Source organism: Streptomyces sp. NPDC003247 (genome assembly GCF_042888135.1).
GTDB lineage: Bacteria > Actinomycetota > Actinomycetes > Streptomycetales > Streptomycetaceae > Streptomyces.
In genome coordinates this window covers 111,776-342,461 of the sequence record NZ_JBIAPF010000004.1, presented here as the reverse complement: position 1 = coordinate 342,461, position 230,686 = coordinate 111,776, and the positions used below count along the sequence as shown (strand labels likewise).

General features: G+C 72.4%; 181 protein-coding genes and 8 pseudogenes (2 of these 189 cut by a window edge). 125 read left to right on the top strand and 64 right to left on the bottom strand.

The features are described from left to right. A protein-coding gene (locus ACFYWQ_RS15155; RefSeq protein ID WP_389516490.1) for a hypothetical protein crosses the window boundary here: on the bottom strand, window positions 1-58 show its beginning. Its footprint begins 146 nt before the window's first position; 58 of the gene's 204 nt are visible here — the first part of the coding sequence; its start codon is at window positions 56-58; its stop codon lies beyond the left edge, outside the window. Between the two features lie 135 nt (window positions 59-193). Between ACFYWQ_RS15155 and ACFYWQ_RS15150 the strand changes: the two are divergent. From ACFYWQ_RS15150 to ACFYWQ_RS15135, 4 genes and pseudogenes are all read left to right on the top strand, one after another. Continuing rightward, window positions 194-454, top strand: a pseudogene (locus ACFYWQ_RS15150) (ATP-dependent Clp protease ATP-binding subunit); the annotation flags it as partial. After that, window positions 442-949 (top strand): annotated as a pseudogene (locus ACFYWQ_RS15145) (AAA family ATPase); the annotation flags it as partial. The pseudogenes ACFYWQ_RS15150 and ACFYWQ_RS15145, both read left to right, overlap by 13 nt. A 400-nt stretch (window positions 950-1,349) precedes the next feature. Next, on the top strand, window positions 1,350-1,886 hold the full coding sequence (locus tag ACFYWQ_RS15140) for a phosphate-starvation-inducible PsiE family protein (protein WP_389516488.1): 537 nt from the start codon (window positions 1,350-1,352) through the stop codon (window positions 1,884-1,886). Between the two features lie 525 nt (window positions 1,887-2,411). Then, window positions 2,412-3,542 carry a hypothetical protein gene (locus tag ACFYWQ_RS15135; protein ID WP_389516486.1) on the top strand — a complete coding sequence of 377 codons (1,131 nt, stop codon included), beginning with the start codon at window positions 2,412-2,414 and terminating at the stop codon, window positions 3,540-3,542. Between the two features lie 118 nt (window positions 3,543-3,660). Here ACFYWQ_RS15135 and ACFYWQ_RS15130 read toward each other — a convergent pair whose 3' ends face one another. Continuing rightward, the gene (locus ACFYWQ_RS15130; RefSeq protein ID WP_389516484.1) at window positions 3,661-3,963 is read right to left on the bottom strand and encodes a DUF6332 family protein; all 303 of its coding nucleotides are present in this window, start codon (window positions 3,961-3,963) and stop codon (window positions 3,661-3,663) included. Between the two features lie 70 nt (window positions 3,964-4,033). Then, complete coding sequence (locus ACFYWQ_RS15125; RefSeq protein WP_389516482.1) at window positions 4,034-5,524, bottom strand: MFS transporter; 1,491 nt, start codon at window positions 5,522-5,524, stop codon at window positions 4,034-4,036. An 85-nt stretch (window positions 5,525-5,609) separates the two neighbouring features. On the opposite strand from ACFYWQ_RS15125, the gene ACFYWQ_RS15120 reads away from it, so the two are divergent. After that, window positions 5,610-6,005: a MarR family winged helix-turn-helix transcriptional regulator gene (locus ACFYWQ_RS15120; RefSeq protein ID WP_389516480.1), complete on the top strand. Its 396-nt coding sequence runs from the start codon at window positions 5,610-5,612 to the stop codon at window positions 6,003-6,005. A 30-nt stretch (window positions 6,006-6,035) separates the two neighbouring features. On the opposite strand, the gene ACFYWQ_RS15115 is transcribed toward ACFYWQ_RS15120, so the two are convergent. Continuing rightward, window positions 6,036-6,788: a maleylpyruvate isomerase family mycothiol-dependent enzyme gene (locus ACFYWQ_RS15115; RefSeq protein WP_389516478.1), complete on the bottom strand. Its 753-nt coding sequence runs from the start codon at window positions 6,786-6,788 to the stop codon at window positions 6,036-6,038. A 99-nt stretch (window positions 6,789-6,887) separates the two neighbouring features. Next, a complete protein-coding gene (locus tag ACFYWQ_RS15110; RefSeq protein ID WP_389517409.1) occupies window positions 6,888-8,084 on the bottom strand; it encodes an MFS transporter in 1,197 nt (398 codons plus the stop codon). Window positions 8,085-8,354: 270 nt separating this feature from the next. Between ACFYWQ_RS15110 and ACFYWQ_RS15105 the strand changes: the two genes are divergently transcribed. The 10 genes from ACFYWQ_RS15105 to ACFYWQ_RS15060 all read left to right on the top strand — a co-directional run bounded on the left by ACFYWQ_RS15105 (window position 8,355) and on the right by ACFYWQ_RS15060 (window position 19,863). Next, window positions 8,355-10,874, top strand: coding sequence for an MFS transporter (locus ACFYWQ_RS15105; protein ID WP_389516476.1), 2,520 nt, complete (start codon window positions 8,355-8,357; stop codon window positions 10,872-10,874). 243 nt (window positions 10,875-11,117) lie between these two features. Continuing rightward, on the top strand, window positions 11,118-11,444 hold the full coding sequence (locus ACFYWQ_RS15100; RefSeq protein ID WP_389516474.1) for a DUF2218 domain-containing protein: 327 nt from the start codon (window positions 11,118-11,120) through the stop codon (window positions 11,442-11,444). A 378-nt stretch (window positions 11,445-11,822) separates the two neighbouring features. Further along, window positions 11,823-12,563, top strand: a complete 741-nt coding sequence (locus ACFYWQ_RS15095; RefSeq protein WP_389516473.1) for a DUF1684 domain-containing protein — start codon at window positions 11,823-11,825, stop codon at window positions 12,561-12,563. Window positions 12,564-12,609: 46 nt separating this feature from the next. Beyond that, window positions 12,610-14,130, top strand: coding sequence for an ABC transporter substrate-binding protein (locus ACFYWQ_RS15090; protein ID WP_389516471.1), 1,521 nt, complete (start codon window positions 12,610-12,612; stop codon window positions 14,128-14,130). Then, on the top strand, window positions 14,130-15,095 hold the full coding sequence (locus ACFYWQ_RS15085) for an ABC transporter permease (protein WP_389516469.1): 966 nt from the start codon (window positions 14,130-14,132) through the stop codon (window positions 15,093-15,095). Before ACFYWQ_RS15090 ends, ACFYWQ_RS15085 begins: the two co-directional genes overlap by 1 nt. After that, window positions 15,092-15,967 (top strand): ABC transporter permease, encoded by an 876-nt coding sequence (locus tag ACFYWQ_RS15080; RefSeq protein WP_389516468.1) that lies wholly within the window; start codon window positions 15,092-15,094, stop codon window positions 15,965-15,967. Before ACFYWQ_RS15085 ends, ACFYWQ_RS15080 begins: the two co-directional genes overlap by 4 nt. Then, window positions 15,964-16,764: an ATP-binding cassette domain-containing protein gene (locus ACFYWQ_RS15075; protein WP_389516464.1), complete on the top strand. Its 801-nt coding sequence runs from the start codon at window positions 15,964-15,966 to the stop codon at window positions 16,762-16,764. The genes ACFYWQ_RS15080 and ACFYWQ_RS15075 overlap by 4 nt, the downstream gene beginning before the upstream one ends. Continuing rightward, window positions 16,761-17,525, top strand: a complete 765-nt coding sequence (locus tag ACFYWQ_RS15070) for an ABC transporter ATP-binding protein (protein ID WP_389516461.1) — start codon at window positions 16,761-16,763, stop codon at window positions 17,523-17,525. Before ACFYWQ_RS15075 ends, ACFYWQ_RS15070 begins: the two co-directional genes overlap by 4 nt. Window positions 17,526-17,755: 230 nt before the next feature. Continuing rightward, entirely contained in the window at window positions 17,756-17,974 is a 219-nt protein-coding gene (locus ACFYWQ_RS15065; protein WP_389516459.1) for an MbtH family protein, read from the top strand. Between the two features lie 476 nt (window positions 17,975-18,450). Then, the gene (locus ACFYWQ_RS15060; RefSeq protein ID WP_389516458.1) at window positions 18,451-19,863 is read left to right on the top strand and encodes a condensation domain-containing protein; all 1,413 of its coding nucleotides are present in this window, start codon (window positions 18,451-18,453) and stop codon (window positions 19,861-19,863) included. Between the two features lie 251 nt (window positions 19,864-20,114). Here the strand turns inward: ACFYWQ_RS15060 and ACFYWQ_RS15055 are convergent, their stop codons facing one another. Then, window positions 20,115-21,068: a methionyl-tRNA formyltransferase gene (locus ACFYWQ_RS15055; RefSeq protein ID WP_389516456.1), complete on the bottom strand. Its 954-nt coding sequence runs from the start codon at window positions 21,066-21,068 to the stop codon at window positions 20,115-20,117. Window positions 21,069-21,122: 54 nt separating this feature from the next. Here ACFYWQ_RS15055 and ACFYWQ_RS15050 point away from each other — a divergent pair, with 54 nt between their 5' ends. After that, a complete protein-coding gene (locus tag ACFYWQ_RS15050; RefSeq protein ID WP_389516454.1) occupies window positions 21,123-22,478 on the top strand; it encodes a lysine N(6)-hydroxylase/L-ornithine N(5)-oxygenase family protein in 1,356 nt (451 codons plus the stop codon). A 59-nt stretch (window positions 22,479-22,537) separates the two neighbouring features. After that, complete coding sequence (locus ACFYWQ_RS15045; RefSeq protein ID WP_389516453.1) at window positions 22,538-23,398, top strand: ketose-bisphosphate aldolase; 861 nt, start codon at window positions 22,538-22,540, stop codon at window positions 23,396-23,398. Here the strand turns inward: ACFYWQ_RS15045 and ACFYWQ_RS15040 are convergent. Continuing rightward, complete coding sequence (locus ACFYWQ_RS15040) at window positions 23,385-24,521, bottom strand: methyltransferase (protein WP_389516451.1); 1,137 nt, start codon at window positions 24,519-24,521, stop codon at window positions 23,385-23,387. The genes ACFYWQ_RS15045 and ACFYWQ_RS15040 overlap by 14 nt on opposite strands. A gap of 67 nt (window positions 24,522-24,588) precedes the next feature. On the opposite strand from ACFYWQ_RS15040, the gene ACFYWQ_RS15035 reads away from it, so the two are divergent. Next, window positions 24,589-25,251, top strand: a complete 663-nt coding sequence (locus ACFYWQ_RS15035; protein ID WP_389516449.1) for an alpha-ketoglutarate-dependent dioxygenase AlkB family protein — start codon at window positions 24,589-24,591, stop codon at window positions 25,249-25,251. 27 nt (window positions 25,252-25,278) lie between these two features. Next, on the top strand, window positions 25,279-26,523 hold the full coding sequence (locus ACFYWQ_RS15030; protein ID WP_389516447.1) for an ROK family protein: 1,245 nt from the start codon (window positions 25,279-25,281) through the stop codon (window positions 26,521-26,523). Window positions 26,524-26,767: 244 nt separating this feature from the next. On the opposite strand, the gene ACFYWQ_RS15025 is transcribed toward ACFYWQ_RS15030, so the two are convergent. From ACFYWQ_RS15025 to ACFYWQ_RS15010, 4 genes are all read right to left on the bottom strand, one after another. Further along, window positions 26,768-27,361, bottom strand: a complete 594-nt coding sequence (locus tag ACFYWQ_RS15025; protein WP_389516445.1) for a DUF4865 family protein — start codon at window positions 27,359-27,361, stop codon at window positions 26,768-26,770. Window positions 27,362-27,651: 290 nt separating this feature from the next. Next, window positions 27,652-28,230, bottom strand: a complete 579-nt coding sequence (locus ACFYWQ_RS15020; RefSeq protein ID WP_389516443.1) for a TetR/AcrR family transcriptional regulator — start codon at window positions 28,228-28,230, stop codon at window positions 27,652-27,654. Window positions 28,231-28,361: 131 nt separating this feature from the next. After that, window positions 28,362-28,901 (bottom strand): ATP-binding protein, encoded by a 540-nt coding sequence (locus ACFYWQ_RS15015; protein ID WP_389516441.1) that lies wholly within the window; start codon window positions 28,899-28,901, stop codon window positions 28,362-28,364. A 195-nt stretch (window positions 28,902-29,096) separates the two neighbouring features. Next, window positions 29,097-29,438, bottom strand: a complete 342-nt coding sequence (locus tag ACFYWQ_RS15010) for a hypothetical protein (RefSeq protein ID WP_389516440.1) — start codon at window positions 29,436-29,438, stop codon at window positions 29,097-29,099. 387 nt (window positions 29,439-29,825) lie between these two features. Here ACFYWQ_RS15010 and ACFYWQ_RS15005 point away from each other — a divergent pair, with 387 nt between their 5' ends. Beyond that, window positions 29,826-30,950, top strand: a complete 1,125-nt coding sequence (locus tag ACFYWQ_RS15005; RefSeq protein ID WP_389516438.1) for a PLP-dependent cysteine synthase family protein — start codon at window positions 29,826-29,828, stop codon at window positions 30,948-30,950. A 51-nt stretch (window positions 30,951-31,001) separates the two neighbouring features. On the opposite strand, the gene ACFYWQ_RS15000 is transcribed toward ACFYWQ_RS15005, so the two are convergent. After that, window positions 31,002-31,832 (bottom strand): DeoR/GlpR family DNA-binding transcription regulator, encoded by an 831-nt coding sequence (locus ACFYWQ_RS15000; RefSeq protein ID WP_389516436.1) that lies wholly within the window; start codon window positions 31,830-31,832, stop codon window positions 31,002-31,004. Between the two features lie 401 nt (window positions 31,833-32,233). On the opposite strand from ACFYWQ_RS15000, the gene ACFYWQ_RS14995 reads away from it, so the two are divergent. Further along, entirely contained in the window at window positions 32,234-34,477 is a 2,244-nt protein-coding gene (locus ACFYWQ_RS14995; RefSeq protein WP_389517407.1) for a hypothetical protein, read from the top strand. Window positions 34,478-34,559: 82 nt separating this feature from the next. Here ACFYWQ_RS14995 and ACFYWQ_RS14990 read toward each other — a convergent pair whose 3' ends face one another. From ACFYWQ_RS14990 to ACFYWQ_RS14975, 4 genes are all read right to left on the bottom strand, one after another. Beyond that, window positions 34,560-37,001 (bottom strand): right-handed parallel beta-helix repeat-containing protein, encoded by a 2,442-nt coding sequence (locus ACFYWQ_RS14990; RefSeq protein ID WP_389516435.1) that lies wholly within the window; start codon window positions 36,999-37,001, stop codon window positions 34,560-34,562. A gap of 158 nt (window positions 37,002-37,159) precedes the next feature. Next, window positions 37,160-37,765 carry a hypothetical protein gene (locus ACFYWQ_RS14985; RefSeq protein WP_389516433.1) on the bottom strand — a complete coding sequence of 202 codons (606 nt, stop codon included), beginning with the start codon at window positions 37,763-37,765 and terminating at the stop codon, window positions 37,160-37,162. A gap of 191 nt (window positions 37,766-37,956) precedes the next feature. Beyond that, window positions 37,957-38,781 (bottom strand): MOSC domain-containing protein, encoded by an 825-nt coding sequence (locus tag ACFYWQ_RS14980; RefSeq protein WP_389516431.1) that lies wholly within the window; start codon window positions 38,779-38,781, stop codon window positions 37,957-37,959. A 43-nt stretch (window positions 38,782-38,824) separates the two neighbouring features. Continuing rightward, the gene (locus ACFYWQ_RS14975) at window positions 38,825-39,253 is read right to left on the bottom strand and encodes a DUF6643 family protein (protein WP_389516429.1); all 429 of its coding nucleotides are present in this window, start codon (window positions 39,251-39,253) and stop codon (window positions 38,825-38,827) included. Window positions 39,254-39,605: 352 nt separating this feature from the next. Between ACFYWQ_RS14975 and ACFYWQ_RS14970 the strand changes: the two genes are divergently transcribed. Next, a complete protein-coding gene (locus ACFYWQ_RS14970) occupies window positions 39,606-40,880 on the top strand; it encodes a TerD family protein (RefSeq protein ID WP_389517405.1) in 1,275 nt (424 codons plus the stop codon). 15 nt (window positions 40,881-40,895) lie between these two features. Here ACFYWQ_RS14970 and ACFYWQ_RS14965 read toward each other — a convergent pair whose 3' ends face one another. Continuing rightward, window positions 40,896-42,089, bottom strand: a complete 1,194-nt coding sequence (locus ACFYWQ_RS14965) for a glycosyltransferase (protein ID WP_389516428.1) — start codon at window positions 42,087-42,089, stop codon at window positions 40,896-40,898. 39 nt (window positions 42,090-42,128) lie between these two features. Here ACFYWQ_RS14965 and ACFYWQ_RS14960 point away from each other — a divergent pair, with 39 nt between their 5' ends. Together ACFYWQ_RS14960 and ACFYWQ_RS14955 are read left to right on the top strand one after the other, a co-directional pair. Further along, window positions 42,129-42,914, top strand: a complete 786-nt coding sequence (locus ACFYWQ_RS14960; RefSeq protein WP_389516426.1) for a glutamate racemase — start codon at window positions 42,129-42,131, stop codon at window positions 42,912-42,914. A gap of 106 nt (window positions 42,915-43,020) precedes the next feature. Then, entirely contained in the window at window positions 43,021-43,569 is a 549-nt protein-coding gene (locus ACFYWQ_RS14955; RefSeq protein WP_389516424.1) for a hypothetical protein, read from the top strand. 2 nt (window positions 43,570-43,571) lie between these two features. Here ACFYWQ_RS14955 and ACFYWQ_RS14950 read toward each other — a convergent pair whose 3' ends face one another. Next, window positions 43,572-44,657: an O-antigen ligase family protein gene (locus ACFYWQ_RS14950; RefSeq protein WP_389516422.1), complete on the bottom strand. Its 1,086-nt coding sequence runs from the start codon at window positions 44,655-44,657 to the stop codon at window positions 43,572-43,574. Window positions 44,658-45,003: 346 nt separating this feature from the next. Between ACFYWQ_RS14950 and lnt the strand changes: the two genes are divergently transcribed. The 4 genes from lnt (at window position 45,004) to ACFYWQ_RS14930 (ending at window position 50,080) form a co-directional block, all read left to right on the top strand. Further along, complete coding sequence (gene lnt / locus ACFYWQ_RS14945; RefSeq protein ID WP_389516420.1) at window positions 45,004-46,602, top strand: apolipoprotein N-acyltransferase; 1,599 nt, start codon at window positions 45,004-45,006, stop codon at window positions 46,600-46,602. Window positions 46,603-46,695: 93 nt separating this feature from the next. Next, window positions 46,696-47,172 (top strand): NUDIX domain-containing protein, encoded by a 477-nt coding sequence (locus ACFYWQ_RS14940; RefSeq protein WP_389516419.1) that lies wholly within the window; start codon window positions 46,696-46,698, stop codon window positions 47,170-47,172. 57 nt (window positions 47,173-47,229) lie between these two features. Beyond that, on the top strand, window positions 47,230-48,030 hold the full coding sequence (locus tag ACFYWQ_RS14935; protein ID WP_389516417.1) for a 3-hydroxybutyrate dehydrogenase: 801 nt from the start codon (window positions 47,230-47,232) through the stop codon (window positions 48,028-48,030). A 76-nt stretch (window positions 48,031-48,106) separates the two neighbouring features. After that, a complete protein-coding gene (locus ACFYWQ_RS14930) occupies window positions 48,107-50,080 on the top strand; it encodes a helix-turn-helix domain-containing protein (RefSeq protein WP_389516415.1) in 1,974 nt (657 codons plus the stop codon). Window positions 50,081-50,165: 85 nt separating this feature from the next. On the opposite strand, the gene ACFYWQ_RS14925 is transcribed toward ACFYWQ_RS14930, so the two are convergent. The 3 genes from ACFYWQ_RS14925 to ACFYWQ_RS14915 all read right to left on the bottom strand — a co-directional run bounded on the left by ACFYWQ_RS14925 (window position 50,166) and on the right by ACFYWQ_RS14915 (window position 54,353). After that, a complete protein-coding gene (locus ACFYWQ_RS14925) occupies window positions 50,166-51,548 on the bottom strand; it encodes an MFS transporter (protein ID WP_389516413.1) in 1,383 nt (460 codons plus the stop codon). A 691-nt stretch (window positions 51,549-52,239) separates the two neighbouring features. Next, window positions 52,240-53,643 (bottom strand): sensor histidine kinase, encoded by a 1,404-nt coding sequence (locus ACFYWQ_RS14920; protein WP_389516411.1) that lies wholly within the window; start codon window positions 53,641-53,643, stop codon window positions 52,240-52,242. Continuing rightward, window positions 53,640-54,353: a response regulator transcription factor gene (locus ACFYWQ_RS14915; RefSeq protein WP_389517403.1), complete on the bottom strand. Its 714-nt coding sequence runs from the start codon at window positions 54,351-54,353 to the stop codon at window positions 53,640-53,642. Before ACFYWQ_RS14915 ends, ACFYWQ_RS14920 begins: the two co-directional genes overlap by 4 nt. 218 nt (window positions 54,354-54,571) lie before the next feature. On the opposite strand from ACFYWQ_RS14915, the gene ACFYWQ_RS14910 reads away from it, so the two are divergent. The 19 genes and pseudogenes from ACFYWQ_RS14910 (at window position 54,572) to ACFYWQ_RS14820 (ending at window position 76,563) form a co-directional block, all read left to right on the top strand. Further along, window positions 54,572-55,768: a DUF3500 domain-containing protein gene (locus ACFYWQ_RS14910; protein ID WP_389516409.1), complete on the top strand. Its 1,197-nt coding sequence runs from the start codon at window positions 54,572-54,574 to the stop codon at window positions 55,766-55,768. A gap of 14 nt (window positions 55,769-55,782) precedes the next feature. Continuing rightward, window positions 55,783-57,144, top strand: a complete 1,362-nt coding sequence (locus tag ACFYWQ_RS14905) for a HupE/UreJ family protein (protein WP_389516407.1) — start codon at window positions 55,783-55,785, stop codon at window positions 57,142-57,144. 47 nt (window positions 57,145-57,191) lie between these two features. Beyond that, the gene (locus ACFYWQ_RS14900) at window positions 57,192-57,485 is read left to right on the top strand and encodes a hypothetical protein (protein ID WP_389516404.1); all 294 of its coding nucleotides are present in this window, start codon (window positions 57,192-57,194) and stop codon (window positions 57,483-57,485) included. Between the two features lie 669 nt (window positions 57,486-58,154). Next, complete coding sequence (locus ACFYWQ_RS14895; RefSeq protein WP_389516402.1) at window positions 58,155-59,816, top strand: carboxylesterase/lipase family protein; 1,662 nt, start codon at window positions 58,155-58,157, stop codon at window positions 59,814-59,816. A gap of 335 nt (window positions 59,817-60,151) precedes the next feature. Further along, window positions 60,152-61,567 (top strand): alpha/beta hydrolase-fold protein, encoded by a 1,416-nt coding sequence (locus ACFYWQ_RS14890; protein ID WP_389516401.1) that lies wholly within the window; start codon window positions 60,152-60,154, stop codon window positions 61,565-61,567. Between the two features lie 189 nt (window positions 61,568-61,756). Continuing rightward, a pseudogene (locus tag ACFYWQ_RS14885) lies at window positions 61,757-61,950 on the top strand (regulator); the annotation flags it as partial. Between the two features lie 261 nt (window positions 61,951-62,211). Continuing rightward, window positions 62,212-63,357: a 3-deoxy-7-phosphoheptulonate synthase gene (locus ACFYWQ_RS14880; protein WP_389516399.1), complete on the top strand. Its 1,146-nt coding sequence runs from the start codon at window positions 62,212-62,214 to the stop codon at window positions 63,355-63,357. After that, window positions 63,354-64,748 (top strand): aldehyde dehydrogenase family protein, encoded by a 1,395-nt coding sequence (locus ACFYWQ_RS14875; protein WP_389516397.1) that lies wholly within the window; start codon window positions 63,354-63,356, stop codon window positions 64,746-64,748. Before ACFYWQ_RS14880 ends, ACFYWQ_RS14875 begins: the two co-directional genes overlap by 4 nt. Then, the gene (locus ACFYWQ_RS14870) at window positions 64,745-66,070 is read left to right on the top strand and encodes a phenylacetate--CoA ligase family protein (protein ID WP_389516395.1); all 1,326 of its coding nucleotides are present in this window, start codon (window positions 64,745-64,747) and stop codon (window positions 66,068-66,070) included. Before ACFYWQ_RS14875 ends, ACFYWQ_RS14870 begins: the two co-directional genes overlap by 4 nt. Then, on the top strand, window positions 66,067-67,806 hold the full coding sequence (locus ACFYWQ_RS14865; RefSeq protein ID WP_389516392.1) for a prenyltransferase/squalene oxidase repeat-containing protein: 1,740 nt from the start codon (window positions 66,067-66,069) through the stop codon (window positions 67,804-67,806). The genes ACFYWQ_RS14870 and ACFYWQ_RS14865 overlap by 4 nt, the downstream gene beginning before the upstream one ends. 13 nt (window positions 67,807-67,819) lie before the next feature. Next, window positions 67,820-68,251: a hypothetical protein gene (locus ACFYWQ_RS14860; protein WP_389516390.1), complete on the top strand. Its 432-nt coding sequence runs from the start codon at window positions 67,820-67,822 to the stop codon at window positions 68,249-68,251. Between the two features lies 1 nt (window position 68,252). Next, complete coding sequence (locus ACFYWQ_RS14855; protein WP_389516388.1) at window positions 68,253-68,528, top strand: acyl carrier protein; 276 nt, start codon at window positions 68,253-68,255, stop codon at window positions 68,526-68,528. Then, window positions 68,525-69,571, top strand: coding sequence for an acyl-CoA synthetase (locus tag ACFYWQ_RS14850; RefSeq protein WP_389516385.1), 1,047 nt, complete (start codon window positions 68,525-68,527; stop codon window positions 69,569-69,571). Before ACFYWQ_RS14855 ends, ACFYWQ_RS14850 begins: the two co-directional genes overlap by 4 nt. A gap of 69 nt (window positions 69,572-69,640) precedes the next feature. Then, on the top strand, window positions 69,641-70,411 hold the full coding sequence (locus ACFYWQ_RS14845) for an SDR family NAD(P)-dependent oxidoreductase (protein WP_389517401.1): 771 nt from the start codon (window positions 69,641-69,643) through the stop codon (window positions 70,409-70,411). An 81-nt stretch (window positions 70,412-70,492) separates the two neighbouring features. Beyond that, window positions 70,493-71,545, top strand: coding sequence for a phenazine antibiotic biosynthesis protein (locus ACFYWQ_RS14840; RefSeq protein WP_389516384.1), 1,053 nt, complete (start codon window positions 70,493-70,495; stop codon window positions 71,543-71,545). A gap of 30 nt (window positions 71,546-71,575) precedes the next feature. After that, window positions 71,576-72,052 carry a hypothetical protein gene (locus tag ACFYWQ_RS14835; protein ID WP_389516382.1) on the top strand — a complete coding sequence of 159 codons (477 nt, stop codon included), beginning with the start codon at window positions 71,576-71,578 and terminating at the stop codon, window positions 72,050-72,052. Window positions 72,053-72,123: 71 nt separating this feature from the next. After that, window positions 72,124-73,530 carry an MFS transporter gene (locus tag ACFYWQ_RS14830; protein WP_389516380.1) on the top strand — a complete coding sequence of 469 codons (1,407 nt, stop codon included), beginning with the start codon at window positions 72,124-72,126 and terminating at the stop codon, window positions 73,528-73,530. A 340-nt stretch (window positions 73,531-73,870) separates the two neighbouring features. After that, entirely contained in the window at window positions 73,871-74,917 is a 1,047-nt protein-coding gene (locus tag ACFYWQ_RS14825; protein WP_389516378.1) for an NAD(P)-dependent alcohol dehydrogenase, read from the top strand. Window positions 74,918-74,964: 47 nt separating this feature from the next. Then, window positions 74,965-76,563, top strand: a complete 1,599-nt coding sequence (locus tag ACFYWQ_RS14820) for an FAD-dependent monooxygenase (RefSeq protein WP_389516376.1) — start codon at window positions 74,965-74,967, stop codon at window positions 76,561-76,563. A 42-nt stretch (window positions 76,564-76,605) separates the two neighbouring features. Here ACFYWQ_RS14820 and ACFYWQ_RS14815 read toward each other — a convergent pair whose 3' ends face one another. Continuing rightward, complete coding sequence (locus tag ACFYWQ_RS14815) at window positions 76,606-77,715, bottom strand: hypothetical protein (RefSeq protein WP_389516375.1); 1,110 nt, start codon at window positions 77,713-77,715, stop codon at window positions 76,606-76,608. A 159-nt stretch (window positions 77,716-77,874) separates the two neighbouring features. Between ACFYWQ_RS14815 and ACFYWQ_RS14810 the strand changes: the two genes are divergently transcribed. From ACFYWQ_RS14810 to ACFYWQ_RS14765, 10 genes and pseudogenes are all read left to right on the top strand, one after another. Beyond that, a complete protein-coding gene (locus tag ACFYWQ_RS14810; RefSeq protein WP_389516373.1) occupies window positions 77,875-81,864 on the top strand; it encodes a type I polyketide synthase in 3,990 nt (1,329 codons plus the stop codon). 92 nt (window positions 81,865-81,956) lie between these two features. After that, complete coding sequence (locus ACFYWQ_RS14805; protein ID WP_389517399.1) at window positions 81,957-82,586, top strand: TetR/AcrR family transcriptional regulator; 630 nt, start codon at window positions 81,957-81,959, stop codon at window positions 82,584-82,586. Between the two features lie 110 nt (window positions 82,587-82,696). After that, window positions 82,697-83,308 carry a LacI family DNA-binding transcriptional regulator gene (locus ACFYWQ_RS14800; protein ID WP_389516371.1) on the top strand — a complete coding sequence of 204 codons (612 nt, stop codon included), beginning with the start codon at window positions 82,697-82,699 and terminating at the stop codon, window positions 83,306-83,308. 357 nt (window positions 83,309-83,665) lie between these two features. After that, window positions 83,666-84,292, top strand: a pseudogene (locus ACFYWQ_RS14795) (MFS transporter); the annotation flags it as partial. After that, window positions 84,269-85,192 (top strand): glycoside hydrolase family 3 N-terminal domain-containing protein, encoded by a 924-nt coding sequence (locus ACFYWQ_RS14790; protein ID WP_389517397.1) that lies wholly within the window; start codon window positions 84,269-84,271, stop codon window positions 85,190-85,192. The pseudogene ACFYWQ_RS14795 and the gene ACFYWQ_RS14790, both read left to right, overlap by 24 nt. 540 nt (window positions 85,193-85,732) lie before the next feature. Further along, the gene (locus ACFYWQ_RS14785; protein ID WP_389516369.1) at window positions 85,733-87,634 is read left to right on the top strand and encodes a hypothetical protein; all 1,902 of its coding nucleotides are present in this window, start codon (window positions 85,733-85,735) and stop codon (window positions 87,632-87,634) included. Between the two features lie 284 nt (window positions 87,635-87,918). Continuing rightward, window positions 87,919-88,194, top strand: a complete 276-nt coding sequence (locus tag ACFYWQ_RS14780; protein ID WP_389516367.1) for a hypothetical protein — start codon at window positions 87,919-87,921, stop codon at window positions 88,192-88,194. 648 nt (window positions 88,195-88,842) lie between these two features. Then, window positions 88,843-89,133: an RNA polymerase sigma factor gene (locus ACFYWQ_RS14775; protein ID WP_389516365.1), complete on the top strand. Its 291-nt coding sequence runs from the start codon at window positions 88,843-88,845 to the stop codon at window positions 89,131-89,133. 456 nt (window positions 89,134-89,589) lie between these two features. Beyond that, a pseudogene (locus tag ACFYWQ_RS14770) lies at window positions 89,590-89,979 on the top strand (hypothetical protein); the annotation flags it as partial. Window positions 89,980-90,061: 82 nt separating this feature from the next. After that, complete coding sequence (locus ACFYWQ_RS14765) at window positions 90,062-90,274, top strand: AbfB domain-containing protein (protein ID WP_389516363.1); 213 nt, start codon at window positions 90,062-90,064, stop codon at window positions 90,272-90,274. Between the two features lie 84 nt (window positions 90,275-90,358). Here ACFYWQ_RS14765 and ACFYWQ_RS14760 read toward each other — a convergent pair whose 3' ends face one another. Next, window positions 90,359-91,453, bottom strand: coding sequence for a LacI family DNA-binding transcriptional regulator (locus tag ACFYWQ_RS14760; protein WP_389516361.1), 1,095 nt, complete (start codon window positions 91,451-91,453; stop codon window positions 90,359-90,361). Window positions 91,454-92,256: 803 nt separating this feature from the next. Next, window positions 92,257-92,832: a TetR family transcriptional regulator gene (locus tag ACFYWQ_RS14755; RefSeq protein ID WP_389516359.1), complete on the bottom strand. Its 576-nt coding sequence runs from the start codon at window positions 92,830-92,832 to the stop codon at window positions 92,257-92,259. A gap of 115 nt (window positions 92,833-92,947) precedes the next feature. Between ACFYWQ_RS14755 and ACFYWQ_RS14750 the strand changes: the two genes are divergently transcribed. Both ACFYWQ_RS14750 and ACFYWQ_RS14745 read left to right on the top strand, forming a co-directional pair. Continuing rightward, window positions 92,948-93,880 carry an NADP-dependent oxidoreductase gene (locus tag ACFYWQ_RS14750; RefSeq protein WP_389516357.1) on the top strand — a complete coding sequence of 311 codons (933 nt, stop codon included), beginning with the start codon at window positions 92,948-92,950 and terminating at the stop codon, window positions 93,878-93,880. Window positions 93,881-93,932: 52 nt separating this feature from the next. Beyond that, the gene (locus ACFYWQ_RS14745; protein ID WP_389516355.1) at window positions 93,933-95,057 is read left to right on the top strand and encodes a saccharopine dehydrogenase NADP-binding domain-containing protein; all 1,125 of its coding nucleotides are present in this window, start codon (window positions 93,933-93,935) and stop codon (window positions 95,055-95,057) included. A 228-nt stretch (window positions 95,058-95,285) separates the two neighbouring features. Here ACFYWQ_RS14745 and ACFYWQ_RS14740 read toward each other — a convergent pair whose 3' ends face one another. From ACFYWQ_RS14740 to ACFYWQ_RS14730, 3 genes are all read right to left on the bottom strand, one after another. Further along, window positions 95,286-95,780, bottom strand: coding sequence for a hypothetical protein (locus ACFYWQ_RS14740; protein WP_389516353.1), 495 nt, complete (start codon window positions 95,778-95,780; stop codon window positions 95,286-95,288). A 490-nt stretch (window positions 95,781-96,270) separates the two neighbouring features. After that, a complete protein-coding gene (locus ACFYWQ_RS14735) occupies window positions 96,271-96,999 on the bottom strand; it encodes a hypothetical protein (RefSeq protein ID WP_389516351.1) in 729 nt (242 codons plus the stop codon). Continuing rightward, window positions 96,972-97,757 (bottom strand): TIM-barrel domain-containing protein, encoded by a 786-nt coding sequence (locus ACFYWQ_RS14730; protein ID WP_389516349.1) that lies wholly within the window; start codon window positions 97,755-97,757, stop codon window positions 96,972-96,974. Before ACFYWQ_RS14730 ends, ACFYWQ_RS14735 begins: the two co-directional genes overlap by 28 nt. A 137-nt stretch (window positions 97,758-97,894) precedes the next feature. Here ACFYWQ_RS14730 and ACFYWQ_RS14725 point away from each other — a divergent pair, with 137 nt between their 5' ends. Both ACFYWQ_RS14725 and ACFYWQ_RS14720 read left to right on the top strand, forming a co-directional pair. Continuing rightward, window positions 97,895-98,578, top strand: a complete 684-nt coding sequence (locus ACFYWQ_RS14725; RefSeq protein WP_389516347.1) for a carbonic anhydrase — start codon at window positions 97,895-97,897, stop codon at window positions 98,576-98,578. Then, window positions 98,575-98,895 carry a sulfurtransferase TusA family protein gene (locus tag ACFYWQ_RS14720; RefSeq protein WP_389516345.1) on the top strand — a complete coding sequence of 107 codons (321 nt, stop codon included), beginning with the start codon at window positions 98,575-98,577 and terminating at the stop codon, window positions 98,893-98,895. Before ACFYWQ_RS14725 ends, ACFYWQ_RS14720 begins: the two co-directional genes overlap by 4 nt. Before the next feature lie 75 nt (window positions 98,896-98,970). Here the strand turns inward: ACFYWQ_RS14720 and ACFYWQ_RS14715 are convergent, their stop codons facing one another. Beyond that, window positions 98,971-99,675, bottom strand: coding sequence for a GNAT family N-acetyltransferase (locus ACFYWQ_RS14715; protein WP_389516344.1), 705 nt, complete (start codon window positions 99,673-99,675; stop codon window positions 98,971-98,973). Window positions 99,676-100,034: 359 nt separating this feature from the next. Beyond that, on the bottom strand, window positions 100,035-102,548 hold the full coding sequence (locus tag ACFYWQ_RS14710; protein ID WP_389516342.1) for a DUF6273 domain-containing protein: 2,514 nt from the start codon (window positions 102,546-102,548) through the stop codon (window positions 100,035-100,037). A gap of 938 nt (window positions 102,549-103,486) precedes the next feature. On the opposite strand from ACFYWQ_RS14710, the gene ACFYWQ_RS14705 reads away from it, so the two are divergent. The 6 genes from ACFYWQ_RS14705 to ACFYWQ_RS14680 all read left to right on the top strand — a co-directional run bounded on the left by ACFYWQ_RS14705 (window position 103,487) and on the right by ACFYWQ_RS14680 (window position 110,627). Next, entirely contained in the window at window positions 103,487-105,055 is a 1,569-nt protein-coding gene (locus tag ACFYWQ_RS14705) for an ABC transporter substrate-binding protein (RefSeq protein ID WP_389516340.1), read from the top strand. 135 nt (window positions 105,056-105,190) lie between these two features. Next, entirely contained in the window at window positions 105,191-106,162 is a 972-nt protein-coding gene (locus ACFYWQ_RS14700) for an ABC transporter permease (RefSeq protein ID WP_389516337.1), read from the top strand. Continuing rightward, the gene (locus ACFYWQ_RS14695) at window positions 106,159-107,067 is read left to right on the top strand and encodes an ABC transporter permease (protein ID WP_389516334.1); all 909 of its coding nucleotides are present in this window, start codon (window positions 106,159-106,161) and stop codon (window positions 107,065-107,067) included. Before ACFYWQ_RS14700 ends, ACFYWQ_RS14695 begins: the two co-directional genes overlap by 4 nt. A gap of 18 nt (window positions 107,068-107,085) precedes the next feature. Continuing rightward, window positions 107,086-108,120, top strand: a complete 1,035-nt coding sequence (locus tag ACFYWQ_RS14690) for an ABC transporter ATP-binding protein (protein WP_389516332.1) — start codon at window positions 107,086-107,088, stop codon at window positions 108,118-108,120. Next, window positions 108,110-109,195: an ABC transporter ATP-binding protein gene (locus ACFYWQ_RS14685; protein WP_389516331.1), complete on the top strand. Its 1,086-nt coding sequence runs from the start codon at window positions 108,110-108,112 to the stop codon at window positions 109,193-109,195. The genes ACFYWQ_RS14690 and ACFYWQ_RS14685 overlap by 11 nt, the downstream gene beginning before the upstream one ends. After that, window positions 109,161-110,627, top strand: a complete 1,467-nt coding sequence (locus ACFYWQ_RS14680) for an MFS transporter (RefSeq protein WP_389516329.1) — start codon at window positions 109,161-109,163, stop codon at window positions 110,625-110,627. The genes ACFYWQ_RS14685 and ACFYWQ_RS14680 overlap by 35 nt, the downstream gene beginning before the upstream one ends. Before the next feature lie 226 nt (window positions 110,628-110,853). On the opposite strand, the gene ACFYWQ_RS14675 is transcribed toward ACFYWQ_RS14680, so the two are convergent. Continuing rightward, window positions 110,854-111,294, bottom strand: a complete 441-nt coding sequence (locus ACFYWQ_RS14675) for a PadR family transcriptional regulator (protein WP_389516327.1) — start codon at window positions 111,292-111,294, stop codon at window positions 110,854-110,856. Between the two features lie 617 nt (window positions 111,295-111,911). Here ACFYWQ_RS14675 and ACFYWQ_RS14670 point away from each other — a divergent pair. From ACFYWQ_RS14670 to ACFYWQ_RS14585, 18 genes and pseudogenes are all read left to right on the top strand, one after another. Continuing rightward, window positions 111,912-112,433, top strand: coding sequence for a flavin reductase family protein (locus ACFYWQ_RS14670; RefSeq protein ID WP_389516324.1), 522 nt, complete (start codon window positions 111,912-111,914; stop codon window positions 112,431-112,433). A 217-nt stretch (window positions 112,434-112,650) separates the two neighbouring features. After that, window positions 112,651-113,262 (top strand): PadR family transcriptional regulator, encoded by a 612-nt coding sequence (locus ACFYWQ_RS14665; protein WP_389516322.1) that lies wholly within the window; start codon window positions 112,651-112,653, stop codon window positions 113,260-113,262. A gap of 153 nt (window positions 113,263-113,415) precedes the next feature. Beyond that, on the top strand, window positions 113,416-113,907 hold the full coding sequence (locus tag ACFYWQ_RS14660) for a pyridoxamine 5'-phosphate oxidase family protein (protein ID WP_389516320.1): 492 nt from the start codon (window positions 113,416-113,418) through the stop codon (window positions 113,905-113,907). Window positions 113,908-114,247: 340 nt separating this feature from the next. Next, complete coding sequence (locus ACFYWQ_RS14655) at window positions 114,248-114,661, top strand: VOC family protein (RefSeq protein ID WP_389516318.1); 414 nt, start codon at window positions 114,248-114,250, stop codon at window positions 114,659-114,661. 4 nt (window positions 114,662-114,665) lie between these two features. Further along, window positions 114,666-115,457 (top strand): alpha/beta fold hydrolase, encoded by a 792-nt coding sequence (locus tag ACFYWQ_RS14650; protein ID WP_389516316.1) that lies wholly within the window; start codon window positions 114,666-114,668, stop codon window positions 115,455-115,457. Window positions 115,458-115,651: 194 nt separating this feature from the next. After that, entirely contained in the window at window positions 115,652-116,353 is a 702-nt protein-coding gene (locus ACFYWQ_RS14645) for a class II aldolase/adducin family protein (protein ID WP_389516314.1), read from the top strand. Between the two features lie 214 nt (window positions 116,354-116,567). Continuing rightward, the gene (locus ACFYWQ_RS14640; protein ID WP_389516312.1) at window positions 116,568-117,359 is read left to right on the top strand and encodes a siderophore-interacting protein; all 792 of its coding nucleotides are present in this window, start codon (window positions 116,568-116,570) and stop codon (window positions 117,357-117,359) included. A 625-nt stretch (window positions 117,360-117,984) separates the two neighbouring features. Further along, window positions 117,985-118,182 (top strand): annotated as a pseudogene (locus ACFYWQ_RS14635) (TerD family protein); the annotation flags it as partial. A gap of 469 nt (window positions 118,183-118,651) precedes the next feature. Next, complete coding sequence (locus ACFYWQ_RS14630; protein WP_389517395.1) at window positions 118,652-119,491, top strand: polyphosphate polymerase domain-containing protein; 840 nt, start codon at window positions 118,652-118,654, stop codon at window positions 119,489-119,491. Continuing rightward, window positions 119,488-120,165, top strand: coding sequence for a DUF4956 domain-containing protein (locus tag ACFYWQ_RS14625; protein ID WP_389516310.1), 678 nt, complete (start codon window positions 119,488-119,490; stop codon window positions 120,163-120,165). Before ACFYWQ_RS14630 ends, ACFYWQ_RS14625 begins: the two co-directional genes overlap by 4 nt. Further along, window positions 120,165-121,883: a CotH kinase family protein gene (locus tag ACFYWQ_RS14620; RefSeq protein ID WP_389516308.1), complete on the top strand. Its 1,719-nt coding sequence runs from the start codon at window positions 120,165-120,167 to the stop codon at window positions 121,881-121,883. The genes ACFYWQ_RS14625 and ACFYWQ_RS14620 overlap by 1 nt, the downstream gene beginning before the upstream one ends. A 124-nt stretch (window positions 121,884-122,007) precedes the next feature. Then, the gene (locus ACFYWQ_RS14615; RefSeq protein WP_389516306.1) at window positions 122,008-122,754 is read left to right on the top strand and encodes a response regulator transcription factor; all 747 of its coding nucleotides are present in this window, start codon (window positions 122,008-122,010) and stop codon (window positions 122,752-122,754) included. Then, window positions 122,751-124,340 carry an ATP-binding protein gene (locus tag ACFYWQ_RS14610; RefSeq protein ID WP_389516304.1) on the top strand — a complete coding sequence of 530 codons (1,590 nt, stop codon included), beginning with the start codon at window positions 122,751-122,753 and terminating at the stop codon, window positions 124,338-124,340. The genes ACFYWQ_RS14615 and ACFYWQ_RS14610 overlap by 4 nt, the downstream gene beginning before the upstream one ends. Continuing rightward, the gene (locus ACFYWQ_RS14605; RefSeq protein ID WP_389516302.1) at window positions 124,337-125,140 is read left to right on the top strand and encodes a fumarylacetoacetate hydrolase family protein; all 804 of its coding nucleotides are present in this window, start codon (window positions 124,337-124,339) and stop codon (window positions 125,138-125,140) included. Before ACFYWQ_RS14610 ends, ACFYWQ_RS14605 begins: the two co-directional genes overlap by 4 nt. Window positions 125,141-125,262: 122 nt before the next feature. Continuing rightward, complete coding sequence (locus ACFYWQ_RS14600; protein WP_389516300.1) at window positions 125,263-126,576, top strand: glycosyltransferase; 1,314 nt, start codon at window positions 125,263-125,265, stop codon at window positions 126,574-126,576. Between the two features lie 19 nt (window positions 126,577-126,595). Then, complete coding sequence (locus ACFYWQ_RS14595) at window positions 126,596-128,848, top strand: ArnT family glycosyltransferase (RefSeq protein ID WP_389516298.1); 2,253 nt, start codon at window positions 126,596-126,598, stop codon at window positions 128,846-128,848. Window positions 128,849-128,876: 28 nt separating this feature from the next. Beyond that, entirely contained in the window at window positions 128,877-129,614 is a 738-nt protein-coding gene (locus tag ACFYWQ_RS14590) for a response regulator transcription factor (RefSeq protein WP_389516296.1), read from the top strand. Next, window positions 129,611-131,179 (top strand): sensor histidine kinase, encoded by a 1,569-nt coding sequence (locus ACFYWQ_RS14585; RefSeq protein WP_389516295.1) that lies wholly within the window; start codon window positions 129,611-129,613, stop codon window positions 131,177-131,179. Before ACFYWQ_RS14590 ends, ACFYWQ_RS14585 begins: the two co-directional genes overlap by 4 nt. A 108-nt stretch (window positions 131,180-131,287) precedes the next feature. On the opposite strand, the gene ACFYWQ_RS14580 is transcribed toward ACFYWQ_RS14585, so the two are convergent. Further along, the gene (locus ACFYWQ_RS14580; RefSeq protein WP_389516293.1) at window positions 131,288-132,556 is read right to left on the bottom strand and encodes a SpoIIE family protein phosphatase; all 1,269 of its coding nucleotides are present in this window, start codon (window positions 132,554-132,556) and stop codon (window positions 131,288-131,290) included. A 210-nt stretch (window positions 132,557-132,766) separates the two neighbouring features. Between ACFYWQ_RS14580 and ACFYWQ_RS14575 the strand changes: the two genes are divergently transcribed. After that, window positions 132,767-134,860 carry a SpoIIE family protein phosphatase gene (locus ACFYWQ_RS14575; protein ID WP_389516291.1) on the top strand — a complete coding sequence of 698 codons (2,094 nt, stop codon included), beginning with the start codon at window positions 132,767-132,769 and terminating at the stop codon, window positions 134,858-134,860. Between the two features lie 106 nt (window positions 134,861-134,966). Here the strand turns inward: ACFYWQ_RS14575 and ACFYWQ_RS14570 are convergent, their stop codons facing one another. Beyond that, the gene (locus tag ACFYWQ_RS14570) at window positions 134,967-135,938 is read right to left on the bottom strand and encodes a helix-turn-helix transcriptional regulator (protein WP_389516289.1); all 972 of its coding nucleotides are present in this window, start codon (window positions 135,936-135,938) and stop codon (window positions 134,967-134,969) included. A gap of 274 nt (window positions 135,939-136,212) precedes the next feature. Between ACFYWQ_RS14570 and ACFYWQ_RS14565 the strand changes: the two genes are divergently transcribed. The 3 genes from ACFYWQ_RS14565 to ACFYWQ_RS14555 all read left to right on the top strand — a co-directional run bounded on the left by ACFYWQ_RS14565 (window position 136,213) and on the right by ACFYWQ_RS14555 (window position 142,371). Next, the gene (locus tag ACFYWQ_RS14565; RefSeq protein WP_389516287.1) at window positions 136,213-139,902 is read left to right on the top strand and encodes a S8 family serine peptidase; all 3,690 of its coding nucleotides are present in this window, start codon (window positions 136,213-136,215) and stop codon (window positions 139,900-139,902) included. 379 nt (window positions 139,903-140,281) lie between these two features. Then, a complete protein-coding gene (locus ACFYWQ_RS14560; RefSeq protein ID WP_389516285.1) occupies window positions 140,282-141,487 on the top strand; it encodes a S8 family peptidase in 1,206 nt (401 codons plus the stop codon). A 44-nt stretch (window positions 141,488-141,531) separates the two neighbouring features. Further along, entirely contained in the window at window positions 141,532-142,371 is an 840-nt protein-coding gene (locus ACFYWQ_RS14555; protein ID WP_389516283.1) for an MHYT domain-containing protein, read from the top strand. A gap of 234 nt (window positions 142,372-142,605) precedes the next feature. Here ACFYWQ_RS14555 and ACFYWQ_RS14550 read toward each other — a convergent pair whose 3' ends face one another. Next, window positions 142,606-143,226 carry a TetR/AcrR family transcriptional regulator gene (locus tag ACFYWQ_RS14550; protein WP_389516281.1) on the bottom strand — a complete coding sequence of 207 codons (621 nt, stop codon included), beginning with the start codon at window positions 143,224-143,226 and terminating at the stop codon, window positions 142,606-142,608. Between the two features lie 180 nt (window positions 143,227-143,406). Here ACFYWQ_RS14550 and ACFYWQ_RS14545 point away from each other — a divergent pair, with 180 nt between their 5' ends. Beyond that, window positions 143,407-144,723, top strand: coding sequence for an MFS transporter (locus ACFYWQ_RS14545; protein WP_389516279.1), 1,317 nt, complete (start codon window positions 143,407-143,409; stop codon window positions 144,721-144,723). Between the two features lie 20 nt (window positions 144,724-144,743). Then, window positions 144,744-146,021 carry a glycoside hydrolase family 1 protein gene (locus tag ACFYWQ_RS14540; RefSeq protein ID WP_389516277.1) on the top strand — a complete coding sequence of 426 codons (1,278 nt, stop codon included), beginning with the start codon at window positions 144,744-144,746 and terminating at the stop codon, window positions 146,019-146,021. A 200-nt stretch (window positions 146,022-146,221) separates the two neighbouring features. Here ACFYWQ_RS14540 and ACFYWQ_RS14535 read toward each other — a convergent pair whose 3' ends face one another. Both ACFYWQ_RS14535 and ACFYWQ_RS14530 read right to left on the bottom strand, forming a co-directional pair. After that, the gene (locus tag ACFYWQ_RS14535; protein WP_389516275.1) at window positions 146,222-146,851 is read right to left on the bottom strand and encodes an MBL fold metallo-hydrolase; all 630 of its coding nucleotides are present in this window, start codon (window positions 146,849-146,851) and stop codon (window positions 146,222-146,224) included. Then, on the bottom strand, window positions 146,848-147,933 hold the full coding sequence (locus tag ACFYWQ_RS14530; RefSeq protein ID WP_389516273.1) for an S-(hydroxymethyl)mycothiol dehydrogenase: 1,086 nt from the start codon (window positions 147,931-147,933) through the stop codon (window positions 146,848-146,850). The genes ACFYWQ_RS14535 and ACFYWQ_RS14530 overlap by 4 nt, the downstream gene beginning before the upstream one ends. A gap of 154 nt (window positions 147,934-148,087) precedes the next feature. On the opposite strand from ACFYWQ_RS14530, the gene ACFYWQ_RS14525 reads away from it, so the two are divergent. From ACFYWQ_RS14525 to ACFYWQ_RS14490, 8 genes are all read left to right on the top strand, one after another. After that, a complete protein-coding gene (locus ACFYWQ_RS14525) occupies window positions 148,088-149,344 on the top strand; it encodes a LuxR C-terminal-related transcriptional regulator (RefSeq protein ID WP_389516271.1) in 1,257 nt (418 codons plus the stop codon). Window positions 149,345-149,800: 456 nt separating this feature from the next. Continuing rightward, the gene (locus tag ACFYWQ_RS14520; protein ID WP_389516269.1) at window positions 149,801-151,873 is read left to right on the top strand and encodes a flavin monoamine oxidase family protein; all 2,073 of its coding nucleotides are present in this window, start codon (window positions 149,801-149,803) and stop codon (window positions 151,871-151,873) included. Further along, complete coding sequence (locus ACFYWQ_RS14515) at window positions 151,870-153,699, top strand: thiamine pyrophosphate-binding protein (protein WP_389516267.1); 1,830 nt, start codon at window positions 151,870-151,872, stop codon at window positions 153,697-153,699. Before ACFYWQ_RS14520 ends, ACFYWQ_RS14515 begins: the two co-directional genes overlap by 4 nt. Before the next feature lie 91 nt (window positions 153,700-153,790). Continuing rightward, window positions 153,791-154,300, top strand: a complete 510-nt coding sequence (locus tag ACFYWQ_RS14510) for an inclusion body family protein (RefSeq protein WP_389516265.1) — start codon at window positions 153,791-153,793, stop codon at window positions 154,298-154,300. A gap of 298 nt (window positions 154,301-154,598) precedes the next feature. Beyond that, window positions 154,599-155,393, top strand: a complete 795-nt coding sequence (gene modA / locus ACFYWQ_RS14505) for a molybdate ABC transporter substrate-binding protein (protein WP_389517393.1) — start codon at window positions 154,599-154,601, stop codon at window positions 155,391-155,393. Beyond that, window positions 155,390-156,253: an ABC transporter permease gene (locus tag ACFYWQ_RS14500; protein WP_389516263.1), complete on the top strand. Its 864-nt coding sequence runs from the start codon at window positions 155,390-155,392 to the stop codon at window positions 156,251-156,253. Before modA ends, ACFYWQ_RS14500 begins: the two co-directional genes overlap by 4 nt. Continuing rightward, the gene (locus tag ACFYWQ_RS14495) at window positions 156,250-157,344 is read left to right on the top strand and encodes an ABC transporter ATP-binding protein (RefSeq protein WP_389516261.1); all 1,095 of its coding nucleotides are present in this window, start codon (window positions 156,250-156,252) and stop codon (window positions 157,342-157,344) included. The genes ACFYWQ_RS14500 and ACFYWQ_RS14495 overlap by 4 nt, the downstream gene beginning before the upstream one ends. Window positions 157,345-157,600: 256 nt before the next feature. Beyond that, window positions 157,601-158,281 (top strand): TetR/AcrR family transcriptional regulator, encoded by a 681-nt coding sequence (locus ACFYWQ_RS14490; RefSeq protein WP_389516260.1) that lies wholly within the window; start codon window positions 157,601-157,603, stop codon window positions 158,279-158,281. 109 nt (window positions 158,282-158,390) lie between these two features. On the opposite strand, the gene ACFYWQ_RS14485 is transcribed toward ACFYWQ_RS14490, so the two are convergent. Continuing rightward, window positions 158,391-158,981 (bottom strand): NADPH-dependent FMN reductase, encoded by a 591-nt coding sequence (locus ACFYWQ_RS14485; protein ID WP_389516258.1) that lies wholly within the window; start codon window positions 158,979-158,981, stop codon window positions 158,391-158,393. A 303-nt stretch (window positions 158,982-159,284) separates the two neighbouring features. Between ACFYWQ_RS14485 and ACFYWQ_RS14480 the strand changes: the two genes are divergently transcribed. Further along, window positions 159,285-161,783 carry a beta-glucosidase gene (locus ACFYWQ_RS14480; RefSeq protein WP_389516257.1) on the top strand — a complete coding sequence of 833 codons (2,499 nt, stop codon included), beginning with the start codon at window positions 159,285-159,287 and terminating at the stop codon, window positions 161,781-161,783. Window positions 161,784-162,078: 295 nt separating this feature from the next. Here the strand turns inward: ACFYWQ_RS14480 and ACFYWQ_RS14475 are convergent, their stop codons facing one another. Continuing rightward, entirely contained in the window at window positions 162,079-163,401 is a 1,323-nt protein-coding gene (locus ACFYWQ_RS14475) for an MFS transporter (protein WP_389516255.1), read from the bottom strand. Window positions 163,402-163,761: 360 nt separating this feature from the next. On the opposite strand from ACFYWQ_RS14475, the gene ACFYWQ_RS14470 reads away from it, so the two are divergent. The 3 genes from ACFYWQ_RS14470 (at window position 163,762) to ACFYWQ_RS14460 (ending at window position 169,056) form a co-directional block, all read left to right on the top strand. Then, window positions 163,762-164,928, top strand: coding sequence for a flavin reductase (locus ACFYWQ_RS14470; RefSeq protein ID WP_389516254.1), 1,167 nt, complete (start codon window positions 163,762-163,764; stop codon window positions 164,926-164,928). 30 nt (window positions 164,929-164,958) lie between these two features. Continuing rightward, window positions 164,959-166,104, top strand: a complete 1,146-nt coding sequence (locus ACFYWQ_RS14465; protein WP_389516252.1) for an LLM class flavin-dependent oxidoreductase — start codon at window positions 164,959-164,961, stop codon at window positions 166,102-166,104. A gap of 204 nt (window positions 166,105-166,308) precedes the next feature. Beyond that, window positions 166,309-169,056, top strand: coding sequence for a family 78 glycoside hydrolase catalytic domain (locus ACFYWQ_RS14460; protein WP_389516250.1), 2,748 nt, complete (start codon window positions 166,309-166,311; stop codon window positions 169,054-169,056). Here ACFYWQ_RS14460 and ACFYWQ_RS14455 read toward each other — a convergent pair. Next, entirely contained in the window at window positions 168,992-169,351 is a 360-nt protein-coding gene (locus tag ACFYWQ_RS14455; RefSeq protein WP_389516249.1) for an excisionase, read from the bottom strand. The two genes, ACFYWQ_RS14460 and ACFYWQ_RS14455, sit on opposite strands and share 65 nt — an antisense overlap. A 70-nt stretch (window positions 169,352-169,421) precedes the next feature. Here ACFYWQ_RS14455 and ACFYWQ_RS14450 point away from each other — a divergent pair, with 70 nt between their 5' ends. Together ACFYWQ_RS14450 and ACFYWQ_RS14445 are read left to right on the top strand one after the other, a co-directional pair. After that, the gene (locus ACFYWQ_RS14450; RefSeq protein WP_389516247.1) at window positions 169,422-170,396 is read left to right on the top strand and encodes a Clp protease N-terminal domain-containing protein; all 975 of its coding nucleotides are present in this window, start codon (window positions 169,422-169,424) and stop codon (window positions 170,394-170,396) included. Window positions 170,397-170,556: 160 nt separating this feature from the next. Further along, the gene (locus ACFYWQ_RS14445) at window positions 170,557-171,714 is read left to right on the top strand and encodes an FAD-dependent oxidoreductase (protein WP_389516244.1); all 1,158 of its coding nucleotides are present in this window, start codon (window positions 170,557-170,559) and stop codon (window positions 171,712-171,714) included. Window positions 171,715-171,854: 140 nt separating this feature from the next. Here the strand turns inward: ACFYWQ_RS14445 and ACFYWQ_RS14440 are convergent, their stop codons facing one another. The 6 genes from ACFYWQ_RS14440 to ACFYWQ_RS14415 all read right to left on the bottom strand — a co-directional run bounded on the left by ACFYWQ_RS14440 (window position 171,855) and on the right by ACFYWQ_RS14415 (window position 179,933). Further along, window positions 171,855-174,677: a heparinase II/III family protein gene (locus ACFYWQ_RS14440; protein ID WP_389516241.1), complete on the bottom strand. Its 2,823-nt coding sequence runs from the start codon at window positions 174,675-174,677 to the stop codon at window positions 171,855-171,857. A gap of 34 nt (window positions 174,678-174,711) precedes the next feature. After that, entirely contained in the window at window positions 174,712-175,605 is an 894-nt protein-coding gene (locus ACFYWQ_RS14435) for a polysaccharide lyase (protein ID WP_389516238.1), read from the bottom strand. Between the two features lie 39 nt (window positions 175,606-175,644). Beyond that, window positions 175,645-176,616, bottom strand: coding sequence for a hydroxyacid dehydrogenase (locus ACFYWQ_RS14430; protein ID WP_389517391.1), 972 nt, complete (start codon window positions 176,614-176,616; stop codon window positions 175,645-175,647). 71 nt (window positions 176,617-176,687) lie between these two features. Beyond that, window positions 176,688-177,665, bottom strand: a complete 978-nt coding sequence (locus ACFYWQ_RS14425) for a carbohydrate ABC transporter permease (RefSeq protein WP_389516236.1) — start codon at window positions 177,663-177,665, stop codon at window positions 176,688-176,690. Beyond that, the gene (locus tag ACFYWQ_RS14420; RefSeq protein WP_389516234.1) at window positions 177,662-178,555 is read right to left on the bottom strand and encodes a carbohydrate ABC transporter permease; all 894 of its coding nucleotides are present in this window, start codon (window positions 178,553-178,555) and stop codon (window positions 177,662-177,664) included. The genes ACFYWQ_RS14425 and ACFYWQ_RS14420 overlap by 4 nt, the downstream gene beginning before the upstream one ends. A gap of 73 nt (window positions 178,556-178,628) precedes the next feature. Further along, window positions 178,629-179,933 (bottom strand): ABC transporter substrate-binding protein, encoded by a 1,305-nt coding sequence (locus tag ACFYWQ_RS14415; RefSeq protein ID WP_389516232.1) that lies wholly within the window; start codon window positions 179,931-179,933, stop codon window positions 178,629-178,631. 145 nt (window positions 179,934-180,078) lie between these two features. Here ACFYWQ_RS14415 and ACFYWQ_RS14410 point away from each other — a divergent pair. Then, a pseudogene (locus ACFYWQ_RS14410) lies at window positions 180,079-180,243 on the top strand (DeoR family transcriptional regulator); the annotation flags it as partial. A 120-nt stretch (window positions 180,244-180,363) separates the two neighbouring features. After that, window positions 180,364-181,212, top strand: coding sequence for a substrate-binding domain-containing protein (locus ACFYWQ_RS14405; RefSeq protein ID WP_389517389.1), 849 nt, complete (start codon window positions 180,364-180,366; stop codon window positions 181,210-181,212). 154 nt (window positions 181,213-181,366) lie between these two features. Here ACFYWQ_RS14405 and ACFYWQ_RS14400 read toward each other — a convergent pair whose 3' ends face one another. The 3 genes from ACFYWQ_RS14400 to ACFYWQ_RS14390 all read right to left on the bottom strand — a co-directional run bounded on the left by ACFYWQ_RS14400 (window position 181,367) and on the right by ACFYWQ_RS14390 (window position 186,188). Continuing rightward, window positions 181,367-182,236, bottom strand: a complete 870-nt coding sequence (locus ACFYWQ_RS14400; protein ID WP_389516230.1) for an alpha/beta fold hydrolase — start codon at window positions 182,234-182,236, stop codon at window positions 181,367-181,369. Between the two features lie 238 nt (window positions 182,237-182,474). Beyond that, complete coding sequence (locus ACFYWQ_RS14395; RefSeq protein ID WP_389516228.1) at window positions 182,475-183,299, bottom strand: alpha/beta hydrolase; 825 nt, start codon at window positions 183,297-183,299, stop codon at window positions 182,475-182,477. 132 nt (window positions 183,300-183,431) lie between these two features. Continuing rightward, the gene (locus ACFYWQ_RS14390; RefSeq protein ID WP_389516226.1) at window positions 183,432-186,188 is read right to left on the bottom strand and encodes an ATP-binding protein; all 2,757 of its coding nucleotides are present in this window, start codon (window positions 186,186-186,188) and stop codon (window positions 183,432-183,434) included. A 179-nt stretch (window positions 186,189-186,367) separates the two neighbouring features. Between ACFYWQ_RS14390 and ACFYWQ_RS14385 the strand changes: the two genes are divergently transcribed. The 7 genes from ACFYWQ_RS14385 to ACFYWQ_RS14355 all read left to right on the top strand — a co-directional run bounded on the left by ACFYWQ_RS14385 (window position 186,368) and on the right by ACFYWQ_RS14355 (window position 194,471). After that, window positions 186,368-187,075 (top strand): class I SAM-dependent methyltransferase, encoded by a 708-nt coding sequence (locus ACFYWQ_RS14385; RefSeq protein ID WP_389516224.1) that lies wholly within the window; start codon window positions 186,368-186,370, stop codon window positions 187,073-187,075. Window positions 187,076-187,596: 521 nt separating this feature from the next. Then, on the top strand, window positions 187,597-188,940 hold the full coding sequence (locus ACFYWQ_RS14380; protein ID WP_389516222.1) for an MATE family efflux transporter: 1,344 nt from the start codon (window positions 187,597-187,599) through the stop codon (window positions 188,938-188,940). A 55-nt stretch (window positions 188,941-188,995) separates the two neighbouring features. Further along, window positions 188,996-190,141, top strand: coding sequence for a glycosyltransferase family 2 protein (locus ACFYWQ_RS14375; protein WP_389516220.1), 1,146 nt, complete (start codon window positions 188,996-188,998; stop codon window positions 190,139-190,141). A 5-nt stretch (window positions 190,142-190,146) separates the two neighbouring features. Beyond that, window positions 190,147-191,511 (top strand): DegT/DnrJ/EryC1/StrS family aminotransferase, encoded by a 1,365-nt coding sequence (locus ACFYWQ_RS14370; protein WP_389516218.1) that lies wholly within the window; start codon window positions 190,147-190,149, stop codon window positions 191,509-191,511. Next, the gene (locus ACFYWQ_RS14365; protein WP_389516216.1) at window positions 191,495-192,352 is read left to right on the top strand and encodes an HAD-IIB family hydrolase; all 858 of its coding nucleotides are present in this window, start codon (window positions 191,495-191,497) and stop codon (window positions 192,350-192,352) included. Before ACFYWQ_RS14370 ends, ACFYWQ_RS14365 begins: the two co-directional genes overlap by 17 nt. A 38-nt stretch (window positions 192,353-192,390) precedes the next feature. Continuing rightward, window positions 192,391-193,422 (top strand): Gfo/Idh/MocA family protein, encoded by a 1,032-nt coding sequence (locus ACFYWQ_RS14360; protein WP_389516214.1) that lies wholly within the window; start codon window positions 192,391-192,393, stop codon window positions 193,420-193,422. Next, the gene (locus tag ACFYWQ_RS14355; protein WP_389516212.1) at window positions 193,419-194,471 is read left to right on the top strand and encodes a LacI family DNA-binding transcriptional regulator; all 1,053 of its coding nucleotides are present in this window, start codon (window positions 193,419-193,421) and stop codon (window positions 194,469-194,471) included. The genes ACFYWQ_RS14360 and ACFYWQ_RS14355 overlap by 4 nt, the downstream gene beginning before the upstream one ends. Before the next feature lie 54 nt (window positions 194,472-194,525). Here ACFYWQ_RS14355 and ACFYWQ_RS14350 read toward each other — a convergent pair whose 3' ends face one another. The 10 genes from ACFYWQ_RS14350 to ACFYWQ_RS14305 all read right to left on the bottom strand — a co-directional run bounded on the left by ACFYWQ_RS14350 (window position 194,526) and on the right by ACFYWQ_RS14305 (window position 206,570). Beyond that, the gene (locus ACFYWQ_RS14350; protein ID WP_389516210.1) at window positions 194,526-195,530 is read right to left on the bottom strand and encodes an aldo/keto reductase; all 1,005 of its coding nucleotides are present in this window, start codon (window positions 195,528-195,530) and stop codon (window positions 194,526-194,528) included. Window positions 195,531-195,591: 61 nt separating this feature from the next. Then, complete coding sequence (locus ACFYWQ_RS14345; RefSeq protein ID WP_389516208.1) at window positions 195,592-196,719, bottom strand: lysylphosphatidylglycerol synthase domain-containing protein; 1,128 nt, start codon at window positions 196,717-196,719, stop codon at window positions 195,592-195,594. Then, window positions 196,712-197,767: a glycosyltransferase family 2 protein gene (locus ACFYWQ_RS14340; protein ID WP_389516206.1), complete on the bottom strand. Its 1,056-nt coding sequence runs from the start codon at window positions 197,765-197,767 to the stop codon at window positions 196,712-196,714. The genes ACFYWQ_RS14345 and ACFYWQ_RS14340 overlap by 8 nt, the downstream gene beginning before the upstream one ends. 9 nt (window positions 197,768-197,776) lie before the next feature. Continuing rightward, window positions 197,777-198,787 (bottom strand): UbiA prenyltransferase family protein, encoded by a 1,011-nt coding sequence (locus ACFYWQ_RS14335; protein ID WP_389516205.1) that lies wholly within the window; start codon window positions 198,785-198,787, stop codon window positions 197,777-197,779. A gap of 47 nt (window positions 198,788-198,834) precedes the next feature. After that, window positions 198,835-199,971 (bottom strand): glycosyltransferase family 4 protein, encoded by a 1,137-nt coding sequence (locus tag ACFYWQ_RS14330; protein WP_389516203.1) that lies wholly within the window; start codon window positions 199,969-199,971, stop codon window positions 198,835-198,837. A gap of 170 nt (window positions 199,972-200,141) precedes the next feature. Further along, on the bottom strand, window positions 200,142-201,338 hold the full coding sequence (locus ACFYWQ_RS14325) for an endonuclease/exonuclease/phosphatase family protein (protein ID WP_389516201.1): 1,197 nt from the start codon (window positions 201,336-201,338) through the stop codon (window positions 200,142-200,144). A 1-nt stretch (window position 201,339) separates the two neighbouring features. Next, window positions 201,340-202,389: an NAD-dependent epimerase/dehydratase family protein gene (locus ACFYWQ_RS14320; protein WP_389517387.1), complete on the bottom strand. Its 1,050-nt coding sequence runs from the start codon at window positions 202,387-202,389 to the stop codon at window positions 201,340-201,342. Window positions 202,390-202,466: 77 nt separating this feature from the next. After that, window positions 202,467-203,897, bottom strand: coding sequence for an aspartate aminotransferase family protein (locus ACFYWQ_RS14315; protein WP_389516199.1), 1,431 nt, complete (start codon window positions 203,895-203,897; stop codon window positions 202,467-202,469). Between the two features lie 101 nt (window positions 203,898-203,998). Next, window positions 203,999-205,093, bottom strand: coding sequence for a LuxR C-terminal-related transcriptional regulator (locus tag ACFYWQ_RS14310; RefSeq protein ID WP_389516197.1), 1,095 nt, complete (start codon window positions 205,091-205,093; stop codon window positions 203,999-204,001). A gap of 430 nt (window positions 205,094-205,523) precedes the next feature. Next, window positions 205,524-206,570 (bottom strand): aspartate-semialdehyde dehydrogenase, encoded by a 1,047-nt coding sequence (locus ACFYWQ_RS14305; protein ID WP_389516195.1) that lies wholly within the window; start codon window positions 206,568-206,570, stop codon window positions 205,524-205,526. Window positions 206,571-207,051: 481 nt separating this feature from the next. On the opposite strand from ACFYWQ_RS14305, the gene ACFYWQ_RS14300 reads away from it, so the two are divergent. From ACFYWQ_RS14300 to ACFYWQ_RS14280, 5 genes and pseudogenes are all read left to right on the top strand, one after another. Beyond that, window positions 207,052-207,921, top strand: a complete 870-nt coding sequence (locus ACFYWQ_RS14300; RefSeq protein WP_389516193.1) for a peptidoglycan-binding protein — start codon at window positions 207,052-207,054, stop codon at window positions 207,919-207,921. A gap of 183 nt (window positions 207,922-208,104) precedes the next feature. After that, window positions 208,105-208,431, top strand: a pseudogene (locus ACFYWQ_RS14295) (peptidoglycan-binding protein); the annotation flags it as partial. Between the two features lie 54 nt (window positions 208,432-208,485). Beyond that, on the top strand, window positions 208,486-208,845 hold the full coding sequence (locus ACFYWQ_RS14290) for a M23 family metallopeptidase (RefSeq protein ID WP_389517385.1): 360 nt from the start codon (window positions 208,486-208,488) through the stop codon (window positions 208,843-208,845). 93 nt (window positions 208,846-208,938) lie between these two features. After that, window positions 208,939-211,143, top strand: coding sequence for a trypsin-like peptidase domain-containing protein (locus ACFYWQ_RS14285; RefSeq protein ID WP_389516191.1), 2,205 nt, complete (start codon window positions 208,939-208,941; stop codon window positions 211,141-211,143). A 153-nt stretch (window positions 211,144-211,296) separates the two neighbouring features. Then, window positions 211,297-213,246, top strand: coding sequence for a S41 family peptidase (locus ACFYWQ_RS14280; protein WP_389516189.1), 1,950 nt, complete (start codon window positions 211,297-211,299; stop codon window positions 213,244-213,246). Window positions 213,247-213,305: 59 nt separating this feature from the next. On the opposite strand, the gene ACFYWQ_RS14275 is transcribed toward ACFYWQ_RS14280, so the two are convergent. The 5 genes from ACFYWQ_RS14275 to ACFYWQ_RS14255 form a co-directional block, all read right to left on the bottom strand. After that, entirely contained in the window at window positions 213,306-215,192 is a 1,887-nt protein-coding gene (locus ACFYWQ_RS14275) for a DNA/RNA non-specific endonuclease (protein ID WP_389516187.1), read from the bottom strand. 121 nt (window positions 215,193-215,313) lie between these two features. Next, the gene (locus ACFYWQ_RS14270; protein ID WP_389516185.1) at window positions 215,314-216,465 is read right to left on the bottom strand and encodes a M14 family metallopeptidase; all 1,152 of its coding nucleotides are present in this window, start codon (window positions 216,463-216,465) and stop codon (window positions 215,314-215,316) included. 2 nt (window positions 216,466-216,467) lie between these two features. Continuing rightward, the gene (locus tag ACFYWQ_RS14265; RefSeq protein WP_389516183.1) at window positions 216,468-216,788 is read right to left on the bottom strand and encodes a hypothetical protein; all 321 of its coding nucleotides are present in this window, start codon (window positions 216,786-216,788) and stop codon (window positions 216,468-216,470) included. Then, complete coding sequence (locus ACFYWQ_RS14260; RefSeq protein WP_389516181.1) at window positions 216,785-218,338, bottom strand: S8 family serine peptidase; 1,554 nt, start codon at window positions 218,336-218,338, stop codon at window positions 216,785-216,787. Before ACFYWQ_RS14260 ends, ACFYWQ_RS14265 begins: the two co-directional genes overlap by 4 nt. Window positions 218,339-218,760: 422 nt before the next feature. Then, the gene (locus ACFYWQ_RS14255) at window positions 218,761-219,894 is read right to left on the bottom strand and encodes a LacI family DNA-binding transcriptional regulator (protein WP_389516179.1); all 1,134 of its coding nucleotides are present in this window, start codon (window positions 219,892-219,894) and stop codon (window positions 218,761-218,763) included. A gap of 288 nt (window positions 219,895-220,182) precedes the next feature. On the opposite strand from ACFYWQ_RS14255, the gene uidA reads away from it, so the two are divergent. The 4 genes from uidA to larB all read left to right on the top strand — a co-directional run bounded on the left by uidA (window position 220,183) and on the right by larB (window position 225,211). Further along, window positions 220,183-221,967, top strand: coding sequence for a beta-glucuronidase (gene uidA, locus ACFYWQ_RS14250; RefSeq protein WP_389516177.1), 1,785 nt, complete (start codon window positions 220,183-220,185; stop codon window positions 221,965-221,967). Between the two features lies 1 nt (window position 221,968). Next, entirely contained in the window at window positions 221,969-223,387 is a 1,419-nt protein-coding gene (locus ACFYWQ_RS14245; protein ID WP_389516175.1) for a glycoside-pentoside-hexuronide (GPH):cation symporter, read from the top strand. Between the two features lie 284 nt (window positions 223,388-223,671). Next, window positions 223,672-224,532, top strand: coding sequence for an ATP-dependent sacrificial sulfur transferase LarE (larE, locus tag ACFYWQ_RS14240; protein WP_389516173.1), 861 nt, complete (start codon window positions 223,672-223,674; stop codon window positions 224,530-224,532). Beyond that, the gene (larB, locus tag ACFYWQ_RS14235) at window positions 224,525-225,211 is read left to right on the top strand and encodes a nickel pincer cofactor biosynthesis protein LarB (protein ID WP_389516171.1); all 687 of its coding nucleotides are present in this window, start codon (window positions 224,525-224,527) and stop codon (window positions 225,209-225,211) included. Before larE ends, larB begins: the two co-directional genes overlap by 8 nt. Before the next feature lie 441 nt (window positions 225,212-225,652). Here the strand turns inward: larB and larC are convergent, their stop codons facing one another. Together larC and ACFYWQ_RS14225 are read right to left on the bottom strand one after the other, a co-directional pair. After that, entirely contained in the window at window positions 225,653-226,906 is a 1,254-nt protein-coding gene (gene larC / locus ACFYWQ_RS14230; RefSeq protein ID WP_389516169.1) for a nickel pincer cofactor biosynthesis protein LarC, read from the bottom strand. A 1-nt stretch (window position 226,907) separates the two neighbouring features. Next, window positions 226,908-228,248 (bottom strand): lactate racemase domain-containing protein, encoded by a 1,341-nt coding sequence (locus ACFYWQ_RS14225; protein WP_389516167.1) that lies wholly within the window; start codon window positions 228,246-228,248, stop codon window positions 226,908-226,910. Between the two features lie 101 nt (window positions 228,249-228,349). Here ACFYWQ_RS14225 and uxaC point away from each other — a divergent pair, with 101 nt between their 5' ends. Further along, entirely contained in the window at window positions 228,350-229,771 is a 1,422-nt protein-coding gene (uxaC, locus tag ACFYWQ_RS14220; protein ID WP_389516165.1) for a glucuronate isomerase, read from the top strand. Next, window positions 229,768-230,686 carry the 5' portion of a mannitol dehydrogenase family protein gene (locus ACFYWQ_RS14215; protein ID WP_389516163.1) on the top strand. The gene runs 488 nt beyond the window's last position, so 919 of the gene's 1,407 nt are visible here — the first part of the coding sequence; the start codon lies at window positions 229,768-229,770; its stop codon lies off the right edge, out of view. The genes uxaC and ACFYWQ_RS14215 overlap by 4 nt, the downstream gene beginning before the upstream one ends.

Sequence of the window (230,686 nt, the reverse complement as noted above, 5' to 3'; positions counted from 1 at the left end):
CCTTGGCGCTGAGCGTCACCTCCTGCCACGACTCCTCGTGCCCGAGCGCCTGTGGCATCTGCGGCTCTGCCCAGGACGCCCGTCACTCACCTGCTGCGTTCGCGCGCCGGGACGACCCGGCGAAGAACGGCCGCGTACCGGCAATTCGACTACGGCAGGCTGCACGCAGCCGTTGTGCCGCCCGCCGGACGGGATGACAGTTGTGACAACCTCGCCCTTCGGGTCCGGCGACCCGTTCTCCGATCTCTTCGACCGCTTCTTCGGCATGAGTCCGGCAGCTTCACCGCCCGCCGTTCAGCGCGTACCTGTCGGACGGCTGCTCAGTGATTCCTCGCACGAGCTGCTGACGGCGCCCGGCAGCCGTGCCGCCGAGGACGGGTCCGATCTCGACACCGTGCACCTGCTGTGGGCCGCCACACAGGTGTCGGCCTCCCGGAGCTGTTGCTGCAGGTCCTGGACGACGGGCGGCTGACCGACGCCCAGGGACGCACGATCGACTTCCGGCACACCGTGGTCATCATGACCAGCAACATCGCCTCCAAGCGCATCCTGGACCACCAGGGGGCGGTCGACGACATCGGGGATGACCTGATGGCCGAACCACAGGCGCACTCCCGGCCCGAGTTCCTCAACCGCATCGACGAGATCATCGTCTTCCACGCCCTCACCCGGGCGGACCTGGTGCGCATCGTCGACCTGTTGCTGGAACGCGGCCGGCGCAGGCTCCACGCCCAGCAGCCGCACCATCCGGACGGAGCTCGACAACCGCCTTTCGACCATGCTGCTCAGCGGCTCGGTCAATCCGAGCGACACCGTCATCGCCGATGTCAAGGACGGCGAGCCGGCACTGACCCTCGGTCCGGGGGCCGCCTCGGGCGGCGCGGACCAGCCGGAGCCGGGACACGGCAAGCGCAGTAGCCCATCTGAAATGGGGTTTCTTCCATCATGAGGCGGGGGTGGACAGCGCCGCCGGGACAGAAGGCGCCACGGCGGCAACTGCCTGGCGGACGTGGCCGGGCAGCCCCCGGCACCGCGTAGCGTTCGCGCTTCGACTACTCCCCGGGGCCGGACGGCCGACGACTGCGGAATCCAGCGGCTCTTCGTCCTGCGCGGCCTGTCGCCGCTGTGCTCAGGGTCGGCCTCGGTGCGGACCGGGTTGCGCTCCGCCCGGCTCGGCAGGTCCCTGTGGTCGCAGCCCGGGCGAGGCGAGGCGCGACATCATCGAGGCCCACCCGGCGGCAGGACAAGGGCTACGAGGTAGCCCGACGCGCGGACACGAACGCCAGAGGGATCCGCTCGTCCACCCGTTCGCCCAGCATGCCGCGCCTGCGGGCCGGGGCACCCCTAGCATGCTGATTGTGCGACCCAATACCCCGAAGATCGAGGGCGGCCGGTTACAGGGCCTCCTGCAGCTCATCGAGGACGGCATCCACCTGGTCGTCGCGGCGCTCCTCGTACTGCTCGCGGGGCTCCTGACCGTCGGGGTCATCCACGACGTCATCAGGTCGATCCAGGGGCCGTATGACGAGGAGACGGTCGTTCTCTCCGCCCTGGACAACAGCCTGGTGCTGTTCATCGTGGCCGAGCTGCTCCACACCGTCCGCCTCACCATCAGGAACCAGACCCTCGACGCGGAGCCTTTCCTCGTCGTCGGACTGATCGCCGGCATCCGCAAGGTGCTCATCGTGACGGCCGAGGCGGAGAAATCCTTCCGGTGGAACGTCGAGGGGATCGAACTGCTGGTCCTGGCGGGGCTGATCCTCGTGATGGCGACAGCGGTGTACGTGTGGCGGCGCTCCACGCGGCCGGAAGACTACTTCCCGCTCCAGGAGCCGCAGCGCTCCCCGCCGCCGGAGCCCTCACCCACCCAGGCGCGCGCGTCCTGATCCGTCACCTTCAGCAGCCACGGCCGCCCGCACCCGCTGCTCCTCGCGCCCAGTCCCGACGTCCCGTTCCAGGGGTGTGCGGCTCACGGCCGTTCGCGAGGTCCGCCAAGGCCCGCCTCCGCAGTTCCGCCCCGTGCCGCACCACCGGGCTCCGGTCCCGGTGGCCGCGCCCTCCCGACGCGGCACTGCTGTCGCTGTCCATGCTCAGTCTGATCCGCGTCGCCCACCGGCTGAGGGGAACGGCCCTCGGCGTCTCGGGAGCGTGTCGGAGTCCGGCAACACCGACGGGGCGGCCGGTGGCGCGGCCGTGCGGTGCGGGCCAAGGTGGCGCCGGAGCGGCTGTTCGCGGTGGTGCACGCGATCGTGGCCGGTGGTGGAGCAGGTCCTGTACCGGGAGGACGAGAGATCCGGCCGTACCGCCTGCACCGGCCGGCGGGGGCCTGCGTGTCACGCGGCGTCGACGTTACCCGAGGGCATCCTGTGGGCACTTGCGATCGCGGGGCCGCCGAAGAGAAGGGTCGAGTCATGCGGGTGTCGTCTCAGGGCGTTACGGTCGTGGCCCTCCTGGCGGATCCGGATACGCCGACGGAGATCGCGCAGCGCATGGCCCGGATACTTCCTGATCGGCTCGCCGACAAGTCGGGCCAGGGGCGACGGTTCGACATCGAGGTGGTCAGCGAGCCCTTCACCTCAGGGACCGAGGACCTGCCCACCTTGATGCGCCGGATCATGGACCGTGGGAGTGCGGAGGACTGGGACATCGTCGTGGCCCTCACCGACCTTCCGCTGCACTCACACGGGCGCAAGCTCGCTGTGAATCTGAATCACGAACACGGCTTGGCGCTGCTCTCTCTTCCTTCACTGGGGGGCCTGCGGCTGCAGACGAGGGCCCGGCGGGCCGTCGAAGAAGCTGTGCTTGGCTTGGCGGGTCCGCACACCACTGGGGCTGAAGGGCCTTCGCGAAGTCAGTCGCTTCTGGGGCCCTTCGTCAATCGTCTCGCGCCTGTTCATCCGGGCCGAACCGGTGAGGAGACCGACGATCTTCGGTACGTCGTCAGCGGGCCGCGCGGTTACCTGCGGGTGCTCGCCGGTATGGTCCGCGCCAACCGGCCGTGGCGGTTGGTGCCGGGCTTGTCGAAAGCCCTGGCGGCCGCACTCGCCACGGGAGCGGTCGCCACTGTGAACTCCACTGTCTGGAGCCTGGCCGCGTCCCTGAGCCCGCCACGCCTCGTGATCGCCACGGTCGGGTCCGTCGCGATCATGATCGGCTGGCTGATCGTGGACGCGAACCTGTGGCATCGATCAACAGAGAGCTCGCCGGAGGCGAGGCAGAGGGCGGCTCTCTACAACGCCTCGACCGTCCTGACCGTGGGCATCGGGGTGCTCGTCTGCTACGCGGGCTTGATGGTCATCAACCTGGTGTGGGCGCTGTTCATCCTCAACGACCGAGTGTTCGCTTCCATGACACGAACCCCGCTGCACGCCACGGATTACTGGACGTTGTCCTGGTTCGTCGCTTCGGTCGCCACCGTGGGCGGCGCCCTTGGATCGGGTCTGGAGAGCGACGATGCGATCCGGGCAGCCGCCTACTCCAGGCGTGAACAGGAACGTCGCCATATGCTCCAGGACGACCACGGTGACCAGCCCTCGAAGTGAACCGATACCGGCGCAGATGGCTCCCGGGCGTGTGTGCCGGCATCGCCGCTCACCGCTGGCCGGCGTGCCGGAGTTCGGGCTTCACGGGGCGTCCTTCGGACCAGCCGGAACCGATCGTCTAGGCGTCGGGGCCGGTCCGGTCAGGAGGGGTGCCCTCGGTCCCGTCGGGCCGGTGGTCGGCGGAACGGAAGCGCGTCAGGACGCTCACCACCCGGACCGTGAAGAGCACGGGCGCGAGCACGCCCCCCGTGCGCAGGAGCAGGGTCTCGACGCCGTCCGGGAGCCGGAACAGCAGCGCCGGGCCAGCCACCGCTCCGAACAGGACGGCCGCCGCGAAGGCGGCGCTGAACAGCGCGTACCCGATCTCGACGGTGATGGCATCGCGTTCGGCCTGTGTGCGCCGTCCCCCGTGACCGCTCATACGGTGAGTGTCACGGACGTGCGCCCGGCGGGGCAACCACCCCCGCCGGGCGCACGCAGGGAGGCGCCCCCTACTTGCGCACCGGGACCGGTTCCGCGTGCGTCTCCTCCACCGGGGACCCGGCGACCACGACCGACCGCCGCGCGCGGCGCGTGCGCAGGCCGGTGAGGCTGATCAGGAGCCCGAGGCCGGCGACCGCGGTGACCACCGCCAGGCCGGGCCGGTAGCTGTCCAGGACCGCCTGCGGGGTGGGGTCGGCCGGGGCGCCCGCGGTCACCACCGCCGTCACCACGGCGAGGAACAGCGCGCCGCCCACCTGCACCGAGGTGTTCAGCAGGCCGGAGACCATGCCCTGCTCGTGGTCCTCCACCCCGTTGGTGGCCTGGATGTTGAGCGAGGGGAAGACCAGCGCGCAGGCCGCGCCGATCAGCAGCATGCTGGGCAGGATCGCCGCGGCGTACACCGGGTCCAGGTCGACACGGAGGAACAGCGCGTACCCGACGACCATCAGGGCGAAGCCCGTCACGAGCAGCCGCGGGGTGCCGTACCGGTCGACGACGGAGCCGACCCTGGTCGAGGAGAGCGCCACCAGCGCGCCCGCCGGCAGGAAGGCCAGCGCCGTGTGCAGCGCGGACCAGCCCAGCAGCGTCTGCATGTAGAGCGTCGCCAGGAACTGGAAGCCGACGTACGAGCCGAAGAAGGCCGTCGCGCCGAGCTGGGCGCGGATCTGGCTGCCGGAGCGCAGGACGCCGAGCCGGACCAGCGGCCCGGCCGAACGCCGCTCGACGAGGACGAAGACGGCCAGCAGGACGGCCACGGCGAGGAAGGACAGCAGGGTGCGGGCGGACGCCCAGCCCGCCTCGGGCGCCTGGACGACGGTGAAGACCAGCAGCAGCATCGACGCGGTGCCGAGGACGGCGCCCGGGACGTCGTAGCCGCTGTGCCGCTCTTCGCGTTCGCTGCGCGGCAGCAGTCGCAGGCCCGCCAGCAGGGCGATCAGCGCGATCGGCGCGGGCAGCAGCATCGTGAGGCGCCAACTGGCCTCCGTGAGCAGGCCGGAGAGGACGAGGCCCATGGAGAAGCCGGTGGCGGCGCAGGTGGTGTAGAGGGAGAGCGCGCGGTTGCGCAGGGGGCCCTCCGGGAACGTCGTGGTGATGATCGACAGGCCCGCCGGGGCCGTGAAGGCCGCGCTCAGGCCCTTGACGAACCGGCTGGCGATGAGCAGCGGTCCCGAGTCGACGAGCCCGCCGAGCAGGGACGCGAGCGCGAAGACGCCCAGGGCGACCAGGAAGACCTGGCGGCGGCCGAGCAGATCGGCGGTGCGGCCGCCGAGGAGGAGGAGCCCGCCGTAGCCCAGGATGTAGCCGCTGACGATCCATTGCAGGGTCGAGGTGGACAGGCCGAGGTCGGAGCCGATGGACGGCAGGGCGACGCCGACCATCGACACGTCCAGCGCGTCCAGGAACATCGCCGCGCAGAGCACCAGCAGGGTGCCCCACAGCCGCGGGGTCCAGCGGACCTCCGACGGGAGTGACGCGGGGGAGGGGAGCGGAGAGGTCATGCCGCGACACTACATGCGCATGCATCAAATGCAAGTGCATTTAATGTCGATGCAATGAAATCGGTTCTCTGCTACGGTGCGGGCCATGGCGGCGGAGAAGGCCGGACAGGCGGCGCTCGTGGAGCGGTGGCGGGGCATCCTGGCGACGCACGCGCGGACCCAGTGCGCGCTCGACCGCGCGCTGCACCGGCACGGCCTGTGCGGCAGCGACTTCGAGGTGCTCGACGTGCTCGCCGGGACGGCGGCCCCGGACGGCTCGTGCGGTTTCCGCGTCCAGGAGATCTCCGAGCGGGTGCATCTGAGCCAGAGCGCGCTCTCGCGGCTGATCGCCCGGCTGGAGAAGGAGGGCCTCGTCGAGCGCGCCATGTGTCCCGAGGACCGCAGGGGCGTCCGGGTGGCGCTCACGGGAAAGGGGCGCGCGCTGCACGGCGAGGTACTGCCCGTGCAGCGCGCGGTGCTGACGAGGATGCTGGCGCAGTGACGGCACCGGCCGGCCGGTGCCGTCGGCCGGTCACCTCATGACGATGGCGGACGTGTCGCGCCACAGGTCCGCGAGCGTGGTGTCGCCCGTGACGGCGGGGAACGGCCGCCGGTTCCACAGCGCCAGGTAGAGCTGCGCCGCCGTTCCCGACACCTCGCAGTCGGCGTCGCCCTCGCCGCCCCGCTCGGCCGCGGGCGGCTCCGACGACAGGCGTACGGTCCACACGGCGTCGTCCGCGTCGGTCGCCCGCACCCGCAGGACGCGAGGCGTCCCGGTGCGGACCCGGCTCTTGGGGCGCGCGTGGAGGGCGCGCAGCAGTTCGTCGATGCCGTCCGCCGCGAAGGCCTGGTCGAAGGGGGCGGCGCTCTCCCCGGGCGCCGTGCCGTGCGCGGACTCGGCGTCCACCCGGTGCACGGCCGTCTCGTGCGCCTGCCGCCGGGCCCAGAAGGCGAGCGGCGAGGGCGCGGGCAGGAAGGCCCAGCACTCCACGTCGGGCGGGGCGGTGGTGAGGGTGTCGACGAGCCGGCGGTGCCCCTCCTCGAACCAGCTGAGCAGGTCGGCGCCGTCGAGGTCCGGCGGGTCCTCCACCGGTTGCGGGGCGGTGAGCCGCCCGGCGACGTGCGACGCCGCCCAGCGGTGCACGACGCCCGTGTGCCGCAGCAGGTCCCGGACCTGCCAGTCCGGGCAGGTCGGCACCTTCGCGTCCGGGCCCGCCGCGGCCGCGGCGGCGGCGAGCCCCGAGCCCTCCCGGTCGAGGACGCTGATGAACTCGGCAATCTCCATGCGGGGAAGTGTGCCGGATGGAGTGCGCTCCAGGCACTCCGTCGTGCGGTTGCTCCCGCCCGGCTCGACGCACTCCGTCGTGCGGTGCTCCCGCTCGGCTCAACTCGCCGTCGCGCGGCGGAAGAAGACGCCGATCAGGGCCGCGACCGCCGCCAGCGCGGCCACGCTGGTCAGGGCGACGGGCAGGGAGAACCAGTCCGCCATGAAGCCGATCGCCGGCGGCCCGAGGAGCATCCCGCCGTACCCGAGGGTGGAGGCGACGGCGACGCCGGTGGGTCCGGCGAGGGCGCCCGCGCGTTCCACGGCCACGGGGAAGAGGTTGGCCAGTCCGAGACCGGTGACGGCGAACCCGAACAGGGCCGGCCAGGCCGTGGAGGTGAGGGAGGCGACCAGCATGCCGGCCGCCGCGGTCGCGCCGCCCGCCACGACCGTACGCGTCCGGCCCAGACGTTGCAGAAGCGTCGTGCCGGTGAGCCGGCCGACGGTCATGGCGAGCGCGAAGCAGGAGTAGCCCGCGGCCGCGAGCCCCGGGGAGGCGTTCAGGTCCTGCTGGAAGTGCAGGGCGCCCCAGTCGGCGAGGGCGCCTTCGCCGTAGGCCGTGCACAGGGCGATGAGGCCGAAGACGACGACGAGGCGGCGGTTGCGGGGCGTGAGGCGGTGCGGCGGCCCGGCGGGACGCGTGGGCTCTTCCCGTCCGGGCGGTGCCGTGCCGGCGGCGACGGATGCCGGTGGAGGCGGTGTCTCGCGCAGCAGCGTCGGTCCGGCGAGTGCGGTCACCAGCAGGCCGACGACGCACAGGCCCACCAGATGGCGTGTGGGGGAGAGGGCGTCCGCGACCAGCCCGCCCAGAGCGGCGCCGATCATCCCGCCGAGGCTGAAGGCCGCGTGGAACGTGGGCATGATCGGTCGGCCGAGGGCCGCGACCAGATCGACGGCGGCGCTGTTGAAGGCGACGTTGATACCGCCGTAGGCGGCCCCGAAGAGCAGGAGGACGGCCGCCAGCGCGGTCGCGGAGTGGGTCAGCGGGGGCAGGGTGACGCTGAGCGAGAGCAGGACCGCGCAGACCACGGTGACCTGGTGGTTGCCGTAGCGCCGGCAGAGGCGGCCGGTGAGCATCATCGTGACGACCGCTCCGGCCGAGACACCGAGCAGGGCGAGCCCGAGCGCGCCGGTGGAGGCGTTCGTCTGTTCCTTGATCGCCGGGATGCGGACGACCCAGCCGGCGAAGACGAATCCGTCGATAGCGAAGAAGACGGTCAGGGCGATCCGGATCCGGCGGAGCGCGTCGCCCGGCACGGCGTTGTGCGGACGGGTTTTGTTTATGAGCGGCACAAAGTCAGGCTAGGTGAGCGGTGCGCCCGGAACAAGGGAGGTTCCGGGCGGCGGGAACGGCTTTCGCCCTCCCGCGGGCCCCGGCTCCCGCCCTCGCCGGGCCGTCGCCCGCCCCCTCGGATCCGCAGATTCTTCACGTTACGCTCACGGAAAACCCTACTTGCTTAAGTCAATCAAAGGGATCTAGAGTCTGGGCCGTCGTGCACACTGCATCTCCCCCCGGAGGCCCGGCCCATGACCCCTGCCCACCCCAGCCCCGAGCCGACGGCGGGGGCCCCCGCCTCGCGGGCCGGTCTCGTCGTGGCGGTGCTGGCCTTCGGCGGGATCGTGGTCTCGCTGATGCAGACCCTGGTGATCCCGATCGTTCCCGACCTGCCGCGGTTGCTGGACGCCTCGGCCTCGGACGCGGCGTGGGCGGTCACCGCCACGCTCCTCGCGGCCGCGGTCGCCACCCCCGTCATGGGCCGCCTCGGCGACATGTACGGCAAGCGCCGCATGCTGCTGGTCAGCCTCGTACTGCTCGTCGCCGGGTCGGTCACCGCCGCGCTCAGCGACACGCTGGCCCCCCTGCTCGTCGGCCGGGCGTTGCAGGGACTGGCCTCCGGCGTCATCCCCCTCGGCATCAGCATCATGCGCGACGAACTGCCCGCCGAGCGGCTCGGTTCGGCCACCGCGCTGATGAGCGCCTCCCTCGGGGTCGGTGGCGCCCTGGGGCTGCCCGCCGCCGCGCTGATAGCCGACCACTTCGACTGGCACGCGCTGTTCTGGACCTCGGCCGGGCTCGGCGTCCTCGCCGTGGTGATCGTGCCGCTGACCGTGCCCGAGTCGGCGGTGCGCACCGGCGGGCGGTTCGACCTGGTGGGGGCCGTCGGTCTCGCCGTGGGACTGGTCTGTCTGCTGCTGGCGGTCTCCAAGGGCGCCGACTGGGGCTGGACCGGCGGCACCACGCTCGGGCTGTTCGCCGCCGCGGTCGTCGTCCTGCCGCTGTGGGGCGCCTTCGAACGGCGCGTCGCGCAGCCGCTGGTGGACCTGCGCACCACCGCGCGCCGCCAGGTGCTGGTGACCGACCTCGCCTCGACGGCGTTCGGGTTCTCCATGTTCGCCATGTCCCTGGTCCTTCCGCAGCTTCTGCAGTTGCCTGAGGCGACGGGCTACGGTCTGGGCCGGTCGCTGCTGGACACGGGCCTGGTCATGGCCCCCGCGGGCCTGGTGATGATGGCCGTGGCGCCGGTCTCCGCCGCGCTCTCCAGGGCGCGGGGGCCGAAGGCGACCCTGATGCTCGGTGCGGTGGTGGTCGCCGTCGGCTACGGCCTCGGCATCGTGCTGATGGACGCCGTGTGGCAGCTCGTCCTGGTGTCCTGTGTGATCGGCGCCGGCATCGGCTTCGCCTACGGCGCGATGCCCGCGCTCATCATGGGCGCCGTGGACCCCTCCGAGACGGCCGCCGCCAACAGCCTCAACACGCTGATGCGGTCCATCGGCACCTCCACCGCCGGTGCCGTCGCCGGCGTCGTCCTCGCCCGGATGACCACGACGTTCGGCACCACGGCCCTGCCCTCGGAGAACGGGTTCAAGGTCGTCATGGCCGTCGGATCGGGCTCCGCCGTGCTCGCCCTGCTGGTCGCCGCCTTCATCCCCCGGCAGCGGACGGCCGCCGCCGCGGAGCAGGAGGGCGCGGACGGTCCCGCACTCGCGGCCACCGCCGGGCAGCGCCCCGAGAGCCCTGTACCGGCCACCGCCGGGCAGCGCCCCGAAAGTCCCGTACCGGCCACCGCCGGGCAGTTCCCCGAAACTCCCGTACCGGTCATCGGCGAGCAGCGCTCCGAGAGCCCTGTACCGGCCACCGCCGAACAGCACCCCGGCCACCCGGTACCGGTCGTCGCCGGGGTGTCGGAGCGGGCCGTGGGCGCGGCCGTCGCCGTTCCGCTGGCCCGTGCCGTCGCCGACCTGGTCGCCGCCGTGCCGGGCCTGGCCGACGGCGGCCCTGCGACGGACGCGTACCAGGTGCGCGGCCGGGTGCGGGGCGCGGAGGGCGCTCCGGTGGGCGGCGCCTCCGTCACCCTGATCTCCCTGGGCGGATCCCAGCTGAGCCGCTCGGCCGCCGCGCCCGACGGCTCCTACGCGGTGGAGGCGCCGGGGGAGGGGACGTACGTGCTGATCGCCTCCGCCGACGGCCACCAGCCGCAGGCCACCACCGTCGTGGCCGGCGCCGCGCCCGTGACGTACGACGTGCTCCTCGTGGGCGGCAGCGGGCTCGCCGGCGTGGTGCGGTCGGCGGACGGCGGGAAGCCCGTCCCGGGAGCCGTCGTCGTCGTCACGGACGTGCGGGGCGACGTGCTGGCGACCGTGCGCGGCGACGGCGTCGGCGCGTTCTCCGTCGCCGACCTGGTACCGGGGCCGGTGACGCTCGCGGTCAGCTCCCCCGGGCACCGCCCGTCGGCGCTGTCCGTCGAGGTCGCCGCCACGGGGATCACCCGGGTCGACGTCGAGCTGCGGCCCGGGGCGCGGGTGCGGGGCACCGTGCGCGGAGCGGGCGCGCCGCTCGGTGACGCGCGGGTCACGCTGGTGGACGCCGCCGGGAACGTCGTCGCCACCACCACGACCGGGAGCGACGGCACGTACGCCTTCTCCGACCTGGACGGCGGGCAGTACACGGTCACGGCCACCGGCTACCCCCCGCGCGCGCAGGGCGTGCGCCTCCTGGGCGGGGACGTCGACGGCCACGACATCGAACTCGCCCACGCCGCCGACTGAGTTCTCCGGACGGAGGTCCCGTTCCCCGTTCCCCGTTCCCCGTTCCCCGTCCTGCGGACCGGAGTCCCTTCGCGTTCTCCGGACCGGGTCCCTCCGCGGCGTCCACGCACCGCGGAGGGAATCCATACGTTGCGGCGTGGGAGGTGTACGCGGGCCGCCGCGTCTGGCAGTACTGCAAGGAGCCGGAAGCCCGGGGTCCGCCCCTCCGGCGCACCCGTCCGCCCGCTCTCCAGGGAGTCGCCCATGCCCCGCTCGGAAGCCCGCGTCCGCACCGACCGCCCCCACCGCTACGGCAAGCAGCTCGCCGCCCACCTGGGCCGCCGCGCCGAGTCGAACTGGGACGAGGAGAAGGGAGTGGGCAGCATCACGTTCCCCCAGGGCACCGGCACCCTCACCGCGACCGAGGACGCCCTGCTGCTCACCCTGGACACCGAGGCCGAGCACCTCGACCGGCTGGAGGACGTGATGGGCCGTCACCTGGTCCGCTTCGGCACCCGTGACGAACTGGTCGTCGAGTGGCACCGCGACACGGGGGAGCCGGGCAGCACCCAGCGCGGCGAACCCGCCTGAGAACAGCGCCTGAAACCGCCCGAGTTGGGCAGCCGAGCCCGACCGAGTCCGGCGGCCGAGCCCGCCGAGTACGGCAGCCGGGACCGCACGGAACGGCGGCCGAGCCCACCCGGGCACGGCGACCGTGCCCACCCGGGGACGGCGGCCGAGCACACCCCCGGCACAGTGGCCGCCGCGGCCGCCGAACGGCCGCCGCGACCGAGCAGCGCCCCCGCCCGTCCCGTGGCGGGGGCGTTCGTGCTTCGCTCGTCAAGACATGCGTCTCAGCATGTGAAACCAGCCTTTGACATTAGCCGATCTTATGAAAGATAAAGGGCATGCTTTGGCCATCTATTAGCGTTCTGTAGTCGATTAGTCGATGGCCCCCCTTCTAGCCGAATGAGTTCCGCCGTGCCCGAGCCCGCCACCGCTCCCTCGTCCACCGATGCCGCGGAGCGATGGAACGCCTGGTGTGCCGGCCGCCGCACGGCGCTCACCGCCCCCACGGGCAACCTCGCCCTCGTGGAGACCCGCTGGCTCCCGGCGGGCGAACTCCCGGACGTGGACGCGGCCCGCGCCGGTCTGCCCGACACCGTGACCGTCACCACGGTGAGCCGCACCGACCTGGTCACCGGCGCACCCGAGCACGGGCTGCGCTTCTGGGACGCCGCCGCGCCCGCCGTCGAGGCCTTCGAGCGCGTGGACGTCTTCCCCTACGACCCCTCCTGGGTCCTCGAGGCCTCCTACACCCCGGTCCCGGGCGCCCGCCGCGTCGCCTTCGAGCACATCCGGGACAACGGCGGCACCCGCGACCTCGTCGTGCCCGGGGACATCTCGCTCACCGTCGACGGCCACGACTACACCCTCAGCGCCTTCGACGACGACGGCACCCTCCTCCTCGTCTTCGGTGACCCCACCAACGGCGACAGCACCTACGGCGCCGGCCGTTTCCTCTTCGTCGAGCGCACGGAGGACGACCACCGCGTGGTCCTCGACTTCAACCGGTCCTTCGTACCGCCCTGCGGGTTCTCCGATCAGTACAACTGTCCGATGCCGCCGCGGCAGAACCGCCTCCACCTGGCCGTCGAGGCCGGCGAGAAGCGCCCCGTCTTCCGCGACGGCTTCACCGCACAGCACTGATCGCTCCCTTCCCCGTCCCGCAGCACGCACGAAAGCACCGCACGCCATGAGCCTCCAGAAGTCGTCCCTGTACGCGATCACCACCGCGGCCGTCCTCTCCCTCACCCTCACCGCCTGCGGCGGCGGCTCCACCGGGGGCAGCGCCTCCGGCGGCACCTGGGACAAGGACGCCACCGTCAACATCGGCTCCCTCTACGAGCCGCAGAACCTCGACAACACCGCGGGCGGCGGCCAGGGCGTCACCGAGGCGCTCAACGGCAACGTCTACGAGGGCCTGTTCCGGCTCACCGACGACGGTGACGTGGACAAGCTCCTCGCCCAGGACTACCAGGTGAGCGCCGACGGCCTCACCTACACCTTCACCCTCCGCGACGGCGTGACGTTCCACAGCGGCAAGGAACTCACCAGCGCCGACGTCAAGTACAGCCTGGAGAAGGTCCTCGCCGACGACTCGCAGTCGGCCCGCAAGAGCAACCTCGAGGTCGTCAAGGACATCGCCACCCCCGACGCGAAGACCGTCGAGGTCACGCTGGAGCAGAAGTCGATCTCCTTCGTCTACAACCTCTCCTACGTCTGGATCATCAACTCCGAGGCGAAGGACCTGAAGACGAGCGAGGACGGCACCGGCCCCTACACCCTCGCCAAGTGGACCCGCGGCTCCGCGCTGAGCCTGAACCGCTTCGCCGGCTACTGGGGCGACGCCGCCGCCAACAAGCAGGTCGTCTTCCACTACTACAAGGACGCCACGGCGCTGAACAACGCGCTGCTGACCAACGCCGTCGACGTGGTCACCAGCGAGCAGTCGCCCGACGCCCTGGAACAGTTCAAGAGCAACCAGAACTACAAGGTCAACGACGGCGACTCCACCACCAAGCTGCTGCTCGCCTTCAACGACAAGGCCAAGCCCTTCACCGACGTCAAGGTGCGCCAGGCCGTCTCCGCCGCCATCGACGACAAGAAGCTCCTGGAATCGGTCTGGGGCGGCTACGGCAAGCTCATCGGCTCGATGGTGCCGCCCACCGACCCCTGGTACGAGGACCTCACCGACGTCAACGCCCACGACGTCGCCCGGGCCAAGAAGCTGCTCGCCGAGGCCGGTTACGCCAAGGGCTTCAGCTTCACCCTCGACACCCCCAACTACGACCCCCACCCCACCGCCGCGACGTTCATCAAGTCCGAACTCGCCAAGGTCGGCATCACCGTCAAGATCAACACGATCACGCCCGACGAGTGGTACACCAAGGTCTACAAGAACCACGACTTCACGGCCACGCTCCAGGAGCACGTCAACGACCGCGACCTCGTCTGGTACGGCAACCCCGACTTCTACTGGGGCTACGACAACGCCCAGGTCACCCAGTGGGTCGAGCAGGCCGAGGAGGCGTCCACCGCCGCCGAGCAGACCGAGCTCCTGAAGAAGGTCAACCGCAAGACCGCCGAGGACGCCGCCAGCGACTGGCTCTACCTCTACCCGCAGATCGTCGTCGCGAGCAGCAAGCTCTCCGGCTACCCGCTCAACGGCCTGAACTCCCAGTTCTACGCCTACGACATCAAGAAGACGGGCTGATGGGCCGCTACCTGCTGCGCCGGCTCGCCTTCCTGCTGGTGTCGCTGGCCCTGGCGAGCGTGGTGCTGTTCGTCCTCCTGCGCATGCTGCCCGGCGACCCGGCCAACGCCCTCACCGCGGTCGGCGCCAGTGACGAGCAGATCGCCGCCGCCCGCCACTCCATCGGCTCCGACCGCCCGCTGCCCGAGCAGTTCACCCACTGGCTCGGGCAGCTGGCGAGCGGCGACCTCGGCACGTCCTTCGTCAGCTCGCTGCCCGTCGGCCCCGAGGTCACCGCCCGGCTGAACGTCACCGTGCCGCTCACCCTGGCCGCCTTCGTGCTCGCGGTCCTGGTCGCCGTACCGGCCGGGTTCGTCGCCGCGCACAAACGGCGCACCTGGTACGGCGCCCTGCTCAGCGGCGTGTCCCAGCTGGGCATCGCCGTGCCCGTGTTCTGGCTCGGCATGATCCTCATCGCCGTGTTCGCGCTGAACGCCGGATGGCTGCCCTCCGGGGGATTCCCCCAGGACGGCTGGTCCGCGCCGGCCGACGCGGTCCGCTCGCTCGTCCTGCCGGTCGTCACCATCGCCCTCGTGATGAGCGCGTCCCTGATCCGCTACGTCCGCTCCGCCACCCTCGACGTGCTCGGCAGCGACCACCTGCGCACGGCCCGCGCCCTCGGCGAGGGCTTCGGCACGGCCATGTGGCGCCACGGCCTGCGCAACGCCTCCGTACCGGTCATCTCCATCCTCGGCATCGAACTCGCCTCCACCCTCCTCGGCGCCGTCGTCGTGGAGTCCGTGTACGCGCTGCCCGGCCTCGGCTCCCTGCTCGCCACCGGCATCGCCCAGCACGACTACCCGGTGATCCAGGGCGTCCTCTTCGTGTCCACCCTCGCGGTGCTGCTCATCGGCTTCCTCGCCGACCTCGTCCAGCGGATCGTCGACCCGCGGCTGCGCGGCCGCCTCTCGGGAGGTGCCAGGTGACGGCCCCCACGGACATCCTCGCCCGACCGGCCGAACGGCGGACGGGCTCCCGCACCCGCCGCGGCTCCGCCACGCTGACCGTGGGCTGCGTCCTCACCGGCCTGGTCGCGCTGCTCGCCCTCGTGTCGTTCCTCTGGCTGCCCTACGCCCCCGACGACACCACCGGCGGGCGGCTCGCCGGACCCGGCGACGGGCACCTGCTCGGCACCGACAAGCTGGGACGCGACCTGTTCACCCAGCTGATGACCGGTGCGCGCATCGCCTTCGGGGCGGGCCTCGGCTCCGTCGCCGTCGCCGCCCTCATCGGCGTCACGCTGGGCGTGCTCGCCGCGTTCGCCCAGGGCTGGCTGGACGACACGCTCTCGGCATTCCTCGACATCCTCATCGCGTTCCCGACCCTGCTGCTGGCGATGCTCGTCGTCGCCGCCCGGTCGGCCACCCTCGGATCGGCGGTCCTGGCCATCGGGCTGGCGCAGAGCGCGGTCGTGGCCCGCCTCGTCCGCATCCTGGCCAAGCGGGTCCTCACCCAGGACTACATCACCGCGGCCCGCACCTCCGGCACCTCCTGGCCGCGCACCGTCGCCGGCCACGTCCTGCCGAACATCTGGCCCACCCTCGTGGTCAACCTGGCCCTCCAGTTCGGCCTCGCCGTCCTCGCCGAGGCCGGACTGTCCTACCTCGGCCTCGGCGCGCCGCCGCCCAACGCCTCCTGGGGACGCCTGCTCCAGGAGGCCCAGGCCACCTTCACCATCGCGCCGGCCGGCGCCCTCGCCCCCGGCGTCCTGCTCGTGCTCCTCGTCGTGGGCGTCAACCTGATCGCCGACGGCCTGCGCGACACCCTCGACCCGGCGAGCCGCGGGAGGCGGACATGACCCTCCTCGACGTGGACGGGCTGTCGGTGCGCACCGCCGGCGGACGGCCCCTCGTCACCGACCTGTCCTTCACCCTCGCGGGCGGCGAACGCCTCGGGCTGATCGGCGAGTCGGGTTCCGGCAAGTCCCTCACCACGCTCGCGGTGCTCGGACTGCTGCCGGAGGGCATGACGGCCACCGGCAGCGTCGTCCTCGCCGGCACCCAGATCGTCGGCGCCCCGGACAGACGCCTGACCGCCGTCCGGGGCCGCGACGCCGCGGTCGTCTTCCAGGAACCGCTGACCGCCCTCGACCCCCTGATGCGCGTGGGCCGGCAGATCGCCGGACCCCTGGCCCGGCGTACGGGCCTGAAGGGGAAGAAACTGCGGGCCGCCGTGTTCGACGCGCTCGAACGGGTCCGGCTGCCCGAACCCGAGCGCATCGCCCGTGCCTTCCCGCACGAGATCTCCGGCGGCCAGCGCCAGCGCGTCGCCCTCGCCGCCGCCCTGGCCTGCGAGCCCGCGCTGCTCATCGCCGACGAACCGACCACCGCCCTCGACGTGTCCGTGCAGGCGGAGATGCTCGACCTGCTCGACACCCTCGTGCGGGAACGCGACATGGCGGTGCTGTTCGTCAGCCACGACCTCGCCGTCGTCGCGAAGGTGACCGACCGGGTGCTCGTGATGAAGGACGGCCGGGCCGTCGAGGAGGGCGCGGTGCGGGACGTCGTGGGCGACCCCCGCGAGGAGTACACCAGGAACCTGGTCGCCAGCGCCCGCACGCTGGAGTCCGCACTGCACCTGAGGAGCGCGAAGTGACCCCCGTGCTGGAACTCGCCGACGTGGCGGTGCGCTACCGGGGTGCCCGCGCCGACGTGGTCCGGGACGTGTCCCTCGCGGTGCGGCCCGGCGAGAGCCTCGCCCTGGTCGGTGAGTCCGGCGCCGGCAAGACCACGCTGCTGCGTCTCCTGCTCGGCCTCGCCCGCCCCACCGCCGGCACGGTCCGCTTCGACGGCGCGCCCCTGGCCCTGCGCGACCGGCAGCAGATGCGGCGCTTCCGGCGCAGCGTCCAGTGCGTCTTCCAGGACCCCTACTCCTCGCTCGACCCGCGCCGCCGGGTGGGCTCGATCGTTGCCGAGCCGCTGCGCTCGCTGGGCCTGGACTCCCGCGCGAGCGCCGCGCCGAAGGTGGCCGCGGCGCTCGAAGGGGTCGGGCTGCCCGCCGACGCCGCCGAACGCTATCCGCACGAGTTCTCCGGCGGCCAGCGCCAGCGCATCGCCATCGCCCGCGCCACGGTGTGCGACCCGCGCGTCCTGCTCGCCGACGAGCCCGTCAGCGCGCTGGACGTCACCACCCGCGTGAAGGTGGTCGACCTGCTGGCCGAGCTGAAGCGGGAGCGGGGCCTGACCCTGGTGATGGTCTCCCACGACCTGTCCGTCGTGGCCTCCCTGTGCGAGCGCACCGCCGTGCTGGAGCGCGGCCTGATCGTCGAACAGGGCGACACCTCCCAGGTGCTGGGCGACCCGGCCCACCCGTACACCCGCCGCCTGATCGACAGCGTCCCCCGCCTCCCCGCCTGACGCGCCGCCGGGCCGCGTGCCTCGACGGAGTTCTTCCGGAGCGCGTGTCCTTCCCTCCGGACCGGCGTTGTATTAGGTTAGCCTCGCCTAAGTTTTGTTCGGGGGGTTGGATGCACGGCACACCGTGCTCCCCGCAAAGATCCACCGCGCCACCGTGACAGAGCCGGTGCCCGGAGCGCCGGACGAGTACTCCGGGTTCTTCACTTCCACTCGTCAGGAGAGGAACCGACATGGCCAACCCGTTCGACGACGACGACGGCGTCTTCCTCGTACTGGTCAACGACGAGGGCCAGTACTCCCTCTGGCCGGAGTTCCTGCCCGTCCCGGCCGGCTGGGCCGGAGTCCACGGCCCCGACAGCCGGGCTGCCTGCCTGGAGCACGTCGAGCGGAACTGGACGGACATGCGCCCGCGCAGCCTGGTCGAGGCGATGCGCGGAGCCGGGGACTGACGGCGGCCCGCCCGGTCGTGGAGGTCCCCTCCACCGCCTGCGGGCCGCCCTTCGCACCCAGTACTCCGGCCCGCCCGGCCAGCGGAACGACATCGAGAGCGACTCCAGTACTTCCAGCACTTCCCCGACGACGTGTGAGTGAGGGAGCGGAGGAACCGGTGACGCAACACCCCCCGACCGCGGACGACTTGCTCCGTGCGGTCATCGACACGTTCGACCCCGCGCGGCGACCGGGCGAGGACGACAGCCTCCTCTCGGCCTCCCGCAGCCAGGCCACCCCCACCCCCACCCCCGCACCAGGCCCCGGGCCGCAGGCCACCCCCACCCCCGCACCAGGCCCCCGGCCGCAGGCGACCCCCACCCCCACACCGGGCCCCTGGCCGCAGGCCACCCCCACCCCCACACCGGGCCCAGGGCCGCAGGCCGGACCCGCCCCCGCACCGGCGCCCGCCCCCGACGCGCCGTTCCCGCTGGCCGTGACGCAACATGCGTACTGGAGCGGGCGCGGCGAGGGCACCCCCCTCGGGTCCGTCGCGGCCCACCTCTACGTCGAGTTCGACGGCACCGCCCTGGACCCCGGCCGCCTCGACGCGGCCGTAGGAGCCCTCGCGGCCCGCCACGGCATGCTCCGCGCCCGGTTCACCGACGACGGCCGCCAGGAGATCCTGCCCGCGCTCACCCGCCCCGCCACGACCGTGCACGACCTGCGCGGCCTCGACGAGAAGGCGGTCACGACCCGCCTGGAGGAGCTGCGGCAGGCGTCCTCGCACGCCCGGCTGGACGTCGAGGGCGGCGAGGTCTTCGCCGTGCGGCTCTCGCTGCTGCCGGAGGGACGCGCACGGCTCCACGTCGACGTCGACAGGCTCGCCGCGGACGCGCTCAGCCACCGGATCCTCCTCGCCGACCTCGCCGCGCTGTACGAGGACCCCGGCGCGGCCCTGCCGCCCATCGGCACCAGCTACCCGGCCTACCTCGCCGAGCGCGCGGACGTACGGCGGCTCAGCCGCGAGCAGGCGCGCGCCTGGTGGCGACGGCGGGTGCCCGAGCTGCCCAGCGCCCCCGGCCTGCCCCTGGCCGCCGGGGCGGAGCGGGCCGGCCCGACCCGGGTGACACGGCGTCACCACCGGCTGTCACCGGGGGAGAAGCGCCGGCTGACCGCCCGCGCCCACCGGCACGGGCTGACGCCCGCCATGGCGCTGGCGACCGCCTTCTCGGAGGTGCTCGCCGCCTGGAGCGGTGAGCCCCGCTTCCTGCTCCACGTGCCGATGTCCGACCGGCGCGGCTCGCACCCGGACGTCGGCCTGCTCGTCGGCGACTTCACCAGCTCGGTGCTGCTGGACGTCGACCTCGGCGTTCCCGAGCCCTTCGCCGAGCACGCCCGGCGCCTCCAGGACCGGATGCACACCGACGCCGCGCACGCCGACTACTCCGGTGTGGAGGTCCTGCGCGACCTCTCCCGCGAGCGCGGCGAACAGGTCCTCGCCCCTGTCGTGTTCACCAGCGCGCTCAACCTCGGCGAACGGTTCGCCGCCCGGGTGCGGCGGACCTTCGGCGAACCGGTGTGGATCATCTCCCAGAGCCCGCAGGTCCTGCTGGACGCCCAGGTCGCCGAGGCCGACGGGGGGCTGCTGGTCGACTGGGACGTCCGTGAGGAGGCGTTCCCCGCCGGGCTGGTCGACGCGATGTTCGCCGCCTTCCACGGGCTCGTCACCCGCCTCGGCGCCGAGGACGAGGTCTGGGACCGGCCGGTGCCCGCCCTGCTCCCCGCCGGCCGGCGCGCGGTGCGCTCCGCCGTCGACGCCACCGCCTGTTCCACGACGGCTTCTTCACCCGGGCGGCCGCCCGGCCGGAGGCGCCGGCGCTGCTGTGGGGGACGGACGGAGTGCTGACCCGTGGCGGGCCGGCCGGCCGCGCGCCGGGCCGGGTGCCGCCGCCCTCGTGGCCCGCGGCACCCGGCCCGGGGACACCGTCGCCGTGAGCCTCCCCGCGGGGCGGACCGTACACCCCGCGGCCCTCCGGCTCGGCCGGGCCGCGTCGATCGCCGGTCTCCGATCGCCGGCGGTCGCCGGCCGAACGCGGCGGACCGGGCTCCGGGGTGTCCGGCGCCCACGGGGGAGGAGCACGGGCGCTCCGCTCCGGCTCAGGGCCGGTCGGTGAGGTAACCCCCCATCGTGCGGAAGTACTCGCCCGCCGCGTACTCCGTGCCGTCGTCCGTGCGCAGCCGGCGGATCACCAGCCCCCGGGACCGGCCGGTGTGCGCCTCGGGACCGGCCACGATGACCACGCCGTCGCCCTCCCGGATGAAGATCCGCCCCGGGGTGCCGCCGTAGCGGCCCTCCGAGACCGCGGCCGAGACGATCCGCAGCCGCTCTCCCCGGTGGTGGGTGAACGCGTTCGGGTACGGGTCCGACTGGGCGCGCACCAGCCGTTCCAGCCGCTCGGCCGGCCACCGCCAGTCGATGCGGCTGTCGTCGAGCGCCCGCTTGTGGAAGAAGCTCGCCCGGCCGCGGTCCTGCGGCACCCACTGCCTCGCGTCCCGGCCCGAGGCGATGAGGTCGAGCGATTCGCGGACGATCGGCGCGATCAGGTCGACCGTGCGGTGGAACAGGTCGGTCGCCGTGTCGGTGGGCCCGACCGGCACCGCGCGCTGCACCAGGATGTCCCCGGCGTCCAGTTCGGCGTTCATCCGGTGCGCGGTCACGCCGACCCGCTCCTCGCCGTTGATCAGCGCCCAGATGAGGGGGGAGAAGCCGGCGTACGCCGGCAGCAGCGAGTCGTGGATGTTGAGCGTGCCGTGCGGCGGAAGGTCGAACAGCTCGGGCGGCAGCCAGGTGCGCCAGTTGTTGGCGACGATGATGTCGGGGCGGGCCGCACGGACGGCGTCGAGCAGTTCGGGGTCGTCGGGGCGGTTGCGGAGCAGGACCGGGATGTCGTTCTTCTCGGCGAGTTCGGCGACGTTGTCGCCCCAGATCCTCTCGTAGGCGTGGTCGCTCTTGGGGTGCGTGAGCACGAGGACGACCTCGTGCCGGGAGTCGAGCAGGGCCTGGAGCGTGCGGTGCCCCCAGGTCTGGTAGCCGAGCATGACGACGCGCAAGGCGGTTCTCCCCTCGGACGGCTCCATTGCAAGGTAAGGCTTACCTTATCTAACATGTGGCTGCCTGAGGGAGGCGATGCCACGGTGAAACCACCGCATCTGGGATCGGACACCACCCACGACATCCTCGGAATCGGCTTCGGCCCGTCGAATCTCGCCCTGGCCATAGCGATCGAGGAACACAACGCCGGACTCCCGCCCGAGCGGCGGCTCGACGCCCACTTCCTCGAACGCCAGCCGCGTTTCGGCTGGCACCGGGGCATGCTCATCGACGACGCCACCATGCAGGTGTCCTTCCTCAAGGACCTGGTGACGTTACGGAACCCGGCCAGTGACTTCAGTTTCCTGTGCTTCCTGCGCGACCGCGGCCGGCTCGTCGACTTCCTGAACCAGAAGACGCTCTTCCCGCTGCGCGTGGAGTTCCACGAGTACTTCGAGTGGGCCGCCGAGCGGATGCGCCACCTGGTGTCTTACAGCCACCACGTCGTCTCCATCGACCCGGTCCGGGACGAGTCCGGCGTCGTGAGCTGCTTCGACGTCGTCTGCCGGGACCCCGGGCGGCCCGGCCGGACCCTGACCCGCCGGGCCCGCGACATCAGCGTGGCCGTCGGCCTCGAACCCCATGTGCCGCCGGGCGTCGAACTGACCGAACGGGTCTGGCACAACAGCGAGCTGCTGCCCCGGGTCGCCGAACTGACCGCGCAGGGGCGTCCGGTGCGCCGCGCCGTCGTCCTCGGCGCCGGACAGAGCGCCGCCGAGACCGTCGACTACCTCCACCGGGCCTTCCCCGCCGCCGAGATCTGCGCGGTCTTCGCCAAGTACGGTTACACCCCGGCCGACGACAGCCCGTTCGCCAACCGCATCTTCGACCCGGACGCGGTGGACGTGTACTTCAGCGCACCCTCCGAGGTGAAGCAGTCCCTGTTCGACTACCACCGCTCCACCAACTACTCGGTCGTCGACATGGACCTGATCGAGTCCCTGTACGCCACCTCCTACCGGGAGAAGGTCACCGGCCGGGAGCGGCTGCGCTTCCTCAACGTCTCCCGCATCCGCGACGTACGGCCCAGGGCCGACGCCTCCCTCGACATCGCCGTGGAGTTCCTGCCCACCGGCGAGGAGCAGGTGCTGGAGGCCGATCTGCTGGTGCACGCGACGGGATACCGCCCACGGGACCTGACCGCCCTGCTAGGCGAGGCCGCCAAGGTCTGTCTGCGCGACGACGGGGACGCCCTCCGGGTCACCCGCGACCACCGGGTGGAGACCGCGCCCGACGTCACCGCGGGTATCTACGTCCAGGGCGGCACCGAGCACACCCACGGACTGACCTCCACCCTGCTGTCCACCACCGCGGTCCGGGCCGCGGAGATCCACGGCTCCCTGCTGGACCGGCGCGTCGCGTCCGCGTGACCCGGCGACCCGCGCCGGCCGTCCACGTCCCCCGACCCCGACCCCGACCGGGAGGTGCCGTGCCCCTCACCACCACCGGCGAACTGGTCACCCGGGCCCGCGCGGCCCGTACCGCCGTCGCCGCCTTCAACATCGTCACGCTGGAGCACCTCGAAGCCGTCGTCACCGGAGCCGAGTCCGTCCGCGCCCCGGTCGTCCTCCAGGTCAGCGAGAACGCGGTGAGGTTCCGCGGCGGACGCGTGCTCCCGCTCGCCCGCGCCGCCGCCACCGCCGCCGGACAGGCCGCCGTACCCGTCGCGCTGCACCTCGACCACGTCCGGGGTGACGCCCTGCTCCGGCAGGCCGCGGACGCCGGGTTCAGCTCCGTCATGTACGACGCCTCCCACCTGCCGTACGAGGAGAACCTCGCCGCGACCCGGGCGGCCGTCGACCGGGCGCACGCCCAGGGACTGTGGATCGAGGCCGAGTTGGGCGAGATCGGCGGCAAGGACGGGACACCCCCGCGCGACGCCCACGCGCCCGGCGCCCGCACCGACCCCGCCGAGGCCCGCGCGTTCGTCGAACACTCCGGGGTGGACGCCCTGGCCGTCGCCGTCGGCAGCGTCCACGCGATGACCACGCGCACCGCGTCCCTCGACCACGACCTGCTCGGACGGCTCGGCACGGCCCTGGACGTGCCCCTCGTCCTGCACGGCTCCTCCGGCGTGCCCGACGAGGAGCTGCGGGCCGCCGTCGCGGGCGGCATCGCCAAGGTCAACGTCGGCACCGCCCTCAACCAGGCCCTGACCGGCGCGATCAGGCAGTACCTCGACGCGCACCCGGACGCGGTCGACGCGCGCGCCTACCTGGACGCCGGGCGCGGGGCGATGGCCCGGACGGTGGAACGGATCCTCACCGGCGTGGGGCTCACCCCCGCTTGACGGCCTTCAGCACCACGAACTTGCGGTCACCGGCGACCAGCCTGCTGTTGCCGAACAGCCGCCGCAGCTTCACGTGGTACCCGAGGTGCCGGTTGCCCACCACCCACAGCTCACCGCCCGGCCGCAGGGCGCGCCGCGCCCCGGTGAACATCCGCCACGCCGTGGCGTCCGTCGTCGCCTGGTGGGAGTGGAACGGCGGGTTGTTCAGGACGAGGTCGACGCTGCCGTCCGGTACGCCCGCCAGCCCGTCGCCGACCCGGAACTCCGCGTGCCCCGGCACCCCGTTCGCCTTGTACGTCGCCTCCGCCGAGGCCACCGCCTGGAACGACTCGTCGGTGAACAGCACCTCCGCCCGGGGGTCGGCCAGCGCGACCGCCGTCCCGACGATCCCGTTGCCGCAGCCGAGGTCGACGACGCGGCGCGCGCCCCGGGTGTCCGGCAGGTGCCCCAGGAAGAACCGGGTACCGATGTCGAGCCGGTCGGCGCAGAACACGCCCGCGTGGTTGACGACCGGACGGCCCGACAGCGGCCCGATCCCTTCGGGGAGGTCGTAGCCGTACGGCCACGGACTGGCGGGGCGCTCCAGCGACGGGTCCGGAGCCGTCAGGACGAGCCGCGCCTTCTGCTCGGCGAGGGAGGTCCGGGTCGGGCCGAGGATCCGCTCGAACAGCCGGAGCGTCGACGTGTGGATCTCCTTCACCATGCCGGTCCCGACGACGACCGTGCCCGCGTGCACCGACGGCGCCAGCCGCAGCAGCTGGTCCTCCAGGAGCGCGAGGCTCTTCGGCACGCGCACCAGCAGCACGTCGATCCGCGCGGGCGGCGGGTCCTGGGTGGTCAGCAGCCGCACGGAGCCGGGCTCGGCGCCGTTGCGGGCGAGGTTCGCCCGGGTCGCCTCCTGCCCCAGCCAGGAGTCGGTGATCTGCGTCGGCCGGTACGCGGCGAGCGCCGTGGCCAGCGCGCCCCAGCGGTCGCCGAGCACCACGACCGTCCCGGTCAGCGGGGTTTGCTCCGCGGCGAGGTGGCGCAGCAGGTACGCGTCGGAGGCGTCCCAGGCGCGCAGGCCGTCGCGCGGGTCCTCGGGGTGGCGGGCCAGCGAGAGCTCGCCCCACGGCGTCGTCATACGGTCGTCCATCGTGCGTCAAGGCTAGCCGAGCCGCAGCTCAGGCCCGCCGGGGGAGGATGGGGGCATGGACGGTGAGCTGTTCCCCCGCGAGCGCGCGCTGGTCGCGCCGGGCGCGGTGCACGCTCCGGGCTGGCTGGACGAGCCCGGTCAGCGGCGGCTGCTGGACGCCTGCCGCGACTGGGCCCGCCCGCCGGCCGGCCTGCGCACGGTCCGCACCCCCGGCGGCGGCACCATGACCGCCCGCCAGGTCTGCCTCGGCTGGCACTGGTACCCGTACGCCTACGCCCGCACGGCCGTCGACGGCGACGGCACCCCCGTCAAACCGTTCCCGGCGTGGCTCCGCGAGCTGGGCCGGCGCGCGGTGGCCGACACCCTGGGCCCCGGACCGGCGGAGGCGGCGGCGTACGACATCGCGCTGATCAACTTCTACGACGGCGACGCCCGCATGGGCATGCACCGGGACGCCGACGAGCGGTCCGACGCGCCCGTGGTCTCGCTCAGCCTCGGCGACACCTGCGTCTTCCGCTTCGGCAACACCGAGACCCGTACCCGCCCCTGGAGCGACGTCGAGCTGCGCAGCGGCGACCTGTTCGTGTTCGGCGGGCCGTCGCGGCTCGCCTACCACGGGGTGCCCCGGGTGCTGCCGGGAACGGCGCCGGCCGGGCTGGGACTGAGCGGGCGGCTGAACGTCACGCTGCGCGTCAGCGGCTTCCCGGCGGCCACCTGACCAGCGGATCATGGGAGACTCGCCCTCATGAGCGGCAAGGCGGACCCCCGGACGGCGGGGGAAGGGACCACCTCCAGGGCGCGGCTGGACCGGGGGCGCGGTGCGCTCGGCCCCGCGTTGGAGCTCGTGCACACCGGACGGGCCCCCACCCGTGCGGTGCTCACCGCCGAACTCGGCGTCACCCGCGCCACCGCCGGCGCGGTCGCCGCCGAACTGGAGGCGCTAGGCCTGATCCGGGTCGACGCGCGGCCCGGCGCCGCCGCCGGCTCCCAGGGCCGCCCCTCCCACCGGCTCGAACTCGCCGAGGACGGTCCCGTCGCCCTCGCCGCCCAGGTGCACGCCGACGGGTTCCGGGCCGCGCTGGTCGGCCTCGGTGGGCGGATCGTCGCGACGACACCCGGCTGCGAGACCGTCGACGCCGACCCGGCCAAGGTGCTCGCCACCGTCGTGGAGGCCGGCGCGGAACTGCTGCGGTCCGCCGGCCGCCGCTGCGTGGGCGCCGGACTCGCCGTGCCGTCCGCGGTCGCCGCACCCGAGGGCCTGGCCCTCAACCCCCTGCACCTGGCCTGGCCGGTCGGGGCGCCGGTCCGGGAGATCTTCGCCGAGCGGGTCCGCGCGGCCGGCATCACCGGCCCGGCCTTCGCCGCGAACGACGTCAACCTCTCCGCCCTCGCCGAGCACCGGCACGGCGCCGGGCGCGGCGCCCGCGACCTGCTGTGCGTGGCGACCGGCCACCGCGGGGTCGGCGGCGCGCTGGTGCTCGACGGACGGCTGCACACGGGCAGTTCCGGCCTCGCCCTGGAGGTCGGCCACCTCACCGTCAACCCCGAGGGCCGGCCCTGCCACTGCGGCAGCCGCGGCTGCCTCGACGTCGAGGCCGACCCGCTGGCCCTCCTCACCACCGCCGGCCGCCGGCCCGGCCCGGAGGGCTCCCTGCTCCAGCAGGCCAACCAACTCGTCCGCGAGGAGTACGCCGACCCGGTCGTCCGCATGGCCGCCGAGGCCCTCATCGACCGGCTCGGGCTGGGCCTGGCCGGCCTGGTGAACATCCTCAACCCCGACCGGATCATCCTCGGCGGGCTGCACCGCACCCTCCTGGACACCGATCCCGAGCGCCTCCGCGCGGTCGTCGCCGACCGCAGCCTGTGGGGCCGCAGCGGAGGCGTCCCCATCCTGGCCTGCTCCCTCGACCACAACAGCCTGGTCGGCGCCGCGGAGCTGGCCTGGCAGCCGGTGCTGGACGACCCGCTGGAGGCGTTGAGCCGGATCTGACCGCCCCGTCCTCCGCCGGGCGTCCGGGGGCGGGCACAGGGCGGCGAGCACAGGGCGGGGGCCCACGGCGGGGGCCCACGGCGGGGGCACAGGGCGGGCGTACACGGCGGGGGCCGGTCGCGATCGCCTCAGCCGGCCGCCCGCGCGGCCGCTCCGGCGTCGCCCCACGACCGCGCACCTCGCGGCGCGGCCGCCGTCCGCGGAGGCTCCGGCGGGACGCCCCCGAGCGCGGTGCGGACGGCGTTCACCACTGCTGGCCCCCGGGCAGCACGGGCCGCCCCGGCGCCGACACGTGCAGCACCTGGAACAGGTCGCCGCCGCCCCGCACCGCGCCGGGGTCCGGGTGCTCCCACAGCGAGAAGTGCACGGTCTCCCAGCGGCTCGTGTCGACGGCCGCCGCCGCGAGCACCGCCCCGTCCTCCCGCGCGAGCCGGCCGGCCTCGTCCGCGGCCTCCCGCGCCACCTGCGCGTACTCCACCCCGTCCGGCACGGGCCGGCGGTGCCGCACGGCGAACCGGGCGGGTGCGCCGGCGGCGACGCCCTCCTCGTACGCCAGGCCCGTCCACTGCCGGACCACCGGACGCCCGAAGTCGTCGCTCAGCCCCTGGAAGGGGCCGCCCCACAGGAAGGCGTTCATGCCCTCCACCGTGTTCCACAAGTAGAACGGCGCGTACTGGTCGACCGGCGAGCCGTGCACCCCGCGCTCGCGCAGGAGATACGCCTTGAGGCCGAGCCCGGCCCAGCCGTCGAGCCGGTGCCCGACGCGCGACACACGGGCGCGGATCAGGTCGGTGTCGTAGTCGGCGGGCAGCGTCACCGCGTACTGCATGGCGTGCATCGGGATCGGACTCCTCGGGAGGCGGGTCGGGAGGCGGGGGCGGTCGCGCGGACGGAGGCACCCGGCGGGGGACCGGGGCGCCGGACGGTGGTGCTCGGGGGCTGGGCGACGGTGCTCGGGGGCTGGGCAGGTGGCGCCGTGCGGGGGGCCCGGTTCGGGGCGACGGGCGCGTGTGCCTGGCGGGGGTGATGCGGGGTGCCGGGCTGGAGGTGCGCGGCAGGGGTGGTTCAGGGTCCCGGGCGGCAGGTGGATCCTGCCGGGTGGTCCGGGGACGCCGGAGGGGGCGGTTCCTAGCGGGCGGTACGGGAGACCGGCGGGGAGGACAGCAGGGACAGCAGCCCCCGGACGCCCGCGTCGAAGGCGGCGGGTGAGCCCGAGGCACGAGCGAGCACATAGCCGCCCTGCACGGTCGCCACCACGGCCGCGGCGATCTCCTCGCCGTCCAGCCCGGGCCCGAAGTCGCCCCGCGCCTTGCCCTCCTCGACGATCCCGGCGAGCCGCCCGCGCAGCCAGCCGATCGTCTCGTCGACCGGTGCGCGCAACTCCTCGTCGGCGACGACGTCCGGGTCCATGGTCAGCCGGCCCAGGGGACAGCCGCGCAGCACGTCACGCTCCCGCAGCAGATACGCCTCGATCCGCTCGTACGGCGTGCCCGGCCCGCCGAGCACGCCTTCGGCCGACGCCCGCATCTCCTCGGCCGTCCTGCGGATCGCCGCCGCGGCGAGATCGGGTTTGCCCCGGAAGTGGTGGTACATGCTGCCCTGCCCGGCACCGGCCCGCTCCAGGATCGCCTTGGGGCTGGTGCCCACGTAGCCGCGCTCCCAGAGCAGCTCCCGGGTGGACTCGATCAGTCGCTCCGACGTACTCATGCGTCGCACTGTACATACCAGTAGGTACAGAAGTCGACGCCTGCCGGCCGTCCTTGACGAGGGCAGGCGCCACCGGGGCGCCACCGGGGCACAACCGGAACGCAACCACCGTGCTCCGGGGCGCCCCCGGCTCAGCCGACGACGGCCGACCGGGCGGGAGCGTGCACCGGGCCGAGGTCGTCGACCGCGACGACCTCCGGGAACCGGCGCGCACCCTGCTCGACGGCCGCCCGGCGCGGTGGACGCGCCGCGCGGTCCCGTGGCGCGCCGAGGGCCGGCAGCGTGAACCACACGACCTTGCCGGACTCGCCGTCCGGCCGCGCTCCCCAGCTCTCGCTGACCGCGGCCACCATCGCGAGCCCGCGCCCGCACGTGGCGAGGACGTCGGGGGCCGTGACGTGGTCCACCACGGGAAGCCGCGGATCGTGGTCGCGCACGGAGACGGTGAGCCGGCCGAGCAGCAGCTCCATCTCCACGGTGCACGTCTTGTCGGGCTGGGCGTGCCGGTGGACGTTGGTCAACAGCTCCGTCACACCGAGCGCGGCCCGGTCTATGAGGGGATCCAGATGCCAGTAGCGCAACTGCGCCGATACGATTCTGCGGACCTGGCCGATCCGCGACGGCAGGGCTTGAAGCTCCACCGTGCAGTGCCTGCTTGGGTTGCTGATCACGGCTGCGACTCCCCGACGTGAGGTCCGGAAGAACACGGAGTTCGGATCGATCGGAGCAGTGCGTCTGCGCGAGGGCGGCCGCCTGCTGTCGTGGCCGGCGGGCTGGTTCGCAGCGTTGTCGCCGGTAAACCCAGAGTGACGTGAGACCAGCGTGACGCACGGTGTCGCGGATCGCAACTCGCCGTCAGGAAATCGTCACCCTGCGCGATCGGCCCGGCTGTCGCGGCCCGCCGCCCGGCGTACGGCCTCGATGAACCGCCGCGCCGCGGGCGGGCCCGGCTCGCCCGGTGCCGGGTCGTGGTCGCCGAGGGTCAGCAGGTACCGCTGGCCGTTCAGGTCGGCCAGCGCCCGGTCGTCCGGCGCGAACCACGGCCGCGAGGCGCGTACCGCCTGCACCGGAGCGCTGTCGATCTCGCTGCCGTAACTGGTGAGCAGCTCCAGCCGGCCGTCGCTGATCCGGACCTGTCCGGCCCGGGTGAGCGACCGCAGCCGCTTCCCGATCCGCACGCCCGTCGCGGTGAACTCCGGCTCCGCCATGCCCGCCCCCTTGCCCGTGGGTGTCCCGGCCCGCGTCCCGCGCCTCCTCCGGCGTGCTGCCACGCGGGCCGGCACCAGCTCGTGTCGTGATCCAGTGTGCGCCCCCGTACGGGACCTTCGTCCCGCCGGGTGCAGTCTGCCCGCGCGGGGCGTCGAGCACCAGTGCGTGCGACACACGCTCCGGGGGCGGCCGGAGCACTCGCGCGAATGCGCCCCCACCGGGCGCGGCCGCTCGGCCCCCGTTCGGCGCGCCCGCTCGCCCCCAGGGCCGTCTTTCAGCCGCTCAAAGCAGCGTTTATGCAGGTGGGAAGCGGTGTGAAAGGTGCCTATGATCTAACCGCCGGCCGCCCGAGGGGCCGTCGGCGCGCAGCACGAAGGAGCACCACCGTGACCGTCCCCGCGCAGAGCCCGACCGGCGCCACCCTCGACGTCGACCGCAGCGATCCCGCCTACCGCACCTGGCTGAAAGAAGCCGTCCGCAAGGTCCAGGCCGATGCCAACCGCTCGGCCGACACGCATCTGCTGCGCTTCCCGCTGCCCGAGGACTGGGGCATCGACCTGTACCTCAAGGACGAGTCGACCCACCCCACCGGCAGCCTCAAGCACCGCCTCGCCCGCTCCCTCTTCCTCTACGGCCTGTGCAATGGCTGGATCCGGCCGGACCGCCCGGTGATCGAGGCGTCCAGCGGCTCGACGGCCGTCTCCGAGGCGTACTTCGCCCAGCTGATCGGCGTGCCCTTCATCGCCGTCATGCCGCGCACGACGAGCGCCGAGAAGATCCGCCTGATCGAGTTCCACGGCGGCCGGTGCCACTTCGTGGACGACTCACGGAAGATGTACGAGGAGTCCGTCCGCCTCGCGGGGGAGACCGGCGGTCACTACATGGACCAGTTCACCTACGCCGAACGGGCCACGGACTGGCGCGGCAACAACAACATCGCCGAATCCATCTTCCGGCAACTGGCGTTGGAGCGGTTCCCCGAGCCCGCGTGGATCGTCGCCACGGCCGGCACCGGCGGCACCTCCGCGACCATCGCGCGCTACGTCCACTACATGCAGTGGGACACCCGCGTGTGCGTCGCCGACCCCGAGAACTCCTGTTTCTTCGACGGCTGGACCACCGGCGATCCGGACGTCACCTGCGACCGCGGCTCCCGCATCGAGGGCATCGGCCGGCCCCGTATGGAACCGAGCTTCGTCCCCGGCGCCGTCGACCGGATGATGAAGGTGCCGGACGCCGCCGCCGTCGCCGCGGTCCGCGCCCTGGAGCGGGTCATCGGCCGCAAGGCGGGCGGCTCGACCGGCACCGGCCTGTGGAGCGCGTTGAAGATCGTCGCCGAGATGGCGGCCGAGGGGCGGCAGGGCAGTGTGGTGACCCTGCTGTGCGATCCCGGCGACCGTTACCTCGACAAGTACTACTCCGACGCCTGGCTCGCCGGACAGGGCCTGGACATCACCTCGTACAGCGCGGCGATCGACACGCTGCTGGCCACGGGCGTCTGGCCGGACTGAGGAAGTCCCGGTCGGGGCTCGGTCCGCGGACAGGCGCCGGCCGAAACCCCGTCAGGTGTCCGTGTCCCGGTCGGGCTCGCCCGCGACCACCAGCCGCCGCAGGTGCTCCGAGACCTCCGCGCGGGCCTCGTCCGGCAGACCGGAGTCCGTCACCAGCGTGTCGACCTGCTCCAGCTCCGCGAAGGAGCTGAGCCCCACCACCCCCCACTTGGTGTGGTCGGCGACCACCACGACCCGGCGCGCCGACTGCACCAGACGCCGATTGGTCTCGGCCTCCGCCAGGTTCGGCGTCGACAGGCCGGCCTCGGCGGATATCCCGTGCACCCCGAGGAACAGCACGTCGAAGTGGAGCGCCGCGATGGCCCGGTCGGCCACCGGCCCCACCAGGGAGTCCGACGGGGTGCGCACGCCGCCGGTCAGCACCACCGTGGCCGCGCCCTGCCGGGGACCGGCCGCGCGCTGCGCGACGTGGAAGACGTCGGCCACCCGCACCGAGTTGGTCACCACCGTCAGATCCGGCACGTCCACCAGCCGGTGCGCGAGCGCGTACGTGGTCGTGCCGCCCGACAGCGCGATGGCGCTGCCCGGCACGACCAGCTCCGCCGCGGCGCGCGCGATGTCCTCCTTGGCGGTCAGCTCCAGGCCCGACTTCGCCTCGAAACCCGGCTCGTGCGTGCTCGCCTCCACCACCGGCACCGCGCCGCCGTGCACCTTCTCGAGCATGCCCTGCCGGGCCAGCGCGTCGAGGTCGCGGCGCACGGTCATGTCCGACACGCCGAGCTTGCGCGTCAGCTCGTTGACGCGGACGCCGCCACGGCGCCGGACCTCGTCCAGGATCAGGGCGCGGCGCTGCTCCGCGAGGAGGTTCTGATTCTCACTCACGTCCGCTCCGGTCCTCTCGCCTCAAGCCGATCCGCTCAGTCCGACACGCCCCGCGTACCTGCGACGACGACGCCGTCGCGCCGGTCGCGGGGGAAGCGGGCGTCCCATCCTCGCACGGGCCGGTACGGGCCGCGCCACCACCCACCCGGCGCGGACATGCCATCGCCGTCCGTACGTCGGTCCCGTTCCTCACACGGATCGGGGGAGATTCGGTGACGACAGGTGTGCGCGGCCCCCCGAGCGGAGAACCTGATGCCCGCACGCACACAGAGACCGACGCAGCGTCACGGGGGAAGTGCGAGACAGTGGAACGTGTCCACGAACGGGACGGCATCCGCCGGCCGACCGGAACAGCCCTGGAACTCCTGGTGCACGGCGTGGGCGGGGCCACGCCCGACAAGATGCTCAACGACCCGCGCACGGTGCGGATCACCGGCGACGACACGGCCGCCGTGTTCCGCCGCGCCGACGACGTGGACGCCGACCGGGCCGGCGGCGCGACCGGGGACTCCCGGCAGCGGCCGGTCCCCGAGGCCTACGTCTGGTGCAACCTGACCTCCGGCAACGGCACCCGCGCCCTGTGGCTCCTGCTGCTGCCGTTCATGGTCGTCAACCTCGCCCACTGGATGCGCCCCGCCGCCCCGGGACGCACCCGTGGCGTCCGCCTCTACGGGCTCCTGGTGCGGCTCGCCGGCCTCACCCTGACCGTGCTGCTCGTCGCCGCGGCCTGCGAGGTCGCCCTCGACCTGACGGCCTGGCAGTGCGCGGGCACCCGCGCCTGCGCCGAACGGCACTCCTGGCTGGGCTTCCTGTCGCCGGACGTCAGGGACGGCGGCTGGTGGACCCGGCCCGGCCGCCGCCTCGCCCTCGCCGCCCTGGTCCCGGCCGCCCTCACCGGCCTCCTGTGGTACCTCTCGCACCGCACCTGGCGGGCCTACGAGTCCCAGGAGCCCCTCAACGGCAGGCCCGAGCCCGAGGACGTACTCGGCCACACCGCGCTGGGCCGCCCCGGCTTCTGGTACGGGCGCCGCCTGGTCGCCCGGCTGCGGGCGGCGCACACCGCGGCCGGCCTGCTCACCGTGGCCGCCGCGGTCGGCACCGCCGCCGCCCACCAGGACCACCGGCCGGGCGGCCCCGCCCTCCTCGACGTCCTCGGCCGGCTCCTGGAGGCCGCCCTGGCCGTCGGAGCCCTCGCCACGGTCTGGGTGGTGTGCCGCCGGGGCCGCAGCGAACGCCGCCTCGACCGCCGGCTCGACGCCCACCTCGTGCGCAGCCTCCCCCTGGCCGCCCTCGTCCTGCTCGCCCTCACCCTGGTGTACGCCGGCTGGCACCGCCCCGGCTGGACATCGGCCGGACGTCTCCCCGGCGACGCGGCGTTCGGTGCGATCGCCCTGCTCCAAGGCGCCCTGGTGCTCGTCCTGGCCGTCGTCGCCACCGTCCTCCACCGCGCCGCCGGCCCCGGCCCGCGGGGGCGCGCCGCGCTGCGGGGCCTCGGCGGTCCCGCCGTCGTGATGCTGGCCTGTGCGCTCGGCGGCGTGATGTCCGGCGGGGTCTCCCAGCGTGTCTCCGACTGGCTCGACGGCACCGGCACCTTCCTCGCCGGCCCGCCGGTGCTGCTGACCTGGCAGGCGTCCGTGATCCCGGTGCTGCTGATCGTGCTGGGCGTGCTGGGCGGTCTGCTCGGCCGCAGCGCCTGGCGCCTGACGCGGACCGAGCGCGCGGCGGTGGCCCGTGAGTACGGTGCCGACCCGGGCGACCCGGCCCGCACCCAGCGCATCGCCCGCGCCCGCGCCATGGCCACGCTCACCGACCGTGCCCCGCTCCTCGTCGGCGTCACCTCCGCCACGACCCTCCTGCTGGGCGCGGGGGCCCTGGCCGGCGCCTTCGCCACGGGCAGGACACCCAGCCGGGCCACCGAGGACGCCCCTTCCTTCCTCCAGGGCGCCGCCCAGACCGGCCAGGCGCTCGGTTCCTGGCTGATCGGCTTCGGCTTCATACTGTTCGTCACCTGGGGCAGGCGCGCCTACAAGGACGCCTCCGCGCGCCGCACCATCGGCATCCTCTGGGACGTCGGCACCTTCTGGCCCCGCGCCGCCCACCCCTTCTCGCCGCCCTGCTACGCCGAGCGCGCGGTGCCCGACCTGACCTGGCGCATGGCCACCTGGACCCGTGCCACCGGCGGCCGCCTGGTCATCTCCGGCCACTCCCAGGGCAGCGTCCTCGCCGCCGCCGCGGCCTGGCAGCTGAGCGCCGCCGACCGCGGACAGGTCGCCCTGCTCACCTACGGCTCCCCGATCGAGAGGCTCTACGGCCGCTGGTTCCCGGCCCACTTCGGGCCGGCCGCGCTGAAGGCCCTGCACGAGGACGTCGACTGCTGGCGCAACCTCTACCGGCTCACCGACCCCATCGGCGGCCCCGTCCGGCTGTCCGGCGGGGGCCGCGCGCCCGAGGTGGACCGTGCGCCCCTCGCGGACCCGCTCGCCTACGGACGTACGGAGCACCACCCGCTGCCCGCGCCCGTGCTGGGCCACTCCGACTACCAGGCGGACCCGGCGTTCGCGGAGGAACGCGAGCGGCTGCTGGCGCGCCTGTGCCCCGTGGTCCCCCCGCAGGGCGGCGAGCCGCGGGAGCAGGAACGGTCCTGACACCCCTCCGGCCCGCCGTCCGGGCGGACGACGGGCCGGAGGCCGGGCTGGAGGCGGCCGGGGGCGGCGCGGACGGACGGGGTCAGCGCAGCTCGGGCAGATCCTCCCCGTACAGCAGCGTCAGATCGTCCGTGGTCGGCTCGGCCACCTGGGCGACCCGGCTGGCGTGCCGCTCGACCATCGCCTCGAACGTCTGGCGCGCGGTGCGGCCGTTGCCGAAGGCGGGGCCCTTCGGGATCTCCGTGAAGTACTTCAGCAGCGCTTCCTCGGCGCCCGGCGTGATCTGGTACTCGTTCTCCTCGGCCTGCTGCTGCACGATCCGCAGCAGTTCCTCGGGGCCGTAGTCGCCGAAGGTGATGGTCCGGGAGAACCGGGAGGCGACACCGGGGTTGACCGTCAGGAAGCGTTCCATCTCGGCGGTGTACCCCGCGACGATCACCACCACGGCGTCCCGGTGGTCCTCCATCAGCTTCACGAGCGTGTCGATGGCCTCCTTGCCGAAGTCCCGCCCGGCGTCCTCCGGCGACAGGGCGTACGCCTCGTCGATGAAGAGCACGCCCCCGCGGGCCCGTTCGAAGGCCTCCTGGGTGCGGATCGCGGTGGAACCGATGTGCTCGCCGACCAGGTCGACCCGGGACACCTCGACCAGATGGCCCTTCTCCAGGACGTCCAGCGCGGCGAGGATCTCGCCGTACAGGCGGGCGACGGTCGTCTTGCCGGTGCCGGGGGAGCCGGTGAAGACCAGGTGGCGCTTGACGGAGGCCGCCTTCAGGCCGGCCCGCTGCCGGCGTCTGCCCACCTCGATCATGTCGGTGAGCGCCCGCACCTCCCGCTTCACGCTCTCCAGGCCCACCAGCGCGTCGAGTTCGCCGAGGACGTCCGTCGAGGACCGCGCCGGCTGGTCCGCCGCCCCGGCGGCCGACGCCTCCGGCAGATCGGCCCGCTGCCCGGGGAGCGCGCCGAGCAGGCCCGCCGAGGGGGGCGTCGTCTGCACGGCCGTCTCCCGCGCCGTCTCCGGCGCAGTGCGCGGGCCGGCGCTCTCGTCGCCCGTGCAGTCCTCGACGACGGGCCCCGCACCGGCCGCCGCGTCCGGGCCGCCGTCGGCGAACTCGTAACCGCCCCGCGTGCAGCGCTCGGTGCGGCACTTGCGCAGGGTCGTGCGGCAGCCGTCTATCACGTGGAAGCCGTAGCCGCCGCTGTTGGTCACGCGGCAGTTCTGGAAGGTGCCGCGGCCCCCGGCCGACACGTAGAAGCCGGCCTCGGCGGGGGAGTCGACGGTGCAGCGCTCGATGGTGGGGTCGGCGCCCTTGGTGACGATCACACCGGTCTGGGTGGCGTCGATGCTGCAACTGTTGAGGGTGCCGCCGCTGCCGTGGTCGCGGAACCAGGCGCCGGTCCCGGCCTCCCGGATGCGGCAGTCGTCGAGCTGGGCGGTCGCGCCGTCGCTCACCGACACGGCCGTGTTGCGCACCTGGGACACGTCGCTGTCGACGACGTCCGCGCGGGAACCGCGGTCGAGGACGAACAGCGCGTCCGGCACGTCGTGCACCCGGCAGGAGTCCAGGACCACGGTGGCGCCGTCACTGACCCAGACGGCCGGGTAGTCACCGGTGCTGTCGAAGATCTCGCACTGGTTGGCGTCCACGCGCGTGCCCGGGTCCCACACCGACAGCCCGTTGCGCCCGAACCGGCTGACCGTCGTCCGGGTGAGCGTCAGCACGGAACGCGACCTCAGGTCGACCGCGTTCTCCGGGATGTCGTGGATGCGGCAGTCGGCCAGGGTGAGCACGGCGTCCGTGTCGAGGGTGACCCCGTCGGCGGTGGTGCGGTGGACGTCGCAGTCGGTGAGGTGCGCGGTGGCCCGGGCGGTGATCTGCACACCGCTGCCACGGACCTCGTACACCTCGCAACCGAACGCTTCCAGGGCCGAGTTGTCACCGGTCGCGCTCAGACCGGCGCCCGAGGCGTGGTGCACCCGGCAGCGCTCCAGACGGGGGTGGGCACCGCCGCGCACCGCGACGCCCGCCTGCCCGGCCGCGACGACCTCGCACTCCTCGAAGACACCGCCGCCGCCGTCGACCACGGCGATGCCGATGCCGGCCGGGTTGTCGACGGTGCACCGCCGGACGGTCGGGCGGGCCCGGCCCCGCACCTCGATGCCGGCCGCGGACCGCGTGACGACCCGCACGTCCAGCAGTTCGGGGGCGCCGTCCTCGACGAGCACCGCGGGCGCCGCCGCGTCCTGGCCCTCCACGTGCAGGTCCTGCACCACGGCCGAGGCGCGCATGGTCAGCGGCACCCCGTCCAGGGGCGCGATGCGCACGGATCCGGGGGAGCCCTCGGGACCGCGCAGGGTCACGGCCCGCTCCACCACGAGGTTCTCCCGGTAGGTGCCGGGGGCGATGGTGAGGACGTCGCCCTCGGCCGCGGCCTCCAGGGCGGCGGCGAGCGAAGCGTACTCACCCGTGCGGCGCCGCCACCGCGAGGTGCCGGTGTGCGTCACCTGGACCGTGCCCTGTGCCATGGCGTTGCTGTGCCCCCACCTAGGTCGTGCTGGATGGCTCGTTCGCCTTCGGGGCGTGCGCCCCTACGGATCCCTCGCGCGCGGGTTGTCGCCGAATGCGTCGGCCGGTCCACCGTAGCGTGCGCACGGGCCGTGGGTTGACCACAGACGCGACACCGTCAGCTACCTGTGCCGGTACGGCCCCAGTCGGGGCCCGCGCGGTCCCATGCCTGGTCCCAACGGGCGTACCGGCGGCGGACCATCCGCCACATGATCAGTCTTCGGCCGGCCTCCACCACACCGGCGGACAGCAGCGCGGCACCGAACCCGGCGAGGACCGCGTGTGTCGTCGCCGTGACGGAGTCGAGCGGACGGGCCACCAGCCGGCCGTGGGTGTCCGTCCATATCGCGAAGTGGTCGCCGCGGTGCGGGGACTCCAGACCCGCCAGGACCGCGCCGTGGCGCGCGGTGCCGTCCGGGGCGGTCCAGTCGGCGATCACCCGGCTGCGCAGGTCCCTCCCGGAGGCGATCTCGGGGTCCGCCTCCAGCAGCGGACCGTCGACCTTGCGCACCACGGTGGCCGTCACCTGGTGCCGGGCCGCGTGCTGGGCGAGGACCGACCGTTGCAGCGCGTCCTGGGCGACAGCAGCGGTGAGCGAGCCGACGACGGGCGCGGCGAGGAGGATCAGGAGTAATGCGCACAGGGCGACCCACGCCTCGACCAGATCCGTCGTACGGCGCAGCGGATTGTGCCGCCAGCGCCAGATTCCACCGATCACCCGCACCGTCCGCACCCCCTTTCCGCTCCGTGATAACCCCCCGCCGGGCCGTTCACGCGCGGGACGGGCCGAAGAGAGAGGCAAATCACCCGCGGCCGCGGCGCGTCGTGAACGTCCGGGAACGTCTCACAACGGCAAACGGCCAAGGGGGTGGCGGAGGTTCCCGCGGCCGTCCGCCGCTGCGGGATCCGCCGGCGCTACGCGACGACCGTGACCGGGTCGCCGACCCGGATGGTGCCGCGGGACAGGGGCACCAGGTTCTGCCCGAAGACCAGCTTGCCGCCGACGCGGCGGTGCCGGCCCAGGGTGTGCAGGGGCTCCCTGCCGCGGCCCGCGGTGGCCTGGTCGGTCGTGGTCACGACGCACCGCCCACAGGCCTTGGCGACGCGGAAGTCGACCTCACCGATCGTCAGACGGGACCAGCCGTCCTCCGCCCACGGGTCGGTGCCCGCCACGACCACGTTCGGCCGGAAGCGGTCCATCGGCAGCGGGCCCTCCGCGGCGTGCTCGCCCTGTGCGATCAGCGCGTTGAGGGCGTCGAGGGACGCGCCGGCGGTGACGAGCAGCGGATAGCCGTCGGCGAACGTGACCGTCTCGCCCGGCAGCGCGTACTCGGGGTCGACGGGCCGGCGCGTGGCGGGGTCGTCCATGTGCACCAGACGGACGTCGGCGCCCAGGTGGGAGCTGCACCAGGCGTGCGCGGCCTCGTCGGCGAGGACCCCCTCCACCTTGTCGCGGAAGATCGCCAGCGAGACCGTCCCGACCGGCTCGGGCACCCGCACGGTGAGCGGTTCGAGCCCGGGCGCGGACAGACGGAGGCCGCCACCGGGCAGAAGCTCGGCGGCGGCCAGCGCCATGCGCGGCTGCTGGCGTTGGGTGACGACCTTGCCCCCGTCGTCGATCAGAGCCCAGCGTCGGTCTCCGGCCAGCCCCCAGGGCTCCACGACGGCCTCCCGGGGTGACTGGGCCCGGAAAGCCTTGACCGGGTGAACGTGGATCGACAGCAGCTGCGCATTGCCCATGGGGCCCATCCTGCCAGGTGGCGGGGACGGTCCCCGGGCCGGCTCAGTAGCCCCGGTACTGCTGGTTGCCGTACGGGTCCTGGTACTGGGGGGCGGCGGGCCGGGGAGCCGCGGGGCGCATCGCCTCGTAGCCCATGCCGGGCGCGGCCGGGCGCGGCTGCTGCGCCTGCGGGCCGGGGTAGCCGCGCGGCGCGGTGGCCTGCGGCGGGATGTAGGCCGCCGGGGCCTGCTGGAGCGGGGCGGGCTGCTGCATCTGCGGGTAGCCGTAGGACGGCTGGGACGGTGCCGCCGGGAGGGCGGGCAGCGCCGACGGCAGCGCGGGCAGGTTGCTGCCGGTGTCGTAGGCGGCGGGGACCCGGATCGGGGCGATCTGCGGGGTGCCCCGCTCGGCCACGAGCGAGTCGTAGATCGGAGTGTCCGGGAAGGAGGCGGAGTAGTAGCCGCCGCCATAGGTGGAGCGGGGGGAGGTCATGGCACATAAGTTAAGCCCACGATGTGCTGGTTGGGGAGACCGATAAGAGGGTTGTTTTCCGTGTCGGCGGTGACCTTGGATCCCCAATGCGAGCGAACTTGGGAAAAAGGGGCGGCATTCACGGTTTGGATCGTGTAAGGGCCTATTTCTGCGGGAGTTACCGGCGGTCCGGCCGGCGCGGGCCACGGCCGCTCCGGTGCCGCGCGGACGCCTTCCGGGGCCGGTGTGCGCGTGTTCCTGTGCCGGGGATGGGAGTTCGCCGTCCGGCCGCATAGGTTGGCCGGACAGAATCCCGATGGGCGCCGGGGCACGTGGTCCGGCGCGGAGACAGGTGATGGGGGCGGACATGTCGATGTCGAAGGGATCCAACGCTCCGGTGCCGACGACGGCGCTGCGCGTCGAGGTGGGCTGGCGCTCCGGTCCGGGCGTACCCGACGCGGACGCCTCGGCACTGCTGCTGGCCGCCGGAAAGGTCCGCTCCGACGCCGACTTCGTCTTCTACAACCAGCCGGCGCACTCCTCCGGAGCGGTCCGTCACGAGGGCAAGCGGGAGACCGGCGGCCGGGTGACCGACACCCTGGTCGTCGACCTCGCGCGCGTGGAGCCCGCGATCGAGACCGTCGTCCTCGCGGCCTCCGCCGACGGCGGCGCGTTCGGGCAGGTGCCGGACCTGTGCATCGAGGTGCGGGAGGCGGCCCGCGACACCGTGGTCGCCCGGTTCGACAGCACCGGAGCCACCGTCGAGACGGCGTTCGTGCTCGGGGAGTTCTACCGCCGCCAGGGCGCCTGGAAGTTCCGGGCCGTCGGCCAGGGCTACGACAGCGGGCTGGAAGGTCTGGCCACCGACTTCGGCATCACCGTCGACGAACCGCAGCACACCGGCCCCCCGGCGGCCGGCGCGCCCACGCCGCCGCCTCCCCCTCCGGCGCCGCCCGTCACCGTGCCACCACCCGTCCCCCACACCCCGCCACCACCGCCCGCCGCGCCGGTCCGCCTGACCAAGGTGACGCTCACCAAGGCCGCCCCGTCGGTGTCGCTGACCAAACAGGGCGGCACATCCGGCGCCATGCGCGTCAACCTCAACTGGGAGGTGCGCAAGCAGTTCTCGGGCTGGGGCAGCAAGCGGGGCCGCGCGATCGCCCTGCACAACGACCTCGACCTCGACCTGTGCGCCCTGTTCGAACTCGCCGACGGCCGCAAGGGCGTCGTCCAGTCCCTCGGCAACGCCTTCGGCGCCCTGCACCAGCCGCCGTACATCCACCTCGACGGCGACGACCGCACCGGTGCCCTCGCCGCCGGGGAGAACCTCACCATCAACCTCGACCACAAGGACGACTTCCGGCGCATCCTCGTCTTCGTCACCATCTACGAGGGCGCCCGTTCCTTCGCCGACCTCCACGCCACCGTCACCCTGCACCCCCAGTACGGCGCCCCGATCGACTTCTCCCTGGACGAGTGCACCGTCCCCTCGACCGTGTGCGCGCTCGCGCTGATCACCCGCCAGGGCGGCGACCTCGTCGTCCGGCGCGAGGCCCGCTACCTCGTGCCCGAGCGCGGGGTGAGCCCCCAGCGGACCGTCGACCACGCCTACGGCTGGGGCATGAACTGGACGCCCGGCCGCAAGTAGCGCCCGGCGCCGGACTCACCCCTCGTCGGCCACCGCGTCCGGACGCGCGTAGGTGCGGCCCTTCCAGGCCGCGCCACGCCCCCGGTGGTGCCGCACCGCGGAATCCACCGTCATCAGCAGATAGAGGAGCGCGGTGAACGGCAGCAGCGGGGCGAGCCGCACCGGCAGCCGGTAGTAGCGGAGCATCGGGACGTACGTGCCCGTCATCACCAGCCACGCGGAGCCCCCGAGCACGGCCGCGGCCGGATCGCCCAGGGCGAGCCCGGCGAGCAGGGCCACCGGAGGCACCAGGTACACCAGCCCCAGCCCCAGCACCGTGCCCACGAGCACCGACGGATTGTGCCGCAACTGCGCGTAGGCGCTGCGCGACACCATCCGCCACAGGTCCCGCAGCCCCGGATACGGGCGCACGCTCTCCACGCGCTCGGCGAGCCCCAGCCAGATGTGACCGCCGCCCGCCTTCACGGCGCGGGCCAGCGCCACGTCGTCGATGACGGCGTGCCGGATCGCGTCCGGGATCCGGGCCCGCTCCGCGGCCTCGGTCCGCAGCAGCACGCAGCCGCCCGCCGCGGCCGCCGTCCGCGCCCCGCGCCGGCCGACCCGGCGGAACGGGTACAGCTGCGCGAAGAAGTAGACGAAGGCCGGCACGATCAGCCGCTCCCACCGGCTCTCCGCCCGCAGCCGCGCCATCTGGGAGACCGCGTCGAAGCCGCCGGTGCGCGCCGCCGCCACCAGTTCCCGCAGGCTGTCCGGCGCATGCGCGATGTCGGCGTCGGTCAGCAGGAGGTATTCGGGCCCACGCGCGCGTGCCAGGGCGACACCGTGCCGCACCGCCCACAGCTTCCCCGTCCAGCCCGCCGGCGGCTCACCGGGCGAGTCCACGGTCAGCGGCACCCCACCGTGCCGCCGCGCGAGCTCCCGGGCCAGCTCCCCGGTCCCGTCGGAGCTGCCGTCGTCCACGAGGAAGACCTCCACCCGCCCCGGATAGTCCTGCGCCAGCAGCGACGGCAGACTCGCGGCCAGGACCGCCGCCTCGTCGCGCGCGGGGACCACGACACAGACCGACGGCCATGCGCGCGGCTCCCGCCGCGGCGGCAGCCGCACGTCGGTGCGCCAGAAGAAGCCCTGACCGAGCAGCAGCCACAGCCAGACGGCGACGGACACGGCGGCGATCCACCCGATGAGGCTCACGCGCGCAGTCTGCCCCACCCGACCGGGCGGCACCGGCACATCGTCTATCGTGGCCGGGTGAAGATCGCGCTCATGGACTCCGGAATCGGGCTGCTGGCGGCCACCGCCGCGGTACGGCGCCTACGACCCGACGCCGATCTCGTGCTGTCCCTGGACCCCGACGGGATGCCCTGGGGACCGCGCACCCCCGAGGACCTCACCACGCGCGCGCTGGCCGTCGCCGAGGCCGCCGCAGCCCGCCGCCCCGAGGCCCTCATCGTCGGCTGCAACACGGCCACCGTGCACGCCCTGCCCGCCCTGCGCGCCCGTCTGGAACCGGCCGTTCCGGTGATCGGCACCGTCCCCGCGATCAAGCCGGCCGCGGCCGGCGGCGGCCACGTCGCGATCTGGGCCACGCCCGCCACCACCGGCAGCCCCTACCAGCGGAACCTGATCCGGGACTTCGCCGACGGCGTCCCCGTGGCCGAGGTGCCCTGCTGGGGCCTGGCCGAGGCCGTGGAGCGGGCGGACGAGGAGGCGATCGACACCGCCGTCGCCGCGGCCGCCGAGCTCACCCCCGAGGACGTGACCACCGTCGTCCTGGGCTGCACCCACTACGAACTTGTCGCCGAGCGCATCCGCGCCGCCGTCCAGCGCCCCGGCCGCCCGCCGCTCGCCCTGCACGGCTCGGCCGGCGCGGTGGCCGCCCAGGCCCTGCGCCGCATCGGTGCCGGGCCCGCCCCCGACGCACCGGCGCACGGCACGGTGACGGTCCTGCTCAGTGGCCGGGAGGGCGTGCTTCCGGCGCCCGCCCTCGCCTACCCGGAGGGCCGGCTCCTCCAGGTGGTCAGCCCGGCCCGGTGACCCCGGGCCGCCTGGACGGCCGGATTCCGTCCGTCGTCGTCCGGTCGGCTCAGTCACCCTGTGCGACCCGGTACCGGCGGAGCGAAACGTGAGTAACCTCATGAATATGAGGGACCACGACCCCCGCGACGACGACGTCCCCAACCCCGAGGTCTGGCACGGGCGCGCCACCAACCGCTTCCAGTGGCTGCTCGCCATCGCCGGTGCCGCCTGCATGGCGCTCGGCATCGCACTGGCGGTCGACTCCGCGTGGACCTCGGGCATCGCCCCGCTGGCCATGTCCGTCGTCGGCTGCATCGCCGCCGGACTGCTGGTCCTCTTCGGCACCCTCGCCTTCGTGCACGTCGACCTGAAACTCGACCGGGAGTGCCTGGAGATCCGCTGCGGCCACATCGGCGTCCCGCGCCGCCGTATCCCGCTGGCCCATGTCGCCGGAGCCGACTTCGAACCCCACGTCACCCCGCGCCACTGGGGCGGCTGGGGCTATCGCTGGCGTCCGGAGAAGGGCACCGCCGTGGTCGTACGGCGCGGCGAGGGCGTGGTGCTGCGGCTGTGGGACGGCCACACGTTCACCATCACCGTGGACGACGCCGAGTCCGCCGTACGGGTCATCCGGGACCGGCTGCGGCAGGAGACGCCCGGCGCGGCGCACTGACCTCAGGCCGCCGGGCGGTCGCCCCACGGGCTCGGGTCCCCCACCCACTCCGTCGGCGTCCCGGCCGCCTGCGGCTCGGCGCCGAACGGGCGGGCCGTGGCCAGGCCGGCCAGCAGTCCGGCGCCGGCCGACACCGTGGTGAAGCTGAGCGCGTTGCCGACCGAGGCGAGCGCGGCCAGCGCCGTGAGCGTGGCACCCGCCGTGAGCACGACCGGGGTCGGCCGCGCCGCGCGCCACAGCGCGAACAGCACCCAGCAGAAGGCCGCCGCCAGGAGCAGCACTCCCACGACGCCCTGTTCCGCGGCCATCTGCAACGGCGCGGAGTGCGGCCTGCCGTCGGACGGCGCCACCCCGGCCGCCGTGGCACTGAGCTCCCCGAAGCGCCCGGGGCCCACGCCCAGACCGGCGTCGCCGCGCGCCAGGCCCAGGGCGTCGCGCCACAGGCCGATCCGGTGGGGCGTCAGCTGGTCCTCCAACGCGGCGGCGAGCCCCGCGGGCAGCGCGTTCCCGGCGACCGCCCAGGTCAGGCCCGTCACGACGGCCGCCACCAGGGCCAGGCCCGCCAGCCCCGGCCCCCGGTGGCGTACCCGGCCGGCGGCCAGGGCGCAGAGCAGCACGCCGCAGCAGGTCACCACCGCCACCGTCGAGCCCAGCACCGCCCCGGCGAGCGCGATGCCCGCCGCCAGCCCCCACAGGCCGAGCCGCACGACGGGCCGGGGAGCGGACCGGGCGGCGCAGCAGGCGGCACCGGCCGACAGGGTGAGCACCGCGGCCGTGGCGCCCGCGTGGCCCAGGGGCGCGGCGATCTCCGGCCCCGGCGTGATCCGTGGCATCGCCACCGTCAGGGCGAGCCCGGCCAGCGCCGCCGCCCCGGGCGCGGCGACCGGCAGCAGCGCCCCGGCGATACGGCCCGTGGCGTACCCGGCGGCCACGGCCAGCACCGCGAGCAGCACGCCCTCGGGCCGTCCGCCGTGCGCGGCCGCGGTGATCAGTGACCAGGCGGCGCAGGCGCCGAGCACCGCCACACCCGTCACGTCCGAAACGTTCCGTCTGTCCCCGTCCGCGTCGTCACCGGCCGTGGACGTCATCCCCGTGGACCCCACCCCGTCCGTCCCCCCTGCGTCCGGTCGCCCCCCGACCGTGACGGCCCCGGTCACCCCGCGCGACAGGAGCTCTGCCACACCGTAACCGCTGATGGGCGGTTTGGGGATGCGTCGTACACGGGCGGGAGGACCCGAGGCCGGCCTCGACCGAGGCGCTGTGGGGGTGACGTGGGTGGCACCGGCCGTGGCGCCGTGTGGGCGACGGGGGTGGTCCCGGCCGTGGCGCCGTGTGGGCGACGGGGGTGGCCTTCCCGGACCGTGCCGGCCCGGGGCCGAGCCGCCCCGTGGACCGTGTTGCCGGCCGAAAGGTCACCCGCCGTACACTCCCGGGGTGACCGTCACCGCACCTTCCGTGGACCGACAGGACGAGCCGGAAGCCAAGGCCTCGCCGTCGTGGGGCGCCCGGCTCCTGCGCCTCGTCCCGGCCGCCGCAGCGGCGCTCTCCGGAGTGCTGCTCTACGTCAGCTTCCCGCCGCGCACCCTGTGGTGGCTGGCCCTGCCGGCCTTCGCCGTGTTCGGCCTGGTGCTGCGCGGCCGCGGCTGGAAGGCGGCCCTCGGTCTCGGTTACCTCTTCGGCCTCGGCTTCCTGCTGCCCCTGCTGGTGTGGACCGGCGTCGAGGTCGGCCCCGGCCCCTGGCTGGCCCTGGTCGCCATCGAGGCGGTCTTCGTCGCCCTGGTCGGCGTCGGCGTCGCCGCGGTGTCGAAGCTGCCGGCCTGGCCGGTGTGGGCGGCCGCGGTGTGGATCGCCGGCGAGGCGGCACGCGCGCGCGTGCCCTTCCACGGCTTCCCCTGGGGCAAGATCGCCTTCGGGCAGGCGGACGGTGTCTTCCTGCCGCTCGCCGCGGTCGGCGGCACCCCCGTGCTCGGCTTCGCCGTCGTCCTGTGCGGCTTCGGCCTGTACGACGTCGTCCGCGTGGGCCTGGAGTGGCGGCGCACGCGCCGGGTGCGGCGCCCGGCCGCCGCGATCGCCCTGCTCAGCCTCGCCCTGCCGGTCGTCGCGGCCCTGGCCGCCCGCCCCCTGGTGAGCGACGAGGCGGAGGACGGCACCGCGACGGTCGCCGTCATCCAGGGCAACGTCCCCCGCCTCGGCCTGGAGTTCAACGCCCAGCGCCGGGCCGTGCTCGACTACCACGCGCGCGAGACGGAGCGGCTGGCCGCCGAGGTCGAGGCGGGCAAGGTGCCCCGGCCCGACTTCGTGCTGTGGCCCGAGAACTCCTCCGACATCGACCCCTTCGCCAACGCCGACGCCGCCGCCGTCATCGACAAGGCCGCGCGGGCCATCGGGGCGCCCATCTCGGTCGGCGGGGTCGTCGAGCGCGACGGCAAGCTCTACAACGAGCAGATCCTGTGGGACCCGGACAAGGGCGCCACCCAGACCTACGACAAGCGGCAGGTCCAGCCGTTCGGGGAGTACCTCCCGCTGCGCTCCCTCATCGGAGCCCTCAACGACACCTGGACCTCGATGGTCCACCAGGACTTCAGCCGGGGCAGCGAGCCGGGCGTGTTCGACTTCGGCGACGCCCAGGTCGGCCTCGCCACCTGCTACGAGGCCGCCTTCGACTGGGCCGTGCGCGACACCGTCACCCACGGCGCCCAGATGATCTCCGTCCCCAGCAACAACGCCACCTTCGACCGCAGCGAGATGACCTACCAGCAGCTCGCCATGTCGCGCGTACGCGCCGTCGAGCACAGCCGCACCGTCACGGTGCCGGTGACCAGCGGGGTCAGCGCGATCATCATGCCGGACGGCACGATCAGCCAGAAGACCGGCATGTTCGTCGCGGACTCCCTGGTCCAGGAAGTACCGCTGCGCTCCTCGCGGACACCCGCGACCCGCCTCGGCATCCTGCCGGAGATCGCCCTGGTGCTCGTCGCCGCGGGCGGCGTGGGCTGGGCGGTCGCCGTGGGCGCGCGCGGACGGCGGGCCTGACGGGGGGACGGAGTCGGACGGCGGCTCTGACACCCGAGTAAGGCAAGCCCCGGGTTCCCCCGGGCCGGACGCCGGCCCCGTTAGGGTCGGGGCATGCCGATTCCTGACTTCATCCGTGACATCCGGGCCACTGCCGGCCACCAACTCCTCTGGCTCCCCGGCGTCAGCGCCGTGGTCTTCGACGACGACGGCCGGGTACTGCTGGGGCAGCGCTCGGACAACCAGCGGTGGACCGTGATCACGGGAATCCCGGACCCGGGGGAGCAGCCCGCGGACTGCGCCGTCCGGGAGGTCTACGAGGAGACGGGCGTGCGCTGTGTGCCCGAGCGCGTGGTGCTGGTCCGCTCCGGACGGGAGGTCGAGTACCCGAACGGCGACCGGTGCCGGTTCATGGACATCACCTTCCGCTGCCGGGCCGTCGGCGGGGAGGCCCGGGTCAACGACGACGAGTCCCTCGAGGTGGGATGGTTCGAGCTGGACGCGCTGCCGGTGATGCACGAACGGCAGCTGTTCCGCATCAAGCAGGCCCTCTCCGACGAACCCACATGGTTCGAGACCACGACTTCCTGAAGAACTGTGGGGCCTGACCATATGGGGTGGGGGATGGGCGCTGCCTAGGGTCGAGTCATGACCACGCCCCCCGCCGCCCCGGGTTCCCCCGCCCCCTCGCTCGACCTCGGCGGTCGCACCGCCCTCGTCACCGGCGCCGCCGGTGGCATCGGCCGCGCCTGTGCGCTGCGGCTGGCGGCCGCCGGGGCCGAGGTACGGGCCGTCGACCGGGACGCCTCCGGTCTTCGGGCGCTCGCCGAGAGCGCCGCCGGCCTGCCGGGCGTCGTCGAGCCGCACGTCCTGGACCTCACGGACCTGGACGCCGCCGAGAGCGCCGCCGCCGGAACCGACGTCCTCGTCAACAACGCCGGGCTGCAACTCGTGCGCCCCCTGGAGGACTTCCCGCCCGACGTCTTCCACACGGTGCTCACCGTGATGCTGGAGGCGCCGTTCCGGCTCATCCGCGGAGCCCTGCCCCACATGTACGGCCAGGGCTGGGGCCGCATCGTCAACGTCTCCTCCGTCCACGGGCTGCGCGCCTCGGCCTACAAGTCGGCGTACGTGGCCGCCAAGCACGGGCTGGAGGGCCTGTCCAAGACCGCCGCCCTCGAAGGCGCCGCCCACGGTGTGACCTCCAACTGCGTCAACCCCGCCTATGTGCGCACCCCGCTGGTGGAGCGGCAGCTCGCCGACCAGGCGAAGGCGCACGGCATGCCCGAGGAGCGGGTGCTGGCCGAGGTCCTCCTGCGGGACAGCGCCGTCAGACGGCTCATCGAGCCGGAGGAGGTCGCCGAGGCCGTCGCGTACCTGTGCGGCCCGTCGGCGTCCTTCGTCACCGGCACCTCGCTCGTCCTCGACGGCGGCTGGACCGCGCACTGAGCAGCACCGCGGCCCGTGGGACGGGAGTTATCCACAGGGCTGACGGGCCGGCCCGGTCATGAGTGATCCTGTGAGCATGTCCCGCGATCACCTGGAGCCGGCCGAGCGCTCCGTCAGCGATGCCCAGGCACCCCGGAGTGCCGAGGCGGCCCCGGGCGCCCCCGACGGCGTCGAGGCGCCGTTCCTCGCGCTGCTCGCCCGAGGCGCCCCCGCCGAGGCGTACGAACGGCCGGTCCTGCTCGCGCGCGCCGAGGGGCTCCCCGTCGAGGGGATCGCGGCGCTCGAACACGCCAAGCTGCTCGCGCTGCGGGTCCGCGCGGAGCTGGAGGGGCTCCGCCGGCGGGAGACCGAGCTGTCGGCGCTCTTCGAGACCGCCCACGACCTGGCGGGCCTGCGCGACGTCGACGCCGTCCTCCAGGCCATCGTGCAGCGGGCCCGTTCCCTGCTCGGCACGGACGTCGCCTACCTCAGCCTCAACGACCCGGTCAGGGGCGACACCTACATGCGGGTGACCGAAGGCTCGGTCGCCGCCCGCTTCCAGCAGCTGCGCCTCGGCATGGGGGAGGGGCTCGGCGGCCTGGTCGCCCAGACCGCCCGCCCGTACGTCACCGACGACTACTTCCGCGACGACCGCTTCCGGCACACGACGACCATCGACGCGGGCGTCCACGACGAGGGCCTGGTGGCCATCCTCGGCGTCCCGCTGACCCTGGGGGCGAACGTCATCGGAGTGCTGTTCGCCGCGGACCGGCGCGCCCGGGTCTTCGAGCGGGAGCAGATCGCGCTGCTCGGCTCCTTCGCGGCGCTGGCCGCGGCCGCCATCGACACCGCGAACCTGCTCACCGAGACCCGATCGGCCCTGGCCGGACTGGAACGCGCCAACGAGATCATCCGGGACCGCAGCGGTGTCATCGAACGCGCCTCGGACGTCCACGACCGGCTCGCCGAACTCGTCCTGCGCGGCGGCGGCGTCCACGACGTGGCGGCCGCCGTCTCGCAGGTCCTCGACGGCACGGTCGAGTTCACCGAGGCCGCCGACACACCGTCCGATGCGCTGGAGCGGTCCCGCGCCGAAGGACACGCGGTACGGCACCGGGACGACTGGGTCGCCGCCGTCGCCGCGGGCGGCGAACTGCTCGGCGCGCTCGTCCTGCGCGGCCACCCCGGCCTCGACCCCGTCGACCAGCGCACCCTGGAGCGCGCCGCGATGGTCACCTCCCTGCTGCTGCTCGCCCGGCGTTCCGCCGCCGAGGCCGAACAGCGCGTCCGGGGCGAGCTGCTCGACGACCTCCTCGACGCCCGCGACCGCGATGCGCGCCTGCTGCGCGAACGTGCCTCGCGGCTGGGGGCCGACCTCGACGCCACGCACGTCGTGCTCGCCGCCCGCCTGGACGCCGACGCCGCCGACGCCGATCAGGAGGCCGTCGCCCGACGGCGCCTGTGGTCCGCCGCCTCCCACCTCGCCGCCACCCGGCACGGCCTGGCCGCCGCCCGGGACGGCGGCACCGTCCTGCTGCTGCCCCTCGCACCCGGCGACACGGCGACGGAGCTGGCCCGCCGCACCGCCCGCCGGCTCGGCACCGCCGTCCGCGAGGCCGTCACCGTCGGAGCCTCCGCGCCGGTCCAGGACCTCACTGCCCGCCCGGACACGGTGGTCGCCGCGTACGAGGAGGGCCGCCGCTGTCTGGACGCCCTGCGCCTGCTGGGGCGCTCCGGCGACGGAGCGGCGGCCGAGGACTTCGGCTTCCTGGGTCTCCTGCTCGCCGGCAGCCGCGACGTCACCGGCTTCGTCGAGCGCACCATCGGCCAGGTCGTCGCCTACGACGAGCGGCGCGGCACCGATCTGGTGCGCACCCTCGACGCGTACTTCGCCAGCGGCATGAGCCCGGCCCGCACCAAGGACGAACTCCACGTCCACGTCAACACGGTGGCCCAGCGCCTGGAGCGCGTCGGCCGTCTCCTGGGCGACGACTGGCAGAGCCCGTCCCGCGTCCTGGAGATCCAACTGGCCCTCAGACTGCACCGATTGGCGTCCTCCATATCCCGCTGATCCCACGCCGTCGTCCCCGTACGCGGGCCGGCGTACGGGGGCGACGAGCGGGGTTCGACGAGCGGGGGCCATGGCCCGGGCGGGATCAGACGGCGCGCGCGTCCGCAGCCGGGGCCGTCGCGGACTCGGCGTCGGCGGAGGCATCGATCTCGGCGAGGTCGCGGTGACGGGTCTCCCGGGCCGCGCCCACGGCGACGACCGTCAGCAGGGCCGCGGCGATCACGTACAGGGCGATCGGCGTGGAGCTGTCGTAGTCGGCCAGCAGCGCGGTGGCGATCAGCGGGGCCGGCGCGCCGGCCGCGACCGAGGCGAACTGCGCGCCGATGGAGGCGCCGGAGTACCGCATCCGGGTCGCGAACATCTCGGAGAAGAACGCGGCCTGGGGCGCGTACATCGCCCCGTGCAGCACCAGACCGACGGTCACGGCGAGGAGGAGGCTGCCGAAGCCGCCCATGTCGACGAGCGCGAAGAACGGGAACATCCACAGCCCGACCCCGACCGCGCCCAGCAGGTACACGGGACGCCGCCCGATCCGGTCGGAGAGCGCCCCCCAGGCCGGGATCACGGCGAAGTGCACGGCGGAGGCGACGAGTACGGCGTTGAGGGCGGTCTGCTTGGAGACCCCCGCCGACGTCGTGGCGTAGACGAGGATGAAGGCGGTGATGACGTAGTAGGAGATGTTCTCCGCCATGCGCGCGCCCATGGCGACCAGCACATCACGCCAGTGGTGCCGCAGTACGGCCACGAGCGGCAGCTTCTCGGCGGCCGCCTGTGTCGCCTTGCGCGCCTCGGCCTGGGCCAGCGCCTCCCGGAAGACGGGCGACTCGTCGACGGACAGCCGGATCCACAGACCGACGATCACCAGCACACCGGAGAGCAGGAACGGGATCCGCCACCCCCAGCTGCCGAAGGCGGAGTCGGACAGCACGGCGGTGAGCAGAGAGAGCACACCGGTCGCGAGCAACTGGCCCGCCGGCGCGCCGGTCTGCGGCCACGACGCCCAGAACCCGCGCCGCCGGGCGTCCCCGTGCTCGGACACCAGCAGCACGGCCCCGCCCCATTCACCGCCCAGCGCGAAACCCTGCACCAGGCGCAGCAGGGTCAGCAGCACCGGCGCGGCCGTCCCGATGGTGGCGTGCGTGGGCAGCAGCCCGATGGCGAACGTCGCCCCGCCCATCAGCAGCAGACTCAGCACCAGCAGCTTCTTGCGTCCCAGCCGGTCCCCGTAGTGCCCGAAGACCAGCGCCCCGAGCGGCCGTGCGGCGAACCCGACGGCGTAGGTCAGGAAGGACAGCAGCGTTCCGACGAGCGGGTCGGAGTCGGGGAAGAACAGCTTGTTGAAGACGAGGGCGGCGGCCGAGCCGTAGAGGAAGAAGTCGTACCACTCGATGGTGGTGCCGATCAGGGACGCGGCGACGATGCGCTTGAGGTTCGACGGGGCTGGAGGAGCGGCTGCGGGCGACGACATCGGCACCACTTCCTGGCGTTCGACGGGGACGGTTGCGTGTCGCCATACCGTAGGAAGGCGCAGGTCAGAGGCGTATGTGGTGGGACACCATAGTTTCGGGCACGGGAGTGCGCGCACCCACCATGGAGGTGGTGCGGGGGCTCCAAGGCGGCGCCGACGAGGGCGGCATCTGTGCCCGCCGTGGTCCGCGGACGGTGTGGTCGGCATGCGTGCACCCGAGGAGCCATACCGCAGGGCGTGCGAGGGATGTTCGTCTCCCTGCCCCGGCAGAGGGTCTGCCGCACGATCGGGTGACATCTGAACTGGCCTGCCGCGTCGACGGCCTTGCCGGCGATCTTCACCGGGACGCTGACCACAAGACTCTGGTGGGTGTCGTCCGAGGGGGGTCAGCGCGATCCCGCCCACCGCCGCGACACCGGCGGTCGCCCCGATGCCCAGGACAACGGACCTGCGCCTCACTGCCCTGTGCTTCACAGTCTCCGTCTCCTCGTCGCGGTGGGGCCCGTCGGTGTCTCGGTGACCGGGTACAACGGGTGTTCCGACCTAGTTCCTGCCGCCGCGCGGCACCCTGAGCGGGTGTCCCGCTGGTGCGGCCCCCGCCTTTTACCGCGAACTTAGGCGCGCCCACTGGATCGCCAACGATTCTTTTGACTGCACAGGGGACGCCCAGGACCGCTGAGGAAACGCCGGGCTACCGGCTACCGGGCAGGACGCGCGAACGCGCCACCACGAACCCGACCGTCGCACCGCCACCGGGCCGTGGCCGTGCGAACGCGGTGCCACCGTGCGTGTCCGCGACATCCCGGACGATGGCGAGACCGAGCCCGGACCCGGGCAGGGCACGCGCGGTGTCGGCCCGGTAGAACCGGTCGAACACGCGGGCCCGGTCGGTGTCGGTGATGCCCGGTCCGCGGTCGCTGACGGTGACGGTGCCCCGTTCGACGCGCACCTCGATCGGCTCGCCGTCATCCGCGGCGAACTTGGCGGCGTTCTCCACCAGATTGCCCACCGCCCGTTCGAGTGCCTGGGGGCGGCCGATGACCTGGCGGTCGTCGGCGTCGATGTGGACCAGGCGTCCAGTACGTCGGTAGACGCGCCGTGCGGCCCGGCGGGCCACCGCCCCCAGGTCCACGGGCTCCTCAGCCTCGTCACGGCCGCCGGCCAGGGCCAGTTCGACGAGTTCGTCGACCAGCCGGCCCAGCTCACGTGTCTCGCCCTGGAGATCGTCAAGAAGCCGCTCACGGGCGGGCGGGGCGAGTTCGGCGACGTGCCGCAGCACCGTGGCGTTGGTCAGCAGGCTGGTCAGCGGCGTCCGCAGTTCGTGAGCGGCGTCCTGCACCAGTCTTTCCTGGGCCTCGCGGGCGGCGGTGAGCCGGGTCAGCATCATGCGGAACGAAGCGGTCAGCCGGCTCACCTCGTCACGCCGGCCCGCCGGACCCGCGTCCTCGAAGCCGGTGTGGTCCTGGGCGCCGACCGTTTCGGCGGCCTCGGTCAGGAGGATCAGACGCCGGGTGATGCGCCCCGCGACCAGCAGGCCCGTGCCCGCCGCGACGAGGGTGACGGCGAGGCCGGCACCGGTGATCTCCATGGCCATGCCGTGCAGCACGTGATAGGTCTGGTCGACCCCGACGGCCGTCTGGAGAGCCCCGCGCCCGCTGCCCAGCGCGGTGGTCAGCAGACGGTAGGTGGTGCCGTCCGCGACGACCTCGGTGGTGAACGATTCTCCCGCCGTCCCGGTGGCCGCGAGGGCGCGGGCGGCGGCGTCCGGCACCGGCAGGGCGGCCGCCGGGCCACCGAGATGGCTGCTCGTGCCGTCGGAAGCCACGGCCCGTACGACCGGGCGGCGCTCCTCCTCGTCACCCGGCCCCGGCAAATCGGCCCCGGGAAACAGGTCAGGGCTCTGCGCCAGCGCCTCGGCGACGGCCGTGGCCTGCCCCCCGGCCCCCGCCACGGCCGTTGTCTGGGACCGCAGGCTCCGGTCGATCTCCGCGAGGACACGGTCCCGGACGGCGTCGTAGCTCAGCATCCCGACCAGCGCCGCCACCAGGGCGCCGACGGCGGCGAACGCCAACGCTAACCGCGAACGCAGACTCATGGCCGCCGCACCGCGTAGCCGACACCACGCACCGTGCGGATCAGGTCGGGCGCCCCAGCGTCGGCGAGCTTGCGCCGCAGGTAGCCGATGTAACCCGCCAGGTTCTTGACGTCCACGGCGGCGTCGCACCCCCAGACCTGCCGGTACAGCACCGCGTGGTCCAGGACCAGGCCCTCGTTGCGTACGAGCAGCTCCAGCAGATCGAACTCGATCTTGGTGAGGGGCAGCCCGGTCTCGCCCCACCAGGCGAGCCGGGCGGCCGGGGAGATCCGCAGCGACGCGATCCGGAGCACCTCCTCGGCCCTCTCCGGCTCACCGGCCTCCGGCGCACAGCCCGGTGCCGACACGGCCCGGCGCAGCAGCGCCCTGATCCGGGCGAGGAGTTCGGGGACCTCGAACGGCTTGGGCAGATAGTCGTCGGCGCCCGCGTCCAGACTGGCGACCCGGTCCGCGAGGCCGGAACGGGCGGTGAGCATCAGGACAGGCGTGCGGTCACCGGAGGCGCGCAACACCCGGCACACGGCCACACCGTCGACATGCGGCATCGTGACATCGACGACCAGCACTCCGAAGGTGTCCCGGCCGGCCCGGGCCAGTGCCTGCACGCCGTCGGCGACGGTGACGGCGTCGTACCCAGCCAGTTCCAACGCCCGGGCGAGCGCCTCACGTACCGCGCGGTCGTCGTCGGCGACGAGGACCCGACGCGGCACGTCAGTCCGCCGGCACGTCGTCTCGGACATCACGGCGCCCGGACCCTCCGCCATGTGCGTACTCCTCACCATGAACACCTCCAACGGACCTTGCGACCGCGGCCGGCCTGCGACTCGGTTCTCATCCGCTTCCCGACTTGCTCCGGACGGTTTCTCAGCGCTCCCTCGCAGCATGGGTATCTGACCACGCCTTCCTTAGCCCCGTTCACAGGAGTGTCATGCCGTCCCACACCCGCCCTGTACTGCGTCGGCCCGTGGTGCTCGCCGCGTGCCTCAGCGCCGCCCTCGGTACCGTCGGCTACCTCGCGTTCGACCCCGGGTCCGCCTCGGCGACGGTCGCCGAGAAGGCCGTCCCGGCTGCCGCGTCCCGCACCGGAGCCGGCGGCGCCAACACTGCCGAGGTCGTCAGGGCCGCCAACGCCTTCCTCGCGACGCTGTCCGACGAACAGAAGGAAACCGTCCTCTACGACTTCGACGACGAGGCGAAGAAGACGGGCTGGTCCAACTTCCCGACCGGTGTCGTGAACCGCAACGGACTCAAGCTCGGTGACCTCACCGACGAGCAGGAGGCCGCGGCGATGAAGGTCATGAAGGCCGCGCTCAGCGAGCACGGCTACGAGGAACTCGTGGAGATCCGCAAGGCGGACGACTACCTGGCCACCCAGACGGACGCCGCCGGCGGCGGCACACGGCCCAGCCCCACCTCCACGGACCTGCCCAGCGGGACCCCCAGCGGCGGTCCCAGCGGCGGTACCGGGGGCGGCGCGGGCGGCGGTGCCAACTTCGGCTCGGAGTGGTACTACATCTCCTTCTTCGGCCAGCCCAGCAAGACCGGTGAGTTCATGGTCCAGTACGGCGGCCACCACGCCGCGTACAACATCACCTATGCAGGCGACAACGTGACCCTGTCGCCCACCCTGACCGGCGTCGAGCCGACGGAGTTCACCGTCGACGGGGTGGACTACACCCCGCTGGAGGACACCCGGACCACCACCATGGCGGCCATCCAGTCCCTCACCGACGACGAGCTGGCCGCGGCCGAGATCGACGGCAGCTTCGACGACCTCTACCTCGGTCCCGGCAACGACGGCCCCTTCCCGGAGGAACCCGAGGGCGTCCTGGTCAGCAGCCTCACCAAGAAGCAGCAGGCCAAGGTCACCGCGATGCTGAAGACCTGGGTCGGTGACCTGGACGAGAAGGCCGCCGCGAAGCTCATGGCCAAGTACGTCTCGGAGTACGACGAGACCTACATCGGTTGGAGCGGTGGCACGACGATCGACAACGCGGAGACGTACGTCCGTCTCGACGGCCCGTCCGCCTGGGTCGAGTTCTCCAACCAGCCCGGCGCCTCGACCGACGAGATCCACCAGCACACGATCTTCCGCGACGAGACCGCCGACTACGGCTGGGAATGACGGAGCCCCACCCTGTGCGCCGCCTTCTCACCACCCTTCTGATCTCGGCGTTCCTGCTGGTCGGCGGCCTCGCGTCGCCGGCCGGCGCGCACCCGATGAGCACTTCTGCCGTCCTCCTCGACCTCCACGACGACCGCGTCGAGGGCGAGATCGAACTGCCCATCGACCGCCTCGCCGTAGCCGTGGACCGCGACCTCACCCGCGCCAGTGTCCTCGGCACCGACCGGACCTTCCTCCACCAGTACGCGGCACAGCACGTCAGCGCCGTCGGCGAGAACGGCACCTCTTGGAAGGTCACCCTCGGCACGGGCGCCGTCCGCACCATCGACGGGGTCGCGCACCTCGTCTATCCCCTGACGATCACACCGCCCGCCGGCGGCGACGTCACCGACTTCGACCTGCGTTACGACGTCATCGTGGAGGAGCTGCTCACCCACGACGTCGTCGTGACCGTCCGCCACGACTTCGACCGGTCCATCCTGAGCTCCGACGACGCCGAGACCCTCGGGATCATCGACCGGGACACCACGAGCCTGACGGTTCCGGCCGGTGAGGGCTCCTGGATCCAGGGATTCCTGTCCACCGCCGGGCTCGGTGTCCAGCACGTCGGCGAGGGCGCCGACCATCTTCTCTTCCTCCTCATGCTTCTGGTCCCAGCCCCCCTGCTGGCTTCCGGGGGACGCTGGCGCACCGCCGGCGTGCCGTCCGCGCGGTGCAGTTTCCGGCGGGTCGTGCACGTGGTGTCCGCGTTCGCCGTCGGCCACTCGCTCACTCTGTCCCTGGCGGCCTTCGGGGTGATCGACGTGCCGACCCGGACGGTCGAGACGCTGATCGCCTTCTCGATCACGGTCTCCGCCGTCCACGCGATCCGGCCGCTGGTGGCCCGGGGCGAACCGCTGATCGCCGCCGGCTTCGGGCTCGTCCACGGGATGGCGTTCGCCTCACTCATCGGCGAACTCGGCGTCGACCGGGACTCGCTCGTGACCACTCTGCTCGGCTTCAACCTGGGCATCGAGGTGACCCAGCTGCTCGTCGTCGCACTGATGATGCCATCGCTGATCGTTCTGTCCCGGACGGTCTTCTACCCCGCCTTCCGGATCGGGATCGCCACCCTCGGCCTGGTGTTCTCGGTCTCCTGGATGCTGGAGCGGGCGACGCTGACGTCGTCGGACCCGTTCGAGGGCGTCCAGACGTGGCTGGTCGGGCATCCGTTGCTGGTCGCGGTGTCGGTCGCGGCCCTCGCCGCCGTGGCCTGGCAGGTGGCGCCCCGGGGCGGCTCGCCGGGCCCGGTGACGGGGACCCGTAGGAACAGTTCAGGAGACGCACAGGCCAACGGCGCGCGATCGGCTGCGGAGCCGAAAGTGATCAATCGTTAGATATCCGACATCGTGTCCGTGTTGCGAGCGGCTTGTGGCTCGCAGCCATGAAGCAGGGAGTGGTGTCCAGCGAAGCGCAGGGCTGTCCTGATGGGCCTGGCCGCGACAGCCGCGGCACCGACGACCGTGGCCTGTTCCTCCGGCTCCGCGGAACGGAGAGCGCCGCCCAGGCGAACGCGGCGAAGCCGGCCGCGTCGAGCGGCCACATCGCCGGAGTCACGGCGATCACGGAGGTGTTCGGCAACGGTCAGCGGCCGACCGGGACCCGGCAGCCTTCCTGGACCGGGTCGCCGATCTCACCGGCTACCGGCGGGCCGGTCACGATTCCTGAACGGCGCTGATCAGCCTTGTGCGACAGCTTGCGACAGGGGGCGGCGCTGGTGTGCGCCGCCCCCTGTCGCGTCTCCCCGAGGCCTCGTCGACCGTCGGTGCCGTCTTCGAGCAGGGCGGGTGCGGGTGTCCGGGGACGGCTTCCCACGGCGCGCGGACATCACGGCCAAGGTTTCAAGGCAACGGCACCGCGGACCCGTCCCCCTCTTCGACTTCCGAAGGGAGCGGCGCGACCCGGCTCACCCAACGGGCGGAAGAGCCGATGGCAGTTCAGAAGTTGTAGAGATTTCTGTCGCACATGTTGCCCACAGTGTTGCCGCCCGGTTACGTTCCTCGGGCATCACCTCGTAGGTCTCCGGCGTATCCCCCCTTGGTCGGAGGCCCGCCTGGGCGACGTGTCCCGACCTGTCACCAGGGCGCCTCGGACGCCGGGCGGGACATCGCCGAACGCCTCGCCGGCCCTGACCTCGCGTCGGCGCACCGGCGGAGACGACGGGTTTTCCGGCCCGCCACGACGTCGACCGCCACCAGCCCAGCATCCCCGTCCCGCAACGAGTTGTTCCCGGTAAGAGCGGCGTACACCTGACGTCGCGGGCGCCGCCCACCACGGCCGCACCCGACCGTCGGTCCATCACGCCCATCTGAGAATGCCCGTCACCAGACAGACAGCAGGGGAGCTCATGAGCACCATCACCGCTCTGCGCGGCAAAGGCCGCGTCGTATCGACCGCTGTGGCACTTCTCGCCCTGGGACTCGTCCCCGTGGTCGCCCGGGCCCAGTCGACAGACACGCCCGGCGCGCGCCCCGTCTCCACCGTGGTGAACACCACGAACGGCAAGATCCGGGGAACCCATCAGACGGACTACCAGCAGTGGCTCGGCATTCCTTACGCCGCCGACCCGGTGGGCGCCCTGCGCTGGACGGCCCCGAGACCCGCGGCGAAGTGGTCCGGAGTCCGCGACGCCACCGAGTTCTCCGACCGCTGCGCCCAGAACAGCGGATGGGACCCCGGATACGAGAAGACCATCACCACCGAGGACTGTCTGGCCCTCAACGTGTACGTTCCCGACAACGCCCGGGCGAGCGCGCCGGTCCTGGTGTGGATCCACGGCGGAGGCTTCACCGGCGGCGCCGGACAAGACACCAACCCGCGGAAGTTCATCGAGCAGACGGGTGCCGTCGTCGTCACTGTCAACTACCGCGTGGGCGTCCTCGGAACTCTGAACCTGCCCCAGTTGCAGGCCGAGAGCAAGAACGGCCCCGGCAACTACGGCCTACTCGACCAGCAGGCAGCACTGCGCTGGGTCCACTCCAACATCAACCGCTTCGGCGGCGACCCGAAGAACGTGACCATCGCGGGACAGTCGGCGGGCGCCGGTTCGGTCTGCGACCACCTCGCGTCCCCCACCGCCAAGGGCCTGTTCGCCCGCGCCGGCATCATGAGCGGCAACTGCAACCTCCAATCGGCCGCCTCCGGCCAGGCGCAGAGCGAGGCGTTCGTCGCGACGGTCGGCTGCGACACGGCGTCCGACATCCTGGCCTGCCTGCGCGCGAAGCCCGCCACCGAGCTGCTCGCGGCGCAGAAGAAGTCCGGCGTCTCCCCGTCCGTCGGAGGAGCTGCCTTCCCGGTCAACCCCGGCACGGCCGTCCAGGCCGGCGACTTCAACCGCGTACCGGTGATGCTCGGGCAGACCGACAGCGAGCGCGGCCTGTTCACCTACCAGAACTACGACTACCTGGGCACGCCGATGACCTCCGCCCAGTACGAGTCCGCGGTGCGCTCGGCGTACGGCACCAACGCGGCCCGCGTCCTCGCCGAGTATCCGCTCAGCGCCTACCCGACACCGGGGGAGGCGTGGACCGCCGCGCAGAACGGCTCCACCTCGTACGCCCGGCAGCAGCTCATGGCCACGCTGTCGAAGTGGGTGCCGACCTATGCCTACGAGTTCGCCGAGAGCGACACCCCGCACTTCGCCTCCGTCTTCCGCCTCCAGCAGCAGAGCGCGACCGCCCGGGACTTCCCCTTCGGAGGTGCCGTCCACGTCGACGACCTCGGCTACCTCTGGGAGTACCTCGGCCAGACCCTGCCCTACCACGACGACCAGCTGGAGCTGTCCCGGCAGATGATCACGTACTGGGGCCGGTTCGCCGAAGCGGGCGACCCCAACGGATCCGGCACGCCGAACTGGCCTCTCTACCGGGCAAGTTCGGGCAAGCTCATGTCCCTGGTCGCCTGCGACACCTCACCCGCCGACGGAGCCGCCCCCGCCGCCTGCTCCCGGCTGAGCGGTGACTTCGCCACCGAGCACAACCTCGCCTTCTGGGCCGGCCTCCCCGACTGAACCCCGCCCCGTGGTCCTCGCGTCGCCCGCTCCCGAACAGGGAGCGGGCACGCCCCCCGATCCACCGGAGGCAGAGATCGCCACGCTCCGACCCGGCCGAACAGATCGACGCGCTCAAACGGGTCCGAGTCGGCGGCGGCGGCCGGCAGGAACCCAGCCACTACTACCAACTGGGCGGTCTGGCGCCTGAACCTGCGTGACTTCCTCCTGCGCATCGCCTTCTTCCCCTCCTCTGCGGAACGAGCTGACGTCCCCGGCACCGCCAGGGGACGTCTCGCACCCGCCGTCTCCGCACCACACGCTGCGAAACCTCACCGATCAGGAGTGACCCGACCATGTCCGTGAGCAGAAGAACAGTGGCCCGCGCGCTCGCCGCTACCGTGGGCGGTACCGCGCTCGCCGGCGGCCCGCCGGCCACCGGCGCCGGGGCGGCCCCGGCGAGCGGCGCGGCGGCCTCCGGCACTCGGGACACCCAGGCGCGGAAGACCCCGGCGACCGGCCCGCTGATCCGGCGCACGGGCAAGACGCCCACCGGATACGAGGTGACCTTTCGCTACCGCGCCCCGAAGGCGAAGCGGGTTCAGATCAAGGGGGAGTGGTACCTCCAGCGCCCGCTCGCCCTTGACCCGCGCCTGACCACCCCCGACCACCTGGTGGAGAGCCCCGGCCTGCTGCCCGCCCAGTGGCGCCCCGGTGATGTGCCGATCTCGCACCCCAACTCCACCAGCCCCAACTGGCACACCGCCGACATGACCAAGGGCCACGACGGGGTGTGGACCTACACCACCCCGCTCCCCGGCGGCTTCTACACCTACGGTTTCTTCGTCGACGCGGACGCCGACGACACCACCCAGACCGGTCAGCTGCCCGACCCCGCGAACCCCGCCTGGAACGTGGTCGACGGCATCGTCCACGGCACCGCCGTCGACCGCAGTCAGATCCACGTCCCGTCTGATCCCCGCTTCGACACCACCGACGTTTCCTGGCTCGGGCCGTCGGCTGGGCCACGAGGCATGTTGAAGCACGTCACCTACGACTCGCCCGGCCACCTCACCCCCGTCGACCAGAACCACCTGGTCGTCTACACCCCGCCGGAGTACGACCCGAAGCGGGCGAAGCCGTACCCCACGCTTTACCTCAGTCACGGTGGCGGCGAGAACGAGATGGGCTGGAGCACCCAGGGCGACGTCGCGAACATCCTCGACAACCTGATCAATACCGGTGCGGTGGCGCCTCTGGTCGTGGTGATGCCCAACGCGACCGGCTACCCGTCCTCGACGGCCGAACAGGCGCACCGCACCGACCTGATCGAGCGTGTCTTCCCCTGGGTGGAGGCGCACTACCACGTCTCTGCGTCGGCCTCCGACCGCGCCTACTCAGGTCTCTCCGCGGGCGGCATGCGTACCAACCACCTGATGCTGAGGAACACCGAACAGTTCGGCTACTACGGCATGATGAGCGCCGGGCTGCCCGCCGGCACCGTCCTCACCGACGCCCAGGTCGCCGCGCTCAAGAAGGTGACGGTCTACGTCGGCGGCGGCCGGCAGGACCCGATCAATCAGGGCTACCTGACCCTCCACCGGGGCCCGCTGCGTGAGGTCCGCGACCTCACGGCGGCCGGCCTCCACATCCAGACCGCCTTCGTCGACGGCGGCCATGAGTGGTACGTCTGGCGGCTTCTGCTCCGTGACTTCCTCACGCGCGCCGCCTTCCTCCCGCCCACCGTGGCGGACGACACCTGGGGTGCCTGAAGCACTGCTGGGGGCTGAACCTGGCCCTACAGCCCCTGCGGGCTGTAGGGCCAGGCTGTTCCTCGCCCACCCGGCGCCGAGCAACCGGCCGGCGAAGGCGTGAACGCGGACCTGTGGCACAAGGTGACCGCACGGTGGACCCCCGATCCGTCGCTGATGCCCGTCCGCGCCAGGCCACCCGGCAGCTGCGTGCCGGCCACCGCCCGCCTCGGCCTCCGCGAACTCGACCAGGCCCGCCACCTGGGCGCCAAGGCGGCCGCGCAGGCGGCGGAGGTGCGGTCGGTCCGGGCGACGGAGCACGTCCGCGACTTCGGACGCAGGCTGGAGCCGAGGACGCCGCGCCCGTCCGGGGCTACCGGGAGAAGGCCGCGGCGCTGAACTGACGGTACCGCCCGCACCGTTCCCCGTTCCCGTGGGGCGTGCAGCTAGGTGCAGGACAGCTTGCTGCACCCGGCATCGCTGGCGACCGCACCCGCCCCTGCGGCAGCGTGAGGCACGTGCCCGACGGACGGCCGCCCCGCGCCGGGGCCCCCGTCTCCCGGCCGGCGGCCGTCCGCGCGGAACTGCCCGGGGCCTGCGAGGGCCGCCCGCACGATGCGTCGTCGGCGCACTCCGCCGCGCCGACCGGAACGGATTGAGGAACGATGCAGAGTCTGCACCTGCCGACCGAGCGACGACCCGACGCACGCACCGAGCACCTCCCGCCCGACGGCATAGGCGGCCGCCACCGGTCGTACGCCACGTGCACCCCCGCCGAACTCCTGCGCGCGCTGCCGCTCACCCCGGCCGCCGCCCGGTCGGTGCACGCCGGCCGCGCCCTCACCCGCCGCGTCCTGCGCAAAGAGGACGACCGCCTGCTCGTGGTGGTCGGCCCCTGCTCCATCCACGACGTCGACGCCGGGCTCGCCTACGCCACCGCACTGCGCGCCCAGGCCGACCGGCTCGCCGACGACCTCGCCGTCGTCATGCGGGTGTACGTCGAGAAGCCCCGCACCACGGTCGGCTGGACCGGGCTGCTCCCCGACCCCGCCCTGGACGGCAGCCACGACCTCGACCGGGGGCTGCGCACCGCCCGGTCCCTGATGCTGGCCGTCGCCGAGCAGGGGCTGCCCATCGCCACCGAGTGGCTCAGCCCGGCCGTCCCGGCCTACCTGGCCGACCTGATCTCCTGGGGAGCCATCGGCGCCCGCACGGTGGAGAGCCAAGTCCACCGGCAACTGGCCAGCGGCCTGCCCATGCCCGTCGGCATGAAGAACGGCAGCACCGGCTCCGTGGGCGTCGCCGTCGACGCCGTGCGCTGCGCGGCCGTGCCCCACGCATACCTGGGCCTGGACCGGAACGGCCGCCCCGGCACGCTGCGCACCAGCGGCAACCCGGACTGCCACGTGGTGCTGCGCGGCGGCGCGGGCCGGCCCAACTACCGCCCCGGCGACGTGCGCGGAGCGGTGGCCCTGCTGGCCGCCGCCGGGCTGCCGACCGGCCTCGTCATCGACGCCAGCCACGGCAACAGCGGCAAGGACCACGTACGGCAGGCCCAGGTCGCCCGCGAGATAGGCGCCGAGGTCGCGGCCGGTGACACGGACGTGCGCGGCGTGATGCTGGAGGGCTTCCTCGTCCCCGGCCGCCAGGAACTCGGCGCCGGCGTACCGGTGTTCGGGCAGAGCGTCACCGACGCCTGCATGGGCTGGGACGCCACCGTCGACGTCCTGACCGACCTCGCCGCCGCCGCCCGCAGCCGCCGCCGCACCGCGCCGGCCCCGGCCCGCCGACCGGAGGGGGAGCAGAAGTGAGCGTGCCGGACATCCCCGCACTGGGACCGTCCGGTCCCTACCGCACCAGGAAGCGCACCACGGTGACCGACGCCTCGGGCACCCCCGCGCTCGAACTGGCCCTGGTACCGGGCCTGGTCGCCACCGACTGGATCGACCAGCTGCGCGGCAGCACCCCCCCACCCGTCGCGGAGACGGCGGCCGTGCTCGCCAAGGCCGCCGACGTCTTCGAGTACCAGGACGTCCTCGGCGACGACCTCGCCGCCCACGAACAGCGCGTGGCCCGGCTGACCGGCACCCCCGTCACGGTCGTGCGGGAGTGCGACCGACTGATCACCGCGACCCTGCGCGACGCGGGTCGGGCGTGGGACGCGGCACGCCCCGCGGGCTGCTCCCCGCCCGGCGTCCCGGCCGCCGACGCGCCGTCCGCCGGTGCCGTCTGGTGCCGCGCCGGGGACGTCCTCGCCGTCCAGGCGGCGGGCAACAGCCCCGGCGTGCACGCCCTGTGGCCCGAGGCGCTCGCGCTGGGCTACCGGGTCGCCGTCCGCCCCTCCCAGCGCGATCCGCTCACCCCCCGGCGGCTGGTGCTGGCCCTGCGCCGGGCGGGCCTGTCCGAGGACCGGCTCGTCCTGGTGCCGTGCGAGCACACCACGGCGGACCTGCTCGCCGACCGCGCCGACCGCGCCGTGGTCTACGGCGGCCAGGCCGTCGTGGACCGGTACCGCGACCGCGCCGACGTACGCACCCAGGGCCCCGGCCGCTCCAAGCTGGTCGTCGCCTCCGACGCCGACCGCACCACCGGACTCGAACTCGCCCGCACCGGCGCCCTGTACCACGCGGGCACCGCGTGCACCGCCACCACGGGCGTACTGGTCGAACGGGAGGTCACGGAGTTCGCGGGGGCGCTGGCGGCAGCGCTCGCCGACGTACGGCCCGCGCCGCCCGAGGACGACGCCGCCGTCCTGCCCTGCCTGCCGCTGGAGCAGGCCGAACGCCTGGTGGCGGCGGTCCTGGACCGGGCGGCGGACGCGGGCGCGACGGTCCGCCTGGCGCCCCGGGCGCACCCGCTCGGCGGGCCGGGCACCCTGTCGGCCGTGACGCCCGCGGTCGTCGAACTGCCCGCCGCCCGCCACCCCCTGCTGGGCCTGGAGCTGCCGTTCCCCTGCGTGTGGGTGGCGCCCTTCGACCGCGCCGCCACCGACAGCCTCGACGACTCCCTGGTGCTCTCCCTGCACACCGCCGACCCGGCCCTGCTCGACCGGGCCCTCGGCCTCCCCTCGGTCTCCAACGTCTACCGGGGCCGACCGACCTCCTGGACCCACCCCGACGTACCGCACGACGGGTTCCTCGGGGAGTTCCTGATGCGCGCCAAGGGCCTGGCCCACGCCGACGAGAAGAGGAGCGACACGTGAAGATACATTCCAGGAGCGGCCTCGACTTCATGGAGCGGATCCAGCGGGAGGTGACCGCCCCCCGCCGCGACCCCGGCGCCGCCGACGCCCACTACGCCGCCAAGCTGACCGAGGTCTGGGAGCGCGCCCGGCAGACGCCCGCCTACGCCGCCCTCGGCCCGTACTCGGCGGCCGCCTTCCGGGACCTGCCCACCACGTCCAAGGACGCGCTCAAGGCCCACCCCCTCGCCTATCTGCGGGTACCGGTCGACGCGGGCCTGAAGTACTACCAGACCACGGGGACCACCGGGGTGCCCACGCCCACGCCCCGCACTGCCCGGGACATGATCGCCAACACCGTCTCCGTCGCCGAGGCGTGGCGCCCGATCCTGGCGGACCACGGCCACCGGGCGCTGATCCTGCTGCCCTCGGACATCGTGCCGGTGGCCGACCTGATGGTCGGGGTCTGCGAGTTCCTCCAGGTCCCGCACGTCAAGGCCTACCCCTACACCACCGGCATCTCCGACTGGGACCGCATCATCGGGCTGTGGGAGGTGTTCCGGCCCACGACGCTGTTCGTGGCGCCCGGCGTGCTGCTGGAACTCACCCAGGTGCTCAAGCGGCGCGGACTGCTGCCGAAGCTGTCCGCCAGCGTGGACCTGCTCATGCTGCTCGGCGAGGTGAGCACCCCCGAGCTGCGCGCGATGACCGGCCGCTGGTGGAACGCCCGCGTCTACGACGCCAGTTACGGCAGCACCGAGAGCGGCACGCTGGCCGTCTGCTGCGCCGAGGACCGGCTGCACCTGCTGCGCGGTGCCCACTACTTCGAGATCGCCGACGGCGACACCGTCCGGCCCGCCGCGGCCGGCCGCGACGGCAGGCTGGTCGTCACCCCCCTGAACAACGACGCCCGCCCCCTGCTCCGCCTCGACATGGGCGACGAGGTCTCCCTGACCGGCGACTGCCCCTGCGGTGACGACGCCCCGGTGGTGACCGTGCACGGCCGGGACAGCGACGGCACCCGGATCAAGGGCAGCCGGGTGCGCACCCGCGACCTCGAGGGCGTGGTGTACGCGGACAGCGGCGTCATGGGCTACCTGATCGAGACCGTCGAGGACGGGAGCTGGGCCCGGCTGCTGCTGGAGCGCGAACCGGGCACCGACCGGGACGCCGAGGCCGGGCGCGACGCCCTCATCCAGCAGCTCACCAGCCGACGCCTGGGCTTCCGCTGGGACGAGGTCCGCTTCGTCAACCGGCTGCCGGTGACGACGAAGAGCGGCGGCTCCCAGAAGAGCTGGAAGCGCTCGAACTTCCGGGTCGTGGGGGAGGGAGCGCCGGTATGACGCCCCATCAGACATACGACGTGCTGCGCGGGTCCTCCGGAGTCGTGACGGGCGAGTCCGACCTGTGGTGCACCTACGCGGCGGTGCGCACCCTGTCCTGGCTCGGCCGCACCGCCGACCTGCCCCGCCCCGGCGAGGTGGCCGCCTTCCTCGCCTCCCGGCAGAACGCCGACGGCGGCTACGCGTGGTCGGCCGGCATGAACTCCGACGCCTGGGCCACCTACTACTGCACCCAGGCCCTGGCCGACCTGCCCGCCGACGCCCGGGGCACCGCCCGCGCCTCCAGCGGCGACTGGGTGCGCTCGGCCGCCCGCCCGGACGGCGGCTACGCCATGACACCCGGTCAGACGGCGGACGTGTGGGCCACCTACTACGCCGTCCGCGTCCTCGTCGAGATCCACGGCGAACGCCCGCCCGCGGAGCTGACCGACTGGCTCGGGGCGCTCCAGGCCGCGGACGGGGGACTGGCGTGGAGCCCCGCCCACGCCAAGGACGGCACCTCCGACGCCCGGGCCTGCTACTACGCCGTGACCGCCTGGCACACCGCCACCGGCGGCCGGGGCCCGCTGCCCTGGGACCGCGACCGGCTCGTGCGGTGGCTGCGGGACCGGCAGGGCGCGGGCGGCGGCTTCACCTTCCGGGCCGGGGACGCCACGGAGTGCCTGTGGGCGACCTTCCGGGCCGTCAGCGCCCTGAACCGACTCGGGGAGAGCCCCCGGGACCCCGTCGGGTGCGTCGCCTGGATCACGGCCCGGCTGCGGCCCGGCGGCTCCTTCACCCGCTGGCCCGGCTACCCCGTCCCCGACGTATGGGCCGCGTTCTGCGGCGTGGGCGCGCTGCGGGAACTCGGCGCCGACCTGACGGGCCTCGCCGACCACGTGGTCGCCGCCGTGCTGTCGTTCCGGACGGCTCAGGGCGGCTTCACCTACCGCTCCCCCGAGCTGGCCTCCGACGTGCTCACCACCTCCGCCCACCTGCTCTCCGGGCGGCTCGCGGACGACGCGGCGCGGACCGCCCTGCGCTGGACGGAGAGCTGCGTGCTGCCCAACGAGCAGGGCGTGATGTACATGCCCGGCCGGGGCAGCGAGGTGCGCTGCACCCTCTGGGCCCTGGCCGCGGGCGCCTTCGCCGACGACACCGCCGCCCGAGCCGGGATCGCCCGCTGGCTCACCGGCGCCATCCAGAACCCCGACGGCGGCTTCGGCTACTGGGAGGGCCGCGCCTCCGACACCGTGTCGACCTGCGCGGCCGCCGAGATCCTCGCCGTCACCGGCAGCACCGACGCCGCCGCCCGGCGCGGGATCGCCGGGTACCTGTCGAGCTGTGAGCGGGCACCCGGCCAGTACGCCGACGTGCCCGGCGGCAAGCCCACGCTGCGCGCCACCCTCCAGGCGCTGCGGGCCCTGCGGCTCACCGCCGGGGCCGACCGCGCCCCCGTCGAGGAGGCCCTGGCCCGGCACCGGGTGCGCGGCGGCGGGTACGGCAACGACAACCACCGCGTCCCCGACCTGCTGAGCACCTACGAGGCCACGCTGGCGGCGGACGCGTTCGGGATCGCCTGGGACCCCGGGCACCTGGCCCGCTTCCTGGACAGCGTACGCACGGCGGACCACCGGTTCGCCTGGACCCCCCTGATGGCCACGAGCGGCGGCCCGCTCGCCGACTGCCTCGGAAACCGCCTGGAGCTGCGGCTGCCGTCCGGGCGGCACGCGCTCCCGCCGCTGGCCCTGTCCTGAGAGGCGGCCGCCGATGCCGACAGTCGAAGTGACCAGCGACCCGCTGACCCCCTCCGCGCGGCTGCGGACGGCGCTGCGCCTGACCCGGTGGCTGACCGCGCGGGGCTCCGCGACCGCGCACGTGGTGGTCTCCTTCCGCACCGCCGAGCCCATGGCGTACTTCACCGGCGGCGTACCGCTGACCACCTGGCAGGACGGCACGGACGACCGCTCCCGCCCGCGCTGGGCGTCGGTCGTGTGCCGCGTCCACCCCGACCGCGACCACGCCTACCGGGCCGCCCTCGCCGACGAGGTGCGGCAGGCCCTCGGCCTGGACGGGGACGACGCGCACCTCACCGTCCGCTTCGAGCCCACCGAACCCGGCCGGATGTTCTACCTGGACGCGGGATCGATGACCAGTGCCGACGCCGTACCGGCCGGCCGAGGCCCACAGAAAGGCCAGTGACATGCAGACCCTCAACCCCACCGACATCAACGCCCGCCTGGTCGCCCTCCTGGAGCAGCGGTTCGGCGAGGCCGCCCGCGCCCTGCCCGGCGACGCCGACCTGGCCGACGCGCTGCCGGGCTTCGACAGCCTGGCGGCCCTGGAGTACGTCAACGCCGTGGAGGCCGCGTTCGGCATCGAGGTGGACTTCGTGGGCGACGACGTGCGCTACCAGTTCAGCACGCTCGACCGGACCACGGAGTACGTGCGCGAACGCGTCGAGGACCAGGCGGCATGACCGTGCGCCCGGCCCCCCACGGACCATGCGGCACGACCGCGCGGGAGGCACCCGGCGGCCCCGGCGGCGACCTGCCGTTCGAGACGTCCGGCAGCACCGGGGTCGCCCGCCGCTGGTGGCGGCGGCCCGAGCAGATGGCGCGCGAGGTCGAGCTGATCGCCACGCACCTGCTCGGCCCCGTCGACCACGTGGTCAACTACGCCCCGCCGCGCCACCTGTTCGGCGCACTGTTCGGGCAGTGGCTGCCCCGCACGGCGGGCGTCCCCGTCCACCAGGCGTGGCGGCAGCCGCTGAGCCCCCCGCCCGTCCCGGCGGACGCCCGCGTACTGGTCGTCTGCCTGCCGATGACCTGGGAACTGCTGCGGCGCCACCTGAGCACCTGGCAGCGGGCCCGCTCGGTCGTCGCCCTGCACAGCGCGGCGGCCCCGCCGCCCGCCGCCCACCGGCTGGTCCGTCGGGCCGCGCCGCTGCTGCGCGCCCACGAACTGCTGGGCTCCACCGAGACCGGCGGCATAGCCCACCGGCCGGTGACCCCCGAGGGCGAGGCGGCGGCCCCCTGGCGGCTGCTCCCCGACGTCACCCTGGCCGGGGACGGCGCGCCACCGGCCGGGCAGGCGGCGGAACTCGTGGTCGCCGGACCCCGGCTGGCCCGCCCGGACGGCGCGTCCCGGCCGCCCGCCCACTGGGCCACCGGCGACCTGGTGCGGTTCACCGCACCCCGCGCCTTCCGGCTGGTCGGCCGCAGCGGCTCCCTGATCAAGGTGAACGGCGTCAAGGTCCACCTCGCCCGGGTCGACGAGCGGTTGGCCACGCTGCTGCCCCGGGCGGAGTGCGTGGCACTGCCCTGGACCGGCGACCCGCTCGGCGGCGAGGGATACGTCGTCTTCTGGGCCGGCCGCGCCGCCGGGGTGGACACGGCGGACGTCCTGGACGCCCTGCGGGACTTCCCGCGTCCGTCCAGGATCGTGGAACTGGCGGCGGTACCGAGAACCGCCGGCGGGAAACCGGACCGGGCGGCCCTGCTCACGGCCGCACCGCCGTGACGCCACGGGCCCACGGAACCCCGTCACGTCTTCGAACCTCGGGAGGGATCGATTCTGTCCAGGTTGATCGTGGTGACCGGCGCGAGCGCCGGCATCGGCAAGGCCACGGCGAAGCGCTTCGCCGAACGCACGGAGAACGACGGCGCGTCCGGGACGCGCGACAAGGTGCTCATGGTCGCCCGGCACGAGGAACGGCTCGTCCGGGCGGCGCGGGAGATCGAGGCGAGCGTGCCGGGAGCCGACGTGGAGACGCTCCCGCTCGACCTGTCCGACGCCGACGCGGCCAAGACCCTGCGGGACCGGGCCGGGGCGACCGGGCTGCCGGTCGGCGCCCTGCTGTGCTGCGCCGGTGCCGTGCCGCCGCCCGCCGACCCGGACGCGGGCGACGTGGCCGCCGTCCTGACCGAGTGGGAGGGGGCCTACCGCGCCAACGTCGTGACCGCCGTCGTCGCCGTGGAGGCGCTGGTCCCGTCGATGACGGACGGCGGCGGCATCGTGCTGTACAGCTCCATCGCCGCCTACCGGGGCTCCGGCGGCACGGGCGGCTACGGCGCGGCGAAGGCGGCCCTGCACTCCTACGTCCACCTGCTCGCCACCCGGCTCGGGCCGCGCCGGATCAGCGTCAACGCCATCGCGCCGGGCTACGTCGCCGGGACCGACCTGTTCGGCGGCGCGCTGCCCGCCGCCCGGGAGAAGACGCTGATCGGCCAGACCGTCCTGGGCCGCCCGGGCGATCCGGTGGACGTCGCGGAACTCGGCCACTACCTGTGCTCGCCGCCCGGCGCCTACATCACCTCCCAGATCCTCCAGATCAACGGCGGTTCGCTGCACGGCGTCTGACCGCCGCGCCGTACCGCCCGCCACCCGCCCACCGCGTGCCCCCCGCACGCGACCACGACCGAGAAAGCGCGGTGATCCGCCATGAACGCCCAGGAACAAGCCGACGCGCACATCAGGGCGATGATGCGCTGGCACTTCGATCCGGCGACGGGCTCCCGCTACTGGGTGGAGCGCCGGAACCGGCTCGGCTTCGACCCGGTGGAGGACGTACGGGGCGTCGACGACCTGCTGAGGTTCCCCAACCTGGTCGACGAACTCCGGGACGTGCCGGTCGAGGACCTCATCCCCCGGGGCCTGGACGACACGGAGGAGGTGTGCGCCGTGTACGAGAGCGGCGGCACCACCGGGGCGCCCAAACGCTTCGTCATGTTCGAGGGGTGGTTCGAGCAGTACATGGCCTGGGAGAACCGCCACTACCCCGACGACGGCACCGGGCACGCGCTGGCCGTGGCGCCCAGCGGCCCGCACATGCTCGGCGAGTACTCCCGGCGGATCGCGCGGGCCAGGAACGGCATCCGGTTCGCCGTCGACCTGGACCCGCGCTGGGTGAAGCGGCTGCTGGCCGAGGGCGACACCGCCGGTGCCGCCGCCTACGTCGACCACCTCGTCGACCAGGCCGAACTGGTCCTGCGCTCCCAGGACATCGCCTTCCTGATCACCACGCCCCCGCTGCTGACCCGGATGTCCGAACGCCCCTCGGTCCGCGCCCTGATCCAGGAGAAGGTGCGCCTGATCATCTGGACCGGGGCGCACATGGACCCCGACACCCTGGACCACCTCGCCACCGAGCTGTACCCGAAGGCCCGGTTCCGGGGGTCGTACGGCAGCACGTCCGTGCTCAGCGGCACCGTGCAGCGGCCCGACCCCGAGGGCACGGGGGAGGTGGTCTTCGACTCCTACGCCCCCTACGTGGTCTACCGGGTGGTCGACCCCGCCACCGGTGAGCCGGTCCCCTACGGGTCGGAGGGCGCCGTGGTCATGAACCACCTCACCCGGTACGGGCTCGTCCCCAACAGCCTGGAACGCGACCTGGCCACCCGCGTCCCCGGCCCGGGCGGCGCCGGGGACTCCCTGAAGGACATCCACCCGGTGGCCGAGGCGGACGGCCGCAAGCTCATCGAGGGCGTCTACTAGCGGCGCCCCGGACACGTGTGAGGAATCCCCATGCCGAAGAAGAAACCAGCCCTGTTCGCCGCCGCCCTGGGCGCCGGCGCGCTGACCCTGAGCCTGTCCCCCTTCCCGGCCACCACGGCGCGGGCCACGTCCTCGCCGACGGTCATCGACCTGGCCATAGGCAACGACGGCGTCGTGCAGACGGACGTCGGCGACCCCGGGCTCAGCATCGGCGACGAGTTCGTCTACGCGGACACGCTCTACCGCGACGGGCGGCGCGTCGGCGAGGACGGCAGCTCCTGCCAGGTGACCCGGGTGGACGGCGAGCGGATCACCACCGACTGCGTGCTGTCGGTGCAACTTCCGGAGGGCCAGATCACCGCGCAGTCCCTGTGGACCAAGGGCGCCGATATGGTGCGGATGGCCGTCACCGGCGGGACCGGCGCCTACCGTGGGGCCACCGGGGAGCTGACGTGCAGCGACATCCAGACCCCGCAGGAGACTTACCACATCGAGCTGGACCGGTGATCTCCCGCGTCGCGAACGACTGCTGTGACGAGAGCCCGTCCGACGGGACGGTGCGGTGAGGAGCGGTGCCGATGAGCACTACGAGGTCCGGGACGGGCACCGGGCGCACGACGAGTACGACGCCCACGGGGACGGAGCCGGCCGGCTCGGCCACCGCGGCGCTGGTCGCCGCCGTCCTCGGCTTCTTCGTGATCACGCTCGACGTCTCCGGGGTCAACGTCGCGCTGCCCGCGGTCGGCGACGACCTGGGGGGCTCGTTGTCGGGGCTCCAGTGGGTGGCCGACAGCTACACGCTGATGTTCGCGGCGCTGATGCTGTCCGCGGGCGCGCTCTCCGACGCGGTCGGCGCGCGCCGCGCCTTCGGCTGGGGGCTGGTCGTGTTCACCGCCGCCTCGCTGGCCTGCGGGGTGGCACCCTCGCTCGGGGCGCTGACGGCCGCGCGGGTGGTGCAGGGCAGCGCGGCGGCGGTGATGGTGCCCGCCTCGCTGGCGCTGATCCGGCACGCCTTCCCCGATCCGGAGGCGCGGGCGCGCGGCATCGCCCTGTGGACGGTGGGCGGCGCCGTCGCCATCGCCGCGGGGCCGGTGCTGGGCGGGCTGCTCACCACGGAGTGGAGCTGGCGGGCGGTGTTCTTCCTCAACGTGCCGGCCGGGCTCGCGGGCTTCCTGACGCTGCTGCGGGTGCCGCACTCGCCGCGCCGCCCGGCGGTCTTCGACTGGCCCGGGCAGGCGCTGGCGGTGGTGGCGCTGGCCGCGCTGACGTTCGCGGTGATCGAGGGCGGGCACCACGGCTTCACCGGGACGGTGTCGGTCGCGGCGGGCGTCGCGGTGCTGGCCGGGGCCGGGTTCGTGGCCGTCGAGGCACGCCGCGAGGCCCCGATGCTGCCGCTGCGGCTGTTCCGGGAGCGGTGCGTCACCGTGCCGGTCGTCGCGGGCTTCGCCTGCAACGCCGCCTTCTACGGCGGGGTCTTCGTGCTGAGCCTGTTCTTCCAGGACCAGCGGGGGCAGTCGGCGTTCTCGGCCGGGCTGATGTTCGTGCCGATGGCGCTGATCACCGCCAACTTCAACTACCTCTCGCCGAAGGCCGTCGCGCGGTACGGCCCGCGCGCGGTGGTCGTCGCCGGGCTGCTGGTCGGCACCGCCGGGTGCTGCGGGCTGGCCGCCGTGGGCGCGGGAACACCGTGGTGGCTGATCGCCCTGCCGATGATCCCGCTGGGCATCGGCGGCTCCCTCGCCATGCCGGCGCTGACGTCCCTGATGCTCGACAGCGTCGCCGCGGAACGGGCCGGCACGGCGGCGGCCCTCCTCAACACCAGCCGCCAGGCGGGCGGCGCCCTGAGCATCGCCGTCTTCGGCGCACTTCTGGCGAGGGACTTCGCACCGGGCATGCGCGAGAGCCTCCTCCTCGCGGCCGCCCTGCTGGTGGCCAACGCCGTGCTGGCTACGGCTCTGCTGCCTCGGCGGGTGCGGGAGAAGTGAAGTAGGGGGCGGTCGAGCGGGGGCCGCCGGGTCCGGGTCCGGGTGCGCGGGGCGCCTCGAGGGACGGCGGTGTGCGGCCCGGGCCCGGCCGCCCGCGCGGGCCCGGCCGGGCTTCCGCCTGGGTCGGCCCGGCCCCCCCCCCAAAGCCGTGCCCCCCCTGCCTGCCAGGCCCCGGCGACGGCGGTCGACCGGTGCAGCAACGTGCAGCACAACATGCTGCACCGGGCCGCCATGGCGCCTCCTCCCCCCGCCCGGGCAGGCTGCGCATCGTGCCCCGGACGGCATCGCGGCCCCGGAGCGCTTCCCGACGTAACTGCCTTCCAGTCCAAGGGAATCCGTCATGCCCAGCTGCCTTGCTCTCACCCTGCCCGCCAAGGGCGCCCCGTTCACCGTGACCGCCATCGAGCGGCGCGTCCCACGCGACGACGACGTCCGCATCGACATCCGGTACTGCGGCATCTGCCACACCGACCTGCACTTCGGCCACGACGACTGGGGCGGGACCATCTTCCCCCTCGTCCCCGGCCACGAGATCACCGGCGTGGTCGCGGAGGTCGGCGCCGCCGTCACCTCGCTGGCACCCGGCGACCGGGTCGGCGTCGGCTGCATGATCGGCTCCTGCGGCAAGTGCGGCCCCTGCGCGGCGGGCGAGGAGCAGTACTGCGCCGAGGGCTTCGTCAGGACCTACTCGGCCCGCGACCGCGACGGCACGGTGACCCAGGGCGGCTACAGCCGATCCATCGTCGTCCCGGAACACTTCGTCCTGCGCATCCCGGACCAGCTCGCCCTCGACCGCGCCGCCCCGCTGCTCTGCGCCGGCGTCACCGTCCACTCACCGCTGCGCCGCTGGCAGACCGGCCCGGGCACCCGCGTCGGCGTCCTCGGCATGGGCGGCCTCGGACATCTCGGCGTGCGGATCGCCGCCGTCCTGGGCGCCGAGGTCACCCTGCTGGGCCGCTCGCCGGAGAAGGCGGACGACGCCCGCCGCCTCGGCGCCACCCGCTTCGTCGACCTGCGCGACCACCGGCGGCTCGCCGCGCTCGACGGCCACTTCGACCTGCTCCTCAACACCATTCCGGCCCCCCTCGACATGGACCTCTGCCTGGGACTGCTCGGCCTGGGCGGCACCCTGGTCAACGTCGGCGCCCCGAGCGACCCCGTCGCCTCGTACAACACCTTCTCGCTGCTCGACGCCCGCCGGGTGATCACCGGATCGTCCATCGGCAGCGTCCGCGAGACACAGGAGACGCTCGACCTCTGCGCCGCGCACGGCATCGGCGCCGAGACCGAGACCATCCCCGCCTCCCGGGTCCCGCAGGCGTGGCAGACGCTCGCCGAGGCCCGCTACCGCTACGTCATCGACATCGCCACCCTCACCGCCCCGTGACGGCGTACCCCCCGACTCCGCACCCCATCGCACCGGAGGTAGATCGCGTGTCAGTCCAGCGAGTTCCCGTCCTCGTCGTCGGCGGGGCGTACACCGGGCTCACCACGGCCCTGAGCCTGGCCGCGCGCGGCGTGCGCCCACTGCTGGTCGAGCGGCGCCCGGGCGCCGCCACGCTGCCCAAGGCGTGGGGCCTCAACACCCGCTCCCAGGAACTCCTGCACACCCTGCCCGGGGTCACGCAGCGTTTGGAACAGGCCCTGGGGGAAGTGCGCTGGCCCCGCATGAGCCACGGCGTCAGCCTGGCCGACCCCGACCGGCGCTTCCTCGACCCGGCGGAGGGCCGGCCCGACCCGCTGCCGCTCTCCCCGGTGCCGCCGCTGGCCTGGATATCGCAGGCCCAGGTGGAGGGGATACTCCGGGGCTGCGCGGAGGACGCGGGCGCGGAACTGCGCCACGGCACCGAGGCCGTCTCCCTCACCCAGGACGGCGACAAGGTCACCGTGACGCTCCGCGAGGTGCGCTCCGGCCGCCGCTACACCGTCGAGGCGGACCACGTGGTGGCGGCCGACGGCAACACCAGCCCCGTACGGGACATGCTCGGCGTCCCCGTACGGGGCAGCGGGGTCATCGGGCACATGTACATCATCACGTTCGAGGCCGACCTGACGCGGTACGTCGAGAAGGGCGCGGTCGAGGTGATCGGCATGCCCGGCAGCGGTTCCAGCTTCATCCTGGACGGCTCCGAGCGCCACACCCTGTGGGTCGACTACTTCCCCGAACGCGGCGAGAGCCCGGCGGACTTCACCGAGGAACGGTGCCTGGAGCGGGTCCGCCGCGCCATCGGCGACCCCTCGGTCGACGTCACCTTCGTCAACGCCCGGTTCTTCCCCATCAACCACAAGATGGCCGACCGCTTCCGCGTGGGCCGCGTCTTCCTGGCCGGTGACTCCGCGCACGCCTGCCCGCCCAACGGCGGCCAGGGCGGCAACCTCGCCATCCAGGACGCCTACGACCTGTCCTGGCGGCTGGCCCTGGTGCTCGACGGGCAGGCCGGGCCCGGTCTCCTGGACACCTACGAGGCCGAGCGCCGACCGGTCATCCGGATCACCCTGGAGCGCGAACTGGCGCTGGCGAAGGTCTCCGAGGGCCGGGTGCCGGCCAGCTACAACCCGGCCGACCCCGACGCCCCTGTCCCCACGCCCAGGGAGTTCCTCGGCTTCCGGTACCACTCGGCGGCCGTCCGCACCGAGCCCGGTGACGACGGCAGCCTCCAGGAGGACCCGTGGCACCCGACCGGGCGGCCCGGCGGACGGGCGCCGCACGTCGTGCTCACGGCGGGCTCCCGGACGCTGTCCACGCTCGACCTGTTCGGCGGCGCGTTCGTGCTGCTGGCCGGGGCGGAGGCCGCCGACTGGGCTGCCGCCGCGGAACGCGCCGCCGAGCGCCTCGGGGTCGGCCTGGTGGCCCACCGCATCGGCGACCGGCTCACCGACCGCGACGGCGTCTGGGGCGCCCGGTACGGCGTCGGGCCCACGGGCGCGGTGCTGGTCCGGCCCGACGGCGTCATCGCCTGGCGCGGCAGGACGTCGGCGGCCGACCCGGAGGGGGAGCTGACGGCGGCGCTCACCGCCGTACTCGCCCGCTGAGAACGGGACCGGCCCAGGCAGGCTCGGGTCTGCCCGGGCCGGTCAGCCGTCCCCGTGCGCCGCGCCGGCCTGTACGGCGCCCAGCATGCGGTCGCGGACCATCCAGCCGGCCTGGAACCGGCTCTGCGCGCCGAGGTCGTCGAACAGCTCGGCGATGTACTTCCGGCAGGTCCGCACCCCGATGCCCAGCCGCCTGGCCACCACCTCGTCCTTGTAACCGGCGGCCAGTAACTGGACGATCGCGGTCTTCGTCTCCTGGGTGAGGACGGCCGGGATACGGTTGCCGCCGCCCGACCGGTCGAAGACGGTGCCGGTCGCCCAGGCGCTCACCACCATGTGCACGATGAGGCCGACCAGGGCGCCGTGCCGGACCAGGTGCGCCCGGCCCGTGCCCGCGCCCTCGGCACCGGCCGCCCCGTCCTCGGCCCCGGCCTCGAAGAGGAAGGCGGTCGTACGGTCGAACACCATCAGTGGCGGCAGCGACGCGGCCGTGGTGCGGACCTCGCCGCCCGACGCGACGATCCGCGCGGCGCGGTGCCGTACGGCCGCGTCGTGGCGCGACAGGTGGGGGAGCAGGACCCGCACGTCGACTCCGGGTGGCACGGGCTCGCCCGTGCCGCACACCAGGTCCCGGGCCGGGGCGGGCGTCTCCCGCCCCAGGGGCTGCACGGCGAGGACCTCCTCGGTGCAGCGCCGCGCGGTGACCGCCAGCGCGTCGCGCAGCTCGGCGGCGCCGTCGATCGTGACCACGGGGGCGGGCGATCCGCCCGCCGGGTCCGGCGAGCACATGCCGGACAGAGTGTCGAGCTGCGCGCGCAACCCTTCGAGCTGGGCCTGCCACGCCTCGATGACGCCGGTGAGGGGCTCGGCGTACTGGAGCTTGACCATCTCGGGGTGGACGGCGGTCCAGTCGCCGGGGCCCTCCGGCCGGGGCCGCGCCAGTCTGTTCCGGCTCAGCCGGGACAGCACGCGCTCCGTGCGGCCCGCGCTCCAGCCCAGACTGCTCGCCAGTCTCTCCAGCCGGGCCCCGCCGGTCGCCACGAGGAGCCGGTAGGCGGCCAGCTCCTCGTCTCCCATCAGCGGAACGATCTGGGCGATGTCCATCGTCTTCCCCCTGATCTGCTGCTGCAACGGCGGAACAAGAATAAACACGAGGCCAGTTATGGACGCAAGTACAGATTTTCCCGCTCCCCGGTTGGGTGGCCGTCTTGCTGCTTGAGGGGGCGTCAAGAGGGAAAGTTGGTCCCCGGTGTATTTTTGGATCGCCCTCGATAGATTGCTGAGCCGATTGATCACCAGATCGATACATCGGTGCATCGACCGGCCGTCCTCGTCTGTCCAGCCATCGACCTGGAGTCCTCCATGCGCCCGAAGCTGTCCAGCACGACACCCCTCGCCATCGTCGGCATGGCATGCCGGTTCCCCGGGATCGAGAGCACCGACGAGCTGTGGGACGTCCTGGCGTCCGGCGCCGACATGGTGACGCCGGTTCCGCGCGACCGGTTCGACGCCGACGCCTGCCACGCCGCCGCCCCCATGACCCCCGGCCGCACCGTCTCCCGGCACGGCGGGTTCCTCACCGACGCGTTCGGGTTCGACCGGGAGTTCTTCGGCGTGCCGCCCGCCGTCGCCCGCGCCATGGACCCGCAGCAGCGGCTCCTGCTGCACGTCGTCTGGGAGGCCCTGGAAGCGGCGGGCATCCCCCCGTCGCGGCTCGCCGGCAGCAGGACCGGCGTCTTCGTGGGCCAGGCGACCGCCGAGTACGCCGACACCGACCCCCGTCCGGACGAGCCCGACGTGCGCGACATGACCGGCAGCCGCCTGCGCGCCGTCACCGCCGGCCGGATCTCCTACGCGCTCGACCTGCGCGGACCGAGCGTCGTCCTGGACACCGCCTGCTCCTCGTCGCTGGTCGCCGTGCACGCCGCCCGGCAGAGCCTGCTCACCGGCGAGAGCGACCTGTGCGTCGCCGGGGGCGTCAACATCGTCCTGTCCGCGCACGACGCCATCGGCTACTCGCAGGGCGGCATGCTCTCGCCCGGGGGCCGCTGCCGGTTCGGCGACGCCCGCGCCGACGGCTTCGTGCGCAGCGAGGGCGTGGGCGCGGTGGTGCTCAAGCGGCTGGACGACGCGGTGCGCGACGGCGACCCCGTGCACGCGGTGCTGCTCGGCAGCGCGGTCACCAACGACGGCGCGGGCGGCGGAGTGCCGCTGCGCCCGTCGGTCGCGGGCCAGGCGGACATGGTGCGCGCGGCGTGCGCCGCCGCGGGCGTTGCCCCCCGCGACCTGGACTACGTGGAGGCGCACGGCACCGGCACCGCCGTCGGGGACGCCGTGGAGCTGGCGGCGCTCGCCGAGGCGGCCGGGGCCGGACGGCCCGAGGACCGGCCGCTGCTGACCGGGTCGGTGAAGACCAACATCGGGCACACCGAGGCCGCCGCCGGGATCGCCGGTCTGCTCAAGGCGGTGCTGATCCTCCGGCACGGCGTCGTCCCGGCCTCCCTGCACCTCGGCGAACCGCACCCGCTGCTCACCCGGGACGGCTTCCCGGTCCGCGTGGTCACCCGCGCCCGGCCCCTGGACCCGGCCGGTGACCGCGCCCTGCTCGGCGTCAGCTCCTTCGGCCTGTCCGGCACCAACGCCCACGTGGTCGTCGGCGCGCACCTGCCCGACCCAGCCCCCGCCGACCCCGGGCCCGAGACGGCCGAGACCGGCCCGCACCTGCTGGTGCTGAGCGCCCGCACCCCCGGTTCCCTGCGCCGCCTGGCCACTCGGTACGCCGACTACCTCGACGGGGGCGGAGCCGGCCGCCGCCTCCCCCTGCGGGACCTCTGCGCCGCCGCGGCCACGCGACGCGACGCCCACCCCCACCGGCTGTGGGCCGTGGGCGCGGACCACGACGCCCTGGTCCGCGCGTTGCGGGCGCTCGCCGCCGGGGAGGCGACCGCCGACGGCGGCACCGGCGACGCGGTGCCGCCGGGCGGACGGCGCGTGGTGTTCGTCTTCTCCGGGCAGGGCGCGCAGTGGGCCGGCATGGGCCGCGCCCTCTACCGCTCCTCACCCGCCTTCGAGGCAGCGCTGGACGCCTGCGACCGGGCCGTCCGCGCCGAACTCGGCTGGTCGGTCCTGGACCGGCTGCTGTCCGGCCCCGCCGACCTGCCCACCGACGTGGACGTCGTACAGCCCGTCCTGTGGGCCGTGCAGGTGGCGCTGGCCGCCGCCTGGCGCGAGCGGGGCGTGCGGCCGGAGCTGTGCATGGGGCACAGCATGGGGGAGGTGGCGGCCGCCCGGACGGCGGGCGCCCTCTCCCTGGACGACGCGGCCGCGGTGATCTGCCGCCGCAGCACGCTGATGCAGCGGACCGCCGGGCGCGGCGCGATGCTCGCCGTCGAACTCCCCGCCGACCGGGCCCGCCGCCGCGCCGGGACGTACGGCGGCACGGTGTCCGTGGCCGTCGAGAACGCCCCCAGCGGCACCGTCCTCGCGGGCGATCCCGCCGCCCTGACCGCCCTGCGCGGCGAACTGGAGCGGGACGGCGTCCTGTGCCGCCCGGTCAAGGTCAACGTGGCCTCCCACTCGCCCTACATGGACTCCGTACGGGAGAAGCTGCTGCGGGCGCTGGACGGGCTCGCCCCGGCGTCCGGCGGCACGGACCTGGTCTCCACCGTGTACGGCCGGAGGGTCGAGGGCGCCGCGCTGACCCCCGCCTACTGGGCCGAGAACGTGCGCCGCCCGGTGCGGTTCGCCGGTACCGTGCGGCGGGTCGCCGAGGAGGCGGAGAGCGTCTTCGTCGAGGTCGGCCCCCACCCCGTGCTGCTCGCCGCCATGGAGGAGACCCTGGGCGCCTGCGATGCCGGCGGCGCGGCGGTGGCCTCGCTGCACCGCGGCTGCGACGAACCCGCCGAACTGGTCCGGGCCGCCGGGCGCATCTTCGCCCACGGCGGCCGGGTGGACTGGCACCGCTGGTACGGCACCGCCACCCGGCACGTGCCGTCCCTGCCCACCTACCCCTGGGACACCGTCCCGTACCGGCGCGCATCCGCCGACCGCCTGCCGCAGGCCCCCCGGGAGCGGCGGTTCGACCTGGCCGCGTGGGGCGGCACCGCCGACTGGGGCGGCGGTATCGCCGTGCACGGGGTCGCGGGCGTGCCACCCGTCGTCCACCTGGAGGCGCTGCGCGAGACGGTACGAGAGGCGGACGGCGACGGTCCCTTCGAACTCCGGGACGTCCGGCTGGGCGGCACCCCGCTGCCCGTCGACGCGGCCGCCGGCACGACCCTGCACGTGACCCTGGAAGGCCCCCGCGACGACCGTGCCGTGACGGTGCGGGCGTCCGTGCCCGGCGCCCCGGAGCCCCTGCTGTGCGTCGCCGGGCGAGCCGTCCGGACGGCGGCCGAGGAGCCCGGCCCCGAGGGCGCCGAGCTGCTCGACGCCGCGCTCGCGCGCTGCTGGAACCACCTCGCCGCCCACGAGGTGTACGCGCTCGCGCAGCGCCACGGCTACGACATCCCGGAGCCGTTCCGGGGCGTGGAGCACCTGTGGCGGCGCGAGGGCGAGGCCGTGGCCCGCGTCCGGCTGCCGAGCCCCCTGCCCCGGGCGGGCTGGGAGGTGGGCCTCCAGACGCTGCTGGCGGCCCGGCCCCGGGCCGCGTCCGGCACGGACGACACCGCCCACGTCCCCGTCTCCTTCACGTCGGTGCGGTTCCACGCGCCGCTGGAGGCCGAGTTCTGGAGCGTGAGCAGGGTCCGGCCGGACCGGAGAGGCAGGGGCGGGGCCCGTGTCACGGCCGACGTCCTGCTGCTCTCGACGGACCACCGGGTCCTGGCCCGCTTCACCGGCATCCGGCTGCGGCGGCTTGGCCCGGCGCGGTCCGCGCGGACGCCGCTGTCGTACCTCACCGCCCTGCGGCGCCTGGCCGGGGACGCGGCACGGGCGGTCGGCCGCGCCCGGACCGCGCCCCCGCCGCGCCCGGTCCGCCCCGTCCCGCACGTCCCGGCCCGGCGCGGCGCCCCGGCCACGGCCCCCGGCGCCCCGGCGGGCGGCGCGGCCGACACCCTCGTCGCGTACGCGGCCGAGCTGCTGGGCATGCCCGCGGCCGACCTCGACCAACGGCTTTCCTTACGCGAACTCGGCCTGGACTCCCTCACGGCCGCCCGGCTCCGCCACCACCTGCGCACCACCCACGGCACGGAGCTGACCGCCGGACGGCTGCTCGGCACCGAGAGCCTCGCCGACCTGCGCGCCGCCCTCGGCGCGGATGACCATCGCACCGGGCATTGCCCCGTGCCGGTGCGGGAGTAAAGTTGCACCCAAGTACAAAAACGTGTCGGGAGTACGACGCGGGCCGCCGTGCTGCGCGGCCGGCGAGTTCGGCAGGAACGGGAGTGAACGGAATGGACTCGCGCGCGACAGAGCCGCCGCCGCAGGTCAGCCGTCGGGAGCGGAACAAGCGACGTGTCCGGGAGCGCCTCTACTCGGCCGCGATCGAACTCATCGTCGAGAAGGGGTACGACCACACCTCCATCGAGGAGATCGCGGAACGGGCGGACGTCGCGCGCGGCACCTTCTTCAACTACTTCCAGCGCAAGGAAGACATCATCACCGAGTGGGGGGAGCGCAGGCGCACCGCACTCGTGACGGGACTGGACGAGGAGGGCGTGTTCATGCCCGGCTCGATCGCGCGGCTGCACCGGTGCATGGCGGTCCTGGTCCGCATCAACCAGGAGGAACCCCAGCTCACCACCGCCATGCTGACCGCGTGGGTGCGGGCGGGCCGGCCGATCCTGGAGGACCCCTACGTCGCCGAGGTCTTCGCCGGCATCGTCGACAGCGGCGTACGCCAGGGGGAACTGTCCCCGGGCCTCTCACCGGTCCTCGCCGGCAACGTCCTGCGGGACGTCTACCTCGGCGCCCTCTACCGCTGGGCCAAACAGCCGTCGGACGCCACGGACTCACTGGCCGAGGAACTCCGACAGATCCTCGGCCTGCTCCTGGGTGGCATGGCCGGGTCCCACACCACCTGACGACCAAGTACGGTTCTCGGGCCGCCCGCGCGGTGGGGGCCGGGTCCGCCGCGCCGGTCGGACCTCTTGGCGTGAACGACCAGCCTCTCGCCGGCAGTGACACTTTCCCAGTGCTGCGGCACATCGGCGACCTCGCGCGTTCGGGGATGCCGGTGGCCGTCGTCGACGACCGCGGCCGGCGCCCCGGCATCCCGTACGTCGGGACCACCAACCGCGACGGCATGCGCGAGGCGACCGCCCACCTCACCGGCCACGGCCGGCGGCGCGTCGCCTTCATCGGCGGCCAGATGGACAGCGCCTTCGCCCAGGCCCGCTTCGAGGACTACCTCGACGCCCTCCGCGCCGCGGGACTGCCCTGCGTGCCCGAACTGGTGGCCCTGCCGGAGCGCACCGAACCCACCAGCGACGAGATCGCCGCCGTTCTCGCCGCCGAACCCGACGCCGTGGTGTGCGCCTGGGACGACATCGCCTTCGCGGTCCTCAGCCAGTTGCACATCGCGGGACGGCGGGTCCCCGACGACATCGCGGTGGTCGGCTTCGACGACGGCCCCGTCGCCCGGGCGTCGTTCCCGCCCCTGACCACCGTCCACCAGCCGTTCCGGCGCATGGGACGGGCCGCGGTACGGATACTGCTCGACGCGCTGGAGCGCGGCGACGTGCCCGCCAACGCCTCCGTACCCACGCAACTCGTCGTCCGGGAGTCGTGCGGAACGCACGCGTAGGCACCCCACCCCTCAGTTCTCGTACACCCCCCGTCTCCTCTTCCTCCGCCTCCGCGAAGAGGGCCGCGCGGTACCGCTCGAAGGAGAGCTTCAGCATGCCCGCCACCGATTCGCCCGAAGCCCCGCCCGTGTCAGCGCCCACCGGAGCCGCCGGTCCCGACACCGTCCCCAGGACCTTCGTCGCGGTCCACTTCCTCGCGCTGTTCGGTGCCTGGCTGGGGCTGCTCGCCCCGACCATGGTCTCGGTGGCGGTCAAGATCCAGGGAATGGACGGCGTGGACAAGGTGTCCGCGTTGTCCTGGGCGATGGGGCTCGGCGCGGCCGTCGCGATGATCGCCAACCCCGCTCTTCGGACTCCTCTCGGACCGCACCACGTCCCGCTTCGGCGCCCGCCGCCCCTGGATGGTGGCCGGCACCGCTCTCGGCATCGTCGGCCTGTCCGTCGTCGCCGGCGCGGCCACCTCCTGGCAACTCGTCCTCGGCCGGTGCCTCACCCAGGCCGGGTACAACGCGATCCCCGCCGCCGTCTACGGTGTGCTCGCCGACCAGGTGCCCGAGCGGCAGATGGGCACCGTCTCGGCGGTCCTGGCGCTCGCGTCACCGCTCGCTCTGCTCGCCGGCACCTACCTGGTGGACCTGTTCAAAGCCTCCACTCCGCTGATGCTGCTCGCCCCGGCCGTCGTCGGCGCCGCCCTGCTCGTGCCGTTCCTCGTCCACGGGCGCGACCGGCGGATCACCCGTGAAGAGACCACGAGGACAACCGTCCGCGACTTCCTGGGCCTCCTCGTCTTCAACCCGGTCAAGCACCCCAGCTTCGGCTGGGCCTGGCTCTCCCGTTTCCTCATGTGGGGCGCCTACGCCACGATCTCCACGGACATGGCCTACTACCTGTCGGACAGCCTCGGCCAGCACGACCGGCAGGTCACCCACTGGGTCTTCGTGGCCACCCTGATCACCACCGTGGCCAGTCTCGTCGCGACCGAACTCGCGGCCGACACCCGCCTCGGCATCCCCGTCACCGTGTCCACCGACCCCCGGCACGGCGTGTTCTCCTCCCCGGCCACCGGCCAGACGATGGAGCTGCTGTCCCGCTGGCCCGAGCACCCCGGCCTCGCCGCCCTGCCCGACGCCGAGCGGCGCGTCGCGAAGTACGCGGACACCGTCCGCCGGGAGTACCTCGCGCTGGGATTCCAGGTCGCGCTCGGCCCGATGGCCGACATCTTCTCCGACCCGCGCTGGGCGCGAGGCTACGGCACCTTCGGGGAGGACCCGGCCACCGTCGCCCGCCTCACCGCCGCCTTCATCAGGGGACTGCGCGGAAGCGACGACCTGGGCGCACACTCCGTCGCCGCGATCGTCAAGCACTTCCCCGGCGGCGGCCCGCAGAAGGACGGGGAGGACGCCCACGACCCCCGCCACCCCGACCAGGTGTATCCCGGTCACGCCGAGGCCCTCCACCTGGGCCCCTTCCGGGCCTCGATCGAGGCGGGCGTGACCCAGATGATACCTACTACGGCCGCCGATCGGAGTCGACGGCTGGGACGAGGTGGGCTTCGCCTCAACAAGCCCGTCGTGCAGGGCCTGTTGCGCGGGCGGCTCGGATTCGACGGCATCGTCCTCACCGACTGGAACGTCATCGACGGCACCCTCCTGGAGGGCCTGCCCTTCGGGCCCAACGGCTACGGCCTGGAGGCACTGACCCCGGCCGAGCGCATCGCCCGTGCCCTGGACGCGGGCGTCGACCAGTTCGGCGGCGATCACTGCTGCGCACGGGGCACGCCGGCTACCCGGACGCGCACCGCTGCACCACCGAGCGCATCGAGGGGCCCGCGGTGCTCAACGACATCGACGAGGCGCCGCTGTCCGCCAACGCGATGTCTTTGACCGAGCTGCTCGACCTGGTGGACCTGCCCGAGGTGAGCGCCCAGTTCGGCCTGGCCGCCTTCCAGTGCCTGGCCCTGGTGGGGGAGGCCATCTGACCTGAGGCACGCTCCGCCGCCCACCGGGTGAGTGACGACCCATCAGGCGTCCGGCGTGGCAGCGAGCTCCCTTCGCTGCAGCGCCGGACGCCTTCTTCGTGTAAACGCTTCCCCTTGCCGACTCGCTTCCTGTGAGTTCCTCACCAGTTACATCCCGAACTATTGACGCGTACCTGACCTGATGGTTCAGTCGCAATGTAAGCGATTTAACTCCGTGGTCACTTGGCTGACACATCCGTTGCGCAGCCGAAGCCGGTACTCGTCATGCCCGACCTCTCCGCACCGGTCGGTGACCGCAGGGCTGTCTGCTCCCCGTCGACGCACCCCACACCGCACCCGCCGACGTCCCCGTTCGTGCGGCCCCTCGCGCTCGGGAAGCACCCTTCGGTCGGCGGGCATGCGCCGCCCTTCTCTCCTCGGCACATGGCAACAAGGAGAACCCCACATGCACCACACACGACGACGGCGTGCCCGCCGGCTGACCGTCACCGCGTCCGCCGCGGCAGCGATGGTCCTCTGTCTGACTCGGCTGGACACCTCACCGGCAGCCGCACCCGCACCCGCACCCGCACCCGCGACGGCCCCGGTGGCCGCGCAGGCCGCCGCACCCCGGCCCATGGAGAACCTCGGCCGGGGCGTGGTGGCCGTACGCTCCAGCAGCACGGAGGTGCTGGTCAGCTGGCGTCTGCTGGGGCTGGACCCCGAGGACATCGGCTTCAACGTCTACCGTTCCACCGACGGGGGCGAGTACCTCAAGATCAATGACGCGGTCCTCACCGACCGCACCAACTTCGTGGACGGCACGGCCGACCTGACCAAGGCCAACAGATACCGGGTCCGCCCGGTGATCAACGGCGCGGAGCGCGCGGCGAGCGGGTCGTTCATCCTCACCGCCGACCACGCGCAGGAACCCGCGGTGCGTGTGCCCCTGCGCGACGGGGGCGCCGTGAAGTTCGTCTGGGTCGGCGACCTCACCGGCGACGGCATCTACGACTTCGTCATCGACCGCCAGACCTCACCCCAGTCGATCGAGGCGTACCGCGGTGACGGCAAGTTCCTGTGGAGCGCCGACCTCGGCCCCAACAGCGAGAACCAGAACAACATCGAGCCCGGCTCGTCGGCCGTCGACGTCGGCAACTGGGACGGCGTGACCGTCTACGACCTCGACAGCGACGGCAGAGCCGAGGTCGCCCTGCGCATCGCCGACGGGGTCACCTTCGGCGACGGCACCCAGTTCACCTACGGCGACGACGAGCACCAGTTCATCGCCATCCTCGACGGCCTGACCGGCGCCGCACGCGCCACCACCCCGGTGCCCGACGACTACCTGTCCGACGGGCCGATGGGCGCCCGCTTCGGCGTCGCCTACCTCGACGGCGTCACGCCCAGCCTGGTGGCGTTCATGAAGAACCGGCAGGACAGCGGCGACTTCAACTGCATGATCACCGCCTACGAGTTCGACGGCTCCAGCGTCAGCCGGCAGTGGAAGTGGAAACGCGGCGAGGGCAACGACGGCACGATGGCGGACGGCCACAACACCCGCGCCATCGACGTCGACGGCGACGGCAAGGACGAGATCGCCGAGATCGGCTTCGCCCTCGACGGCGACGGCAGCCTCCGCTACAACCTGGCCGGCCAGGGCATCGTCCACGGCGACCGCTTCGACATCGCCAAGATGGACCCGTCACGCAGCGGACTCCAGGGTTATGGCGTCCAGCAGGACAACGTCAGTGGCCTGCGCGAGTACTACTACGACGCCACCGACGGCACCATCATCTGGAAGCACAGCGGCGACGACGTCGTCGACGTAGGCCGCGGCATGGCCGCCGACATCGACCCGCGCCACTCCGGCATGGAGGTGTGGTCCTTCTCCGGCGTCTACAACGCCCGGACCGACCAGCTCACCGAACCGGACACCTCACTCGCCCCCTGGCCCCAGCTCGGCCTGTGGTGGGACGGCGACGTGACCCGGGAACTCCTCAACGCCGGCAAGATCGAGAAATGGGACCCGGAGAACCCGTCGTCCAGCTCCAGCCTGCCCCGACTGGTCACCACCTGGAAGTACGGCGCGGTCAACGCCGGCCAGGGAGTCCAGCCCACCTTCGTCGGCGACATCATCGGCGACTGGCGCGAGGAGGCGGTCTACACGAACGCGGACCACAACGAGCTGATCCTCTTCACCACGGACCAGCCGTCCGACACCCGGCTCTACACGCTCGCCCAGAACCCCGCCTACCGCAACGCCATGACCTTCAAGGGCTACATGCAGTCCCACCACGTCGACTACTACCTCGGCGCCGGCATGTCCGACCCGCCGCGGCCGAACATCACCTACGTCGGCGGATGACGGGCCGGGGTGCGGACAGCGGGCGGTGGGCTCAGTCGCCGGGTGCCCGCACCCCTCGGTCGTCAGCGGTTGAGCGCACGCAGCGCACGAGCGCGCCGTCGAGCGAACGGTGGCTGGTGATGCCGTCGTTGTAGCTGAGCCACCACCGCTGGGACCGGTCGGCCGCGTAGACGCGCCTGGACGCGGTACTCCACGGCGTCCGGCGTCGCGCCGAGGGCGCTCACCAGGTCGCCGCGCGTCAGCTCGCCCGCCGCCTCCAGCCACCACAGGGACCAGACGATCCTGTGCTCCTCGTCCAGTCAGCGCCCCGCCTGCACGAGCCGGCGGAACGGCGCGGACACGCGCGGGCGCAGGGTGGCCGGGTCGAGGCGTACCGCAGCGACGGCACCTTCCTGTGGTCCATGGACATGGGCGACAACAGTCTCGACCTGAACAACATCGAGGGCGGCTCGTCCGGTCTGGACACCGGCAACCGGGACGGCGTCACCGTCTACGACTTCGACGGGGACGGCAAGGCGGAGGTCGCCGCCCGTCCCCGTCGAGGTCGCCGACCCAGGTGAACTTGATCTCCGCGCCGTCGCGCAGGGGGACGCGGACGACGGGTTCCTGCGCGTGGTCGGCGGTGAGGGTGAAGGGACTGCTCGCGGTCCGCTCGTCCCCGTCGACGACCGGCCGGACCCGGTACCGGTTGTCCGCCGTGAGGTCGGCGGTGGTGTCGGTGAAGTTGGTGCCGCCGGTCAGGACGTCCGAGTTGAGCTTGGTGTAGGTGCCGTCGTCGTGCGTGCTGTTGCCGAGGGCTGGTCGGTGGACGCGTTGCTCAGGGGGGACAGATCGGTGAGCAGGGCGACGGACGCGACCACGGCGGCCGAGCCCATACCGACGGACCACCAGAGTGCCCTACGACGACGGTGCTTGGGGTGCACGGGGAGTTCTCCTGTTTGTGTCACGCGGGAACGACGCGGCGGTGCGTGTCGTGCCGTTCTCCGCGGAACGCTCGGATCGATGCCTTACGCATGGGAGACCTGATGCCGGCGCCGCCATCGCAGAAATCTCAGAACCTCTTTCAATGTGACGTGCATCACCACACAGGACGACATCGAGGGGACGGTGCGCCCGTGCGCTCGCGCGATGCTGGGCGACCTGCGGACACGGACGTGGCCCGGGTGACGGCTGCCGCGGACGGTGACCAGCGAGCTCTGGAGAGGCTGGTGGCCGACTACCTGCCGCTCGTCTACAACATCGTGGGGCGGGCGATGGACGGCCATCCCGATGTCGACGACGTCGTGCAGGAGACGATGCTCCGTGCCGTGCGCGGTCTGCCCGCGCTGCGTCAGCCGGACCGGTTCCGTTCCTGGTTGTCGCCATCGGCCTTCGACAGGTGCGTGACTGGTGGAGAGACCGGCAGAGCGGTCCGCGGACCGGCCTGCCCGAGGACGCCGTCGCACGGGCCGACCCGCAGGCGGACTTCGCCGACCTCACGATCCTCCGGCTCGACCTGACCGGCCAGCGCCGTGAGGCGGTGGAGGCGACGCGTTGGCTGGAGGAGACCGACCGGGAGACCCTCGCACTGTGGTGGATGGAAGCCGCCGGACAGCTGAGCCGCAGCGACTGGGCGGAAGAAGGCGGGCTCAGTCCCCAGCAGGCCGCGGTACGTGTGCAGCGCGTCAAGGAACGGCTGGAGGCGGCCCGCGCCGTGGTGCGCGCCTTGGCGACCACGCCTCGTCGTCCCGAGCTGACACGCACCCTCTCCACCTGGGACAGCCGCCCGGGTTCCCTGTGGCGCAAACGCCTGAGCCGCCACGTCTGTGACTGCCCGGGCCGCGTCGGCACCCGTGGCGGGCGCGAAGAGCGGTGGTGGTGCGGTCGCCGCCGGCACCGGGCCGGCCCCCCGGCCGGGCGGAGGCGGCGCGGGGCGTGCGGCGAGGACGGCGGGCCGCCTCACGCAGGGTCCCGTCATGGCGGTGGCCTCAGGGACCTTGGCGCTGGCCGGGGTCGGACTCTGGTACGGGCTCGCCGACCACGGGGCACCCCGGGCGGAACACCACGCGACTCCCCCGGGGACCGTGTCCGCCGCCCCGTCGGCGTCCGCCTCCGCACCGTCCCGGTCGGGCACTCCCTCGGCCGGCTCCTCCTCGCGGCCGCCGTCACCGAGCCCGACGTCGCCCGACCCCACCCCTACGTCCACCGTCGGCACTCCCACCGGGCTGCTCGGCCTGCACGCCCTGGAGGCGGCCGCACGGCCCGGCTTCTACGTGGGTGTGCGGGACGGGCGCGTGGTGCTGCTGGAGGCGGCGGACGGAGTGCCGCTCACCGACCAGCGGCTGACCTTCACGGTCGTCCCCGGCCTGATGGGCAGTGGCTGCTACTCCTTCCGGTACTCCGACGGTTCCTACCTGCGCCATGCGGGGGAGGAAAGGGACGGTCGAGGTGGGGTCCAACGACGACAGCGTCGTCTTCCGCGCCGACGCCACCTGCTGTGTCCGCAACGGTTCCGAGGAAGGTTCCAAGGCCCTGTTCGCCTTCAACAGCCCCTTCTCCTACCTGCTCCACCGCGACGACGACAAGGTGTGGCTCGACCCGGAGGAGGGGGCCGACGGCGCGTACGCGGACAGCAGGTCGTTCCGGTTCGTGAATCCTTGAGCCTGCTGCCGCACACCGACCCCCAGGGGCGCGACCGCTCCCTGGGCGTGCGGCGGGGTGTACTCGCGTGCGGTCCGAACGAGGTCAGTCCGCCGCCGCACGGGCACGGCGCGGTACGTTCCGCGACGGCGCCGCGACGGTGTCGCGGACGACGAGCCGGGTCCCCAGCAGGAAGTGCTGGGGCGTGCCGGGCGCGTCGCTCTCCAGCGCCAGGCGTACCGCGGTACGGCCCAGTTCCTTGTGCTGTACGTGAACCGTGGTGAGGCCGATGTCGGCGGCCGGCGGCAGGTCGTCGAAGCCGGTGAGCGACACGTCCTCCGGGATGCGCAGCCCCCGCTCCAGCAGAGCCTGCCGGGCACCCGCCGCGATCTCGTCGTTCGCCGCCATCACGGCGGTGAAGTCCCGCGGACCGGCGGCGAGCCGTTCGCTCATCATCCGGTGTCCCTCCTCGCGCTCCATGGTGCCGTCGACCTCCAACTCCGGCTCCAGCGGGAGACCGTGGGCCTTCAGCGCGGCACGGTAGCCCTCGATCCGGCTCTCCGGCGTGGAGTACCCGGCACGCCGGCCCAGGAACAGGACGCGACGGTGCCCGGCGTCGATGAGGTGGTTGGCCATGCCGAAGGCGCCGCTGGTGTTGTCGTACTCCACGACGATGGCCGGCACGTCCGGGCCGAGCGAAGGCCTGCCGCACAGGACCAGGTGGCAGCCGACCAGGGCGAGGGACCGGGCGTAAGAGGTCATGCGCTCGCGGTAGGCGTCGTCCACGACGACGTTTCCGACGAGGATCAGCGCCTCGGCGTGCCGCTCGCGCATCAGCCGCACCAGTGCCAGCTCCTGCTCGGCGTCGCCGCCGGTGGTGCCGACCAGACACACCCGCCCCGCCTTGGCGGCCTGTTCCTGCACTCCCTGGGCGACGTGCGCGTAATGCGGCGAAGCAACCGAGTTGACCACTATGGCCACGTTCTTCGGCTGCACACCGGCGAGTCCCCGGGCGTGCGGGTTGGCCACGTAGTCCAGCTCGCGCACCGCGCGCAGCACCTTGCTGCGGGTCGCGGGAGCGCTGGGGTAGCTGCCGGAGAGGATGCGCGAGACGGTGGCGACCGAGACGCCGGCGTGCTGTGCGACATCGCGGATCGTCGCCGGGCGGTCTCCGCCCTTCGGGGCGGGGCGGCGGACCATCCACCCTCCTGCCGTCGTCGTCGGTCGTGTAAGCGTTTCAGTCCGCGATTATGGCATGTCGGCATCTTTACCGTACCTGGGCGACGGTGGGGAGCCCTTCTCGTTCGGAGCGTCGGCTCTCCAGGCGCGAACGGCGGCCCTTTCGGCGCGTTGTCCCCCGGGAGATACGGTCGCCTGCTGTGTAAACGCTTCAACTTTGTGGTTCTGGTCGAGCGGGGTCAGTGGTGTGCGGCCCGCACGGACACCGTCCGGCTCCGTGGCCGGCAGGCGCAGGGTCGCGGTGGTAGGGGCCGGCACCTCGGCCCGGTAGGCCAGCGTCTCTATGGGAGACGCCCGTCCGCCGGCGTTCCTTCGGCCGGCGCGAGGCCACCCACCGGTAGTCCCGGACCGTCGAATACGCCAGGCCGACGTCCCCAAGTTGCCACTGGAGGCCGCTTACCCCGGCGCCCGAAGCAGCCCCACCGGCACCGAACGCGCAGGCTCGCACCCCGCCGGAGGGCGCGCGTCGCGTGTGCCAGGCCCGTTTGCGGCAGGCGGGAGAGCGGTGGACCGCGGAGAACGGGCGGTCGAAACCGACCGTCCACACCACCCCGCACTGAGGACACGAGGCCGTCACGCCGGCCTTCATCGCCTCGGTCCGAGCCCTCGCCCGCCGCGTCCGCCGCCAGTGCCCGGATCGACACGCGTCCTCGCGGAACGCCGCCGCCGACTTCGCCGACGGCATCAGCGGATCGTGTTCTTCGCGTTCCGGGCGAGAATTGGCCGACGTCGATGTGCGGCGGAACTCGCCCGGGGGTGCGGGGCTATTCAGCGGCGGTAGCGGCGGTGAGGATCCGAAGGCGGGTCAGGGTCTCGCGGATGACGTCCCGCAAGTCGCGGTTCTCGGTGGCGTCGCCCCATTGGCTGAAGGCGACGCGGAACACGGCGCTGCCGGTCTCGGCGGCCAGGCTGGCCTCGATGGTGCCGATACCTCGCTGCCGCAGGGCGTCGGTCAGCGCGGCTGTCAGGGCCGCCTGCTTGATCAGCTCGCGTTCGCGGAGATCGGTGTTGGCCGTGATCACTGCCTGGCGTGCCCGTGCGCGATCACGGTCGTCGCCCGCGAGCTGGGCCACCGCGTCGAGCACGGCAGCGACGACGTCCAGCGCCGATGCCGTGGGCGGCATCGTTTCCGCGACGTCCTGCACCTGCTTCGCCAGGTCGGCCGAGCCGTCGAAAAGTACCTCGCGTTTGTCGGCGAAGTACCGGAAGAAGGTGCGGGCGGTGACGCCGGCGCGCTGGGCGATGTCGGCCACCATCGTCTGCTCGAAGCCGCGTTCCGTGAACAGTTCCAGCGCGGCCTCGCGAAGTCGCTCTCTGGCCCCAGGTTCCCACCGTCCCATGCCGCGAGTGTAGGTGAGGTCATCTGGGGCCGTGCCACCGCTCGCTTGATGTCACCTAGTGACATCGAAGGTGCTAGAGTGACGTCACGAGGTGACATCACTTGGGGAGGCGTTTATGAAGCGGATCCAGTACCACCAGTACGGCGGTCCCGAAGTCATGCGACTGGAGGAGTTCGAGCCGGCCCGGCCCGGTAGCGGTCAGGTCCTGGTCCGCGTGCGGGCCGCGGCAGCCAATCCGATGGACTGGGGGCTCCGCAACGGCGCCTTGAAGATGGTGACCGGGCGGACCTTCCCCCGCGGGCTGGGCCATGACTTCGCAGGCGTCGTCGAGGCGGTCGGACCGGGCGTCACCCGACTCGGTGTCGGTGACGAAGTGCTCGGCGGAGCATCGATCAAGGCGTCGGGGGCCTTCGGCGACGTGGTCGTCGCCGACGAGAAGGCAGTCGTGAAGAAGCCTGCGCGTCTCTCCTTCGAGGAGGCCGCCGCCATTCCGACCGTCGGGCTCACCGCCTTCCAGGCCCTGACGAAGAAGGGCAACCTACAGCCTGGGCAAACCGTGTTCATCAACGGCTGCCTCGGCGGAGTCGGCCGAGCCGCCGCTCAGATCGCCTTGGCGCGCGGCGCCTCGGTGGGAGGCAGTTGCCGCGCCACCGCCGCGCAGGACGCCCGCGACCTCGGCATCGACCCGATCGTCGAGTTCGGCTTCGACCCGGAGGCGCTCAGCGGCCGATTCGACATCGTCCTCGACACCGCCCACACGCTGTCCGACAAAGGAGCGAAGCGGCTGCTCAAGCCGGGCGGGCGCATCATCGGCCTCCATCCCACGCCCGCGACGTTCGTGAAGGCCGCTCTGCCAGGCCCCTTCCGCGTCCTGGTCGCCCAGGCCTCGCCAGAGGATCTCGAGGAGGTCGCGCGCGCCGCTGGACAGGGCACCGTGCGGGTGCCGATCGCCCGCACGGTGCCACTCACGGAGGCCATCAAGGCGCTCACCGAACTCGAGCGCGACGGCACACCCAAGGGCGGCAAGCTCATCATCACGACCGACTGATGCTCACCTCTGGCCGGCCGTCGGCTTCACCCCCACTACAGGAGCTCTTCGAATGAGTGCACAGATCTGGGTACTCGGCGGCACCGGGCGCAGCGGCCGCACCATCGCGGCGCAGCTCGCCCGGCGCGGCCTGACGGCCGTCCTCGTCGGCCGGGACGCGAACCGCCTGTACGCCGCAGCGGAGCGGACCGGCAGCGAAACACTGCCGGCTCCTTCCCTCGCCACCGCCGCCTCGGAAATCCGGCAGCGACGACCCGGCGTGGTCGTCAACACGGTTGGGCCGTTCACCGCAACGGCCCCTGAGGTCGTCGACGCCTGCCGTGCCGTCGGCAGCCATTACATCGACCTGGCGAACGATGTCGCGGCGCTCTCCGCTGCGTTCGAGATGCACGACGCGGCCACCCAGGCGGGTCACACGCTGGTCACCGGCGCCGGGTTCGGCGTGACCGCCACCGAGAGCGTCGTGGTGAAGCTGTGCGAGGGCCGTCCCGCACCGCTTCGGGTCCGGGTCGACATGGTGCCCTCCATGGCGATGGAGGAAGGCACTGCCGGTGAAGCCTTGATCGGCACCCTCTTGGGCGGCCTCGAAGGCCGTCGGATCACTGATAGCCGTCTGGCGCCCGCCCGGATTTTCAGCGATGTGGTGCGTCTCACCCTGCCGGACAGATCGCAGGTGACCACGGCGAGCATGCCGTTGGGCGAACTTCTTGCGGCTCACCGGGCGAGCGGCGCCCGCCATGTCCTTTCGGCGTCCAGCGAGGCACCGTCCTCGCCCGTGATCCGGGCGATGATGCCGGCCGTGAGCACGCTCATGCAGTGGGAGCGACTGCGCTCGTTCGCCACACGCCGCCTCGCGCAGGTACGCGTCAAGGCGAAGGAACGGCCGCGTGATCACTCCTGGGGGCACGCCGTCGTCACCTGGGCGGACGGCGAGACCCGAGAGGGCTGGCTGCGCCTGGGCGACGCACAGGAGTACACCGGAGCAGTGTCCGCAGAGATCGCCCGGCTTCTGCTGGCCGGTGAGGGCCGGCCTGGCGCATACACCCCGGCCGCCCTCTTCGGCCCTGCCCTCGCCGAATCGTGCGGCGCCGAATACCTGCTGCCGGCAGGCGGCGTTCGTCGCGCATGTGGTCGGCGAAGAACGCGCACCGCGATCGATACTCCGAAGCACAGATGATCGCCCCCGACGAAGTACGGGTGGTGGCCCGCGCCGCGGTGAACGGTTCCGGTGACGGCGAGGGTCCCTTGGGGACCCGCGGGCGCGGACGAGTGGCCGGGCATCCGTGTTCCGGCCCCGGCCCCGGCCGGACGTCCGCGGTCCGGCCGGGGCCGGAGCGGGTGGAGCGGGTGGATCGGGTGGAGCCGGGGAGCAGCCGGCTCGGCCCGCCGCCGGCCCGCAGACGGGTCAGGGGAGTACGACGGCCCGGTCGACGGAGACGTGGGTGCCGACGGAGCCGAAGCGTGCCCCGCTCTTGTCGCTCCACTCGGTGGGTTCGCCGAGCACGGTGACCCTCAGCAGATGGTCGCCCGGGGGAAGGACCGGGCTGACGTAGAGGTACCCGTCGTCGGGGACCCTGCTGTGGAAGGTGACGTAGAGGGAGGAGAGCACCGTTCCGCCGGCGTCGGCCAGCTCCACCCGCGCGTAGGAGCCGTCGGGCCGTGACGAGCCCACGAGGACGATGCGCGTGCCGGTGAAGGGGATCTCCACGCTGTCGCCCGCGGTGGCCGAGGAGAAGCCGATGGCCGTCTCCTTGCCGGTGTACTCGCCCGGACGGCCGGTGAGCGGGTCCCAGGCGCCCTGGTACCGGTCGATGGAGAGGGTGTCGCCGTGGATCCGGAGCGGCTGCCACACGTAGGTGGCGGCGGACGCCTGGTGCGGGAAGGACCAGCGGTCGCCCATGGAGACCGGGAGGTCCCCGTCGGCGGTGGGCAGGGTGAAGGCGTAGGTGCACTGCGAGTTGCAGGTCAGGCTGCCGTCGGGGGCGAAGAAGCCGCGGTAGGTCCACGGTCCCTCGACGGCCGGGGCCCATCGGTCCGTCGGGCTGCACCGGCAGGGCCATCCGCTCGAAGCGCCAGTCGATCAGGTCGGCGGAGGAGTAACAGCTGAAGCCGGCGAACTGGTTGAGGTCATCGGTCTTGTACTCGCCGAACAGGTACCAGCGCCCGTTCCGGCGCAGCAGACAGGCGCCGTGGGCGTTCACCGTCTGTCCACGGTCGTCGAACCACGGGACTCCGCTCGTCACCGGTGTGTCGTTCATACGTCCCCTTGCTCACTGCGGGGGACCGCCCTCGGGCAGTGCGGTCCGGTCGTGGTCGTCCACGGGTTCCGTCGGCCCTCTTGCCGGACGGGAGGCCATCCGATCGCCGGACGGGAGGCGGTCCGACTCCTCTCAGGCGTCGCCGAGACGCTCGAACCGCGGGATGCGCGCGAGGGCGCACGGTACGTCGATGCGTGCGGGTCCGTCGAAGACCGCGCCGTCGTCCGCCCGCCAACGGCCCGCCGGGAGGACGACGCTCCGCGTGGTCGCGCCCTGTTCCGTCACCGGGGCGACGATCAGGTCCGGACCGAGGAAGAACTGGTCGGTGACGTCGTCCGCCCCGCTCGCGTGGTACGCCATGGGCCGCAGGACCGGCTCGCCGGTGCGCGCCGCCTCGTCCACCAGCTCCAGCAGACGCGGCAGCGGCGCCGCACGGACGGCGAGTGCCTCACGGACCGCGGCGAGGGGGACCTCGTCCAGGACACGGGAAGGTGCCACGGAGAACTGCATCATGGGACTGAGGGCGGCGACCTGCGCGTAGCGGACGAAGAACTCCTGGTCCGTGGAGTCGCCCTGGGCGTTCATGGCCTTGATCTCACCGCCGCCGATCATGTCGGGGCAGATGAACGGGTAGCCGGTCATGCTCTGGGCGAGCATCTCGGGCAGCAGGGACTGGATGCCTGCCGGACCCCACAGCGGGCCCTTGTCCTGAAGCCGCTGCCCGAGCGGCCGGCCGCCCATGCGCCAGCTGGCCCGGTACTCGTTGAAGGGGTATCCCAGACCCACCCGCGACCAGGCCTCGCACAGGTCGACCGGCTCGGCGGGCCGGAACGTCAGGTCGTCGGCGCGGTAGTCGCGCACGTCGCCGCCGTCTTGAACCCGTCCACGCCCGTCTCGTCACGCAGGGCGTCCAGGTGGCGGGTCAGCCAGGCGATCGCGTCAGGGTTGGTCAGGTCCAGCAGCGCGCTCAGCCCGTTCCACCATCGGCGCACCGCCGTGTCGCCGAAGCGGTCGCGGACGAGCAGGCCCCGGCCCTCCAGTTCGCGGAAGGCCGCGGAGTCGGGGCTGACGAAGGGAACGACCCAGAGCATGACCGTGAAGCCCCACGCATGGAGCTGCCGGATCATCGCCGCCGGGTCGGGGAACCGGCCCCGGTCGAACCACCAGGAGCCGTAGTCGGGCGACCAGCAGTCGTCGATCATCAGTACGCCGGGAGGCATCCCCGCCTCCACGATGCCGGCGGCGAACTCGAGCACCGACTGCTGCGTGGGCGTGTAGGGGGACTCGATCCAGGTGTTGTACTGCGGGGCCTCGAACAGCTGCCGTGCCGGTGCCCGCCCCGACGGCGGGAAGAACCGGCGTGAGGCGGTCAGACAGGCCTCCCGCAGCGTCGACCCGCCCCGGCACACCAGCACCTGCCGGCCGGATATCCGCAACGTGCCCTCCCCGAAGGAGCGGGCGAAGGGCCTGTCCGACCACACCACCCGGCCCCGGGTCGACACCAGCAACGGACTGCTCTGGTTGGACGGTGCCGCCGCACCGTCGGCCCCCGACACCGTGCCGCCCAGGTCACGGGCGAAGGGCCGGTCGCCGAACGGCATCAGCAGGCCGTCGGACACGGCCCCGCCCGGACGCCGGGCACCTGTCCGTGCCGTCCACCGGCCTCCGCCGCCCGAACGCCGACGGCGCACCACCGCCGACACGTCACTCACCCCCGGCATGCCGGTGAGCCGGCCCCGGACGTAACCTGCGGCCCATGAGCGACGACACCCCTGACACCCCCACCACCCCGCGCGAAGCCCTCGACCTGCTCCTGGCCGGCAACCGGCGCTTCACCGGCGGCACGCCCCGGCACCCCAACCAGGACGCCGGCCGCCGCGCCGACACGGCGTCCGCCCAGCACCCGCACGCCGTACTGCTCGGATGCTCCGACTCCCGTCTGGCCGCCGAGATCATCTTCGACCAAGGACTGGGAGACCTGTTCGTCGTACGCACCGCGGGGCACACGGTCGGACCGGAGATCCTCGGCAGCATCGAGTACGGAGTGAGCGTGCTGGGCTGTCCCCTGGTCGTCGTCCTCGGCCATGACGCCTGCGGGGCCGTCGCGGCCACCCGCGCGGCCGTGGAGAACGGAACGACCGCCCACGGGTACGTGCGGGACGTGATCGAGCGGGTGACCCCCAGTGTGCTGGCCGCTCAGGCCGCCGGAGTGAGCGAGGACGACGGCTTCATCGCCACGCACGTCCGCAACACCGTCGACCTCGTCATGGACCGCTCCCGGGACCTGGCCGAGCAGGTCGCCTCCGGACGCACGGCAGTCGTCGGCCTGACCTATCGCCTGGCCGAGGGCAGCGTACGGCCGGTCGTCTCGCACGGTCTGGATCTCCCACTGGACCCCGCCACGGGCCCCGGCACCACCTCGGCCTCGAACAGCCGATGACCTCACCGCCTCCGCCCGCCGGAGCCGACCTGACCGTCGACGGCACCGGCCTGCTCTGCGTCACCCTCCTGCTCCGCCTCCGCAAGCGGATCGACGGCGCGCCGCCGGGCAGCGTGGTCCACGTCATCGCCACCGACCCCGCCGCACCGCTCGACCTCCCCGCCTGGTGCCACATGACCGGCCACACCTACCTCGGCCCCGTCCCCGGCGAGCGCCCGGTGTACGCCCTCGAGCTCACCGCCGGCGCCCGCCCCACCCACCCGGACGCGCCCTGGCACCCACTCCGGCAGGACTCGGAGACGCCTCGGGAGCGGTGAGGTGTCCGGCCCCGTCGGCGGCGGTGTCGACGCACCCGTCCCACGGCAGGCGGAACCGCACCGGGCGGCCGGCCGTCAGGGCGTGCGGAAGCCTCGGAAGGTCACCTGTCTGCGGGTCCTGAAGCCGAGGCGCTCGTACAGCGCGATCGCGCCGGTGTTCGTCTCGGCCACATGCAGGAAGGGACGTTCGCCGCGCGCCACGATGCGTGCGGCGAGCGCGCCCACCAGACGGGCGGCGTGGCCTCGCCCACGTGCCTCGGGAGCGGTGCAGACGGCGCTGATCTCGGTCCAGCCCGGGGGCCGGAGGCGCTCGCCCGCCATCGCCACCAGGGTGCCCTCGATCCGGACCCCGAGGTAGGTGCCGAGTTCGTGGGTGCGCGGCCGGAACGGCCCCGGCTCGGCCCGCGCGACGAGGTCGAGCATCTCGGGCACGCTCTCCGCGCCCAGTTCGAGCACGCCGGTGTCGGGTTCGACACGAGAACGGTCGGGCACGCCACCGCCGGGCCAGATCATCTGACGGCCCTCAAGGCTGAAGACCGGCTCCCAGCCGGGCGGCGGGACGGCCGGCGAGCCGAACATGTCGGCGAAGGCGCCCGGACCGAGCAACGCGGCCAGGTCGGACCAGTCCGCCGCGTCCGGCGCGGTGGACACGGAGGAGAAGGTCGCCACTTCCGTGAGGTAGGTGGCGGCCCGGCCGAGCCGCCGGGCGAGATGTGCGTGCCGACCGCCGAGTGACTGGCCCACCGGGTCGTCCAGTGCCAAGGCGTCATCGTTCACCATCGTGCTGTTCCTTTACCTGATGGGCGAGGAAGCCGCGCCCCGCACGACGGACGCAGCGCGCGCGAAAGGCTGGTGCCGCGTCCGAGGACACGCCACCAGCCCGTCCGGCGAGCCGGCTGTCACCTCACACACTCCTACGGTTCCCGGCGGCCGCAAGGCCTGCTGATGACCGGTGCGTGAGCTGACCATACGGCCTGTTCCCGGCCGGCGGTTCAAGCGACCGCGATCAGCGCGAACCCGCACGTCTGCGGCGTTGATCCCAGGCCGGTCACCGCAGAAGCCGCGGCGGCCGTGTCGGCCAGGAGTGCGACGCAGGGTGTCGCGGGTCGCTCCGGCGTCGCACTCCCGGTTCGCATCCGTCAGCCATCAGCACCCGTGGCGCCGATGCCGCTGCCGATCGCCAGCGTTCCGCTCAGGGTCCTCCCGTTGGTGACATTGGCCATGGCGACCGTGTAGCTGCCGTCGGTGAGTTCGTCCGCCGTCGTGAAGACCACGGACTTCGAGTTCTCGGCCCACTCGAAGTACGAGATGTCCAGCGGCGATCCGTCCTTCACGATCGAGAACGATGCGGCTGCGGCGTCCAGGGGCCGGTCGAACGTCGCGGTGAGCTCGTTCGCGCCGGTCTGTGCGACCGTCATCGTGGGGTGGCTGCCTGGGTCGGTCGCCGGGATCTTGATCCACAGGGCGGGACGTACGCCGCCGAGCGGGTTGGTCACGAGGCGCCCGTACGAGGCGACGAAACCCGCGGAGTTGGCGAAGGCGGCGTAGCGCTGGTCGACGCCGGGCGTTCGGAGCCACCACCAGTCCGAAGCCTTGGGGTTCAGGGCGCTGACCAGCGCCTGATCGGTGCCGATGTAGGTCTCGTATTCCCGCTGCGACAGCACGAAGACATTGTCCGTAGTGTCGCTTCCGGCCAGCGTCTTGTAGTCGGTGTTCGGCGTGTTGCCGATCCTTGTGCTGATGATCTCCGACTGGTCGTCGGCGCTGAAGGTGTCGTAGAACGTTCCGTTCAGGTAGGAACGGAGTTCGCTGTTCTCCCAGGTGGTGTAGAGCGCCTGGCCCGTGGTCGGGTTGTACGCGCTGTTGTACGCGGCGCCGGTGAGGTCGTCCTTGGCGACGATCAGCTGACGGTCGTCCTTCTGGGCGAGCACGATCCACTCCCGTCCGCCGAAGGTGACGACGGCGTTGTCGCCGTCGTCGAAGTCGGAGCTGACCGCCGGCGCGGCGGGGTCGCTCAGCGAGACCGTGTTGACCGCAGTGTCGTAGCTCGTGTCGAGACCGATCGTCCTGGCTGTGAACAGGAGCGGAACGAACAGTTCACCGTCGACCACTTGCGCGGAGGCGTCCATCTTGACGTCTGTGTGCACGACGACCGCACGGTCGCTTCCCGCGGTGAGCTGGAGCGTCGTTTCGGCGTTCGTGGCGGTCAGTGTCCGCGACGCCTCGTCGTACTCCGTCGTCAGGCCGAGCGAGTTCAGCACGGTCGACGGGACCAGGACCTCGCCGTCCCGCACGATCGCGGGGCGGTCGAGGGTGATGGGCGCGCCGTTGTGGATGACGGCGGTCTTCCCGCCTTCGGCGATCGCCGCGATTTTCGCCTCGACCCTGGCGACGGCGTCCACGTACGCCTGCGTGCCGGGGTAGTACGCCGGGCTGAGCATCTCGTCGTACACCGCGAGCGCCTGTTCGAGATCCGCCGTGGTCGGCACGCCGGACTGCTCGTTCGCGCCGGTCTCGTAGAGCTCGGCGAGCTTCTCTAGCGCTTCCTGCATCTTGCGGATGGTGCCGTGGTCGGCGATGTCCTCGGCCCGGGTGAAGTACTTCAGCGCCATCGACACCTTCGTCTCGCCCGGCGGGACGGGCAGGTCCGGACCGGTGCCGCTCTCGTTGAGGTACCAGAAACCCAGATAGGCGTTGGCGGTGGCGTCGTTCTTCAGGTAGTCCACGGAGTCGTAGCCGGTTGCGGCCTTCTCCATGTACGCGAGTGCCTCCTCGCCGGCGGTCTTCCCGCTGTCGGGAGCGATACGACCGAACCAGTAGAGCTCGGCCACATACCGCCAGCCCTTGAAGTCGCCCTCCGCCTTCGCGGCTGCCAGGTAGTACGGCAGCGATGCCCTGTAGTCGATCATGTCGGGGTAGACGGCCTTCATCTCGTCGTTCGCGTACGACTCGGCGAGGGCGTGGTAGATGTCGGACTGCGCGGTGCCACTGTTGTCGAGGCTGTTCAGGTCGGCCAGGTGCGCATGGACCGCCATGAGCCCGAAGCGGCGGATGACGGACCACCCCGGCTCGCCCTCGATGTTGTTGCCCATGGTCGCGCCGTAGTACGGCGTGTAGATGTTGGATTCGTCGTCCCGCACGAATCCGCCGCGCTCGTAGTAGGTGTAGTTGACGATCGCGTCCATGGCGCCGATGTCGCCGAGCTTCGCCGACCGGTACCAGTACGTCATGGCCTTCAGGTTGTTCCGGGCCGTGGTGGAGCTCAGGAACTTCCCGTCCTTGTCCGGGTCGCCGGAGGTGGTCGTCGTCCACAGGAGGTTGCCCCGCTGGAACAGATCGGTCGCCTTCTCGTCCGCCTTGAAGTAGACCGAGAGGGTCGTCGAGTCGTCGCCGGCGACGGTCGCCGACTCGACGGTGGTGTGTCTCTTGTCCAGCGCGTAGCCGTGCGGGGCGTCGAGGTCGTCGCCGGTGAGCTGGATCTTCCTGCCCACCGTGCCGGTGCGCGTCTCGCTGGTGATGGCCTTCGCCGGGTACTGTCCGGACTTGGTGCCTTTGAACCACTGGATCGTGTACGTGGCTTTCGGGGCATCCGCAGCGGATGCCTGCACGCTGGTCAGCATCACGGCCGCGGCCAGCGCGAGCGTGGTGAACATGGCCGGGCACGTTCGTATGCTTCGTCCGGTTCGAGCCATTCCATTGGTTCTGCGCATTTCTTGCCTCTCGGGTGAGCGGAAAGCGGCGGGCCGGCTTCATCCGCGGTGGAGCTTTCCGGTGCGGGCGCTCGCCTCCATGACCGCGTGACGCTTGGTGCGGTCGTGTCGGGGATGGCGGAAGGCGCGTGCTGCACACGGGTCACCGAGGATCCGGCTGACCGGCCGCCGCTTGGAATGTGTTACATCGTGAGCTATCGGTGCCCAACGTGAACCATCGCTTGCGGGGGGAGAAGAGAGCGTTGTGCACGCTTAGATTGCGGACGGCGAATGAGTCTCAACGAGCCGACGCGGCCGCTGTGAGAGGTGTTTCACCCTGCTTCGGCGCAGATGATCCCGTCTTGAAACGATCGTCGGCGATCGATGGCGGAGCCTGTGAGGCTCGTGTGCGGGCGTCGGCCTCGGCCGGTGCGGGGAGCGGCGGGCTGCGCCTCCGCGTGGTGGGGACGGTTGCGCGAGATTGGGTGCGGCAAGAGGCTGGACATTACGTTGACCTATCACTAACGATCGTTATCGACCGCAAGGGTCGCGTCGCCGACTGATGGGCCGAGCAGAGCCGTCTCAGAAGTCGATCTTCGCTTGTCCTCGAGCGAGTCAGTCACGGACCTGTCGTGAGAGGAAAGCTATGGTTGCGCCGCCGTGCTCGAGGAAGGTTCGTCGGCACTCTGGACAGGCCTCGTCCCGGGTCGTCACTGTTTGCGGCGTCCCGGCCACCTCCCTTGCACCATCCGCATCTTCCGCCCTCCGCGGGGCCAGGGGGCCGCCGCCGCATCGGCCGCCCGCGCACCGTCGACCGAGCCGCTCCGCACCCATGGTCACCGCGGGCGATGACATCTCGAATGCCCTCACTTTCAGACACCGCCGTCTTCGAGAGGTACGAAATGATCCGGAACAGACGAGTTCTCACCGTGGCCGCCGCCGGCTGCTGCGCCGCGCTTCTGCTCGCGGCATGCTCGTCCGAGAACGACACGGGCGGCGCCGCGGGCGGCGCGCAGTCTTCCGGAAAGCCCGTCCAGGGCGGCACTCTTCGTGCCATCGAGATCAGCGAGCCGCGCAACCTCGACCCGGCCCTCCTCCAGAACTCCCTTCAGGGAACGGCGTTTCTGGGCAACGCGCTGTACGGCAACCTGATGGTCACCCAGGAGAAGACCGGCGCCCTCGAGTACCGGATGGCCACCGATTTCTCCAGCGCGGACGGCGGCGGCACGTACACGCTGACGTTGAAGGCCGGGCTGACGTTCTCCGACGGCTCCGCGCTGGACGCGGCCGCGGTGAAGTACAACTGGGACCGCCTGCGGGACGCGAAGCTGGGCTCGGACTCGCTGCCGTACGCGTCGGTGGTGAAGTCCACCACCGTCGTCGACGCGACCACCCTGAAGGTCACGCTGACCCGGCCGACCGCCCTGTACGGCGAGCAGGTCGCCGGCACCGCGATGAACTGGATAGCCTCGCCCGCCGCGTTGAAGAAGGGCGAGAGCTCCTTCGACAAGGCGCCGATCGGCGCCGGCCCCTTCACCCTGAAGACGTGGACCCGTGGCGGCGCCATCTCCCTGGTCAAGAACACCACGTACTACGACGCCCCGAAGCCCTACCTGGACGGCATCACGCTGACCACGTCGGCCGACCCGCAGCAGCGCGTCAACACGCTGTCGAGCGGCGGCGCCGACCTCGGTGTCGAGGTCGACTGGAAAGCCGTGGCCAAGGCGAAGGCGGCCGGTCTGACGGCCGAGTCGGTCCCCTCGGGCGGCGGCCGCTTCCTGACCCTGAACGCCTCGCAGGCGCCCTTCGACAACCTGAAGGCCCGCCAGGCGGTCAGCGAGGCGATCGACGTCGACGCGCTGAACGCGGCGGTGTACGACGGCAAGGCGGTCGTCGCGGACAACCTCTTCCCCAAGGAGAGCCCGTACTACAACGACGTCGCCCTGCACACCTACGACAAGGCCGGCGCGCAGAAGCTCTTCGACGAGCTGGCCGCCGAGGGCAAGCCGGTCTCCTTCACCTTCACCGCGTTCCCGACCGACAAGGCCCTGGCCGAGGCGGTGCAGTCCCAGCTCAGCGCGTACAAGAACGTCACCGTCGAGATCGACACCGTCGACTGGTCGGAGTCCGGCAAGGTCTACGGCCAGAAGCAGTACGACATGCTGACCTCCACCGCGTTCTTCCTCGACCCCGAGCCGGCCCTGTCCTCGGCCTTCTCCAGCAAGTCACCGCGCAACGCCACGCTCCTCGCCGACGACCAGCTGGACGCCGCCCTCGCCAAGGGTGCCTCCGCCCCGTCCGACACGGAGCGCGCGGCCGCCTACAAGACGGTCTCCGAGCGGCTCGCGGCGCTCGACCCGGCCGTCTTCATCGCCCGCACGTCGCAGACCGCCCTCTCCAAGGGCGTCGGCGGCGTGGTGCTCGACGGGTCCGGCTCCCCGCTTCCCGCTGAACTGTGGCTCGACAAGTGAGCGAGGAACGATGAGCGCATTGCCCTCACCGGGAAGCTCCGTCCCGGGCGGCACCTTCCGTGCCGCCTTCCGGGCGCCCCGGCACACCCACCGAGCGACCGGGACCGCAGGCTTCCCCGACGCGGGCAGGCCGACATGGTGAAGCGAAGCCGGACGGCACTGTCCATCGTGCGGAAGCTGGGCCGAGGCGTCCTCGTGATGCTCCTGGTCACCTTCGCGCTCGTCCTCCTGATGGCGAGCGCCCCCGGCTCGGTCGCCGAGGTGATCCTCGGCCAGAACGCCACCGACGAGAACGTGGCCGCGCTCGACCAGCAGCTCGGCCTCGACCGGCCGGTCCTGGAGCAGTACGCCGAGTGGCTGGGCCATGCCGTGCGGGGCGACCTCGGCACCTCACCGCTGACCAACCAGTCGGTGGGCAGCGCCATCGCCGAACGCCTCCCGGTCACCCTCGAAGTCGCCACGCTGTCCATCCTGATCTCACTGTCGCTCGCGGTGGTCTTCGCGGTGCTGTGCGCCTCCTGGCCGGGCAGCCCGCTCGACCGCGCGCTCACCGCGGCGTCGTCGGTGCTCCTGTCGGTGCCGGCGTTCATCGCCGGTCCCGTGCTGATCTACTTCCTGTCCGTGCAGTTCGGCTGGTTCCCCGTCATGGGCTGGACACCGGTCGGCGACGACTTCGGCGCGAACCTCCGGAGCGCGATCATGCCGGCGGTGTCCATCGCGCTGGTCGAGGTCGCCGCCTTCCACCGGCTGCTGCGCAGCGACCTGATGAGCACCTTGGGCGAGGACTTCGTCAGCGCCGCGAGGGCCCGCGGCATGAGCAGGGCGTACGTCATGTTCCGGCACGCGTTCCGGCCCTCGTCGCTGTCACTGGTCACGATGACCGGACTGAGCATCGGCCGGCTCGTCGGCGCGACCGCGGTGGCCGAGACGCTGTTCTCGCTGCCCGGCCTCGGACAGCTCCTGGTCACCTCGATCGGTACCCGAGACGTCATCATGGTCCAGGGCATGGTCGCCTTCACCGGCATCGTCTGCGTCGCGGCCAACACACTGGCCGACATCAGCTACAGCGTGGTCGACCCCAGGGTGAGGCGGGTGGGCACGGCATGACCACCACCGAAACCCCGTCCATGGAAGAGGGGACGACGGCCGACGTCACCGGGGGCCCCGTGGTCCTGCCGAACGTGACGCCGCTGGTACGGCGCAAGGGGCTGCTGGTCCGGCTCAGCGAAGGGTGGATCGTCCTGATCATCGGACTCGCCGTCCTGGCCCCCCTGCTCCCGCTCGCGGACTACGCGATCCCGATCGGATCGCCGCACGCGGCACCCGACTTCGGCTCCTTCTCGACCTTCCTCGGGACCGACAGCCTCGGCCGCTCGATGGTCTCGCGGCTCATCCACGGCGCCAGGGTCTCCCTGGTCGTCGGCGCCGCGGCGACTCTCATCGCCTTCGCCGTCGGGACCGTACTCGGCCTGCTCGCAGGCTACTTCGGCAAGTGGTTCGACAGCGGCGTGGTGCTGATCTCCGACGTCATGCTGGCCTTCCCCGGCCTGGTGCTGCTGCTCGCCCTCGCCTCGATCTTCGGCCCCAGTGTGAAGACGCTGATCATCGGCATGGGCGTGATGGGCATCCCGCAGTTCGTCCGGCTCGCCCGCGCCCACACCCTGGCCTGGTCCTCCCGCGAGTTCGTCCGGGCGGCGAAGGGCCTCGGGGCGGGTCCGTTCCGGCTCCTGTCCAAGGAGATCCTGCCGAACGTCCTGCCCCCGCTCGTCGCCTACCTGCCGATCGTGCTCAGCCATGTCGTCGTGGCGGAAGGCTCACTCAGCTTCCTCGGACTGGGCATCCCGCCGCCGCGCCCGTCCTGGGGCGGAATGATCAACGCGGCCAAGGACAACATCGCCGACCAGCCCCTGCTGGTCTTCGTGCCCTCGATCGCGATCTTCTTCACCGTCTTCGCCCTGAACCAGATCGGCGACACCCTTCGTACCCGGTTCGACAAGACGATCGAGCACTGAGAGGAGGAACAGGAAGCCGTGAACACCGAACCACTGCTCCAAGTCACCAACCTCCGCGCGTACCTCGCCTCGCAGCGCGGCGTGGTCAAGGCCGTGGACGACGTCTCGTTCACCCTCGGCCACGGCGAGGCCATGGGCCTCGTCGGCGAGTCGGGCTCCGGTAAGTCCGTCATGTCCCGCGCCATCATGGGCCTGCTGCCCCGCCGTGCCGACCGCACGGGCTCCGTCCGCTTCCGAGGGCGGGAACTCATCGGCCTTTCCCGCAAAGAGATGAGCGAGATCTGGGGACCCCAGATCTCCATGGTGTTCCAGGACCCGAGCCGTTCGCTCAACCCGGTCGTGACCGTGGAACGCCAGCTCACCGAGGGCATGCGCAAACACCTCGGCCTCGGCAGGTCCCAGGCGCGCACCCGGGCGGCGGAACTGCTCGCCGAGGTCGGCGTCTCCGACCCGGAACGCCGGCTGCGCAACTACCCGCACGAGATGTCGGGAGGCATGTGCCAGCGTGTGATGATCGCCGTGGCGCTCGCCTGCGAACCCGGGCTGCTGATCGCCGACGAGCCGACCACCGCACTCGACGTGACGATCCAGCGGCAGATCCTCGACCTGCTCCGTCGCGTGCAGCGGGAGCGGAACATGTCGATGATCCTGATCAGCCACAACCTGCCGCTGGTCGCCGGCCGTACCGACCGCGTCTCGGTCATGTACGCCGGCCGCCTGGCCGAGACCGGCTCGACCCGCCAGGTCTTCGACGCCCCCCGCCACCGCTACACCCACGCGCTGCTCGCGGCCACGCCGACCATCGCGCACCGGCGGCACAGCCTGTTCCAGCTCATCCCGGGCACCCTGCCCAACCCCGTCCAGCCGCCGTCCGGCTGCCGGTTCGCGGCCCGCTGCGGCCACGCCTCCGGCCCGTGCCACGAACCGGGCCCGGCCATGACCATGATCGCGGAAGGACATCACGTGGCCTGCGCCAACCCCGTGGCAGTCCCACCGGCCGCCACTGCCACCGCCACCGCCGGTACGCCGGGAGGTGACGCCGGTGGCCGGTAGCGGAACCGCTCACCTGCGCGGTGACGAGGCGCTGCTCAGCGTCCGGAACCTGGTCGTCGAGCACCGGACCCGGGGCGGCACGGTCCAGGCCGTCTCCGACGTCAGCTTCGACGTCCTGCCCGGCGAGACGCTGGGCATCGTCGGCGAGTCCGGATGCGGCAAGTCGAGCATGGGCCGGGCGGTCCTGAAGCTCGGCACCCTCACCTCCGGTGAGATCAGCTGCGCCGGCGAACGCGTCGACCGAGCCGACGAGAAGACGATGCGGTCGCTGCGCCGCGACATGCAGATGATCTTCCAGAACTCGGTCGGGTCGCTCAACCCCCGCCGACACGTCAAGGAGATCGTCGGCGAGGGTCTGGCGATCACCGGTGTGTCCAAGGCCGAGCGTGACCAGGCCGCCACCGACATTCTCACCGAGGTCGGCCTGCCCCCCGAGCGGTTCTCCGACCTGCTGCCCCGGCAGCTCTCCGGCGGACAGGCCCAACGCGTCTCCATCGCCCGCGCCCTGGCCCTCAAGCCGAAGCTGCTGATCTGCGACGAACCGGTCTCCGCCCTGGACGTCTCCGTCCAGGCCCAGATCCTCAACCTGCTGGAACGGCTCAAGCCCGAATTCGACCTGACGATCGTCTTCATCGCGCACGACCTGGCGGTGGTGCGCTCGGTCAGCGACCGCGTGATGGTCATGTACCTGGGCAAGGTGTGCGAGTCCGGCGACTCGGTCGAGGTCTACGACCACCCTGCCCACCCCTACACCCGGGCGTTGCTGGAGTCGGTGCCGCTGCCCGACCCCGACCAGCCCTTCGCCGGCTCCCCGCTCGAAGGAGACGTCCCCTCCCCGCTGTCACCGCCCAGCGGCTGCCGCTTCCGCGGCAGATGCCCCTCCGCCCAGGACCTCTGCGCGCAGGAGGAACCGGAGATCCGCGAAGTGCGCCCCGACCGGTTCGCGGCCTGCCACTTCCCGCTCACCGCGCCGGACCCGGCGCCTGACCAGCACACCCGTGACACCACCGCCCACGGGCGTGAACACCAGGACTGGAACCATGAGAAGACCGGGCGAGCACCCGAAGACACCTGAGCCCGGGGACATCGAGGCCGGCGACCGCGACACCACCGCGGGCGCCCGCCCCCGTGCCGGCGAGACCCCGGCGGACGCCCCGCCGGGGGGCCCGCGGGACTCCGTGCCGGCGGGAACGCCCGGCGCGGTCCGCGGACCGGAGGCCACGCCCCCGCCCGGCCGGACCCGGACGTTCGCGGCGCTGCGCGCCAGGCCCTTCCGCCGGTTCTTCACCGGCCAGGCGATCAGCCTCCCCGGCACCTGGATGCAGTCCATCGGGCAGGGCTGGCTGATCGTCGAACTGACCCACTCGGGCACCGCGCTCGGCTTGCTCACCGCGCTGCAGTTCCTGCCCGGACTGCTGCTAGCGCCGTGGGCCGGGCTGCTGGCGGACCGGTTCCCCAAGCGGAACCTCATGCTGATCACCCAGTCGGCCATGGCCGGTTCGGCCCTGACGCTCGGCCTCCTGACCGTCACCCACCACGTCGGGATCCCGGCGATCCTGGTGTGCGCCTCGGTCCTCGGTGTGTCGCAGGCCGTCGACAACCCGGTCCGCCAGGCCTACCTGGTCGAGCTGACCGGACCGAAGCTGATCCGCAACGCGGTCTCCCTGAACGGTGTCCTCATCAACGCAGCCCGCGCGGTCGGCCCGGCCGTCGCCGGTGTCCTGATCGTCGCCGTGGGGACCGGATGGTGCTTCCTGCTGAACGCCCTGTCCTTCACCGGGATCATCCTCGCCCTCAGGACGCTGCCGCGCGGAACGGTTCGCAGCGACAAGAGCCCGCCGCTGCGCGAACTGCGCGAGGGGTTCGGCTACGTCCGCTCCCACCGTGAGCTGCTCCGGCCGCTCCTGGTGGTGTTCCTGGTCGGCACCTTCGCCGCGGAGTTCCCCATCACCCTCCCCCTGCTGGCCAGGACCACCTTCGGCGGCGACGGCGGCACCTACGGCTGGATGACGTCCGCCATGGGTGTGGGCGCGGTCACCAGCGGGTTCTTCATCGCCCGCCGCGACAGCACCGGCCACGTCCCGATCGCCTGGGCCTCCGCTCTGTACGGCGGTGCGATCACGACCCTGGCGCTGAGCCCGGTCCTCCCCGTGGCCCTGGTCGCGCTGTTCTTCGTGGGCGTGGGCAGCTCCGCCTTCATGGCGATCAGCAACGCGACCCTCCAGACGACGAGCGAGTCCCGCTACCGCGGCCGGGTGATGGCCCTGTGGTCCGTCGGCTTCGCCGGCAGCACCCCCATCGGCGGCCCCGTCGTCGGCGCCGTCGGGGAACATCTCTCGCCCCGGTGGGCGCTCGGCGTCGGCGCCCTCGCGTGCGCGGCGTCGGCCGTGCTGCTGTTCAGCCTGAGCCCGCGGCGCCGGGACGCCGGGGAGCCGGCCGCGCCGGCCGCCGCCGGAGACGTCCGGCCGACCGAGTCAGGCGGCGTCCCGGGAACCCGCGGCCACTGACGTTCCGCCGGCCCCGGCAGCCCCGCGCGCCCTCCCCGTGCACCGCCCGATGCCCCGTCTCGGCGTGGAGGTGGGGGCACCGGGGGCACGGCTGGTACGGCGGCGGGGGCCGTCCCGCGAGGCGGTGCCGGACGAACCGCCGATGCCGGCATCGACGGGGGCGTCGCCCGGCCGTCGCGGCTCGTGTTCCCATGAGCGGTGGGAGAGGCCGGTGGAGGGGAGGGGGCTACTGGTCCATCAGGATGCGGTAGATGATCTGCCGTGCGTTCCGGACGGCGGCGAGCGCCTCCTGGGTCTGTTCGGGGGTCGCCCCCGACGACGTCAGCTGCCGGGCGGCGGCCTTCAGCCGCTCCATCTCGATCCGCAGCGGTCCGGAGTTGTGCTCGTCGTCCGGATCCGGCTCGACTTCGACGCCTTTGCCGTCCCGTCGTTCGAGAGCGCGCTCGCGACCCGCGTCGGTCAGTGAGAAGACCTTGCGTCCGTGGTCCTCGCTGCCCTTGACCAGGCCGCTGTCCACGAAGGACTGGAGCAGCGGGTACACGGACCCGGGGCTCGGCCGCCAGGTGCCGCCGCTGGCCGCCTCCAGGCGGTCCATCAGCTCGTAACCGTGGGCTGGTCCGTCCAGCAGGGCCGACAGAAGGAGGTTCGGTACTCTGCCCCGGCGCATACGGCGACCCTCACCGCGGTCGTGACTTCCCCTGGCCATTCCACCCGTCGCCTTCCGGGGGAGAGCTCTCGGCTCACCCACTCGTTATCCCGCTCGCAAGGTCCCGCGCGCAGATCCTGCTCACAGATATATCGACATGGTATCAGCAGCACTCTGAACAGCTCCGCCGCGGTCATGGAGTCATGGCCGGGGGGATGCCGTCGCCCTGCCCCTCTGGCGCGGTGGGCGATCCGCCGGCGCGGCCCGCGGGACGGGAGGACTTCGCGGGGGATCGCGCGAACCACAACCCGCTTCCGCGCCCGGGAATGCGACGCGCTCGCACTCCCGGGCCGTCACCCCCGCAGGGGGCGCGCTCGTCCCATCGGGGGACTGTCAGCCAGGTGGACCAGTAGCGATACATAGTGATATAACGCGGTAGGGCTGCTTTCACTGCGAGGCCCTCACCGGCGTCCGTGCCGCGCTCTCCCAGGTGTGCGGCCGACGGGACGTGAGGTGCGGGCACCCGGCCTGCGGGGGACCGCTCCACCGGACAGCCCGTCCCGTGTCCCCTGTCCCCAGCCCCGGCTGACGCCCTCCCGGCCGTCCGTCGGACACCCCGGCCCGTGACCGGAGGATCGATGATCACCACCCTGCACGACACGCTCGACCCCCGCGCCCTGCGGGACGCCTACGGCTGCTTCCCCAGCGGTGTGGCCGCCGTGTGCGGCCTCGTCGGGGGCGAGCCCGCCGGCCTCGCCGTCAGTTCCTTCACCCCGGTGTCGCTGGCCCCCGCGCTGGTCGCCGTCTGCCTGCGGAACTCCTCCGAGAGCTGGGCCGCGCTGCGCGGGCTGCCGCGCCTCGGCGTCAGTGTCCTGGCGGAACATCAGGGCCGCGTCGGACGGCAGCTGTCACGGGGGACCCAGGCCGAGCGGTTCCATGGCGTGGACTGGGAGGCCGGCGGGGCCGGCGCGGTCTTCGTGCACGGTTGCGCCGGCTGGTTCGAGTGCTCGGTCGCCACCCTGGTGCCGGGCGGCGACCACACCGTCGCCCTGCTGCGGGTGCACGGTCTCGCCCGGCCCGAGGGGCGCGCGCCCCTGGTGTTCCACGGCGGACGCTTCCACGGACTCGCGCCTTCGCGGGACGATGGCGAGACGCGTTGACGGGCGGCGCTCGCGGCACCTGAAGTGCGCCGACGGCTACGGCCACGTATGCCCGACGGCTTGCCGCGCTCTCGGCGTAGGGGCTTCGTGATACATCGGGAATGCTCGCGTACGCCTGGATCGCCACACCTCACGACCGCCGTCCCTTGCGGCCGGCGGGCAACCTCTGGCTATTGATTGTCTTGACAGCGATTATTAGCGATATATCATCGACATAATGGAGAAGGGAGATGACGTGTACAACGAAGACTTCCCACCCTTGTACGACCCCTACGGCGTCGGTCGTGGCGGCCGCCGCGGCCGGGGCCGGGGCTGGAAGCGCGGCGGGCGGTTCGCGTACGGCGGCTACGAGCCGGCCGCGGGGCCGCCGGCCGGCTACGGCTACGGACGGCGTTTCGGTGCCGGCAGATGGGTGCTGCTGACTCTGCTCAAGGCGGAGAGCCCGCGCAGCGGGGCGCAGTTGCTCCAGGCGCTGGAGGCCCGGAGCTTCGGGCAGCGCTTCCCCGGCCCGGCCTTCGTCCACGGCACGCTGCGGCAGCTGGAGGTCGAGGGCCTGGTCAGCGGTACGGACGGGGAGAGCGAGTCCGGCCGCACGTATGAACTGACCGAGGCCGGCGCGGCGTACGTCGAGCGCCTGAACGCTTCGTCCGGCGCGCTCGCGCTGCCGTCGGACGGTGCCCTCGGTCTGCGCCGGGCGGTCCACGCGACGTCGGTGGCCGCCCGCCAGGTGGCCTTCACCGGGAGCGGCGACGCCACCGAGGAGGCTACCCGGCTGCTGGACGAGACCCGCAAGAAGCTGTACCGCCTCCTGGCGGACGACGGCCGATAGACCGGTGCCGGCCCGGATCGCGCCTCGGCGTCCCCGGCCGCGGCACGCGGTTCCCGTTCCATCCCCTCTCACCCACCCGGCCCGGCACCGGTGGCGCGCGGCGTCCCCGCACGCCACCGGACCGGCCCGACGGACACTCACCCAGGGAGCCCCATGGCAGGCAAGCCCGCCGGCGCGGTCGACAAGCCCGCGGAGAAGATCGACCTCACCGGCCACATCGCCGCCTCGCTCAACACCGCGATGGAGCGTGAACGCCCGGCGGTGGTCGGCGTGGTGGCCGTGGACGGAACGCCGTCCATCTCCTACCGCGGCAGCGTCCACGTCTACTCGCAGGACCAGGTCGCGATCTGGGTCCGCAAGCAGGACACGGGCCTGGCGGCGGACGTGACCGCGAACCCCGCGGTCTCGATCCTCTACTACGACCCCGCGCAGGGCCCCGACCCCGCGGTCGGCGCCCGCCGTATCGTGATCAAGGGCCGTGCCCGCGTCGACGCGTCGCTCAACGACGTCGTCTACGCCGGCATCCCCGAGGTGGAGCGCGAGCGCGACGCGGAGCGGCGCGGTGTCGCCGTCATCGTCGACGTCGACACCGTGATCGGTTTCGGTGGCACCGGCCCCATCAAGATGTCCCGCGACGCCGGATGAGGAACGGCTCGCCGACTCAGGCGAGCAACCGGCGACACCCCCTCGCGGCGGACTCCGGGCCTCCGAGCCCTGAGCCTCCACCGGCGCGCGCCGGCCCCCCGTGGCCGGCTGCCCGCCAACGGTGCACGTCAGCGGGGGTGCAAGGCCCCGCCCAATGGTTCCGCCCGGAGGGTTGACGCCTCTCTCGGACCCTCACTACGCTCGATAACGATAGGTCACGATACAACGACTGGTGGGCCGGCCGGCTCGGACGACGTCCGGCTGCGGCGCCCTGGACGTGCACCTTCCCCCATCCCCGCCCCGAGGCTCGCGCGGCCGGTGGGCAGCGAAAGGACATACTGTGCCCGATCTCGACGACAAGAGCACCGACGCTCACGCGATCCACCACGTCAACTTCCCCATCACCGATGTGGCGCGGACCGAGGAGTGGTACTCCAAGGTCTTCAACATGCGGCGCATCATCCCCAAGGGCCGCTCCGGCTCGGCGAACGCGCCGCAGATCCAGGCGCTGCTGATGACGCACGGCAACTTCGACCTGCACTTCTCGCCCATCGACGACATCGACCCGAAGACGCACTACCACTTCGCGGTCGAGGTGGAGGACTTCGAGGCCTTCCTGGGCCACCTGGACAGGCTCGGCGTCCCCTACGACGAGCCCTACAGCCGGCCGCAGAACAACTCCAGGACCACCACCATCCACGACCCCGACGGCCACCACGTCGAGATCACCCACCACGCCGACCGGAACTGGTGACCGGATGCCCTACGCAAGCACCGGGGACGGCCAGGTCTACTACGAGGTCAACGGCGAGGGCCCCGCGCTCGTCCTGCTCCACGGCGGCGGGGGCAACCACGCCGCCTGGTACCAGCAGGTACCGCACTTCAAGAAGAAGTACCAGGTCATCACCATCGACCTGCCGGGCTTCGGTCTCTCCCGGATCGAATCCGGCCGGTTCGACACCGGGACCCACCCGGAGGCGATCCAGGCGGTCCTCGACCACGCCGAGATCGACCTGGCCTTCCTGATCACCCAATCGCTCGGCGGTTACAGCGGTCTGTCGTACACGGTGAACAACACCGACCGCATCGCGGGTCTCATCATGACCTCGACCCTCGGCCCGGTCGGCGACGAGATCTCCGAGCTGAACGCCAAGGGACGCGAGCAGGTCAAGCACCTGTCGGTCGCCGACTTCCTGCTCACCAAGGAGTTCCAGGCCGAGGAGGAGGAGCGGGTCCACCTCTTCTTCCAGGTCGGCAGCTTCAACCAGACCGGCCCCGGCCGGCCGAACCGCCTCCGCAACTCCCTCCAGGGTTCGGTGCCGGTCCAGCGGATACGCGACGCCATCAAGGCCGGCGTGCACATCACGGTCCTGGAGGGCGGCGCCGACGTCATGGTCCACGCGCCCGCCTACGCCCGTCTGCGGGAACTCCTCCCCGAGGCGAACGTCCAGCTCGTCGAGGGCGCTCCGCACTCGGACTACTGGGAGAACCCCCAGCGGTTCAACGCGGTCGTGGACGAGATCCTCGACCGCGAGTACCACGCCGGCTGAAGAGTCCGCCTCCCCGCGGAGGCCACCCGAGGGCGGCCGGAGGCCGGCTCCCGGCCGCCCCCGGATCCGTAAGACCGGGATCACCGGTACAGCAACTCCGTGTCCGGGACCCGTGCGTCGGGTGCCTGATGCCGGGAGATCCCCAGTAACGAGCCGCGCACCACCGAGCCACAGAAAGCACCGAGGTGAAGGCGTTGCCCACCGAGAACCCGACATCCCAGGTCGTCACCGGCTGCCATGTGCTCGGTACGGACGACCTCGGCGACCCCGTGTGGGGCCATGTCTCGCAACGCGACCCCGGGGGCCGGGGCGTGTGGCTGAAGTCCGGGGGCCGCGGCTTCGACGAGGTGTCCGAGGAGGACGTCATCCTCGTCGACCACGACGGCGGCCTCCTTGCGGGCACCGGCACCCCGCCGAAGGAGTTCCCGCTGCACACCGAGGTCCTGCGGGTCCGCGGCGACGTCCACAGCGTGGTGCACGTCCACTCGCCCCACGCCATCGCGCTCGCCGCGACCGGGGCCCCGCTCCACTCCTTCTCCAACGGCGCCGGCCCCTTCGCCGACGGCGTCCCCCGCTTCGACGAACCCATCGGCCTGATCCAGACGCCCGAACTCGGCGCGGCCGTGGCCGACTGCCTCGGCGACGCGCGCGGCCTCTTCCTCGTCGGCCACGGCATCATCGCCGTCGGCTCCGGCGTGGCCACCGCCGTCACCACCGCGATCCTGCTGGAGCGCGCCTGCCGGCTCCAGCTCCTCGCGAACTCCGCCGGCGGTGTCCTGCCCCGGCTGCGCAACCCCGGCAAGCGCTATGCGCACGCCGAGACCGACCACTACCTCCTGCGGACCTGGGACTACCTGGTCCGCCAGGCGACGGCCCGGCAACTCCGGCACACGTGAGGACGCGCCGCATGCCGCGCGCCACGCTCCCCGTCCCAGGAACCGCGGCGCCCGGCCGCGCGGTCCGGCGGCGGTGGCGGCGGCCTGCGCGCGCGGCCGGCGCGCTGGCCGGCGCCCCACCGGCGGGCGCCGCGGGCGGTTCGTCCGCACCGGCACCGGGCCACCCCATGAGCCCGCTGCCCCCACCCCTTCCACCGCACCTCAGGAGCCGATCATGACCAGCCCTCAGCCCTCCGGAGCACCCCGGGGCCGCGGCGGAAGGCAGCGACTGCCCCGGCGCCGGGTGACCGTCGCCGAGGTCACCTCGGTGACCCCCCGCCTGGTCCGGGTCCGGGCCGAAGGCGACCTGACCGGCTGGACCGCTGACGGTCCCGGCGCCCACCTCAAGGTGTTTGTGCCCGGTCCCGACGGCGGCAACGTCATGCGGACCTACACGGTCCGGCACGTCGACGCGGACGGCGGCGAACTGACCGTGGAGTTCGGCCTCCACGCCGACGGCCCGGCCACCCGCTGGGCCTCCGCCGCCGCGCCCGGCGACACGCTGGAGATCTCCGGCCAGGCCCGGGGAGGGTTCTTCCCCCGCTCCGGCACGTCGAGGATCGTGATCCTCGGCGACCACTGCGCCCTGCCCGCCATCGCGACGATCCTGGAGTCCCTCCCCGACGGGACGCGGGCCGAGGCCGTGATCGAGGTCGTCGGCCTCGAGGACCGTATCGACCTGGACGGCCCCGTCGGCGCGGACATCACCTGGACCGCCGAGTCCGGCCGCCCAGGAGGCCAACTGGTCGCCTTCGCCAAGGCCTTGACGTTCTCCGACGAGCCCACCGAGGTCTGGGTCGGCTGCGAGGCCGGAGTGATGCGGGAGATCCGCCGCCACCTGCTGGCCAGCGGAGCGCAGCTGCCCACGGCCCCGCCCGTCGCCGGTGCGCCCGTCCTGCACACCCGCGCGTACTGGAAGCTGAACACCGCGAACCACTCGGACCACGACACCGGCGAGGACGACTGACGCGCTGACGCGTGCGAGGGAGTGCGCGGCGCCCCGGCCCCGGCCTCATTGCACCGTGCCGCCGCGCACTCCGTCACGCCGTCACGCGGAGAGGCCCGTCACACCGACAGGCCGTCAGGGCGGCTCCTGCTCCGTCGGCAGTTCCACGTACACCACTGCGTCCACGACGACGACCGGGTAGGGCGGCATCGCCCGCGGCAGGGCACCGTCGTCGCCTCCCCGGTGGTCACTTCGCCCCGGCTCCTCGGGTACGGCCGGTGGGTGCGGCCACCGGGGCGAGCCCCTGGACCGCCGACGTGAGGTGCGATCCGTGCGCCGTCGAGGAACGGCACCACGCCCGACAGCTCTGGCTCGCCGGCGAACGTGCCTATGCCAACAGTCGCCGAGCGGACGAAGCACGTGGCTTTGGGCAGGTGAAAGCAGACGCGTCCTGGCGGGGACGGCAGCGCGGGTGGGGGACCATCGCCTACTGTCCCGAGCCGACGGTCCACCCCGACGAGCCGCTGCCAGCGGTCGTCGAGCGGGTGCTCCGTTCGTCGGTCCCACCCGATGCAGTCCCTGCGCTGACCTGCCGTGTATGCGGAAACCGGGACAACACCAGCACCTGGCACGACGGCTTCTCTGCGACAACCCCGTGGCCGCCGACGGAAGCGTCGAACTGCTGGGGAAGAAGCCCGCAGAACAGCGCAGCGAGGACCGTATCGTCTTCGACCTGACCGCCGTACCGCCTGGCATCGAGCGCATCGTGATCGCCGCGAGCCGGCACGAGGGAGCACGCTTCGACGAACTCGACGGAATGCGGGCCACGCTGGCCGACTCCTCACATCGGGAATCCGGTGGGTGCGGGTGTCCGGCCGGCCGTTCGTCGCGCTGTCAGAAGGCGGGGCGCCATCAGCCCCCGGCTCCGGCTCGCCTGCCCCGCCGCGCCTCCTGAGTGCCGGCGTGAGTGCGGGCCGCCTGATCGTCGCCCCGCAGCTCCGGCTCGCCGGCGGACACCTCGCGGAGGCCGATCGCACCCGGACCGCCGGCCTGTGCCGTGACGTCGGCGAGGTGTCGTCCGTGTCCGGTGTTCACTCTGTGTACATCTTAAGTTCCCTTGCAATTACCTCGTAATTCTCAGCTCCTTCTCACATGGCGCCAGTTTCGTTGCTTGCGCGGTCGACGGGACCGCGGAAGAAAGGAGGCGCACTGTGGCACTGCCGGTGACCAGGTGGTGGAAGACACAGAGCCAGCAGACGGAGGCGCAGGAGGCGGAGGCCCCGGAGAGCCCGGAGGCGGAAGAGCCGCTGCATGTGGCCAGCAGGCTGCACGCGTTCAACCGGTTCGAGCTGAAGTACCTGGTGCCGGTCGAGCAGGCCACCGAGATCAGGGACGAACTGGCCGAGCGCATGGACCGGGACCTGAACAGCCCGGTCGGCGGCTACGGCGTCTGGAGCCTCTACTACGACACCCCCCAACTGCGGTTCTACTGGGAGAAGATCGAGGGGCTCAAGTTCCGCCGCAAGCTCCGCGTCCGCCACTACGGCGACCTCGACGGCGTCACCGACGAGTCACCGGTGTGCGTGGAGATCAAGCAGCGGGTCAACCGGGTCACGCAGAAACGCCGCATCACCCTGCCCTACGGGGTGGCCCGGCAGCTCTGCGACGGCCGGCAGATGATCGAGCACTCCGCGAAGGAGAGCGCCTTCGTACAGGAGGTGCTGGAACTCGTCATCAGGCTCAACCTCCAGCCCACCGCGATCACCGGCTACCAGCGCGAGGCACTGGTCGGCCGGGACGCGGACACCGGACTGCGGGTCACCTTCGACCGGCGCATCCGCGGCCGCGACCGGGACTTCCACTTCGGCATCGCCACCCCCGAGAACCGCTTCACCATCCCGCCGCACCTGTCGGTGATGGAGATCAAGGTCAACGAGCGCACACCGCACTGGATCACCGACCTGGCGGCCCGCCGCAACCTGAACCTCATCCGGGTCTCCAAGTACGTGCAGTCCATCGAGGCGTTCGGCCTGGCCCCCCGGTCCGTCTTCCACGTCCACGAGGCGGACTGTCCGCCGCCCACCCCCACCCCAGAGCCGCTGCCCCAGCAGCGGTCGGCGCACGACGCGCCCTTGAAAGCAGGAGCACAGTGAACTTCGATCTTCAGGAACTCAGTGGCACGTTCAGCGTCGCCGACGTCGTCGCGGCCATGGCGCTGTCGTTCGTGCTGAGTACGCTGATCGGCTACGTGTACCGGTACACCCACCGCAACGTCTCCTACAGCCAGTCCTACGTCCAGACCCTCGTCATCGTGGGCATGATCGTCGCGCTGATCATGCTGGTCGTCGGGTCCAACCTCGCCCGGGCGTTCTCCCTGGTCGGCGCCTTGTCGGTGGTCCGGTTCCGGAACGCGGTCAAGGAGACACGGGACGTCGGCTTCATCTTCCTCGCCATGGCGATCGGCATGGCCTGCGGTGCCCGGTTCTACACCCTCGCCGCGGTCGGCGCCGTGGTGGTCTGCGTGGTCATCCTCGTGATGTTCAAGTTCAACTGGTTCGCCCTGAACGTCCAGCGCCAGGTCGTCAAGGTCCAGGTCCCCGCCGGCGAGGACTACACCGCGGGCATCCGTGACGCCCTGATCAAGTACACCAGCGAGTTCGAGCTGGTGAGCACCGAGACGGTCCGGGGCGGCGCGCTGACCGAGGCGTTCTACACGGTGCGTCTGAAGAAGGGCGCCGAACCGGGCGACCTGGTCTCCGCCCTCCAGGAACGGACGTCCGGCCAGCGGGTGACGGTCCTGACCGGTTACGACACCACCGACCTGTGATGTCCGCCGACGGTACGCCGACGCGCCCACGCCGCCGGCTGAAGGACCGGATACCGGTCAGGCTGCGCCACCACTGGAGACCGGCCGGAGCCCTCTGCGCGGGACTGGCCGTCGCGGTCTACGCCTTCGGAGACGCCCGCGTCTCGCCGTACGTCACCTCCTCGTCCCGCACCGAGGCCGACGTCATCACGGAGAACATCGAGGGCACGGTCGGGCTGTACGACTCCTCCGTGGCCCACTCCATCCAGTTGGAGTACCAGCAGACCGACTTCGACAAGATGATGAAGGAGTTCCGGGACGACGGCACCAAGGAGTACATCGAGGCCGACCTCACCATCGACGGCGTGTACCTGAACGACGTCGGGATCCGCCTCAAGGGCAACTCCACATTGATGTCCCTGCGCGGCGACGGCCAGGGCGTGCCTGGTGGCGGCCAGGACATGCCCGGAGGCGCCGGTGCCGGGCAGGGCGGGCCGGCCCCGTCGCAGGACGGCGGGACCGGTGGCCGGGGCCGCGGCCAGAACGGCGGCGGCCCCGGCGCGACCGGTGACGCGCCTGGTGACGCGACCGGCGACGCGGCCGGCGGCATGGCAGGCCCCGGCGGCATGACGATGTACGACCTGTCGGAGGATAAGCCCGAGGAACTGCCCTGGCTCATCAAGATCGACGAGTATGTCGAAGGGCGTGCCTACCAGGGCGAGCGGGAGATCTCGCTCCGCCCGGGCAGCGGTGACGAGGTACCGCTCAACGAGGCGCTGTCGCTGAACCTGATGGACAGCACCGGCCAGAAGAACGAGCGTTACTCCTTCACCTCGGTCAAGGTCAACAACCGCCCGGCCAGCACCCGGCTGATGGTCGAGAGCCCCGACACCGACTACGCCGACTCCATCGGCGACGGCAACGGCGTGCTCTACAAGGCGCGGGCCGGGGGGAGCTTCGACTACAAGGGCGACGACCCGACCGAGTACGAGACGTCGTTCAAGCAGCTCAACAAGGTCGGCAGCCAGGACCTGGAACCGGTCATGAAACTCATCAAGTGGGTGAACGACGCATCCGACGAGGAGTTCGAGAAGGAGCTCGGCCGCTACGTCGACATCGACTCCCTCGCCACCTATGTCGCCGCGCAGAACCTGCTGTTGAACTCCGACGACATCGCGGGACCGGGCAGCAACTACCTGCTCTACTACGACCTGGACACCAAGAAGTTCTCCGTACTGGGCTGGGACTACAACCTCACGCTCTCCGGTGACGCGACGGCCGGTCCGGACGACGACCTCTCCATCGGCGGCATGATCGGCGGCGGTGGCGGGACGGCCGCACCGTCCGGCCAGGAGGCCGCCGAGGGGATGCCGTCCGACGCACCGGCCGGTATGCCGTCCGACGCACCGGCCGGTATGCCGGAAGGCGCACCGTCCGGCATACCGCAGGACCTGCCGGAAGGCGCCGAAGGGATGGCGGGCGCGATGTCCGGCCACCCGTTGAAGGACCGCTTCCTGGACTCCGACGCCTTGGACGGCGTCTACAAGACGGCGTACCGGAAGCTGTACGACGCCTTCTACGGCTCCGGCACCGCGCTGAAGGCACTCGACCGCATCGCCGATCAGGCCCGTGCGGCGGGCGCGGACGGCACCGGCCTCGACACCGCCGTCGACAAGCTGCGCGGCACGGTCAGCGACCGCGCTGCCGCACTGGCGAAGAACAAGGAGGTCACCGGCTGAGCACCGGACTCCGGACAGCCGTCCCGCACGGGTGGCCGTCCGGAGTGCTCCCGCCTTCCGTGCCCCCGCAGGAAGCCCAAGGAAGCAAGCCCAAGGAAGTCCAAGGAAGTCGAAGGAAGTCCTCATGTCCGCAGCGTTGCCCAGCGCACCGGCGACCCGGCACACCGTCCTCGTCGTCGAGGACGACCTCAGCATCCGCACCCTGCTCACCTCCGCGCTGCACGCCGCCGGATACGCGGTGGCCGTCGCCGGGACCGGCCGGGCCGCCATGTTCGAAGCGGGCCGCACCCAGCCGGACCTGATCGTGCTGGACGTGGGCCTGCCGGACACCGACGGGTTCGAGGTGACCCGTCACCTGCGCGCGGAGGGCGTCTACACACCCGTGCTGTTCCTGACGGCGCGCACCGACATCGAGGACCGCATCATCGGGCTCAGCTCCGGCGGCGACGACTACGTCACCAAGCCCTTCCACGTCCAGGAAGTCCTGCTGCGCATCCGCGCTATCCTCCGGCGCAGCGCCGCCCAGACGCCCGCCGCGGACCGCCGCTTCCCGCTGCGCTACGCCGACCTGGTGCTGGACGAGCAGACCCACGAGGTGCGCCGCGGCGGCCTGCCCGTACAGCTGTCACCCACCGAGTTCCGGCTGCTGGCGGTCCTGCTGTCCCAGCCCGAACGGGTGCTGGACAAGAGGGAGATCCTCTCCCGGGTCTGGCACTACGACTTCGCCGGCGACGCTCGGATCGTCGACACCTATGTACGCAACCTCCGGCGCAAGATAGACCGGGTTCCGCCGCAGCTCATCCAGACCGTGCGCGGCGTCGGCTACTGCCTGCGGGCGGCACAGCAGGACCCGGGACAGGCGGCGCCGTGAAGGACCGGGCACGACACATCTGGCCGCAGCGCCTCCGGCCGCGCTCGCTGCGGACCCGGCTGGTCCTGGGCACCACCCTGCTGGCGACCTCGGCGGTCCTGCTCTGCCAGGCGGCGGGCCTGACCGTCCTGCACGGCTGGCTGACCGATCAGGTGGACGGCCGGCTCACCCGTTTCCAGCTCCTGCCCGGCATCGACAGCAAGGCCGCCCAGGGCGTCGCCGCCCGGGCCGCACAGCGACACGACGTCCTGCCCTCCGACTACCGGGTGTACTTCTACGACCGGGACGGACACCTGATGGCCGCGTCGCTCGGCGGCGGCGAGGACGGCGGAGAAGGCCCCGGGCTGCCGTCCTCCGAAGGCTCGCTGGAGCTGCCCAACGGCCGGCCGGGGACGGTCGAGGCAGCCGACGGCGAGGGACGGTGGCGCGTCATCGCCCGGGACGGATCCGACGGCATGCGGGTCGTCGTGGCCCTGCCCTTGCGGGCGGTCGACGAGGCGACGACGAAGATGCTGTGGTTCAGCCTGGTCGTCGGCGTGGCGGTCGCCGCGGGCGTGATCGTCTCCGGCCGCCTCTCCGTCGGACTCGGACTGCGCCCCCTGGCCCGGGTCGAACACACCGCACGCCGCATCGCCGACGGCGAGTCCCAGCTCCGGATCGCCGACGAGCACGCGGTCACCGAGGTCGCCCACCTCAGCCACGCGCTGAACAGCATGCTCGACCGGCTGCGTGCCGCGCTCCAGCGCAGGGAGGCGTCCGAGCAGCGCCTGCGCCGTTTCCTCGCGGACGCCGGCCATGAACTGCGCACCCCGCTCACCTCGTTGCAGGGATTCGCCGAACTCCTGCTGCACGCGCCGCGGATGGACGCCGAACGCCGCGACGAGGCGCACCAGCTCATCGTGCGGAACGCCGAGCGCATGAGCCGGCTCGTCGACGACCTGATCCAGCTCGCCCGAGTGAGCGAGGCGCCCGCCGCCCACCACGAGCCCGTGGACCTGCTCTCCCTGGCAGCCGACACGATCACCGCCCTGGCCGTGCACCATCCCGACCGCCGGATCGGACTGGGCGCGCTCGGCGACGACGACCGCTCTCCGGGCGGCGAGCTGGACGTCGTACAGACCGCCGGCGACCCCCACCAGCTCGGGCAGATCCTCACCAACCTGCTGGCGAACGCCTGCACGCACACCCCGCCGGGAACACCCGTCCGGGTGCGCGTGGGCGGCCTGCGCGTCCGTTCCCGCGGACCCGGCAGGGACGGGCCCCACCGCACGAGCGCCCATCCGCCCCTGCCCGTCGGCAGCCAGGTCGGCGTCATCGAGGTCACGGACGACGGGCCGGGACTCGCCGCACCCGACGCGGCCCGGATCTTCGAGCGCTTCTACCGCGCCCGGCCCACGGACCCGGCCGCCGCCACGACCGGCTCCGGACTCGGACTGGCCATCGCCTCCGGCATCGCCGCCTCCCACGGCGGACGCCTGGAACTCGACACCCGCCCCGGCCGGGGGTGCACGTTCCGGCTGCTGCTTCCCCACGGGGCGGTCCCGGCCGCCCCGGCACCCGTCACTCACAGCAGGAGGGCACCGTGAAACTGAGTACCGTCCGACTCCGCCACGGCCGTACGGCCGCCGCGCGACTCCAGAAGAAACACTGTGTGCTGCTGCCGTACCCGGACGTCGGCGCCCTGATCGCCTCGGGTGACGGCTGGCAGGAACGGGCCGCCGCCGACACCGGCGAGCGGCCCCGCCTGGAGGAGGTCTCCTTCGCCCCCCTGCTGCTCCGGCCGCGGCACGTCGTCCGCACGGGACTCAACCCCACGTCCCGCACCGCCGCCCCGGACCGGCCCGCCGCCCCGTCCTTCCAGGTGGCCGACGACGATCTCCTGATCGGAGCCGAGGACGACATCGCGCTCCCGGACGAGGCGGCAGAACTGCGCTGGGGCGCACAACTGGGCGTCGTGATCGGCCGCCGCGCGCACGCCGTGACAGCCGAGGCCGCGCTCGGACACGTCGCGGGATACACGGTCGTCAACGACGTCATGCCGCCCGGCGGGCACGACGGGCCGCGCGCCGCCGTGCCCACACCGGTCGGCCCCGCCCTGATGACCACCGACGACGCGCCGATGGGCGGACGCGGCCTGACGGTGACCTGTGTCGTCGACGGCCGGGTCGCGCAGAAGTTCAACACCTCCGACCTGCTCTTCGACGTGGCCACGACCATCGCCCGGGTGAGCGCGCTCGTCGCCCTGCTGCCCGGTGACCTGATCGCCGCCGGCACCCACGGCGGCCGGAGCACGGACCCGGACCCGGCGCTCCTGGTGCGTCCCGGTCAGTTCGCGGTCACCACGGTCAAGGGCGTGGGGGAGCTGCGGAGCACGGTCGGGTCCTGACTCACAGCCACCTCTCGGTTTTCTTTCCCCGGTCTCCCAGGCCGCCGGGCGAGGGTCGTGACCAGCGCGTGATCCGTGCGCAGGAGCCGCAGACCCTGTCCCCCGCCCCGACCGAGGAAGCCATGTCACTCACCCCCCACAGCGCGGTCCCCACGATCGGCACCGGCCGGGCCGGCGGATTCCAAACCCCGAGCGGGTCCGCGAGCCAGGAGTCCGGCACGGCCACCGTGGAGATCGTCGTCCCCGTGTACAACGAGGAGCGCGCTCTGCCGGGCTGCCTGGACACGCTGCACGCCCGGCTCTCCAAGGACTTCCCCTTCCCCTGGCGGATCACGGTCGCCGACAACGCCAGCACCGACGCCACGCTCACCGTGGCGCGCGGGGTCGCGGACCGGCTGCCGGGCGTCGACGTCGTCCACCTGGACCGCAAGGGCCGGGGACTGGCCCTGCGCACGGTGTGGGGCTCCAGCGACGCCGACATCGTCGTCTACATGGACGTCGACCTGTCCACCGGCCTCGACGGCCTGCTGCCGCTCGTGGCACCGCTGGCCAGCGGCCACTCCGACCTCGCCATCGGCAGCCGCCTGGCGCCGGGCGCGCGCACCGTGCGCGGACCGCGCCGTGAGTTCGTCTCCCGCTGCTACAACGGGATCGTCCGGCTCACCCACGGGACACGGTTCACCGACGCCCAGTGCGGGTTCAAGGCCGCCCGTACGCGGATACTGCGACCGCTCCTGAAGGTGACCCGCGACGACGCCTGGTTCTTCGACACCGAGCTGCTGCTGCTCGCCGAGCACAACGGGCTGCGCGTCCATGAGGTCCCGGTCGACTGGGTCGAGGACGTGGACACCCGCGTCGATGTCGTCCGCACCGCCACCGACGATCTCAAGGGGCTGTGGCGGATGGCCCGGCTGAAGTCCTCCGGCGCCGCCCGCGTGGAGCTGCCCCGCCGCCCCGCGCCGGCCGCCGAGCACCCGGACGCGGTCCTGGCCCCGGCCAGTGGCCGCGGTCCGCTGTCCTGGGAGGCCGGCTGCTTCGTGGCGATCGGCATCGCCTCCACCCTCGGCCAGGCGCTGCTGTACTGGCTGTTGCGTGGCTGGTGGCCGCCGGCCGCCGCCAACCTGGTGTCGCTGCTGGTCCTGACGGTGCTGAACACCGAGGCCAACCGACGCCTCACCTTCCGGCACAGCGACGCCCCGCCCGGCCGGGCCCACCTGGGCGCCGGCGGTCTGTTCGTCCTCGGGTACCTGGTGACCTCCGGCGCGGTGCTGTGGTTCACCCACGCCGTTCCCGGGGCCTCGCCGGCCGCCGAGACCGCCGTGCTCGCCGCCACGTCCGTCCTCGTCACCGTCGTGCGCTTCGCCGTCCTGCGGCTGGCCGTGTTCCGCGGCCCGGCCGCCGCCGGATCCGACGACCGCCGCCAGCCCGACTCCTGACCAGAGCGGGATCCTCCCCATGACTGAGCCCACCCGCACCCTGTCCGCCGCACCGGCGCCCCACTCCACACCCCCGGCGGCCGTCCGTACCCTGCCCTCCTGGGCGGCCCCCGCCGCCCTCGCCGCGATCCTGGTCCTGGCCGCCGTCCTGTACGGTTGGGCGCTCGGCTCCCTCGGCTGGGGCAACGCCTACTATGCGGCCGCCGTGAAGTCGATGGGGCAGAGCTGGACGAACTTCCTCTTCGGCGCCTACGACCCCGCGGGCGTCGTCACCGTCGACAAGCCGCCCGCCGCGCTCTGGCCGCAGGTGATCAGCAGCAAGGTGTTCGGGCTGCACGGCTGGGCGCTGATCCTCCCGCAACTGGTCGAGGGCGTGGCCGCGGTGTTCGTACTGCACCGCACCGTGCGCCGCTGGGCGGGGGAGGGCGCCGGACTGCTCGCCGCCCTGGTGCTGACGCTCACCCCCATCACGGTGGCCATCAACCGGGACAACAACCCGGACACCCTGCTCGTCCTGCTGCTGGTGAGCGCCGCGTACACGCTGACCCGCGCGCTCCGGGCCCGAGGCCGGTCGGCGACCTGGTGGCTGTGCGCCTGCGCCTTCCTGACCGGCTGCGGATTCCTCACCAAGATGCTGGCCGCGTGGATGATCGTCCCCGCCTTCGCCCTCGCCTGGCTGGTGGGAGCGGCCGACCGCCCGGCCCGGCGCGTGCTGCGGCTGCCGGCCGCTGGGGCGGTCCTCGCGGTGTCCTCCCTGTGGTGGATCGCCCTGGTGGCGGTATGGCCGGGCGACCGCCCGTACATCGGCGGCAGCACGGACGGCTCCGCCTGGGACCTGGTGATCGGCTACAACGGCCTCGGCCGCGTCTTCGGCTCCAGCGGGGACTCCACGCAGTCCATCGGGGGCGCGGGCGGCGGCTTCGGCGGCGCGGCCGGAGTCGGCCGTCTCTTCAACGACCAGGTCGGCGGCCAGATCAGCTGGCTGCTGCCGGCCTGTCTGGTCGCGGTCGTGGTGGCGGTGGTCTGCGCCGTGCTGCGCCGCCGCGGCCGACTGGCGACCGACGCCGTCCTGCCGGCCTCCGGATGGCTGCTCTGGGGAACGTGGCTGGTCGTGTGCGCGGCGGTGTTCTCCACCCAGAAGGGCATCTTCCACCCGTACTACACCTCCCTGCTGGCCCCGGCGATCGCCGCTCTGGCCGGCGGTCTGCTCGCCGCCCTGGTCCGGGTCCACCGCGCCGGCCTGAAGTGGGCACCGGCGACCGGCGCGGTCGCGGCCCTGTCGACGGCCGTCTGGGCCGCGGTACTCATCCGGCGTACCCCGGACTGGAACGGCTGGCTGGTCTGGGCGGTACCGGCGGCCGCCTGCGCCACGCTCGTCCTGCTGCTCCTCGCCCGGCGGCGCGGCCGGCTCATCGCGGCAGGGGCCGCCGTGGCGGTCGTGACCGTCCTGCTGGCCCCCGCGGTGTGGGCGGCGAGTGTGCCGGCCACCTCGGGGTCGGCCGGAGCGATGGGCGGCTCGAACCCGACGGCCGGACCCGCGACGACCCCCGGCTTCGGCGGCGGAGGCGGCATGCCGGGCCCGGGTTCCGCCGGTACGGGACCGACTTCCGGCGACGGCACGGGCCCGTCGGGCATGCCGTCGGGCATGCCGGAGCTGCCGGAGGGGCAGGCCCCGTCGGGCATGCCGGAGCTGCCGGAGGGGCAGGCCCCGTCGGGCATGCCGGAGCTGCCGGAGGGGCAGGCCCCGTCAGGCGTGCCCGACCTCCCCGAGGGCCAAGGGGCGGGCCAGACGGGTCAGACCTCCGGCGGCGCCCCCACCGACACCCGCGACTTCGGCGGTGCCCACCTCACCGCCGACCAGCGTAAGATCCTCGACTACGCCGTGGAGCACGCCCCGGACGCCCGCATCAAGCTCGCCGTCTCCGGAGGCGCCAACGCCGCCAACGCGTTCATCCTGGGCAGCGACGAGACGGTGATCGGCATGGGTGGCTTCAGCGGCACGGACGACGCCCCCTCCACCGCCCAGCTGGAACAGTGGACCGAGAACGGCGAGCTGCGCTACGTCCTGGGCCAGGACGACTCCTCCGCCGGCACCCTCCCCGGGCTGCCGGGCACGTCGCAGGCCGCGTCCGGGGAGCGCGCCGACTGGATCTCCGGCAACTGCACGAAGGTCCCGGCCTCGGCCTACGGAGGCAGCGAGACGTCCGCGCAGGACAATGGAGCGGGACCCCTCGGCGGGGGCACCGTCCTCTACGACTGCGCCCCCGGGTGAACGACGACAGAACGGATCAGACCGCACGATGACCGATCAGCCGGCGGACCGGCCCAGGCCCAGGCTCCTCGTGGTCGAGGACGAACCCAGTATCTGCGCCCTGCTGGAATCCACCCTCCGGCTCACCGGGTACGAGGTGAGCAGCGCGGAGACCGGCCAGGCCGCCCTGCTGGAGATCGAACGCACCGCTCCGCACCTGGTCCTGCTCGACGTGATGCTGCCCGACCTGGACGGCTTCGAGGTCACCCGGCAGTTGCGGGCGGCCGGGAACGACGTACCCGTCCTGTTCCTGACCGCCCGCACCGGCCTCGACGACCGTCTCCGCGGACTCGGGGCCGGCGGTGACGACTACGTCAGCAAACCCTTCAGCCTGGAGGAGGTGCTCCTGCGTATCGAGGCCATCCTGCGCCGCACCGGCGCCCGCACCCCCGAGTCCCGGCCGGAGAAGACCGTCCTGCGCTACGCCGACCTCGAACTCGACGAGGACGCCCACGAAGTGCACCGCGCCGGACGGTACGTCCCGCTGTCGCCGACCGAGTTCAAACTCCTGGCCTACCTGCTGACCAATGCGGGCCGGGTCCTGAGCAAGGCACAGATCCTCGACCACGTGTGGAGCTACGACTTCTCGGGCGACGGCCGCATCATCGAGACGTACGTGCGGTACCTGCGCAAGAAGATCGACTGCTTCGACCCGCCGCTGATCCAGACCGTGCGCGGCGTCGGCTACTGCCTGCGGCTGCCGAGACAGGCGGGCGCGGACCAGTGAGAGCCCCGTACGGACCGACACGTCTGCTGCCGCGCTCGCCGCGCTCCCTGCGCCGGCGGCTCGTCCTGGGCGCCACCGTGCTGGCCACCGTCGCCGTCCTGGTCTCCCAGCTCATCGGCTTCGCCGTCCTGCGCTCCTGGCTCCTCGACCGCGTCGACCAGCAACTCGCCGACTTCCACCCGCCCGACCCGGCCTACGCCTCCGCGCTGCGCGGCACCGTCCCCGGCCAGCGCTCCGGCGCGCTGCCCTCGGACTTCCAGGTCTACTTCTACGACGCCTCCGGCCACCGCATCGACACCTCGCTCGGCTCGGGCGCCGAGCCCGGCCCCCGGCTCGCCGACTCCGTCGCGAAGCTCGGCCTGCGCGACGGACACCCGGAGACCGTCGACGCCGTCAGCGGCGACAGCCGCTGGAGGGTGCTGCTGAGTCCCGGACCGGACGACATGAACTCCGTCGTGGCCCTGCCGCTGGACACCGTGGACGGCGCCTCCGCCAAGATCCTCTGGATCAACGCGGTCCTCCTCGTCGTCACCCTCCTCGCCCTGCTCGCACTGGGCCGCTGGGTGGTCCGGCTCGGCCTGCTCCCGCTGACCCGCATGGAGCACACCGCCGAACGCATCGGCGCGGGACAGCTGGACCTCCGCCTGCCCGACACCGACCCGCACACCGAGATCGGACGGCTCGGCCGGGTCCTGAACAGCATGCTGGAACGGCTTCAACGGGCGCTGCGCGAGCGCGAGACGTCCGAGAGCCGCATGCGCCGGTTCGTCGCCGACGCCGGCCACGAACTGCGCACCCCGCTCACCGCCATCCAGGGCTACGCGGAACTCGCGCTGCGCCCCGAACACCTCCCCGCCGACCAGCAGGCCGAGGCGAACCACATGATCGCGCGCAACGCGGAACGCATGAGCCTGCTCGTCGACGACCTTCAGCTCCTCGCCCGCCTCGACCGCGAACCGTCGTACGACAGCGAGCCGGTGGACCTGCTGTCCCTGGCCGCGGACGCCGTACGCGCCGCCGCCCCGCACCGGGCGAGCCACCCGGTCGACCTGGGGCCGCTCGACATCCCCGGAGGCAGCGACGAACTGGAAGTGGTCGAGGCCGACGGCGACGCCCACCGGCTGGGCCAAGTCCTGGAGAACCTCCTGTCCAACGCTCGCGTCCACACCCCGGCCGGTACGCCCGTCCACGTACGGGTGGGCGGGGCCCGGGCGAGCGCCGCCACCGGCGGAGTCGACCGCCCGGGGCGCGTCGCCGCGTCGCCGCCCCTGCCGCCCGGCACGCCGGTCGGTGTCATCGAGGTGGCGGACGAGGGACCGGGCCTCACGGCGCAGGCCGCCGAGCACGTCTTCGAGCGCTTCTACCGCGTCGACCCCTCCCGCTCCCGTGCGCACGGCGGCAGCGGCCTCGGCCTGTCCATCGCCGCCGCGATCGCCGAGGGCCACGGCGGACGCCTCGAACTGGACACCGCACCCGGGCAGGGCTGCACGTTCCGCCTCGTACTGCCCGCCCGGCCGACGGGTCAGGAATCCGGTGACCGACGAGTGGGGAGCGGACGCGGGTGAAGCCGTGCTGCGCGCCTTCCGTCATCAGCGCGGACCGTCACCCGACCGGCCCGACGGCGCCATGAGCGGACGAGCCCCTCGTGACGGACCGGTCCTGGTCGTGCCGCTTCACAGTCCGACGACGACCAGGGCGATGTCGTCACGGGCCCCGTGCCGGACGCCCAGGTTCTCCAGCAGGGCGTCGGCCAGGCGCTCGGGGTGCAGCCCGAGGCATCGGCGCAAGGTGTCGGTCAGGCGCTGCAGACCGGTGTCGATGTCCTCGTCACGGCGCTCGATCAGGCCGTCGGTGTAGAGGACAAGGGTGTCGCCGGGGTGGTAGGGGATACCGGCCTGTGGGCGCGGGACGTGCGTGGGGCGGGCCCCGAGGGGCGGGTCGACGGCCTGGTCCAGCAGGTGGCAGGTGCCGTCGACGTGCATCAGGACGGGTGGGGGATGCCCCGCGCTGGAGTAGATGATCAACCGCGAGCGGGTGTCGACCAGGGCGGTGACGGCGGTGGCGGCCAGTGCGCCCTCGACGGAGCGGGCGTACAGACCCAGCACTTCCAGTGCCTGGGCGGGGCCGGGGACGGTACGGCTGGCCGCCGACAGCGCGCTGCGCAGCATCCCCATGACGGTGGCCGCCTCCAGACCGTGGCCCACCACGTCGCCCACGGCGACGAAGAAGCGCCCGTCGGCCAGGTCGACGGCGTCGTACCAGTCCCCGCACACGTTCAGGGAACCGATGGCCGGGAGGTAGCGGACCGCCACATCGGAGTGTCGTGCGAGGTCGGGTGAGCGCAGCATCGCCTCCTGCAAGGTGATCGCCACCTGCCGCTCCCGCGCGTGCGCCCGCCGCAGTTCTTCGTTCAGGCGCTCCAGTTCCTTGGCCCGGGCGTAGAGCTCGGCCTCCATGCCGGCTCCCACCCGGCCCGGAGTGTGCACGGGGTTCCGCTGCCACCGTCGTCGGTCGTGCACGAAGGCGGTCACGTCCTCGACCCGGTGGATGATCCAGGCGACCTCGCCGTCAGGGCCGAGAACAGGGGCGTTCACCGGAGACCACCAGCGTTCCTCGAAACCCCCGGGTTGTCCGACACGGGGGATGTCGTACCGCTGGATGGCCATGGTCTCGGCTTGACCGGTGGCCAGTACCCGTTGCAGGGAGGCCGAGACGTTCCGCACCCCGTCCGCCTCCGGATCGGCGGGGTTGTCGGGGAACGCGTCGAAGAGGTGCTGCCCGAGCAGGTCCTGGCTCGTCCGGCCGGTCACGCGGCAGTACGCCGCGTTGACGGCGACGATCACCAGGTCAGGACCGACGACCAGATACGGACTGGGAGTAGCGGCGAACAGTGCGGCGTAGTCGACATGGCTCGCGCCGGCTGGCTCCCCGGTAAGGGCCACTTCTCCAATGTACTGACGAGGTCACTGCACCGCACACGATGGGCCGCCGTGTGGCTCTGGTCACGAGCATCTCGTGGACAGAGGCACCGTACGGGGTCTCCCAAGGCGTCGGCGGCGAGAACGGGCGCCGGTTCGCAGGCGTTCCTCCCGGTGAGGGATCCGGGGGCGCTCACCGGGAGGAACCGGGCGGGGGTGGGCAGAGATCTCCGGGTGAGGCACAACGCACCCCGTTCCACCGGCCCCGAACTGGATCTCAGGAGTCTCCACCGCATCCCGACCGGTGCGGCGCTGACCACCGGCGACCGGCACCGGCTGATCGAGCGGAACGAGGCCTTCCGGGAGCTGTTCGGCGGATGGAAGCCGGGCCTGGACGTGGGCGACGCTCTCCCCGGCTCCCGGTTCGCACCGCTGAGAGGGGCGCTGGACCGGGCCCGGCACGAGGAACGGCCGACCGTGCCGGCCGATCCACTGATCACTACGGCGGAGCCGGGGTCCGAGGGTCAGTCCGTTCGCGCCTGCGTGGTGAGTTGTACCCCGGTGGTGGCACGGCAGGGGCCCGCGGTGCTGATCCTGGCCACCCCCCTGCCGGACACCCGCACGGCCACCGGCACGGACACCGGCACGGCCACCGGGACTGACACGGCGGGCAGGGAAGCGCGTCAGGCACTGCGCCGCTATGAGACCCTGCTCGCCGCATCCCGGCAGATCGTGTGGCGGATGGCCCCCGACGGTGAGCTCAGCCTGCTGGCGCTCAACCCCGCCGACCCGACCGGACGGCTCTGGTACCCCGGCTCCCGGCAGACCTGGCTGGACGCCGTACACCCGAAGGACCGGCCCCGGCTGTCCCGGGAATGGCAGGCGGCCGTCGTCGATCCGGCGCTCTTCGAAGCCCTCGTCCGAGTACGGGAGCAGGACCCGCCCGACCGCTACCGGCATGTGCAGATCACCGCTGCGCCGGTCCTGCGCGAGGGAACCCTGCTGGAATGGATCGGCACCACCCGTGACGCCGAAGAGCAATGGTGGGCCCGCACCCGGGAGCGCATGCTGGCGCGGATGGCTCAGGCCCCGACGGCCCACGACCTGTCCGAGGTGTTCGCGGCGGCGGCGGCCGCGGTCGTACCGGAACTGGTCGACGCCTTCGCGGTCTTCCTGCTGCGCCGGCCCGACGAGCCGTCGTCCGCGGCCCCGCCCGCCGCCGGATACGCCACCACCAGCGGACGTACCTCACTCGCCCCCGGCCTGCCCCCGATCCCCCCGCTGCAGGACGGATTCGAGCTGGGCCCGCTGGCGCAGAGCGCGATCGGCGCGGGTCGGGCCAGGCGGCTGGTCTTCCCCGAAGGCCGGCCGCCCGATGACCTGGTGTCCGGGCTGTCCGGTGAGTGGATGCGGCAGGCCAGGGCCACGAGTCTCACCCTGATCCCGGTCGTGATCGACGGTGAACCGGTCGCGCTCGCGTCCGCCGCCACCTGCAACGGCAACCCCCCGCCCAGCGAATCCGAACTCGCCCTCCTGGAGGAGGTGCTGGACCGGATGGCCGGTCCGCTGCGCCGCACCATGGAGCACCAGTCCGTACGCGCCACCGCGCTGGCGCTCCAACGCGCCCTGCTGATCGCTCCGCCCGCCGTCACCGGCGCCGAACTCGCCGCCTCCTACCGGCCGGCGAGCTCCACCGCCGAGATCGGCGGTGACTGGTACGACGCGCTCGGTCTGGCTGACGGGGCCGTCACCCTCACCATCGGGGACATCGCCGGTCATGACCTGGCGGCCGCCACCGCCATGAGCCAACTGCACAGCATGCTCCGCGGCATCATTTTCGACTGTACCGCGCAGGAAAGCCCGGCCCGGAGCCTCAGCAGGCTGGACTCCGTGGTCCAAGGGCTCGACATCGCCCCTCTGGTCACCGCCGTCCACGCGACACTCCGCCGGGGCAGGACAGGTGGCTGGAACGCGGTCCTCTCCAACGCCGGTCATCCGCCGCCCCTGCTCGTCCCGGCCTCCTGCCCTCCCCGGTACCTGTACACCCCGAACGGCGCGGACCCGCCCCTCTGCGTCGCGCCGGGCCTGGCCCGGACCGACTGGAACGTGAGGCTCGCTCCCGGCGACACGCTCCTGCTCTACACCGACGGACTCGTGGAGGTACCCGGCCAGGACATCACCGACGGCCTCCGGCAGTTCGCCCGTCACACCGGCGCCGCCCACGCCCGTGCCCTGCCGCTGGCCGACCTCATCGACGACCTGGTCACCCGCGTCGAAGACCAGCGGGACGACATCGCGGTCATCGGATTCCGGGCCACCGCCCCTTGACGGGCCACGCGTCCGGGAAGCGGCCGGCTCCGCAGGCGCAGCGGTGGCAAGGGCGGGCGACGTCGTAACGGGCCGCCGGGTCAGGCACGGAAGAGGTTCGGCCAGGTCACCTCCGGGTCACCCAGCCCCGCTCGTACGCACGCCAGCCCAGTTGCAGACGGGTCGTCACCCCGGCCAGCTCCATCAGCCGCTTCACCCGGCGCTGTACGGTCCTGAGCCCCAGACCGAGCTGTTGGGCGACGCTCGCGTCGGTCATCCCGGCGAGCAGCAGGGACAGCACCTCCAGGTCGGGGCCGTCGGGCTCCCCCTCGGCGATCCCGCGCGTGCCGAGGCGGAGCGGCAGCGCGTCCCGCCACACCGACTCGAACAGGCCCGTCAGCAGCTCCAGCAGCCCGCCGGCGTGCACGACCAGCGCCGCCGGTTCCGCGGTGGGCGAGGCCAGCGGCACCAGGGCCTGGGACCGGTCGGCGACGACGAGCTCGGTCGGCACCCGGTCCACCACCCGCACCTCCTCGTCGCGGCCCAGCGCGGCGGACAGCTCCGTGATGCCGTGCGGCAGGTCGAGGACGGACCGTTCGACGACCACCCGGTAGCGCACCCCGCGGTCGGCGGCCTGCTCCTCGGCATCGTTGTCCCTGCCGGAGACCACGGTCGGCCTGCCGGTGACCAGCGCGCACACCTCGTCGCCCGCCCCGAGCTGCAACTGGAGGAAACGCTGCGAGACCGCACGCGCCCCGATCACCACCTCGACCAGATCGTGCACGGCGGGCTCGGTGGTCGCCGCCCGGTACTCCTCGGCGAGCAGCGCCGCCGCCAGCTCGGCCTTGTCCAGCTCGTGCCGCTGCCGGACGAGCAGCGCGCCCAGGGCCACACCCGGGGGAGCGGCGACCCAGCGGCCGGGCCGGGCCGTCGACCGGGCCGCGAGCCCGTGCCGTTCCAGGAGGCGCAGGGCGCGCTCGGTGTCGTGCTCACCGAGCGTCAGCCGCCGCGCGAGGTCGGGCACCTCGGCCACGCCCACGGACACCAGCGTCCGGTACGCCGCCTCGTGCGTCTCGTCCAGCCCCAGCACACCCAGCATCGAAAGCCACCCCTCCCGAAGACCCCGCCGGCCGGCAGAACCCGGACGCCCGTCCGCGAGCCGAGCCGGAAGACCCCGTGACCCCGCCCTCGACCGTGGCCTGAACCGGCCACGGCGCAAACCCGCCGCGCACATCATCCCCGCACCACCCGCCCCTCTGCCATCGTGGCGTCACCGCAGTATCAACCACCGTCCGCTCAGCCCGACTTGGGCCGACGCGGCCTGGGCTCTCGTGCCCGCGGGCAGGCGGCGACACGCCAGAGGAGCGATCTTGGTGAGAGCGATATGCCGTACGGCCCTGGGGGCGGCGACCGCCGCCGTCCTGGCCGCTACGACAGCAGCGCCCACGCACGCGGCCGAGGATCCGAGACCGCTGACCGGCAGCCGGGCGACCTCCGGCGCCGGTTCCGTCGTCACCCTCGTCACCGGCGACCGGGTCCTCGTCACCGGGGACGGGGCCGTCGCCCTGCCCGGCGAGGACGGCACGACCCCCTTCACCCAGACCCGCCGGGCCGGCGAGGACCTGTACGTCTATCCCGAGAGCGCGATCGAGGCGCTCGCCGCCGGACGGGTCGACGAGGAACTCTTCAACGTCACCGGGCTGGTCCGGCAGGGCTACGACGACGCGCACACCGACGCGCTGCCGCTGATCGCGACCTACGACCGCGCCGTCACCGCCCGCAGCGTCCCGAAGACCCCGCGCGGCGCCGAACGCGACCTCGTGCTCGACTCCATCGACGGGGTCGCCCTCGACGCGGACAAGGAGCAGGCCGACGACTTCTGGGCCGACGTGACCCAGGGCTCCGTCAAGAAGCTCTGGCTCGACTCCAAGGCGGAGGCCACCCTGGACCGCTCCACCCGGCAGGTGCACGCGCCGGAGGCCTGGGCCGCCGGCTACGACGGCAAGGGCACGAAGGTCGCCGTCCTGGACACCGGCGCCGACGCCGACCACCCGGACCTCAAGGGCCGGATCACCGCCTCGCGGAACTTCACCGACTCCGCGGACGCCGACGACCACCAGGGCCACGGCACCCACACCACCTCCACCGTCGGCGGCACCGGCGCCGCGAGCGACGGGAAGAAGAAGGGCGTGGCGCCCGGGACCGACCTCCTCAACGGCAAGGTCCTCGACGACTACGGCTCCGGCGAGACCTCCTGGATCATCGCCGGTATGCAGTGGGCGGTCGACCAGGGCGCCGACGTCGTCTCCATGAGCCTCGGCAACCCGTCCCGGACGGACTGCACCGACCCGATGGCCCAGGCCACGGAGGAACTCGCGCGGACGAACGAGGACACCCTCTTCGTCATCGCCGCCGGCAACACCGGCCCCGGCGACAACACGGTCTCCTCGCCCGGCTGCGCCCCCAGCGTCCTCACCGTCGGCGCCGTCGACCGCGACGACTCCACGGCCTCCTTCTCCAGCCGCGGCCCGGTCTACGGCTCGCACACCCTCAAGCCCGAGATCACCGCCCCCGGCGTCGACATCTCCGCCGCCAACGCGGGCGGCCGGGGCGTCTACGCCTACCGGTCCATGAGCGGTACGTCGATGGCGACCCCGCACGTCGCCGGTGCCGCCGCCATCGTCAAGCAGCGCCACCCCGACTGGAGCGCCGCACAGATCAAGGCCGCCCTGGTCTCCTCCGCCGAGACGGACATCCCCGGCGACGTCCGCGAGACCGGCGGCGGACGTCTCGACGTGAAGGGCGCCGTCGACCAGACGGTGCTGGGCGCTTCGGCCGTCCAGGCGGGCACCTTCACCTGGCCGCAGGACGCCGGTGACCGTACGACGGTCCCCGTCCCCTACACCAACACCTCCGACCGGGCGGTGACGTTGAAGCTGTCGGTGACGGGGGTCACCGGCAACGACGGCTCCGCCGTCCGCTCGTCGATCGTCCACCCGGCCACCGGTTCGGTGACCGTCCCGGCCGGGGGGACGGTCCAGGTGCCCCTGGAGGTCGACCCGACGGCGAGCCTCAAGCGCGCCCAGTACGGCGACATCACGGGCCGTGTGATCGCCGTCTCGGACGGCGTCACCGTCTCCACCCCCTTCGCGCTGTACGTCCAGCCGGAGACCGTCACCGTGCGCGTCAAATTGATCGACCGCCTCGGCAACCCGGCAACAGGCGCCTCCTCCGTCGACCTCATCGGTACCGACGACGCCAGCGGCGAACGCCGCTTCAACGACGGCGCCACCGACCAGACGTACGCGGTGCGTCCGGGCAGCTACTTCCTCTCCAGCTTCATCACCACCCCGGAGACGGCCGGCACGCTCTACAACTCCCTTTCCTATCTGGCCCGTCCGCAAATGGAGATCCGCGGCGACACCACGATCGTCCTCGACGCCCGTACGGCACACCGGCTGAGCGTGCGCACGGACAAGCCGTCCGAAGTGCGCAGCGCCACCCTCGGGTTCGCCCGTGCGTGGGACGGCACCTGGCTGCACGCCGGGACCGCGAACGGCGGCCGGTCCCTGCGCGGCTACTACGCCTCCGTCCAGGGCCGGGCCACCGACGGCACCTTCGAGTTCGACAGCTTCTGGAGCACCGCCGCCCCGCAGATCGGTGAACTCGCCGTGGTGGGCGGCCAGAAGCTCCACCCGGTCACCGCGTCCACCAGCTCCGTCAACCTCGACGGCAGGGGAGAGGCGGCGCTCTTCGACGCGGGGTCCGGAACGGCGGACGAACTCTCCGGCGCCCAGGGAAAGATCGCGCTCGTCAGGCTGCCCGACAGCGGCTCCGCCTCCGAGGTCGCCAACCGCGCCAAGGCGGCCGGCGCCGTCGCCGTCCTCGGCTACCGCGAGGCGCCGGGCCGCTGGTACCCGTCGGCCGGGTTCACCGGCGGCGCGCTGCCGATCCTCGCGATCCCGACCGAGGAGGCCGAGGCCCTGCTCGCGGCCGGGGACGTGACCCTGCGGTGGACGGCCACGGCGAAGAGCCCGTACGTCTACCACCTCGCGTACCCGGAGACGGGCCCCGTCGAGAGCGACCGCGCCTACCGCGCCCGTGACAAGGACCTGGCCGCGACCACGGCCACGTACCACTCCATGGCGGGCACCGCCACCGACCACATCGACACCCGCACGATGACCCGCCCGAACGGCCTGTCCGCCTACTTCGGCAGCATCGAGACGGTCCCGGCGCCGTTCCGGCGCACCGAGTACGTCACCCCCGGCACGACGGGCTGGGGCCAGTACGTGTCCAGCAGCTTCCCGTTCGGCGAGGCCATGGTCAGCCCCGTACGGACGTACGAGAAGGGGGAGAAGGGGACCGAGGAGTGGTACGGGGGCGTCCTCGCCCCGACCACCCCGCTCGACGGCAACGGAGACGACACGCTCGCCGCCGAACGCCAGGGCAACCTCATCGGTGTCGCACCCGGCTTCTGGGGCGACACCGAACACCAGGGACTCCAGGGCAGTTTCGGTGACATCGGCAACATGGTGCTGAAGCGGGACGGGGAGACGATCGGCGACAGTCCCTACCCGTTCGGGGTGTTCACCGTCCCGGCCGAGGAGTCGTCCTACGAACTCACGCTGAACACGGCCAAGTTCGGCATCCCGGCGCGGGTCTGGAAGCGTTCCGTGCAGTCGTCGACCACCTGGTCCTTCCGGTCCGCCCTCGACGAGGACGTCTACTCCCAGGGCATCCCGCTGCTCTTCCCGCACTACGACCTCCCCGAGGACGGTCTCAAGACCCTCCCGGCGCAGGCCGGTCAGCGGATCGCCCTCACGGCGACGGGCCACGCGGGATACCGGCCCGGCACGTTGACCTCGGTGAAGCTCGCCTACTCCTACGACGGCGGCGAGACCTGGACCGAGGCGCGCACCGAACGCAGGGGCGGGGTGTGGAACGCGGTGGTCGACCACAGCGGAGCCACGGGGAAGTCGGTCACACTCAGGGCCGACATGACCGACGCCAACGGCAACTCGGTCTCCCAGACCGTGACCCGGGCCTACGACGTGCGGTAACGCACGGGCCGGTTCACCCATCCCGGACGTCGCCGGGGGGTTCTCCCCTGGGGGGACCGCCCGGCGGCCTGTTGCGGCGCGTCCCGCTGATCCACCCGCGGTTGCGGCCGGTTCCGCTCCCGGTCGCACCGCTTCCTTATCGGTCTCCGATCCCTCCCTTAAGCGCGCCCTAAGATCCACATCGACGGCACGGATCATCTGTTTCATCCGAATCCGGATCGCTAGCGTGATCAAGCACCCCGCCTTCCGGGGCTGACGCACCAGTCCGAACCACCACGCCGTCTGCCATCCGGAAGCTTTTATGGCAGGTGCATGCCAATCAGGCAGCCCGTCAGACCTTCCCGTAGCTCCCGGCCCATCCCCAAGGAGTCGACCCCCGATGCTGCCCAGACGATCCGTCTCCGTCTCCGTCTCCGCCGCCGGCGCCTGTACGGCGCTGCTCCTGGCCGCGGTTCCGGCCTCGTCGGCCGTCGCCGACGAGCCCGCCCCGCTCGGCACCGTCCGAGGGGCCGACAACCCCCTCGCCATCGACGGCTCGTACATCGTCGTGCTGAAGCACGGCGCCCCCAGCGCGAAGAGCGGCGAAGCCAGGAAGCTCAGCGCCGAGTTCGGCGGCTCGGTGCGCCGCACCTTCGGCGCGGCCCTCAACGGGTTCACCATCGAGGCCACCGCCACCGAGGCCCGCAGGATCGCCGCGGACCCCTCCGTGGCCTTCGTCGAGCAGAACAGCGTCGAACACGCGGACGCGACCCAGTCCTCGCCCACCTGGGGACTGGACCGGATCGACCAGGCGAGCCTCCCGCTCAGCGGCACCTACTCCTACTCGACCACGGCGAGCAACGTCACCGCCTACATCGTCGACAGCGGAATCCGTATCTCCCACAGCGACTTCGGCGGCCGCGCGTCCTACGGCTACGACTTCGTCGACGGGGACACCGTCGCCTCCGACTGCAACGGCCACGGAACCCACACCGCCGGCACGGTCGGCAGCGCCACCTACGGAGTCGCCAAGGGCGTGAGCCTGGTCGCGGTCCGTGTCCTCAACTGCAGCGGCAGCGGCACCACCGCCAACGTCATCGCCGGATACGACTGGGTCGCCGCCAACGCCCAACTGCCCGCGGTCGCCAACGTCTCCATAGGCGGCAGCGCGAGCGACGCCAAGGACGCCGCGGTGGCCGGCATGGTCGACGCCGGGGTCACCGTCGCCGTCTCCGCCGGCAACGACGCCGTCGAGGCCTGCGACCAGTCACCCGCTCGGGAGCCCTCGGTGATCACCGTCGCCTCCACCACCAGCGCCGACGCCCGCTCCAGCTTCTCCAACTACGGCACCTGCGTGGACCTCTTCGCCCCGGGCTCCTCCATCACCTCCCTCGGCTACTCCTCCGACACCGCCACCGCCGTCAAGAGCGGCACCTCCATGGCGACCCCGCACGTCGCCGGCGCCGCCGCGCTCTACCTGGCCAAGCACCCCTCGGCGAGCCCGGCGACGGTCACCGCCGCGATCGAGGCGGCCGCCACCACGGGCGCGGTGACCAACGCCGGCACCAGCAGCCCCAACCTCCTCCTCAACACCACGGGTTTCTGAACTTCAACAGCTGACATCTCACCGTAAAAGCACTGGAGGAAGTCATGTCCGGCTCGACAGGCGGCTTCAGCTACGGGGTGGTGACCCCTGTGGCGGCCTTTCTGGTGGCGTGTCTCGGCGCCGCACTGGGCCTGCGCTGTGTGGTGCGCACGATGCACCACCACCAGGGCTGGAAGCCCGGCTGGCTGGCCCTGGGCGCCGCCTCCCTTGGCTGCGGCATATGGACCATGCACTTCATCGGCATGCTGGGCTTCAGCGTGGTCGGCGGCTCGCTCACCTACGACGCGCCGACCACCCTGCTCAGCCTGCTGGTCGCCGTCGTCGTGGTCAGCGTCGGCATCTTCATCGTCGGCTACCGGGGCGTGGCCCCGGTGACCCTGGGCACCGCCGGCGCGATCACCGGTCTCGGCGTCGCGGCGATGCACTACCTGGGCATGTCGGCCGTGCAGGTCAACGGCGAGATCACCTACGACACCACCACGGTCGCCCTCTCCGTGGTGATCGCCGTGGTCGCCGCCACCGCCGCGCTCTGGGCGGCCGTCTCCATCCGGGGCTTCCTGCCTTCCCTGGGCGCCAGCGTGGTCATGGGGCTCGCGGTCTGCGGCATGCACTACACCGGCATCGCCGCGGTCCACGTCCATCTGCACCCCGGGACCGCGACCGGCCAGGGCGGCTCGCCCGCCGCACTGCTGCTGCCGATGCTGGCCGGACCGGGCATGTTCCTGATCCTGGCCACGGTGGTCGTGATGTTCGACCCACTCCTGGTGACCGGCGGCGACTGGAAGGACCGGGGCTCCGCCCCGCATGAGTCAGCCGAACCCCTCACGCCCGCCCGCACATCCGCCACCCCGGAGAACGACTGGGCCTTCACGCACAGCACCTGACACACCGCGTCATCGCCGTGCACATGGCCCGATGTTCTCGACCAGCTCGGCAGCCCGCTCCTCTTCACCGGGGGGCGGGCTGTCGGGTGACTCCCGCGTCAGCATCCGCGCCCACGACCGGTCCTCCCAGGCGAGCTGTACATACCGGCGCACCGCCTCGGAGAAGGGCGAACTCCTGTGCGCGCGCCGACGGTGCCCCGAGCCCGATGGGCCGGCGCCTGAACCTCGTTGCGCTCAGGTCACCGGGGGGCGGGAGACCAGAGCCATGAACGCCTCGAGGTGGCCGGCCATGTCGATGGACTCGTCGTAGAGCCAGGCGGCCTGGATCCCCTCGATGAGGGAGGTGATCTGGCGGGCGACGACGCTCACGTCGAGACCCGGCTTGAGCCGGCCTTCCTCGAGTTCGTGTTCGAGCTCCGTGCGGACCGAGTCGACGAACTCGGCGTCCCGGCGGCGGATGAACTCGTGCGCCGGATGATCCGGACTGTCGGCCTCCGCACGCAGCGTCACATCGAGCCGGATGACGCCACGGATCGCCTCGTGGTGGCGCATGACTTCGGGTACGGCCCGCAGGAGGCCCTGCTTCTCGATGAGCGTGTGGCGCCACGGTCGCTCGATCTCCTCGCGGCGCGTGAGTACGGCCTCGAGCAGCGCTTCCTTGTTCCCGAAGTGGTGCAGGAGAAGGCTGTGGCTGGTGCCGACGCTCTCCGCGATCTGCCGGATCGACAGCCCCTGGTAGCCCTTCTCCGCGAAAGCCCGGAAGGCGGCGTCCACCAGTTCGGCCCGCTTGCGCTCACCGTTCGCGTACGGCGCGCGCTTGCCCTTGCGGGCGGGGACCTGCGTCCCGTGGGTCATCCAGCCCTCCCCTCATGGCATGCCCAGACGATAGCGCACCGATTTCTTTGCCACAACGGTCAAGAAAACGCGTTCAACATGTTCCATTGCGGTGAACTTTCGTTTACGGTCCTGCTCCGAGGCAGGCGCCTCAGCGGTCACCTCGAGCCAACGGCGGCTCCGGTCCAAAGGAGGATCCACATGAGTGACCCCACCCTCGCCGTGAAGGCCGACGACCCCGCGCACCACGGGTCGGCGCCCCGCACGGCAGAGAACCCCGAAGGTGCTGCGGCACCGACGGTCACGGGTTCGACCCGCAGGACCATGGCCCTGGTCATGGTGGCGGCGGTCGGGATGTACATCATGTCCCTCACCTTGAGCACCGCGTTGTCGCTGCGCCTGGCGAGCATCGACCCGGCGTCGAAGGACGCCAGCTACAGCACGGCCGTCTCGATCAGCGCGTTCGGGCTGCTCATCGCCGCGCCGCTGGCCGGCGCCCTGTCGGACCGGACCACCAGCCGCTTCGGCCGCCGGCGCCCCTGGATCATCGGCTGTCTCCTCCTCGCGCTGCTGGGGTGCGCCGTGATCGGCCTGGTGTCCTCCGCTCCCGTGGTCGTCGTGGCGTACCTGGTCGCCATCCTCGGCGCACAGATCGGTTTCAACGCCTACGCCGTGATCCCCGTCGAGGGACTGCCCGAGCACAAGCGCGGCCGGGTCATGGGCGTGATGGGCATGTTCGGCGCGCTCGCCTTCTCGGCCGGCTCCTACCTGGCCGCCGCGCTGGTCGGCACCCCGCTGCTGATGATGACGGTCCCGGTCCTGCTCGCCATCGTCCTCAGCCTGCCGCTGCTGTTCCTCTACAAGGACCCGGTGAAGGCCCGCAGCGAGCTGCCCCCGCTGGACGTCAAGGCCATCGCGCGCACCTTCGTGGTCAACCCGCGCCGGCACCCGAACTTCGCCTGGGTCTGGCTCTCGCGGTTCCTCGCCGGCATCGCGATGACGGCCATGTTCTCGTACTTCGTCTACTTCATGATGGACGGCCTGCACATGCCGATCGCGGAGGCGGGCGCGAACGCGGGCACGCTCTCCCTCATCTCGGCCCCGGTCAGCGTGCTGTTCTTCACCGGCTCGGGATGGCTGGCCGACAAGACCGGCCGCCGCAAGCCGCTGGTCGCGGTCGCCGCCGTGCTGATGGCGCTCGCCCTCGTCATCGGCGCCACGTCGACCACGTTCACGCAGTTCATCGTCGCGTGGGTGGTCTTCGCGATCGGCCAGGCCACGTACCTGACCGCCGACCTCGCCCTCTGCGCGGCCGTCCTGCCCGACGCCCGCGACACCGGCAAGGACATGGCCGTGTTCGGCCTCGCCCTCAACGTGCCCAACATCATCGTCCCCGCCGTCGCGCCGGCCGTCCTCGCGCTCGGCGCGGGCCACAACTACCGGCTCCTGTGGTTCGGGGCGGCCGCCCTGTGCCTGGCCGGAAGCATCACCGTCACCTTCGTCAAGGGCGTCCGCTGAGCGGGCACCGAGAGGACACCATGAACGCCACCCCCCACGCCCCCTTCCCCGACGGCTTCCACTGGGGCGTCGCCACCGCCGCCCACCAGGTCGAGGGCAACAACGTCAACAGCGACACCTGGCTCCTGGAGAACCTGCCCGGCACGATCTTCGCCGAGCCCTCCGGGGACGCGATCGACCACTACCACCGCTACCGCGAGGACATCGCGCTGCTCGCCTCCCTCGGCCTCACCAGCTACCGCTTCTCCCTGGAGTGGGCGCGGATCGAGCCCGAGGAGGGGCAGTTCTCGGCGGCGGCCCTCGCCCACTACCGCCGGGTCCTGGAGACGTGCCGGGAACACGGCCTGCGGACGGTCGTCACCTACCACCACTTCACCTCGCCCCGCTGGCTGCTCGCGGCCGGCGGCTGGGAGGACGCCGAGACGCCTGCGCGGTTCGCCCGCTACTGCAAGGTGGTGACCGAGCACCTCGGCGACCTCGTCGACGTCGCCTGCACCCTCAACGAGCCCAACCTCCCCGCGCTCCTCGCCGCGATCGGCATCGGCGGCGAGGCCCCCGAGCACCGGGCGTCGGTGCCGGTGTGGGCGGCGGCCGCCGAACGCCTCGGCATCGAGGCGCGGCGGGTGGCGCCGTTCCAGTTCACGGCCTCCGAGGCCGGCTTCGAGGTGAAGCTCGCGGCCCACCGCGCTGCCGTGGCCGCGATCAAGTCGTACCGCCCGGACCTCATGGTCGGCTGGACGCTCGCGAACTCCGACATCCACGCGGCCCCCGGCGGCGAGGAGCGGGCCGAGACGGTGCGGCGCGAGGTCAACGAGCGGTATCTGCTGGCCTCCCAGGGCGACGACTTCGTCGGCATCCAGACCTACGGCCGCCATGTCTTCGACGCCGACGGGCTCGCCCCCGTCCCGGCCGGCGCGCCCGTGAACCAGCTCGGGGAGGAGATCTACCCGCAGGGACTGGAGGCGACCGTCCGGGAGGCGGCGGCCGTCGCCGGCGTCCCGGTCCTGGTCACCGAGAACGGCCTCGCCACCGAGGACGACACCCAGCGCCTCGACTACCTGCGCACCGCGGTCGCCGGCGTCGCGGCGTGCCTGGCCGACGGGATCGACGTCCGCGGCTACATCGCCTGGACCGCCTTCGACAACTACGAGTGGATCTTCGGCTACCGTCCGAAGTTCGGCCTCGTCGCCGTCGACCGCGACACCCAGACCCGCACGCCGAAGCCGAGCGCGCACTGGCTCGGCGACACCGCGCGGACGAACGGCGCCGGGATCGTCGGGGCCACCCAGCCGGCGTAAACCGCTGCGTGCCGGGGACCGGCACTCCGGGAACCCTCCTGACCGGGTCCCGGAGTGCCGCACGGACGTACTCCAGGCGGTGGGCGGGCTGGACGATCCCGGTGCCGCCGCCCACGCGTCCCGGCCAGCCGGCGCGGTTCCGGCGGTAGGGCTACGGGTGCTCTCCAGGAGGTGCGTCGAGGCGGGTGCCGGCCCGGATCTCAGTGGCCCCGCGCGATCCACTCCGCCAGGAACGGTGCCTCCGCGCCGATGGTGGTGCCGTCACCGTGTCCGGTGTGGACCCTGGTGTCCTCCGGCAGTGTGAGCAGCCGGTCTCTGATCGATCCGATGATGGTGGGGAAGTCGGAGAAGGACCGGCCGGTGGCTCCGGGGCCGCCCGCGAACAACGTGTCGCCCGTGAACAGCGCTTCGGCTTCGGGCAGGTACAGGCAGACGGAGCCGGGAGAGTGTCCGGGCGTGTGGATCACCTCCACCGTCGTCCCCGCCACACCGATGCGCTGCGCGTCCGTCGCGCGATGGAAGGGCTGCCCGGGATGGGTCATCTCCCACAGTTCCTGGTCCCCCGGGTGCAGCAGCACCGGCGCCTGCACCTCGCGGGACAGCTGTGGGGCGACGGTGACATGGTCGTTGTGACCGTGGGTGCACACCACTGCCACCACGTCCCGGTCCGACACGGCCTTGACGATCGACCGCTCGTCGTGTGCCGCGTCGATGATCACCACCTCGGTGTCGTCGCCGACCAGCCATACGTTGTTGTCGACGTCCCAGGTGCCGCCGTCGAGGGCGAAGACGCCGGAGGTGACCACCCGTTCGATGCGCAGATCCGTCACAGGACGACCACCGAGCGCAGCACCTCACCGGCGTGCATGGTGTGAAAGGCCTTCTCGACGTCTTCGAGCGCGATGCGCTCGGAGACGAACTTCTCCAGCGGCAGCCTGCCCTGGAGGTGGAGGTCGACCAGCATCGGGAAGTCGCGCTCGGGCAGGCAGTCGCCGTACCAGGAGGACTTCAGCGAACCACCGCGGGAGAAGAAGTCGAGCAGCGGCATGTCCAGGGTCATGTCGGGCGTGGGCACGCCCACCAGGACCACGGTGCCCGCGAGGTCGCGTGCGTAGAACGCCTGCTTCCAGGTCTCGGGGCGGCCGACCGCGTCGATGACGACGTCGGCGCCGAAACCGCCCGTGAGCTCCGTGATCGAGGCGACGGCGTCGGTCTCACCGGCGTTGACCGTGTGGGTGGCGCCCAGGTCCGCCGCCCAGGCCAGCTTCTTGTCGTCCCGGTCCACCGCGATGATCTTCGAAGCGCCCGCCAGGCGTGCACCGACGATCGCGGCGTCGCCGACGCCACCGCAGCCGATGACGGCCACCGAGTCGCCCCGGCTCACCCCGCCCGTGTTGACGGCGGCACCGAGGCCGGCCATGACACCGCAGCCGAGCAGACCGGCGACGGCGGGGTCCACGGCGGGATCCACCTTGGTGCACTGCCCGGCGTGGACCAGGGTCTTGTCGGCGAAGGCGCCGATGCCGAGGGCGGGCGTGAGCTCCGTGCCGTCGGTCAAGGTCATCTTCTGGGCGGCGTTGAACGTGCTGAAGCAGTACTGGGGTCGCCCGCGCTTACAGGCCCGACACCGCCCGCACACGGCACGCCAGTTCAGGACGACGAAGTCGCCCGGCTTCACCGACTCCACGCCGTCGCCGACGCTCTCCACGGTGCCGGCGGCCTCGTGGCCGAGGAGGAACGGGAACTCGTCGTTGATGCCGCCCTCGCGATAGGTCAGGTCGGTGTGGCACACGCCGCACGCGGCGATGTCGACGACGACCTCCCCCGGCCCCGGATCGGGGATGACGATGTCGGTGAGCTCGACCGGAGCTCCCTCGGAACGGGCAATCACACCGCGGACCTGCTGAGGCATCTGAACTGGTTCCTTCATCAGTGGATCGGGCTCGGCACGCGCGCCGCGCATGCCACCTGCGACGTTAGCCCTGGACCGGCGGCCGGCCACCTGGCCGACGGACCAGTGAGAACTCGACTTCCGGCCAGTCGGCGCACCGGCTAGGGTGCGAAGAATGCCCGACATGGAGACACCGCCGTCAGAGGCGCACCTGCTCGCGCTGCGCGAGGTCGTCGAGGGTCCGCTGCACGAGATCGCGCTCAGGTTCTCCCGTTGCCTGTCGGACCGCTGGCCGCACACGGCGTTGGTCATCTTCACGCGCGAGTGCACCGGCCGGCCGCGGAAGGTCGCGGGGGCGACGGACATGGTCAACAAGGTCACGATCGCCGAGCTCGAGGAACTGAAGGCGCAGCTCCGGCCCGGACGGGCGATCAGCACCACCGCGGCGGTCGGAGGGATGAACCGCACGGTCTGGGTCGTCCGCGATCCGGTCGACACCCTGCTCGTCCTCGTACCTCGGGCGGGGCGGGTCCGCCTTCCCGAGCCGAGCACTCTCGCCGCGCTCTTCGGCATCGTCGCGACCTCGATCCGGCAGCAGGTCTCCCAGGCCAGTCCGGACTACCTCGCCGAGTCACGGGCTGCCTCCAGCGAGCGGGCACGCACCATGGCCGAGATGGCAGCCGCCCAGGAAAGCGCGCTGCTGTCCATCCTGAACACCCTGCGCAGCACGGCGCTCGACGACCGCCGTGCCCGTACCGCCGCCACCGAGTCGGCGTCCCTCGCGCTCGTGGCCCTGCGGTCGGCGCAGGAGACGGACCTGGCGCTGACCGAGGAACCCGCGCAGACGGCGTTCACGAAGCTGCGCAAGGACATGCGGCAGTTGCTGAAGCACCACGGGGCGCGTGTGGAGTTCGTACCGCCGGCCAAGGCGGCCCGGACACTGCCCGGGGAGGTCGCCCATGCCGCTCGGGCCATGACCAGAACCGCCGTGCTGGCCTTCATCGCGCAGCCGTACCTCTCCCGGCTGCGCATCGCATGGACGTGCGACGGCACGACCTTGCGGATCGACGTGAGGGACCAGGAGGCCGGGAGCCTCGACGTGAACGCGCTCTCCAGCCAACTGGAAGGACGGGCCAGGACCTTGGGCGCCACGGTTCAGCTGGACTGCGCGCCCGGTTGGGGAAGCCGGGTGAGCGTCGCCCTTCCCGTCGACCCGCCGGCCGTTCGGCCGCGTGAGACCAAGCTGGCGAGCCTCAACGTCCGGGAGCGGGAGGTGCTGCGACTCCTCGCGCAGGGCAGACGGAACAAGGCCATAGCGGACGAGCTGGGCGTGACCGAGAGCACGGTCAAGTTCCACGTCACCGGCGTGCTGAGGAAGCTGGAGGTCAGTACGCGGGGTGAGGCCGCGGCGGTGGCGCTGAACGAGGGGTGACCGCACCGGAAGCGGGCTGTTTCTTCAACTCCGACGAACCGTCCTTGTTCTCCGCTCGTATTGCTCTCCCGGTCGAATTCGAGTTCGATGAACGTACGTCCAGTGGTGCCGAGAACGCCGCTCGCCCGCTGGTGAAGCGGCACGGGACAGGTGCACGTTGGCCGGATGTGTAGGTCGACGTAGCTGTTCGGTCGGCCAGTTGTGGGAGTGGGTGGCGGTTTTCCGTCGGATCGGTGGGTGGGGTCGGCACGCACTCACCTCAGGGTCTTCACATTCCATGAGTGAATTTCTCTGTCAGTTGCCTCCGACTTCCCTTCCGTCCCTCGGGGATCTTCCGCTTTCCCGGTGGGAATTCAGGCAAGTAGGAATCGCGCCACCAGGTCCTCTCGGCAGTTTCAGGACTTTGTCTTCCGGGTGAGCCGATAAATCGTTTCGGCATATCTACGATCACAGGCTATGACCGACACTCCACGGGACAACTCCGCCACCCGTGCCCGCTGGCAGACCTGTCTCAGGCTCGCCCGTGAACTCCTCCTCGTCGGACCCGACGGAAAAGACCTCAAGCTCGAATACCTGCACGCTCTGATAGACACGGGCCGCCTCGGTACCACCCGCCACCCGCGCAAGAAGGTCCTCGTCATCGGCGCCGGCATCACCGGCCTCGTCGTCGGCCGGCTGCTCAAGGACGCCGGGCACGACGTCACCATCCTCGAGGCGAACGCCAACCGTGTCGGCGGACGCATCAAGACCTTCCGCACCACCAAGCACCACCAGCCTTTCGCCGACCCGGCCCAGTACGCCGAGGCCGGGGCCATGCGGCTGCCCGACTTCCACCCGCTCGTCCTCGCCCTGGTCGACAAACTGGGGCTCGGCCGGCGCCAGTTCTACAACGTGGACATCGATCCCCACACGGGAAGCGGTCCCGACCTGCCCGTCCCCCCGGTGACCTACACCTCCTTCACCGGCCGGACGTGGACGTACGGCGACGACAGCCCGGACTTCGCCGAACCCGACAAGCGCGGCAACTCCTGGATCCGCGCCAACCGCGTCCAGGTACGGCGCGCCGACTACGCCGCCGGACCCGAGCGGATCAACGAGGGCTTCCACCTCACCGACGACGAGGTCCGCGCCCCTGTCGCGCGGATGGTGGACGATGCGCTGGAGAGCGTGCGCGACTACTACTCCGACGTCGTCGACGGCAAGCGGGTCGACAAGCCGTTCGACGAGTGGGTCGAGGGCTGGGCGCGGGTGATCCGCGACTTCGACGGCTACTCGATGGGCTCCTTCCTGCGCGACCGCGCCGGGCTCAGCGACGAGGCCGTCGAGGCCGTCGGAACCCTGGAGAACATGTCCTCGCGGCTCTACCTCTCCTTCTTCCACAGCTTCCTGAGCCGCAGCGACATCAACCCGGGCGTCCGCTACTGGGAGATACCCGGCGGCAGCTGGCGCCTGCCGCACGCCCTCTACCAGGGCCTGCGCGACGAGGTGCGGCTCGGCCAGCGCATGATCCGCCTCGAATACCACGACCCCAGCCGCGACACCGACCCCGAAGGCACCGGGGCGGTCGGGCCCGACGGGTGGGGCGTCGCCGTACAGACCGTCGACGAGGAGGACCCGAAGGAACTGCCCCGTCTGTGGACGGCGGACCTGGCGGTCGTCACCATCCCGTTCTCCGCGCTGCGCTTCGTGGAGATCGTCCCCTCGATGTCGTACAAGAAGCGCCGCGCCGTCATCGAGACCCACTACGACCAGGCCACCAAGGTGCTGCTCGAGTTCAGCCACCGCTGGTGGGAGTTCACCGAGGACGACTGGCGCGACACGCTGGACGGCATCGCGCCCGGCCTGTACGAGTACTACCGGCGGGGGCACGAGGCGGACACCGGGACCGTGTCCGTGCCCACGCTGCCCGAGCCCGGGGCCGGGCTGCTCGGCGCCGCCGTCAAGGACAGCCTCGTCACCGAGGAGATGCGGCGGATCGACGGGAGTCTGCCGCTGCGCGGCCCCGCCGTCCGGCCCGCCACCCACTGCTTCGGCGGGGGCTCCGCCACCGACAACCCCAACCGGTTCATGTACTACCCCTCGCACCCGGTCGCGGACGGCACGGGCGGCGGCGTCGTCCTCGCCTCGTACTCCTGGTCCGACGACGCCGCACGCTGGGACTCCATGCCGAAGGCGGAGCGCTACCTCTACGCCCTGCGCAACCTCCAGGCCGTGCACGGCCGTCGCATCGAGGTGTTCTTCACCGGCCGGGGCGCCACCCAGAGCTGGGCCCGCGACCCGTACGCCTTCGGCGAGGCCGCCATCTACACCGCGCACCAGATGACCAGCTTCCACCTGGACGTCTCCCGGCCCGAGGGCCCGGTGCACTTCGCCGGCGAGCACACGTCCCTCAAGCACGCCTGGATCGAGGGCGCCCTGGAGAGCGCCGTCCGCGCCGCCCTCGCCGTCCATCAGGCGCCGCCGGTCACCGACAGGAAAGGCCCGGACCAGGACGTCCCGGGTGCGGACCGGGAAGGGGAGTCCTCGTGAGCGCGCTCACCCCCGCCTGCACGGTCGCCCGCTATCTCGCCCGGCGGTTGGCCGAGCTGGGCATCACCCATCTGTTCGGCGTCCCCGGCAACCACCTCGGCCCGTTCCTCACCGCCCTGCGGGCCGAGGGCGACATCGACTGGGTCGGCACTCCGACCGAGGGCGGCGCCGGCCAGGCCGCCGACGCCTACGCCCGCATCCACGGCGTGGGCGCCGCGGCGGTGACGTACAGCGTGGGCGCGTTCAACCTGCTCAACGCCTGCGGCGGCGCGTACGTCGAGCAGGTCCCGCTCATCGCCGTCAACGCCTGCCCGCCGTACGAGCAGTGGCAGAACTTCCGCGCGGTCGGGCTGCTCACCTCGCACATGAGCCCCCGTGCCGAGAGCAACCTGGACGTCTACCGGCAGGTCACCGTGGACGCACAGGTCATCTCCCACCCGGGCTTGGCGCCCGCCCAGATCGACGCCGCGCTCACCGCCTGCGTCTCCGAGCGCCGGCCGGTCTACCTGGAGGTCATGGAAGACCTGTGGGACGAGCCCTGCCCCGAGCCGACGGGGTCGATCGTCCGCCGCGAACGGCCCTTCGGCGCGCGCAACCAGAGCATGCTGGACCAGGCCGTGCACGCGATCCTCGCCCTGATCGAGGAGCACCCCGGCCCGGACGGCAGGCCCCGCCCGATCGTGTGGGCCGGCGAGGAGATCGACCGGTACCGGCTCGGCGGGGAACTCACCGACCTGGTGGAGGCCACCGGCGTCCCGTTCTGCACGACCGTCGGCGCCAAGGCCGTCGTGGACGAGGACCTGCCGCAGTTCCACGGCGTCTACAACGGCAAGGCCAGCCATCCGGACGTGTACGCGATCTTCAAGGACTGGGCCACCTGCCGGATCGGGCTCGGGGCCTGGTCCACGTCGAAGAACCTCGGCGGTGAGCAGAGCGTCGGCACCGACTGGGTGATGGCGGCGCACGGCGGCGTCAGCGTCGGCACCTCCTACTTCCCCGACGTCCAGCTCGCCCAGCTGCTGCCCGCCGTCCAGGACGCGCTGGTGAAGGCCTACGGCTCCGGGGGACTGTCCGCGGACTACTACGCCGAGTCCTACAGCTACCGGGGAGCACGGGACGACCGCCCCGCCGGCCTGGCGCAGCACCGTGCCTCGCTGAGCGTCAGCGGTGCGCGGTCCCGGGACGCCGAACGGCTCACGTACGACGGGGTGTTCGACCGGGTCAACCACTTCCTGGGCCAGGAGACCACGGACGACTGGACGGTCGTGTCCGACGCCGCGTTCTCCCTCATCGGCTCGATGAACCTGTCCCGGCCCGCGGGCGGCTTCCTGTCCCAGATCAGCTGGCTGTCCATCGGCTGGTCGGTCGGCGCGGCCACCGGCGCCGCGCTCGCCCCGGAACGCGAGGGCGCCCGCCCGATGGTGTTCGTCGGCGACGGCGCCTTCCAGGAGACCTGCCAGGAGATCTCCACGCACACCCGGCTCGGGCTGCGCTCGGTCGTGTTCGTCCTGGACAACGGGGCCTTCTACGGCATCGAGCAGATGCTGGTGCACCCGGCCTACTACGCCGCACAGGACCCCGCGGAGCCGGACTTCTACAACGTCCTCCACCCCTGGCACTACGACCGCCTCGCGGCCGTCTTCGCCGGCCAGGACACCCCGGCGAGCGGCCTCAGCGTCGCCCGCCCCGCGGAGCTGGACGACCTGCTGGCCCGGCTCGGCGACCCGCGCGACCCGGTCAACGCCGGACCCCTCCTGGTCCGCGTCCGACTGCACCGGCACGACTATCCGCGGGCCATGGCGTACAAGGTGCCGAAAACCCCGTGACCGGAATCCCCGTGACCGAAAAACTCGCAATGGAAACGCTCGCGACGGAAACTCCCGCAACAGGAAATCTCGAATCCCCAGGGGGAAAGAAATGGCGGACCTGAACGTACTGATCGCGTTCGACGCGGCCACGATCGTCGAGCAGAATCCCAACGCGTCACGGAATCCCGACGCGCCGACCTACGTTGACCAGAGCCTCATCTACATGACGACGCGGCACGACCACATCGTCGGCACCTCGGGCGCCGAGCTGAACCTGCGGGCCGAGCCCGGGGACACCATCCGGTGGCGGGAGACGACGGTGTCGCTGGGCAGCGACTACAAGGCGCTGCTGTACCGGTACGTGAGCAGCGACCGCGATCACACACTCATCAGGACGCCGGAGATCGAGGTGGTCGACGGCGTCTATCCGCTGCCGCGGGAGGGCAGCGAGGGCAGTCCGGACTTCGTGACGCAGAGGTACCAGGACCACTACTGGCGCACCACGGTGAAGAGCGTCGGCAAGGTCGTGTACCACTTCTCCTTCCAGATCCTCGACCGCCACCGGCAGTTGAAGGGGTACTTCCAGTGGGACCCCTTCATCACCATCGAGGACTCCTGACGGTCCGGCCGTGACGGGCGGCGGCGGTCACCACCGCCGCCGCCCGTCACGGCTGTCGCCCCGATGCCGCTGGTGTGCCGGGCTCCGTGGCGGTCCAGACGATGTCCGTGCAGGCGCACATGCAACCCCTGAAGTCCAATGGACCGGCTCCTGCCAGGTCATGTGCTGCTTACGCCTGGCATGTGCGGCAGTATGCTGAGCGTATGCACGCCTACCGGACCGGTGAGGCAGCCGCACGAGGAGGAGCAGATCCGTGACAACCCGTTCCGTGTGCCGGACCCGTCGCACCCGCCGGACGATGCAGGTGACCGGTGCGAGCGCCGCCGCACTGCTGGCCCTGGGCGCCTGCTCCTCCTCCGACGACTCGTCGTCCGCCACGTCCGGCTCCTCCGCCTCGGCGTCCTCCTCGGACCAGCTGTCGGGCACGGTGACCGTGTTCGCCGCCGCCTCGCTGAAGGAGAGCTTCACGACCCTGGGCGAGGAGTTCGAGAAGGCCCACCCGGGCACGAAGGTCACCTTCAGCTTCGGCGGCAGCGACACGCTCGCGGCGAGCATCACCGGCGGTGCGCCGGCGGACGTCTTCGCCTCGGCCAGCGCCAAGACCATGGCGATCGTGACGGACGCGAAGGACAACGCCACCGAGCCGGTCACCTTCGTCCGCAACCAGCTGGAGATCGCCACGCTGCCCGGCAACCCGGACGAGATCGCCTCCCTGAAGGACCTCACGGACGCGGATCTGAAGGTCGTGCTGTGCGACGAGGCGGTGCCGTGCGGTGCCGCCGCCCAGAAGGCCCTGGACGCCAGCGCGCTGAAGCTCACCCCCGTCTCCTACGAGGAGGACGTCAAGGCCGCCCTCAACAAGGTGGTGCTGAAGGAGGCCGACGCCGCGGTCGTCTACCAGACCGACGTGAAGGCTGCCGGTGACAAGGTGGAGGGCGTGGACTTCCCCGAGTCGGCCGACGCCGTCAACGACTACCCGATCGCCCTGCTCAAGGACGCACCGAACGCCGAGGCCGCCGAGGCGTTCATCGCCCTGGTGCGGTCCGCCGAGGGCCAGAAGGTCCTGACCGAGGCCGGGTTCCTCCAGCCGTGACCTCCCCCCACGACAGGTCCTCGGCCGTGGCCGACACCCTCACGGGTGGGCCACGGCGCGGGCGTGACCGCGCAGGTGCCGGACGGGGCGTTCCGCTGCCGCTGCTGGTCCCCGCACTCGTGGGGCTGGCGTTCCTGGTCCTGCCGCTGATCGCCCTGCTCGTCCGCACCCCCTGGCACAGTCTGCCGCAGCAGCTGACCAGCCCCGAGGTGTGGCAGGCCCTGCGGTTGTCCCTGCTGTGCGCCACGGCGGCCACCGCGGTGAGCCTGGTCCTCGGTGTGCCGCTGGCCTGGCTGCTGGCCCGCGTGGACTTCCCCGGACGCGGCTTCCTCCGGGCCCTGGTCACCCTGCCGCTCGTCCTGCCGCCGGTGGTCGGGGGTGTGGCGCTGCTGCTCGCGCTCGGCCGCAACGGGGTCGTCGGACAGTGGCTCGACGCCTGGTTCGGCGTCACCCTGCCCTTCACCACCGCCGGGGTCGTGGTCGCCGAGGCGTTCGTCGCCATGCCGTTCCTCGTCATCAGCGTCGAGGGCACCCTGCGCGCCGCCGACCCGCGCTACGAGGAGGCCGCGGCCACCCTGGGCGCCTCCCGGTTCACCGCGTTCCGCCGCGTCACGCTCCCCCTGATCGCCCCGGGCATCGCGGCGGGGGCGGTGCTGGCCTGGGCACGGGCGCTGGGCGAGTTCGGCGCGACGATCACCTTCGCCGGCAACTTCCCCGGCCGTACCCAGACCATGCCGCTGGCCGTGTACCTGGCCCTCCAGAGCGAACCGGAGGCGGCCATCGCCCTCAGCCTCGTCCTGCTGGCCGTGTCGATCGCGGTCCTCGCGGGACTGCGCGACCGCTGGATGACCGCCTCATGACCGACCTCGACGACACCGCGCACGACACCGGCACCGTGTCCCGTCCCGCCGACGAGGGCCTGGACGCCCGTCTCGTGGTCGACCGCGGCCGTTTCCGCCTCGACGTCACCCTCACGGCCACCCCCGGTGACGTGGTCGCCCTGCTCGGCCCCAACGGCGCCGGCAAGACCACCGCCCTGCGCGCGCTGGCCGGTCTCGTCCCCCTCACGGACGGACACCTCCGGCTCGACGGCGCCCCGCTGCACCGCACACCGCCCGAGTCCCGCCCGGTCGGCGTCGTCTTCCAGGACTACCTGCTCTTTCCCCATCTCACCGCCCTCGACAACGTGGCCTTCGGCCCCCGCTGCCACGGCGCCGGCAAAGCGGAGGCGCGGGCCCGGGCCGCCGAGTGGCTGCAACGGATGGGCCTCGCCGAACACGCCGGCGCCAAGCCCCGCAGGCTCTCCGGCGGCCAGGCCCAGCGTGTCGCCCTCGCCCGCGCCCTCGCCACGCACCCCCGGCTGCTCCTCCTCGACGAGCCCCTCGCCGCGCTCGACGCCCGCACCCGCCTCGACGTCCGCGCCCAGCTCCGCCGTCACCTCGCCGACTTCGAGGCCGTCGCCGTACTCGTCACGCACGACCCGCTCGACGCGATGGTCCTGGCCGACCGCCTGGTCGTCGTCGAGGACGGGCACGTGGTGCAGGAAGGCACCCCGCAGGACATCGCCCGCCACCCGCGCACCGACTACATCGCCCACCTCGTCGGCCTGAACCTCTACACGGGGGAGGCCCAGGGCCACACCGTACGGCTCGACGCCGGGCCCGCGATCACCACCACCGAGGACCTCACCGGGCCGGTCTTCGTCACCTTCCCGCCGAGCGCGGTCACCCTCCACCGCGACCGCCCCACCGGCTCCAGCGCCCGCAACCTGTGGCACTGCGAGATCGCGGGCCTGGAGACCCACGGCGACCGGATCCGAGCCGCCCTCACCGGCGATCTCGCTCTCGCCGCCGACCTCACCACCGTCGCCGCCGCCGAACTCGGCCTGCACCCGGGCGCACCGGTCTGGGCCACGGTCAAGGCGACACAGACCCACGCCTACCCGGCCTGAGTCCCGGCGACGCGCCCCGACCGGCTCCCGCAGCGGACGGGGTCGGGACCTGGACACCGGTGACCGTGGAGACGGCCCCTAGGGCGCTTCTGACGGATCTCCGCGGCGTCACGACGCCCGGCACGCCCCCTCACCGCACGGTGTGCAGGGCCAGGTGGCTCCGCCACATGACCCTGCACACCGCACGCCGAGGGCACGCACCGAACGCCGCTCCTTCTCCCACGGAGATCCGTCAGAAGCGCCCTAGACTGCTGTGGTGCCTTCACCTTCCGAGCAGTCGACCGCGCCCGGTGGTTACCGCGCGCCCAAGCAGGAGCGGAGCCAGCGCTCCTTCGAGCTGGTCCTGGACACCACGCTGGAGCTGCTGGCCGAGAAGGGGTACGCCGGCTTCGCCCTCACCGAGGTCAGCAAGCGTTCCGGGGTGTCCATCGGTTCGATCTACACGCGGGTGGACGGCAAGGACGACCTGCTGCGGGCGGCACAGGGGCATTTCCTGACCGGGATGCTCGCGGAACACCGGGCGCTGACCGACCCCGACCGGTGGACCGGAGTCTCCCTGGCGGAGCTGCTGCCCCGGCTGATCGCGGGGTTCGCCGCGCTGCTGGAGCGTCAGGGGCGGGTGCTCGGAGCGTTCCAGCAGCGGGGGGCGGTCGACCCCGAGGTGGCCAAGGTGGGCAAGGCCGCGTACTTCGACATGCGGGAGCGCTTCGCCGGTCTGCTGCTGGCGCGGCACGACGAGATGCGGCACGCCGATCCGGTCCGTGCGGTGGGGTCGTGCTTCACCGTCGTCTACGCCGCGTTGGCGCGTGGACTCGCGCTCGACGTGCCTGCCGCGGCGGCGGAGGGGACGGATCTGGACACGCTGCTGGAGGATCTCGGCGTGATGGCCCTGGCGTTCTTGCGCGCCGACGGCGAGGCCGAGCCGCTCTCGGGTTGATCGGCGGCACGCCGGGGCGCAGGACGGTGGCCCGCGGCCCGACGTGCCGCCCGCCGCGGACCCTGTCAGGGAGGTCCGCGGGGTCAGGTGGCCGGGTTGGTCGCCGGGTTCAGGCCGCGCGCACGCTGGGAGCCGGTGCGCCGAAGCGGACCGCGAACTCGTGGACCTGGCCGCCGAGCAGGTCCAGCTGGGCGCCGACGGCGGCGTCGGCGCACTCCCCGTCCGCGGTGAACAGCGGCCCGGTGCCGGAGTTGAGGGTGACACCCAGCGGCGTGGGCCAGCCACGCATGGCGTGCACGACGTTGCGCAGGGCGGAGAGGGTGGTGCCGCAGGCCTGCCAGCCGGCCGCCGTGACGACGAGGCCGACCGCGCGGCCGTCGAAGTAGACGCGGGTGTCGTCCCGCAGGTCTTCGAGCAGGTCGACGGCGTTCTTGACCAGCCCGGAGATACCTCCGTGGTAGCCGGGCGAGCCGATGATCAGGCCGTCCGCGCGGCGCACCGCCTCGACGAGCTGCCGCTGCTGCTCGGAGCGCTCAGGACGTTCCGGCGCGTAGTGCGGGAGGGACGCGAGGAAGTCCCCGCCGAAGTGGACGGTCCGGGCGCCGCGCGTCTCGGCCGCGGTCAAGGCGGCGCGGACGGCGAGTTCGCTGCTGGATCCGGAGCGGGTCGTGCCGCCGATACCGACGATCAGGTGACTCACAGGCTGGTTCCGTTCTGGCCGGGGGCGCGGAAGCGCGGCGATGGGACCACGCGGCCCCTGGACGTTGTATCAGAATGATGATTCTGAAAACTAGGTTCCACGGGGCGCCGCCGTCAAGGTGTCTGCCGGTGCCGGGTGCGTTCGCGGTTCCGGAGCGGGTCGAGTCGGGTGGCACCCCGCCTGTCGCGGCGCCGCCATGATTAGAATTAGAATTCTAAATATGTGAAGCTGGGTCGTCCGCACCGCGCGGGCCCAGCGGCCGAGCCGCACGGGGCTCCGCCCCCTGGACAGGAGGATCGCCTCATGACCGACCTGGCACCGCAGGCGCGCGACCGGGACGCGGTCCCGGCTTCCGGGCGTGACGGCCTGCCGCCCCTGGACGCGGTGGACCCCGCCGCGCGTGCCCGGCTCACCGCAGGATCCTCCGGCTGGGCCACACTCGCCGAGCCGGACCTCGGACTGCGGCCGGTGGTGCTGGTGGACGGACCGCTCGGCCTGGTCAGTCCGACCTTCGACGAACGTGACACCTCTCTGCTCCTGCCCAGCGGCATCGCCCTCGGCGCGACCTGGGACCCCTCCACGGTCCGGGCCGTCGCCGCGGCCGAGGCGTCGGAGGCCCGCCGCCGCGGCATCGACGCGGTCTACGCCCCCAACCTCAACCTCGCCCGCACCGGCCTGTCCGGCCGCACCTTCGAGATGCTCTCCGAGGACCCGCTGCTGGCCGGCCTGCTGGGAGCCGCTTTCGTCCAGGGACTCCAGGGGCAGGGGGTGGCCGCCGTCCCGAAACACCTGGTGGCCAACGACACCGAGACCGAACGCCAGCGCATGAACAGCAAGGTGGACGACGCCTCGCTGCGCGAGGTCTATCTGCGGCCCTTCGAACTCGCCGTCCGGGCCGGGGCCTGGGCCCTGATGACCGCCTACAACCGGCTCAACGGCGTTCCCTGCGCGGCCAGCACCGAACTGCTGGACATCGTCAAGGGGGAGTGGGGCTTCGACGGGCTCGTCGTCTCCGACTACTTCGCCCTGCACGAGACCGTGGGCCCGGCTCTCGCCGGCTGCGACCTGGAGATGCCGGGACCCGCCATCCACTTCGGCCGACGCCTCGCCGAGGCCGTCGAGCGCGGGCAGGTGCCGCAGGAGCGCGTCGACGACGCCACGACCCGACTGCTGCGCCTGGCCCGGCGGGTCGGCCGCCTCGACGGCGCCGACCCCGTCCCGGCCCGTCCCGACGAGCACGTTCCCGCCGAACGCGCCCACGAGATCCTGGTGCGGGCCGCCGCGGCCTCGTTCGTCCTGGTGCGCAACGGAAACCGGCTGCTGCCCCTGGAACCGGACCGCCTCACCCGGCTCGCCGTCATCGGCCCCAACGCCGACCGGCCCTGTCACCAGGGAGCCACGTTCGGCCGGGTCCGTCCCGCCGACAGCGCTCTCACCCCGATCGAGGCGCTGCGCGCACGCTTCGGCTCCTCCTGCGAGATCGTCCACGAACGAGGCGTGGACAGCACGCCCGCGGCACCCCTGGGGGCCTTCGACGTCACCACGCCGGACGGGCACCGCGGTGTCCTGCTGGAACACTTCCGCGAGGACACCCCTGTCGTGTCCGAGACCCGCGGCGACAGCTCCTTCGTCTGGTTCGGCACGGTCCCGGGCGTCGGGCCGACCACCGAGCCGGGCCGGCTGCGCCTGACCGCCGTCCTCACGCCCGACCGGGACGGCCTGTGGACGATCGGCGCGGGCGGATCCGGTGACACCGTGCTCACGGTCGACGGCCGGCGCCTCGCGCACCGGCCCGCACCCGCCCCCGGCGACCTCATGGGCCAGGTCGCCCGTGCGGAGACCAGCACGGGTACCGTCGAACTGCGGGTCGGCGAGCCGGTGAGCATCGTCGCCGACATGACCACCGAGGGCGGGCGGGTCCAGGCCCTCACCGTGAGCGCCGCACCTCCCGTCACACCGGACGCCCTGGCACGGGCGGTTCGCGCCGCCGAGGACGCCGACGCCGTCGTGCTGGTCGTCGGCGACGAACTGCGGACCGCCCGCGAGAGCCGCGACCTGCCCCACTCCGCACTCCCCGCGGAACAGCGGGAGCTGATCCGGCGCGTGGCGGACGCCAACGCGCACACCGTCGTCGTCGTCAACGCCGGGCGTCCGGTCGACGCGCCCTGGGCGGACGACGTCCCCGCCGTGCTCCAGACCTGGTACGCGGGCCAGGGATACGGTGAGGCGCTCGCCCGTGTGCTGGCAGGCGACGACGAACCGGGCGGCCGTATGCCGGTGACCGTTCCGCGCACCGACGCCGACCGCTCCACCCACGGGGAGACTCTCGACGCCGACCTCACCCGGCACTACACGGCGGCCGAACCGACCGGCTACCGCCATCTGCTCGGCACCGGCACCCGGGCCCGTTTCGCCTTCGGCGCCGGCCAGGGCTACACCACCTGGCGGTACGGACGCGCCGAACTCGTCCGGGACGGGGCCGGCGGTCCTGAGCGGCCGGAGACGTGGTCGGTACGGCTGACCGTGACGAACACCGGTGACCGGCCCGGCCGTGACGTCGTACAGGTGTACCTGGCGGCGCCCGGGGAGAAGGACGCACGGCTGGGCGGCTTCGCCGGGGTCACCCTGGGCGCGGGGGAGTCGGCCGAGGTGCGGGTCCGTCTCGACGAGCGCGCCTGGTCCCGCTGGGACGCGGCGTCGGCCGCCTGGCGGGTTCCGGCGGGCGCCCACCGCGTGCTGGTCTGCCGGTCCGCCGAGGACGTCGAGTACGAACTCGTCCGGGACGTACCGGAGCGCTCTTGACCGGTGCCCGCCGCACGATCCCCCGGCAGGCCGTCGGCCGCCGCCCGAGCAGGGCGGCGGCCGGCGGCCTACCGGTCGTGGGGACTCGGGGAGGGCGGCTCGCACCGGTGCGGCCGACGGCCTCGCGAAGCTCTGGCCGGCTGCGACGGTCGCTTCGGCGTGCTGCCGTGGCGTCGCGCACACGCCAGTGCGGTCGCGCACACGCCAGTGCGGTCGCGCACGCGCCAGTGCGGGGCCGGCCCCCAGAGGGCCGGCCCCGCACTTCCGCTTCCCGCGCTCGGCACGGAGCGAACGGTCAGGCGGACGGTTCCGCGGCGGAAGCGTGCTTGCGCGCGACGGCCTCCGCCGTGCCGCCGGGGGGCGCGTCGGTGGCGAAGGCGGCGTCGATCTCATCGATCGTGGAGCCCGTGGTGCGGGGCTGGAACACGAATCCGACTCCCATCGCCACGACGGTGGCGATCAGCAGCAGGGTGAGGACGAACTTGGGGTCGTTGTGCAGCAGCGTGGGGGTGACCAGGGCGAAGAGGGCGGCTCCGATGCGCGCGACGCCGAAGCTGATGCCCTGTGCCGTGCCGCGCAGCGAGGTGGGGAAGATCTCCTGGGACCAGACCTTGTAGTTGCCCTCGCCGGCGAAGCTGGAGCCCGCGATCATGGCCATGAAACAGATGACGAAGACGGTCGAGTCGAGCGGCAGGACCACCAGGACGAGCAGGGCGACCACCTGGACGACGGCACCGACGGCGAACATCGCGGAGCGCGCCGTGCGGCGGTCGACCAGACGCATGAAGACGATGCTGCACACCAGACCGACGGGGCCGATCATCGTCATGACGGACGTCACCGTGGGCAGGTCGAAGTGGAACAGGCCGATCATCGCGTAGGCGCCGAAACTGGCGAAGAAGTTCGTCATCGAGGCGCTCAGCAGATAGAACACGGTGGTGAACAACAGGCCGCCGACGATCGGACGGCTCAGCACCTGGACCCAGGAGCGGCCGTCCCGGACCTGTCGCCGCTCCCGGTCGGCGACCCAGACCTCGGACTCGGGCAGTCGTCGGCGCAGCAGCCACGTGACCACGGCGACCAGCAGGAGCTGACCGAACAGCAGGCGTGGCATGAGCGTGCCGCTGAACGCGGTCAGCTTGGCGACGATCTGGACCACGATGATGCCGATGCCCCACATGAGCTGTGCGTAGGAGATCAGCCGCCCCCTCTTGTCCGCCGGGGCGATCTCGCCGATCAGGGCCAGGGAGGCGGGCATGTCGGCCCCGGCCGCCAGCCCGGTCAGGACGACACCGACGTACAGCATGGGCTCGTTGACCGCGAAGATCAGCCACAGCAGACCGAACGCGAACACCATCAGGTCCGCGGAGTAGACCCGCTTGCGGCCGAAGCGGTCTCCGATGCGCCCACCGAAGAGCGAACCGGCGCCGATGGAGAGGCCCAGGAGCGCGCTGACCGCGCCGACCGACCACGCACTCAGGCCGAACTGGCTCTGCCAGAGGGAGATGGACAGCGCGGTCGCGAACAGCACACCACTGTCGAGGTAGGAGGCGAGCCCGCCGAGTGTGGCCAGATACCAAGGGCGTCGGGCCAGGGCAGGGGAGGGCGAGTGGGACATCGAGGCGGCTCCTCGTCGAGCACGAAGGCTGGTGTGCCACACCCATGGTGGCAGGCCGAAATCCAGCCAAACGACAATCAGAATTTTGATTCTGGCTGTTCGGATGATGCATGGAGTCCCGCCCCTTGGCTAGGGGTGGACGTGAAACAAATATCAGAATTAAGATTCTGATTAGGCTGGTCGGGTATGTGCTCGGCTGTGCGATCGCCGCCACGGCCGCGCCCGGCGTCGCCATGGACCTCGGTGCGCCGTGGCGTGGCTCCCGGGTCGTGGCCGTGCGGGGCGGTGCATTGACCTGGTCGGCTTCCGGCCATAATCTAGAATCAGAGTTCAGATTCTGAAATGAGGTACCGGCTCGCCATGGAAGCTCCCCCGACCGGGTCGATCGCACCCGCCGAGTTCCGCAGGGCGCTCGCGCACTACCCGACGGGCGTGGCCCTGGTCGCCTCGCGCGAGGCGGACGGCACACCCGTCGGGATGGTCGTGGGCACCTTCACCTCCGTCTCGCTCGAACCGCCCCTCGTCTCCTTCCTCCCCGACCGCACCAGCACCTCCTGGCCGCGTATCCGGAAGGCCGGCCGGTTCTGCGTGAGCGTCCTCGGCGCCGGTCAGGAGCAGGTGTGCCGGTCGTTCTTCACGAAGGAGGCCGGACGGTTCCAGCACCACTGCGGCAGTGACGCTCCCTCCGGGAGCCCCCGCGTGGACCAGGCCGTCCTGTGGGTCGACTGCGACATCGAGTCGGTCGTCGAAGCCGGTGACCACGACATCGTCCTGGGCCGCGTCCGGGACATCGAGGTACCGGCGTCGCCCGTGCTGCCCCTGCTGTTCCTGAGGGGTGGATACGGCGCGCCCGCGCCCCTGTCGCTCCAGGCCCGGTCGTCCGAACCGGGCGTTCGGCTGCGGCTCGCCGACGCCGTCCGCCCCGAGGCCGAGGCCATCGCCCGCGATCTGAACCTCGAATGCCTGGTCAGCGCGGCCGTGGACGACCATGTCGTCTCCCTGGTGGCCGCCGGTGTCGGAGTCTCGCCCCAGGGGAGTCCCACACGCGTCGGTGCCGCCTTCCCGCTGGCCGCCCCGTTCGGGCCGCTGTTCGTCGCCTGGGCCTCACCGGCCGAACAGGACGCCTGGATCACCAGAAGCGGGCACCTGGCGGGCGAGCAGGGCGGGCGGACGGCACGTGAGGATCTCGCCGCGGTGCGTGCCCTGGGCTACCAGGTGACCACCGGGCACGCGACCGCGGACCGCTTCGAACGGCTGGTGGAGAACGGAGCGCTCGACACCGGCGACGCCAAGGACCTCCTGCGCCGGCTCGTCGACCGGGGGCCCGAACCCGGTCTGCGGACTGCGCTGCACGAACTGACCGAGGTCACCTCCCTCGCCGTCCCCGTACGCACCGCCGACGGGACCGTCGCGCTCTCCCTCCACCTCATCGGCTTCACGGGCGACGAGAGCCCGGACCGGCTGCCGGCCTGCCGTGACCGTCTGCTCGCTGGCGCCGAACGAGCCCGCGAACTCATCAGCTCCTGAGCCGGGCGACCTCACGGTCACCTGTCCCTCGTGTTTCCCATCCACGCCCCGCAACGGGCCGACCTGGAGGCCACCGTGCGTTTCTCCGCGTTCCTCACCACCCGCTCATCCGGCCCCGACGAGGACCGCCGCATCACGCAGGCGCTCGTCGACCACGCCGTCGACGTCGAACGCCTCGGCTTCGACGCGGTCTTCCTGCCCGACCACCACTTCACCGGCTACTGTCCGCCCGCCAGCGACCCGATGATGTTCGCCTCGTTCCTGGCGGCCCGCCTGCCCCGGCTGCACTACGGGTTCTCCGTGCAGACCATCGCCCTGCACCACCCCGTGCGGTTCGCCGAGCGCCTGAACCTCCTGGACCAGCTCACCGACGGCAAGCTCCTGGTCGGCACCGGCAGCGGCACCACGCCCGAGGAGATGATCGGCCTCGGCATCAACTTCAAGGACACGCCGGAACTGTCGAAGTCCCACCTGGCCCTGGTGCGGCAGCTGTGGGACAAGAAGGCCGAGGACGCGCCGTTCGTCTTCGACAACGGCCACTACAAGGGCGCGGTCGTCTCCCGGATCGTCCCCGCCGCCCACACCCAGGGCGGCCCGCAGCTCATGTCCGTCGCCCTGCGCCCCTCCAGCGTCGAACGCGCCGCCGCCGAGGCCCAGCCCGCCTTCATCCCGGCCTTCACCCCGCCGGCCTTGGACGACGGCGAGCCGCTGAAGCACCTGCGCACCCACTTCACCGCCTACCGCACGGCCCTGGAAGCCGCCGGACACCCGCAGGAGAAGGTGGCGCGGGCACTGGACTGGACCACGCACACCTACCAGCACGTCCACGTCGCCGAGACCGACGAGCAGGCCGAGGAGGAGTTCCAGCTCCTCATGGCCCAGTACCAGGCCGCCATCGAGCGCGAGCACGAGGCCAACCTGGAGGCCGAGAAGCTCTCCGGCGTCGCCCTCAACCCGCCGCCGAACGCCCTCACCCCCGGCTGGCAGAAGACCTGGTGCGTCTGGGGCAGCCCGGCCACCGTCGCCGAGCACCTGCACGAGGTCTCCGAGATCGGCATCGGCAACGTCCTCGGAGGCTTCCTCGGCGGCCCGCTCACCCCCGAGCGCGCCGAGTACGGCAAGAAGTCGCTCGAACTGTTCGCCACCGAGGTCATGCCCACCTTCCGTACGAACTGACCTCACCCGCCCACGGGTCCCACCGCTGCCGGCCGCGCGGCGGCAGCGGTGGCCCACCCGCCACCGCCCCGGCGGGGGCCTCGTACGCGGGTCGCCCGCCACCGCGCCGCCGGGGCCCCGCATGCGGGTCGCCCGCGTTCCACCGGCACCGGTGACACCCTGTGTCCCCCGCACCCCCGCACCGCCACACGCAGAACGGATGCCATGTTGAGCGCACCTACCCGGCTTCGGGTCGAACACCTGGACCACGCACTCGGCATCACACAGCCCCGGCCCAGGCTGTCCTGGCAGCTGCCGGCCGGGTGCCGGATCCAACGCGCCTACCAGGTCCGGATGGGGCAGTGGGACTCAGGGCGTGTGGAGTCGGGGGAGAGCGTGCTGGTCGACGTCGGAGCACCGCCGCTCAGCTCGCGTGAACACCGCGCCTGGCAGGTACGGGTGTGGACGGACGCCGGGCTCAGCGACTGGTCGGAGCCGTCCTGGCTGGAGGCGGGTCTCCTGCGCCAGGACGACTGGCGGGCCGACTGGATCCGCCCCGCGGAAGACGTCGTCGCCGCGCCGGGGGAGCGTCCCGCTCATCTCCTGCGGGGGACGCTCACCCTGCCGGACGCGGTGACGTCGGCGCGTGTCCACGTCACCGCCGAGGGCCTCTACGAACTCTTCGTCAACGGCGTCCGCGTCGGTGACGACGAACTCACCCCGGGCTTCACCGACTACCGCCACACCGTGCAGGTCCAGACCTACGACGTCGGCGCCCTCCTGCGCCCCGGCGGCAACACCGTCGGCGCGGTCCTCTCCGACGGCTGGTTCCGCGGCGTCAACGGAATGTTCCGGGACTCCGACTGCTTCGGCGACCGCACCGCCCTGCTCCTCCAGATGCACCTGACGCTGCCGGACGGCACGGAGGAGGTCTTCTGCACCGACGCGACCTGGCGCAGCACCACGGGCCCGATCACCCGCGCGGACCTCCTGGGCGGTGTCACCGCGGACCTGCGCGCGGAACCGGCCGAACGCCCGACGGCCGACGCGCCCGACGGTGCCGGCTGGGCTCCGGTGACCGTGGCGGACCTCGGGTTCGACCGCCTGGTGGCCTCGCCCGCGCCCGCGGTGCGCCGCACCGAGCACCGCCGCCCGCTCACGGTCCACCGCGCCCCGTCCGGTGCCCAGGTCGCCGACTTCGGGGAGAACATCGTCGGCTGGGTGCGCCTCGCCGAACTCGGCCCGGAGGGCACCCGGCTCGTCCTCACCCACGGGGAAGCGCTGTCCCCCGACGGCGAGGTCAGCCGGCGCAATCTGCTCCCGGACCACATGCCGCCCGCGTGGGAGGAACAGCTGACACCCGGACAGGTGGACGTCGTCGTCTCCGCGGGACGCCCGGGCGACGTGTTCGAACCCCGCCACTCCACCAAGGGATTCCGGTACGTGGCCGTCGACGGCGCGGGCGTGCGCGACCTCACTCCGGACGACGTCACCGGGGTCGTCGTCCACACCGACCTGCGCCCCACCGGGTCCTTCCGGTGCAGCGACGAACGGCTGAACCGGCTGCACGAGGTCGCCGTACGCAGTTTCCTCGGCAACGCCGTCGACATCCCCACCGACTGCCCGACCCGGGAACGATCCGGCTGGACCGGGGACTGGGCCCTCTTCGTGCCGACGGCCGCCTTCCTCTTCGACGTCGCGGGATTCTCCCAGAAGTGGCTGCGCGACCTGGCAACCCAGCAGTTCGAGGACGGCGTCGTCCCCAACTGGGTGCCCGACCAGCTCGGCGCCGCCACGCGGGAGCACCCCCTCCTCGGGGAGAACCTGGGCTCGGCGGGCTGGGGGGACGCCACCGTGATCGTGCCGTGGGAGATCTACCGGGCCTACGGCGATCAGGGCCTGCTGGCGCGTCAGTGGCCGTCGATGGTGGCCTGGGTCGAGCGGGCGATCCGCATGGCGCGCGACGGGCGGCACCCGCGACGCGCCGCCGAGCGACCCGTGCCCGCACCGCACGAGGAGTACCTGTGGGACACCGGCTTCCACTTCGGTGAGTGGCTGGAACCCGGGGAGCAGCCCGGCTGGGAGGAACTGCGCGTCCAGGACCAGTCCGCGGTCGCCACCGCCTACCTGCGCCACTCCACCCGCCTGCTGGCGCGCATCGCCGCCGTGCTCGGCCGCACCGCCGAGGCGGAGCGCTACCGGCGCATCAGCGAACACGCCCGGCACGCCTGGCAGACCGAGTTCGTCGACGGCACCGGCCAGGTGCGCCCCGAGACCCAGGCGACCTTGGTGCGGGCTCTCGCCTTCGACCTCGTCGAGCCCGGACTGCGCGCCACGGTGGCCGGCCGACTGGCCGAGCTGGTGAAGACCGCGGGCAGCCGCCTGGGAACCGGTTTCCTCGCCACCCCCCACCTCCTTCCCGTCCTCGCCAAGACGGGCCGTGCGGACCTCGCCTACGAGGTGCTCCTCCAGGACGCGCCGCCGTCGTGGATGCACATGCTCGACCAGGGCGCCACCACCGTGTGGGAGCTGTGGGAGGCCGTGGACGCCGAGGGCGTGGCGCACGAATCGCTCAACCACTACAGCAAGGGTGCGGTGATCGACTTCCTGCACCGGTTCGCCGCCGGACTGCGCATCGTCGACGAGGGGCCCGGGTACCGGCGCTTCCGGGTCGAGCCCTGCCCGGGGGGAGGACTGACCTGGGCGGAGGTCACCCACGACAGCCCGTACGGCCGGATCGAAGTGGCCTGGCGGAAGCACGGGCGGACCACCCGGCTGAGGGTGACCGTGCCCCCCGGCACCGAGGCCCACGTCGTGCTGCCCGACGGGCGGTGCGCCGACATCGGTCCCGGCACCGCGCTCTTCGACTGCACGGACGCGGCGGGTCCGGCGGTGCCGCTCGCGCCGGTCACTTCCGCTCCAGCGCCGCCAGTCGCAGCTCCAGCTGGTCCACCCGGTGCTGTAGCAGGGTGACCTGGGCTTCCAGGCTGACTTCCCGTTCCGCCCTGCGCTGGATGCGCGGTGACGCGGCGGCACGCTCGATCACCGCGTCCAGCTGGACCAGACGCTGCGGCCCGTTCGGGCCGTCCACCAGCCGGGACCGGATCTCGCCGTTGCGGTACCAGGACCGCAGGGCCGAGCGGGACACGCCGGTCTCGGCTTCCGCCTTGGCCAGCGTGACCCAGGGTGTCTCGTCCAGCTGCTCGAACAGCTCCAGCTCGTTCTGCCAGCGCGCGAGCCGGCCCTCCCACTCCGACGGCGTCTCCATCTCCCACCCTCTCTTCAGCACGGTGACCCTGTCAATGCCAGTGTATTGACAGGGCTGAGAGCATGGAAGCATGCCTTTCGAACGGTTCACGGTGGAAGCCCGCAAGGTGGTCGTCACGGCTCAGGAGGAGGCGAGGCTGCTCAAGCACAGCTACATCGGCACGGAACACATCCTGTTGGGGCTGCTCGACGCGCCGGACAGCAAGGCGGCGAAAGTCCTGCACCAGCTCGGGTACGACAAGGCGACGGCGCAGGCCGACATCGCCGCGATGGCCAAGCCCGGCACGGAGGAGCTGAGCGGCCACATCCCGTTCGCGCCGGGCGCGAAGAAGACGCTGGACCTCGCCCTGCGCGAGGCGCAGCAACTGCACCACACCTCCATCGGCACGGAACACATCCTGCTCGCCCTGGTCACCGGGGACGGCGAGGGCGTCGGCGCGAAGGTGCTCGCCGAGCGGATCCGTCCGGTCAGCAAGGTCCGTGCCGCGGTGCTGGCATCACTGGACGGGGCGCGGGACGTCGCGGCCGGCCCCTGGCCGACCGGCACACCCGCCACCGAGGACACCGTGTCCGTCGCCGGCGCGCTGGCCGGTGGGGCACCGGTCGGCAGCCATCACCTGCTCGAGGCGATGCTGCGGGCGGAGAACAGCATGGCGGCCAGGGTGCTGCGCGAACTCGGGGTCGACCCGGACGCGGTCGCCGCCAAGATCGACGAACTGGATCCGGAGACGACCACGGACGCGAACCCCGAGGAGACCGCCGCGCGCACGATGGAGATCCGGCTGGTCGACGACGAGGTGCACCTGATCCTGCGGGACCCGGCAACGGTCACCGCCGCCCAGAAGGTCACCGAGCTGTCCGGCGGCCCGATCCGGGGCGTCGGGCCGGTCGCCGGCATGTTCGTCCCGCTCTGGCGGTCGACCAACCAACTGCTGTTCCGGTTCCAGCACATGCTGGAACCGGAACCCGAGGAAGAGGGCGGATCCGCCGCGAGCCACGTGGCCAAGGCCGTGCGCACGGTGCTCGCGCCCCGGCTGCGCCGGTGAACCGGCTGATCAGCGGGCCGGGAACCGTCGGCGGGACAGGCGAGGGACCCGGCCGAGGCGATCGGCGAGTCCGGGAGCGCGTTCGGCGCCCCGCCGTTGGCCCGCGCGTACCACGGGGCGATCTCCCACGAACAGACAGTACGGCGCATCGGAGGCGACCATGACCATCACCATCGTCGGAGCCGGGCTGGGCGGACTGGCCCTTGCCCGTGTGCTGCACGTGCACGGCATCGACGCCGTCGTGTACGAACGGGAGCCGTCGCGCGACGCGCGCGGTCAGGGCGGCATGCTGGATCTGCACTCCGGGACCGGGCAGCGCGCGATGCGCGAGGCAGGCCTGATCGACCGGTTCCACGCGATCGCCCGACGTGAAGGCCAGGACCTGCGGCTTCTCGAGCCGGACGGCACCCTGCTGTTACAGGAGGACACGCCCGACGACGCCCCGCTGGAGCGACCTGAGGTCGACCGTGCCGAGCTGCGCGACCTGCTGCTGGACTCGCTCCCCGAGCACACGGTGCGCTGGGGGCGCGCGTTCGTATCCGCCGAGGACGGCCTGCTGCACTTCGCCGACGGCAGCAGTGCGCCGTACGACCTGCTGGTCGGCGCCGACGGCGCGAACTCCCGGGTCCGCGCGCTGCTCACCGACGCCCGGCCGGCGCACACCGGCCACAACGCCGTCGAGCTCGGCATCCCCGACATCGACCGCACCCACCCCGACCTCGCGGCGATGGTCGGGCGCGGCAACTACTGGGTGCTCGGCGACGGACAGTCCCTGTCGGCGCAGCGCAACGGCGACGGCCGCGTACGCGTCTACCTCAGCTTCTACAACACCGCCGAGGACTGGTTCGCGACCAGTGGGATCACGTTCGGCGACCCGGCCGCCGCCCGGGCGCGGCTGATCGACCTGTTCGCCGGCTGGGACCCACGGTTCACCGCACTGATCGCGGCCTGCGACGACACTGTCCTGCCGCGGTCGATCAGCGCACTCCCGGTCGGCCTGACCTGGCCGTCCGCGCCGGACGTCACGCTGCTCGGCGATGCCGCGCACCTGATGCCGCCGGTGGGGCAGGGTGCCAACATGGCGCTGCTCGACGGTGCCCTGCTCGGCCTCGCGCTGGCCGCGCACCCGGACGACGTGCCCGCCGCCGTCGCAGAGTACGAACGCGAGATGTTCGAACGTACCAGCGCTGCCGGCCGGCAGTCCGCGTACGTCCAGGACATCCTGACGTCGCCGGACGCCGGCCGGAGAATGCTCGCGTTCTTCCAGCCCCCGGCTCCCACCGCACCGGATCCCGGCGTCGGCGCCGGACGCGTATGAGCTGATCCGGCACCTGACGCGGGGGGCGAGGCCGGGCCGGCCACCGCCTCCGGGCGTACCTGTCCCGGACGCGGCAGGTGCTCGACGGCCCCGGACCGGAGTTGTCCGGGGCCGTCGAGCACGTGGGCACCGCCGCCGGGTCACCGCAGTGCGGCCACCACGACGAGGTCCCGCTTCCGCGTCAGGGGCACGGCCTGCCCGGCGACGGTGGCGCTGCGCGCCCAGGGAGCCGCCAGGTAGAGGTCCGCGCCGCCGGCCGCGGCGGCGGTGCCGGACACCTCGATGGTCTTGTCCCTCGTGTTCAGCCGCACCGCCAGAGTGCCGTTCAGCGCCTGGTCGGCGGCGAGCAGGTCGTTCTTGCCCTGCTGGAGCGTGGTGCCACCGGTGAGCAGGATGCGCAGCACGCTCTGGTCCTGGTCGACGTAGGCCAGGGGGCCGTCGTACCGGTACGGCCCGAAGCCGCGTGAGGTCCCGTCGTCCGCCGCTCGCAGGTAGTACCCCTTGAGCGAGTCGGCCCGCAGTTCCAGCACCCGCGCGCTGTCCGAGCCTGTCACCAGGCTCAGGCTCGCCTTGGCGCGGGTGTGCTCCCGCACCGGCAGCAGCAGCGTGTCCAGCTTCACCGTGCCCGGCGAGGCCAGCGAGTAGGACACGTAGGCGGCGGGGGCCACCTGGTAGGTGACGGGCGAGTAGTAACCGTCCTTGAGCGCGGGAGTGGCCGCGTCCGGGTCGGCGGGGATGATGTGCAGCTGGGTGCCGCTGCCGAACGCGGTCCGCGCCGTCGCGCCGTCGAGGGTGGGGGCGGCGTCGGGCAGCAGATGCCAGTTCTGCTCGTAGGAATGCTCCGCGGAGTCGGCGGGAGTCAGGGCGTCGGAGACGATCCAGCCCAGGTCGTGCAGGAACAGGACGGAGCGTTCGTGGCGCACTCCGGCCGTCGCGTCGGTGTAGCCGTCGGCGAGGTCGGCCCACGGCGTGGCGACGTTGCCGACCGACCCGGCGGCGGTCGGGTCCTGCGCGGCCCCGTCGACGGTGATGGTGTTGTGCGACTGGGTGGTCTTGCGCAGCCAGTCGGCCGTGGGGTCGGTGACGTAGGCGTAGGCGCCCATGGCGGGCAGCAGCGGCCGGTCGTGGGCGTAGACCTGGACGGCGAGTTCGTCGGGGTGGCCGTGGTTGCCGCGGTCGGCGCCGATCCGCAGGTACCAGTCCGTGTCGGTCCAGCCGGTGCGCTGTACGGCGACCCGGGTGTCCGGGTAGGTGACCGAGGTGTGGTCGGGCTCGGTGCCCTCGGCGCCCGCGGTGGCCACGTACTTCAGCTGGTCGTCGCCGAGCAGGTCGGCGAGCTTGGCCAGGGAGGAGCGCTGGTTTGTGTAGCTGGAGTCGCCGTAGGCGGGGTCGTAGCCGTTGGGGTAGGTCTGGTCGGCGAGGAACCAGGACAGGCCGCTCAGCGGGGCGATGGTGCCGACGTCGTAGCTGTTGGCGACCAGCACGTTCGAGGTGCCGACGAACGTGTTCGCGACGCCCATGGCGTAGGTGGAGGACGCTTCGATGTAGCCGCCGTCGGCGTAGAGCGAGCTGCCGAGCTGCTGGACCAGATAGGCCAGCGCGTCCTGTCGCCACTGGGTCGCCGAGGCGAACTCGGGGAAGCACACGCCGAGGTAGACCAGCGCGCTCTTGATGGTGATCATCCAGTTGGCGGTGGCGGAGGTGGTGGTGGAGAAGAAGGGCCCGGCGGCGTAGAGGGCCTTGAGCAGGGTGGTGTTGGTGTCGGCCGTCAGCGACGGGCTGGAGCGCAGGATCTCGTACACGTAGCACCAGTTCTGGACGCGCCACGCCGCGTCGAGGTTGCGGGGGTAGCTCGCGGCCCCGGCCGCCGATCCGTAGGCGCTGGTGTTGGTGTCGGCGATGAAGTCGGTCATCAGACCGATGAGTCCGGTGGCGATCTCCTCGTCGCCCGCGGCGGCGTAGGCGTCGGCGAGCGGGCCGGCGAAGTAGAACCGGGGCAGCTGGTAGTAGAACTCGCTGTCGACGTTGGCGCCCGTGATCTTCTTCCAGTCGAAGCCCTTCGCGTCCCCCTGCCAGGAGAAGGTGTTCTGGACGGTGTTGTTCCAGGTACGGGTCGACTCGTCGAAACCGACCTGGACCTGGTAGAGCATGACGTCCTGCGCGGTGCCGCTGGTGCGGCCGGTCAGGCCGAGGGTGGCGGTCTGCGGGGAGGTCACGCCGGACAGGTCGAACCACAGGTAGCCCTTGCGGCTGGTGGAGCTGAAGGCTCCCGTGCCCTCGTCGTGCACCTCGATCGTCTCGGCGGAACCGAAGACGGTGTCCGCGTCGGTGCCCGCCGCGATGTAACAGCTCTGGTCCGCGGCGAGGGTGAGGACGGTGCCGTCCTCGTAGGTGAGCGTCAGCTCCGGAGCGCCGTCGGCCGCGTGCCGACTCGCGAACTCGGCACGGGCGGACTCCTTGTTGCGGGCCATGAGCATGAACCCCACCCCACCGGCGCTGATCGCGCCCTGCACCGCCGAGGTGACGTCGGGGGCCGACGTCGTCCAGTCGGTGCCGACGGTGAGGGTGGTCTGGTAGATCTCCCCCTTGCCCAGGGTCCATATGTGGTCGAGGAACAGCGGGACGAGCGAAGTGCTGTACACGCCGTTGTACGCCCAGGCGGGCGGGACGCGCTCGTCGCGGCCCTTCATGTACTGGAGGAGGGCGGTGCGGGCCGTCCGGTAGTCGCCCGCGCGTGCGGCGTCGGCGACGGACGTCATCCCGGGGTGACCGTCGTAGTCGAACACCGGGCTGGTGCTCCAGGTGCCGGTGGTGGAGTTCCAGGCACCGAAGAATGCGGCGTCGGAGATCTCGGTGGTGACGGTCGCGGCTGCGGCGCCGGTGGCCGCGACGACGCTCAGCAGGGGCGTCGCCGCCGCGCCGGCCAGGATCGCCTGGAGGATGTGTCTGCGGGTGAGGGACATGCTGGTCTCCTGGAAAGGGCGGGGTGGGTGGGGCTCAGGTGGTGGGATCGACGTCGTCGAAGCCGCTGTCGGAGTCGGCGGCGGCAGCGACGTTGTCGTGCCAGACGACGCGTTCGGTGACGGCGGTGGCCCCGTCCCGCCAGGCGGGCTTGTAGATGCCCCACTTGAGGTAGCCGTAGGTGCTGGATGCGTCGTTGTAGGTGTTGGCCACGTTCTCGGCGTCCAGGACCTGGGTCCAGCCGGTGGCCTTGCTGGTCTGGTGCCAGGCCTTGATCGAACCGGTCTGCGTGTACTGCCAGTTCACCTGGAAGACGAAGTCGTGCCAGACGCCGGTCGTCAACGTGGCCAGGTTGTAGCTGGTCTTGCTGAGGGCGGCGCTCGCGTTGTCCTGGTAGTCGCAGAGCACCGGGTCGGAGTTGACCCGCAGCCGCAGCAGGGAGGCGGCTGTCGAGGTGGCCGGCAGCACCTCCAGGAACATGGAGGGGGAGCGGTTGGGGTCGTCACACGAGGACTTGGTGTGGTGCCACTGGAAGATGATGTCCTCGGCGGTGTCGGCCTGCCAGGTGGAGGGGATGTAGACGCTGAAGCCGTACCAGTACGTCTGGCCCGGCTGGAAGCGGGTGGCCGTGATGCTCTCGGCGTCGCTCTCCGCCCGCGGCCCGCCGGCGGAGGTGTCCCCGTACTTCAGGTCGGAGCGCAGGGAGTCGCTTCCGGTGCGGGCCAGGGAGCTGTCGACGGTCAGGGAGTACGTGCAGCAGCCCGCCAGGCCGATGCCCGAGATCCCGGAGGAGGTGTCCCCGGTCTCGTAGGTCGCGCGGATGACCGCGTCCGCGGAGGCGGAGGTGGCGAAGCCGACGAGCAGGGCCTGAAGGGTGACGAGGATGATCAGTAGGGGTCGACAGGAACCTTTCTTTCCACTGTCCGGCATTGCTTTTCCTGCCTTTCTGGACGTGTCGCCCGTCTCGGGTCAGGCGGAGCGGGCGAGCTGGGCGTGGTGGACGGGGCGGGCGAAGGGCTGTCCCGCGGCGAAGCGGGCCAGTTCCGCGAGCGCGTGTTCGGTGAGCCGCTCCAGTTCCCCGCCGATCGAGCCGGCGATGTGCGGGGTCAGCAGCACTCCGGGCAGTTCGTACAGGGCGGAGGAGGCCGGCAGGGGCTCCGGGTCCGCCACGTCGAGCACGGCGTGGATACGCCCGGAGGCCAGTTCGCGGGTGAGGGCGTCGGTGTCCACGAGCGCCCCTCGCGCGGTGTTGATCAGCGTGGCTCCGTCGCGGAGCAGCGCCAGCCGCCCGCGGTCCATCATGTGGTGGGTCTCCGGCAGGCTGGGGGCGTGCAGGGAGACGGTGTCGGACGCGGCGACCAGGGTGTCGAGGTCGACCAGGCGGGCTCCGAGCGACCGTGCCTCGGGCTCGTCCAGGTAGGGGTCGGTGACCAGGACGTCGAAGTCGAACGGCCTCAGCAGTTCCAGCACCCGGCGGCCGATGAGCGAGGCGCCGACGATGCCCACGGTCCGGCGGTAGTTGCCGACGGCCGGGAAGTGGTCGGTCCACGGCAGGAACGTGCGGTGCTCGCGGTAGAGGTTGCCGATCTGCCATACGCGCTTGTGGGCGAAGAGGATGGCGGCCAGCGTGAACTCGGCCACCGGCACGGCGTTCGCCTCGGCACCCGAGGAGACCGCGATGCCGCGCTCCCAGCAGGCCTCGGTGATGTGGTGCTTGACCGAACCGGCGATGTGGATGACCGCTCGCAGACGCGGCGCCCGGTCCAGGACGTCCCGCTCCAGCGGCGGGCAGCCCCAGCTGGTGATGAGCACCTCGACGGAGGCGAGATCGGCCGCCTCGCCGAAGTCCTCCACCACGTCGGCGGGGTCGAGGTCGGCGAGCTGGACCAGACGGGCCGTCAGGTCCGGCGTGAACAGGGAGTCCCGCACGGACCGGCGCATGGCGAGCCTGGCCACGGGGCGGCGGCCGGGGGCGGTCCCCGTCGTGGCGGTGGTTCCTTCCGGGTGAACGCTCACTTGACGGCTCCGGCCGTCATACCCGAGCGCCAGGACCGCTGGACGGCGAGGAACAGGGCGATCAGCGGGATCACGGCCACGAGCGAGCCGGTGATGGCGAGCAGGTAGTCGTCCGGGTGTCCCTGGCTGAGCGCGCTCGCGTTCCAGGCGTACAGGCCCAGGTTGACGGGGTACAGCTGCTGGTTCGACAGCATCACCAGGGGCAGGAAGAAGTTGTTCCAGATCGCGGTGAACTGGAAGAGCCCGATGGTGACGACGCCGGAGCGCATCATGGGCAGGGCGACCGACCAGAAGGCCCGCAGTTCTCCGGCGCCGTCCATGCGGGCCGCCTCGATGACCTCGTCGGGGACGTAGGAAGCGCTGAAGATCCGCGCCAGGTAGACCCCGAAGGGGAAGACCAGGCCGGGCAGGAACACTCCCCAGAAGGTGTTGACCAGGCCGACTTCGGCGGCGAGCAGATAGGTCGGCAGGACCAGGGCGGCGGAGGGGACCATCACGCCCAGCAGCACCAGCCCGTAGGCGGCGCCCTTGCCGGGAAAGGTGAACTTGTCGAAGGCGTAGCCGGCCATCGCGCAGATCAGGGCGGCGAGCACGGCCCCGCCGCCGGCGTAGAGCAGGGTGTTCCACAGCCAGCGGACGTAGATGCCGTTGTCCGCGGCGAACAGGTGGCGGAGGTTCTCGAAGAGGTGGAACTGACGGCCGGGAGCGAACCCGTTGGTCCCGAAGAGGTCGGTCAGGTTCTTGGTCGACGCCATCAGCAGCCAGACGGGAGGCGCGAGGGTGTAGACGACGACGAGCAGCAGGATCGCGTTCACCCCGAAGCGGGAGAGCGATCCGGGGGTGCGCGCCCCGCGCCGCCGGCGGGCGGGCCCGGTCGTGGGCCCGGTGCTCGGCGCCGCCGTGGGCGGGTGGTGCGCGGCGGAGTCGTCGCCCGCGGCCGGGTCCGTGCGGGGAGGTCCGAGGGTCTTGTTCATGCGGTGCTCCGTCGGTTGGCCAGCCGCGTGACGACGAAGGACAGTACGGCCGCGAAGCCCGCGATCAGCAGCGAGGCGGCGGCAGCGGTCCCGTAGTCGTTGCGGTTGAAGGCCGCGTCCTGGGTGTAGAGGTTCGGCGTCCAGGTCCTGGTGATCGAGGAGGAGGCCTGGAGGAGGATCTTCGGCTCGTTGAACAGCTGGATGCCGCCGATGACGGTGAAGAGGGCCGCCATGGCCACGGCGGGGCGGATCAGCGGCGCCTTGATCCGCACGGCGAGTTGCAGCCGGTTGACGCCGTCCAGGGTGGCGGCCTCGACCACCTCCTGGGGGACGGCCTGGAGGGCCGCGTAGAAGATGACGACGTTGTAGCCCAGCCATTCCCACATGGCGACGTTGACGACGGACAGCAGGGGATGGGTGCTGGCCACGCTCGCGGCGTCCGACGACTGCCCGAGCCAGTCGGTGACCGGGCTGAGCCCCGGTGTGTAGAGGTAGAGCCAGATGAGGGCCGCCACCAGTCCGGGGACCGCGTGCGGAATGAACACGATCACCTGGGTGACGCGCCTGGCCGCGGCCAGACCGGAGTCCAGCAGCAGCGCCACGGCCAGGGCACTGAGCGTCAGCACCGGGACGTAGATGGCCACGTAGGCGGCGATGGTGAGGAAACCGTGCAGGAACTCGGCGTCTCCGAGCACCCTGGCGTAGTTGCCGATGCCGGTGAACTGCTTTTCCACTCCGCCGAGTCCGAGACCGGAGGACTGCTCGCTGAACAGGCTCAGCCAGGCGGCGTAGCACAGCGGCGCCAGGGTGACGAGGGAGAAGAGGATCAGGAACGGTGAGAGGAACAGGACGGCGCCGCGCAGCTGCCGTTGTCTCATGGGGATCGCCATGGGGGTTACTCCTGGGATTGTCTGCCGGCCGGCCGGACACGCCGGGTCCCGCGCGTTCCGGCCGGCGGCCGGATCACTGGGCGACGGTCAGACCGCGGTCCTTCGTCGCCTTCACCGTGGCGTCCTGGACCTGCCGGTAGACGTCGGGGAGACGGGCCGAACCGCTGGTCACCTTGCCCAGCCGGTCGGCGAAGGCCGACTCGGTGGTGGCCATCGTCGGGCCCCACCGCCAGTCCGGCTCGACGGAGTCGTAGGAGTCGGTGAGCACCGAGAAGATGTCCTGGCCGCCGTAGTAGTCGGTGGTGAACTTGCTCTTGGCGGTCGTCACCAGAGCCTTCTTCGCCGGGTACATGCTGGTGGCGTCATTGGCGTACCAGGCTTCGACGCCCTTGGCGTCCGTGGTGATCCACTTGATGAACTCCAGGGCGGCGGCGGAGTTCTCGGAGCCCTTGGGGATGATGAAGGAGGATCCGCCCCACATCGCCGAGCTGCTGGTGCCGTCCCAGCTGGGAAGCTCGGCCACGGCCCAGTCGCCGCTCTGGTCCGGGACCGTCGCCTTCAGGTTGCCGGCGCACCAGGAGGCGCAGAAGTAGCCGACGAGCTTCTCCTTCTGCACGTCCGTCCAGAACTGGTCGGTGTAGTCCGGCAGGGTGCTGACGAGGCCGTCGCTCACCAGGTCCTGCCAGTACGAGGCGACCTTCAGGGACGCCGCGTCATCGATGCCGATCTTCCAGGAGTCGCCCTCGGTGCCGAACCAGTTGCCGCCGGCCTGCCAGGACAGTGCGGTGAGCAGGTTGTAGTTGTTGGTGAGATAGGCGCCGGCCCGCTTGTCGCCGTCGACCGACTTGACCTTGGCCGCGAGCTCCTTGTATTCCGCCCAGGTGGTGGGCGCGGTCAGGTGGTGCGCGTCGAAGAAGTCCTTGCGGTAGAAGTACACCATCGGGGACGCGTCCCGCGGTACGGCCCAGGTCTTGCCACCGAGCTGGACCAGGTCCTGGATGGGATCCGGGAAGGTCTTGTCCACCAGCGACCCCGCCTGGTCGCTGAGGTCGGTGGCACCGCCGAGGCTGACGATCTCGGGAAGCCTGGTGTACTCCGCCACCGCCACGTCCGGCACATCGCCGGACTTGATGGCGTTGGACAGCTTGTTGTAGTAGTCCGTGGTGCTGGCAGGCTGTGTCACGAACTTGACCTTGATGTTCGGGTGTGACGCGTTGAAGGCGGCGGCCACGGTGTCCGAACCACGGAGGAAGGACCAGAAGGTGACTTCCTGCACCTTGCTCTCCGCGCCCTGTGTGCTGTCCCCGGACGAACACGCCGCCGTCACCGACAGCAGCAGGGCCGCCGTGAGGGCGACGACAGATCTCCGACTGCGCATCTTCATTCGCCTTTCGTTTGATGTCAGCCGACTGTCTGATATCGAACCTTGCCTGTCAAGCGGTGGTGCGATGTCGTTTTCGCAGCGGTTGGGCGAGCAAGTGATATCGTTTACTTCCAAGTGACCGAGGGGAAAGAGGAGTAGCGTGCATGCGGAAGACCGGCACCGGGCGATCATCGAGACGACCAGAGCCCGGGGATCCATCACGATCCGTGAACTCGCCGAGGAGCTGGGGGCCTCGGCCGTTACCATCCGTGGCGATGTGCGAGAACTGGCGCGGCAGGGCACTGTGCGGCGCGTGCACGGAGGAGTGGTGTGGCCCGCGCAGGAGGAACAGCCTCCGAGGCCGTCCAAGCCGGCCGGGTATCCGGCGGAGCCCTCGGTATCCGAACGCTCACCGTACGAGGCGGCTCCGGTATACAACCTGGGCATGGTCGTGCCGCACTCGTCGTACTACTACCCGGAAGTGGTCAACGGTGCCCGCGCCGCCGCTGAGGCCCTGGGGGTGAAGCTGATCCTCGGTGTGTCGCACAACGCCGTCGCCGAGGAGCAGGCCCTGGTCGCGCGGATGCTGCAACCACCGTCAGGGATCGACGGTCTGGTGCTGACCACGGTGGAGGACCCGCGCACCTCGCCCGGCACCGAGGCCTGGCTGCGGGACCTGCCCGTCCCCGTCGTCCTCGCCGAGCGCCGGACCGGGCCGGCCGCCGGCTTCGTCGAGGACGTGGCCACCGATCACGAGTACGGCGCCTATCTCGCGGTACGCCATCTGGCCGGACAAGGGCGCAGCCGTATCGCACTGCTCCAGATCGACACCCTCACCGCCCCCATGCTCCAGGTCGGCTACCAGGACGCGACGGCCGCCCTGGAACTGCGGCCCTGCTCCCCCGACGTCCCGGGCCTGCTCATGGAGAACGATCTCGCGGACCTGGACGAGAAGTGCGCGCGGCTGGTGCGCGCCGTCAAGGAGGGCCAGGTCGACGCCGTCCTGGTCCACAACGACTCGATCGCCCTCCCCCTGGTGAGCCGCCTCCAGGCGGCGGGCGTCCGGATCCCCGCGGACCTCGCGGTCGTCACCTACGACGACGAACTCGCCGCTCTCGCCTCCCCGCCCCTGACCGGAGTGGCGCCGCCCCGGCACGCGGTGGGCGCGGAGGCCGTCGGACTGCTGGTCAGAAGACTCCAGGACCCGGACCGTCCGGCTCATTCCCTCAGGCTGCGCCCGTTCCTCAACGTCCGGGACCAGGAGACCGCGGCTGCTGCGCTCCCCGGTTCTTGACCCGGCTCGGTGGAGCCGGGGCCGGTCGTGCAGGCGTGCGGGGCGAACGGTCCGGTCGTGTCCTTGCTGAGGACACGGCCGCGCGCCTTCGGGACGCCGGCAGGCCCGTGGGGCCGGGTGACGGCACCCGGCCCCACGGGCTCGTGTCCACCGGTCACTTCAGGACGCGGCCGAGGAACCCGCGGATGTATCCGCTGATGGCATCGAGGTGGCTCTCCAGGGCGAAGTGGCCCGACTCCAGGAGATGGATCTCGGCCTCGGGCAGGTCCCGCCGGAAGGCGCGGGCGCCGTCGGGGCCGAAGATCTCGTCGCCCTGGCCCCAGACGGCCAGGAGCGGCACCTGGCTGGTGCGGAAGTATGCGTGCACCTTCGGGTACAGCGTCACGTTGGTCGGGTAGTCCCGGAAGAGCTGGAGCTGGATCTCGTCGTTGCCGGGGCGGTCGAGCAGCGCCTGGTCGTGGCTCCAGGTGTCGGGGCTGATCAGGGTCGGGTCGGCGACGCCGTTCTCGTACTGCCAGCGGGTGCTGTCGAGGGTGAGGGCGCCGCGGACGGTGGGCTCGGTGTCCGGGCCCGGTGCCTCGGCGTAGGCGAACAGGCCGTCCCAGAACGCCCTCACGAAGCCGTCCTCGTAGGCGTTGCCGTTCTGCGTGATGACCGCCGTCACGCGGTCGGGCCTGCGGGTGGCCAGGCGCCAGCCGATGGGGGCGCCGTAGTCCTGGACGTACATCGCGAACCTGTCGACGCCCAGGCGCTCCAGGAAGGACTCCGTGACGTCGGCCAGCGCGTCGAAGGTGTACGGGAAGTCGCCGAGTGCCGGCATCGACGACCGGCCGAAGCCGATGTGGTCGGGGGCGATCACGTGGTAGCGGTCGGCGAGGGCGGGGATGAGGTGGCGGAACATGTGCGAGCTGGTCGGGAAGCCGTGCAGGAGCAGGACGACCGGTGCCTCGCTCGGTCCGGCTTCCCGGTAGAAGACGTTCAGTCCGTCGATCTCGACGGTGCGGTGGTGTACGACCGGAGCCATGGCTGATCTCCCAGGTTGGAGGAGTGGTGGGTGGGATGTCACTGACGGTAGGCGGCACGCGTGACGACGGGCAGCTGTCATGTGACGGTGCCGCTTCGGGAGGGGACTGTCGGTCGGCACGCCGGTCCGGCACGGCAGGTCCGCCCGGCCGAGCCGGTGCGGGCCGTCGCCGCCGGTGCCTTCCGGGACGGGACACCGTCGGCGGACGGTGTCCGGTGACGGTGTCCGGTGACGAGGGTCAGCCGGTGATCCCGGTGCGGGCCCGGACACCCCGGCGGGCCAGCCAGCCCAGCGCGTGGTCGGCGACCGCGGGCCAGCCGCCGTCGACGGTCAGCGAGTGGCCGCGGTCGGCGAACTGCTTGAGGTCGGTGACCGCCGTCGAGTCGCCGTACAGCTTGTACGCGGCCCGCGTCACCACGTCCGGGACGGTGTGGTCCTCCTGGCCGGAGATCAGCAGCAGCGGCCCCCGGGTGGTGTTGGCGGTGTCCACGGCCGCCGGCGAGTTCTTGGCGAAGTTCGCGAACGCGGCCTCGAAGAGCGGGCGCCCCGGGGACGGGATCGTGTACTTCTCGAACAGCTGGTCGGACTCGTCCTCCGAGATCGCGTTGCCGAAGCCGTACCGGAACTGCTTCGCGGTGAGGGAGACGGCCTTCTTCTTGTTGCCCGGGTTGCCGAGGACAGGGAAGCCGGAGCGCAGCTGCGCGAAGGGGAGCGGCTTGACGCCCTTGATCTGCGCCGGGTCGATGGCGACGCCCGCGCGGCCCAGACCCATGCCCAGGAGCTTCTGCGTGATCAGGCCGCCGAAGGAGTGGCCCACGATCACGGGCTCCCGGTCGAAGGAGCGGATGATCTCGGCGTAGTGGTCGGTGACGTCGTCGATGCCGAAACCGGCGACCGCCTCGGGCTGCCGGCGGGCCTCCTCGACCGTGGGCGCCTCGCCCGGCCAGCCCGGGGCGACCGGCTCGAAGCCCTGCGAGGCGAACAGCTCCGTCCAGGGGCGCCACGAGGAGGCGTGCAGCCAGAGGCCGTGGATGAAGACGACGGGGGTGCGGTTGACGGCCATGATGTCCTCCTTGAGAGTTCGGGCTCCGCGGTGGGTGGTGCCCGGCGATGTCTCAAGGTTCGTCCGGCAGTCATGGACGCCGAATCTGTCTAACGACTTAAGCCGCTGGGACAAGGCGTCGGACCGGGAGCCTCAGCCGTCCTCCTCCTCGTTGGCGAGCGCGTCGCGCAGCGAGGCCCTGGAGGTGATGCCGAGCTTGGGGAAGATCTTGTACAGGTGGGCGCCCACGGTCCGGGGGGAGAGGAACAGCTTGGCGCCGATCTCCTTGTTGCTGAGGCCGCCGGCCGCCAGCTCGGCGATCTGCCGTTCCTGCGCCGTGAGAGCGGCGACGCCGCCGCCGGGCTTGCGGACGGGCAGACCCGCGGCGCGCAGCTCCAGCCTGGCGCGTTGTTCCCACGCCGAAGCGCCCAGCCGCTCGAAGAGGTCGGCGGCGCGCGTGAAGGCCTCGCGGGACGCCTTCGGCCGGCGCGCGCGACGGAGCCACATGCCCTGGGCCAACCGGACGCGCGCCAGGTCGAAGGGGAAGGACGGACCGGCGGGGTGGGCGACGGCCTGCTCGAACAACTGCTCCGCGTCGGCGTCGTCGCCGGTCATGGCCAGGGCGGCGGTGGTGAGCAGACCGAGCCGCGGCGAGAGGGCGGACAGCCCCGCGTCGCGGGCCGCGAGAGCGTGGGTACGGGCCTGCTCGGTCCGCCCCGTGTGCAGCGCCGCCTCCACCAGGTCGAGCAGCGTACGGGCCGCCTGCTGGGAGTACGGGGTGAACTCGCCCGGCACCGTGATGCCGGAGGCGTACACGTAGGCCGCCTCGTGGTCACCGGCGCTCAGCGCGGCCAGCGCGCCGATCGACTCGGCGTACTGCGTCAGGAACCCGATGCCCCGCGGCCTGGCCCAGGTGTCGATCGTCGACTGCAGTTCACGGGCCCGGTCGAGCTGCCCGCGGCAGGCGGCCACGACGCCGAGGAACGCCCGGAACTGGTGGGCGAACAGCTCGTAGCCGTGCGAGGTGGTCAGTTCCAGCCCGCGACGGCCGCTGGCCTCGGCGTCGTCCCAGGCTCCGGAGGAGATCTGGTCGAGCATGACCAGGTGCAGCATGGTCATCACGTTGGTGACCGCGCCCGCGTCCTTCTCCCGCTCGACCATGCGCTGGAGGGAGGGCCGGAAGTCGCCCAGCGCGTCCACGTAGAAGGCCGACACCGCCAGGCGCATCACGTCCCACGGCTCACCGCCCGCCATCCGCGCGAAGGCGTCGTCCAGGCGCTCGCGCACCCCGGCGCCCCGGCGGACCACGTCACCCCAGGAGTCCCGGTAGACCAGTGTGAGCGGGTCCGCGGCGTCCCCGACGGAGTCGATGACGGCGTCGGTGCGGGACCAGACGGCGGGATCGGCGGAGAACTGGCTGATGGCCAGCAGCAGGTTGAGCAGCCGCGTCACCGTCTCGGCATCCGCCCCGGAGCGCCGCGCCTCCTCGACGGCCGACACCACGCGGCGGTGTGTCGAGCGCACGTCACCGTCCTTGTACAGGGCGACGTAGGCCGAGGTGACCACGGCTCCGGTGTGCGCCGGCTCCCCGGACACCTGACCCGACTCGTCGACCAGGCGTTCCGCCTGGTCGAGCAGGGCGGACTGGCCCGCGACGAACGCCGCGTCCCCCAGGCGCCGGGACCGGTCGGCCGCGGTCACGCTCAGTTCCGCGGCACGCGTCAGCCATGCGACGGCCGTCGCCGCGCCGCCCCGGCGCGTCGCCGAGTGCGCGGCCCGCTCCAGGACGTCCGCCACCTCCGCGTCGGGGTCGACGGTGGCGGCCGCGAGGTGCACGGCACGCCGCTCGATGTCGCCCCGGTGCAGTTCGGCCAGGGCGGCATGGGCGGTGCGGCGCTCGTTCGGCGTGGCCAGCTGCACGAGCGCGGAGCGGACCAGCGGGTGTCGGAAGGTGAAGTCCCCCGTCGACGGGTCGACGGTCAGCAGGCCCCGGGCCACGGCGCCGTCCACCTGACGCATCCGGTAACGGGCACCGGCGACCCGGCGGGGCACCGAACCCGCCTCGATGCCGTCCAGCGCGCCGCGGACCAGTTCGGCGCGCTCGGCCGGTGCCAGCTCGTGGACCCGGCGGGCGTACATGCGCTCCAGACGCCGGGTCAGCGGGACGCCCCGCCGGCCTCCTGACAGGTCGTCGGCGATCGTGTGCGCCACACCGGGCGTCACGCTGCGCGGCAGTTCCACCAGGGCGAGCGGATTGCCGTCCGCGTTGTCCAGCACGATCCTGCGGACGTCGTCGGTCAGCCCGGGGTACCGCTGGTCGAGGAGCCGGCCCGCGGCCTCCTCCGTCAGCGGCTCCAGCGGTACCTCGGGCAGGCCCGCGGCGTCGAACGCGGACCCGGTGTCCGTGCGCAGCCCGACGAGGATCTTGACGTGGTACCCGGACAGCCGTCTGGCCACGAACGCGCACACGTCCGCGCTGGGCCCGTCGAACCAGTGACCGTCGTCGATCACCAGCAGCAACGGTTCTTCCGAGGACGCCAGCGCCAGGACGTCGAGCACGGCGATGCCGAGTGCCATGACCGAGGGCACGGCCTCGGCGGTCCCGCCGAAGACGACGTCCAGCACGGCGCGGTGGTCGCGGTCCAGGGAGGCGTCACGGGGGAGCAGCGGGTGCAGCACCTGGTGGAGACCGGCGAACGGCAGGCCCGACTCGGTCTCCACACCCAGCGCCCGCACCACGCGGTGACCGGCCCCGGCCGCCCGTTCCGCCACCTCGTCGAGGAGCGCGCTCTTGCCGACACCGGCTTCCCCGCGCAGGACGAGCGCCCGCCCGTCGCGGGCCCCGGTGAACGCCGCGCCGAGCGCCCGTTCCCTGTCGCGTCCGATGATCGGGTCCCGCTCGTCGCTCACGCGTCCTCACTCGTCTCCGAAGCCCAAGCGGCACTTTAAGCCAGGCCGGGAGATCCCGTCCGACCGCCCGACCGCCCGACCGCCGTCCCGGCGGACCTGCGTGCTCACCGCACCGGCCCCGTCGCCGAGGTGGTGAGGAGGTATGGCCGACCGCCGGCGGCACCGCTACCGTGATCCGGGTGGATCAGGACGAACGGCTGCGCCACGCCTCGTCGTTCGGTGCGGTGGCGGCCGCGTACGCCGAGCACCGTCCGGACTACGCGCGGGCCGCGGTGCGCTGGGCGCTCGAACCCGCGCCCGGCCCGCGCGTGCTCGACCTCGGAGCCGGAACCGGCAAGCTGACCGCCACGCTGGTCGCGCTGGGCGCCGACGTCATCGCGGTCGAGCCCGACCCGGCGATGCTGACCGAGCTGCGCCGCTCGCTGCCGGCTGTCCGTGCCCTGCCGGGCAGCGCGGAGGCGATACCGCTGCCGGACGCTTCCGTCGACGCCGTGCTGGCCGGCAACGCCCTGCACTGGTTCGACATGGCCGTCGCGGGACCCGAGATCGCCAGGGTCCTCGCACCCGGTGGCGTCCTGGCCGGCCTGTGGAACGTCATGGACGACCGGGTCGAGTGGGTCGCCGGGCTCGCGCGGGCCGGCGCGCCGCGACGGCCGACGCCCACCTTCCGAGGACCGGCGTGGCCGCCCGGTTCGGCTCGCCGGAGCGGGCCGAGTTCCCGCACGGGCAGCGCCGCACCGCCGACTCCCTCGTCGCGACCCTCGCCACGCGCGCGGGGATCCTGGTCATGCCGGAACAGGAGCGAGCGGCCACGCTGGGCCGGATCCGCGCGTTCCTCGCGAGCGGACCGGAGACCGCCCGCGGCGAGTTCACCCTCCCGATGCTGACCTGCGTGCTGCGCGCCCTAGGCCTCACGTCGGTATCCGAGTCCGACGCAGGGCTGTGAGCGCGCGGGGAACTGGCCGCGGCGCGTGCCCCGCGCACCGCCCGCCCCGCCGGAACCAGCCGCAGTGGCCTGATACGGCGCGCCCGGGGCGACCACACCGGCCAGGCCCGGCCCGAGCCCGCGCGTCACCTTCCGTCACCGGTGGCCCGGGGCATCCGCCCCTATCGCGACATCGACGAAGGCGGTCTCCGTCGTCTCTCACGCTCCGTCGTTCCGCACTTCCCGGGACGGCCGTGCGGTGCGCGTATCCCGTGGCTCAATAGCGCTTTCCTTATTCGGCCACCTCTTTTCCAAGATCGATGTCCCGGTTAGCATCACGGTGCTCGAACGGGGGACCGGGCATCTCTGCGTTTCTCACGCCCTTCCGTTCAGATGGTGTTCGGCACCGCGAAGAGTCGTGTGGCCCGATGGGCCGAGAGGGAACGGGGAGGCGTGATCGTGCCGCAGAAGAGCAATCTGGGTGTGTTCTCTCTCAGTTGGCCGATCTTCCTCCAGCTCACCTGTACGTATTTCATGGGGCTGGTCGACGTATGGACATTGGGCCGTATTTCCGACGATGCCGCGGGAGCGGTCGGTTCCGTCAGCACGCTGGTGACGTTCGTTCTGATGATGTTCTCCTTCATGGGGCAGGGCGGCAGTCTCGTCTACGCCCGCTCACTCGGCCGGGGCGGGACCACGGAGGTCCAGGAGTACTACTTCGTCGCCCTGTTGCTGCACATCGCCCTGGGCGCCGTCGTCGGCGTCGTGCTCTACGTCTTCGCGGAGGACGCGGCCCGGCTGATGGGACTGGACGGGCGGCTGCTCTCCTACGGGACGGTCTTCCTGGAGGTCGTCGCCGTGGGGGCCGTCCTGCACTCGGTCATGGCGATGTTCGGCGGGGTGATGGCGGCCAACGGGTTCACGCGACAGGCCATGGTCGCCGCGGTCCTCGCCAACGTCGTCAACATCGTGCTGATCTACGTCCTGGTGCTGTCGCACTCCGGGCCGCGCTGGGGCGTCGAGGGCGTCGCGCTCTCCACCGTGCTCGCCACCGCGGCCGGCCTGCTCTACAGCGTCCGGCTGGTGTTCTTCCGCATCGGGATCAGGTTCCGCCGGCCGGCCGGTACACGGGAACTGCGGGCGCACGGCGCACTGCTCATGACCTTCACGCTGCCGACCATGCTGGAGCCGGCCTTCTGGCAGGCGGCGCAGATCGCCACCACCCGGATCATCGCGGCCGTGGGCACCGACGAACTCGCCGCCCGGATGTACACGCTGAGCATCACCAACATGATCGGCATGTTCTCGTCCGCGCTCTCCCAGGGACTGCAGATCTCCCTCGGCCATCTCGCCGGCGCCGGTGACCTCGACGGCATCCGGCGCCGCGCCCGCGACGCGCGTCTGGCCGGCTCGGCGATCGCCCTCGTCCTGGCGCTGGCCACGGCGCTCGGCGGCGACTGGATCATGGGCCGGTTCACCAGCGATCCGCAGGTGGTCGACACCGGGAAGCTGCTGCTGTGGTGCGGTCTGCTCTACCTTCCCGGTTCCGCTCTGATCATGACCACGGCGAGCACCCTGCGCGCCGTCGGCCATGTCACCTATCCGGCCGCGGTCGGGATCATCGTCCTGTGGGGCGTCTTCGTGCCCCTGGCCTATGTGCTCTCCCTGCCGCTCGGGCTGGCGATTCTCGGCGTGATGATCGCCATGGCCGTGGACGAGAATCTCCGCGCCCTGCTGCTCAGTGTCCGCTGGCGTCATCTCTCCGCGCCGGAGCGGGCCCACCGCATCGTCGAACAGCGGGCGAAAGACCCTGTGGCCGAGTTCTGATGCGGCGACGTCACGCCGCGAAAAAGATCCGACATCGAATTCTGCGGAGCTCAATGTGAAAGCAAGCCTGGTCGTTCCCACCTACAATTCCAGGGAACTCCTCGCCCCCTGTCTGATCTCGCTCAACCACCAGCACCTCGACCCGTCCGACGAATTCGAGGTGGTCCTGGTCGACGACGGATCGACCGACGGCACAGGGGACATGGTGGACGCGCTGCCCCTCAAGTATCCGGTGCGCAGGCTGTATCTCCCGCGCACCGGGGAATCCTGCCGGTCGGCGGCACGGAACGCCGGAATCGAGGCGGCGGACGGCGAACTGATCGTCTTCGCGGACGGCGACCAGATCATCGACCCGCTCTTCCTGCGGGAGCACATCCGGTGCCACCGCGACCGGCCCGGGATCGTGGCCGTCGGGTTCCGCGACTACCTCGCCCCCGGCCCGGTGGACCTGGAGCGGCTGCGGTCCTCCTTCGACCCGGAGGCCTTCCCCGGGTCCACCGCGCCGGACGAACGGGCGGAGGTCACGGACCTGCTCTCGCAGAACCTGGCCAATCTGGCGACCTCCTGGCACTTCCTCTACGGCTGCAACGTCTCCGTGCGCAAGGAACACCTGCTGGCCGTCGGCGCGTTCGACGTGAACATCAGGAGATGGAGCTTCGAGGACGTCGAGCTGGGCTACCGCCTCCACCGGCACGGCCTCACCTTCGTCCACACCCCGTTCGCCCGCGTCCACCACCAGCACCACCCCGAGTCCCAGCGCGAGCGCCACGCCGACTGGCGGGAGAACTTCGCCTACTTCACCCGGAAGCACCCGGAGCTCGACGTCCGGCTCCAGTGGATCCTCGACGCCTACTTCGACCCCGCCCGCCACGACGGCCCCAGCTGGTTCGAGGCCTACCTCCGCCTGGAGTTCGCCTGCCGCGCGCTGGCCGGCCGGCTGCCCCTCGGGGAGCCGTACGAGGTGCTGGTCGTCGACGAGGACGGGCTGGCCGGAGCCGAGCGGCGGATCGCCGAGGCAGGCGCCGCGGCCGATCTCGTCGTCGTCGACACCACCGACGACCGGGATCTGCCGCTCGCCGTGCAGACCCTGCGCACCGGACGGGAACTGCTGTACTTCAAGCGGCCCGGCCGGCAGGTGCTGGAGCGGGCGGCGAAGACCTTCGCAAGCCCGGCCCTCGCCGACCACGCGGCGAAGGGGTGACCACCGTGACGGGTCGTCCCCCGAGCCCCGCGGCACAGCCGTTCACCGGAGACAGCCGCAGCATCCACCGGCTGGTGCTGGACGTGCGGCGCGGCGAGATCCCGGCGTACGCCTCGACCCCGGCCGTCGCCCACCGCACCCTGGCCGGGCTGCTCGACGAACGCAGCACGCGTCTGCTCCCGTCCGCGGCGGACTCCGTCTTCGCCCCGGAAGCCCGGCCGGCCGGACAGGGGCGTCCGACGGTGCCGTTCCTGCCCAGGACACGGCTGCTGACACCGGAGGAGCGACGGACCGCCGTCGAGTGCTTCGCCCGTGCGCTGGCGGCGGGCGAGCTGACGAGCGGGCCCGCCGTGGCCGAGTTCGAGCAGGCGCTCGCCGAGTTCCTCGGGCTGCCCCACGCCGTCGCCACGAGCAGCGGCACGGATGCCCTGGTCATCGCCCTGCGCGCGGTCGGAGTGGGCCCCGACGACGAGGTGATCATGCCCGCCAACAGCTTCGCGGCGACCGAGAACGCCGTGTTCGCGTGCGGAGCGGTCCCCGTCCTGGTCGACGTGGACCCCGAACGGCACACCCTGGACCCCGCGCTGGTCGAGGCGGCCGTCACCCCGAGGACCCGGGCGGTCCTGCCCGTCCACCTGCACGGCCGGCTCGCCGATGCCGCCGGTGTGCACCGCGTCGCCCGGGACCACGGGCTGCGCGTGGTGGAGGACGCCTGCCAGGCGATCGGGGTCACGGGCGTCGGCCGGCACTCGGACGCGGCCGTGCTGAGCTTCAACCCGTACAAGAACTTCGGGCTGACCGGGAAGGCCGGCGCCGTCCTCACCCGCGACGGCGAACTCCACGCCCGTATGGAGCAACTGGCCTACCACGGCTTCGCCCCGGGAGAGAAGAACGTCAAGACCGACGTATGGGGCCTCAACGCGAAGATCGACAACTCGACGGCCACCGTGGCGCTGGGACTCCTGCCGGGGCTCACGCTGAACAACTACCGCCGGGCCTTCCTCGCCCACCGCTACCTCGACGCCCTGGCCGGCCTCGACGCGGCCGGGGAACTGGTCCTGCCCGCCTTCACCGACGACCACGCCTGGCACCTCTTCCCGGTGCGGGCGGCGGCCGGCGAGGCCGCCCGGGACGCGCTCCGCGCCCGCCTGCACGCGGCCGGGGTGGAGACGGACGTCTACTACCCCGTGCTCACCCATCACCAACGGACCCCGCTGCGCGAGAAGCTCTTCGGGGGCGTGTCCCTGCCCCGCACCGAGGAGCTGAACACGACCGTGTTCCACCTTCCGCTGCACAACGGACTGTCCGCCACCGAGCAGGACCGAGTGATCGAGGCACTGCATGCCGCCGTCCATGCCACCGCGCACTGAGGGCGCGCCCGAGGCCACCGCTCTCCCGCTGCCCCGTCCGGTGCGGGCCGTGGCCTTCTCCGACTTCGACGAGACCTATCTGGCGCACTCCCCGACCGAGGGCGAGAGGGCCTGCCGGGAGGCGCTGGAGGACTTCCTGGCGGAGGCGGGCGAACGGCACGGACTGCTGTTCGGCTGGGTGACGGGCAGCTCACTGTCCTCCGTGCTGCGCAAGGCCCGCGCGCACGGGCTGCGGACGCTGCCGCACTTCGTCGCCTGCTCGCTCGGCACCGAACTGCTGCTGTCCGACGCGGGAGAGCTCCGCCCGGACCCCGGCTGGCAGCGGCTGCTGCCGGACGCCGACAGCCTCGGACGGAGCGCCGGTACCGTCCTACGCGAACTGTCGGAGGCCGGGGTGGGGCTGGAACCGCAGCCCGGCCGTGCCCCGGACAGCCTGGTGAAGAGTTACTACTACCGCTCCCGTGACCCCGAGGCCGACGCCCGGAACCTGGCCGCCGTCAGGGACGCGGCGGCGCGCGGCGCGCTGGGGGTGAACGTGAGCCGCTGCAATCCCGCGGTAGGCGACCCGGCGGACTGCTACGACGTCGACCTCCTCCCGCGCGCCTGCGGGAAGAGACAGATCGTCCGGTACGTCTGCCGGACGTACGGCATCGACCCCGCGGACGCGTTCGCCTTCGGCGACAGCGGCAACGACCTGGAGATGCTGGCCGCCGTCGGCCACGGAGTCCTGGTCGGGAACTGCACGGAGGAGGCCCGCGGCCGCCATCCCCGGGTGTCCGACCGGTGTCATTCGGACGCCGTCCTCACCACGCTGCGCGCGGGGCTGCGAGCAGGACGGTGACAGCGACCACCACGGCGATCACGGGAGGGCTTCTACCGATGCGGGTGGGAATCATCGGCGCAGGCGGCATCGGCCGGACGCACGCGCACGCGGTCCTGGTCGGCGAGGGCACCACGCTGGCCGGTCTGTACGACGTGGACGAGGCCAGGGCCGCATCCGTCGCCGACGACCTGGGCGTCCACGCCTTCACCTCCCTGGACGCGTTCTACGAGGCGGTCGACGCGGTCGTCGTCGCCTCCCCCAACCGCACCCACGCCGCGTACGCCTGCGAGGCCGTCGACCGCGGGCGGCACGTGCTGTGCGAGAAGCCGATGGCCGTCTCCCTGGAGGAGACCGCCGCCATGCGGGACCGCGCGGCGGGCGCGGCCGTGGTCTGCTGCGTGGGCTTCAACTACCGCTATCTCGGGGTGGTGCGGGAGATCCGCCGACAGCTCGACGACGGCGTACTGGGCCGTGTCCTCCACGTCGACCTCGCGTTCCGGCGGGGCAGCGCGCTGACCCGCAAGACCTTCACCTGGCGGGACGACGCCGGGGAACGGTTCACCAGCGGCGCCCTCGGCGACCTGGGCGTGCACCTCATCGACCTGCTGCACCACCTCTTCGACGCTCCGGTCGACACCACCGGCTGCCAGGTCGGGCTCCGCACCAAGGTGGCCGCCAAGGAGGGGCGCCGGGTGCGCGTGGACGACCACGCCTTCGTCAGCGGCCGGCTGGCGGGCGGCCCGCACTTCACCCTGACCGCGTCCAAGTCGGCCACGCCCGACGACGTCGGCTTCCGCGTCCGTGTCACCGGCAGCCGCGGCGAACTCCTCTACCGCTCGACGGACGGCCCCGTCCTCCACGTGCGCACCGGAGTCGAATGGGAGCCCGTGAAGGTCCTCGGTGCCTCGCGGCTGGACGACCCGCCCGGCGAGATCCCCGGCTGGGCCGACTCGTTCGTGGCCCAGCTCCACGACTGGACGGCCACCGTCGCCGGTGCCGAACGCCTCGGGGCACTGGCCGACTTCGACGACGGGCACCGGGCCCAGCAGGTCCTGGACGAACTGCTGCGCAAAGGAGAGGTCAGTTGACCGACCGGACCGGTGCACCCCGCCCCACGCTGGAGGCCGTGGCCCGCAGGGCGGGAGTGTCGCGGTCCACCGTCTCCAGGGTGATCAACGGGCAGCCGAGGGTGCGCGCCGAGGTCGTCGAGCGGGTCCGGGAGGTGGTGACCGAGCTCGGCTACGTGCCCAACCAGATCGCCAGGAGCCTGGTCACCCGGCGCAACAACGCGGTCGCCGTCGTGATCACCGAACCGCAGAACCGGCTCTTCGTCGACCCGTTCTTCGCCCTGCAACTGCACGGCATACGGCGGGAACTCGTCGAACAGGGCTCACAGCCGGTGCTGCTCTTCATCGAGGAACCCGACGACTACGCGGGCGTCGGCGAATTCCTCGGCGGCGGCCACGTCGACGGGGCGCTGCTGTTCTCGCTGCACGCCGACGACCCCCTGCCGGCCATGACGGACCGGCTCGGGCTGCCCGCCGTCTTCGGCGGCCGGCCGGTGGCCGGACCGGCCGAACGGTCCCGCGGCTACCTCTACGTGGACGCGGACAACCGGGGCGGCGCCCGTCAAGCGGTGCGCCATCTCGTCGGGCTGGGCCGGCGGTGCGTCGGGACGGTCACCGGACCGCTGAACCAGGCCGCCGCGGTGGACCGGCTGGACGGCTACCGCGACGTGCTCCCGGACGCCGCGCCGCACCTGGTCGTCGAGGGCGACTTCACCCAGGAGGGAGGCGCCGGGGCGATGCGCCGGCTGCTGGACGGGTGCCCCCGTCTGGACGCCGTGTTCGTCGCCTCGGACCTCATGGCGGCCGGAGCGCTGCGCGTCCTGCGGGAGAGCGGACGGCGGGTGCCCGAGGACGTGGCCGTCGTCGGCTTCGACGACCTCCCCGCCATCGCACCGACCACCGATCCGCCGCTGACCACGGTGCACCAGGACGTCGAGGGGATGGGGCGGCTGATGGCCCGGCTGCTGCTCACCCGCTCCTTCGGCGGGAACGGCACACCGGCCGCAGGCGACGCCCCCGCCTCCCCGGTGGTCAGGCCGACCCGCCTCGTGGTGCGCGGATCGGCCTGACCCGGGGCCGCCCCGGCCGACCGGGGCGGCCGGGGCGGCCGGGGCGGGGTCCGGTCAGCCGTCGGCGGCCGGCGCGAGGCGTCCCAGCGGGGCCAGCGCGTCGAGTTCGGCCCGGATCTCCTCCGGCAGCTCCAGGGCGATCCCGTCCAGCGCCTCGTCCAGCTGGGCCACGCTGCTCACGCCCAGCACCGGCATGACCGGCACCGGGCCGCCCGTCATCCACGCCAGCGCGAGCTGGTTCGCGGTGACCCCCAGCCGGGCGGCCAGCTCCCGCAGCAGCGCCACCCGCCGCTCGTTCTCCGGGGACCGGTACTCGGGGCCCAGCTCCCGGTCGGCGCGGGTCAGCGCGCCCTGGAGCAGCGGTGAGTAGCCCTGGAGCAGGGCGCCGTGCTCGGTGGCGTACCCGGCCAGGGCGTGGTCCAGCGGCAGCTGGGGGCGGATGTCGTGCCCCGGGTCCGGCCACAGGTAGGAGTGGCGCACCTGAACGACGCGGGGCAGCGCGGTCGCGTCGTCCGAGGACGCCAGGCGGGCCGCCTCCCGCAGCCGGGCCGCGTCCGGGTTGCTCGCGCCGACGACGGCGACGCGCTGGGAGGCGACCAGTTCGGAGAGGGCGCCCAGGGTGTCGGCGAGCGGGGTCGCCGGGTCGTCGGCGTGGGTGAAGTACAGATCGACCGAGGGGCAGCCCAGCCGCTCCGAGCTGCGCTCGAACTGCTTGAGCACGACTTCCGGGCGTAACCCCTCCGCGGACTCCGGGAAGGGGCCGTCCAGCGGATCGGGCAGACAGCCCACCTTGGTGGCGATCAGTGTCTCGTCGCGGGCACCGGTGGCGGCCAGCCATCCCCCGATGACCCGCTCCGACTCCTCACCGGTGCCGCCGGGGGCCCAGAAGGCGTAGCAGTTGGCGGTGTCCAGCAGCCGGCCGCCGCGCTCGACGAAGCGGTCCAGGAGCGCCCGGGAGGTCGGCTCGTCGATGGTGGTGCCGAAGTACATGGTGCCGAGGGCGACTTCGGTGGTACGGAGCCGGTCCATGACCGATTCTCCGTATGCCGTCGTCAGCATGTGCGGGTCCTTTCGCGGAGGGAACGGGCCGAACGCCGTGTCGGTCGGAGATGACAGGGGTTCAGGTCGATGGGATATCAGGTGGGACGGGTGCGGCGGAAGCGTGCGCCGTGACCCGGCCCCCGGCCGGGCCCGCGGCCCCGGCCGGCGGACCGGCCCGGCGCGCCGCCAGGCTGCCGTACCCGAAGGCGAGCACGTCCGCCGCGGCGAGCGCCAGCCGGCTGGCCGCCGCCGCGACGGCCGCCTCGGCCGGGGGGAGCACGGACGCCAGGGACACCGCGAGCAGCGCCTCGCGCACCCCCAGTCCGTCCGGGACGACCACCACCAGGCTGCTCAGCGAGGTGGCCACCGCGAACCCGCAGACACAGGGCAGCAGCGAGCCGAGCGGATCCGCGCCCAGTGCCACGGCGAACAGCCACAGATGGCCGCCGGTCACCGCCCAGGACAGCGCGCAGAGCCACACCGAGCGCCGCAGCACTCCGGACGGTACCGGCGCGAGCCTGCGGTCCAGCGCCTTGACCGTCCTGAGCAGCCGCACCGCCACGACCAGCAGCCGGGGCAGTACGACCAGTGCCGCCGGGACCAGCGCCGCCGCCACCACCGCGGCCCCGGCGCCGTGGGCGTACCCGGCGAGGGCGGGCAGTCCGAGCGCGGCGCCGGTGCCGAGGGACACGGCGGCGTAGAGGCCGAACGCGGCGGTGAACTGGAACACGGTGATCCCGGAGCCCGCGGCGAGACGGGTCTGGAGCACGATCGACCACATCACTCCGGGGACGTACTTGCCCAGCGCGCCGGCGGCGAAGAGCCGGACCGCGAACGTGCCGCGCATCGGGACCGACAGGGCCTGGAGCGGTTCGCGCCAGGACAGCGCGGTCAGCCACAGTCCGGCGACCGCCAGGACCAGGGCCGGCGGGAACAGCGGCCCCAGCTGCCCCAGGGCCTCGCCGGTGGCCGCCCGGTCCTGAGCGAGCGACCGCAGGAGGAAGCCGGCGCACAGCGCCAGCACCGTCACGGTGAGCGTGCCCCGCACCCAGGGGCGCCGGGCGAAGGACAGGGGGCCGGCCCACCACCGCGGTGGCGGGCCCGGCCGGCCCGGCGCCCGGCCGGCCGGGTCGCGTTCCGGGCCGCCCTCGGCGGGCGGGCGGCCGCCCCGCCGGCCGGGGGGAGGAGCGTCCGCGGGCCTAGTCATGCCCGGTGGCTCCCGCCGGGCCGCCGCCCGCCCCGGCGACGGCCGGCGCACGGCCGTAGCGGCGCCGGAAGGACGCCGAGCCCAGCCAGCGGACGGCTCCCACCGCCGCGGCGACGCCGGTGGTGGCCGTCATCAGCAGGTGCAGTCCCGCCATCAGCGGCAGCGCGCGCGTGCCCGCCGCGGTGCGCAGGAACCGCAGCAGCCCGCGTTCCTCCGCGGCGAACGCGCCCAGACCGGCGACGGCCGCCGCGGTGCCGGCCACCGGCCACAGGGGGACGGCGGCGAGCCCGGCCAGCACCAGGGACACACCGGCCACGGCCGTCGGCCGGTAGGCGGTGTCCGACAGCTGCGGACGGCCCCGGCCCCGGCTGCGGTCGGCGAACAGCGACACCAGGGGCACCGAGCGCCGGTACTGCTTGCTCAGCAGCACCCGGAGGCGGTCGTCGTCGTCATGGCGCCCCACGATCCGGGGGTCGAGCAGCACCGACGACACGGCCGCGAGCCGTGCGCCGTACTCCACGTCCTCGGTGTCCCGCAGGGACTCGTCCAGCGGGCCCACCCGTTCGTAGGCGGTGCGGGGCATCGCGCCCAGCGAGAAGTACGCGGCCTTGATGGGCCCGGCGGTGCGCCGGCGCCAGTAGTGCCCGTGGAGCACCTTGTAGCGCTCGACGGCACCGTCGTCGATGAGCGGCACGGAGTCGTAGATGCCGCAGACGAACCCGACCCGGGCATCGGATTGCAGGACGTCCACCGCGATGCGGACGGCGTCGGGGCGCAGCGCGATGTCGGAGTCGAGGAAGAACAGGATCTCACCGGTGCTGCTGCGGACCCCGGTGTTGCGGGCGGCGGACACCCCGCCGTTCGCGGTGCGCACCAGCCGGACCGGGTACTCCTCGGCGATGCGCGGGGATTCGTCGGTGCTGCCGTCGTCGACGACGACGATCTCGACGTGCGGATACGTCTGGGCCACCACGGACTCCAGGCACTGTCGCAGTGTCCGCGCGTAGTTGTAGTTGGGGATGATGACGGAGACGGTGGGTGGTCGCATCGGTGCACCTCACAGAAGTCGGCCGACGGCCAGAGAGGCCAGCCACAGAACGGCGTTGATCACGAGGGGGGTGTCCGTGAGCACGTCCCGCCCCGGTTCCCCGCCGCTGCGCAGCATCGCCAGCAGTTGCACGTAGCGGCATGAGGCGAAGACGGCGAAGGGCGTGGTGACGACGGCCAGCGTGGCGGCGTGCGGATGCGGTGCCGACAGGGTGAACAGCACGTAGCTGATCAGCGTGGCGGCCAGCAGTACGGCCACGAGCTGGTCGAGCAGCGCCACCGAGTACCCGGCGAGGGCGGGCCGTTGTTCGGCCGCGTCCCCGCGCAGGCTCGCGGCCTCCAGCTCGTGCCGCCGCTTGCCGAGCGACAGCAGCAGGCACGTGCAGTACACGCAGATGATCAGTGCGGGGTTGAGGGGCGCCGCCACCGCCGCGCAGCCGGCGACCGCCCTGAGGACGAAGCCGACCGCCACCAGGCTGACGTCGACCAGTGAGTAGTGTTTCAGCGCCAGGCAGTACGCCAGGTTCAGCACGAGGTATCCCGCGACGGCGGCCGTCACTTCAGGGGGCAGCAGTGCCGCCCCGGCCGCCGGCACGGCCAGACAGCCCGTGCCCAGCAGCAGGGCGCCGAGCGGACCGATCCGGCCGCTCGCCAGCGGCCGGTGCCGTTTGACCGGGTGCAGCCGGTCCCGCTCCCGGTCCAGCCAGTCGTTGAGGACGTAGACCGCCGCGGAGGCCGCCATGAAGGCGGCCACGGTGAGCAGTGCCCGTCCCAGGTGGTGCAGCAGGGCCGCCGGTTCCACGGCCAGCGGGACGAGCAGGACGAAGACGTTCTTCACCCACTGGCGGGGGCGCAGCAGCACCAGCCAGGCCGGGAGTCGCGAACGGCGGGGGACCCGACGGGGGGTGACGGCCTGCCGGAGCGGGCCGTGCGCGTCGCCGGTGGTGCGCGGCTGCTCGCGCGGGGTCGTGGCGGTTGTCGGAGAGGGCGTGACGCCCTGGGGGCCGGACAGCGCGGTCACGGCCGGGAGGTCCCTGTCGTCCAGAATCTCTTCTCCGCCCAGCGGTTTCACGGCTGGGCACCCGTCAGGACCCGCCGGAACGCCTCTTCGTGGGCGTCGAGGAAGGCCTCGCCGCCGAAGAGCTTGGTCGCCGTCTCCGCGCCGGCCCGCCGGTCCTCCTCGGGCAGCGCGGCCAGGTCCAGCAGCGCCTCGCGCAGCGCGGCCGGGTCCCGGGGCGGGACCAGCCGCCCGAAGCCGGTGGCCTCCACGGGGTACCGGGAGCCGGACAGGTTCGTGGACACCGGCGGGATGCCCGCCATCATGGCCTCGACCTGGACGATGCCGAAGGACTCCGAGATCGAGGGCAGCGCGAAGACGTCGATGGACGCGTAGAAGTCGCGTACGGCGTCACCGCGCAGCAGGCCGGTGAACCGGATCCGCGGATCACCGGCGGCCTCCCGGCGCAGCTCGTCGATGTTGCTGCCGCCGGCCACGGTCGTGTAGTCCCCGGCGATCAGCAGACGGGCCCGCGGGTCGTCGAGGGACCTGAAGGCCCGTATGAGGTACTCGATGCCCTTGTCCACGGTGATCCGGCCCATGAAGCCGATGTGCAGCCCGTCCCCGTCGCGCAGCCGGGGCGAGCCCCCGTTGCGGTCGACGCACGGGGAGGGGATGGGCGCCAGCCGGCGGCGCCGGATCGTGGGCCAGATGCGGGAGCCGCGCGCCTGGTCCTCGCTGTTGGTGATGACCAGGTCGGCCCGGCGCACGGCCGCCTTGCACACCTCGTCGACGGCCCGCATCCCGAAGCGGTTGACCGGGCTGTCGGGCAGGAACACGTCGATGTGGTAGGTCACCACCAGCCGGGCGTGTCCCTTGAGGGCGGCGATCAGCGCGGCCTCGGGGTTGGGCAGGTGCATGTGGACGATGTCCGAGCGCGCCGCCAGGCGCCGCGCCAGCAGGGGCAGGGCCGGGGAGACGAAGCCCCGGCTGATCCGGGCGAGCACGGGTGCCCGGAAGACGTGGACACCGTTGACGACCTCGTGGCGGGGCAGTGCCGGGTCGTGCTGGGCGCAGACCACCGCGATGCGCCAGCCGCGGGCGGCCAGCCCTTCGGCGGTCAGTCGCGCGGCCTCGGTGAGGCCGCTGACGTACGGGGCGTAGTAGTCGAGCATCACCGTCACGTCGAACCTGTCGGGTTGCAGCACGTTGCGTCCCTTCTCACGTCTCTTCGGGGGTGTGCTTCGTTTCTCCACGGGGGTGACACGGGCGTTCCGGGCGTCCCGGACGTCGTCCCGGGCGTCCCCGGTGTGCTCCGGGCCGGGTGTCCCGGGTGCGCTCCGGGCCGGGCGGGGCCGTCGGTCCGGGTCGGTCCGGGTCAGTCCGTGGTGTCGGGGACCACCACGCGGATCTCCTGCGCCGCGTGGTCGGAGAAGTCCTCTCCGCCGCCGAACCGGTAGCTGGGCACCGCCAGGCCGCCGTCGGTGAACAGCCAGTCCAGCCGCCACAGCCGGGGCAGCGGGTAGTCCGAGACCGGCCAGGAGCGGGCGGGCAGCAGGGAGGCGTCCGGACTGTGCAGCCGGGTGCCGGCTCCGAGCGGGGTCAGCTTCATCCAGGGGGAGTTGAAGTCCCCGGCCACCACGGCCGGGTGGGGGTTGTCCGTCAGGTCCGTGCGCAGCTTGCGCAGTTCGCTGTTCCGCCAGTCGGACTGGTCCTTCGTGAAGTCCCAGAAACGACCGCTCAGGGGGTTGTCGCCGACCCGGAACGGCACCGCGAGGTGCACGTTGTAGAAGGAGACCACGCTCCCGCCGACCCGGATGTCGGTGCGCTGGGCCTTCGTTCCCTTCCAGTACCAGTCCGTACCGCCGGCGGCCACGGGGTCGTGGTGCTCCCTGACGACGGGCAGCCGGGACAGGGTGAGCAGTTCGCCCTCGACGGAGATGCGGTAGCCGGGGAACTCGGCGCGCAGCCGTGCCGAGTCGTCGATGCGGACCGGCTGGTCCCCCTCCCAGTACAGGTACTCCTGGAGGAGGTACACATCGGCGTCCTGCCGGCGCAGGAACGCGTAGAAGGCGTCCTTGTCGTCGGTCATCTGCCAGTAGTCCGTGGACCAGGAGAAGACCTTGACCTCGGTGCCCGGCGGGGCGTCGGTGGTGCCGCCCCACCCGGGTCCGTAGCCGGCCAGGTGGGCCCCGGCCAGGAGGAGGACGACCTGGACCGCGGACAGCCAGCGGCGTACCGGCCGGGCCAGTGGGACGAGGGCGAGCAGCAGCAGCGGCACCGCCACCAGGGTCAGCGGCGGGGTGGCCTCGACGACGACCCACAGCCACCAGCGGCCGGCGAGCAGCAGGTGCAGGGCGAGGAGCAGGGCCCACACCGCCGTGGCCGCCACCAGCAGCCGGGTGCCCAGGCACCAGCGCCGGGCGGCCCCGGTGTCCTGCCCGTCCGGGGCGTCGCGCTCGTCCCGGGAGTCCGTCCGGGGCGGCCCGTCGGCGCCGGGTGGCCGGGACGGCCGGCCGCCCGCGGGCACGTCCGCCGACGGGCCGCCGCCCACTGTCTCTTCTGTCGAGGGCATGTCAGAAGAAGACCTTCGCGAGCCCCAGGACTCCCTGCCTCCAGGGGTCCCGGCTGGTCTGACCGCCGCCCTTGCCCGCCGTGACGGGTGCCGCCGTCGCACGCTGCGCGCGCCACCACTCGTACGTCCCGAGGATGGCCTCCTGGTTGGACAGCCGGGGGCGGAAGCCCAGCCGTTCCCGCGCCTTGTCGACGCTGACGTAGGAGTCGGCGAGCAGCTTGGACAGCAGCCTGCCGTACACGGGGGACAGCCGGGTCCGCTCCAGCGCGCGCAGCACCGCCACCGCGGGCCGCCCCGGCACCGAGACCACGCGCCGGCCGTGCCCGGCCGCGTCCAGCACCGCCTGGAAGTCCTGCCGCAGGGTGCCGAACTCGGCGGCGCCGATGTTGTACGTGTCGCAGGCCACCTCGTCCGGAGCGCGCAGCACGGTCGCCACGGCCTCCACGAGGTCCTCCAGCGCCAGCATCTGGATACGGACGTCGCCACGGCCGAGCACGGGGAAGTGGCGGCCCTCCTCGGCCCACTGGAAGAGCATGTCGAACAGCCCCATCCGGCGCGGCCCGAGGAACGTCTTCGGCCGCAGCACCGGCAGACACATCCCCGCCGCCCGGAACCGCTCGGCGACCGTCTCCGCCTCCGCCTTCGCCGAGCTGTACGGATCCACCGGCACATGCGGGTGGTCCTCGGGCGTCGGCACCAGCCGGGGCAGCCCGTAGACGGCGGTGGAGGAGATGTGCACCACCCGCGGCACGGCGATGGCACGGGCCGCCTCCAGCACGGTCGTCGTGCCCTCGACGACGATCGACCGGATGTCGGCCACGGGGTAGCTGGGCAGCGCGGACGCGCAGTGCACCACGGCGTCGGCACCCTCCAGCGCCGCGGTGACGGCTCTCGGGTCCCGTATGTCCCCGGTGAACGGCGTCAGCCCGGGGGCCGCGGGCACCGGGCGCAGATCGAACGCGCTGACCCGGCTGCCCGACCGCAGCAGGTGGTCCACCAGGTGCGAGCCGAGCACCCCGGCGGCACCGGTCACGGCGACCCGGGCGGGCAGCCGCGGCCGGTCCTCCCGCCGTGTGAGCGGCTCGGTCCCGTGCGCGCTGTCGTCGCGCGGCGTGTGCGAGGCGTCGGTCACCACAGCGAGCTCACCCGCTCCCGCACGAACCGGCCGAGCAGGCGCTTCATGCCCTCGGCGAGCGTGGCGTCCAGGGCGGTGAGGAACCGCTCGACCTCCTCCGGACCCGCCACCAACGGGGGACTCACCACCAGCGGACTGCGGCCGTTGAGCGTGTTGTACGTGTAGACGTCGTGCTTGCGGTACAGCGTGTCGATGACCGCGGCGGTGATGATCTTCGTGCGGATCAGCGGGTCCTTGGCCGGGCCGGTCGCCGGCAGCTTGCCGATGAGGTCCAGGATCTTGGGCCCGCCGGAGAGGAAGATCCCGAAGAGGGCGCCGGAGCCGCGCACGTCGTCGATCACGTCCGGGTAGGTCTTGCGGATGCGTTCCAGCCCCGGCTTGAGCACCGCCTCGATGGCCCGGGCCCGCGCCGGATAGTCGTCCTCGACCGCGACGGAGATCGCCTCGATGGCCGTCGCGGTCTCCTCGCCGAAGCCGTAGTACGTCGTACTCGTGCTCTGCATCATCGCGTCCGTCATGTTGTCGTACGCCTTGCGGAAGACCGGTTCGCGCGCCACGTACGCGGAGACGGACGACTTGCCGCCGCCGAAGGACTTCGAGGTCGTCACCACGTCCGGCACGAGCCCCTCGTACCGGGTGAAGTGGAACATGCTGCCGGTCTTGCCCCAGCCGGTGTAGATCTCGTCGAAGATCAGCACGATGTCCTCGGCGGTGCACAGCTCGCGCAGGCCGCGCAGGAACTCCTCGGAGCACCAGCGCATCGTGGACGCGCTGAACGGTTCGATGAGCAGCGCGTACACGTCGCTGTGCCCCCGCGCGTCCCGTGCCTCGGCGAGGACCCGGCGGACGGAGTCGAGGTCGTCGTAGGCGAAGGTGCGGATCCCGGGGATCGTCGGGAACTCGAAGTGGTTCTGCGCGCCCCCGGTGAGCCCGCCGGAGCCGAGCAGCTTGCCGTGGAAGCTGATGTCCGCCCGCAGGATCTGCCGCCGCCGGCCGCCGTGGTACTTGTACGCCAGCTTGACCGCGCCCTCGACCGCCTCCGCCCCGGAGTTGGGAAGGAACGAGCGGTTCAGGTCGCCGGGCAGCACCGCCGCCAGGTTGTGGCCCAGGGCGGCCAGGTAGGGCGAGAAGTAGGTCTTGTGCACCTCCATCCGCCGCTGCTCCTGGAAGCGTTGGCGGGCCGCGACGATCCGTGGATGGTTGTGCCCGTGGTTGAGCACGCCGATCCCGCCGGTGAAGTCCAGGATCCTGCGGCCGTCCCGCGTGTGGACGTAGGCCCCCTCGGCGTGGTCGACGAGCTCCTGGCCGAAGCCGAAGGAGGTCATCAACCGGACCTGGCTCTTGTTGATGTACGTGCGGTAGAGCTCGTGTACTTCCTCGACGTCCAGCTTCTCGGCCTCTTCGAGGCTGATGAGATGTGCCATTGCCCTCTCCCATGCGACATCGATGTCGGTCAGCCGTCCGCCAAGGTCGCACGGGAGAGAGGATGGGCACGAGGCATACCCGGTGGCAGGTGCTGGCACGGCTACTTCTGGACAGCGCTCTCCGGGGCCGTCCCCGCGGTGTCCGTCCCGGCGGCCGGTCCGGTCCGGGGCGGGGCTTCCGGCGCCGCCTGCCGGCGGCCGATGATCACCCCGGCCTGGAAGCGGCTCATGGCGCCGAGTTCGTCCATGAGCGCCGAGATGTGACGGCGGCAGGTCCGGGTCGCCATGCCGAGACGGCGCGCGATCACCTCGTCCTTCAGCCCCAGGGACATCAGCCGCAGGATGGAGGCCCGCAGATCCGCGTTCACCTGCTGGTCGTCGGTCGGCTCCGTGCCGCTGCCGAAGGGGCTGCCGGTCTGCCAGGCCGCCTCGAAGGAGCGGCACAGATAGGCCACCAGGGTCGGGTCGGTGACGACGGCCGCGCCGGGCGGCTCGTCCCCCCTCCGTTCCGTGGGAACAAAGGCAATTGTCCGGTCATAAATGATGAGGCGCTCGGAGAGTTCCTCCGCGGTGCGGACTTCCGCACCTTCTTCGGAGATATGTCCGACATAGGTCCGCGTGGTGAGGCTCGACCGGGCCGTGTGCTGATAGAGAGTGCGGATCCGGACACCTCGCCTCAACAATTCCGTCGTCTGGACGAGATCTTGCTGGAGAAGGTCCGCCGAGCGGCCGCCGCCCGGCTGGAGACTCATCCGTTCCGTGGTGCACCGGCGTCTCGCCAGATCAATCTCCCGGCGCACATCGTCGGCGTTGTCAAGAACGCGGATCGGGACATCCGCCGAGCGTGATCTTTCCGCGGTCCGATAAGGGCCGACGAGGGAGTGGAGTTGCCGGTGTATTCCCGCTATCCGCCGCCGCTGGCTGGCGATCATCGTCTCCAGCGGGGTCACCAGCTCGGCCTCCACCACCGCCGGGTCGAGGGGCACGACGGGACTGTCGTGATCGTCCGGGCTGAGCAGGCGCAGATCCTGCAAGGCCTTGCGGGCCTCCACGACCCGCACGGGAGACACCCCGAGTTCGGCGGTGATCTCCTCGTCGTCGAACACGCCGATGCGCAGCGCGGCCCGGTACGCGTCGACGGCCAGCTCGCTCAACAGGGGCCGGGCCGGCTCGTCTAACAAGGGTCGATTCTCCACAGGACACCTTCCGGTCGACGTCCGCCGCTATCCACTTGTGGCCAAGCCATCATAGGACAGTGATCGAGTCTCGACCCGAGTCCATTTGTCGACCAGGCTTCGATGAGTCCGGAAACGGGCGTGACATTGAGTCGAATCCAGAATCGACGGAGTCATGATGGCGAAAAACCGGTGGGTCCCGGCCCGCCTTTCCGTAGCTCTCCTCCGCTCCGCCGGAATTACCGGTTCCATGGACGCGGTGATCTCCGGCGCCCTGTTCGGCGCGGGGCAGGCCGACTTCGCGGCCGCCGACGACAAATGGGATCTGGTGGGGGAGTGTCTTTCGCGCGGCCCGGTTCTGTGACCACGGTCTGAGAAAGCGACGGGTGGGCCTGGTCACCAGGCCCACCCGCTCCCTCGCTCCCCGGCCCGCTCCCCGCCCCGCGTCGCCTCAGCGCAGACGGGCACCCGCCCCCGGCCGCCGTCGCGCCGACGCCGCCTCCGCGATCTGGAGAAGGTTCAGCGCGGCTCCGGCGCGCAGGTTGTCCACGATCAGCCACAGCCAGAAGGCCCGCGGGTTGTGCGGGACCACTCTGATCCGCCCGACGTGGATGCGGTCCGGGTCGCCCGCCGTCAACGGCGTGGGGAAGGCGCCCGGCCGGTCCCCGTGGACCACCACCCGGGGCAGCCCGGCCAGCAGCGCGGCCAGCTCCGCGCGCTCCACGGGGAGCGCCGCCTCCACGAACACCGCGGCGGCGTGGCCGTTCACCACGGGCACCTGGACGCAGGTCGCGCTGATGTCCAGATGCGGCAGGGAGAGGATGCGGCGGGTCTCCTGCTCGATCCTGTGCTCCTCGGTGCTGGCGCCGCTCTCCAGCATCCGCCCGGCGAACGGCACCACGTTGAAGGCGAGTGCGGGGCGGAACAGGTCCGCGGGCAGCTCGGCGTCGGGGTCCCGGAGCGCGAGTTCGCTGCCTTCGAGCAGTTCCTCGATGCCCTGCCGGCCCTGCGCCGAGGCCGCCTGATAGCTGCTCATCACCACTTGGCGCACACCCCGGTACTGCTCGACGCAGTGCAGCAGCCGCACGAGCGGCACCGTCAGGGCGCCCGGGCCGGCGAGGACGCCGAACGGGGGACGGTCGAGCAGATGGCCGTTGACCGGCGGGACGAGCAGCAGGGTGTCGGGGTCCGTGCGGTAGGCGCCGGAGCTGTCGACGACCAGCGCGCCCTGGGCCCTGGCGACCGGCACATAGCGGCGGCTGACCGCCTCCGTGGTGCAGAACAGGACGAGATCGGCGCCCGCGAAGTCGAAGTCGGCGAGTCGGTGGACCGTCTCCAGCCGGCCGTCGACCGGGATCTCGCGACCGGCCGAGCGGTCCGAGGCCACGAGCCGGATCTCCCGGTGGCGAATCCCGAGTTCCTCGATCAGTTCGATGATGGCGGTCCCGAGGACGCCGGTCGCACCGACCAGGACGATGCGCGGAGCTGCGGAATCCATGACGTGCACCATCGAGTTCTCCGATCTGGTCGGACCGGCCGCTCTGCCGGACCCCGGAAGTGGCCCCGTCCGCCGGGGCCGCCCGAGGCGTCACGCAGCGGCCCACCGGCCGGATCGACCGGTCCGAGGCTGGAGTTGTCATCCAAGCCCCTGGCGCGGGCCGCTGACAGCCCCTCCGTGATGTCAGTAAGCGGACAGGCGACAGGCGGACACCGGAGCCGACCCCTGCACACCTGAGCGCCCCGCACCCCCGCGGGCGGTGCGCCGGGGACGCGAACCCAGGGCCGCCGGGCCGGTGGACCGCGGCGCGGGAACCGCCTCCCGCGTCCTTCCCGTTTGCCGCGGATGCCCCTCCGGCGCATCGTGGAAAGCGGGAAGGGCCCGATGTGCGCGGCCTCCCGTCCACCCGGCGCTCGCCTCACCGTGTCCGTCCCCACGGCACCCCACGCTCATGTGAGGTGCGAGGAGGGAGGAGTCCACCATGCCCGACCCATGGATGCCCCAAGCCCTCGTGGCGGACATCGGCGACCACGCACCGTGCGACCCCAGATTCCCCGCCAGGGCGATCGCGCACATCACGGCGGACAGGACGGCCACCGCCTCGGGGCCCCTCGACCTGGTCCCCTTCGCCGCTCTCAAGAGCTTCTTCACCGGCAGCGGCAAAGACCGGGCCCCGCACATCCTCTGGGACCCTTTCACCGGGTCGTTCGCCCAGTTCTTCCCCGCCACTTCCCGGAGCAAGGCCTTGTTCGACGCGCCCGGCGGTGTCCGCACCAACCGGACCGGCACGGTCGTCATCCAGATCGAGGCCCTGTTCTTCCCGCACTGCCGCGTCGACGGCAACGTGTTCGCACGGCTGGTCGACACTCCGTGCGAGGGCTGGGGCGATCTCAACGCGTGGATCAACTCCTGGGGCGTACCGGACGTCTGGCCCATGGGCCGTCCGACGTCCCTGTCCAGCAACACGTGCCCGACCGCCATGTGGACGTCGCAGGGCGGGTGGTACGCCCACGCCCAGGTCCCCGAGAACGACCACGTCGACCCCGGTACCTGGCCGGTGTTCGTGTCACCACCGCCCGGACCGACCCCGGTGACGCCCCGGTTCGAACCGTTCCCCGGTGCGTCGTTCTTCCGGCCGGGACGCACCTCGCCCGTCATCGCCAGAATGCACACCCGGCTCGTCGCCGAGGACTGCGACCGCTACACGTCCGGCACCGGTGCCGACGTGTGGGGACCGGGCGATGTGAGGTCCTACACCGCCTGGCAGCGGAAGCTGGGCTTCGAGGACGGCGCGGCCGACGGCGTTCCCGGCCGGTTCAGCTGGGACAGGCTGGGGGTCCCCAAAGCCTGAACCCCTCCGCGGAGCCGGGGGTCCGAAGCCGCCGGGTTTGCGCCCGACTTGCATCGGGCGCATGGTGGAAGCAGGGGCGATGGTGAGGTGAGCGACGCACGGGCGGGGCGGGTGCGCGCCACTGGACAGCAGCGCTGCCGCGCCGACCAGCAGGCCCACTCCTTACCGGACCGTGCGTGACCGATGCGCGGACGACCGGACGAGCGATCCGGTGGCGAGCATCGCGGGGGCAGCGATCCACCGTGCCTGAAAGGAGGCAGGGCCATGCCTGCGCTGGCACCGTTCCCAGGAGCGGCATTCTTCCACGAGGGACAACACAGTCCCGTGATCGCCGCGATGGGCAGACGCCTGGTGGCGGAAGAGTGCGGGAAGTACCGCACGGGCCCCGGTCCCGCGTGGACCGACGCCGATCAGCAGTCGTACGCCGCCTGGCAGCGCAAGCTCGGGTTCAAGGGAGCCGAGGCCAACGGCATTCCGGGCAGGACCTCCTGGGACCGACTCCGCGTCCCGACGGCCACGACGCCCACGACGCCCACGACTCCCGGGGGCCGCGTCACGTCTCCCGTGCCGGGACACGGGGTCACGACCCCGCACCGGAGGAAGGGGAGTCACTGGGTCCTCGGCTATCACACCGGCGCGGACTACGCCGCTCCGCAGGGCAGACCCTGTGTGGCGGTGCTCAACGGCTCCATATCCCGCACCGGGCACGACCCGAGCTTCGGCACCTTCCTCGTACTGCGCGCGGGCTCCTTCGACTTCTGGTACTGCCACCTCTCCGAGCGGACCGTGACCGGGGGTTCGGTCCGGGCCGGCCAGAAGATCGGAGCGGTCGGCTCCACCGGAAAGTCCACCGGACCCCATCTCCACTTCGAGAAGCGACCGGCCGGGGGCGGCTTCGGCTCCGACGTGCCCCCCAACTGGTAGCCGGGACCCTCCTGCCGGACGGGCCGGGCGCCCCTGCCCCGGCCCGGTGCACTCCTCCGTGTCGTTCCGCGCCCTCGAAGGACGGTGAAGGCCATGGAAGTCGTGGACAGAACCCGCGATGAGCGGGAACACCAGGTGGCGGCGGCCGCAGTCCGGTACGACGAGGCCGGCGACCAGCGTCGCCAGGTCGAGCGGCAGCAGGACGCCGGGGTCAGCTTCCCCGACTCACCGGAGGCACTGGCGGCGCGGGCGGCCCGCCTCCTCGACCGGCAGGCCGTGCCGACCGCCATGGTGATGGAGGCCGTCCGCGCCGAACCGCTGACGGCGGCCTCCGCCTTCGAGCGGATCCTCGGCGTGTCCAAGGAGCTTCAGGCCTGGAGCTTCCTGCCGCGCGGCGCCCGCGCCGCACGCTGCGTCGCCCGGATCTCGGCACGGGAGAACGGCCGCGAACTGCCGATCGGCACCGGCTTCCTGGTGTCGCCGACCCTGCTGATGACCAACCATCACGTCCTCCCCGACGCGGACGCCGCCCGGCGCTGCTTCGCCGAGTTCGACGCCCAGGTCGACGTCGACAACACACCGCAGCCCCCGACACGGCTGGAGTTCGACCCGAACGGGTTCTTCGTGGCGGACAAGCGCCTCGACTTCGCCCTGGTACCTGTCGCCCCCGGCGCCGACCGGAGGCCGCCGGGCGAGACCTTCGGCTGGCACCGGCTCAGCGCCCAGCTGGGCAAGCTGGTGATCGGCGAGCCGGTCAACATCATCGGCCACCCGAGGGGACGCCTGAAGGAGATCGCCGTACGCGACAACGCCCTGCAAGTGCGCCTGGACGACTTCCTGCACTACCGCACGGACACCGAGCCCGGGAACTCGGGTTCCCCGGTCTTCAACGACCAGTGGGAGGTCATCGCCCTCCACCACAGCGGCGTGCCCCGGACCGACGAACAGGGCCGCATCCTGCGCCGCGACGGCCGGGTCCGGCAGCCCGGCGACGGCGACGACGCCACCGACTGGGTGTCCAACGAGGGGGTGCGCATCAGCTCCATCCTGAAGCACGTCGCGTCGCTGCCGCTCACCGCCGGGCAGCGGGAGCTGCTGGCCGGCATGGGACCGGAGTCGGGGCTGGACGGGCCCACGGCGGCATCGGCCGTCGGGACCACCGATGCCGCCGTCGGTCCGGCCCCCGCCATGCCGGGTGCCGTCGTCGGTCCGGCCCCCGCCATGCCGGGTGCCGTCGTCGGGTCGGCCCCTGCCACTCCGGGTGCCGTCGTAGGGTCGGCGGCCCCCGCCACGCCTGTTGCCGCCGCCGGTCCGGCCGGCCCTTCCGCTTCCCGCGGGCGGGCGTCCGTCGAGGCGGTCGCCCCGCTCGGTAAGGGACTGCGCGCCCGGGACGGCGCGTTCGGCGGCGGGCGGCATCTGGTCTTCCTGCACGGGCGTGCCCAGCAGGGCAAGGACCCCGAGACCCTGCGCCGCGAATGGGCCGCCGGGCTCAACCAGGGGCTCGTCCGGGCCGGGCTGCCGACAGCCGACCCGGCGGACATCTGGTTCCCGTTCTACGGCGACCGGCTCGTGCGGGCCCTCGCACCGCACGAGTCCGTTCCCCCGGCCACCGAGTCCGTTCCCCCGGCCGTCGAGGCGCCGACGGCCGTCGGACCCGAAGCCCCCACCACCCGCGCGGTGTACGAGGAGATCCTCGGCGAGGCCGCCGCCAAGTGGTACGTGCCGCTCGACACGCAGCAGACCGCCGAGATCACCGAAGCACTGGGCCTGGACCCCGTGGTCGGCGCCGTGTGGCGGCGGCTGGGCTGGCTGGCCGCCAGAAGCGATCTCGACGCGTGGGCCATCTCCCTAGTCTTCCGCGACGTGGCCGCCTACCTCGACGACCGGCAGATCCGCGAAGAGGTCCTGAGCTGTGTGCTGGAGACCGTGCCGGACGCGGGCGAGATGGTCCTCGTCAGCCACAGTCTGGGCACGGTCGTCGGCATGGACCTCCTCACCCGGCTGTCTCCCGCCGTGGAGGTCGTCCACCTGACCACGGCGGGCAGCCCGCTCGGCATGGACAGCGTGTACCGCCGGCTGCTGGCCGGCGGGCCGACAAGCCCGGAGAACGTGGCGGACTGGCTCAACGCGTGGTGCCCGACCGACGCGGTGGCCATCGGATGCCCGCTCGCCCCCGACTGGGCGGACGGCCCGACCGACCTCGCCGTGGTCAACGCCCGCGACCGGGCCCACAGCATCGTGGAATACCTCGCCCACGCCGACGTCGCCCGCTCGATCGGCAGCCGCCTCGCCGGCTGAACGACCGTGGGTGTGAGCGTGCCGACGCCCGCGCCCCCGCCCGACCGGGGCAATCACCGGCATCCGATCAGGCGAAAACGTCGTGTACGGCCCTCGTCCGGGCCGCCGACGGCCCGAAGGTGGGACCCCCGGCCCCCACCTTCGAGGAACACCATGACGGACCCGGCTGACGACACGACACCCGCGTTCATCCAGCAGGCGGCGGAACCGGTCCGCGCCCACCTGGCCACCTCGACACCGTTGCGCAGCTTCCTCGACGGCGCGGGCACGCTCACGCTGGAGGAGCGCCGTCTCATCGTCGATCAGGCACTCGTCCTGCTGGACCAGAACTACGTCCACCTGCCGCTCAAGACCGCGATGCACGCCGTGAACCCGGTCCAGCGCCTGCGCGTGCTGCGCCGGCGCCTGGAGCGGCAGACCCAGGCGACCATGCCCGCGGAGTGGCTCTTCCACGCCGAGGTGTCGGAGATCTTCCACTCGGTCAGGGACCTGCACACCAACTACCTGCTCCCCGCCCCCTTCGCAGGCAAGATCGCCTTCCTGCCGTTCCTCGTCGAGCCGTACACGGACGCGCAGGGCACCACCCACTTCATGGTCACCCACGTGGCCCAGGGCTTCGACGCCGACGGCTTCCGGCCCGGCGTCGAGATCACCCACTGGAGCGGCATCCCCGTCTCGGCGGCCGTCGACCTGAACGCGGCCCGGTTCGCCGGCAGCAACACCCCCGCCCGGCGCAGCCGGGGCGTCCAGTCCCTGACCGTGCGGCCGCTGCGCATCCACCTGCCCCCCTTCGAGGAATGGGTGACCGTCAGCTACACCGACGACAGCGGCACGCAGCGTGAGCTGCGCGAGAACTGGCGGATCGTGGAGAACCTGCCCCCCATGGTGGACGCGGACGCGATCAGCACCGCCGCGCTCGCCCAGGGCCTGGACCTCGACGCGGACGAGACCGGCCGCGCGAAGGTGCTGCTGTTCGCCCCCCGGGTCGTCGCCCAGGAACGGGCCGTCCAGGCCGACGAGCAGGCGCCCGGGCTGCGCCCGGGCGAGATCGCCACGTCGATGCCCACGGTGTTCACGGCCCGGACCGTGGAGACGTCCTCCGGGCGGTTCGGCCACATCCGTGTCTTCACGTTCAACGTGACCGACCCGGTCGCCTTCGTCCGGGAGTTCGTCCGCCTCATCGGACAGCTGCCGCAGAACGGGCTCATCGTGGACGTCCGGGACAACGGCGGCGGCCACATCCACGCCGCCGAGTTCGCCCTCCAGGTCCTCACCCCCCGCCGGATCGCCCCCGAGCCGGTGCAGTTCATCAACACCCCGCTCAACCTGCGCATCTGCCGTCAGCACCAGGACGCCTCCTCCGGCATCGACCTGGGCGCCTGGGTCCCCTCCATGGAGCAGGCCGTCGAGATCGGCGCGACGTTCTCCAGCGCCTTCCCGATCACCCCCGAGGACGGTGCCAACGCCATCGGGCAGCAGTACTTCGGGCCGGTGGTCCTCATCACCAACGCCCGCTGCTACTCGGCCACCGACATCTTCGCCGCCGGTTTCCAGGACCACCGGATCGGCCCCGTGCTCGGCACCGACGAGAACACCGGCGCCGGCGGTGCCAACGTCTGGACGCACGAGCTGCTCTCCGCCCTCCTCGCCGAGGACCGGGCGACGCCGTACGTTCCGCTGCCGAAGGGAGCAGGCATGCGCGTGTCCGTCCGCCGCACCCTCCGGGTCGGTGCCCTGTCCGGAACCCCGGTGGAGGACCTGGGCGTCGTTCCCGACGAGCTGCACCGGATGACCCGCAGGGACCTCCTGGAGGACAACGCCGATCTCTTCGACCAGGCGGGCCGGCTGCTTCAGGAGCGCAAGCCGCACGCCGTGTCCGTCACGGACGCCGTGTCCGTCGACGGCTCCTTGAGGATCAAGGTGAAGGCGACGAACATCGACCGCGTGGACGTCTACGTCGACCAGCGACCGGGCGCGTCGGTCGATCTCAGCGACGGCCAGGCCGACGTGACGGTGCCCGGCGCGGCGGCCGCCCGGGCAGCCCGCGTCGACGGCTTCGAGGCCGGCCAGCTGGTGGCCAGCACGACGGAACAGCTCCACTGACCACCCGCCCGGGCCGGTCGCCCTGGGCGGGTGCTCAGGAGTGCTCCCGCGTCCGGCGGTCAGTCCCACCGGATGTCGGCCGGGCTCTCCAACGGGGTCCGGTCGGCGACGGATTCCGGGACGTGCGACGAGTCGCCCTTGTGCAGGACGGCCGGGAAGCCGAGCCGGGTGCGGTTCTGGAGTTCGCCGAGGGTGACCTGGAAGACGCGGAACTCGTCCAGTTCGAGCGACTCGAGCTGGTCGAGGTTCTGGGTGAGGAGGAAACCCCTGGCCTTCAGCTCGCCGTGTTCGGTGAAGACGATGACCTTCCAGAACTCGCGGGGGAGCCGCACCCCGCGGAAGGTCCGGTCGTCGTCCTGGAAGACCGGCCCGCCGAACACGCTGACCTTGAGGTCGTCGACGTCCGTGTCCTCGAAGACGGCGTCCTCCAGCCGGCCCCACACCCCGTCCTTGGCGCTCTGGTTGAAGTCGTCCATCTGGGGGGTGATGTTGGTGTAGAAGAAGGAGTCCTTGTTGGCCTTCCCGGCTTCCGGCAGGCTGCCCCACAGCAGATCGGCGCGGCGGGCGACGTGCCCGCGGTCGAGCCGGTTGTTCTCGTACAGCTCGTTGCCCACCTGCGCCGTGGCGGGCAGCCGCGCGTCCTTGACGAACGGTATGCCGGTGCGGTTGAGCTTCTTCAGGGTGCCACCGTCGATGTTCCAGCCCACCCAGAAGGGGAACCGCCGCCGCTCGCTCAGGGCGAGCGAGAAGTGCGTGTAGGGGATGACCTCGGAACCGTCGAGGCGGACCGCGTCCCGGGCGAGGTCCGGGTCCAGCTCCGGTACGTCGATCGGCTCGCCGAGGAAGCCGGGGTCGTACCCGGCGAGGGTCCGGACGTCCTCCGGGGCCGGCGGTGCCAGGCTGATCCCGAGTTTCTCGAACACCGAGGCCGGCAGGCAGGCCAGGGCGTGCTCGTCCGCCTCGCCCGAGGCCTCACCGCCGAAGTGCAGCCCGGCCATGACCGCGCCCGGGCTGCCGTCCTCCTCGAACAGCCACACCCCACCGGAGTCGCCGCCGCTGCTGATCTCCCCGTCGTCGGGCAGGCGGTCGGGGTCGGGGCCTATCTCGAAGCATCCGATGGTCTTGACGCCGACCTGCCCGCCGTAGTCGAGCTTGGCGACGATGTCGATGCGGCGGACGATGCCGTAGGTGACGCCGGTGGTCCGCGCACTCTTGACGACCTTGTCGTCGAGTTCGGGCTCGCCGAGCTCGGTGGGCGCCACGCCCAGCTCCAGGATCTCCTGGACGAAGGCGCGGTCCTCGATGCCGGCGATCGCGCAGTCGCCCGCCACACCCAGGTGGGACCTCTTCAGCACGCCCAGGCGGTTGCGGCGGACGCGGTTGTCGTCGTGCCGGCCGGGCTGGACGACCTCCACGCCCAGGTCGCCGCGGGGGCCTTGCAGCACATGCCAGTTGCTGAGCACGTAGGGGGTGCCGTCGGCCCGGTCGAACACGATGCAGCCGATCGTGCCCGCCGAGACCGTCACCGCCCCGACGCTCACCCCGGGCGCGATCGGGTCCAGGCGCGTCTTGCGCGCCGGACTCTCCACCTCCGCGACGGTGCGGAACTGCGGCCGGTAGCTGCGCTCGATGACGTCGGTGGGCACCTCGACACCGTCCACCGTGACCGTCTCGGGGATCGGCGCGGTGTCCAGGCCCTCCAGCGCCTCCGGCTCGACCTTGCTGCCCACCGTGAACTGGAGCGCGACCTGCCGGCCGCGCCGGCCCGCGGTGACCTTGTGGCCGATGCCCACGGAGGTGATGTTCGGGTCCTCCAGCAGTTCGGGTCCACGGGTGCGGATGTAGCGCCGCAGCGAGGCGATCAGTTCCTCCTCGGTGAACGCCGTGTTCCGGGCCGGCGCGGTGGTCTTCGCCGGCGTCGTCTTCTTCTTGGAGTCGGTGGCCATGACGGGGTTGTCCTTTCGCCCAGGAGGCGGCGTACGGGGGGGCACGCCGACGGCCCGGGCCGCGTCCGGCGGCGGCTGCGTCGACAGCCGCCGTCGACGGACGGCTCGGTGGCCGGGCCGTTCACATGTCGTGTGCGAGAGCGGTGCCTGCCACGCGCCCGGGAGCGGTCCCGCGGTCCTGCGACCGCTCCACCCGGCCGTCCGTGACGTCGGGAGCGGCGAGCGCGAGGGCCAGCAGCGCCGCCGAGACTTCGCGGATGACCTGTTCGGCCTCGCCGAACACCGGCTGGAACGTTTCTCCGCACTCGATCGTGTAGCCGAACACCTTCGTGGCGGCCGGGTCGACGAGGTGCCGGCAGTACGCGTAGTCGTCGCTCGTCCCCGAGGTCGGGTACAGCCCGTACGCCGCCTCCACGCCGTAGTCGACATCACGTACCGCTCGTGCCGCGTCGTTCATCCGGCCGGCCAGCTCGACCGCGATGCTCAGGTCCCCTTCGGGGATGAACTCGCCGATGCCGTCGTCCGGGCGTCCTCGCACCGCGTCGAGGGCGGGGTTGCGGAAGTTGTCGGTCGGGGTGGTGGACTGGTTCTGGTCGGAGCCCCAGTTGTGCAGGATCACCGGGACCGCGCTGTGGACGTCGACCATCCACCGGATCCGCGGGTGGTGGTCGAGCGCCCAGACCACGTTGCGGGTCTCCGGCTCCGACGCGGCGGCGGGCCCCCGGTAGACCTGCGGATCGCAGGGGCTGTCGGAGGTGTGGACGTCCGCGTCGGGAGCGAACTTCGCCCTGTGATCCCAGAGGAAGTCGAAGTTCCGGTTGAGGTCCACCCCCACGCACGACGGACCCGTGGACCCGGCGGGCGCCGGCCGGCGGTTCTTCCGCCACATCGGGGACGTGCTCTGGCTGAAGGCCCGGCCGTCGGGGTTGACACAGGGGAAGAAGAACAGATCGAGGTTCTCCACCACTTGCGCGACCTGGGCCGCCGTGAACGACGACGACCCGTAGCCGAGTCCGGTGCCCGAGTCGTGTGCCTCCAGCAGGTCCGCGGCCAGCGAGACCAGCGCGTCCGGCGGCACCCATTCCCGGGCGTGCACCCCGCCCAGCAGCAGGATGCCGGGCGCCTCGCCGTTCTGCCGCGCCCCGACCCGCAACAGCTGTGTCGTCCGGCCCTCGTGCGTGGTGTGGGGTGCGGTGACGACCTCCGCCGCACCGGGGTACGCGCTTCCCAGACTGGTGATCGCCGATTCGATCTCGGCCACGTTGAGATACACGGTCACTCCTTCCGGCCGAGACCGTGCGGGACGGCGTCCCGGTCGGCGAAGCGGTCACCGTCGCCGATCTCTTCCTTCCGGGCGCGCCAGTTCTCCGTGACGTCCTCGATCGCGGTGATGTCCACCAGCGGTGCCGACCGGGCCCCTCTGGCCCGGTCGAGCTGGTCCTGGCGGAAGTAGAGGTCCAGTCCGACGCCCGCCCGGCCGCCGCGCGCGACGGCACGGCAGCCGACATCGGGCTGCGTCTCGTGGACGAACTTCCTGAGCGTTTCGGCGTCCTCGGCGACGACATGGCAGCGGAAGACCGCGGGTTCCTCGCTCATGGCCGCATCCCGTCGGCGAGCGCGACGGCCTCGGAGGCGTTCACCCGGCCGAAGCCGTAGTCGTCGTTGTGGCCGGCCGCGTCGTACTGGACCTCCGGCCCTCCGATCTTGTCGGCCGACTCGTGCATCACCTCACGCAGCTGGTCGCGCGTGAGGCGGGGGCTCATGGACAGGGCCAGTGCCGCGCACCCGGCCGCGCAGGGGGCGGCGAAGCTGGTGCCGGTGCTGGTTCCGTAGCCGCCCCCGGACGTGGTGCTGAGGACGTTGACGCCGGGGGCGATCAGTTCGACGTCCGGGCCGCGTGCCGCGTTGTCCTCCCGGTCCTTGTTGGTCGACCGCACCACGGCGATCACATCCGGGTGGGAGACCACTTCGTCCTTGGCGACGTCGACGTTCCTGCCGTTGCTCGCCGCCCAGAAGACCGCCAGCCCCTTGCCCTGCCGGCCGTTCGTGGCGGCGAACTCCAGAGCGAGGTCCATCGCGCTGGTCAGGTCCCAGTCGGCGCCGTTCGGTCCGAGGCTGCAGGCCAGGATGTCCGCCCCGCCGTCGGCGCCCGCCTCGGGCGCCTCGGTCGAGGGGACCGCCGCGTACGCCACGGCGCGGGCCAGCGTCGTCTGCGTACCGACCTGGTCCGGCAGGCAGGCCACCAGCATCAAGTTGCACTCGGGGGCCGCCCCCGTACCGCCCGCCCCGTTGCCGAGTCGGGCGCCGATCATCCCGGCGCAGAACGTGCCGTGATCGCTGTCGGGCATTCCCGAGGTGCCCCGGACGAAGACCGATCCGCCCGCACCGCCGGTGAAGAAACCCGACAGGGGATCCACTCCGGCGGCGAGGTCCGGGTGGTCGGCGTCGAAGCCGTTGTCGATGACGGCGACCCGGATGCCGGTTCCGAAGGTGCGGTCCCAGGCCGGCTCGATGTGGACGTCGGCGTCCGGAGTGCCGCCGTCGGCACCGGTGTTCCGCCACTGCCACTGCTGCGGGTAGCGGGCGCCGGTGGGCCTGAACCGGGCGGGCACGTGCTCGACGAACGACGGTTCGGCGAAGAGGAAGAGGTCGTTGCCGTGGAGCTCGACCGAGGCCGTCAGGGCGTCCTGCGACGCCGGGGCGCGCACCTCGTACAGGTTCGTCGCGAAACCGAGCTTGTCGACGACGGCCAGGCCGGCCGCTTCGAGTTCACGCTCGGCGTCCTCCTGCGAGAGGGCCGGGTCGAGCCGGACGGTCAACGCGTCGGTCGCGATGCCGATCCTGCCGTTGGGCCGCCGGATGACCTTGCCGGTCGCCTCGGCCCCGGGAATCTCCCCGCCGGCGGTGAACGCCTCCAGGGTCTGCCGGCTCGGTCTGACGAACACCCAGCTCGCGCGGGCGAAGGCCTCGGTCGTCTCGTCGTCGACGCCGGCCTCGCGTATGTCACCACGGGCGCTGCCGCCCAGTTCCGACTCCAACGCGGAGGCGGATTCGGCGGAGGTGTCCGGTCCCATCTTGACCGCGACCACGTCATCGATTTCTTCCGCCTCGACGAGACGGCCTCGTTGGTAGTACTGCCGCGACATCGCATTGCCTCTTCCATGCCGGCGCGGAGTCCATGGCCGGTGCCGACACGGCCCAGGACCCGCCGCCTGGGGAAAATTGCCCTCCCTTTTTCAGTTTCCTCGCGTCCTCATCGCGCGGCAACTCCATTGCCGTTCCTGCGCAGGTCATCGGTGACGATACGTCAGCCACGCCCCTCACCGGCCGGCGAGTCCTCCGCGATGGCGGCCGCTCGGTTGTGCTTTCACATGTTGCCCGGTGAAAGACATACCGAGCTGTTCCGGAATTCCCGCGTATGCGCACGGGCTGCGAGCCGGCCGCCGTCCCGCGGCGCGGTCGCCCCGTGCTGAGAAGCGCCGGTGATGACGGGGTCCACTTCTCAAGCCGTGACAATTCTCGGATTCATCGTTCCCCGGCCGCGTTCGGCAGGTGCCGCACACGGACCTCAAGTGTTCCGCCGTGTCGCACGGCGCTGGGCCGTCGAGTCGCGGGTGACCAGTTTGACGGGCAGCGTCCTGGGCTGATCGGGGCGGCAGGCCGGACCGTTCGCCAGGGAGAGCACCGTACGCACCGCGATGTGGCCCTCGGCGCGCAGCGGTGCCGCCACCGTGGTCAGCCCCGGCTGCACCAGATCCGCGACGAAGATGTCGTCGAAGCCGACGACGCTGAGGTCCTCCGGGATGCGCACACCGGATGCCTGGAGCCGTCGCATCAGGCCGATGGCGACCTGGTCGTTGTAGGCGACGACCGCGGTGGCCGCACTGCGGACGACGTCCGCGGCCGCCTGCCCGCCCCCGGCGATCGTCGGCGGAACGGGCCCCACGCGCTGCATCCGCAGCCCTGCGCCCGCCGCCTCCCGCAGACCGCGCCAGCGCATCCCGTCCACCCATGAGGACTCCGGGCCCGCGGCGTACACCACCGTCCGGTGCCCGAGCCCGGCCAGGTGGTCCACCGCCAGCCGCGCGCCGTGCAGATTGTCGGTGACGATGCTCGACACGTCGGTGATGTCCCGGTTGAGGACGACCGTGGGCCGCTGTTTGGCGATCATCCGGATCGCCGAGTCCGACATCCGGGTGCTGGCCAGCACGATGCCCTCGACGCTGGGCAGGGCTCGCTCGATGTTCTTGCGCTCGATCCGGTCGTCCTCCTGGGCGTCGATGAGCAGGATCGTGTAGTCCGCCTCGGCGGCCGCGACTTCGGCGCCGCGGATGATCTCGGCGTGGAAGGGGTTGGTGACGTCGGAGGTCACCAGTGCCAGCATCGAGGTGCGGCCGGTGGGCAGCGCCCGGGCCAGATAGTTGGTGCGGTAGCCCATCTCGGCCGCGACGGCGCGGATCCGGTCCGCCGTCTCGGCGTTGACCCGGCCGGGGCGGGAGAAGGCCCGGGAGACCGTGGAGGCCGCGACGCCCGCGGCCCGGGCGACGTCGTAGATCGTCGGCGGGCGCGTCCAGGTCCGGCCCTCGCCGTCACCCTGCGCGGACTCCTCGCCGTCGCCTTTCGCGGACTCCTTGGCGTCGTCCTTCGCCGACACCTCCGGGTCTGGCGTCGCTGACTCCTCCGGGTCTCCTGTCCTCGACACCTCAGGCTCTCGCGGACCGGACACCTCAGGTTCTCGCGGACCGGACACCTCAGGTTCCTGCGGACCCGACACCTCAGGTTCCTGCGGACCCGATATCTCGGGCTCTCGCGTACCTGGCACCTCCGGGTCCCGTGCCGTGCGTGCCATGCCCCTCCGCCTCCGCTGGGTCGATGCTCCGCCTGGCGACAACAGGTGGCAACCGCTTGCCAGGGAGATTTCGCACCAGCTTAATGTCCCGGTATCCACCTCGAAACGTCGGCATCGTCGCCGCGTACCCAAGGAGCCCGCATGCTTCGTCCCCGGGACACCTCCACGCGAGAACGCAGGTCTCTCAACGGTCTGTGGGCCTTCCGCCTCGATCCGGAAGGCGTCGGGCGCGGCGCGGGCTGGTGGCGTTCCGGGCTGTCCGAGGCCCGTGAGATGCCGGTGCCCGCCAGCTACAACGACATCGTGCCGGACCTCACCGTGCGCGACCACGTCGGTGACGCCTGGTACCAGACGACGGTGCGCATCCCGGCCGGCTGGTCGGGGCAGCGGATCGTCCTGCGGTTCGACGCCGCCACCCACCGCGCCGCCGTGTGGGTGAACGACTCCCCGGTCGCCGAGCACGAGGGCGGCTACACGCCGTTCGAGGCGGACATCACCGAGCATGTGGTGGCCGGCGCCCAGGCGCGGGTGACCGTGGTCGTCAACAACGAGCTCACCTGGGCGTCCGTACCGCCCGGTCGGGTGGAGCAGACGCCGCGGGGACGCCGCCAGCACTACTTCCACGACTTCTTCAACTACTCCGGCCTGCACCGTTCCGTCTGGCTCTACACCACACCCCTGGCGCGGATCAGCGACATCGTGGTCGAGACCGGGCTGGAGGGCACCACGGGCACGGTGCGCTACACCGTGGAGTACCGGGCCGACGAGCCCGCCCGGGCGCGGGTCGTGCTCCGCGACGCGGACGGCGCCGAAGTCGCCTCCGCGGAGGGCGCCGAGGGCCTGCTGCGGGTGCCCGACGTCCACCCCTGGGCGCCGGGCGACGGGTACCTCTACGAGTGCGAGGCCCAGCTGCTCGACGACGACGGGCGGGTGGCCGACAGCTACCTCCTGCCGGTCGGCGTACGGACGGTCGAGGTGCGCGGCACCGAGTTCCTGATCAACGGTGAGCCGTTCTACTTCAAGGGCTTCGGCAAGCACGAGGACGCGCCGGTGCGCGGCAAGGGCCACGACGACGCGCTCATGGTCCACGACTTCGAGCTGATGGAGTGGATCGGCGCCAACTCCTTCCGCACCGCCCACTACCCCTACGCCGAGGAGGTCCTGGACTACGCCGACCGGCACGGCGTCGTGGTCATCGACGAGACGGCGGCCGTCGGCATGAACCTCAAGCTGGCGGCCATGGCGGGGGCGGGTCCGGCGGGAACCACCTACACGGAGGAGACCATCGGGCAGGACACCCGGCGCACCCACCTCCAGGCCGTCCGGGAACTGATCACACGGGACCGCAACCACCCGAGCGTGGTGCTGTGGAGCATCGCCAACGAGCCGGAGTCGGCCGTACCCGCCGCCCGGGACTACTTCGCCCCCCTGTTCGCGGAGGCGCGCAAGCTGGACCCGACCCGTCCGGTGGGCTTCGCCAACGTCATGCACGACACCGCGAGCCAGTGCCTCCTCTCGGAGCTGGCCGACGTCGTCATGATCAACCGGTACTACGGCTGGTACGTCCACACCGGCGACCTGGAGGCCGCCGAGGCGGCCCTGGAGGCCGAGCTGAGGGACTGGGACCGTCTGCACGGCAAGCCGGTCATCGTCACCGAGTACGGCGTCGACACGCTGTCCGGCCTGCACAGCGTGGTCGACCTGCCGTGGTCCGAGGAGTACCAGGAGCGGTTCCTCGACATGTACCACCGGGTGTTCGACCGGGTCGACGCCGTGGTCGGCGAACACATCTGGAACTTCGCCGACTTCGCCACCCGCCCCGCCGTCAGCCGGGTCGACGGCAACAAGAAGGGCCTGTTCACCCGCGACCGGCGCCCGAAGAGCGCCGCGTTCTCCGTCCGCCGCCGCTGGAGGAACGATGTCTGAGATGGCAGCCCGCACGAAAGCGCCGGCCGGCGCGAAGGCCACGGCGCCGGCGGCCCGGCTCAGCCGGCTCCAGGTCCTCGGGTACGGCGCGGGCGACGCCGGCAACAACGTCGCCTTCCAGTTCTCCGCGATGTTCCTGCTGCTCTACTACACCGACGTGGTCGGGCTGAGCCCGGCGGCGGTGGGCACGATGTTCCTGGTGATCCGGGCCTGGGACGCGGTCGCGGACCTGATCGCCGGACGCCTGGTGGACCGGGTGCGCACCCGCTGGGGCAAGTTCCGCCCGTTCATCCTGTTCGGCTGCGTCCCCCTGCTGCTGCTCAACGTCGCGCTGTTCCACGTCCCCGACGTCTCCTCCGGTCTGCAACTGCTGTACGCCTACGTCACCTACGGGCTGATCGGCCTGGCCTACAGCCTGGTCAACATCCCCTACGGGGCGCTGGCCACGGCGATGACCCAGCTTCCCGACCAGCGGACCCGGCTGTCGGCGGCCCGCGGCGTGGGTGCCGTGGTCATCATCATCGCCCTGGGGGCTCTGGTCGCCCCGCAACTGGAGGGCGGCGACCTCCAGGGCACGTTCACCACGCTGACCTGGACCTTCGTGCCCATCGGCGTGATGTTCTACCTGATGACCTTCTTCACGGCCCGCGAGAGCGCCCGGGCCGCGCCGGAGCGCGTGACCCTGCGGCAGACCCTCACCATGCTCCGGGGCAACCGGCCGCTGCTCCTGCTGTCGGCCGCCACGCTGGTCTTCCTCACGGGGTACGCGGCCCAGCTGGGCATCGGGGCCTACTACGCGCGTGACGTGCTCGGCGACTCCGGCCTCTACGTGGTGCTGAACCTGAGCAGCGCGTCCACGCTGTTCGTGATCGTGCCGCTGGCGCCGAGGCTGGTCCGCCGGTTCGGCAAGAAGACCCTGTTCGGGTGGGGCGCCGTGCTGGGCGTCGGCGGCGGGCTCGGGGTGCTGCTGGTGCCGGCGGATCCGGTGGTCGTCCCCGTGCTCGCCTGGCTCGTCATGAGCCTGGGCCTGAACACGATGAACACGCTCACGATGACGTTCGAGGCGGACACCGTCGAGTACGGACAGTGGCGCACCGGCGTCCGCACGGAGGGCGCGGCCTACTCCGTCTTCTCCTTCACCCGCAAGATCGGCCAGGCGCTGGGAGGTGCGGCGTTGGGATACGTCCTCGCCTTCGGCGGATACGTCGGGTCGGCCACGGTGCAGAGCGACGAGGCCTTGACCTCGATCCGCATGGCGGCCGGCCTGCTGCCCGCGCTCTGCGCGCTGCTGGCCGCGGTGGCGATGCGGTTCTACCCGCTGACCGACGCCCGTTTCCACGACATCGTCGCGGAACTGGCCGAGCGCAAGGCCGGCGAGGAACGGCGCGCGCGGCGCACGGACGAGCCCGGACCGGCCTGACGCCGCCGACGGCGACGGCGCGAAAGCGGTGGCGCCCCGGCGGGGCGCCACCGTGCGCCGTGCGGGGCGCCACCGCCGGGGCGCCACCGCCGGGGCGGTCCCGCCCGCGGACAACGCCCCGGCACGGGGAATCCCGTTCACCCCTCACGGAAGCACGGGGAATCCCGCACATCCTCCACCGATGCACGGGGAGTCACCGCACGTGCCCTAACGGACGCACGGGGAGTCCCGCACGTCCCCCCCCACGGATATCGAACCCCCCCACGGACAGGAAAGAAGCACGCATGACAGTCGAGGAAACCGGACTCCTGACGGGAGCCGACGCCCGGGCAGCCGACCGGGTCGGCGCGCTGCTGCCCGCCGCGGGCAGACTGGGGGTGGCCTTCTCCGGAGGAGTGGACTCCTCGGTGCTGCTGGCGCTCGCGGTACGCAGGCTGGGCGCCGACCGGGTGGTCGCCGTGCTGGGCGTCTCACCCAGCCTGCCCGCCGACGAGCGCTCCGCCGCCCACCGGGTCGCCGCCCACATCGGCGCCGACGTGGTGGAGGTCGCCACCCACGAGGGAGAACTGCCGGCCTACCGGGCCAACGGCCCCGACCGCTGCTTCCACTGCAAGAACGAACTGTTCACCCGTATCTCCGACGAGGTCGCCGAGGCCCATGCGCTGACCGCCGTCGCCTACGGCGAGAACGCCGACGACGTCCGCCGACCCGACCGGCCGGGCAGCCGCGCCGCCGTCCTGCACCACGTGCTGCGGCCGCTCGCCGACGCGGGACTGGACAAGGCCGCCGTCCGGCGGATCGCCCGTGCCCTGCGGCTGCCGTGCGCCGACAAGCCCGCCGCGCCCTGCCTGGCCTCCCGCATCCCGCACCACCAGGAGGTGTCGCCGCGGAAGCTGGCCCAGATCGAGCGGGCCGAGCGCGCGCTGCGCCGACTCGGCTTCAGCGACTGCCGCGTACGTCATCACGGCGAGACCGCCAGGATCGAGCTGCCGGTCGACGAGATCGCCCGGGCCGCAGCCGGTCCGCTGCGCGAGGAACTGCTCGCCGCGGTGCGCGGTGCGGGCTTCGGAACGGTGGCGGTGGACCTGGCGGGCATCCGGTCCGGCGCCTTCACCCTGCCGCTGGTGGAGGTGTCCCATGGCTGACGACTGGACGCCGCCGGCGGAGCTGGAGGCCTTCGCCCGGCTGGACCACGACCGGGCGCTGCGGCGCGGCTACCCGGAAGCGGTGTACTGCGAGGGCAAGACGCCCCACCAGGTGGGGGCCATCGCGGCGGCGGTGCGGGCCCGCGGCGCGGCCACTCTGTTCACCCGCGCGGAGGCGGACCACGCCGCCGCCGTCCTGGCCGAGCTGCCGGACGCCCACCACGAACCGGAAGCGCGGCTGCTCGCCTGGCCTCCCCGGCCGCCGGCGCCGTCCGGCGGACGCGTCGTGGTGCTGGCGGCCGGTACCTCCGATCTGCCGGTGGCCCGTGAGGCGGAGCTGACCGCCCGCCACCTGGGCAGGCCGTGCGAGCTCGTGGTCGACGTGGGAGTGGCCGGCCTGCACCGCGTCCTGGCCCACCTCGACCTGCTCCGTGACGCCCGGGTCGTGGTCGTGGCCGCCGGGATGGACGGCGCGCTGCCCAGCGTGGTGGCGGGCCTGGTCGCGGCCCCGGTGGTGGCGGTGCCCACCTCCGTCGGGTACGGCGCGGCACTGGGCGGACTGGCGCCGCTGCTGTCGATGCTCAACTCCTGCTCTCCGGGAGTGGCCGTGGTCAACATCGACAACGGCTACGGGGCGGGCCACCTGGCGGCACAGATCGCGGCGCCCTCACCCGTGTGAAGCACGGGAGCCGTCGGGCGACGGGCCGCCCCGGGAATCCGCGCCCGGAGGGTGGCGGGTGGCTGGGGGAGTCCGGGTGCTGGGGGTGGCGGGTGGCTGGGGGAGTCCGGGGCGAGGGGGTGGCGGGCCGCCGTGGGCACCCACAGCCGGGGGCGTTCACGGTGGTCGGGGCTGGGGGTGTTGACGGGAGCGGCGCACCCGTTGGGCTGCCTCGACCGTCCGTGGTGGTTGTCGACGCGGCCGCCACCGACGCGGTTGCGGCCCGCGCACCGGACCTCACCGTCGCCCGCCGCTGCTCCGGCCACCGTCCGTACGGGAGGTCGGAGCAGCGGACGGACGGCCCCATGCCGCTCCGTCCGCACCGCCCGCCTCGGCGCCGTCCGTCCGCACCGCCCGCCTTGACGCTGCCCGCACGCGAGCGCCGCCGAGGCGGGCGGCGGTTCATTCGGCGATGCTGCCAGGGGTTTCGCGGCGCCCGATGTCTTGCGGCAGCGGCGCGCCCGGGGCCAGGCCGCGGGCGGCGGCGGCCGCGACGGCGGCGTCGAGCACCACCCGCACCGGCAGCTCCCGGTCGGCGGCGAGGCGGGCCGCGTCCTCGAACTCGGGCGTGGCCTGCACGATCGTCCCGCCGCGATGACCGACCTTGACGGGCAGCCGGCCGCCCAGCACGTCCACGTCGACCCAGCCACGGTCCAGGGCCGTCTTGCGCACCCGGTGTTCGCGCACGCCGAGGGTGCTCGTCTGGTGGAACACCGTCTCGCGCAGGACGTCCGCCCGCGCGGGCGGCGCGAGCACGCACAGCGTGTGCGCCGGCCGCCCCTTCTTCATGAGCACCGGCACAAGCCACGCGTCCGAGGCGCCCGCCGCCAGCAGTGCCGACAGCGCCCCCGGCCACAGACGGGGGTCGAGGTCGTCCACGTTGGCCTCCAGGAGAACGGCGTCCGCGGGGCCGCCGGTGTCGCCGTCCGCCGCGGCGGGGGTGCCGAGGAGCACGCGCACCACGTTCGGCCGCTGCGGGGTGTCCCGGCTGCCCGCGCCCACGCCGGTGGCCTCCAGACGTATCGACGGCACGTCCGAGCACTCCTCGGCCAGCGCGGTGACCAGGGCCGCTCCGGTGGGCGTGGCCAGCTCGCCCCGGCCTCCGGCGTGGATCCGCCAGCCGGTGGCGAGTTCCACCACGGCGGGCACCGGCACGGGAAGCTCGCCGTGGGCGGTCCGCACCGTACCGGCGCCCACCGCGAGGGGGCTCGCCGTGACGCGTTCCACGCCGAGCCGGTGCAGCGCGGCGCAGACGCCGACCACGTCGGCGATGGAGTCCCAGGCGCCGACCTCGTGGAAGTGGACGTCGTCCGGTGCGATCCCGTGCACGCGGGCCTCGGCCTCGGCCAGCCGGGTGAACACGGCCGAGGCACGCTCCCGCGCCCGCTCCGGGAGAGCCGGTGACGCCCGGTCGAGCAGCGCGCGGACGGTGGCCCAGGTGCGGTGCGGCTGGTCCGCGGCGAGCGGGGAGACCACCACCCGCGTGGCGCGCATCCCGGCGCGCGTCACCTGCTCGCGCGTCAGCCGGACGGTGCCCGGGACCACCGCGTCCACCGCGGTCCGTACCGCGTCCAGTGAGGCGCCGGCGTCGACCAGGGCGCCCAGCAGCATGTCGCCCGCGACGCCCGCGGAGACGTCGAGCCATGCCGTCCGCATCTCAGCGGCCCCGGCCCGGCCCGGGCCGCCCGCCGCCTTGAGCGGGCGGACGCAGCCGGTACAGCACCTCTCCGGCCTCGGGCACCACCAGCGTGTCCGGATCGGCGGCGAACGCCTCGACGTCCACCTCGGCCGGGTCCAGGTGGCCGAGGTTCGCCGCGCGGACGACGTCCTCGGGGATGCCGGTGGCCAGGGTGACGGTCACCCGGCAGCGCTCCCCGTGCTCCTCGTCGTACGTCCCCGCCCCCCGCAGGTGGGTGGAGTGGGCGAGCACGCCCCAGTGCAGGTCCTTGAAGCGGTCCCACTGCCGGGTGAAGTAGTCACGGCAGTGGTAACCCACCTGTTCGATCTCCGGGTGCATCTCGGAGATCCGGCGGATGTGCGGGGCGTACAGGATCACCTCGCCGCCGTCGGCGACCACCGGTTCCAGCTTGTAGAAGCCCTTGGCCGCGGTCCAGATGTCGTCGTACTTGGCCGGGATCAGGGACAGCACCCGCCGCACGGGCGCGTCGAGGTGGCGCACATGGGTCTCGGCGGAGACCTCGGCCGCCGCGGCCCACGCGCTCTCGGGGATCCCGAACGCGGCGGCGTGCAGTGCGCCCGAACCGGACGCGGCGACGACGCACAGGGCCAGCCGCCGGCTCGGGACCATCGCCGCGGCCTCGTCGATCAGCGCCCGCACGGGCGTGACGCCCAGGGTGCCGATGATCTCGGAACTGGTGATGAGCGCCCCCAGCCAGTGCGACACGTCGATGATCTCGGCGCCGGCCACTCCGGGGAAGAAGTACTTGTTTCCGCCGGAGAAGCCCACCACCTCGTGCGGGAACACCGGCCCGACGACCAGGGCGACGTCGTGCTCGACCACCGCCCGGTTCAGCCGCACGTCGACCCGCCGCCGCAGCAGACCGCCGGACAGCTCCGCGACCCGGGAGGCGGGGACCGTGCCCACCGACACGAAGGTGTCGGGCTCCCACCAGCGGTGGTTGATCACGGTCATGCCCGGATAGACGCGGTCCAGGCCGCCCTCCGGGTAACCGAGGTGGGCCGCCAGTTCCCGTTCCCCCATGGGGGCGTGCGTGCCGAGGGCGATGAGCACGGTCAGCCGGCTCACCCGCCCCTCGAGGGCGGCGTGGACGCTGGAGAGCAGCAGGGGCAGCGGGCAGCTGCGGGTGGCGTCGGGCACCACCAGGCAGACGCTGCGGCCGTCCAGGTCCTCTCCGGCGAGCCGCTCGCGGACAAACCGCGCCAGCCGTTCCTCGGCCAGGACCTCGCCCGGGCCCCCGATCAGGGCCGCGGACCGGGCGCCGGATGTGTCGGAGTTCTGCGTGAGGCGGGTCGTCATGGCGGCAAGACGACCACGGCCGGCGGGCGGGCCGCAAACACGCGGGACAACTCATGGCAACCGATTGCTGCGTGCTGTCGGGCCGACTCACACTTCACCGCATGCCAGCTCCCACCGCCTCTTCCCCGCTGTCTCCCGACCGCCTGCTGCCGGCCGATCCGGGAGTCCGCGCACTCGCCCGCCGGCTCTACGAGAGCGTGCGTGAGCTGCCGATCCTCTCCCCGCACGGTCACGTCGACGCGCGCCTGCTCGCCGACGACACACCGTTCAGCGACCCGGCGAGCCTGCTGATCACCCCGGACCACTACGTGACACGGCTGCTGCACGCCGCCGGTGTGCCCCTGACGGAGCTGGGCGTGGGCCGCGGGCCGCTGGCGGAGCCGGAGGCGCGGGCCGTGTGGCGCGGGCTGTGCGAGCACTGGGCCGTCTTCCGCGGCACCCCGGTCCGGTACTGGCTCGAGTCGGAGCTGGCCGAGATCTTCGGTGTCACCGAGCGTCCGGGCCCGGACAGCGCGGACCGGATCTACGACCGGATCGCCGACCGGCTGGCCGACGACGCCTTCCGGCCCCGGGCCCTGTTCGAGCGCTTCGGCATCGAGGTGCTGGCCACCACCGACGACCCCTGCGACGACCTCGCGGCGCACCGTGCGCTCGCCGCCGATCCCGGCTGGCACGGCCGGGTCGTGCCGACCTTCCGCCCCGACCGCTACCTGGAGCCGGCCCGCGCGGACTGGGCCGGGGCGGTGGCGCGTCTGGGCCGGGCCGCCGACATCGACACCGGTGAGTACGACGGCTACCTGCGGGCGATCGAGGAGCGGCGCCGCCACTTCGTCGAGCACGGCGCCACCTCGGCCGACCACAGCCACCTGGACGTGCGGGCCGAACCACTGCCGCCCGCGGAGGCCGCCCGCATCTTCCGTGCGGCGCTGGCCGGCGAGGCGGACGAGGCGCAGACCACGGCGTTCCGCCGGCACATGCTGCTGGAGATGGCGCGGATGTCCTGCGAGGACGGCCTGGTGATGACCTTGCACCCGCACGTGTGGCGCAACCACCACAGCCCCACGTCCGACCGCCACGGCCCGGACACCGGGCACGACATCCCGGTGCGGGCCGAGTTCACCAGGGCGCTGCGCCCGCTGCTGGAACGGTACGGCACCCATCCCGGTTTCCAGCTCGTGCTCTTCACCCTCGACGAGAGCGTCCTCTCCCGGGAGATCGCCCCGCTGGCGGGTTTCTACCCGTCCGTCTACGCGGGTGCCCCGTGGTGGTTCCTCGACGCGCCGGACGCGATCCGCCGCTTCCGGCGCGCGGTCACCGAGACCGCCGGCTTCACCCGCACCTCCGGATTCGTCGACGACACACGCGCCTTCTGCTCCATCCCCGCCCGCCACGACATGTCCCGCCGGCTGGACTGCGGAATCCTCGCCGAACTCGTCGCCGAACACCGGCTGGCGGAGGACGAGGCGTTCGAGACCGCCGCCGACCTGGTGACCGTGAACCCGCGAAAGGCGTTCAAGCTGTGATCCCGGCATCCGACGCCCCCGCGCGACCCCTGACGCGCGCCCACGGCCCCGGCACCCGCCCGGCCGCCCCCGTACGCATCCTCCACCTGGGGCTGGGTGGCTTCTTCCGGGCGCACCAGGCCTGGTACACCGACCGGGCGTCGGACGCCGCCCGGTGGGGCATCGCGGCGTTCTCCGGCCGCCGCCCGGAACTCGCCCGTGCGCTGGCCGCCCAGGACGGCCTCTACACCCTGGTGACCCGCGACACCGGCGAGGACCGCTGCGAGGTGGTCGGCTCGCTCACGGCCGCGCATCCGGGAAGCGACCACACCGCCTGGCTGGAGTACTGGGAGCGGCCCGCGCTCGCGGTGGTCACCCTGACCGTCACCGAGGCCGGGTACGCCCTAGCGGGCGGCGGCGACCCGGGACTCGACACCGGCCGGCCGGACGTCGCCGCCGACCTCGCGGCGCTGCGCGGCGACGTGCGGGCCCCCGTCGTCACCGCGGCCGCCCGGTTGCTGGCCGGCCTGGCCGCGCGCCGAGCGGCCGGCCACGGGCCCGTCGCCGTCGTGTCCTGCGACAACCTGCCGGGCAACGGCGCCGTGGTCCGCCGTGTGGTGCGGGAGACGGCCGAGGCCACCGGGCGGGCCGAACTCGTCGCCGCCGCGGAGCACGCGGCGTACGTGACCACGATGGTCGACCGGATCACTCCCGGCAGCACCGACGAGGACGTCACCGCGGTGCGCGCCGCCACCGGCCGCGCGGATGCCGCGCCGGTGGTCACCGAGCCCTTCTCCGAGTGGGTGCTCGGCGGGGACTTCCCGGCCGGCCGCCCCGCCTGGGAGGACGCGGGCGCGCGGGTCGTGGCCGATGTGAGCCGCTACGAGGAGCGCAAGCTGTGGCTGCTCAACGGCGGCCATTCGCTGCTGGCCTACG

What these genes read in the sequence shown, in the direction of transcription:
- ACFYWQ_RS14540 (WP_389516277.1), top strand. Translation starts at nt 144,744, where the DNA reads ATGAACGCCACCCCCCACGCCCCCTTCCCCGACGGCTTCCACTGGGGC.
- ACFYWQ_RS14850 (WP_389516385.1), top strand. Translation starts at nt 68,525, where the DNA reads ATGACCGTGCGCCCGGCCCCCCACGGACCATGCGGCACGACCGCGCGG.
- ACFYWQ_RS14225 (WP_389516167.1), bottom strand. Translation starts at nt 228,248, where the DNA reads ATGACGACCCGCCTCACGCAGAACTCCGACACATCCGGCGCCCGGTCC.
- ACFYWQ_RS14495 (WP_389516261.1), top strand. Translation starts at nt 156,250, where the DNA reads ATGACCGACCTCGACGACACCGCGCACGACACCGGCACCGTGTCCCGT.
- ACFYWQ_RS14980 (WP_389516431.1), bottom strand. Translation starts at nt 38,781, where the DNA reads ATGGGCAATGCGCAGCTGCTGTCGATCCACGTTCACCCGGTCAAGGCT.
- ACFYWQ_RS15065 (WP_389516459.1), top strand. Translation starts at nt 17,756, where the DNA reads ATGGCCAACCCGTTCGACGACGACGACGGCGTCTTCCTCGTACTGGTC.
- ACFYWQ_RS14880 (WP_389516399.1), top strand. Translation starts at nt 62,212, where the DNA reads ATGCAGAGTCTGCACCTGCCGACCGAGCGACGACCCGACGCACGCACC.
- ACFYWQ_RS14825 (WP_389516378.1), top strand. Translation starts at nt 73,871, where the DNA reads ATGCCCAGCTGCCTTGCTCTCACCCTGCCCGCCAAGGGCGCCCCGTTC.
- ACFYWQ_RS14395 (WP_389516228.1), bottom strand. Translation starts at nt 183,299, where the DNA reads ATGGCCGTCAACCGCACCCCCGTCGTCTTCATCCACGGCCTCTGGCTG.
- ACFYWQ_RS15125 (WP_389516482.1), bottom strand. Translation starts at nt 5,524, where the DNA reads ATGACCTCTCCGCTCCCCTCCCCCGCGTCACTCCCGTCGGAGGTCCGC.
- uidA (WP_389516177.1), top strand. Translation starts at nt 220,183, where the DNA reads ATGCTTCGTCCCCGGGACACCTCCACGCGAGAACGCAGGTCTCTCAAC.
- ACFYWQ_RS14245 (WP_389516175.1), top strand. Translation starts at nt 221,969, where the DNA reads ATGGCAGCCCGCACGAAAGCGCCGGCCGGCGCGAAGGCCACGGCGCCG.
- ACFYWQ_RS15020 (WP_389516443.1), bottom strand. Translation starts at nt 28,230, where the DNA reads ATGAGTACGTCGGAGCGACTGATCGAGTCCACCCGGGAGCTGCTCTGG.
- ACFYWQ_RS14420 (WP_389516234.1), bottom strand. Translation starts at nt 178,555, where the DNA reads ATGGCGATCCCCATGAGACAACGGCAGCTGCGCGGCGCCGTCCTGTTC.
- ACFYWQ_RS14715 (WP_389516344.1), bottom strand. Translation starts at nt 99,675, where the DNA reads ATGGTGAACGATGACGCCTTGGCACTGGACGACCCGGTGGGCCAGTCA.
- ACFYWQ_RS14895 (WP_389516402.1), top strand. Translation starts at nt 58,155, where the DNA reads ATGAGCACCATCACCGCTCTGCGCGGCAAAGGCCGCGTCGTATCGACC.
- ACFYWQ_RS14285 (WP_389516191.1), top strand. Translation starts at nt 208,939, where the DNA reads ATGGAAGTCGTGGACAGAACCCGCGATGAGCGGGAACACCAGGTGGCG.
- ACFYWQ_RS14695 (WP_389516334.1), top strand. Translation starts at nt 106,159, where the DNA reads ATGACCACCACCGAAACCCCGTCCATGGAAGAGGGGACGACGGCCGAC.
- modA (WP_389517393.1), top strand. Translation starts at nt 154,599, where the DNA reads ATGCAGGTGACCGGTGCGAGCGCCGCCGCACTGCTGGCCCTGGGCGCC.
- ACFYWQ_RS14705 (WP_389516340.1), top strand. Translation starts at nt 103,487, where the DNA reads ATGATCCGGAACAGACGAGTTCTCACCGTGGCCGCCGCCGGCTGCTGC.
- ACFYWQ_RS14275 (WP_389516187.1), bottom strand. Translation starts at nt 215,192, where the DNA reads ATGGCCACCGACTCCAAGAAGAAGACGACGCCGGCGAAGACCACCGCG.
- ACFYWQ_RS15075 (WP_389516464.1), top strand. Translation starts at nt 15,964, where the DNA reads ATGACCCTCCTCGACGTGGACGGGCTGTCGGTGCGCACCGCCGGCGGA.
- ACFYWQ_RS14665 (WP_389516322.1), top strand. Translation starts at nt 112,651, where the DNA reads ATGGAGAAGGGAGATGACGTGTACAACGAAGACTTCCCACCCTTGTAC.
- ACFYWQ_RS14745 (WP_389516355.1), top strand. Translation starts at nt 93,933, where the DNA reads ATGAGTGCACAGATCTGGGTACTCGGCGGCACCGGGCGCAGCGGCCGC.
- ACFYWQ_RS15030 (WP_389516447.1), top strand. Translation starts at nt 25,279, where the DNA reads ATGAGCGGCAAGGCGGACCCCCGGACGGCGGGGGAAGGGACCACCTCC.
- ACFYWQ_RS14425 (WP_389516236.1), bottom strand. Translation starts at nt 177,665, where the DNA reads ATGAACAAGACCCTCGGACCTCCCCGCACGGACCCGGCCGCGGGCGAC.
- ACFYWQ_RS14865 (WP_389516392.1), top strand. Translation starts at nt 66,067, where the DNA reads ATGACGCCCCATCAGACATACGACGTGCTGCGCGGGTCCTCCGGAGTC.
- ACFYWQ_RS14450 (WP_389516247.1), top strand. Translation starts at nt 169,422, where the DNA reads ATGCCTTTCGAACGGTTCACGGTGGAAGCCCGCAAGGTGGTCGTCACG.
- ACFYWQ_RS14755 (WP_389516359.1), bottom strand. Translation starts at nt 92,832, where the DNA reads ATGGGACGGTGGGAACCTGGGGCCAGAGAGCGACTTCGCGAGGCCGCG.
- ACFYWQ_RS14620 (WP_389516308.1), top strand. Translation starts at nt 120,165, where the DNA reads ATGTCCGCCGACGGTACGCCGACGCGCCCACGCCGCCGGCTGAAGGAC.
- ACFYWQ_RS14590 (WP_389516296.1), top strand. Translation starts at nt 128,877, where the DNA reads ATGACCGATCAGCCGGCGGACCGGCCCAGGCCCAGGCTCCTCGTGGTC.
- ACFYWQ_RS14855 (WP_389516388.1), top strand. Translation starts at nt 68,253, where the DNA reads ATGCAGACCCTCAACCCCACCGACATCAACGCCCGCCTGGTCGCCCTC.
- ACFYWQ_RS15105 (WP_389516476.1), top strand. Translation starts at nt 8,355, where the DNA reads ATGACCCCTGCCCACCCCAGCCCCGAGCCGACGGCGGGGGCCCCCGCC.
- ACFYWQ_RS14445 (WP_389516244.1), top strand. Translation starts at nt 170,557, where the DNA reads ATGACCATCACCATCGTCGGAGCCGGGCTGGGCGGACTGGCCCTTGCC.
- ACFYWQ_RS14700 (WP_389516337.1), top strand. Translation starts at nt 105,191, where the DNA reads ATGGTGAAGCGAAGCCGGACGGCACTGTCCATCGTGCGGAAGCTGGGC.
- ACFYWQ_RS14995 (WP_389517407.1), top strand. Translation starts at nt 32,234, where the DNA reads ATGCTCAACGACCCGCGCACGGTGCGGATCACCGGCGACGACACGGCC.
- ACFYWQ_RS14650 (WP_389516316.1), top strand. Translation starts at nt 114,666, where the DNA reads ATGCCCTACGCAAGCACCGGGGACGGCCAGGTCTACTACGAGGTCAAC.
- ACFYWQ_RS14440 (WP_389516241.1), bottom strand. Translation starts at nt 174,677, where the DNA reads ATGTCCCTCACCCGCAGACACATCCTCCAGGCGATCCTGGCCGGCGCG.
- ACFYWQ_RS15130 (WP_389516484.1), bottom strand. Translation starts at nt 3,963, where the DNA reads ATGAGCGGTCACGGGGGACGGCGCACACAGGCCGAACGCGATGCCATC.
- ACFYWQ_RS14325 (WP_389516201.1), bottom strand. Translation starts at nt 201,338, where the DNA reads ATGCCCTCGACAGAAGAGACAGTGGGCGGCGGCCCGTCGGCGGACGTG.
- ACFYWQ_RS14660 (WP_389516320.1), top strand. Translation starts at nt 113,416, where the DNA reads ATGGCAGGCAAGCCCGCCGGCGCGGTCGACAAGCCCGCGGAGAAGATC.
- ACFYWQ_RS14975 (WP_389516429.1), bottom strand. Translation starts at nt 39,253, where the DNA reads ATGACCTCCCCCCGCTCCACCTATGGCGGCGGCTACTACTCCGCCTCC.
- ACFYWQ_RS14455 (WP_389516249.1), bottom strand. Translation starts at nt 169,351, where the DNA reads ATGGAGACGCCGTCGGAGTGGGAGGGCCGGCTCGCGCGCTGGCAGAAC.
- ACFYWQ_RS14570 (WP_389516289.1), bottom strand. Translation starts at nt 135,938, where the DNA reads ATGCTGGGTGTGCTGGGGCTGGACGAGACGCACGAGGCGGCGTACCGG.
- ACFYWQ_RS14550 (WP_389516281.1), bottom strand. Translation starts at nt 143,226, where the DNA reads ATGACCCACGGGACGCAGGTCCCCGCCCGCAAGGGCAAGCGCGCGCCG.
- ACFYWQ_RS14315 (WP_389516199.1), bottom strand. Translation starts at nt 203,897, where the DNA reads ATGGCACATCTCATCAGCCTCGAAGAGGCCGAGAAGCTGGACGTCGAG.
- uxaC (WP_389516165.1), top strand. Translation starts at nt 228,350, where the DNA reads ATGCCAGCTCCCACCGCCTCTTCCCCGCTGTCTCCCGACCGCCTGCTG.
- ACFYWQ_RS14365 (WP_389516216.1), top strand. Translation starts at nt 191,495, where the DNA reads ATGCCACCGCGCACTGAGGGCGCGCCCGAGGCCACCGCTCTCCCGCTG.
- ACFYWQ_RS14435 (WP_389516238.1), bottom strand. Translation starts at nt 175,605, where the DNA reads ATGCCGGACAGTGGAAAGAAAGGTTCCTGTCGACCCCTACTGATCATC.
- ACFYWQ_RS14280 (WP_389516189.1), top strand. Translation starts at nt 211,297, where the DNA reads ATGACGGACCCGGCTGACGACACGACACCCGCGTTCATCCAGCAGGCG.
- larB (WP_389516171.1), top strand. Translation starts at nt 224,525, where the DNA reads ATGGCTGACGACTGGACGCCGCCGGCGGAGCTGGAGGCCTTCGCCCGG.
- ACFYWQ_RS15115 (WP_389516478.1), bottom strand. Translation starts at nt 6,788, where the DNA reads ATGGAGATTGCCGAGTTCATCAGCGTCCTCGACCGGGAGGGCTCGGGG.
- ACFYWQ_RS14990 (WP_389516435.1), bottom strand. Translation starts at nt 37,001, where the DNA reads ATGGCACAGGGCACGGTCCAGGTGACGCACACCGGCACCTCGCGGTGG.
- ACFYWQ_RS14950 (WP_389516422.1), bottom strand. Translation starts at nt 44,657, where the DNA reads ATGACGTCCACGGCCGGTGACGACGCGGACGGGGACAGACGGAACGTT.
- ACFYWQ_RS14740 (WP_389516353.1), bottom strand. Translation starts at nt 95,780, where the DNA reads ATGGGCGACCGCTGGTCCTTCCCGCACCAGGCGTCCGCCGCCACCTAC.
- ACFYWQ_RS14305 (WP_389516195.1), bottom strand. Translation starts at nt 206,570, where the DNA reads ATGGATTCCGCAGCTCCGCGCATCGTCCTGGTCGGTGCGACCGGCGTC.
- ACFYWQ_RS14360 (WP_389516214.1), top strand. Translation starts at nt 192,391, where the DNA reads ATGCGGGTGGGAATCATCGGCGCAGGCGGCATCGGCCGGACGCACGCG.
- ACFYWQ_RS14920 (WP_389516411.1), bottom strand. Translation starts at nt 53,643, where the DNA reads ATGAGTCTGCGTTCGCGGTTAGCGTTGGCGTTCGCCGCCGTCGGCGCC.
- ACFYWQ_RS14600 (WP_389516300.1), top strand. Translation starts at nt 125,263, where the DNA reads ATGTCACTCACCCCCCACAGCGCGGTCCCCACGATCGGCACCGGCCGG.
- ACFYWQ_RS14560 (WP_389516285.1), top strand. Translation starts at nt 140,282, where the DNA reads ATGCTGCCCAGACGATCCGTCTCCGTCTCCGTCTCCGCCGCCGGCGCC.
- ACFYWQ_RS14615 (WP_389516306.1), top strand. Translation starts at nt 122,008, where the DNA reads ATGTCCGCAGCGTTGCCCAGCGCACCGGCGACCCGGCACACCGTCCTC.
- ACFYWQ_RS14900 (WP_389516404.1), top strand. Translation starts at nt 57,192, where the DNA reads ATGAAGCAGGGAGTGGTGTCCAGCGAAGCGCAGGGCTGTCCTGATGGG.
- ACFYWQ_RS14400 (WP_389516230.1), bottom strand. Translation starts at nt 182,236, where the DNA reads ATGGCTCCGGTCGTACACCACCGCACCGTCGAGATCGACGGACTGAAC.
- ACFYWQ_RS15135 (WP_389516486.1), top strand. Translation starts at nt 2,412, where the DNA reads ATGCGGGTGTCGTCTCAGGGCGTTACGGTCGTGGCCCTCCTGGCGGAT.
- ACFYWQ_RS14260 (WP_389516181.1), bottom strand. Translation starts at nt 218,338, where the DNA reads ATGTCGCGGCAGTACTACCAACGAGGCCGTCTCGTCGAGGCGGAAGAA.
- ACFYWQ_RS14530 (WP_389516273.1), bottom strand. Translation starts at nt 147,933, where the DNA reads ATGCCTCAGCAGGTCCGCGGTGTGATTGCCCGTTCCGAGGGAGCTCCG.
- ACFYWQ_RS15010 (WP_389516440.1), bottom strand. Translation starts at nt 29,438, where the DNA reads ATGGCGGAGCCGGAGTTCACCGCGACGGGCGTGCGGATCGGGAAGCGG.
- ACFYWQ_RS14595 (WP_389516298.1), top strand. Translation starts at nt 126,596, where the DNA reads ATGACTGAGCCCACCCGCACCCTGTCCGCCGCACCGGCGCCCCACTCC.
- ACFYWQ_RS14835 (WP_389516382.1), top strand. Translation starts at nt 71,576, where the DNA reads ATGCCGAAGAAGAAACCAGCCCTGTTCGCCGCCGCCCTGGGCGCCGGC.
- ACFYWQ_RS14860 (WP_389516390.1), top strand. Translation starts at nt 67,820, where the DNA reads ATGCCGACAGTCGAAGTGACCAGCGACCCGCTGACCCCCTCCGCGCGG.
- ACFYWQ_RS14760 (WP_389516361.1), bottom strand. Translation starts at nt 91,453, where the DNA reads ATGGTCCGCCGCCCCGCCCCGAAGGGCGGAGACCGCCCGGCGACGATC.
- ACFYWQ_RS14460 (WP_389516250.1), top strand. Translation starts at nt 166,309, where the DNA reads ATGTTGAGCGCACCTACCCGGCTTCGGGTCGAACACCTGGACCACGCA.
- ACFYWQ_RS14785 (WP_389516369.1), top strand. Translation starts at nt 85,733, where the DNA reads ATGCACCACACACGACGACGGCGTGCCCGCCGGCTGACCGTCACCGCG.
- ACFYWQ_RS14750 (WP_389516357.1), top strand. Translation starts at nt 92,948, where the DNA reads ATGAAGCGGATCCAGTACCACCAGTACGGCGGTCCCGAAGTCATGCGA.
- larE (WP_389516173.1), top strand. Translation starts at nt 223,672, where the DNA reads ATGACAGTCGAGGAAACCGGACTCCTGACGGGAGCCGACGCCCGGGCA.
- ACFYWQ_RS14350 (WP_389516210.1), bottom strand. Translation starts at nt 195,530, where the DNA reads ATGCTGACGACGGCATACGGAGAATCGGTCATGGACCGGCTCCGTACC.
- ACFYWQ_RS14555 (WP_389516283.1), top strand. Translation starts at nt 141,532, where the DNA reads ATGTCCGGCTCGACAGGCGGCTTCAGCTACGGGGTGGTGACCCCTGTG.
- ACFYWQ_RS14940 (WP_389516419.1), top strand. Translation starts at nt 46,696, where the DNA reads ATGCCGATTCCTGACTTCATCCGTGACATCCGGGCCACTGCCGGCCAC.
- ACFYWQ_RS15095 (WP_389516473.1), top strand. Translation starts at nt 11,823, where the DNA reads ATGAGTTCCGCCGTGCCCGAGCCCGCCACCGCTCCCTCGTCCACCGAT.
- ACFYWQ_RS14680 (WP_389516329.1), top strand. Translation starts at nt 109,161, where the DNA reads ATGAGAAGACCGGGCGAGCACCCGAAGACACCTGAGCCCGGGGACATC.
- ACFYWQ_RS14475 (WP_389516255.1), bottom strand. Translation starts at nt 163,401, where the DNA reads ATGTCCCACTCGCCCTCCCCTGCCCTGGCCCGACGCCCTTGGTATCTG.
- ACFYWQ_RS14545 (WP_389516279.1), top strand. Translation starts at nt 143,407, where the DNA reads ATGAGTGACCCCACCCTCGCCGTGAAGGCCGACGACCCCGCGCACCAC.
- ACFYWQ_RS15140 (WP_389516488.1), top strand. Translation starts at nt 1,350, where the DNA reads ATGCTGATTGTGCGACCCAATACCCCGAAGATCGAGGGCGGCCGGTTA.
- ACFYWQ_RS14265 (WP_389516183.1), bottom strand. Translation starts at nt 216,788, where the DNA reads ATGAGCGAGGAACCCGCGGTCTTCCGCTGCCATGTCGTCGCCGAGGAC.
- ACFYWQ_RS14925 (WP_389516413.1), bottom strand. Translation starts at nt 51,548, where the DNA reads ATGTCGTCGCCCGCAGCCGCTCCTCCAGCCCCGTCGAACCTCAAGCGC.
- ACFYWQ_RS14430 (WP_389517391.1), bottom strand. Translation starts at nt 176,616, where the DNA reads ATGCGCCGGTCCGTGCGGGACTCCCTGTTCACGCCGGACCTGACGGCC.
- ACFYWQ_RS14480 (WP_389516257.1), top strand. Translation starts at nt 159,285, where the DNA reads ATGACCGACCTGGCACCGCAGGCGCGCGACCGGGACGCGGTCCCGGCT.
- ACFYWQ_RS14640 (WP_389516312.1), top strand. Translation starts at nt 116,568, where the DNA reads ATGACCAGCCCTCAGCCCTCCGGAGCACCCCGGGGCCGCGGCGGAAGG.
- ACFYWQ_RS14720 (WP_389516345.1), top strand. Translation starts at nt 98,575, where the DNA reads ATGACCTCACCGCCTCCGCCCGCCGGAGCCGACCTGACCGTCGACGGC.
- ACFYWQ_RS14675 (WP_389516327.1), bottom strand. Translation starts at nt 111,294, where the DNA reads ATGCGCCGGGGCAGAGTACCGAACCTCCTTCTGTCGGCCCTGCTGGAC.
- larC (WP_389516169.1), bottom strand. Translation starts at nt 226,906, where the DNA reads ATGCGGACGGCATGGCTCGACGTCTCCGCGGGCGTCGCGGGCGACATG.
- ACFYWQ_RS14890 (WP_389516401.1), top strand. Translation starts at nt 60,152, where the DNA reads ATGTCCGTGAGCAGAAGAACAGTGGCCCGCGCGCTCGCCGCTACCGTG.
- ACFYWQ_RS14520 (WP_389516269.1), top strand. Translation starts at nt 149,801, where the DNA reads ATGACCGACACTCCACGGGACAACTCCGCCACCCGTGCCCGCTGGCAG.
- ACFYWQ_RS15100 (WP_389516474.1), top strand. Translation starts at nt 11,118, where the DNA reads ATGCCCCGCTCGGAAGCCCGCGTCCGCACCGACCGCCCCCACCGCTAC.
- ACFYWQ_RS15035 (WP_389516449.1), top strand. Translation starts at nt 24,589, where the DNA reads ATGGACGGTGAGCTGTTCCCCCGCGAGCGCGCGCTGGTCGCGCCGGGC.
- ACFYWQ_RS15050 (WP_389516454.1), top strand. Translation starts at nt 21,123, where the DNA reads ATGTGGCTGCCTGAGGGAGGCGATGCCACGGTGAAACCACCGCATCTG.
- ACFYWQ_RS14935 (WP_389516417.1), top strand. Translation starts at nt 47,230, where the DNA reads ATGACCACGCCCCCCGCCGCCCCGGGTTCCCCCGCCCCCTCGCTCGAC.
- ACFYWQ_RS14470 (WP_389516254.1), top strand. Translation starts at nt 163,762, where the DNA reads ATGGAAGCTCCCCCGACCGGGTCGATCGCACCCGCCGAGTTCCGCAGG.
- ACFYWQ_RS15025 (WP_389516445.1), bottom strand. Translation starts at nt 27,361, where the DNA reads ATGCACGCCATGCAGTACGCGGTGACGCTGCCCGCCGACTACGACACC.
- ACFYWQ_RS14830 (WP_389516380.1), top strand. Translation starts at nt 72,124, where the DNA reads ATGAGCACTACGAGGTCCGGGACGGGCACCGGGCGCACGACGAGTACG.
- ACFYWQ_RS14955 (WP_389516424.1), top strand. Translation starts at nt 43,021, where the DNA reads ATGAGGGACCACGACCCCCGCGACGACGACGTCCCCAACCCCGAGGTC.
- ACFYWQ_RS14670 (WP_389516324.1), top strand. Translation starts at nt 111,912, where the DNA reads ATGATCACCACCCTGCACGACACGCTCGACCCCCGCGCCCTGCGGGAC.
- ACFYWQ_RS14300 (WP_389516193.1), top strand. Translation starts at nt 207,052, where the DNA reads ATGCCCGACCCATGGATGCCCCAAGCCCTCGTGGCGGACATCGGCGAC.
- ACFYWQ_RS14415 (WP_389516232.1), bottom strand. Translation starts at nt 179,933, where the DNA reads ATGCGCAGTCGGAGATCTGTCGTCGCCCTCACGGCGGCCCTGCTGCTG.
- ACFYWQ_RS14930 (WP_389516415.1), top strand. Translation starts at nt 48,107, where the DNA reads ATGTCCCGCGATCACCTGGAGCCGGCCGAGCGCTCCGTCAGCGATGCC.
- ACFYWQ_RS14970 (WP_389517405.1), top strand. Translation starts at nt 39,606, where the DNA reads ATGTCGAAGGGATCCAACGCTCCGGTGCCGACGACGGCGCTGCGCGTC.
- ACFYWQ_RS15120 (WP_389516480.1), top strand. Translation starts at nt 5,610, where the DNA reads ATGGCGGCGGAGAAGGCCGGACAGGCGGCGCTCGTGGAGCGGTGGCGG.
- ACFYWQ_RS14805 (WP_389517399.1), top strand. Translation starts at nt 81,957, where the DNA reads ATGGACTCGCGCGCGACAGAGCCGCCGCCGCAGGTCAGCCGTCGGGAG.
- ACFYWQ_RS14345 (WP_389516208.1), bottom strand. Translation starts at nt 196,719, where the DNA reads ATGACTAGGCCCGCGGACGCTCCTCCCCCCGGCCGGCGGGGCGGCCGC.
- ACFYWQ_RS14710 (WP_389516342.1), bottom strand. Translation starts at nt 102,548, where the DNA reads ATGTTCACCACGCTCGCGCTGGCCGCGGCCGTGATGCTGACCAGCGTG.
- ACFYWQ_RS14840 (WP_389516384.1), top strand. Translation starts at nt 70,493, where the DNA reads ATGAACGCCCAGGAACAAGCCGACGCGCACATCAGGGCGATGATGCGC.
- ACFYWQ_RS14525 (WP_389516271.1), top strand. Translation starts at nt 148,088, where the DNA reads ATGCCCGACATGGAGACACCGCCGTCAGAGGCGCACCTGCTCGCGCTG.
- ACFYWQ_RS15090 (WP_389516471.1), top strand. Translation starts at nt 12,610, where the DNA reads ATGAGCCTCCAGAAGTCGTCCCTGTACGCGATCACCACCGCGGCCGTC.
- ACFYWQ_RS15040 (WP_389516451.1), bottom strand. Translation starts at nt 24,521, where the DNA reads ATGACGACGCCGTGGGGCGAGCTCTCGCTGGCCCGCCACCCCGAGGAC.
- ACFYWQ_RS14510 (WP_389516265.1), top strand. Translation starts at nt 153,791, where the DNA reads ATGGCGGACCTGAACGTACTGATCGCGTTCGACGCGGCCACGATCGTC.
- ACFYWQ_RS15085 (WP_389516469.1), top strand. Translation starts at nt 14,130, where the DNA reads ATGGGCCGCTACCTGCTGCGCCGGCTCGCCTTCCTGCTGGTGTCGCTG.
- ACFYWQ_RS14405 (WP_389517389.1), top strand. Translation starts at nt 180,364, where the DNA reads ATGGTCGTGCCGCACTCGTCGTACTACTACCCGGAAGTGGTCAACGGT.
- ACFYWQ_RS14340 (WP_389516206.1), bottom strand. Translation starts at nt 197,767, where the DNA reads ATGCGACCACCCACCGTCTCCGTCATCATCCCCAACTACAACTACGCG.
- ACFYWQ_RS14910 (WP_389516409.1), top strand. Translation starts at nt 54,572, where the DNA reads ATGCCGTCCCACACCCGCCCTGTACTGCGTCGGCCCGTGGTGCTCGCC.
- ACFYWQ_RS14725 (WP_389516347.1), top strand. Translation starts at nt 97,895, where the DNA reads ATGAGCGACGACACCCCTGACACCCCCACCACCCCGCGCGAAGCCCTC.